Below are 224,242 nucleotides of genomic sequence, written 5' to 3'. Positions count from 1 at the left end.
CAGCTTTTGCTTTCGTCGGTATGCTGATATGCAACCTGATTGCGATGTTCACTAATTTTGGACAAAAGCACTTTTTTGAATTTTTGATGCTGACCTTGCTTTTGTTTTTGTTGTTTTTTGCGATTATGCTGACGTTCCAGTGTGAAATCTGCAAAAAAGTAATCGCAATCAATATCTTGGGCAAGATTCTGGACGAGGGAAAGCTTGGCTTTCAGAGCAAGCATTCTTTTTATGATCTGACCTGCCCCGATTGCCAAGACCATTGAAAATCAACCCAACGCCGCCAGCACCGCGTCGCCAATCGCCACCGTCCCCATCGTCCCGCCGAGATCCGCACCCAGCGCGCCAGCATTGAGCGCGCTCGCCACCGCCGCCTCGATCCGCACGGCTTCAGCCTCAAGCCCGAAGCTGTGGCGCAGCATCATCGCGGCGGAGAGGATCATCGCGACCGGATTCGCCAACCCCTTACCCGCGATGTCGGGCGCGCTGCCGTGGATCGGCTCGTACGCACCCTTGGTCCCGAACGCCGTCTGCTCTGCGCCCAGCGACGCAGAGGCAAGAAGGCCGATCGAGCCGACGCACATGCTCGCCTGGTCGGACAGGATATCGCCGAACAGGTTGCCGGTAACGATAGTGTCGAACTTGCCTGGCGCGCGAACGAGCTGCATCGCGGCGTTGTCGACATACATATGCTCGAGCGTGACATCGGGATATTCCGCCGCGACCTCAATCATCACGTCGCGCCATAGCTGCGAGGTTTCCAGCACATTGGCCTTGTCCACCGAACACAGCCGCCCTGAGCGACCTTGCGCAGTCCGGAACGCGACATGCGCGATGCGGCGCACCTCGCTCTCGCTGTACGACATGATGTCATAGCCTTCGCGCTGGCCATCGGCGGTGGTGCGCATGCCCTTCTCGCCGAAATAGACATCGCCGTTGAGCTCGCGCACGATCATCAGATCGATCGCGCCGGCGACCTCGGGGCGAAGCGAGCTGTGCGCCTCCAGCCCCGGAAACACCTTGGCCGGGCGCAGGTTGGCGAACAGGCTCAGCTCCTTGCGCATCCCCAGCACCGCCTGTTCGGGGCGCAGATGGCGTTCGAGGCCATCGCAAGCAGGATCGCCCACCGCGCCGAACAGCAGGGCATCGCATGCGTGCATTAGCGCCAGCGTCTCGGGGGGCAGCGGATGACCGTGGACACGCCACGCGGCTGCGCCGACCAGTCCATCGTGCAATTCCATTCCCGGCAGATCGAGCGCGCGCAGCACGCGGACGGCCTCGGCCATGATTTCGGGTCCGATGCCGTCGCCGGGTAGAATTGCAATTTTCATGTGCTGCCCCTGTCAGTTGTCGCCGCGCGCATAGCCGCCGCCTGCACAGTCAGGCAACCATCCTTTTGAGCCGATCGATCATCATGCCGCGCGCCGCCAGCGGATCGGCGCGGCGTTCGGCAAAGAACTGGCGCTCGATGAAATGCCCGGTGAGCGCAAACCCCTGCAGCAATTGACCCCAATCGGGCTCGGCATCGCTGGTCATAAAGGGAGGCAAAAGCAGCAGCTTTTCGGCATAGACTCCGGCGGCGTGCAGCGACACCGCGCGCCCGGTGCGCGGGCTGACATAGGCCAGATCCTCGCGTTCGCCAGTCACCGCGCAGCGCTCCAGATCCATCCCGAAGCCGAGTTCGGCGAGCAGCAGCGCCTCATACTGCACCATCGCCCGCGCCCACCACCTCGCCGAGGGAGCCACGCAAACCAGTTCGAGCAGCGCCGCCAGCGCGGCGTACAATCGAGGAAAAGGCTGATCATCGGGCGCGACCGTAGCGGTGAGCAACGTCACCCATTCGAACGCAGCCGCCGCCAAGGGTTCCGCGTAATAAGGCGCGCGGCTGGTGGCGAGTTCAACCGTCAGGCTGGCGAGCTGATCCGGCGAGCGGCTGCGCAGCTCCGCCGTCACGAGGTTCGCGGGCATCAGCACCGGTCGCATCGCAGTCGATCGCCCGCCCTGCACATAGCCCGCCTGCAAGCCATGCTCGGGCGTAAACAGCCGCGCCACCGCGCCATGCTCGCCATGCTTGCGCACCGTGCAGACGATCGCGGGGGTGCGGATGACGGGCAAGCTCAGCTAACCCCGAAAATAGTCATAGACCAGCTGCGCCATCGCCTTCGACACGCCGGGGGCCATCTGCAGGTCCTGCAAGGAAGCGCTGCGCACAGCTTTTGCCGTGCCGAAGTGCATCAGCAATGCGCGTTTGCGCGCCGGGCCGATGCCGGGGACCTCGTCGAGCGGGCTGCTGGTCATCGCCTTCTTGCGCTTGCCGCGGTGCGCGCCGATCGCGAAGCGGTGCGCCTCGTCGCGCAGCCGCTGGAGGTAGAACAGCACCGGACTGTTGGTCGGCAGCGTGAACTCCTTGCCATCGGGCATGAAGAAGGTCTCGCGCCCGGCATTGCGATCCGGGCCCTTGGCGACGCCGACCAACGCGACATCCTCGATCCCCAGCACCGCCAGCGCTTCCATCGCAGCCTTGAGCTGGCCCTTGCCGCCATCGACCAGAACCAGATCGGGCCAGTCGCCGCCGCTGCGATCGGGGTCTTCGCTCTGCGCGCGCGCAAACCGCCGCTCGAACACCTCGCGCATCATCGCATAGTCATCGCCCGGCACGGTGTCGGCGCGCTTGATGTTGAACTTGCGATACGCCGCCTTGCGGAAGCCTTCGGGCCCCGCGACGACCATCGCGCCCAGCGCATTGGTGCCCTGGATATGGCTGTTGTCGTACACCTCGATCCGGTCGGGCGGACCATCGAGCCCGAACAGGTCGGCCATCTCGGCGAGGTACTTGGCCTGGCTCGCGCTCTCGGCGACGCGGCGCTGGAGTTCCTCGAGCGCGTTGCGCTGCGCCTGTTCGATCAGCCTTTTGCGCTCGCCGCGCTGCGGGACCAGCAGCTCGAGCTTGTGCGCCATGTTGGCCGACAGCGCCTCGACCACCAGATCGCATTCGAACGGCGTGCGGTCGGTGAGGATCAACCGCGGCGGCGGCATGTCCTGATAGAACTGCATCAGGAAGCTGGTGAGGATCTCGGCCTCATCAAGCTCCTGCACATGCGCGGGAAAGAAGCTGCGATGGCCCCAGTTCTGCCCGGCACGGATGAAGAACGCCTGGATGCAGACGGTACCGCCCTGGCTCGCCATCGCGAACACATCGGCGTCGGCGATGCCGTTCGCGTTCACCGCTTGGCTGCCCTGAATGAAGGTCAGCGCCTTCAATCGGTCGCGATATGCTGCGGCGCTCTCGAAATCGAGCGCCTGCGCCGCCGCTTCCATCCGCGCGCCCAATTTGGCCTGGACGTCGGTCGACTTGCCGGTGAGGAACGCACGCGCATCGCCCACCAAGGCCGCATATTCCTCCTTGCTGATCCGGTCTACGCACGGCGCCGAGCAGCGCTTGATCTGGTACAGCAGGCACGGCCGCGAGCGGTTGGCGAAAAAGCTGTCCGAGCACGAGCGCAGCAGGAACAGTTTCTGCAGCGAGTTCAATGTGCTCGTCACCGATCCGGCGCTGGCGAAGGGGCCGAAATACTGGCCCTTGTACTTCTGCGCGCCGCGGTACTTCGACATCCGCGGGAAGTCGTGATCCTCGCGCAGCAGGATATAGGGGAAGCTCTTGTCGTCGCGCAGCAGCACATTGTACGCCGGGCGATAGCGCTTGATCAGCTGCGCCTCGAGCAGCAGCGCCTCGGCCTCGCTGTTGGTCGTAACGATCATCATCGAACGGGTCAGCGATACCATCCGCTGCAGGCGGCGCGGCAATTTGTCGACCTGAGTGTAGTTGGTCACCCGATTCTTGAGTGCGCGTGCCTTGCCGACATAGAGTACGTCGCCCCTCGCATCGATCATCCGGTACACGCCAGGCCGCGTCGGCAGCGATTTCAGCTGGCTGCGGATCGCGGCGATTCCGGTGTCAAGATCGGGCGTATCGGCCCCGCGCACGCTATAGGTCGCCGCCTCCTCGAGGAAGCGGTCGGGCGCGCGCGGATTGGTGTCATTGGGATGAGCGGGACGGCCTGCCATGGTGCGCGTGATGTGGCGTCAGGACGGCGGCAGGTCAATGGGCTAGCGGACTTGCAGCAATTCCCTCTCCCTCGAAGGGGAGAGGGGCAACAGAATCAATTCAGCCGCATGCCGAGCTGGGCGACGGTGCTGTCGACCAGCGACTTGTCCGCATCGGCGTTGTGGTTTTCGGCGATCAGCGTCGCGGCGGCACCTGCTGCAGCGGTGGCGACCTTGTTGCGGATCTCGGCGATGGCAGCGCGTTCGGCGGCGGCGATCTTGTCTGTCGCCATCTTCTGACGGCGGACGATCAGGTTTTCCGCATCGGTGCGCGCCTTGGCGCGGATGGCTTCGGCTTCCGCCTCGGCGCGCGCGTTCATGTCGGCGGCTTCCTGCGTTGCCGCAGCCAGCTTGGCCTCATATTCGGCGCGCAGCTTTTCGGCATCCGCACGCAGCGCCTGGGCTTCGTCGAGCTCGGCCTTGATGCTGGCGATCTTGCGATCGAGCGAAGCGCCGATCGTCGCCGGCACCTTCTTGTAGAGGATGATGCCGATCAGGATCAGCATTGCCGCCGAGACGAAGAAGGTGGCGTTGAGCAGGTGGACGCCGCCGATCGAGGGATCAGCATGTTCGCCCGCTTCGGACGCGAGGATGATGAGATCAAGCATCTGCCAGAGCTCCCTTGACCGCGCGGTTGACCTGCGGCTTGGTGATCTTTGCCGGGGTCAGCCGGGCGACGATATCCTGTGCGGCTTCGACCGCCACAGCTTCGATCTCCGACAGGGCAGATGCCTGCTGGGCAGCAATCGCGGCTTCGGCGTCGGCCAGATGGGCGGCGATGCCGACATCGGCCTCGCGAACCTTGGCTTCGGCTTCGCGGATGCCCTTGGCCTTGGCTTCGGCGGTGACCGCCATAGCCGCGTCGCGGGCACGAGCATGGGCTTGACGATAATCTTCCTCGATTTCGTCAGCGCGGGCATGCGCGGCCTTGGCAGCCGCGATGTCGCCGGCGATCTTGCCCTTGCGCAGATCGACGGTGCCCTGGATCTTCGGCAGCATCGAACGCCCGATAACGAAATAAATCAGTCCGAACGTGATCACCAGCCAGAAGAACTGGGACCCGTAGGTGGACATGATCTGGTCAATCTGGGGCATATCAAAGCTATCCGTGGATCAGAATCTTGAAGGTGCGAACCGGGACCGGCGGCAGGCCGGCCCCGGAAACGCGAATAATCAGGCGACGAAGATCAGGATCATCGCCACGACGAACGCCAGCAGGCCGAGAAGTTCGGCAGCGGCGAAGCCGATGAAGAGGCGGCCCTGCTGGCCATCGGCAGCTGCCGGGTTGCGCAGTGCGCTTTCCAGGAACGAACCGAACACGTTACCCACGCCGATGGCGGCCATGCCGGCACCGATTGCAGCCAGGCCAGCACCGACCAGTTTTGCAGCTTCTGCGTCCATTGTAATACTCCTTAAGAAACTCGATTGGATGGAAAGATTGAGAGCGAAAAGAATAGCTTAGTGAAGGTTCACTGCGTCGTTGATGTACAGCGAGGTGAGCAGCGCGAACACATAGGCCTGCACGACGGCGACAAGGATCTCGAGCGCGCTGATGCCGACCATCAGCGTCAGGCTGGGCAGCCCGACCATCAGGCCATAGCCGAGCCCGGCATTGGTCGAGTTGATCACGAAACCGGCCAGCACCTTGAGCAGGATGTGTCCTGCGGTCATCGCGACGAACAGTCGCAGACCTAGGCTGAACGGGCGGACCAGGAAGGACAGCAGCTCGACCAGGAAGATGAACGGTATCATCGGCAGCGGCGTGCCGTGCGGCACGAACAGCGAGAAGAAGTGGAACCCGTGGCGCGTGAAGCCGACGATCAGCACGATCGAGAAGCTGACGATGGCAAGTATGCCGGTGATCGTCAGATGGCTGGTCACGGTGAACGGATGGCCGCCGATCACACCGATGGGCAGCAGGCCCAGGATGTTGGCGAACAGGATGAACATGAACAGCGAGAAGACATAAGGCGCGTATTTGCGGCCCTCGGCGCCAATATTGGCGACCAGCATGTCGTCGATGAAGCCGGTGAAGCTTTCGACCATCAGCTGCCAGCGACCCGGCACCAGCTCTCGCTTCATGCCACCCTGCATGAACACCCACAGCGCCACCAGCGTCAACAGCATCCACAAGGCGCTGTTGGTGAAGGCGATGGTCTGCCCAGCAATGTCGAAACCACCCGAGAAAATGGGCGCGATTTCGAACTGGTGCATTGGGTCGATTTTGCCTGACTCGGCTGCCACAACCTTACCTCTTCGTATCAATCTTCAGGCTTATCCTTCGGGGACTGCTGATTTTTCAGCCCCGCCGAATATGCGTTGGAAACCCGGATGATGTTCCTGAAGGCCACGAAAATCCCCAGAGCGAGGAACGTGATCAGGAGCCAGGGCGATGTGCCCAGCCAGCGATCAAACAGCCAGCCGAACAGCAAACCACCTGCAATACCCCCAAGCAGATCGGCGAGCACGCGGTTGCCCAGCCGATAATTCGCATCGACTGCGCCCCCTTTGCCGCTCACATCGGCCTGCTCCCGCTGCGTTATATCGCGCAGCCGATCACCGATGTGATCGATCCGCGCGTCGCCGCCAGAAGGGTCTTGCCCGGGTTCGTTCTCCGCCATTCGCCATACTCCTTGTTATTGGGCCAAAGGCTACAACAACCGAAAAGTCACGCAAAAAGCGGCGAGCTGACCCGCCAAGGCGCGGCCCGTTTAGAAAGGGCTGGTTCCCAAGTCAATGGCCATGCTGCGCTGCGCCATCGCGCATGAAAAAGCCCGGAATTCACGGGGAATTCCGGGCCGAAACATTTGCCGGGCGGCAATCTGCCTCACGGACAGCGCGCGTCGCGCACCGGCGGGCTGGAATCGCGAGTCTTCCAGCTGCCATCGGGCGCCTGGTATTTCTCGCCCGGCTTGGTGCGCGAAATCGTGTTGCAGCCGGCGGTAAAGGCGAACTGCTCGACAGTCGATCCTTCGGCCGACGCGCGGTCGGTATAGACCTGCTTGCGCTTGAGGTTGATGTCGCTGACCATGCGCTGCAGCTGGCCGTCGCCGCCGCTGACTATGCCCAGATAGCCATCGGGCTTTTCGCCGATCGACCCGTTCTCGCGCGCCGCCTCATAGGCCGGGTCACGCTGCGCCATAGCGGGCATGGCCAACCCCAGCGCCACAAAAGCCACCAGGCCGGTTTTCAATATTGCCCTGTTCATCAGAAAATCTCCGCATTCTCGTCGATTACCGCCTTGGCCTTGCCATCGAGCCGGTAGACGACCTCTTGTTTGATGTTGATGTTGAGGTTGATGACGATCGGCTTGTCAGGCGCCGATACCGTCACACAGCCCCCGAGCGCCGTCGCCGTGATTGCAAGTGTGGCCGCCAATGCCACCATTCCAACCGCCCGATTTCTCATCATCGCCATCCTGTGTGTCCCCTTCATGGACGATCCTCGCTTTCTGGGGGCTGAATGCCCGGTTTATCTGGTGGTGTCGCGCCGGGCAGCACGGCGCCCGGATTGTTGACCTGGCCGGGCAGCAACCCCAGCAGCGCCGGGTCGGTGACATATTGCGTATCATACAGCGATCGCGCCGACGTGATCAGCTGCAGGAACGGCGCACTGATCGTCACGTTGAACTGCAGCGGAAGCCTTTCAACCTGCCGCGTCAGGAAATTGCGCGACGCCCCCTCGCCCTGGCTGAGGCCATCAAAGCGGATGCGGGTGACCACCTCGCCCGCCAGATCTCCGTCCATCTCCACGATCAGATACTTGTAACGCAGCGATCGCAGGGCGTTGAAGGCGAAGTTTGCCATCGTGCCGAGGTCTTCATACGTGAGCTCACCGACATAGGCGAGCGTACCTCCATCCTCTATCACCTCCAGCCTGCCACCGCGGACATGGCCGCCATCCTTGTCGAACACGATCGGGATGACGCCGGCAAAATGCCCGGTGGCGTTGATGTTCTCGAAATCGAACCCGGCGAGGAACTGCGCGGCATCGACCCGGTCGACTCGGAACACCAAAGTCCGCGGCTGCTCGCTCACCAGATCGATCACGCCGGGATCAAGCAGGAGGCGTCCCCCTGCAAACGGCCATTCGCCGCCTTCCACCTGCATCCGGAAATCGGGCAGCAGCCGGTAGCGAATCGTCCCGTTCGAGACCGCAAAGCCCGGATTGACCTCAGCGAGCCGCACCACCTGCCCCGGCCCGGTCTGCATCCCAAGCAGATCGCTGAACACGATATCCCCCGACAGCCCGCGCACGGGGCCGAAGGCGGCGGCGAAATCGAGCGAATCGGTGCGGAAGCGTCCGGTGCTGGAGGTAACGCCATTGGCGGACCAGTCGATGCGCCCCGTCCCTGCAAGCGTCCCGCGGGTGTTGGCGATGATGCCGAGCACGATGTTGCTGACCATCTCGGGCTGCAGATCGTCATCGAACGTCAGCCGGTCGACAAACAGGTCGGCATGGCCGGTGACCGAGGCCAGATCATGCGCGATGGCCACGCGCAATACGTCGCGCGCGGTCTGCGGCTCGTCGAGCGTTCCGGTGACCGCAATCCGGCCATCGGCGAGCGTCAGCTGCATGTCGGTGCTGACCAAGGGCTGGAAGCGCGCAGGCACCTGCCGGTCGCGCAGCAGCCATTCGTCGCCCGACACGCCGAGCACCGAATCGACAAAGCTCCAGCTGCCGCTGCCGCGCGTGAGCAGCAACGGCACCGCGCCGATCGTCGCCTCGGCATCGGCATAGCGTCCGCCCAGCGCCCCGCCCAGATCGACGCTGAGATCGGCCGCCTTGATGTGCGTGCCCGATTCGAGGTTGCCGATCAGCAGATCGACATCGGACAGCCTCGCCGAGCCTGGAAAGTCGACCGCCATTGCTCCGACCGCAAGCTGCATCGGAGACGATCCCAACCGCGCCTGCAGCCGCGTTGCCCCGCCCAGCCGTGCGGCCAGCTGCAGGCCGTGACGTCCCTGCCGCACCATCGGCTGGCCGCGCAGCGGGCACATTGTGATGGCCTGGCGGTCCGCGGTCAGATTGGCGAGTTGCAGGCGGTCGAAGCGCAGCGTCTGGCAGCCATCGTAAAGCGCCAGCCCGCTTGCCTCGCTCCATCGACCCTGCAACGGCAGCGCCAGCGCGCGCACCGATCCGCCGGGAATCGGGCCGGACAGCAATGTCCGTCCGCCGAAGGTCGCCAGCCCGCGGCCGTTCCACAGCGCAGAAAGCTCGGGCAGCGCCAGCGAGGCACCTCCGGCAGAATATCGCTCCATGCTGACCCTGAGCGCGTACGCCCCCTGCCCGCGCGGGGTGATGCGCAGCTGCGCGCGCGGCAGCCCCTCGCCGCCGGTGGAGATGTTGCCAGCGACCTGTAGCCCATCACCGTCCTGCTGCAGGGTGAGGCTGTTGCCGCCGACCAGCCGGTCGCCGCGCGCGCTGGTCAGCGACAGGCGCGGGATTGTCAGCGCGAGCGATTCGCCGCCGCCGCGCGCCTGCAGGTCGAGCGCCAGATCGGATCCGGGGAGCGCCCGCCGCGCTGCCTGCGCCATCCGCGCAACCAATGGCCCGACCGGCAGATTGGCGCTCGCGGCTACGGCGTCGTCGAGTCCGGCGAGCCTTGCGCGATCGACCGTCAGCGCGCTGCCCTCGGCCCGTCCCTCGAACGACCAGCCCGGTGAGGCTCCGCCCAGCCGCAGAACGGCAATGCCCTTCGCGGCCATGTCGGCAAAGCCGATCCCCGAAGCGGCAGGTTTGGCCAGCGCAAGGTCAACATCGGCATCGACCTGCTGCGCGGTGGCGGCGAAATCGATCTTGCCGCGCAGGTTAGAGGCAGCAAATCCGGCGGCCCGGATCGCGCCCGCTTGCGGTCCCAGCGACCCGCTGACCCGGTCGAGAGCGACATTGGCACTTGCGCGCACGGCAACCGCCGATCGCGCGATCATCAGCCCGCCCGCCTGACACGCCAGCGCATCGAACCGCAGCGGGCCTTGGAATGCGGGCCGCTGCCCGGAGATGCTGACCGTGCCGTAAAGGCTGGGCTGGTCGAGCGTGCACCCGCGATAGGCAAGCTGCTTGCCCACCGCCGCCAGAGTGCCCTTGAACCCGCCGCGCAGATTGCCGCTGCCATCCGCCTTGATGCCCAGCGCGCCATACGGGCTGTCGATCTTGACGCGGGCATCACGCAGCGTCAGGTCCAGCCGCGGCAGACTGAAAGGCTCGGTGCTGTCGGTATAGAGGAAGCGGTCGAGGCTGCCGAAGCTGAGGCGCTCGTTCTCCCATCGCCCGAAGGCGCGCAGGCCCTCGACCACGGCGCTGTCGACCGTCAGGCCGAACAGTCCGCCGCCGATATCGACCGTCAGCCGCTCGATCGTCGCATCGGGGCGCCTTGGATCGCCGAGCACCAGATTGCGCACAACCTGCCGCCCGACGCCGATCGATTCGATCTCGTAGGTCGCCGGCACGCCCTGCCGTTCCAGTTCGGCACCGATAAGATTGCGCGCGATGTCCTCGCGCTGGGTCCAGGCGATCAGGCCGACCAGCCCGAGCAACGCGATGCCGTACAGCGCGATCTTCAACGGCCATGCCGTGCGCTGCCACGCCCGCACCTTGCGCGCGGGCGGGATCGCTTCGGCTTCGGTGTCGGCGTCGCTCATCCTGACCTGAATGCGCTGCAACGCGCGTGGTTGCAACGCCGACCACGAAAAGCCGCGGCGGCAGAGGCGTCGGGGACAAAGCGTTTGCCCGGCAGCATGCTAAAGATTAACCTCAAACCATGCCCTCCTCTTCGCCCGTGCTGCCTTTGCTGGCTGATGCCGAGATGCCCGATGCGGCGGCGGGTGGCCATCACGGCGCAGGGCATCGCTCGCGGCTTAGGCAGCGTTTGCTGAACGGTGACGGAACCGGGCTGCATGATCATGAAATCATTGAGTATCTGCTCGCCTTGGCGATCCCGCGCCGCGACACCAAGCAGCTCGCAAAGCAGCTGATCGACCATTTCGGCGGGCTGGCAGGCGTGCTGACCGCCGATGGCGATTCGCTGCGCGCGATCCCCGGCATGGGCGAGACCAGCGCGGCGGCGCTCAAGATCGTGCAGATCGCCGCGTCGCGATTGGTCAGCGAACCCGTGCGCCGCCAGCCGATCCTGTCGAGCTGGCAGGCCTTGCTCGACTATCTCAGGCTCGACATGGCGCACCTGACCCGCGAGCGGGTGCGGGTGCTGTTCCTCAACGCCAAGAACATGCTGATCAGCGATGACAACATGTCCGAAGGGTCGGTCGATCAGGCGGCGATCTACACCCGCCAGGTGATCAAGCGCGCGCTCGATCTGGGGGCGACATCGCTGATCCTCGTCCACAATCACCCCAGCGGCAACCCGCAGCCCAGCAAGCAGGACATCCAGATCACCCGCGAGATCATCGAGGCGGGCAAACGGCTGGGGATCGATGTGCATGACCACATCATCATCGGGCTGGATGGGCATTCGAGCATGCGGTCGATGGGATTGATGTGACGACAATCCTCCCCGAGCTTGTCTCGGGGAGGTGGCAGCGCGCAGCGCTGACGGAGGGGCAGATGTTCAAACGGTTGCGCCATGCCCCTCCACCACGCCGCTACGCGTCGCGGTCCCCCTCCCCGAGACAAGCTCGGGGAGGACTTGAACCGGGAAATCCTCGACTAAACTGCTCCCTCACGCCATAGACCCGCGCCATGCCCTCCCCCGCCCCCACTCCTTATGACGCGATCATCCTCGGCGCAGGCGCCGCGGGATTGTTCTGCGCAGCGGTCGCCGGGCAGCGCGGGCGCAAGGTTCTGCTGATCGATCACGCCGATGCACCCGGCAAGAAGATCCTGATCTCGGGCGGTGGGCGGTGCAATTTCACCAATGTGAACACCCAGCCCGATCGCTATATCAGCGCGAACCCGCACTTCGCCAAGTCCGCTTTGGGCCGCTACAGCGCGCAGGATTTCATCGCACTGGTCGATGCTTATGGCATCGCCTGGCACGAAAAGACGCTGGGGCAGCTGTTCTGCGATGGCTCGGCCAGGCAGATCGTCGCGATGCTGCTCGACGAATGCGCCAAGGGCGGCGTGCAGATCGCGCTGGGCCAGCCGATCGGCGACGTGGCGCACGCCGAAGGAACTTACCGCGTCACTTACGGCTCGAAAACAGCGTCCGCGCGGGCGTTGGTGATCGCCACCGGCGGGCCATCGATTCCCAAGATGGGCGCGACCGGATTTGCTTATGATCTCGCGCGGCAGTTCGGTCTCAAGGTTGTCGAGCCGCGCCCTGCGCTCGTGCCGCTGACGCTGGGCGGCGAAGAGACACTGTTCCGATCGCTCTCGGGGGTCGCCACCGAAGTCATCGTGCGCGCAGGCAAGACCGCGTTTCGCGAGGCGGCCCTGTTCACGCACAAGGGGCTGTCCGGCCCCGCGATCCTGCAGATTTCGAGCTATTGGCGCCATGGCGAGCCGGTCGCGGTCAACTTTCTGCCCGATACGCCCGCAGGCTGGCTGACCACGGCCAAGCGCAGCCAGCCCCGGGCCACCTTGCGCAGCGCCCTGGGTGGCCTCCTGCCCGACCGCCTCGCTGCGACGCTCGCCGAACGGCTGGCGGGCGACAAGCGCCTGGCCGATCAGAGCGACAAATTGCTGGCCGAGGCCGAACGACTTTTGGGAGCGTGGGACTTTCACCCCAACGGCACCGAAGGCTATGCCAAGGCCGAGGTGACCGCGGGCGGCATCAGCACCGATAGCCTGTCATCGCAGACCATGGAGGCGCGCAAGGTGCCTGGCCTTTATGCGATAGGCGAGGCGGTGGATGTCACCGGCTGGCTGGGCGGGTACAATTTCCAATGGGCCTGGGCCAGCGGCCACGCCGCAGGGCTCGCCATCTGACGCCAGGCCATCGGACCGATCAGCGAGTGCGGCAGCGCCCGGTGTTGGTGTTCTCGACCGTGCCGTCGTCGTCATAGCGGATCTGCATGGTGTAGCCATCGGCAGCGATCGACCGGATCGTCGCCTTGTACCATTTGCCATCGCTCCACGCGCAGGAGATGCGGCTGCCCGCCTGCCAGTCGAACGGCACCACCGTATCGGCCTGGCGCGTCTCGACATCGCCATCGTCAAAGCGCACCGTGATCACCGATCCGCTGCGCGATTCGACCACGCCGGGATAGAACACGCTGCTGCCGCGCCAGGGCGAGAGCACCCAGTCGCCGACTTCCTGCGCCATTGCGCTTGCCGGAACGATGCACGCCGCTGCCATCATCATGGCTTTGGCAGCGAGAGACAGTGATTTCATTGCAGGCCATCCTTTCCAATATTCCCATGGGTAACCGCCGTCGCCGCTGCTGCGCGTCGGCGCAGACATCCGGCGATGCGACTCGTGCCTTGCCCGCATTCTGGAGATGCGGCGGGGCCCGGCGGCAATCTAATGCCGATCAGCGACCGCACCGCCACAAAAAACGACGAACCGAGCCAAAAACCCGCATTCGTGCTGCACCGCGCATGGAACATGCAGCAGGCTAACGCGTTGATGCTGCTGCGAATTCCATTCTTACCCACACAAGGCCTGAGACAATGCAAACGGCAGCGCCGCCCGTGCAATTCGATCGCGACGCCTATGTCGATCTGCTCAAGCGATCGATCACCAATTATCACTATCTGGGGCAAGAGGCCTCGTTCGAGCAGTTCCGCTGTGTCTCGCATTACGACATGGATCAGAGCGAGTGGAAGATCGACCGGTCGGTGCAGCCGACCACCCTGCTGCGCAAGGGGCAGCTCGACCTGATCGAACAGGCGGTGGTCGCGATCGAGGCTGCCCGCGTCCCCGGCGACTATATCGAGGCGGGCGTCTGGCGCGGCGGAGTCATCATACTGTTACGCGCGCTGCTCGGCGCCTATGACATCGCCGACCGCAAGGTGTTTGCAGCCGACTCGTTCGCCGGCATTCCACTCAACACCCGCGCGCAGAACGACCCCGTAGACCAATGGTCCGATCGCTGGGTCGCAGGGCTCGACGAGGTGAAGCGCAATATCGAGCGTTTCGGGATGCTCGACGAGCGGGTCAGGTTCGTCCCCGGCTTTTTCGCCGATACGCTGCATATGCTCGCCACTGAGCGCTTCTCGCTAATCCGGCTCGATTCCGATTCCTATGATTCTGTCGAGACATCGCTCGAACATCTCTATCCCCGGCTCTCCGATGGCGGGATCGTGATCATCGACGACTGGCATCTGCCCGGCTGCAGAATGGCGGTGACCGACTATCGCGACTATTTCGGAATCACCGACCCGATCTACGAACACGATGCCAATGCCTATTGGACCAGGAATGGCCGCAACCCTTTGCCGGGGCTCGGCTAACCGTCCTGGCCGCGCGGTTGTGGTGCGGCGGCCCGATTATCATTGTGCAACTGCACACTTTCGGCTACGCGCAATCGCTTGCAGCGACGCCCCTTTGTGCGTCGCGCGCGGTTTCGCCTGAAGATGCGGAGCCTTCGCATCTTCAAGACGAATTGATAAGCCATGCCATTTGAAACTGTTCCCGCCATCCTGTCGGACGCGCTCGACGCGCACGGCTATGATACCCTGACACCGGTCCAGCAGGCCGTGATCGCCCCGGACGCGCATGGCCGCGACCTGATCGTTTCGGCGCAGACCGGATCGGGCAAGACCGTCGCCTTTGGCCTTGCCATGGCAAGCGACCTGATCGGCGAGGATGGCCGCGTGGCCCCCAGCCACACCCCGCAGACGCTGATCGTTGCCCCGACACGCGAACTGGCACTGCAGGTCAGCCGCGAGTTCATCTGGCTCTATGGCCCTGCAGGTGCGCGCATCGCGACCTGTGTCGGCGGCATGGACGCATCCAAGGAACGCCGCGCACTGTCGCAGGGCGCACAGATCGTCGTCGGTACCCCTGGTCGCCTGCGCGATCACCTCGAACGCGGCGCGCTCGACCTCTCCGGCCTCAAGGTCGCGGTGCTCGATGAAGCCGACGAAATGCTCGACATGGGCTTTCGCGAAGATCTCGAGGAAATCCTCGACGCGACCCCCGATGGCCGCCGCACCATGCTGTTTTCGGCAACCATGCCGCAGCCGATCGTCGCGCTCGCCAAGCGCTACCAGCGCGATGCGCATCGCATTTCGACCGTGGGCGCGGACCGCGGCCATGGCGATATCGAATATCTCGCGGTCACCGTGGCCCCTGCCGATATCGAGAACGCCGTCGTCAACCTGCTGCGCCTGCACGAGGCGGAAACCGCAATGCTGTTCTGCGCGACACGCGACAATGTCCGCCACCTCCATGCCAGCCTGATCGAGCGCGGCTTTTCCGCAGTCGCATTGTCCGGCGAGCACAGCCAGAACGAGCGCAACTCCGCGCTGCAGGCGCTGCGTGATCGCCGCGCGCGCGTCTGCGTCGCCACCGACGTTGCCGCCCGCGGGATCGATCTGCCCAGCCTGTCGCTGGTGATCCATGTCGAGCTGCCACGCGACATGGACACGCTCAAGCACCGCTCGGGCCGCACCGGACGCGCGGGCAAGAAGGGCACCGCGCTGATGATCGTGCCCTATCCGCGCCGCCGCCGCCTCGAATCGATGCTGCGCGGAGCCAATATCAACGCGCAGTGGATCAACGCGCCGTCGGCCGAGGACATCCGCCGCGCCGACCATGACCGCCTGCTCGACAAATTGCGCGCGCCGGTCGAGGCTGACGAGGCCGACCGCATGCTGGCCGAAAAGCTGCTGGGCGAACGCACCGCAGATGACATCGCGATCATGCTGGTGCAGGCACACCGCGCGCAGATGCCTTTGCCCGAGGAACTGCTCGACGCCGATTCATCGCCGCCCCCGCGCGAAACCGGCCCGCGCGCCGGGTTCGAGGACACGGTATGGTTCACGATGAACATCGGACGCCGCCAGAACGCCGATCCGCGCTGGCTGCTGCCTTTGCTGTGCCGCCGCGGCCATATCACCCGCAGCGAGATCGGTGCGATCCGCCTTGGTGACGAGCAGAGCCATTTCGAGGTTCCCCGTGCCGTTGCCGATCGCTTTGCCGAAGCCGTGGAGCGTACTGCGGGCGGCGAGGATAGCGACGAGGGCAGCCTGGTGATCGCGCGTGCCGATGGTCCGCCGCAGGGCCACAGCCGGTCGGGCCCGCCGCGCCGCCCCGAAGGCCGCAGCGGATCGGGATCGGGCTACAAGGGCAAGGGCAATTCCGGCCCGCTCAAGCCGCGCTACGAAGCCAAGGCATTCGGCGAGAAAAAGCCGTTCGGCGACAAGAAGCCGTTTGGCGATCGCAAGCCTGCAGGCGACCGCAAGCCCTATGGCGAGCCGCGCGCGTTTGGCGACAAGAAGCCGTTCGGTGACAACAAGTCGTTTGGTGACAAAAAGCCCTATGGCGACAAGAAGACCAATGCCGACCGGGCATCCTTCGCCGACAAGCCGCGCGGACCGCGCAGCGATGGTCCGCGCAGCGATGGCCCGCGTTCGGGTGGACCCGGCGGCGGCAAGCCCTTCGCCCCGCGCGGCGACAGCCGTCCACGTCCCGAAGGCAAGCCCCGCTTTGATGCCAAGCCCCGCGCAGGTGGCCCCGGCAAGCGCCCCAAGGGCTGAGCCCATCCTGGAATAGAATTCGCCTGCCTTGCCCTTCGCGCTCTCAGCGAGGGCGAGGCAGGTGGCCACTCCCAGCGTTTTCATAGCCTCGTCATTCCCGCGAACGCGGGAATACCACTTCTGCGCGACTGCCGGAGATGAGCGGGCCCCCCGCGTCGCGGGGGTGACGGTTTTGGAACGAAATACGGTGGAAAGTAGAATGAGCCCCGGCCTCCGCCTGGCAACACCTTAAGGCGCAGCAACAGCCTCGCCGCCCAGCGCGCGGTACAGCGTCACCCGGTTGCTCGCTTCCACCAACCGCGTCGTCAGCAGCGTGCGCTCTGCGGTGTAGAGGGAGCGTTGCGCATCGAGGCTGGTGAGGAACGAGTCCAGCCCGCCGCGATAGCGCATGTCGGTCAGCCGGTAGTTGTCCTCCGCCGCCTCGACAAAGGCGCGGGTGGCGCGGAGCTGTTCGGTGATCGTGCCGCGGCGCGCCAGAGCATCGGCGACATCGCGGAATGCCGCCTGGATCGCGCCTTCATAGCCTGCCACCGCCGCGTCGCGCTGCGCCTGGGTCTGCGCCACGCCGGCCTGCGCGGCGCCGCCGGCGAACAGCGAATAGCGCACATTGGCGCCTGCCGAATAATTGAACGCCGCGCCGGTGAACAGCGTCGACAACGCGTTGCTGGCAAGCCCTGCAAGCCCCGTCAGCGTGATCCGCGGGAAGAGCGCTGCGCGCGCCGCGCCGATCTCGGCATTGGCGGCGCGCAGCTCATACTCCGCCTGCATCACATCGGGACGCCGCAGCAGGATGGTGGAATCGAGCCCGGCGGGCAAAGTCTTCACCGCCTCGCCCGCATCGGAGAGCGATCGCGGCAGCAGCGCCTCGTCGACCGGGGCCCCCACCAGCAGCTGCAAGGCGTTGACATCCTGCGCCAGCGCGGTGGTCTGTGCGGCGATATCGGCCTCGGCGGTCGCGAGGATCTGCTCGGCCTGGCGCAGATCGGTGCGCGGCGCGATGCCGCCATCGAGCCGCAGCCGGATCAGCTTCACACGCTCGCGCGCGTTCGCGGCGGTGTCCTCGGCCAGCTTGAGCAAAGAGCGGTCGGTGGCATAGGTCAGCCAGGCATCGGCGATATCGCCGATCAGCGTCAGCCGCGTGGCGCGCGCCGCCGCCTCGGTGCCGAAATAGCGGTTGAGCGCGGCATCGGACAGCGATTGCAGCCGCCCGAACAGGTCCAGCTCGAATGCGGCGGTGCTGACATCGGCGGTATAACGCACCCCTGCGGTCGAGCGACTCGCGGTCGGGCTGTTGCCGATATCGACATCCTGGTTGCGGTTCTGGTTGGCGGTGCCGTTGTCGAACTGCGTGCGACCCGCCGCCACCCCGATCTGCGGAAGCTGAGAGGCCCGCTGGATTCGGAACTGCGCACGCGCGGCCTCGATATTGGCGGCTGCGACGCGCAAGTTGCGGTTGTTGGCTAGCGCCTGATCGATCACTTGCGCCAGCCGGGGATCGACGAACACATCGCGATAGGACAATACCGGCAGAGACGCCTCGCTCTGCGCCAGATAGGCATCGCCCACCGGCCAGGATTGCGGCACCGGCAGCTCTGGCTGGACATATTTGGGCGCCATCGAACAGCCCGAGAGCAACGCTATCGCGATCAGTGCAGCGCCCCTCATACCGCGCCCTCGCTCGTTTTGGGTTCGCCGATGTGCAGCTTCTTCAAGGTATCGCGCGTGGTGCGGCGGACCAGCACGAAGAACAGCGGGATGAAGAAGATCGCCAGCACCGTCGCGGTCAGCATGCCCCCGATCACCGACGTCCCGATGGCGATGCGGCTGTTGGCCCCTGCTCCGCTGGACAGAGCCAGCGGCAGCACGCCGAAGATGAAGGCAAGGCTGGTCATCAGGATCGGTCGCAACCGCAGCCGCGCCGCTTCCAGCGCCGCATCGATCACGCGGCTCCCACGCTTTTCCGCCTGTTCGGCGAACTCGATCACCAGAATGGCGTTCTTCGCCGCCAGCCCCATGGTGGTGAGCAGCCCGATCTGCAGATATACGTCGTTCTCCAGCCCGCGCAGCGTCACCGCGAACACCGCGCCGACCAGCCCCAGCGGGATGACCAGCATCACCGCGACGGGAATGGTCCAGCTTTCGTACAGCGCAGCCAGACACAGGAAGACAACCAGCAGCGAGAGGCCGTAAAGCAATGGCGCCTGGCCCGAGGACAGCCGTTCCTGAAATGACAGGCCAGACCAGGCGACGCCGACTCCGGGAATCTCTTTCGCAAGCTCCTCGATCCGGTCCATCGCAGCGCCCGAGCTTTCGCCCGGCGCAGCCTGGCCTTCGAACTGGAAGCTGGGATAGCCCTGGAAGCGCGACAGCGTGGTCGGCGTGGTCGCCCAGCTGGTGCGGGCAAAGGCGGAGAACGGCGCCATCTGGCCCTGCGCGCCGCGCACGAACCAGGCATTGAGATCATCGGGCGTCGCGCGATAGGGCGCGTCGCCCTGCACGAACACGCGCTTGACCCGGCCGCGATCGATGAAGTCGTTGACATACTGCCCGCCCCAGGCGGCCGACAGCGTGGTGTTCACATCCTGCTGGTTGAGCCCTAGGGCCGCCAGCTTGGGCTGATCGATGTTGACCTGCAGCGTCGCGACATCGGGCAGCTCGCCCAGCCGGACGCCGGCCAGAACCGGGTCGCCTTCCGCCAGCTCGAGCAATTTGTCGCGCGCGGCGGTAAACTCTTCGCGGGTCATGCCGCTGGTGTTCTGCAGCTGCAGGCTGAAGCCGTTGGTCTGCCCAAGCCCGCGAATGGCGGCGGGGACAAGCGCGTTGACCTGCGCATCGCGGAACTGCGAAAATGCCTTTCCGGCGCGCTCGACAATGCCGTCGGCGGAGTTTTCCGCGCCCTCGCGCTCGGACCAGTCGACGAAGTTGACGAAGCCCTGACCGGTGTTCTGTCCCGCCGCGCCCTGCCCGCCACCGGCGACGATGAACATCACCGCGATGTTGTCGCGTTCCTTCTCCAGCATGTACTTCTCGATCGCCAGCTGCACCTCGCGGGTGCGACCCTGGGTGGCACCGGCGGGCAGGCGGAATTGCACGCGCGCAGAACCCTGGTCCTCGGTCGGCAGGAAGCTGGTGGGCAGCCGCACGAACAGCACCGCGAGCAGGACCAGGACGATCGCATAGATCGCAAGGAACAGCCATTTGCGGTCCACGACCTTCTCGACCGCAGCGACATAGCGGTCGGTGCCGCGCGCAAAGCCGTGGTTGAACCAGTGCTGCGCCTTGTCGACGCGCCGCGCGCCAGCTGGCCAGCGGCGTTCGAGCCAGCTTTGCCGCTCGTGCCCGTCGATCTGCTTCTGCCGCAACAGGCTGGCGGTCAGCGCCGGGCTGAGGATCAGCGCGACCAGCGCCGAGAGGACCATCGCCGAGACGATGGTGATCGAGAACTGGCGGTAGATCACCCCGGTCGATCCGCCGAAGAACGCCATCGGCAGGAACACGGCAGAGAGCACAACCGCAATGGCGACCAGCGCCACCTGGATTTCGGCCATCGACTTGATCGTGGCTTCCTTGGGGGTGAGCTCGGGGTCTTCCTCCATCAGCCGCTCGACATTCTCGACGACCACGATGGCATCATCGACCAGCAGGCCGATGGCCAGCACCAGCCCGAACAGGGTGAGCGTGTTGATCGAGAAATCGAACAGATAGAAGATCGCGAACGTTCCCAGCAGCACCACCGGAACCGCGATGGTGGGGATCAGCGTAGCGCGCCAGCTCTGCAGGAACACGAACATCACGATGACGACCAGGATGATCGCCTCGATCAGCGTCTGGACGACCTCGTCGATCGACAGCCGGATGAACGCGGTGGTATCGTTGGCATAGGCGACCTTGTAGCCGGGCGGGAAGTTCGCCTCGGCCTCGCTGACCGCCTGCTTGACCAGATCTGCGGTTGCCAGCGCATCGGCGCCCGGCGCGGACGACACCGCAAGCCCTGCCCCCGGATGGCCGTTGATCCGGCTGGATGCGGAGTAATTCTCTGCCCCCAACTCCACCCGGGCGACATCGGACAGGCGGACGATCGCGCCGCTCTGTTCGGACTTGAGAATGATCGCCTTGAACTCGTCGACGGTTCGCAGCCGCGATTGCGAGGTTACCGTGGCGTTGAGCTGGTTAGTATCGGGCTGGGGCAGGCCACCCACTTCGCCTGCGGCCACTTCGGTGTTCTGGTTGCGGATCGCGGTGATCACGTCACCGGGCATCAAACCGACCGAAGCCAGCCGGTCCGGGTCCATCCAGATGCGCATCGCATATTGCGAGCCGAATACGTTGGTCTCGCCGACACCCTCGATCCGCGCGAGCTGATCCTGCAGGTTGGAGACGAGGAAGTCGGAGACGTCGATATTGGTGCTGCGGTCGGTCTCGTCGTAGACGCCGACGATCAGCAGGAAATCGGGGTTGGACTTCGTAACGCGCAGCCCCTGCTGCTGCACCTGCTGCGGCAGGCGGGCCAGCGCCTGCTGGACCTGGTTCTGCACTTGGACCTGAGCGATATCGGGATCGGTGCCCTTTTCGAACGTCGCGCTGATCGTCACCTGCCCGCGCGAGCTCGAGCTGGAATTGAAATAGAGCAGCCCGTCGATCCCGGTGAGCTGCTGCTCGATGATCTGGGTGACGCTGTTCTCCAGCGTGTCCGCCGATGCTCCGGGGAAGGTCGCGCGGATGTTGACCTGTGGCGGCGCGACATCGGGATATTGTTCGATCGGCAACAGATAGATCGCCCCGACCCCGGCCAGCATGGTGATTATCGCCAGCACCCAGGCGAAGATCGGCCGCTCGATGAAGATCCGTGACATGCGCCGGCCTCAGCCGCGCTTCGGCGAGGGCGGCGGTGCGATCACCTGCGGCTTGCTGGCCGGAACCGGGCGGACCGGCGCGCCGGGCCTGACCTTGGCCAGTCCCTGGACGATCACCTTGTCGCCCGGCTTCAGTCCCTTGGTGATCACCCAGTCGGTGCCCACGGCCCTGTCTGCGGTCACCTGGCGTTCGGTCGCGCGGTTCTGCGCGTCGATCACGAAGACCGCCGCCTGGCCGCGGGCATTGCGGCTGAGCCCGGCCTGCGGAACCAGAATGGCGCTGGTGTTGATCGCCTGGTCGAAGCGGGCGCGGACGAACATGCCGGGCAAAAGCAGCCCCTGCGGATTGGCAAAGCGCGCGCGCAGCGTGACCGTACCGGTCGCGGCGTTGACCATCACTTCGGAGAATTGCACCACACCGCGCGGCCCGTAGTCGCTGCCATCTTCCAGCACCAGCGACACCTCTGCACTCGCTGGCGCAGCCCCGCCCTGCGCGAGCGAGCGGCGCAGCGTCAGCAGTTCCGCGCTCGATTGCTGGATGTCCACGAACACGGGGTCGACCCCCTGAATTATCGCCAGCGGCTCGGCCTGGTTGCCGGTAACCAGCGCGCCCACGGTGAACAGCGAACGCCCGATGCGCCCGGTGATCGGCGCGGGAACGCGGGTGAACTGCAGGTTGACGTCAGCGGTCTGCAGCTGCGCGCGGCTTTGCTGGACCGCTGCGGCAGCCTGACGCGCGGCGGCGGCGGCATCGACATAGTCCTGCAGCGCGACCGCCTGCGCCTCGGCCAGCGGCTTCAGCCGCTCGGCCCGGATGCGGGTTGCCTCGGCATTGGCCATGGCACTGTTGAGGTTGGCGTTCGCCTCTGCGGTCGCCGCCCGATACAGCCTTGGATCGATTTCGTAGAGCGTCTGCCCTGCCCGCACCACCGCGCCTTCGGCGAAGAACCTGCGGCGGATGATGCCGGTGACCTGCGGGCGAACCTCGGACATCTCGAAGGCAGCGATCCGCCCGGCTAGCTCGACCGAAACGGGCACGGGGCTCGACCGGACGACAACGAAGCCGACTTCGGGCACAGGCCGTTCGCCGCTCTTGTCCTCCTCTGCGCTAGAACATCCGGCAAGCGCGATCGCCGCCAGCCCTGCCAGGGCGACGTGCTTCACGATCGTTCGTGTTGGTCGAACGGATAAGGAAATGACAGACTCGCAGAAACTTATGGACACCGTATACGATTATGGCGCGGTATTAGAAGGTTAACCCCCGACCGGGCAAGTTTGTTTCATCCCCGGCAACAAAATTTCGCGATCTGCCAGTGCCGCGGTCGGTTGACGGCATTCAGGTCGTTCAGGCGTGACTGACTTCCTTGATCGGGATAGCCGGATTGGCCAGTTCCGCCAGATCGAGCGGCACGCCTTCGAGCACCGCCTTGCGGCCCTGGACATAGTCCTTGGTGGCATTGACGCAGTCGAGAGCGATCACCTTGCCGCCACGCAGATAGATCACCGAGAAGCTGCGGCTGACAGGATCGCCGCGGACGAGTTCCTGATCGTAATCGAGCGACAGGCCGACGGTCTGCAGCCTGAGGTCATACTGGTTGGACCAGAACCACGGGATCGCCTGATAGGGCTCTGCTGTTCCCATGATGTGGCTTGCGGCGACCTTGGCCTGGTCGTTGGCATTCTGCACCGATTCCAGCCGGATCACCCGGTCGTTGGCAAAGGCGTTGGCGTGCGCGGCGCAATCGCCGATGGCATAGACATCAGGAAGGCTGGTGCGGCAGAACTCGTCGACATCGACCCCGTTTCCGCCCGCTGCCCCGGCTGCGATCAGAGGCCCGGTCTGCGCGATGATGCCGATACCGACGATCACCATGTCCGCCGCGATCCGCTCGCCATTGCCGCAGCGCACCGCGACCGCATGCCCCGCCTCGTCGGTCTCGATGTGATCGACGGTGTAGCCGGTGCGCAGATCCACCCCATGGTCGCGGTGTTCCTTTTCGAAGAACGCCGACAGCGACGGGCCGGCAACCCGCGAGAGCACCCGGTCCAGCGCCTCGATCAGCGTGACCTGCTTGCCCAGCTTGCGCATTACCGCGGCCGCTTCCAGCCCGATATAGCCGCCGCCGATGATCGCGACGCTCTGCGTGTTGTCGAGCCGCGCCATGATCTTGTCGACATCGGCGCGGGTGCGCACGGCAAAGACGTTGCTGGCATTGCTGCCCTGGCAATCCATCATCCGGGGCGTGCCGCCGGTTGCCCAGATCAGCTGGCCATAGCCGGTCTGCGTGCCGCCACTGGTGGTCAGCAACTTGGCGACCGGATCGACCGCGGTCACCCGCTTGCCGAGCTGCAGGTCGACCTGCCGCTCGCTCCAGAAGGTTTCGGGACGCAGCAGGATTCGCTCGAACGGCTTGTCGCCGGCGAGATATTCCTTGGAGAGCGGCGGTCGCTCATAGGGCGGAAACTGCTCCTCGCCGATCAGCGCAATCGAGCCTGCGAACCCCATCTGGCGCAGGCAGATCGCCGCCTGTGCGCCCGCGTGTCCTGCTCCGACGATGGCAATGTCATAGCTGTCCTGCACCGCATCCCTCTCCTGCTCGATGGCCTTTCGGCGACCGTGATCCTGCGCGCCATGTGCCGGTTGACGCTGCGGAAAACAAGCCTGCACATCATGGCGCAATCCAATAGCGGTGTTGAGGCGCATTTTGGTTTGACCATCGCGCAAGTGCCAACTATAGCGCGCGGCCTGCCCCGGCTGTAAAGCGCCGGGCGCGCCGGGATGGCGGAGTAGCTCAGCTGGTTAGAGCGGCGGAATCATAATCCGTAGGTCGGGGGTTCAAGTCCCTCCTCCGCTACCATCCCGGACACAATCGGCGCCGGAAATTATTTCTTTGCCCCCGCCGAGATTTTAAGCTGCCACGATCCGCTTGGTTTTCAGCATATTAGATGGACTCCATCGGCAGATTGCCGATAATGTCGGTGTGCGTTCCGGCGGCTATCGTGCGTGTCCGGGCAGCTGAGCGCGCGCTTAGGGATCTGTGAGAACAGTGGTGAACCAGCCGGAATCCCCCGATCGCAGACTGGATGGGTGGAAGTCTATCGCCGGATATTTCCGCCGTGACCGGACGACCGTAATGCGCTGGGCGCGCGAGCGTGACCTGCCCGTCCACCGCCTGCCCGGCGGAAAACAGGGATCCGTTTTCGCCTATGAGCGCGAGCTTGCCACCTGGGCTCGCCGCGCCGAGCAGGGCGACCTTGCCGACGCGCCGGCAGCGCCCGAGCCCGAAACTCCGCTGCCCGCCAGCAGCGCACCGCCACCGTCCGCGCCTCAGACGCAATCGCTCGGGACGGATGCACCGTCGCAATCGTCCCGGCGCTGGCTGTGGCCTTCCCTCGGCGCGGTGGCGCTGGCTGGCGTGCTTGCAGTGTCGCTGCCGATGCTTGGCGGTGCGCAGTCGCCCGGCGAACCGCGCAGCGAACAGATCGTCCCCCTGCCCCGCGACCCCAAGGTGGCCAGCGACTATGTCGCCGCGCGTGATCTGTGGGCTCGCCGAACGCCCGCCGCGCTCAGCCGGGCGATAGGGCTGTATGAGCGCGTAATTGCCGCGGATCCAGAATTCGCGCCCGCCTATGCAGGCCTTGCCGAGGCCTGGCTGATCACGCGCGAATATGGCGCGGCGACCGAGAGCCGGGCCTATAGCGCGGCGAAATCCGCCGTCGAACAGGCGCTGAAGCTCGACAGCCGCCTGCCGGCCGCACACCGTGCCAATGGCTTCATCCAGTACTGGTGGAGCTATGACGCCCAGCGCGCAGTGAATTCGTTCCAGCGCGCGCTGACGCTCGACCCGCACGATGGTCTGAGCCATTTCTGGTACGCCAACGTTCTGGCCGATCTGGGCCAGGATACGGCGGCGCAGCGCGAGTATGATACCGCGCAGCTGCTGTTGCCGGGCACTCCGGCGATCGCGATCGAACGCGCGTGCGCTCACTGGCAGGCGGGAAGAGACCGTCGTGCGCTGATGGAACTCAACCAGCTCAAGGCGCAATATCCCGACGATGCGACGATCCGCAACTGCCTGGCCTGGGCGCATATCTCGCGCGGCGACATCCGCGCTTATGCCCGTGAATTCGGCGAGCTGGCCAGGCTGCGCAAGGTGCCCGAGCTGCTCGCGCTTGCACAGAAACTGGATACGGCGGTCGTCCGCAATCCGACGACAGCGCATCTGGTGCTGGTGGCCGATGCCCAGCGCGAATTTGCCGCAGGCGAGCGCAAGACGCGGATGACCCCCGCCTTCCAGGCCTCCAGCATGGGCGACCGCGAAACGCTGGTCGCGCTGCTGCGCCAGGCAGCGATGCTGGGCGAACGCTGGTATTCGGCGACGCTGAACAAGCGCATCGCCCAGCAGTGGCAAGGCGATGCCGAGGTGCAGGCGCTGCTCAACAAGGTGGTGATCGCCACCCCCAAGGTGCGGCTGACCTGATCGGGTAACGCCTGCGTCACCTGCATACTCCGCGATTTTCACCGCTTCGCAACAATTTGCTACAGCCTAGGTTCGCCCCGTTTGCGCTAGCAGGATCATGGTCTGATCGGCGGGACCGGGGGTATTCGTCGACCCAACTGGCTGCTGGCCATCTTTCGTGCCCCGGCCCCGGCGATCAGGCCACCCTTGTCACCCGGCCACAGCATCGGGCCGATCGATCGGGGTGTTTGGGTCTTGCCATCGGCAGGACGGCCTTCGGGGGACTCCATGCGGCGAGTGGCGATAGGTCTGGCGCTGTTCCTGACCAGCGTGCTGGGTGCATGGGTCGTGCTTGGCTGGCCCGCCCAGGCGCAGATGCTGTCCTTCCGCTCGGCCGATCACGATATCGTCCCAGGCAAGCGGACCCGCGTCCAGGCCGATCTCGCGAGGACCATCGAAAGCTGGCACGGCACCCGCGCCTGCAACGCGCAAGGCCGCGCGCGGCTGGCGCTCAAACCTGCGGTCGCGCGCTGGCTGGGCGGGCAGACGGTGGCACAACCCCGCAAGCGGCTGGCGCAATGGGGGTATCACTCGGGCGATATCTGGGTCGAGCAGCGCGTGGTCGATGGCAAGCCCAGCTGCACGGCCGGGTTTCGCAAGCTCATCGCGTTTGCGGATTTCCGCTAGGGCAGTTTGCGGCTCAGGCCGTTGCGAGCAGCCGCTCACTCAGGTCCCACAGCCGTTCGGCACTGTCGCTGTCCACCGCGTGCGGCTCGACAAAGCGATAGCGGACGGGCTCGCCGCTGGAGACTGCCGCGATGTTGCAATCCTCGCAATAGACCCCGCCCTTGCCGTGCAGCAGCGGGCTGGTGGCGGCCCACAGCGTGGTGGTGCAGCCCTGCGCCGGTGTCTTGAACATGGCGCGGGCACCCTCGGCAATCTCGCCCTGCTCGTTCAGCCACCCCAATGCGACCATTTCCTCGGTCGGCAGATGCCGCTGCAGCGGGGTCATGATGCCGCCGGGGTGGACGGCAAACGCCATGCCGCCGCTTTGGGCCAGCCGCGCATTCAGCGCGACCGCGAACAGCGCATCGGCGGTCTTGGACTGGCCATAAGCCTTCCATTTGTCGTAGCTGCCATCGCTCCAGTTGGGGTCGTCCCAGCGGATGTCCGAAAGCTTGTGCCCGGTCGATGACAGCGCCACCACGCGGCATTCACCGCTACGCTGAAGCAGCGGCAGCAGAACGTCGGTCAGCGCGAAATGGCCCATATGATTGGTACCGAACTGCATCTCCCAGCCCGGCCCCACCCGTGTTTCCGGGCACGCCATGACACCTGCGTTGTTGATCAGCAGGTCGAGCCGCGTGACCTTCTCGGCATAGCCCTGCCCAAAACGCCGCACCGATGCGACATCGGCAAGGTCCATCAGCGCGATGCGGATGTCGCCCTTGATGCCGTCCAGCGCGGCGTGCGCCTTGGCACTATCGCGTGCAGGCACGGTGACCGATGCGCCCGCTGCCGCCAGCGCGCGCACCGCTTCCAGCCCGATGCCCGAATAGCCCCCGGTGACGATCGCATTCCTGCCTGTCAGATCGATCCCGGCGAGCACCTCATGCGGTTCGCTGTGGCGACCGAAAGGCGAATCGACGGGGGTCTGATGGGCTGCGATCATGAAGCTCTCCTGCTGCGCTGTGGGCGTCTCAGGCGAGCGCCTCTTCCATCGGACAATAGTCGTAGCCAAGGTCATCCGCCACCGCCTTGTAGGTGACCCGGCCGTTCCACACGTTCAGGCCCGCGGCCAGATGCGCGTCAGAGCGCAGCGCGTCCTTCCAGCCCTTGTCGGCCATGCGCAGCATATGCGGCAGCGTAACATTGTTGAGCGCATAGGTGCTGGTGCGCGCAACCGCGCCGGGCATGTTGGCGACACAGTAATGCACGATGCCATCGACGATATAGGTCGGCTCGGCATGCGTCGTCGCGTGGCTGGTTTCAAAGCAGCCGCCCTGGTCGATCGCGACATCGACCAGCACCGCGCCCGGACGCATCGTGGAAAGCATCTCGCGCGTCACCAGCTTGGGCGCGGCAGCGCCGGGGATCAGCACAGCGCCGATCACCAGATCGGCCGCCGCGACGCATTCGGCGACATTGGCGGCGTTTGCAAAGCGCGTCTTGGCACGCGATTCGAAATAATAGCCCAGCCGCTCGAGCACCTCGGGGTTGCGATCGAGGATGGTGACGTCAGCGCCAAGGCCTGCCGCCATCTGCGCGGCGTTGAAACCGACGACGCCGCCGCCGATCACGCAGACCTTGCCGGGCGCCACGCCCGGAACGCCGCCGAGCAGGATGCCGCGTCCGCCGTGCGCCTTTTCGAGCGCGGTCGCACCCGCCTGGATCGACATGCGCCCTGCGACCTGGCTCATGGGCTTGAGCAGCGGCAAACCGCCGCTGGCATCGGTGACGGTTTCATAGGCGATGCACACCGCCTGGGAAGCGACCAGATCCTTGGTCTGCTCAGGGTCGGGCGCAAGGTGCAGATAGGTGAACAGGATCTGGCCTTCGCGCAGCATCGCACGCTCGACCGACTGCGGTTCCTTGACCTTTACCACCATCTCGCACTCGGCGAAGATTTCGGCCGCGGTGTCGATCAGCTTGGCGCCAGCGCGCAGATAGTCGTTGTCGCTCTCGCCGATGCCCAGGCCTGCGCCCTTCTGCACCCAGACCTCATGGCCGTGCTGCACCAGTTCGCGGGCGCTCTCGGGCGTCAGGCCGACGCGATATTCGTGGTTCTTGATTTCCTTGACGGTTCCGACGCGCATGACAGACTTCTCCTGCTGGATGTTTTGCCCATGGCTTACCTGCACCGCCTTCCCTGCGCGACAGCATTTTGTTACTTTATTACATTATTGCGTAATTTTCCGAATTGGCACTGGAATGTTGCAAATATCCGCGCCGCCTGCGGGGATGTTGAAAAACGCGTCCTTGCGGTTGGACCGCGCGTGCGCGTAACGGACGAATGATTCGCTGGTACTGTCGAGGTATTCGAGCCTGGGGCGCTGCGCTTCCGGTAAGTCCGACGCCAGGCGAGCCGACACAATAGGCGTACGTTCTGCGGGCGTTTCGTAGAAGCCCAATTCGCCCGTACCGCGCGGCAGGCTGGACAGATGCTCGATGCCTTCGACCACCCGGCCCACAAGCGCAATATTGCGGTCGAGGTGGCGTGGCGCATGGCCGATCACCGTGTAGAGCTCTGCTCCACTGCCGGTGTCGGGCGACAGGTTGCGCCCGACACCGACCATGCCATAGCAATGCACTGGCCACACATTTTCATCGTTTCCGGCAATCGGCCAACCACGGAAGAAATCCAGCGTCTTGGCGTATGTGTCAGGCCCGGCCCAAGGGCGACCATCGTCCTGCGATACTTCCTCGCCAATAGCCGTAGCGGAGGCTCCAGCGGCCCCGGCGCTGTCGTCCGCCGACAACCATTCCTTTACGGCTGCATCAAAGGCATCCATCCCGATGACATACCCGCTCTCCGGGACCTGCGCGATCCCGGCAGGCAGCGGCCTCGCCTTGGCCGCGTCCTCGCCGTCGGGATCACCCCATTGCACGACGTAGTTGTCCTGCACCCGCACTATGGCGAGGCCATGCCACCATTTGGCAGCGGCGAGCTTGCGGATGTTGTCGGTCCAGCCGGTGCTGAACGGCGCGGGCATCAGCTGGATAACAACCCGGCGCGGTTTGCCCGCCGCATCGGGGGCAAGCTCCATCACCAGCAGATCCGATGCCGCGATCGCAGTCCAATGCGCAGCCGGCGCGGCTTCGACGATCTCGCCGGGGCTTGGGCTGGCAGGTGGCGGCTCGGCAGCCGCCAACAGCGCCAGCGGGGCCAGTGCAGCGATGGACCTCAGCAAGGCGGAGCGGATTCGGGTCTTTGTCATGGCGGACACGCTATCACGCGCTGACCGCTTGCGAAACCGCGCAAGCCGGTGCAGGTTTTGCAGGGTCGCGGGGGAGAATATCATGGCTGTTCCTGACGAAAACGATGACACCCCGCTGTCGCTGCGCAACAGCCGCGCCACGCTCGACCGGCTGCTCGACGACATGATCGAGACTCCCGACCGGATGGCAACGCTGGCCGAAACCATCGAGCAGGTGTTCTGCGAAACCCGCGCGGTCATGGTGCTCGACATGAGCGGCTTTTCGCGCACCACCCAGCGGCACGGGATCGCGGCGTTCCTGCTGATGGTGCACCAGATGAAACGCCTGGCGATGCCCGAGATCGAGGACAAGGGCGGGCTGCTGGTGAAGGCGGAGGCCGACAACCTCTATTGCCTGTTCGATACGACCGATGAGGCGGTGCGCGCCGCGCGCGCGATCGTGCGCCAGCTCAAGGCCGCGAACCTGATCCTGCCCGAGGATCGCAGGCTCTACGCCTCGATCGGGATCGGCTATGGCGCAGTGCTCAACATCGATGACGAGGATCTGTTCGGCGACGAGATGAACCTGGCGTGCAAGCTGGGGGAGGACATTGCCGCGCGCAGCGAGATCCTGCTGACCGAAGCGGCAAGGGCGACACTGACACTCAAGACCGTCGAGACCCGGCCCGAACAACTCAGCATCTCGGGCCTGGCGCTGAACTATCACATGGTGTTGTAAGCCAGCGCGGCACGGCCCCCGCCGCGCCCGCCAAACCACCTCTTGCGCTGGTCCGCACTTGCCTTTAGGGGGGCGGCTCCCAGGACAAGCGGAGCGGTGGCCGAGTGGTCGAAGGCGCACGCCTGGAAAGTGTGTATAGGTCAAAAGCCTATCGTGGGTTCGAATCCCACCCGCTCCGCCAGTACCCCCCAGCAGCCCTTGTCAAAAGCCGCTCTGCACCGCCGCCGTCGCGCGCGCCCTGGCTCGCCTGGCGCGGCGTTCAGTTGCCCGTGTAGAGTTCCGCGATCGACAGCGAGGCCTTGCCGCGCCCCTTTTTGAGCTCTGCGCGGATCAGCGCTGCCAGGCCCCCTGCCGCGCGCTGGCCATCGGCGTTGCGCAGGGCAGCGCGGAGCGCTTCGGGAACATCCGGGGTGGCGAGGGCTACAAGGTGATCGACCCCGAACGGCGGCACCACGACCGTGTCCAGCAGCGACTGCTGCAGCGCATCGTCCAGTTGCCCTTCGCCATCCGGGCCCAGCGGATAGAGCAATTGCACCGTGCCATCCGAGGCGAGGTTGAACACCGTGGCATAACGCGGCCCGCCGCCGCGCCGGGTGCGGGCCAGCGCCACCGCGATCGGTGCACCCTCGCCATAGAGCGCGTCCGACCCCAGCGGGTCCACCGTCAGCCGCATCGCCAGCTCGGACACCAAAGGCCGCAGCGTCAGGATCGCCTGCCATTTGTCCATCACGCCGGCAAAGGCGGCCTGGCTGGCGATGCCGCTGGCCACCACATCGCCCGAGCTGCGCAGCACTTCGCGCGAGCCCAGCAGCCACAGGAAATCGGCCTCGTTGGACGATGCTGCCAGCTGCCAGGCGGCGTCCTGCGGGGCGGTGGCAAGGTCGTCGCCCTGCCCGGCGATCATCACATAAGGGGCAGGCAGATCGAAGCTCAGCCGGGGAACGGGCACTGCCGCGAACACCGGGCGTTCGGCCCAGCCTGCGGGAAAGAACAACGTGCTTTCCTGCCGCTGCGCGGTGAGCATGCGCACCTGGCTGTTGAGATAGGAGCCGATCTCGACCACCGTGACCAGCCCGTCGCCATCCAGATCCGCCACCGGCGACTGATCGTTGCTGCCCGGCAGGCTGAGCGCCTGTTCCAGCGCATAGGTGAGCACGCCGCGCTGCGGTGCGCCCTCCTGCGGCAGCGCCGCTTCCAGCGCCAGCTGATCGTCGCGCGATGCGCCGATATAGACCAGATTGGGCAGGTCCTCGCGCCTGGGCACCGCAATCTCGCCGGGTACGACGCCCGGCGTCGCGTCCGCCCCGAGCGCACCCAGCCTTGGCCCGGGCCGCGCCACCAGCTCGATCGCGCGCGCTTCGCCGGGGCGGAAGGCGATGCGCGGCGTGAAGGCGAAGGTGCGCGGATCGATGGCGCGGTGCATGGTGCCCGAATGACAGCTGTCGACGACCATCAGGATCGCGACATCCTGCGGCAGATAGCGCTTCATCCACGCATAGAAGTCCTTGTCGACGATGAAGCTTTCCGGATCCTGTCCCACAGGATCGAAGCCCGGCAGCGGCACGAACTGGTCATAGGCGCCATCGGTCTCGTCAGGATTTTGCGCGCGCGCCTGCGCGCCATGACCCGAAAAATAGAACAGCACCCAATCCCCGCTGCGGCTGCGCTGGCCCATGTCGTGGATCGCGGTCTCGACGCTGGACCGGGTGACCGCGCCATCGGCGAGCGTCACGATGTCGCTGGCGCCAAGACTGCGCGCGAGCCGCTCCATCGCGGACACGTCATTTGCAGGTCCGGCAAGGTCCGGAATGCTGGCCGACTGATAGCGCGACACGCCCACCAGGATTGCGCGGGTCTCGGCATGGGCGGGTAGCGAGCCGACCCCGGCGACCAGCGCGAGAACCAGACTGCACAGGCGCAAGGCAGCGCGCATGGCTCAGCCGCCCACCCCGGCTTCGTCCGGTTCCAGGTCGCGCGCCACCCGCAGCCCGACATCGTCGCGGCGCTTGGTTGGAGCCACGCCGAAACGGTTGGCAGAGCGCAGCGCCGCAGGAACACTTTCGAACGATCCGCCGCGCACCGCCCGGTTGCGACAGGCCGCATCAAGGCACTGCGAGGTCCATTCCCAGACATTGCCCTGCATCTGGTAGAGACCGAAGCTGTTGGGTGGATAGCCCGACACCGCCTCGGGATAGCCGCGATAGGGCGACGTCGGAGACCCCTGGTAGCGCGCGGTATGATCGTAATTGGCTTCCGAAGGGGTGATGCTGTCGCCCCAGGGAAAGGCGCTGCTGGCCCCTGCCCGGCTGGCATATTCCCATTCGGTATCGCTGGGCAGGCGATAGGCCCGACCCGACTGTCGCGACAGCCAGCCCAGAAACGCGAGCGCATCGTCATGGCTGATGCTGGTCGCCGGGATCAGCGGGTTGGGATTGTCCGCCGCCCATGTCGACAGCTTCGGGCAACCGCCATCGCGCACGCACGCGGTCCACTCGGCCACCGTCACCTCGTACACCCCCATCGCGAAATCGCGCGCGATCACCGCGGCCTGCTGGGCAGCCTCGTCCTTGCCGCGCCCGGGTTCGGACACCGGCGAACCGATCACCGCCTTGCCCGCCGGGATGATCCGCATCCAGGGGCAGTTGGCGCAGTCATAGAAGCGGTTGCCGCTGCTGGGATCGCACGAGACGAAACACGGTGGCTGGCCCTGCAGGCCATAATCGAAAGTCGGCTTCTGAAAGCTTGCCGCCTTGGCCATGGCGACCCGATCCGACACGCGCTTCATCGCATCGGCAATGTTCTGCTGCGGGCGCCGGATTTCCTCGGCGAGCACCTTGGAGAAGATGCCATTGTCGAACGCGAACTGGTCGGCGCTGGTCGAGAACGCAACGAGATAGCCCTGATCGGGCCGAATGCTGCTTTCGGCAGAGCGGATCACGCGGCGCAGGCCTTTCGATCCGGGGACGAGCGTATCGCCGCCGGTGACCGCATCGCTGGTCGACATTGGCTGGACCGGCAGCGATATCGTGTTGCGGCACATGTCGAGCACGACCAGCACCGTGCGTGCACCCGAGCCCATCAGGTTGCGGGTGACAGCCGAACGCGACAGCGATCCGCCAGCCGCCAGTCCGACCGGTGAGCCATCGACCGGCACCATCTGGACATCGCCGCCATTGCCGAGCGCGACGCCATGGCCTGAGAAGTAGAGCACGCCAAAGGCCTGGGGCCCAGCGGCGGCAAGCGCGGCGCGGAACGCGGCGATCTCCGCCTCCATCTCGGCCGCGCTCAGGTCGCGGCGGGTGCGCACCGCGCCGCCGCCGGGATCGACAAAGCCGGTGCCCGAAAGCGCCGCGGCGATCCGCTCGCCATCGCCGAAGGTCGCCTGCAGCCGGTCGAACCCGCGATAGTTGCCATTGGCGATGACCAGAGCCAGGCGCGGTTCGCGCGCCTGGCTCTGTCCGAAGGCATCTGGCGCCGACATCAGCCCCGCCACGCACGCGGCCAGGACAAGTGCCAGCAGCGGGATAAGGCGCAGCATCAGAAGCGGAAGCCGATGCCCGCGCTATAGGTGCTGAACCCGCGCGCCTGGATGGTGCTGAAATTGATGCGGATCAGGTCGCGGGTCGCGCGCACCGAATCCTCCCGCCCGCGGATGCCGAACGAGATGGTCGCTTCGTGGAAGCTGTCGTTGCGCAGATCGCTGCCGAAATATTGGGTGAAGGCATAGCTTGCGCGCATCGAGCTGCCCCGGCTGAACAGCCGCGCCTTGAGCGGCAGGTCATAGGCCACGCCATTGCGCAATGACCAGTTTTTGAGGTCGGGGTTGATGTTCGCCTGCGTCCCCGGCGTGTCCAGCGTCTGGCCATAGCCGACCATGTTGCCGACGATCAGCCGCCCCCGGCCGATCCCGTCGATGACATAGCGGCTGGTGATCGACCCCTGCAGGATGTGCCCGAGCGAGCCGGCATTTTCAGAATAGACCGCGCCATAGCCGATGCGCGGCTCGATCGACCATTTGCGCTCGATCAGCGGGATTTCCAGCCCCAGGCCGATCTGCGCGCTGTAGCTGTCGATGCCGTTGATCCGGGCATAGTTGAACGGCAGGTCGAACTTGAGCAGCGCGCGGTTGCCCTCGAAGATGCGGAAGCTGCGCTGAACGCGGGCATCCACCCGGCCGATGTCGAAACGGCCGGCAGAACCGGTGTTGTAGGTTGCGCCGATCAGCCAGGGATCGTTGGGCGTGTTCGCGCCTTCGGGCTGTGCGTCCTGCTCGACCAGCGAATCGCCATTGGTCAGATCGAGCGCGCTGCGGGTGAGCTGCGCCTGAAGGCTGCCCGGGTTGCCCGCGAGCGGATCTGCGGGCGAAAAGCGCGTGAACGAACGCGCCAGACAGCCGAGCAGCGCTTGCGAGGTCGGCGTGCCTTCATCATCCACCGCGGCATCGAACGCGTTGAACGCCTGCTGCCGGTTGATCCCGTTGAAGGTGAATGTACACGCCGCGCCATTGCGCTGGGTCACCAGCTGACCGGTGGGCGAGACGATCGATACGGTCAGCAGCGCGCTGTTCTGCAGATAGCCTGCAACGGCGGTCGCGCCGCGAATGTCGAACACGCCCGACACCGCGCCCAGCTGGGCATTCTGGAAGCCGACCACGGTGGCGATCACGCTGGGGTCGAGAAAGTCGATGATGTCGTCGATCGTGTCCTGCTCGAAGCGGGCCGACTGGTCGAAGCCGTTGAGCTGGTTGTTGACCCGGATGCCGATGCGGAACGACTTTCTGAGCTCCTGGTAATTGGCGATGTTCGGGACCGGCTGGCCCGCCTGCTGGGCAAAGGCCGAAGTACCGGCGCACAGCACCGCACAGGCAGCGAGCGCGCTGCCGAATTTCAATTTGGACACGTATTCCCCCTTGGAACAGACACCTGATGAGGGGCCGGAACACGGGCGTTGCCTTGCCCCGTCGCAGTCCGGCCACTGAGCCAGCTTGAACCGTTGGCCTCGCGGGGGCGCTGTGGCAAATTGTCGCAAACCGCGACAAATCGCCGTTTCGCGAGGCGTCCCGCTTCGTGCTGCGCGATACACCCGGCAATTGCCCTGTCGCGTGCGCCGGGGCATGGTGGCACTGCCGCAGCCGCCCGGATCACCCGCGCCAGCTTCAGGAGTGGTTCGATGCCAGATGCCGTTCCCCGCCTTTCCCGCACCTCGGTTCTCGCGATCAGCTTTGGCGCGATGGTGCTGCTGGCGGGATTGCTGCGACAGACGGGCGATGCGATCGGCGGGATGCTCGACCTGACGCTGAACGGGACACAGGCCCGCGCCTTGCTGGCGCAGCTGACACCGTGGCAGCGTGATGTGCACGCGCATGCCACGCTAATCTATGACGGGCTGTATCCGCTGGCCTATGGCGCCTTCTTTGCCGGGCTTGCGATCCGGCTGGGTGGCGCACCGGCGGGCTGGGTCGCGTTGACAATGCTCGCCGGGATGGTCGCGGACTACGCCGAGAATATCGTGCAACTTCTGGCGCTGAGCGGGCGTGCCGATCTGCTGGATGCCAAGACGGTGCTGACCCCGCTCAAGTTCGCCCTCACCGGCACGGCGATCATTGCGACGCTGGTTCTGGCGGTCAGAGCCGGAGCGCGCGCGCTGGGGCGCTGACCCGGCTCAGGCGCGCTGTTTGCCGCGAAAACGCCAGTCGCCGATCGGCTCCCATGGTCCGCCCATATAGCGGTGCAGGGCCAGCCCGGTAATTGCGATCGGACGCGGCAGGAATTCGGCGCTCAGCTGTTGCAGCAGCGCCTTGGCCGCTGCTGGCTCGACCTTGTTCTGCACCGTGATGTGGAGCCTGGGCTGGCCCTGGTCCTGCGCGGTCAGCAGGCCGTGCAGCCCTTCTGCCATCATGTGGCGGATCGCCAGCAGGCCCGGCGAATGGATGCGATAGGCAACGCCGCGGCCCAGGTTCATCATCTCGCTCAGCCGGGCATCGGGGGCGGCAAACTCTGCCGCCAGCGCCTTGGCGCGCGCCACCGCCTCGGCCTCATAGGCACCCGGCAAGTGGTGGAACAGCGTGACATGCGCATTGAGCACATTGCGCTCGGGCGGATAATGCGCGCGGCGCAGGGCATTGGCCCAGGCCTGATCGGCCGCGCCCATACTGGCAGTCATGATGATCGGTTCGCGTCGCATGACGATGCCTTAGCCTTGGCCTGCGCAACATACAAAGGGGGCGCGGTGCATCTCTGCTCCGCGCCCCCCGCTTGCGACCCGTCAGGGTATATTGCGAGCGCTCTCGCTTATGCGAGTTCGAGCTGCTTCGTCTTGATCTTGGCGAGCACGTTTTCAGGTGCGGTTTCGCCATAGGGATCGCTGTCCAGACCGTGGTCGTTGATGCCCGGCTCTTCGAACCAGTCGGTGACCACACCGTTGTCGACGACCATGGCATAGCGCCAGCTGCGCTCGCCGAAGCCGACATGGTCCTTGCGGATCAGCATGCCCATGCGGCGGGTAAAGTCGGCCGAGCCATCGGGAAGCAGCTTGACCTTTTCGACGCCCAGCGACTTGCCCCACTGGTACATCACGAACGCGTCGTTGACCGACACGCAGTAGATTTCGTCGATGCCCTGCGCGCGGAAATCGTCGTACAGCGCTTCGAAGCCGGGGACCTGCGAGGTCGAGCAGGTCGGCGTGAACGCGCCGGGGAGCGAGAAGATGACGACGCGCTTGCCGGCAAGCAGATCGCCGGTGAGCTGGTCCTGCCAGCGGAACGGATTGGGGCCTTCGATGCTCTCATCGCGCACACGCGTTTTGAGGCACACATTGGGGACCTGACGTCCAATCATAGTAGAACTCCTTTGAACGATGGGGGAAAATTGTTTTTGCACTGCAGCATGTAGCGACCCTGCCGCACTGAGTGAAATGAATTGATTGGACTGGCCTGATCGCTTTTTTCGATGAGTTGGCCGCATTCCCGGCGACAGTCCGGTTGGACCCGATGCATGGTTACGTGACATGCTTGCCAAAATGAGCAGAAAGCTTCATTTTGAATGTTTCTGGAGGTTCTGAATGCTGATGTCCCGCCCGCTTGGCTGGTTCTGGTTGCTGGCGATCGCGTTGCTTGCCTGGAATGTCATCGGTCTCATCGCGTTGCTGTACGATCCGGTGATCGGCCTGGGCGATGTGAGCAAGCTCGCGCCGGAACAGCAGGCGATATACGCCGCGCGTCCCGCGATCGCGTTCTACGGCTTCGTGCTCGCCACCGTTGCGGGCACGGCGGGCGTCATCGCGCTGCTGCTGCGGCGGCATGTCGCGTTGTGGCTGTTCATCGCTTCGGCCGTTGGTCTGGTGCTGCAGAACGCGTGGCTGTTTGGCGATCCGGCCAATCTCACGGCCGAGGTTCTGGGCTTCCAGGCGCTGATCGCAGGATCGATCGCGCTTGAAATCTGGCTGGCACTGACTGCGAAAAGGCGCCGCTGGAGCCGCTAGGGCAGCGCCAGCAGGACAAAACTACATCTCGCCGCGCGCCCTGCGCAGCGCGAACCACTTTTCGACATTGCGGTTGTGATCGGCGAGCGTGTTGGCGAAGACGTGCCCGCCGGTGCCGTCGGCGACGAAATACAACGCCTCGGTCCGCGCCGGGTTGAGCACCGCTTCGATCGAGGCACGCCCCGGATTGGTGATCGGCCCCTTGGGCAAACCCGTCATCGCATATGTGTTGTAGTCGTTGACATCGGCGATCTCGGACTGGCGAATGCGCCGCCCCAGCGGCTTGCCGCGCGTGATCGGATAGATGATGGTCGGGTCCGCCTGCAGCATCATGCCCTTGCGGATGCGGTTGGAATAGACCCCTGCGATCATCCGGCGCTCGGACGGCTTGCCGGTTTCCTTCTCGACGATCGCGGCCAGCGTGATCGCTTCCTTGGGCGTCTTGACCACCGTTTCGGGCGAGCGCTTGGGCCACAGTTCGGCGATGGTGTCCTGCATCGCCTTCTGCATCCGCAGCATCACCGCGATGCGCTTTTCACCGCGCTCGAAGCTGTAGCTCTCGGGCAGCAGCGATCCTTCCTCGGGCACCGGAACCTCGCCGGCAAGCAGCGGCTCGCGCATCAGCTTTTCCTGCACCAGGATGCTGGGCATGCCCTCGGGTACCGTGACCATCCGCAATACGACCTCGCCACCCTGCAGGATGTTGAGGATTTGCGCGTTGCTGGCGCGTGCGGGGATGACGAACTCGCCCGCCTTGATCGGATCATCGCCGCCGAACACCTTGGCCCGGTTGAGGAAGGCCCCTGCCGAACTGATCGCGCCCTTGTCCTCGAGCACCTGGGCTGCGCGGGCAAGCGAGCTGCCCGCGGGGATGACGATTGCCAATTCCTGCTGCGCCGGGCCTTCACCCGTCCAGCCCCAATAGAAATTGCCGCCGATCAGCAGCACCAGGGCCGCAGCTCCGGCCAGAACGATGCATCCCAATCGGCGCAGCATGATGGCGTTATACCGCCTTCATGATGAGGCTGGCATTGGTGCCGCCGAAACCGAAGCTGTTGTTGAGCACCGCGGTCACCTTGCGCTTCTTGGCGGTGTGAGGCACCAGATCGACGCCCTCGCAGCCCTCGCTCGGGTTGTCGAGGTTGAGCGTCGGCGGGACGATCTGATCGCGGATCGCAAGAATGCAGAAGATCGCCTCGACCGCGCCCGCGCCGCCAAGCAGATGGCCGATGGCCGATTTGGTCGAGCTCATCGAAACGTTGGAAATGGCATCGCCGAACAGCCGCTTGACCGCGCCCAGTTCGATGGTGTCGGCCATCGTCGAAGTTCCGTGAGCGTTGATGTAATCGATATCGGCGGGGGTCATGTTCGCCCGCTTCAGCGCCATTTCCATTGAACGATAGGCTCCGCTGCCTTCCGGCTGCGGCGCGGTCACGTGATACGCGTCTCCCGAGAGGCCATAGCCCACCACTTCGGCATAGATCTTCGCGCCACGCGCCTTGGCCCGTTCGTACTCTTCGAGCACGACGACGCCTGCGCCCTCGCCCATCACGAAGCCATCGCGATCCTGGTCATAGGGACGGCTGGCCTGTTCGGGGCGGTCGTTATAGGTCATGTTGAGCGCGCGCGCCTGCGCGAAGCCGGCGATGCCGATCGGGCAGATCGTCGCTTCAGCGCCGCCCGCCAGCATGACATCGGCATCGTCGAGCGCAATCATCCGCGCTGCGTCGCCAATCGAGTGTGCTCCGGTCGAGCACGCGGTGACGACGGCATGGTTGGGTCCCATCAGGCCGTACTTGATCGAAACCTGGCCCGAGATGAGGTTGATCAGCCGACCGTGGACGAAGTGGGGCGATACGCGGCCCGGACCCTTTTCGGCCAGCAGCAGCGATTCACTTTCGATTCCCGGCAGACCGCCAATGCCCGAACCGATCGAGCATCCCGCGCGGAAGCGTTCTTCCTCGCTCATGTCGGTCAGCCCGGCGTCTTCAAGCGCCTGGCCCGCAGCATCGATGCCATAGATGATGAACGGATCGACCTGGCGCTGGACCTTGTGATCGACGCGCTTGTCCGCATCAAAGCCCCAGGGATGGTCCTTGGGCTTCACTTCGCAGGCGATGCGGCACTTCTGATCGCTCGCATCGAACCGGGTGATCGGTCCCGCGCCCGACTTGGCGGCGATGAGGTTCGCCCATGTCGTCTCGACATCCGCCCCCAATGGCGTGACCAGTCCCAGACCCGTTATGACTACGCGGCGCATACGCCCTCACTCCTGCATATCTTCTGTGCGATCAGTTCCCTCAAACGATCGAGGGCACTGGCCGGAACGAAAAATGGCTTCCCCGGTCGCATCGCGACAGACAGGGAAGCCATCCTATTTCACATGGTCGCCATCTGCATCATGACGACGCTGCCCTCCTGCGACCGCTGGTGCGGTTTGCGCAGGCACTTCGGGCCCAGCCCCTGTGTCAGCTGCAGATCAGCCCTTGTGGCTGTCGATATATTCGATGGCATCGTTGACGGTGCTGATCTTCTCGGCGGCGTCGTCGGGAATTTCAACTCCGAACTCTTCCTCGAAAGCCATCACCAGTTCGACGATGTCGAGGCTGTCAGCGCCCAGATCGTCGATGAAGCTTGCGTCCTCGGTGACCTTCTCTGCTTCAACGCCGAGATGCTCGATCACGATCTTTTTAACGCGGTCCCCAGTCTCACTCATTCAGAGTTCCTTCAATAGTGTGTAAATGGATGTGCGAACGAAAATACCCGCCCGCCCTAATGCGGCTTTTGATCGCTGGCAAGAGGCGGGCGCAGCCAAACATGGTGGATGCGCCGCGCTGCTTGCCCGCGACGGCAGGTCACAGCATCGCCATGCCGCCGTTCACGTGCAGCGTCTGGCCGGTGACATAGCCGGATTCGCGGCTGGCAAGATATACCACGGCGGCGGCGACATCGTCCCCTTCGCCCAGCTTGCCCGCCGGAATGCGGCCCAGCAGCGCGGTCTTCTGCCCCTCGGGCAGCACCTCGGTCATGGCCGAGGCGATGAAGCCGGGGGCGACGCAATTGACGGTGATGTTGCGGCTGGCAAGCTCTGCCGCCAGCGCCTTGGACATGCCGACAAGGCCAGCCTTGGACGCAGCATAATTGGCCTGTCCCGGATTGCCGGTGGCACCGACTACGCTGGTGATCGAGATCATGCGGCCGAAGCGCGCCTTCATCATCGGCTTGGCAGCCGCGCGGCACAGGCGGAACGCGGCTTCCAGATTGACGCGGATCACGTCGGACCACTCGTCGTCCTTCATCCGCATCGCCAGGTTGTCGCGGGTAATCCCGGCATTGTTGACCAGAATGTCGAGCCCGCCCAGCGCCTCGACCGCGCGCGGCACGAGCGCATCGACCGCAGCCGGGTCGGACAGGTCGCACGCCAGCGTGACATGGTCGCCGCCCAGTTCGGCTGCAAAGGCATCAAGCTTGGCTGCGTTGCTCCCCGACAGCGCCAGCCGCGCACCATGCGCCGCCAGTCCGCGCGCGATCGCGGAACCGATGCCGCCGCTGGCGCCGGTGACGAGGGCGGTCATGCCTGTAAGATCGAACATTGAAGTCTCCTGACTGTTAACGCCTCTCCCCTTGCGGGAAAGGCCGCGAGACTTGGTGGCTTTGCCACCCAGTCGCAGCGCGAGAGGGGAATACGGACACCGCCCCACCCTCTCCAACACCGGCTAGGCAGCAAGCTGACAAGCCTTTGTATCCTCCCCCGTCAAAGGGGAGGAGCAAGTATCACACCGCCTCCAACAGGCTTTCGATATCGCGCATGTCGACCAGGCTGTCGCAGGCGACATCCTCGACGATGCGCTTGATCATCGGGACCAGCACCTTGCCACCCAGCTCAATGAATTGATCCACGCCAGCAGCGTGCATCGCCATCACGGATTCGCGCCAGCGCACCATGCCGGTGACCTGCTCGACCAGCAGTGCGCCGATTTCCGCAGGCTCGCTCACCGGCGCTGCGGTGACGTTGGCGAACAGCGGCACGACAGGCTCGCGGATTTCGGTTTCGGACAGTGCGCCGGCCATGCGGTCTGCCGCAGGCTGCATCAGCGCGCAGTGGAACGGGGCCGAGACCGGCAGCATCATCGCCTTGCGCGCGCCAAGCTCCTTGGCGATCGGCAGGCAGCGTTCGACCGCGCTGGCATGGCCCGAGATGACCGCCTGGCCGAACGCGTTGTCGTTGGCGACCGCGCACACCTCGCCCTGCGCCGCCTGCTCGGCGGCCTTGACCGCCTGCTCGAACTCGATGCCCAGCAGCGCCGCCATCGCGCCGACGCCGACCGGTACTGCCGCCTGCATTGCCTGACCACGGATCTTCAGCAACCGCGCCGTGGTCGCCAGATCGAACGATCCGGCTGCGCACAATGCAGTATATTCACCCAGGCTGTGCCCCGCGACATAGGCGAAGCTGACCGGGCTGCCGGTGCCTGCTTCATGCTGCAGCGCGCGCAGCGTGGCGATGGCGTTGGCCATGATCGCAGGCTGGGCGTTTTCGGTCAGCTGCAGTTCGTCCGCATCGCCCTCGCACATCAGCCGGAACAGGTTCTGCCCCAGCGCATCGTCGACCTCCTGGAAGACCTCGCGCGCCTGGGTGCTCGAGGCGGCGAGCTCCCTGCCCATGCCGACCTTCTGGCTGCCTTGTCCGGGAAAAATGAATGCGCGTGTCATGATCCTGCTGTCCCTCGCCCCGATCTGTCCGTCGCTGGCAAGACCCCCCGGTCTTGCGCGACAAGCGCCGCCCGTTATATCCGATGACGCAGCGTTGCAAGGTGCTTGCGGCCTGTTAATCGATCACTTAACACCTCGCCATGGACGATACACTTTTTGCAGCGTCGCTGGAAACGCTTTGCCGCGAGCGGCTGGGCGGCGACGGTCCGCTGAGCGGTTTGCAGCGGCTTTCCGGCGGTGCGAGCATGCAGAGCTGGCGCTTTGGCTGGGGCGACGAGCCGCTGATCCTGCGGCGGATGCCCGAAGGGTTGAGCGGCGACGATGCGGCGATCGAATCCGCCAGCCTCTCGCTCGACGGCCAGGCCGACGTGATCGAGCGAGCGGGCGAGCATGGGGTGATGGTGCCGGCGGTGCGCGCGCGGCTGCGACCGGAGGACGGGCTTGGCGAAGGCTTCATCATGGCCTGCGCCGCTGGCGAAGCCTTGCCGCAGGTGCTGCTGCGCGACCCTGCCTATGGCGACGCGCTGGCAGGCCTGCCACGCCAATGGGCCGAGCAGCTCGCGGCAATCCATGCCATATCTCCAGGCCGCCTTCCCGCCGAACTGCCCTGTCGCAGCCTTGCCGAGATGGTCGCCGAGCTCGAGCAGCGCTGGCATTCGCTCGGCGGTGTCTCGCCGATCTATGCGCTGGCCTTCGGCTGGCTCGAGCGTGCCCTGCCCGCCCCTGTCGAGCTTTCGCTGTGCCATGGCGATTTCCGCATGGGCAACCTGCTGCTGACACCCGATGGCCTGTCCGCCGTGCTCGACTGGGAACTCGCGCATCTGGGAGACCCGGTGCAGGACCTTGCCTTTGGCTGCATCCCCAGCTGGCGCTTCGGCCGCTATGATCAGATGCTGGGCGGCTTTGCCCAGCCCGGCGCCATGCTCCAGCATTACGAGGCGCTGACCGACCATGCGGTCGATCCGGCGCGCTTCCGCTTCTGGCTGGTCTATTCGTGCCTGTGGTGGGGGGTATGCTGCCTGGTGATGGCCGATATCTGGCGGCGCAGCGAGCGGGAGGGGCCCGAGCGGCTGGTGATCGGGCGGCGCGCGTCCGAGGTCGAGATCGACCTGCTGCTGATGCTGTCCGACGACCTGCCGTCGCCACAAGCCCCGATGCCATGGCCCGAGGCGGGGCACGCAACCGAAAACGGCGTGCCAAGCGGCGCGGCGCTGATCGGTGCGGTGAGCGACTGGCTCGATGCGCAGATCGCGGACCAGGCCAGCGGCCATGCAAGGTTCGAGGCGAAGGTCGCGATCAACGCGCTGGGCATGGCCGCGCGCGACGCCGCCATGGGCCCGGGCTTTGCCGCCCAGCAGCAGCACAGGCTTGCCGACATCGGCATGGATGCCGGCACCTTGCGCAAGCGGTTGCGCTGCGAGCCTGGCAGCGTGACCCGGATGCAGCACGATCATCTGCGCCGGCTGGCGGTCGAAAACTGCCTGATCGACCAGCCGCGCTATGCCGGGCTGGCGGTCGCCCGGCAGCTTTGGACCTCGCCCCCCTGACCCGTCCGGTTACGCCAGGTTACAAAATCGTCTCGACATCAAGTTTCCACTTAAGGCCTGCGACGCGCGGTCGTTAATGCTGGTGAAGAGTTGATTAAGGACGATTGGGCTCAACCGATGGCGGAACACCAGGTACAGCGAGGCAATTTCAGGGACCGGATGAAGCTGGCGGCTTCCATCCTGGCGGGCCAGTCCAGGGCAGAGGACGATGCCCCGCGGGAAGAAACCGTCTTTGAAAACATCAGCAAGCTCCAGTACCTCAAGGTGTTCTCGTTCCTTGAGCAGGTTCAGCTGGACCCGGTGCCCGATCATTACCGCCTGGCGTGGGAATATCTCAACGGCGGCAACATGATGCTGCGCGAGGCTGTGAACCGCAAGCTCGATGCCAACGGGCGGCTGTCGCCCGAGATCGTTGCGGAAATCCTGGACGAATGCGAAGGCCAGATGAAGGTCAAGGACCTGAACGCGCTTGTCGCCGAGAGCGAGACGCTGCTTGCAGGCGGCTTCAAGACGCTGAGCAAGAGCGGCAAGGAAAGCATGGCCTATGCCGAGGTGCTGCAGTCGCGGCTCGACTGGATGCGCGATCTGGACCCGGCCGACCAGGCCGACATGCCGATCGAGGCGCAGTTCAAGGCGCTGCTCAAGATCACCTCGCAGATGCTGCAATCGACCAAGAAGGCGAGCGAAAGCCTCGACCAGAGCACCAAGAAGCTCAGCCAGATGCGCAACCGGCTCGACGAGGCCAACGACAAGGCGCAGCGCGACCAGCTGACGGGCCTCCCCAACCGCTGGGCGTTCGAACAGCAGTTCTCCGCCGCAACGATCCGTGCCAAGGAGCGCTTCGAGCCTCTCTCGGTCGCGTTCATCGACATCGATCATTTCAAACAGGTCAACGATACCCACGGCCATGAAGCGGGCGACCGCGTGCTGCAGCTGGTGGCCAAGACGCTCGACGGGTTCGGCCGGGGCAACTGCCATCTGGCCCGGCATGGCGGCGAAGAGTTCGTCATCGTGCTGGAAAACACCAGCACCCAGGAAGCCAAGCAGCAGATCGACGCTGTTCGCGAGGAGCTGGCCGAACGTTCGCTGGTCAACAAGGACAACGGCCAGAATATCGGCCGGGTAACCTTCTCGGCAGGCATTGCGCCGTTCAATCCGGGCGAACCCAACCGCCAGGTTCTGCGCAATGCCGATGCGGCCCTGTATGAAGCCAAGCACAGCGGCCGCAACAAGGTGCTGATCTTCAACCCCTCGCATTGATCGGGAATCCATTCCAGATGCCTCTTTTTCTCGTCTCCGCGCTTGCTTTCTTCAAGGTTCTGGGTATTAGCCCGCGCTTGCCTTCGGACGACTGATCGTCTGCGGGCATTCGAAGAAAGCCGGAGGGGTGCGTTGCATGGTGCGCGCATCAGCGATCGGCAGATGAGTAAAGGAAGCCAATACATGCCGCTTTACGAGCATGTCTTTCTGGCGCGCCAGGACCTGTCACAGGCCCAGGTAGACGCGCTGGCCCAGACCGCCACCGAGATTGTCGAACAGAACGCAGGCAAGGTCACCAAGACCGAGACCTGGGGTCTGCGCAACCTCGCCTACAAGATTCAGAAGAACCGCAAGGCGCACTTCGTGATGCTCAACATCGACGCCCCCGCCGGCGTCGTCGCCGAGCTGGAACGCCAGACGTCGATCAACGAAGATGTCATCCGCTATCTGACCGTGCGCGTCGACGAGCTGGAAGAAGGCCCGTCGGTCATGATGCGCAAGCAGGACCGCGAACGTCGCCCCCGCCGCGACCGCGACGCTTGAGCCAGGAAGGATAAAGACACATGGCACGCCCATTTTTCCGCCGCCGCAAGTCCTGCCCGTTCTCGGGCAAGAATGCTCCCGCCATCGATTACAAAGATGTGCGCCTGCTGCAGGGCTTCATGTCCGAGCGGGGCAAGATCGTTCCCAGCCGCATCACTGCCGTTTCCGGCAAGAAGCAGCGTGAACTTTCCAAGGCCATCAAGCGCGCACGCCACGTCGGCCTGCTGCCGTACATCGTGAAGTAAGGAGCAAGAGACATGCAGATCATTTTGCTCGAACGGATCGAGAAGCTTGGCTCGATCGGTGACGTCGTCACCGTGAAGGACGGCTATGCCCGCAACTTCCTGTTGCCCAACAAGAAGGCCCTGCGCGCCAACGAAGCCAACCGCAAGGTCTTCGAAGCCAACCGTGAGCGCATCGAATCCGACAACGTCGCCAAGCGTGACGAAGCTGCCAAGCGTGCCGAAACGGTCGATGGCATGCAGGTCATCCTCATCCGCGCATCGTCGAACAGCGGCCAGCTTTACGGCTCGGTCTCGGTTCGCGATATCTCGGATGCGCTGAACGAAGCTGGTGCCACCGCCGTCACCAAGGCGATGATCATCCTGGAACGCCCGATCAAGACGCTGGGCGTGTTCCCGGTCAAGATCGCGCTGCACCCGGAAGTTTCGGTCAGCGTCACCGTCAACGTTGCGCGCAGCGATGACGAAGCCGAGCTGCAGAAGGCCGGCGTCGACGTGATGCGTCAGATGTTCGAAGAAGACCAGCAGCCTGCCGGCTTCGTCGAAAAGTTTGACCCCAATGCCGAACCGGGCCTCATCCCGCAGGATGAGACCGAAGAAGCCGAAGGCGACGATACCGACGCCTGATCGGGTTCGATACCGACACACAAAAAGCCGGGTTCCTCACAAAGGAGCCCGGCTTTTTTGTTGCCCGTGTCATTCCCGCCCGCGGCCGCGCGGATCGGTCGTGTTACCGCGCAGGCGGCGCGACGACTTCCTGGTTGAACCTTTGCGCCAGCACCACGAAGTTGGTGACCTCGCGCCGCAGCGTTCCTCGCTTCACGCCGAAATCGCTGATCAGATACCGAGCCACGAACGGCTCGCCCGCCACCGAAACGCCCGCCTTGCTGAACTCGTAGAGCCGGTTGAAGTCGCCTGCCGCCTGGGTAAGGTTGGCAAGGTTGCGCTCCGCCGGTTTGGGCCAGAACGCGAGAAGGTAAAGCCCCTGGCACTGATCGGGCTGCCCCGGCGGGCAGGCGGTGAAGAACATGTTGATCTTCAGCTGACCGAAGCTCGCCTCGACGAACGGGCGCCCCTCGGGCGTCTGGCGGTCGGCAATGGTGATGGCGGTGCCGAAGGACGACAGGATCTGGCGCACGCTCGCCGGGGTGAAGGCGTTGACTTCGGTCATGTCGTCCGGGTTGCCGGACGGCGGTTGCTGCGCCAGCGCAGGCATCTGCGCGGCGGCCAGCACAAGGCAGCCCACCAGACCCGTTTTCAACATCTGCAATGTCACTCGCCTGTGCATCGTCATCTCCTGCCCCCCCCTTTGGTGTGTGGGGTACATCATAAGCGGTGCCTGTCGCAGGTTGCAACCTCTCGAAAAACCGCAGCGGGGCGGTCATTTTCCGGTAATGACAGTGTCGCGCAAAGTCGTTAAGCGTCGAACATGAACAGTGTAGACCAGATCATCACCGCCCTTGCCGACCATTATGAGCAGTCGGTTGCCAATCTCCAGACCGCCATCCGGGCCTTTGTCGAGCATGGAACGCTCCCCGATGCGGAGCAGCGCCGCAATGGCGGTTTCAGCTATCCGCTGCTGCGGATCGAGTATGATGGACGCGAGCGCGGCTCCTCCACCGGCCTGGCGTTCGGGCGGCTGAACGCGCAGGGGCTCTACACCACCACCGTCACCCGGCCACGCCTGTTCGCCGACTATCTGACCGAGCAGTTGAACCTGCTGCGCGAGAACTACGACGTGGCCATGTCGGTCGAGGCAAGCACCCAGGAAATCCCCTTCCCCTATGTGCTCGACGGGATCGCCGGGATGGACCTGGGGGGAATCACCCCGCTCGAACTCGCCCGCCATTTCCCGACCACCGAGCTTGCCGATATCGGGGACGAGATCGCCGACGGCTTTCTGCCGTTCGGCCAGGGCATGGACCGCCCGCTGTCGCTGTTCGATGGCCTGCGCACCGATTTCTCGCTGGCGCGGCTCCGGCACTACACCGGCACCCCGCCCGAGCATGTCCAGCGCTTCATCCTGTTCACCAACTATCACCGCTATGTCGATGAATTCGTCGGCTGGGCCTGCAGCCAGATCGGCAAGGGCCATTACACCGCATTGTCGGGCGCGGGCGGGCTGTACACCGATCAGCCGGGGTCCGACCCCAGCCAGCTGGTGGCCGACAGCGCATGGCGGCGCCACCAGATGCCCGCCTATCACCTGATCGCGCCCGATTTCGGCGGCATCACCCTGGTCAACATCGGCGTCGGCCCGTCCAACGCCAAGACGATCACCGATCACCTTGCCGTGCTGCGCCCCGAAGTGTGGCTGATGATCGGCCATTGCGGCGGCCTGCGCCCCACCCAGCGGATCGGCGACTATGTGCTCGCCCATGCCTATCTGCGCGACGACCACATCATGGACGATGTGCTGCCGCCGGAAATCCCGATCCCTCCCATCGCGGAAATCCAGCAGGCGCTGGCCGGCGCGGCGGAGGAAATCTCCGGCACCAGCGGCGCCGATCTCAAGCGACGGATGCGCACCGGAACGGTGGTCACCACCGACGACCGCAACTGGGAGCTTCGCTATTCGGCCAGCGCGCTGCGGTTCTCGCAATCGCGCGCGGTGGCAATCGACATGGAAAGCGCGACCATCGCCGCACAGGGCTATCGCTTCCGCGTGCCCTACGGCACTTTGCTGTGCGTGTCGGACAAGCCGCTGCACGGCGAACTGAAGCTGCCCGGCCAGGCGAATCGCTTCTACGAGGAGGCGATCGCCGCGCACATGCAGATCGGAATCCGCACCTGCGAAATGCTGCGCGGGGAGAGCAACTCGCTGCACAGCCGCAAGCTGCGCGCCTTCAACGAGCCGCCGTTCCGGTAACTTTATCATAAAGTCTGCATATATTTGCAGATATGCATTGACGCAGGGCTGAAGATGCGCCAGCCTGCGACTCATGCCAAAGCGCATCCCTATCGCCCGTGAGCTTGCCGAGTTCTTCAAGCTCATCGCGCATCCCGACCGGATACGTCTGATCGAGGAACTGCGCACGGGCGAGTGTGACGTGAACACGCTCGCACAGAGGCTCAACCTGCCCCCGACCCGTCTTTCCCAGCATCTCAGCCTGTTACGGGCTGCCCGGATGGTTGCGGAACGGCGCAACGGCAGACAGCACCTCTACAGCCTTGCCCAGCCGCAGATCGCGGGCTGGATCACCGAAGGTCTGGCCTTTGTCGAGGCCCGCGCCCCGGCGGCCCTGGCCGGAGAGCTGCAGGAAGTGCGAGAACTCTGGTCCTGACCCTTTAGACATCTATCAAGAAGGAGCCTCCCCATGCCCCATTTCGCCGCCGGCGTCGTCCGCTTCCAGACCGAGGTATTCCCCGAGAAGCAGGAGCTGTTCGAAAGCCTCGCCAAGGGCCAGTCGCCCGAAGCCCTGTTCATCACCTGCTCGGACTCGCGCATCGAAACCGCGATGATCACGCAGACCGATCCGGGCGAGCTGTTCATCTGCCGCAATGCGGGCAACATCGTTCCCCCGCACACCAACCACACCGGCGGCATGACCGCTTCGATCGAGTTCGCGGTTGCTGCACTCAAGGTGCCGCACATCGTGATTTGCGGACACACGGAATGCGGTGCCATGAAGGGCGCGATGAACCCCGAGGGCCTCGACGGCCTGCCCCATGTTCGCGAATGGCTGGGCTATACCCGCGCTGCGGTCGAAGTAGTGAATCATCTGGGTAGCAACCTCGATGATGCGGGCAAGATGCAGATGCTGCTGGAACAAAATGTCATCCTGCAGCTTAATCACCTCAGGACCCACCCCGCTGTCGCCGCGCGACTCGCCGCGGGTGAGCTTCAGCTCCACGGTTGGGTCTATGATATCCGCACGGGCGATGTGACCGCCTATGATGACACCACCGGCAAGTTCGTGGCCGTGCACGAGCATTACGCCAGTGAAATGGCCGCGATTGCCGTGGCCAAGCATGAATGTGCAGCCTGAACCTGAGTCCCTGACCTTCCGATCCCCAGGAGCATGATCATGACCGCGACTACCGCCCCGATGGGTGAATTCGAGACGATGAAGAAAAGCTGGCCACAGGACCTGCTGGCCTCTGTCGTCGTGTTCCTGGTGGCGTTGCCCCTGTGCCTTGGCGTTGCCATTGCATCGGGCGCACCGCCGGCGCTGGGGCTGATCACGGGCATCATCGGCGGGATCGTCGTGGGCTCGCTCGCCGGTTCTCCGCTGCAGGTCAGCGGCCCGGCGGCGGGTCTTGCCGTGTTGTGCTACCAGCTGGTGGAAGAGCATGGCCTGATCATGATGGGTGTCGTCGGCCTGATCGCCGGCGCGCTGCAGCTGATGGCAGGGGTCGCGCGGCTCGGCCAGTGGTTTAGGGCGATATCGCCGTCCGTCATTCACGGGATGCTCGCCGGGATCGGCGTGCTGATCCTGGGTTCGCAGTTTCATGTGATGATCGATGACAGCCCGCGTGGAAGCGGCCTCGAGAACCTGATCTCGATCCCCGAGGCGATCTACAAGGCCGTGTTCCCGATGGCGATGGACAGCCATCACCTCGCGGCCATGGTTGGCGTCGCCACAATTGCCGCGATCCTGCTGTGGAACCAGTTCAAGCCCAAGTCGCTCGCCGTCGTCCCCGCCCCGCTGATCGCCGTCATCGTTGGCACTCTGGTCGCGCTGTTTGCCGGGTTCGACATCAACCGCGTTACCGTGCCGGACAACATCGTAGCATCGCTCAACATCCCCACGGCCGAAGCCTTTCAGCGCGGCCTTTCGATGGACATCCTGCTACTGGGTGTGGTCTTCGCGTTCGTCGCCAGCGCCGAGACGCTGCTGTGCGCCACCGCGGTCGACCAGATGCACACCGGCCCACGCACCAAGTACGACAAGGAACTGCGCGCGCAGGGCATCGGCAACATGCTATGCGGTGCGGTCGGCGCGCTGCCGATGACAGGCGTGATCGTGCGTTCGTCCGCGAATGTCCAGGCCGGTGGCAAATCGCGCCTCTCGGCGATCATGCACGGCGTCTGGATTCTCGGCACGGTTGCCGCCCTGCCCTGGCTGCTGGCCTATATCCCTACCGCAGCCTTGGCCGCGATCCTGGTGTATACCGGCTACAAGCTGGTCAACATCGCACAGATCAAGAAGATCGCCTCTTATGGCCGGATCGAACTGGTGATCTACTTCGCGACGCTGGGCGGCATCGTGGTGTTCGATCTGCTCACCGGCGTGATCATCGGCTTCGTGCTGGCCACCGCCAAGGTGGTGTACACCTTCACGCATGTGCGGGTTGATCTGGAGGACGACGAGATGGCCAACCGCACCGATGTGTTCCTGCACGGATCGGCAACCTTTTTCTCGATCCCCCGGCTTGCGAGCGTGCTGGAAACCGTCAAGTCGGGCCGCGAAGTGCACGTGCATGTCGAACATCTCGACCATATCGACCACGCCTGCCTCGACATGCTGGGCGCATGGGAGAAGCAGCATAACGCCACCGGCGGCACCATGATCATGGAATGGAAGGATCTGCGCGATCGCTATGCATCGCCCTACCAGAAGATGCAGGATCAGTTCGACGGCAATCCGGACCAGCCGGGAGAGGGGCCAAAAAAAGCCCCGCCGGTGCTTGAGCCGGCTGCCTGATCCAACCCTCTCTAACTGCTACAGAAACAAGGCCGTCGGGGCAACCCGGCGGCCTTTTTGCATTCCTCTGTCGAAAACCATGCAGTTTGTGTCGGGATCAAGGGAACATTTGGCGGTGGTCGGCGTAATGCCTCCATCAACGGAATGGTAACCCCAACCGATGAAGCCAAGGAGATTATCTATGAGCGATGCCATCAAGACTGCTGCAGCGCGCATCAAGGAAGACGCGCTGAACCTCGCCGAACGTGCCCGCACGGAAGCTGCGAGTGCATTCGCATCGGTCAATGACCACCGCGACGAACTGCGCGCCAAGGCCACCGAAACCGCCAAGCTGGCCGGTGAAGTGATTTCGGAGAACGCCCGGATCGCATCCGACCTCGCCCGCCGCAACGCGAACGCTGCCGCGCACATCATTTCGGACAATGCCAAGGCGCTGACCACCGAAATGGGCCCGCTTCGCGACAAGGCCGGCGAACTAGCGCAAGATGCCTCTGAGCGTCTGACGGTTGCCGCACGCGACCTTTCCGCCAAGGTCAGCCAGAACAGCAAATACGCCGCCGACCAGGCACGCGCGCATCCGGCAGTGGCCATCGGCCTTGCGGCTGGCGGTATCGCGCTGATCGCAGCGGCCATCGCGCTGACCCGCAAGAGCAAGGTCGATCCTGCGCCGCAGGCCGACGAGAATAGCGACTATGTCGATCCGACCGTTGTTCCTTCGACGACCAGCGCAGCAGGTGCGCCGTATACGAACACCAAGCGGTAATCAGCCCCGGCTGTAACCCGCCCAACAGATAGGTGCTGCGCGCGATTCCCTCATGCGCGGTGCCTCGGGGCCTGTTTTCCGGCAAGAGGCGCCCCCCGCTTCAGGAGAGCAGGCCCCATCATTCTAACGACCGGTCATCGGTCGCTGCGACCTCAGACAGGGGCAGATGCTGCGGCTCTCGGGCCGTAGTTTCTGCTCCTGTTCTGTTACCGACCCCTGAAACCAGCGTCGCTTACCAGCCGCATTGCTTGCCCTTGTTCTGTTCCTTGAGCCACGTCTGGAGCGGCGCGAAATATTCGACCATCGCGGTGCCATCCATTTCGCGCGATCCGGTGAACGCCTCGAGCGCATCGGGCCAGGGCTTGGACGCACCCATCTCCAGCATCGCGTTCAGCCGGTTGCCGACCTCCTTGTTGCCGTAGAAGGTGCACCGATGGAGCGGGCCCTTCCAGCCGGCGATGTCGCACGCGGCCTTGTAGAACTGGAACTGCAGGATTCGCGCGAGGAAATAGCGGGTATAGGGCGTGTTGCCGGGGATATGGTATTTCGCGCCAGCGTCGAACGCATTGTCGGGCCGATCAACCGGCGGCGTGATCCCCTGGTACTGCAGGCGCAGCGCCGTCCAGGCCTCGTTGTATCCGGCAGGCTTGATACTGCCGTCGAACACGCCCCAGCGCCACCGGTCGACCAGCAGGCCGAAGGGCAGGAACGCCAGCTTGTCCATGCCCTGCCGCAGAAGCAGCCCAAGGTCCTTGTCCGCGCCGGGTACCTTGGCCTTGTCGAGCAGGCCGATCTCGACCAGATAATCGGGCGTGATCGACAGCGCGACCATGTCGCCGATCGCCTCGTGGAAGCCATCATTGGCGCCATCGAGATGCAGCGTGTCCTGCTTGTTATAGGCCCGCTGATAGTAATTGTGCCCCAACTCATGGTGGATGGTGGTGAAGTCGTCGGCATTCACCTTGATGCACATCTTGATGCGGATATCGTCCTTGTTGTCGACATCCCAGGCAGACGCATGGCAGATCACCTCGCGGTCGGCGGGCTTGGTGAACTGCGAGCGCTGCCAGAAGGTTTCGGGCAACGGCGCAAAGCCCAGCGAGGAGAAGAACGCCTCCCCGCCCTTGACCATCTTGATCGGATCATACTGCTTGGCCTTGAGCAGCTCGGTGACATCATAGCCGATGTCGCCCGCGCCCGCAGGCGCCACCACATCATAGATGTTGCCCCATTCCTGCGCCCACATGTTGCCGAGCAGATCGGCGCGGATCGGGCCGGTCTTGGCCTGCACCGCATCACCATATTTCTCGTTGAGCTTGGTACGGGTGTAGCAGTGCAGATCGTCGTACAGCGGCTTGACCTGCTGCCAGAGCTTCTCGGTCAGCGCGGCGAACTCGTCCGCGCTCATATCGTATTGCGAGCGCCACATCGCGCCGACATTCTTGAAGCCCAGCTCGCGCGCGCCCTGGTTGGCGATGTCGACCATCCGGGCGTAGTCGTCCTTCATCGGCGCGCCGACATTGTCGTGCCAGCTCGCCCACATTTCCTTGAGCGCATCGGGGTCACGGCTTTCGCCCATGGCTGCCTCGATGTCCGATCCGTTCACCGGCTTGCCATCAAGCGTACCCTTGCCCTTGCCGTAGATCGACTGCAGGTTGGTGGCGATGGTGTTGAGCTCGGCCGCTGCGCCCGGAGTGGTCGGCGCGGGCAGCACGATGCCGCCGCGCATCTTGTCGAGCTTGCGCCGCGTCTCGTCGCTGAGTCCTGCGACATCGTTGAACTTCGCCGCCTCGAGCGCGAAGCGCACCTGCATCTCGGTCCCCTTGGCGCCGACCTCGGCCGCCAGCGCATTGGTATCGTCGGTCAGATAGGTCGAGTTGACCCAGAACACTCTGCTCGCCGAGATGATGTAGTCGTACATCTCCTTTTCGGCAGCGGTAACAAAGGCATCGGCATCGGCAGCGGTCGGCCTGGCAGCGGCGCTCTGCGGAGCAGCATCCTCGGCAAATGCGGGAACAGCGCAGGCGGCAACCGACAATGCGATGACGGACACGATCGATTTCAGGGATTTCATTTCAGACACCTTCTCATCATGCGCCGTACACCGGCGCAGCAGCATGGCAGCAACGATGGAACCGCCACGGCGGAGCGTCAAGCGGTGAGAAATGAAACCATTTCGTCCGCCAGCGCGGGCTCCAGCACGCTCGACATGTGCGTGCCCCTGATCTCGCGATAGGTTGCAACGTGCAGCTGCCGCGCCAGCTCGGGCGCAGAGCCGTTGTCCTGGTCGTCGGCGCCGCAGACCACCAGCACGGGAACGTCGCGCTTGACCAGCGCATCGGTATCGACGTCGCCAAAGCTGTCTAGCAGCAAGCGCGCAGCGATGGGGTCGATCCCCTGGGTCTTCATGAACGCAACCGCCAGAAAATGCGGATCGCCGCGTTTGACCTCGTCGCGCAGGTTGATCGCGGTGACGAAGAAATCGCGCCGCCGTCCCCAGCCGGTCAGCCCTTCCCAGCCCATGCCGGCGAGCACCGCCTTGCGCGGGGTCACCCCTGCCGCCAGCAGCTTGGCGGTGGTGCGCGCCCCCAGCGAGAAGCCACCGAGGTCGAAATCATCGAGCCCGAGCGTATCGATCAGCGACAATGCATCGTCGACCAGCACATCGCGCGGATAAGCGGCTGGATCATGCGGCGCGCCGCTTGCGCCGTGCGCGCGCAGATCGGGCATGATGACGCGAAAGCCCGCGCTCGCCAGCCTTGCCGCATGGCCGAACTTGATCCAGTTGGTCTCCGCGCTCGAGAACAGCCCGTGGAGCAGCAACAGCGCCCTGCCCTCGCCGGTTTGGTGCACCGCAAGCTCGGTGCCGTCGAAGGAGCGGATGCGGCTGGTGGTGATGGTGGTGCTGGGCTGGGTCATCCCCGCTCTTTAAGGCCAGCCTGCTCCATGCGCCAGATGGCAAGATCGATCCGATCCTGACCGAAAAACGGTTCGCCATCGAACACCAGGGTCGGCACGCCCCAGTGGCCCGCCATTTCCAGCGCTTCCTGGTTGGCGGCAAGCTCGGCGTCCAGCGCCTCGGGCTCGGCCAGCGCAATGGCGTCAAGCTCGGCGAGGTCAAGCCCGGCCCGCGCGGCTGCCCCTGCCAGATGCTCGCCCTCGTGCCAGCCAGCGGTGCCGCCCCAGATCAGCCGCGAAACCTCGTCGCAGAAGGCAAGGCTCCTGCCCTGACGCGAGGCCACCTGCCCCAGCCGCGTGATGCGATAGACATGAGGCTGGTCGGGCGAGATCGTCCGCGTCGCGATGTTCTGCTTGATCGGGTCTGGGTTCGGCGGCGCGAACGGGATGTCCAGATACTGCGCCAGCCGGAATACGTCTGTCAGCGTGTAACGCAGCCAGCCGGGCTGGCTCTTCTCGAAGAAATCGGGTTGGCGGATCGCCAGCGGATAGACCGGGCGCAGGTTGAGCGCGAGGTCATAGCGCTCTGCCATCGCGCGATACCGCCGCGTCGCGAGATAGCTGTAAGGCGAGCGGAACGACCAGAAGATGTCGGCTGTCAATGTCATGACACAAAGACTGCCAAAACATCCGTCCGGATGCAAATGCATTCGCACTTTGAGTTAGTGTCATATGCTATTATATCGATAGCCATGACAGACTCGATCGGTTTTCTCATCAACGATACCGCCAGGCTTTTCCGCCGGATGTTCGACGGCAACATCCGCGATCTGGGAATGACCAGCCTGCAATGGCGCACGGTCGCACGGCTCAAGCGCGAGCCCGGCATGCGCCAGAGCGAGATGGCCGATCTGCTCGAAGTCGAGCCGATCACGCTTTCGCGGATGATCGATCGGCTGGTGGAATCGGGCATGGTGTGCCGCAAGCCCGATCCGAACGACCGCCGCGCCTGGAACCTGTATCTGACCGAAAAGGCCGAACCGCTGATGGCGCAACTGCAGCGCGAGGCCGATCTGGTGCAGGAGCTTGCCCTGACAGGGCTGAGCCAGGAAGAGCGCGCCGTTCTGGGCGATCTTGTCGAGCGCATGCGCTTGAACCTGTCGCGGCGGGAGGCGGTCGATGCTTGACGGCGACAGCAAGGCAACCTCCCCCGAAACGCAGGACACTTTGGTCGCGCCGGCGTCCGAAGCAGGCAGCCGACCTTCCGCGATCGATATCCGGGAAAAGCCTTCCCGGCGCTGGGCCGTGCGCGGCCTGATGCTGGCGGTGCCTGTCGTGCTGCTGGCTTTGGGCGCCTATTACTGGCTGTCTGGCGGGCGCTATGTCTCCACCGACAATGCCTATGTGCAGCAGGACAAGGTTGCCATTTCGGCAGAGGTCGGCGGGCGCATCATCGATGTCAGGGTCCGCGAGAACATGTCCGTCAAGCAGGGCGACATCCTCTTCCGCGTCGATCCCGAACCCTATGCGCTGGCCGTGCGCCAGGCCGATGCCGATATCGCAGGCGCTGAGGTCTCGGTCGCCACGCTGGCGAGCGAAGCGCGCTCGACTGGCGTCGGGATAGCGTCCGCGCGCGATGCAATCGCCTATGCGCGGATCGATCTGGAGCGCCAGCAGGCGCTGATGGAGCGCGGTTTCACCACCAGGGCACGGCTCGACGAAGCCGAGCGCAGGGTAGAAATGGCGCGCGAGCAACTGCGCGCTGCCGAGGCCAGCGCGGCCGAGGCGAGATCGCGGCTGGCAACTGGAACGGCTGTCCCGGGCGTCAGCCCCGCCATCGCGCAGGCCCGGGTGCGTCGCGACACTGCTGCGCTCAATCTCGACCGCACCGTGATCCGCGCGCCCGTTGGTGGCCGCGTGGTCCAGGCAGAGCGGCTGCAGCGCGGCCAGGCCATGGTCGTCGGCCTTCCCGCGCTCACACTGGTGGTCGATGACCGCAGCTGGATCGAGGCAAATTTCAAGGAGACCGACCTCAACCACATGCGGGTTGGTCAGCCAGCCGAGGTCAGGCTGGATGCCTATCCCGATCTCAAGCTGACCGGGCGGGTGGAAAGCATCGGCGCGGGAACGGGGTCGGAGTTCTCGATCCTTCCGGCGCAGAATGCGACCGGCAACTGGGTGAAGGTAACCCAGCGGGTGCCGGTACGCATCCGGCTGGACAAAACCGCTGACCGGCGGCTGATCGCAGGGCTTTCGGCAGACGTCACTATTGATACCGGCAAGCACCGCTAGGACCGGGCAATGGCCAGCCGCGCCGCCCCTGCCCGTTTCGCCGGGCCTGCGCCGGGGGCCCTGCCCATCGACCTGCCCGCCATGCCGGTTCGCCACCGGGGACTGCTGACGCTCGCAGTGATGATGGCGACGATCATGCAGATCCTCGACACCACTATCGCCAATGTCGCGCTTCCGCACATGCAATCCAGCCTGGGCGCAACCGCCGATACGGTGACCTGGGCGCTGACCAGCTATCTGGTCGCATCTGCGATCGCGATGCCGATCACCGGCTGGCTGGCCGAGCGCGTCGGATCACGCAACCTGTTCGTCTGGGCGGTCATCGCCTTCACGCTCGCCTCGATGGCGTGCGGCGCGGCGGCCACGCTGGAAGAGATGGTGCTGTTCCGTGCCATCCAGGGGATTGCTGCAGCATTCATCGGTCCCTTGTCGCAGACCGTGCTGATGGACATCAACCCGCCCAGCGGCCAGGCGCGCGCGATGTCGATCTGGGGCATGGGGATCATGATCGGGCCGATCATGGGGCCGGTGCTGGGCGGCTGGCTGACGGAGAGCTACAGCTGGCGCTGGGTGTTTCTGGTCAATGTGCCGGTGGGCATCGTCACCATCGCGCTGCTTGCCTGGCTGCTGCCCAGCCGGGAGCGCACCCGCCGCCGGTTCGACCTGTTCGGCTTTTCGATGCTCGCGCTCGGGCTTGCCGCGATGCAGATCATGCTCGATCGCGGCACCCAGCTCGACTGGTTTTCCAGCCCCGAAATCCTGATCGAAGCCGCAATCTCGATTTCATGTCTGTGGATTTTCGCGGTGCATATGATCTGGGGTCGCAATCCGCTGTTCGAGCGCGGCCTGCTGGGCAATCGCAACATGGCCGCTGCCTTGCTGTTCATGCTGGTGGTGGGCGTGGTGATGTTTGCCAGCATGGCGCTGCTACCGCCGATGCTGCAGCAGCTGTTCGGCTATTCGGTGCTGGATACCGGCCTGCTGCTGGCCCCGCGCGGGCTGGGCATCCTGATCAGCATGGGGGTGGCAGGCAGGCTGGTGAACACGGTCGACCCGCGCTATCTGATGATCACCGGGGCTGCGACCGCGACCTATTCGCTGTGGATGATGACTGGATGGTCGCTGGACATGACCTGGCACCCGATAGTGGTCGCAGGGTTCGTGCAGGGGATCGGGATGGGCCTGTTGTTCATCCCGCTCAATTTTCTGGCGTTTGCCACGCTCGAGCCCCGCCACCGTACAGATGGTGCCAGCCTGCTCAACCTGGCCCGCAGCCTGGGCGCGTCGGTCAGCATCTCCGTGCTGACCACATTGCTCAGCTTCAATATCCAGGTCAGCCACAGCGATCTGGCCGCGCACATCACCGGTTCGTCGCTTTCTATGCTGGACCCCGGCACTGCCGACAAGTTCGGGTCGCTGGGCGATGCGGCGTTGCTGGTGGTCAATGCCCAGATCAACCGCCAGGCAGCGATGATCGCCTATATCGACGATTTCCACGCGATGATGCTGGTCAATCTCGCCGCGATCCCGCTGCTTCTGCTGCTGCGCCGCCCCAAGAACATGGCCGTCGCCCCGGTCCATATCGGGGAGTGAGAGCACAGAAGGCTCGTAAAGCGCGGTGAGGTTAGCGCCCTCACCGCGCTTACGTTTCAGCCCTTTTTGAGGTGGCGGCGGCCCAGCAGTTCGGCGATCTGCACCGCGTTGAGTGCCGCGCCCTTGCGCAGGTTGTCCGACACGCACCACAAGGAGATGCCGTTCTCGACCGTGCTGTCGTCGCGCACGCGGCTGATATAGGTCGCGCCATCGCCGACGCACTCGACCGGGGTCACGTATCCGCCGTCTTCGCGCTTGTCGACCAGCATGATTCCCGGCGCTTCACGCAGGATCTTCTGCGCGTCCTCGGCGCTCAGTTCGTTTTCGAACTCGATGTTAACCGCTTCCGAATGGCCGACGAACACTGGCACGCGCACGCAGGTCGCGACCAGCTTGATCTTGGGATCGAGGATCTTCTTGGTCTCGACCACCATCTTCCACTCTTCCTTGGTCGACCCATCGTCGAGGAAGACATCGATGTGCGGGATGACGTTGAAGGCGATCTGCTTGGTGAACTTCTTTGCTTCAGCGCTGTCGCCGACGAAGATGTTGCGCGACTGCTCGAACAGCTCGTCCATGCCTTCCTTGCCCGCGCCCGACACCGACTGATAGGTCGCGACGACGACCCGCTTGATCGTCGCGGCATCGTGCAGAGGCTTGAGCGCGACGACCAATTGAGCGGTCGAACAATTGGGGTTGGCGATGATGTTGCGCGCCTTGTAGCCATCGATCGCATCGGGGTTCACTTCCGGAACGATCAGCGGCACGTCGGGCTCCATGCGATACAGCGACGAGTTGTCGATGACGACGCAGCCCTGCGAGGCGGCCTTGGGCGCATAGATCTTGGTCGCGGCAGAGCCGGCTGCGAACAGCGCGATATCCCAGCCGGTGAAATCAAAGTGCTCGATGTTCTGCACCTTGATCATCTTGCCGGTATCGCCGAACTCGACCGTGGTGCCCGTCGAACGCGACGAGGCAACAGCTGCGATTTCATCAATCGGGAACTCGCGCTCGGCCAGGATGGCCAGCATTTCGCGACCGACATTTCCGGTCGCGCCGACTACGACTACTCGATAACCCACGGATCAATTCCTCCAGTGCAATGCACCGGGGCGCCTAGCGGCTCAGCCCCGGCAATACAAGCTGCGAGTGGCGAAGATGCGACGGCGCGAAGATTTTATTGCGCCACATCTGCAGCTTGCGAAACAAACCGTCCATCCGCTTGCCTTCAACTCGCCGAAAATTCCCGGATGGGGATCGGGGAGTTGGGCGGGCCTGCATCGGGACGACGTGACAACGAAAAAGGGCGGCCTTTGCAGACCGCCCTTTTGCAAGATCAAAGACTGTCGAAAACGATCAGGCTTCGGTGCTGCCCTTGGCGGGACGGTTGTCGCGACGCTCTGCAATACGTGCGCGTTTGCCGGTCAGGCCGCGCAGATAATACAGCTTCGCACGACGCACGACGCCGCGGCGCACCACGGTGATCGAATCGATGTTGGGCGAATAGAGCGGGAACACGCGCTCGACGCCTTCACCGAACGAAATCTTGCGCACGGTGAAGTTGGAGCCGAGGCCCCGGTTCGAACGTGCAATGCACACGCCTTCGTAATTCTGGACGCGGGTGCGGTCGCCTTCGACCACGCGCACGCCGACGCGGATGGTATCGCCAGCCCGGAAGTCGGGGATGGTCTTGCTAGCCTTGAATGCCTCGATAGCTTCAGCTTCGAGCGTCTGGATGAGGTTCATATGACCTGTCCTATCTTTTTCGCCGCGCACCAGAGGGCGACTGATCCGGAGCGCCCCCATGGCGCTCCCAAAGATCCGGCCGCCTTAGCCGTGTTATCTCCGCAGCCTGGCTGTCACGCCATGCCCGGATTTTCGCGTGATCCCCCGATCGCAGCACTTCGGGGATCGCACGCCCTTCCCAAATTTGAGGTCGGGTGTAGTGCGGATATTCGAGCAAACCGTTCTCGAACGATTCTTCGTCTCCGCTGGAAGAGGCGCCCATTACATCGGGCAACAGCCGAACGCAAGCGTCAAGCAGCACTAAAGCCCCGGTTTCCCCGCCCGAAAGCACGTAATCGCCGATCGAAATCTCCTCGATCGGCCTCGCCTCGAACAATCGCTCGTCAAACCCCTCGAATCGCCCGCACAGGATCGTCACGCCTGGGCCGTCCGCGAGTTGCCTTACGCGCGCTTGGGTGAGCGGCGCGCCGCGCGGTGTCATCGCGATCACTGGCGCGTTCGGCGAGCGTTCAAGTGCATGATCGACCGCGCTGGCGAGCACATCGGCGCGCAGCACCATCCCCGCCCCGCCACCCGCAGGCGTATCATCGACACTGCGGTGCTTGTCGGTGGCAAAGTCACGAATCTGGATCGCGTCGAGCGACCACCGCCCCTCGGACAGCGCACGCCCCGCGATGCTGTGGCCGAGCGGGCCAGGGAACATCTCGGGGTAGAGCGTGAGGATCTGGGCTGCGAAGGTCATTGGGTCCAGTTCTCGACCTTGAGGCCGGGGATGTCGGCGAAATCATTCTCATTGTCCGTGACCATGATAAGATTCTGGGACAATGCCTGTGCAGCAATCAGGCGGTCATAGCTGCGACGCTTGAACGGCAACGCGGCATAGGCGCGGGCTGCTGCGATGTCGAAGGCCAAGACGGGTACTTCCTCGAGAAAGGCTTGCAGTTGAGCGAACCCAGGGGGCTTTCCCCGAACCGATCCGAGAGCAACCTCGGCGATAGCGATGGCGGACGTGACAATGTCCCCCTCAAAACACTCACCGGCGCGACCGACAACACGATCGTCTGCGTTCATCGTCAGGGCAATGACGACGTTACTGTCGAGCAGGTATTTCATGAACCGTCACTGCCGCCCAACAAATCCCAGCGCAGCGGCCGCTCTTCAAACACCCTGTCCTCGGGTTTGATCGGTTTGAGGCTGGTCGCTGACCCCGCCACCTTATCGATATTGAACTTGCGCCTTGGCGCGCCGATTTCCCGAACAACATATTCGCCATTCTGTTCGGTGATCGTCCACTCCCGATCCGGTTCGATCCCCAGTGCCGCAGGCATGCGCATGGCGACGGAATTGCCAGACTTGAAACTCTTTGCCCGGTATTCCTTACCCATCACGGCCTCCTGTATATACGCGATGTATATACTATTCGGCCCACACAGGGTCAATCGCGATGCGGTCGTCGCCGATATCGGCGGATGCGACCGGAACCATGAAGGTCTTGCCGTCGGGCCTCGCGATATCGAGCAGGTCGCCTGCGCCGAAATCTTCGATCGCACGAACGGTACCGAGCGGCTCGCCGGTTTCGGACACTACGAGCAGGCCGATCATGTCGGCATGATAGTATTCGCCCTCGCCCAAGGGCGGAAGCGCGGAGCGCGGGACGGTGAGTTCGGTGCCGCGCGCCGCTTCGGCGGCGTTGCGGTCGGTGATCTCGGCAAAGCGCGCGATGCCGAGGTCCTTCTGCGGACGCAGCGACTTGAGGGTCAACGCTCCGCTGTTGAAGCTCTTGTGCGCCTTCACGCCGTCGAGGCCGGAGCCGAACAGCTTGAGGCGCACTTCGCCGGTCACGCCATGCGCGCCGACGATGACGGCCAGGGTTATCGGACGGTCGGGCATAGAGGCGCTTTCAACAGTGCGTTCAATCTTTGCCCACCCCGGTCCGGCAAGCCGGACCCTCCCCTCCCGCAAGCGGGAGGGGAGAGGCGTCGTGGCTTAGCCTTCGGCCGATTCAGCAGGTGCTTCTTCAGCAGCGGCTTCTTCAGTGGGCGCTTCTTCAGTGGCGGGCTCTTCAGCCGGTGCGTTCTTGGCTTCTTCGGCAGCGCGAGCGGCTTCTTCGGCTTCGGCGATCTTGGTCGCCTTCTCTTCAGCGCGTTCCTTGGCCTTTTCCCCCGGTTCACCCTTCTTCAGGTTCACGGTCGCCTTGCGTTCCTTGATGCCCATGGTGTCGAGGAAGCGGGCAACGCGATCGGTGGGCTGCGCGCCGACCGACAGCCAGTGCTTGGCGCGCTCTTCATTGATCTTGACGCGCTCGCCCGAATCCTTGGCGAGCAGCGGGTTGTAGATGCCGATCTGCTCGAGATACTTGCCGTCACGCGGTGCGCGGCTGTTGGCAACGACGATCTTGTAATAGGGGCGCTTCTTGGAACCGCCGCGCGACAGACGCATGGAAATAGACATGTGAACCTTACCTTTCTGATATAATTAGATTTAAATCACTTTTTCTTGAAATTCTGAAAGCCCGGGGGAAGCCCGTTGGGCAGTCCCGGCAGCCCGCCGGAAATGCCCTTGCCGCCGCCACCGTTGCCGCCACCCAAAAGCCCGGCGATATCGTCCTCGGTCGGCATCTTGCCGCCGCCCAGAGGACCGCCGCCACCGCCGCCGCCGAACATCGCGGCCAGCCCCTTGAGGCCGCCCATCTTGCGGATCTTCTTCATCGCGCCTTCCATCTCCTGATGCATCTTGAGCACCCGGTTGACGTCCTGCACGGTGGTTCCCGATCCCTTGGCGATGCGGATCTTGCGCTTGGCGTTGAGCAAGGCGGGTTTCTCGCGCTCTTTGGGGGTCATCGATCCGATGATGGCATCCATATGCACCAGCACCTTGTCGTCGACACCGCTCGCGCTCATCGCCGCCTTGGCCTTCTTCATGCCCGGCATCATGCCTGCAAGCGCACCGAGGCCGCCCATCTTGGTCATCTGGCGAAGCTGGGTGCGCAGGTCGTTCATGTCGAACTGACCCTTGGACATCTTGGCGGCGAGCTTGTCGGCGTCTTCGCGCTCGACCGTCGCAGCGGCCTTTTCGACCAGGCTGACGACGTCGCCCATGCCCAAGATGCGGCCAGCGACCCGGCCCGGATGGAACGGCTCGATCGCGTCCATCTTCTCGCCCATGCCGACAAACTTGATCGGACGGCCAGTGACAGCACGCATCGAAAGCGCCGCACCGCCGCGCGCATCGCCGTCCATGCGGGTCAGCACGACGCCGGTCAGCGGCACCTGCTCTGAGAAGTTCTGCGCAACGTTGACCGCGTCCTGACCGGTGAGCGAGTCGACGACGAGCAGGATTTCCTTGGGCGTTGCCTCATTGGCGACCGCCTTCATCTCGTCCATAAGCTGCTGGTCGACATGCAGGCGACCCGCGGTATCGAGCATCACGACATCGAACGACTGCAGCTTGGCGGACTGAAGCGCCCGGCGCGCAATATCCACCGGCATCTGGCCCGCAACGATCGGCAGCGTGGCGACGTTGACCTGCTCGCCCAGCACCTTGAGCTGCTCCTGCGCGGCAGGGCGCTGCACGTCGAGCGAGGCCATCATGACCTTCTTGCCGTGCTTTTCCTTGAGCAGCTTGGCGATCTTGGCGGTGCTGGTGGTCTTGCCCGAGCCCTGCAGGCCGACCATCATGATGACGGCGGGCGGGGCTACGGCGAGATCGAGGTCGCTGGCTTCGGATCCCAGCATTTCGGTCAGCGCGTCGTTGACGATCTTGACGACCTGCTGGCCGGGCGCGACCGACTTGAGCACCGACTGGCCCACGGCCTTTTCGGTGACGGAATTGATGAAATCGCGGACGACGGGCAAAGCGACATCGGCTTCGAGCAGCGCGATGCGGACTTCGCGCATCGCCGAGCGGACGTCCTCTTCCTTCAGCGCGCCGCGGCCACGCAGCTTGTCGAACACGCCGCCAAGGCGATCAGTCAGATTATCGAACATATCCGCTTCTCCTTCTGCCCGCCCACATGGCCCGCCAAACCGTCCCGATCAACCACCCCGGCTCATCGGCCAGGCCTGCCCTTGCGCCAAACGCACAAAACGCCGGTGGGCGAAACCTCGCCGACCGGCGCGCGCATGGACCGGCAATGCGGTTTCAGCGGCGGGACAGGATGCCCATGCACTATCGGGTGCACACAGGCTGGGCGGGCCATTAGCGCAACCTCGGTCCGCTGGCAACCCCCGCACCGCAAGGCGGCGCGGCCGGGGCCTGCTTAACCGCATCTTGACCATCGTGTCGCCCAGAAATACTGAAAAGCCGCCCTTCGCCCCTTCCCAAGCGTAAACGATGTTTTAACGCTCGCGGCTTACGTTCCTTGCCATTCAGCCGGATAATCCAGGCCGGTTGAGGGGAATGATGGTGCAAAACGTGAAATCCGATCCCACCAACAGCGATCGCACGGGGGCTCTGGCCGACCGAGCGGTGCGGGGACGCGACTTCATTGCAGGCGGCATCATGACCGCAGCTATCCTGATGTTCGTCGGCACAGCCGGCAGCGTCCTCCCGACCGTGATCAACCGCTATCATGGCATGGCGGTCTCTCCGGACAACATCGCGGTCACCGCGCTTCTGCTCAACATCGCGCTGATCATCTTCGGCTGGCGGCGCTACAGCGAGCTTTACGACGAGATTGCGCATCACAAGAACGCCGAGGAGCAGGCCAAGACTCTGGCGGTCACCGATCCGCTGACGGGCTGCCTCAACCGCCGCGCCATCGGCGAGGCGACATCGAGCCTGATCGCCCAGGCCACGCGGCGCGAGATGACGGTTGCGTACCTCATGCTCGACCTAGACAACTTCAAGAACATCAACGACATCCAGGGCCATGACGCAGGCGACAAGGTGCTGGTCGAGGTCGCGCGGCGACTGAAGGCGACCATGCCCCCCAACAGCCATGTTGCGCGGCTGGGCGGCGACGAATTCGCCTGCACCTTCATCTTCGACGCCGATTTCCCGGAAACCGTGCAGCGCGTGGCAGAGGACATGATCGAGCAGGTCAGCAAGCCGATCCCTGGTCCCGTGGGCCATGGCGATGCCGAACTGACCGTCACCGCGTCGATCGGCATTGCGCGCGCAGACCTGTGCGACAACAGCCTGGACGTGCTGATGCGTCGCGCCGACATCGCGATGTATGCGAGCAAGAAGCACGGCCGCAACCGCTATTGCTGGTTCGACCCGCGGATGGAAAGCGAAGTCCAGTTCCGCAACAAGATCGAATCGGGAATGCGCATCGGCATCGGCCGCGGCGAGTTCGTGCCCTATTACGAACAGCAGATCGACCTGGCTTCCGGAACGCTGATCGGCTTCGAGGTGCTCGCACGCTGGAACTCGCCCGAGTTGGGCCAGATCGCGCCCGATATCTTCATCCCCATCGCCGAGGACACCGGCATGATCGGCGACCTGTCCGCCTGCGTCATCCGCCAGGCGATGGAGGACGCGCGCAACTGGGACCAGAGCCTGACCATCTCGGTCAACATCTCGCCGGTCCAGCTGCGCGACCCGTGGCTGGCCCAGAAGATCGTCAAGCTGCTGGTCGAGACCGGATTTCCCGCCAGCCGGCTGGAGATCGAGATCACCGAAAGCTGCCTGTTCGAGAACATGGGGCTCGCCCAGTCGATCATCGGCAGCCTGAAGAACCAGGGCGTGCGCGTCGCGCTCGACGATTTCGGCACCGGCTACAGCTCGCTCGCGCATCTGCGCGCGCTGCCGTTCGACCGTATCAAGATCGACCGCAGCTTCGTCACCTCGATGAACGAGAGCAAGGAAAGCCGCGCCATCGTCCAGACCATCGCCCTGCTGGGCGAGTCGATGGGGCTGCCGATCACCGCCGAAGGAATCGAGGATGGCGACCTGATCGAGCACCTGACTGCAATCGGCTGCGCCAAGGGCCAGGGCTTCCATTTCGGCCAGCCCCTGTCTGTCGAACAGGCGCGCCGCCTGCTTGCCGACCGCAACATGCTGGGCCTTCCTGTGCAGCCGCGCACGCAGGACCATTCGGACGACACCGACGATCTTGCGGGCCTTACCGAACCGCAGCGCCGCGCCGCCCTAGGCGAATAACCGCTCGGCGGGGCGACAATCCCGATTGGCCTTCTCAAGCCCGCCTGCAACGTCTAAAGCGCGGCCATGGCGCAACACCGCTTCCACAAGATGCACGGCCTCGGCAATGACTTCGTCATTTTCGACGCCCGCGAGCATGATCTTTCGCTGACGGCCGAGCAGGTCCGCGCGCTTGCCGACCGGCATCTGGGCATCGGCTGCGACCAGCTGATCGTGATGCGTGCGCCCAGCGCCTCTGGCACCGCCGACATGGCGATGCAGATCTTCAACCATGACGGCAGCGAAGTCAGCGCCTGCGGCAATGCCACCCGCTGCGTCGTCGCGCTGGCGGGGCACGATGTGCTGATCGAGACCGGCGCGGGCCTGCTGCACGGCACGCTCGGCGATGGCGCGGTGACCATCGACATGGGGCTGCCGGGGCTGGAGTGGGACACCCTCCCCCTCGCCTACCCCATGGACACGGCGCATCTGCCCGTGGGCTGGGAGGATCTGACCGACCCTGCCGCTGTCAGCATGGGCAATCCGCACGTAATCTTCTTCGTCGCTGACGGTGCCGCAGTCGACCTCGAACGGCTGGGGCCGCTGATCGAACACGACCCGCTGTTCCCCGAACGAGTCAACGTCAACGTGGCACAGATCGCCGATGACGGCATCCATCTGCGGGTGTGGGAACGCGGCGCGGGGCTGACGCTCGCGTGCGGCACCGGGGCGTGCGCGACTGCGGTTGCCGCGATCCGCCGCAAGCTGGTGACTGGTCCGGTGCAGGTGCACCTGCCCGGTGGCACGCTGACCATCGACTGGCAGCCGGGCGGCCATGTGTCGATGACCGGGCCGACCACGCACGTCTTCACCGGCGAGATCGACATCTGACGCCGATGGCCGAACCCGTTGTCTCCGCGACCGGCCCCGAGATCATCTCGATGGGCTGCCGCCTCAACATTGCCGAGGGTGAGGCGATGCGCAGCCTGCTGGCCGGGCGCGACGACGTGGTGGTGATCAACAGCTGTGCGGTGACCAACGAGGCGGTGCGCCAGACGCGGCAGGCCATCCGCAAGGCGCGGAAGTCCCGGCCCGAAGCGCAGATCGTGGTCACCGGGTGCGCAGCGCAGACGGACCCTGCGATGTTCGCGGGCATGCCCGAGGTCGACCGGGTGCTGGGCAATATCGACAAGCTCGATGCCGCGAGCTTTGATCCGCGCGCCAATGCCAAGGCCCGCGTCTCCGACATCATGGCGGTCCGCCAGACCGCACCACACATGGTCACCAGCTTTGCCGAACATGCCCGCGCGTTCGTCGAGGTGCAGAACGGCTGTGATCATCGCTGCACCTTCTGCATCATCCCTTATGGCCGCGGCAACAGCCGCTCGGTGCCTGCAGGCGCGGTGGTCGATGCGGTGCGCGCGCTGGTCGATCGCGGCTATGCCGAGGTGGTGCTGACCGGGGTCGACGTCACCAGCTATGGCCCGGACCTGCCCGGATCGCCGACCCTGGGAATGCTGATCGAACGCATCCTCAAGCTGGTGCCGGCGCTCCAGCGCCTGCGGCTGTCCTCGCTCGACGGGGTCGAGGTGGACGATCGCCTGTTCGACCTGATCACCGAAGAGCCCCGCATCATGCCGCACGTCCACCTGTCAATGCAGTCGGGTGACGACATGATCCTGAAGCGGATGAAGCGCCGCCACAGCCGGGCGCAGGCGATCGCGCTGGTCGAGCGGATGAAGGCCAAGCGCCCCGAGATCGCGATCGGCGCGGACCTGATCGCCGGCTTTCCGACCGAAGACGAGGCGATGCATGCGCAGAACCTTGCGATCCTTGATGCCTGCGACGTGGTCCACGGCCATATCTTCCCCTTCTCGCCCCGCGCGGGAACGCCCGCAGCGCGGATGCCTCAGCTGGACCGCGCGCTGGTCAAGGCCCGCGCTGCCGAGATGCGCGCCGCGGCGAAGAGCCGGGCCGATCGCTGGCGCCAGTCGCTGCTCGGGACCCGGCAGAACCTCCTGGTCGAGCGCGACGGGCGCACCGGCCATGGCGAAAACTTTGTGCGCATCGCTTTGCCTGCGGCCGATCCTTCCCATATCGGAAAGATCGTGCCAGTGACGATCACGGGGCAGGATGGCGATACGCTGACAGCGGAGACAAGAATATGACCGAGGGCAGCTGGAGCGAGCGCCTCCTGGGCGGCTTTCGCAAGACGTCGGACAAGCTGACCCAGAACATCACCGGGCTGGTCACCAAGTCGCGGCTTGACGAGGACCAGCTGGACGAGATCGAGGAAGCGCTGATCGTCAGCGATCTTGGGCCCCAGATGGCGGGCAAGGTGCGCACGCGGCTGTCCGAAGGGCGCTTCGAACGCGGGCTCGACGAGGAAGGCCTGCGCGAGATCGTCGGCGAGGAAATCGCCAAGTCCTTGCGCACCGTTGCCGAACCGCTCGACATCATCGCCTTCCCGCGCCCGCAGGTGATCCTGGTGATCGGCGTCAACGGATCGGGCAAGACCACCACCATCGCCAAGCTCGCCCACCTGTTCCAGGAGCAGGATTACGGCGTCATGCTGGCGGCGGGTGACACCTTCCGCGCAGCCGCGATCGGCCAGCTCAAGATCTGGGCGGACCGGCTGGGCATCCCCATCGTCAGCGGCAAGGAAGGCGGCGACGCAGCAGGCATCGTGTTCGACGCGGTCAAACAGGCGACTGCCACCGGCATCGACGTGCTGATCGTTGATACCGCAGGCCGCCTGCAGAACAAGCGCGAGCTGATGGACGAGCTTGCCAAGATCCGCCGCGTGCTGGGCCGTCTCAACCCGCAGGCACCGCATGACGTGGTGCTGGTGCTCGATGCGACCAACGGGCAGAACGCCCTGTCGCAGATAGAAACCTTCAAGGAGGTGGCGGGCGTTACCGGTCTTGTGATGACCAAGCTCGATGGCACTGCGCGTGGCGGCATATTGGTGGCGGCGGCCGAGAAGTTCGGCCTGCCGATCCACGCGATCGGCGTCGGCGAGACCATCGATGACTTGAGGCCCTTCGACCCCGAATATCTGGCGCATGTGATCGCCGGAGGAGCAAAATGAGCGAAGAACTGCCCAATGCGACCGAGGTGATAGCGCCGAAGAAATCGGAAGGCAGCCTGTTGCCGCTGCTGCTCGATTTCGGCCCGCTGCTGATCTTCTTCGCGGTGTTCAAGCTGACCCAGAGCGACGGCGCCGCGCTCGCCTCCACCCGCGCCGCGATCAACGGGACGCTGGCGTTCATGGCCGCGATCCTGGTCGCGGTGGCGGTTTCCAAATGGAAGCTCGGCCGCGTGTCGCCGATGCTATGGCTGTCGGCGGTGCTGGTCGTCGGCTTCGGCGCGCTGACCGTCTATTTCAACGACGAGAGTTTCATCCAGATCAAGCCGACGATCATCTACACCGCGTTTGCGGTGCTGCTGCTGGGCGGCTGGATGACCGGCCGCCCGCTGCTGCGCTATCTGCTGCAGGCGGCGTACGACGGCCTCAATGAGACCGGCTGGATGAAGCTGTCGCGCAACTGGGGGCTGTTCTTTGCAGGCATGGCGCTGATCAACGAGGCCCTGCGCTACAGCCTCGACTTCGAAACCTGGCTGACGGTCAAGGTCTGGGGCGTCACCGCGCTCTCCTTCCTCTTCGCGATGAGCCAGATCCCGATGCTGATGAAGCATGGGTTGGCGCTTGAAGGCGCTGAAACGAAAGAATAAACAAATTGCCTGCGGCCTCGGAGCAACAAGGAATCGCACGCCGGTCCGTAATCGGCGCGATGCGATCATGCTGGAATGATGAGGATGGCCAAGAACCTTTGTATGCTCGCAGCCCTGTTGGCTGTTTGTGCCCCGGCCCCGGGATGGGCAGCGCCGAAAATCGATCGTGGCAACGGCAGTTTCTTCAACAAGCCCGGAGCAACTGCCGAACTTGCGACCCGCGAGATGGATAGCTGTCGGAAGCTGGCGAGGGGCGCCGAATCCCAAATCAACACCATAGATGTCCTGGCGGGCGGCCTCGCCGCAGTCTTCGGCGGTGCACTGGCCGATGGCGAACAGAAGCGGATCAACACGGAAAACTGCATGCTGATCCGGGGCTGGAACCTCTATGCGATGACGCGCGAGGAAGGCCGGGCGTGGAAAGCCATGCCAGAGACAGAGCGCAGCGCGCAGCTCGCCGTTCTGGTCGGCGCTGACAAGCCGACGCGCGGCAGTCTGCTGCGCACCTGGCACAATGATTATGCGGAGCCGGCGCTATGGCAAAAGAACTGATTGCCCTGCTCAGCCTTGCGCTAACCACTCCGGCCATGGCGCAACTGACCGAGCAGGTGGATCTCAAGAAGCCTGAACGCCCTTTGCCCGGATCCAGCGAGGCCATGATCGTGCTGCGCCCCCATGCACCGGGCATGGCTGGCGATAACCGCATCCTGTTCTACCGCTACGACCCGGTCACCGGCAAGGTGGCAGTGGACGCGCAGGGTCAGCCCATCGGCACGAAGATCACCTATAGCTATACGGTGTTCGGCGGTAAGAAGGGCGGGAAGGCGCTGCGCGTCGCGATCGTTCCGGCGGGCGACTACGTGCTGGCAGGGCGCACGTTCAACTTGACCTATACCGATGTCTTCTGCTTCGGCGCACCGCGCTTCAAATTGAAACCGGGTGCGATCACCTATATCGGCGATTTCGAGATGCTGGCGCTAGAGAAGATGGCGGACGGAGGACGGCGCAATGCCATGCGCTACTCATCGGACCTAGAATCGACACGCCAGCAATTTGCCGCAGCCTATCCCGACTTAGTAGCGCAGCTGGCTGCCTGGCAGCCCAGCAACGGGGCGACTTTCCAATGCCTCGGCGACGAATTTGTCGCCTATGCGGTTCCAGATACCCGCCCCTGAAATCAGGGCTTGAATGCGACCCGACGTTCTCGCCTGCAAGCATCGCTGCCCCCAGCTTCCCGCCAATGCCGGAAAGCCGGGAGCAGCCATAAGGTGGTCAACCTTCCTGATCAGCCCGGGCGGTGCCGTTGCCGTCGAGGTTCTGAGCCACGAATTCCCAGTTGATTGCCTTGTCGAGCACGGTGCTCAGGTAATCCGGGCGCGCGTTGCGGTAGTCGATGTAGTAGGCGTGTTCCCACACATCGAGCGTCAGCAGCGGCTTCATGCCTTCGTGCGCGACCGGCGAGTCCGCGTCGTGCAGCGAGGTGATTTCCAGCTTGTCGCCGTTGAGCACCAGCCATGCCCAGCCGCTGCCGAAATGGCCGATGGCTTCTGCCTTGAGCTTTTCCTTCAGGTCAGCGACCGATCCGAAATCAGCGTTGATGCGCTCTTCGAGCGAGCTGGGGATGGTCTGCGCTTCGGGGCTGAGGCAATGCCAGAAGAAGGTGTGGTTCCAGATCTGCGCGGCGTTGTTGAACAGGCCCTTGTTGCCCTTGTCCTTGGCGGCGACGATGACCTTGGAGAGGCTCGCGCCTTCGAGGTCCGTGCCCTTCACCATGTCGTTCGCCTTGCCGACATAGGCGTTGTGGTGCTTGCCGTGGTGATAGTCGAAGGTTTCAGCCGACATCACGTCGCCGAAAGCGGTCTTGTCGAAGGGAAGCGGGGGAAGGACGAAAGCCATGGGTCATCTCCTGTTTGGGAAGGTTGGAACGCTTGCCGCAACGCATATGGGCAATTGCCGGTGCGGGTAAAGGGCCAAAGCGTGGGCGCTAGCAGCAATTACGGGGTGCGCCTCATTCGGTTGCGATGCGCCAGGGCGGATAGCGCCGGTTCTCGCCACCGAAATAGAGGCACAGGACATTGCCCGCCGGGTCGCACAGCCTTGCCTCGCGCCAGCCCCAGCTCTCGTCGCGCGGCATCTGGTCGATCGCAAACCCTTCCGATGCGAGCGCCAAGACGCGCGCGTCGAGATCCGCGCATTCGAGATACGCCATTGCCCCGCCTCCAGCTTCGCCGACATGGATCGAGAGCGTTGCACCATTGCCTGCCTCGAACCGGGCATAGCCATTGTCAGGGCTGTCGACGATCTGAACCAGCCCCAGCGCGCGGTAGAAGGTGACAGAAGCGGCGTAGTCCGTCGCGCCAAGGGTGATCTGGTTGAGGTTCCAGCCGGGTGCCAGCGCATCGTTGCGCACGTACTGGTGGCCCATCGGTCCATTGACCGCAACCAGCGCGGGTGCGTCGCGCAGCGCCAGCCGGACGAACAGCCGAGCACGCTCCACCGCCTGCTCCAGCGCAAGCCCCTGCCCCAGCAATGTCGCGATGGCACTCGACAGCGTGCAGCCGGTGCCGTGGGTGTGCGGGCTGTCGATGCGCGGATCGTCCCAGCGGGCGATCTCTCCCTCGCGGGTCACCAGCCGGTCGGTTACCGTCTCGCCGCTCGCATGGCCGCCCTTGATCAGCAGAGCGGGCGCCAGCTCCAGCACCGCCGCCTCGCCGCCCAGCGCGCCGAGTTCGGGCAGATTGGGGGTGACGAGCGTCGCGCAGCCCATCAGGCGCTTGAACGCGGCGATGGTGGCCTCGTCAGCGAGCACCGCGCCGCTCGAGGCGATCATGACGGGATCGAATATGACAGGGGCCTCGTCATTCCCGCGAACGCGGGAATCCCGCTTGTGCGGGAATGACGAAAGCCAGTCCGCCAGCGCTTCGGCAATCTCGGGCGAGCCCAGCATGCCGATCTTGATCGCATCGAGCCCGAAATCGCGCGCCACCGCATCGATCTGTGCGATCACCATATCGGCGCCCAGCACCTGCACCGCATCGACCCCGCCCGAGTTCTGCGCGGTGATCGCGGTGATCGCGGTCATCGCGTGCCCGCCCAGCATGGTAATGGTCTTGATGTCCGCCTGAATGCCCGCGCCGCCCCCGGAATCGGAACCTGCGATCGTCAGGATGCGGGCAGGTCGCTCAGCCATGCTGCGTGAACTTCCGCGCGGTCGATCCCGGAAACTTGGCGAGCAATTTCTTCGCGCGCACCGGGCGGTCGACCAGTTCGCCGCCGCAATTGGGGCAGATGTCGTCAAGCGCCTCGCTGCATTCGGCGCAGAAGGTGCACTCGAACGAACAGATGAACGCGCCGGGAGCATCGGCGGGGGTGTCCGCGCCGCAGCGTTCGCAATCGGGACGCATCTCCAGCATCAGGCGGTCACCTCCGCCACCACAGCGCAGATGCGGTCCACCACCGCCTCGACCTGCGCGGCGTCATCGCCCTCGGCCATCACGCGGATCACAGGTTCGGTCCCCGAAGGACGGATGACCAGTCGCCCGCGTCCGCGCAGTTCGTCTTCGGCTTCCGCGATGACCGCCTGCACGCGCGGATTGTCCAGCGGCTTGCCACCGGCAAAGCGGACATTCTTGAGCAGCTGCGGCACCGGATCGAACACATGCAACAGTTCGCTCGCAGGCTTGCCTTCGCGCACCAGCTCGGCCAGCACCTGCAGCGCAGCGACCGTGCCGTCGCCGGTTGTCGCGTGGTCCAGCAGGATCATGTGGCCCGATTGCTCGCCGCCGACATTGTAGCCGCCTGCCCGCATCGCGCCCAGCACGTAGCGGTCCCCCACCTTGGTGCGGATCAGCTCGAGCCCCTGCGCCTGCAGGTACCGCTCCAGCCCCAGGTTCGACATCACCGTCGCGACCACGCCCCCGCCGCGCAGCCGACCCTGCCGCGCCCAGCTGGCACCGATCAGCGCCATGATCTGGTCGCCGTCGACGACCTTGCCCTGTTCGTCGACCACGATCAGCCGGTCGGCATCGCCATCCAGCGCAATTCCGATGTCCGCGCCCGATGCGACGACGCGCTCCTGCAGCGTCTCGACATGGGTGGAACCGACCCGGTCGTTGATGTTGAGGCCGTTGGGGGTCACGCCGATGGCCACCACCTCCGCGCCCAGTTCCCAGAAGGCCGAGGGAGCAACCTGATAGGCTGCACCATTGGCGCAATCGACCACGATCTTGAGGCCATCGAGCCTCACCCGATCAGGAAGCGATTCCTTGACCGCATGGATATAGCGCCCGCGCGCATCCTCGATCCGGCGGGCACGGCCGATGGCCTCGGACTCGGCCAGCTTGGGGTCGCCTGCGTCCAGCAACGCCTCGATGCGCAGTTCGTCCTCATCCGAAAGCTTGAAGCCATCGGGGCCGAACAGCTTGATTCCGTTGTCCTGGAACGGGTTGTGGCTGGCGGAGATCATCACGCCAAGATCCGCGCGCATCGAACGGGTGAGCATCGCGACCGCCGGGGTCGGCATCGGTCCGACCAGCACCACGTCCATGCCCACGCTGGTGAAGCCTGCGACGAGCGCGTTCTCCATCATGTAGCCCGAAAGGCGGGTGTCCTTGCCGATCACGACCCTGTGCTTGTGCGTGCCCCGCAGAAAGTGCGCGCCTGCCGCCTGGCCCACCGCCATCGCCATCGCCGCGGTCATGAAACCGCTGTTGGTGCGGCCGCGGATTCCATCGGTCCCGAAAAACTTGCGTGTCACGAATGCTTTTCTCCGTTTGCAGCGTATGGCACGTAACCGATTGCGTTGCCGCTTGCCAGCCATCCGCGTGCATCTATGGTGGCACAAGGTCGTAAAAAAACATGCAAAATCCTTGCTTCACTGGGCAGGATGGGACCGAGACAGGGGCTTTTGAATGCTGAAGACATTGCTGGTGCTGGGTGCCCTCATCATCGGCATCGCATTGGGCATCGCGATCGGCAACGGCGCGCCGGGTGCCATCGAGGTCGCCGACCTGATCGGATCGCTGTGGCTGCGCGGACTACAAATGACCGTCGTTCCGCTGGTTGTAGCGCTGCTGATCACCGGTATCCTGCGCACGGCCCAGATGGCGACCGCAGGCCGGCTGACGGTCCGCACCATCACCACGATGATCGTACTTCTCTGGCTTTCAGCAGCGATGGCCACATTGGTCACCCCCGCGCTGCTTGGTACGTTTCCTTTGCCCGAGGCCGCCCGCGCGGCGCTGCAGGGCGCGCTGGCCAATGCCGAGCCCACCGGCGAAGTCCCACCGTTTACCGATTTTCTGCGCGCGCTGATACCAACCAATCCGATTGCCGCGGCCGCGAATGACGCCATCCTGCCGCTGATCGTCTTCACACTGGCCTTCGCTTTCGCCCTGACCCGGTTGCCGGAAGACGAGCGCCGCCCGATGCAGGGGTTTTTCGGAGCCATCGGCGATGCGATGATCATCCTGATCGGCTGGGTGTTGACCCTCGCCCCGATCGGCGTGTTCGCGCTGGGTCTGGTGGTCGGGTCGCGTGCGGGCGGTGCCGCCTTTGGCGCGCTGGGCCATTATGTCCTGACCGTCGTAGCGGTCGGATCGGTGGTGTGGATCACGGCCTTTGTGATTGCGGCAGTCGGCGGGCGGATCGGTCCACTGGCGTTCCTCCGGGCGTCGATCCCGGCACAGGCGGTGGCAATTTCCACTCAATCCTCGCTTGCCTCGCTGCCCGCCATGCTGACGGGCGTCCGCAACCTTGGCGCGGGCGAGCGGACTTCGGACGTCGTGCTGCCGATCGCGGTCGCGCTTTTTCGCGCCACCGGCCCCGCGATGAACATGGCAGTGGCGATCTATGTCGCGCATCTGATGGGGGTCGAGCTTGGCCCGGTGGCTTTGCTGGCGGGACTGGCTGCGGCAGCGATCACCACCATGGGATCGGTCTCGCTTCCCGGATCGATCAGCTTCATCGGTTCGATCACACCCATCTGCTTTGCGATGGGCGTGCCGATCGAGCCGCTGGCGCTTCTGTTGGCGATCGAGGTGTTTCCCGATATCATGCGCACGCTGGGCAACGTAACGATGGACATGGCGGTCACCACCACGATCGCCCGCGCCGAAGGAGACACGCAATGATCTATCGCAAGCTCGGCGGACTGGAAGTGTCGGCCCTTGGGCTCGGCTGCATGCCGATGGCCGGGATAGGCCCCGCGATGTACGGCAAGGCCGACCATCGCGAGTCCATCGCCACGCTCGAGCGCGCGATGGAGCTGGGCGTTACCTTCTTCGATACCGCCGAGGTGTACGGTCCGTATGTCAACGAGGAGCTGCTTGGCCAGGCGATCCGCGGGCGGCGCGAGCGGCTGGTCATCGCCACCAAATTCGGTTTCCGCCTTGCAGATGGCAAGGTCACCGGGGTCGACTCCTCCCCCGAGAACGTGCGCCGCGCTTGCGAAGGATCGCTGAAGCGGCTGGGGGTCGACACCATCGATCTGTATTACCAGCACCGCGTCGATCCCGATGTGCCGATCGAGGAAATGGTGGGAGCGATGGCGCGGCTGGTGGAGGAAGGCAAGGTGCGGTTCCTGGGTCTGTCCGAGGCCGGCGCGGACAATATCCGCCGGGCGCACGCCACGCATCCGATTGCCGCGCTGCAGTCCGAATATTCGCTGTGGGAACGCGGAGTGGAAGAGGACATCCTGCCGCTGTGCCAGGATCTGGGGATCGGCTTCGTGCCCTACAGCCCGCTGGGGCGTGGCTTCCTGACCGGGCAGTTTTCCAAGCGGTCCGATCTGCCAGAGGGCGATTATCGCCTCAACGACCCGCGCTATTCGGAAGAGAATTTCGCCAGCAACATGGTGATCGTCGATGCGGTCAAGACCATCGCCGCCGCGCACAGCGTCTCGCCTGCGCAGATCGCGCTCGCCTGGCTGCTCGCGCAGGGTGACGATGTGGTGCCAATCCCCGGGTCCAAGCGCCGCGCGACGCTGGAGGATTCCATGGCCGCAGTGAATGTGAAGCTCAGCGCCGCCGATCTCGATGCGCTCGATGCAGCTGCCCCAAGGGATGCCACCGCCGGCGACCGCTATGGCGAGGTGGGGATGAAGATGGTGCGGATCTGACGCTGCACCGCTCTCCCCTGAACGGACGAGAGCGACACCTTGGAGCCTACCACCAGCGGAAGACGCCCGCAGCGCCGACGCCCAGCGGCATATGCGCCCATTGCGCGCCCAGCCACAGCGCGACGCCGCCGATCAGTGCGATCCAGCCTGGAAAGGCAAGTCCGCGGCCAAAGGGCACGAAGCTGGTCTTGCCCTGCCAGTGCAGCCAAGCATCGCCCATCAGGATGAACTTCTTGGCGTCCTGCAGCCTTGCGCCGACCAGCGCCAGCACAATGATCGCGCCGCACAGGATGAAGGTATCGATCCGCGGCGCCACCAGGATATGGCTGACACCCCATAAGGCAAAACCCCACATCATCGGGTGACGCGTGATGCGGAACACCCCGGCAGGGTCCTTGACCGCGATCCGCTTGGCCGCAGCTTCGGGCACCGGCAGCGCAGGGTTGCCGATTAGCGAGCCGGCAAACAGGATTGAGGCGACCAGCATCAGCAGCGTACTGACCGCCCAGAGCGCATCGCCGGCGGGCCAGAAGGCCTCGGTCACCGGCGCGCGCTTGAAGCCTTCGACCATCAGGAACAGCGTCAACAGCGAGACGGCGGCATAGGCGAGCTGGAAACCCTTGTCGCCCAGCCGTGCCACCATCGGCGCGCGCAGGGGATGCGACATCGCAAAGTGGCTGCCGACAAAGCCGATCGCGCCAGCCAACAGCATCGCATAGCCCTGCATAGACGCTCTCCCCTGCCCGCCGGCTGCCCTGTGTCAGCGAGTCCCTGATGGCACCATATTACCGTTCATAGGCCTTGGGCAACGCCCCTTCCTGCGGGGTGCGATAGCGGTCGCGCAGCTTGGCCTGGCGGTTGCCTAGCGGCTGGCTGACGCCATCGATCATCACCGCGACCGGCGCGGACGAGAGCTCGAGCGGGTCGCCATCCCAGATCACGACATCGCCCTGACGGCCAGGCTTCAGGCTGCCGAGCATCGCATCGACACCCATCGCCTGCGCAGGGCCCGAGGTGATCGCGGCAAAGGCCTGATCCCAGCTCAGCCCGGTTGCCCCCGGCACGCGCTGCAGCGCCACCAGATTGCCCGCGTACTGCGGCGAGTAATGCAGCTTGTGCGCATCGCTGTCGTCGATCATGCCGATCGCGATCGTCACCCCGGCCTGCTTCATCCGGCCGATGTTCGATTGGGTTGCTGCGGTCTTTTCGAAGTCGGAAGGCAGGTCGTTGAGCGCCGAGGCGATCACCGGAACCCCGGCGGCCGCGATCTGGTTCGCCACCAGCCAGCCTTCGGACACCCCGACCAGCACCAGCTTGAGCGCGGGGAATTCCTCGCGCAGTTTGATGACGTTCAGGATGTCGGCGGCGCGCTCGACATGCACCAGCAACCGGATTTCGCCATTGACCACCGGCAGCAGCGCTGCGGCATCCTGGCGGTTGAGCAGCGCGTCATGCGGGTGCGCTGCAACGCCGCGCTGGCCGACGGCCAGCGCACGCGCCTCGATCAGCCCGTTGCGGAATTCCAGGAACGCCGAGGCCCGGCTGCCGCCTGCCTTGGACGATCCGGTTTCGCCCAATTCGACGAACTGAAAAGCGCGCGCCTTGGTGACCGCGTTGTAATCATCGCCCAGATCGATCAGCGCGCCCATGCCCGCGAAGATCGATGCCGGCGCTTCGGGCGCGACCACTGCACGGGTGATGCCCGCAGCGCGGTTGACCGCAATCGGCGTAACCTTGGCGTTGATCGCGGGGGCAACGTCGATGGCAGCAGAGAAATCGCCGGTGTTGGCGCTGCTGTCGTTGGTTTCGCGGACCGCCTCGACCTCGACCAGGCCGATGCGGCTGAACCCTGCGAACAGCCCGGGTGTCACCCAGCGGCCAGCGGCATCCACCACCTGCGCCCCTGCAGGCACGGCAACCCCCGCGCCAGCTGCGACGACCTTGCCATCGCGCAGCACGACGGTGCCGCCTTCGATCGGGGCGCTGCCGTCACCGATGACGACCTTGCCCCCGGTGATCGCGATGGTCTGGGCGGCGGCAGGCGCCGCAAACAGCGTGGCGGCGGCGGAGACGAACAGAAGCGCCTTGGTCATGTCGCGGCTCATTTCGTGTCTCCCTCTCCAGGCTGGCCAAGCTCGAAATCGCTCACCGGACGGCGCCTGGGATCATTGGCGTCGTACATCATCGCGCCGTCGATCCAGACCTTTTCGGGTCTGGCGTAGACCGAAAGCGGGTTGGCATTCCACAGCACGACATCGGCCATCTTGCCGGGCTTGAGGCTGCCGGTCTTGTCACCGATGCCCATCGCCTTTGCGGGGTTGTAGGTCAGCCAGCTGATTGCAGTGGCATCCGAGATGGTAAAGCCCATCCGGCGTCCGTCGCCCAGCGCCTTGGCGGCTTCCTGGTTCAAACGCTGGATCTGGTTCTGATCGTCCGAGTGGATGATGGTGCAGGCACCGGCGTTCTGGATGATCGCGGCGTTTTCGGGAATGCCGTCATAGGATTCCATCTTGAAGCCCCACCAGTCGGCCCAGACGGCAGAGCAGATGCCGTTGTCCTTGAGCAAATCGGCGATCTTGTAGCTTTCCACCGCATGGTGGAAGGTGGAGACGGTGTAGCCGAACTCCTTGGCCATATCGATCACGATCGCCATTTCATCAGCGCGATAGCAGTGGTTGTGGATCTGGATCTTGCCTTCGAGCGCGCCCTTGAGCGTATCCATGCCGATGTCGCGCGCAGGCGGGGTGCCGCCCTTCTTCTCATACTCGTCCCAGCGCGCCTTGTATTCGGCGGCGCGGGCCCAGGTCTGGCGGTTGAGCGCCAGATTGCCCATGCGGCTGCCGGGCTTCTGGTTGCGGCTGCCGTAGACGCGCTTGGGGTTCTCGCCGCATGCCATCTTGAGGCCATAGGGTGCGCCCGGGAACTTCATCGCCTGCATGGTGCGCGCAGGGACATTCTTGAGCGTGACCGAGCGGCCGCCGAACAGGTTGGCCGAGCCGGGCAGCACCTGCAGGCTGGTGATGCCGCCATTGGCGAGCGCGCGGCTGAAGCCGGGGTCCTGCGGCCACACGCTGTGTTCCGCCCAGACGTCCGCGGTTACCGGCCCGGTCACCTCGTTGCCGTCCGAATTCGCCTGCACACCGGGCGAGGGATAATTGCCCAGATGGCTGTGGATATCGATGATGCCCGGGGTCACGAACTTGCCGGTGCCATCGATCACCATCACATCGGCGGGGATCGCCGTGCTGGCATCGCCCACCGAGGTGATCTTGCCGTCGGTGAAGAACACCACGCCATTTTCGATCTGTCCGCCCTCGCCATCGAAGATGGTGACGTTGCGGATCGCGGTGGGCTGGCCGGGATAGACCTTGTAGGTGCTGGGATACGGGTTCTCGTTGAAGCTGACCTTGGCGGGCTTGGCCGCGCTGCCGCTGGCGGAGGACGGCGCTTCGGCGGTTGTCGTATTGGCACAGCCAACGACCAATATGGCCGCCAGCGGCGCAGTGAACCCGTATCGCATGTTGTTATCCCTGTCGCAGTTCGGTTGGTTTTATCAGTTCAAGTTCAGGCGCCGCGCGTGGCGGGATTGATCCCCGCAGCCTGGGCTTCGGCGAGCTCCGCCTCGCCCGCCAGCGGCTCGACATCCTTGAGCGTATCGAGGTGCATCAGCTTCTTGATCAGCGGCGAGACGACCATCACGGCGACACCCACGCCGATCGCGATCCAGCCGATGTTCGAATACACGTCCAGCACCGTCTGCTGGCCCGCACCTTCACCGCTCGCCGCTTCCGAACCGGTTGCAGCCGCGATCAGCCCGGCGACGAAGTTGCCCGAGGCCGAGGCGAAGAACCAGGTGCCCATGATAAGCGAGGCCATGTGCGCCGGCGCCAGCCGGTTCATCGCGCTCAGACCCACCGGCGAAAGGCACAGCTCGCCCGTCGTGTGCAGCAGGTAAATGAGGAAGATGAACAGCACCGGGGTGGGAACGCCCGCACCGGTTGCCGCAGCGCCCGCCACCAGAACCAGGAAGCCCGCGCCCAGCTGGACCATCGCCAGCCCGAACTTGGCGGGGGCAGACGGCTCGAGCCCCTTGCGGCCCAGCCAGGTCCAGATGCCCGCGAAGAACGGCGCTAGCAGCACGATGTACATCGCGTTGACCGACTGGAACACCGATGCGGGCACGCCGCCGCGGTCGACATAGCGGTCAGTATAGAGGTTGAGCGAGGACCCTGCCTGTTCAAACAATGCCCAGAACAGGATCGAACCCAGGATCAGGAACATCGCGGCAAAGATGCGATCGCGGTCATGCGGCTCGAGCTTGGTGACCGCAGTGATCAGCACATAGCCGACCAGCACGACACCAGAGACCAGCAGCAGCCAGCCGACGACATCCTGATACTGGATCAGCGCCCAGATACCGAGCACGGCGGCGATGCCGACGCCATAGATCAGCCATTCCTTCTTGATGCCCATCACCGGGGCAGCGAGCGCAGCAGGATCGGGCGATTCGCCGCGACCGCACAGCAAGGGCTTGCCCAGGATGAACACGACGAGGCCGAGCAGCATGCCGATGCCGGCAGCGCCGAAGCCATAGGACCAGCCATAAGTTTCGCCCAGATAACCGCAGGCGAGCGACCCCAGGAATGCACCCAGATTGATGCCCATGTAGAAGATCGTGTACGCGCCGTCGCGGCGGACATCAGTGCGCGGATAGAGCTGACCGACGATCACCGAGATGTTCGCCTTCAGGAAACCCGAGCCGACAATAATGAACGCCAGTGCCAGCCAGAAGATGCTGAGCGAAGTGGGGTCCTGCCCGCCGGTGCCTTCAAAGCCCATCAGCGCATGGCCGAAGGTGAGCAGCACAGCGCCGAAGGTCACCGCCTTGCGCTGGCCGAGGTAACGGTCGGCCAGATAGCCCCCCAGCACCGGGGTGATATACACGAGAGCGGTGTACGCCCCGTAGATGACGCCCGATTTCTCGTCCGAGAACAGCCAGTGCTTGGTGAGGTAGAAAATTAGCAGCGCGCGCATGCCGTAATAAGAAAAGCGTTCCCACATTTCTGCGAAGAACAGCACATAGAGCCCCTTGGGGTGCCCCAGAAACGTGCCCTTGGAATCGCCGCTGACGGCATAACCGCTGGCCATAATCGCTATTGCTCCCGTCGATTTTATAATGGCGGCCTGCCCCCTGAGCCGCCATAGCATGCGCGCCAACCTAGACAAAAAAGCGCGGCTGTGAAGCGCCTTGTTGCAGTTGTTACCACCCCGCCGCATTCCTGCCGCCGACCGGAGCCAGACGTGAACCAGTTCAACGACCTTTCATCACTGCCTGCCTATCTTTCCAGCCGCCGCTCGGGGCGCCCGCGCGACATGGTCGCCCCCGGCCCCGATGCCGCGCAGCTTCGGTCGATCGTCGCGACCGCATCGCGAACCCCCGATCACGGCAAGCTGAACCCCTGGCGGGTGGTGCATGTGGCGGGCGACCAGCGCGATCGGCTCGCCGAGTTGCTGACCTCCGCCTATCGCGCCGAAAAGCCCGAAGCCGGACGGCTCGAGATCGAGGCGATGGAGACTCTCGCGCGGCTCGCGCCCGAAATGCTGGTGGTGCTTTATTCCCCGCGCGAATCAAGCAAGATCCCGCTCTGGGAGCAGCAGCTTTCAGTCGGGGCATTCGTGATGAACCTGCTGCACGCGATCCATGCGCAGGGCTTTGTCGGCGGGTGGATCACCGGCTGGCCAAGCTACAACGCGGCGGTGCGCGACCAGTTCGGCGCGGCGCCCGAGCAGATTGCGGGCTTCGTGTTCATCGGCACCGCGGGCCAGCCGCTCGAGGAGCGGCCACGGCCGGATCTCGACGCGGTGTTCAGCACCTGGCAGCCCGGCACGACCTGACGCACCTTCGCCAACCGGGCGCCCCCCAAGCCTGATCAGACCTCGTCGCCCTCGGGCGGCTCGCTCAGATCGATCCCTGCTGCCTCCTCTTCGGCGAATTCGCGGGTGATTTCCGCATCGAGCTTGTCGAGCGGTTCCAGCTTGGATTCCTGCTTGTGCGCCAGCTGCGCAGCGGCGTCCCACGCCTTGGCGGCGCCCAGCGCGATATCCTTGCGGTTCTTCAGAGTTTCGTTGGCAGCCTTGGCGATCTGCAGGCTTTCCTGCTCACGGCAGAATTTCTCGGTGACGCGCACACTGTGCCCTCCTTGGTGTTGCTGGTGCCGACCTTCAGGCGGCGACGGGCGCAGCTACGCGCGGTATCGATGCGGATCTGGGCGAACCTGAAAGCGCACCGTAGCAGTCTGCGGCGGGAGACGCGAGGTATCGTTCGAGCATGCCGAGGATGCCGGTGTTCGCGTCTGCATCGACCTTGCGCGCGATGAGGTCCTCGCTGTGCGTCAGTTCAGCCAGATCGTGCCCGACATAGTTGCGCGTCGCAGCTCGATGTCGCCATCGGTCGGTGCGTAGCTGAACTGAACAGCAAGCCAGCGTCGTATCATTCCGGGTCCTGCCTGGGTGGCCTGCCCCTTGGCCTTTGCTGCGGTGCCGCAACCTTGATCCCCCGCCGTGCGAGCGCCTCGCGCAGCAGCACCTCGATCTCGGCATTCACGCTGCGGAACTCATGCGCCGCTGCGCGCTCGAGCGCGTCGTACAGCGACGGCTCGAGGCGCAGGGCAAAGGACTTCTTTGGAGGAGCTGCCATGGATCGGCTCAATAGAGCGACCCGGCATTGACCACCGGCTGGGTATCGCGCTCGCTGCACAGCACCACCATCAGGTTGGATACCATCGCCGCCTTGCGCTCGTCGTCCAGCTCGACCACGTTTTTCTCGCTCAGCATCGTCAGCGCATGCTCGACCATCGTGACCGCGCCCTCGACCAGCCTTGAACGCGCAGCGATCACCGCCTCGGCCTGCTGGCGCCGCAGCATCGACTGCGCGATCTCGGGCGCATAGGCCAGATGCGTCAGCCGGCATTCGTCGATCTGCACACCAGCGGCAGCGACGCGCTCCTGCAGCTGCACCTCGAGCTCGTGGCTGACCTCTTCGGCATCGCCGCGCAGCGTCACCTCATCGACATTGAAGTCGTCGTATGGGTAGCGCGCACCGATCACCCGCACAGCGCTTTCGATCTGGATGTCGACGAACTCCTGATAGTTTTCGACATCGAACAGCGCCTTCGATGTGTCGGCCACGCGCCACACGACGTTGGTGGCGATCTCGATCGGGTTACCGCGCAGATCGTTGACCTTGACCTTTTCCGAGGTGACGTTGTGGACCCGAACCGAGATCTTCTTGCGGCTGAGCCACGGCCAGCGCCAGCGCAGACCAGTGTTGCGATCGGTGCCCTTGTAGCTGCCGAACAACTGGATCGCCGCAGCCTCATTGGGGTTGAGCATGTAGAAGCCGCTGATGATGAACATGAACGCCAGGCCGCAGCCGATGATCACCGCCACCCCTTGCGGATCGCCTTCTGCCACCATGCCGAAACCGGCCACCGGCAGCGCGATGGTTGCCAGCAGGAGGAGCAGAAAGACATAGCCGTTGAACGTGCTGGCCGAACGCTCGCTGCTCGCCACCATGGCTGCGCCGCCGCCGTTGCCCAATCCCGTGTCCTGCATGATCACATCTCCCAAATGATTCAAAATCATGATATCATATTTATATCAAATATTATGGACCGCAAGCGCATTTATCGCAGGCGGTGCGGATGATCACAGGGCTCGCCGCGCAGCCATGCGACAAACAGTTCGTCGCTGAAGGAAACCGTTTCGGCGGCTGTGCGTATTCAGCGTCAAGGTAACTGAGGAAACAGGACATGACGACGCATTTTGCCCGCCGCGCCTTCGATCCCGGCCAGGCCCTTGCGGCGGGGCACGGCTTTGCAAGCCGCATCGCCGGACGCGGTTTCATGCCGCTCTATCACACAGGGGATGTCAACCACTGCCCCGGGTGTGGCGGCAGGCACTGGCATGTCGGGCGGATGAGTGCCGAATGCGCGACCTGCGAAACCGCAATCCCGCTTGCGGATGTGGCAGCGCAGCCAATGCGCCCGCTCTTCCACGTCACCCGCAGCCGCACCGCCTGGGTCGAATAGTCGACGCTTGTCTGTGGCTCAGGCCGACACCGGCTTGCGGCCCAGGACTTTGGGATAGAACTCCTGCTCCTCCCAGCGTAGCCGCGCATACAAGGCATCGGCGAGCGGAGTGAATACGTCCAGGAACGCAGCCGGACTTTCCACGACTCGCTTGGCCGGCCAGTGCGCGTTGCAATCCATCAGCGAACCGCGCCACGCCAGCAGCTCGTCGTGAAAGCGCCTGATCATGTCGGCGCGCTCGGCGGCGACATCAGGATGGCTCTGCAGATGCTCGCGCAGGCAATCGATCTCCGCCGAACAGTGCGCTCCCACCGCACGAGAGAATGCAAGCCGCAGCGCGGGCAGCGGATCGCGCGCAGCCGCACCCGTTCCGTTAGCCAGCGCGCTCACATGCGCCACGATTTCGCGCGCGATATCCGCGAGCTCGATGTGCTGCGCCGAAAACATCCGGAATTTCATGGTTGCACCCATTGTTCTTGAAAACGGCGTCACTTCAATTTTACATTTGAACTGTGGCTAGTCGGCTTAGTCTTTCCAACGGGTTAATCACTTGCTCGGCTTGGCGCATTGCGTCATCCTTTGCTGCAAATCAGGATCAGGGGAGCGGCACGAGATGACATTGGACCCGGCAGGTGCGCTTGAGCGGCGCGCGTTTCTTCGGTCGGCAGCCTTGGTAGGTGGCGGGCTCGCCCTGACCGCAGGCGGTGGCGGCGCGGCGCTGGCAGCAGACGGCGACATCGCCCGCATCCGCAAAGCAGCCGAGGCCAATCGCGAGGCCGATATCAAGCGCATCCAGGACTGGATCGCCCTGCCCTCGATCGCGGCGGAAAATCTCAACATGCCGCAAGGCGCGGCGTACATGGCCGATCTGGCAAGGGCCGCCGGGTTCGCCGGGGTCGAAATCGTGCCCTCCGATGGTCATCCCGGCGTCTTCGGCACCATCGATGTCGGCGCCAGGCGGACGCTGGGCATCTATTTCATGTACGACGTCAAGCAGTTCGACCCTGCCGAATGGACCTCCCCACCGCTGGAAGCGAAGATCGTCGACAAGCCCGGCTGGGGCAAGGCGATCGTCGGGCGCGGCGCGGTCAACCAGAAGGGCCCGCAGGCGACGTTCCTGGCTGCGCTGCATGCGATGAAGGCGGCGGGCGTGAAGCTGCCGGTCAACATCGTGCTGCTCGCCGAGGGCGAGGAGGAGATCGGATCGCCCAATTTCAGGCAGATTGCCACCAAGCCCAACGTGCTTGCCGCGCTGCGCAAGTGCGCGGGCATCTTCATCCCCGCCTGCTGGCAGGGCGCCAACGGCGAGGTGCAGGTCAATCTCGGATCCAAGGGCATCATCGAGCTCGAGCTGGTCGCCAGCGGCGCCAAATGGGGGCGCGGGCCCAAGGGCGACGTCCACTCCAGCTACAAGGCGATGATCGATTCGCCGACCTGGCGACTGGTACAGGCGCTGCAGACCCTGGTCTCGGCAGATGGCAACAACGTCGTCATCGGCGGCTGGTCGGACAATGTCCGCCCGCTGACGGCGCGCGAAAAGGCTTTGATCGCCGAGGGGGCCAAATCGATGGACGAGGCGCAGATGAAGGCATCGTTCGGCGTCACCCACTGGATCGATGACCTGCCGCTCGAACAGGCGCTGGTCCGGCTGGCGCAGGAGCCGACCGCGAACATCGAAGGGCTCGTCGCGGGCTATACCGGCCCCGGCGGCAAGACCGTGCTGCCTGGCCGCGCGGTCGCCAAGCTCGACTTCCGGCTGGTCCCCAACCAGACCCGCGCCGAGGCGGAAGCCAAGCTGCGCGCGCATCTCGACAAACATGGCTTCATGGACATCGAGGCAAACGTCTCGGGCGGCTATGATCCAACCGAGGTTGCGGAAGACAGCCTGCTGATCAAGGCGGAAATGGCGGCTTATGCGAGGCTCGGGGTCAAGGCCAATCTCAACCCGCGACTCGCCGGATCCTGGCCGGGCGCAGTGTTCACCTCCCCGCCGGTGAGCATCCCTGCCGGGCATTTCGGGATCGGCCATGGCAGCGCCCAGCACGCGCCCGACGAGTATTTCGTGGTGGATTCGTCCAACCCCAAGGTCGCCGGGATCACCGATGCGACGATGGGCTTTGTCGAGATGCTCTACCAGATGGCGGCTGTCCGCTAGTCGGGCTCAGCGTGTGCGTGGCGCTTGCGGCGGCGCGCTTGCGGTTGCATGACGACGGCCATGAAGATAACCGCCGCCATCCTCGACAGCATCGGCCATAACGGGCCGTTTGCCGATACCACCCCGCTGCGTCTTGCCCAGGTCGATCTTGCCCCACCGGGCGCGGACGAGATGCTGGTCAAGATCGAGGCGGCCGGGCTGTGCCACAGCGACCTTTCGGTCATCAACGGCGACCGTCCGCGCCCGATGCCGATGGCGCTGGGGCACGAGGCGGTCGCCACCGTGATCGAACCGGGCGCAATTGCTGCGCAGCATTTTGCACCCGGAGACCGGGTGGTGCTGAGCTTTTTACCCCTGTGCGGATACTGCCCCAGCTGCCATTCGGGCGAAGGCTATCTGTGCGGCAATGGCGCAGCAGCCAACGGCGCAGGCACGCTGCTCGGCGGTGAGCGGCGCTTGTCCGAGAACGGGCATGAGGTGCAGCATCATCTGGGCTCGTCGGCCTTTGCCACGCACGCAGTGGTGGACCGGCGCTCTGCGGTGAAGATCGACGCCGACATTCCGGTGGAGATCGCCGCTTTGTTTGGCTGCGCGGTGCTGACCGGCGCGGGCGCGGTGCTCAACAGCGGTGCCTTGCGCGCAGGCGAAAGCGTGGTGGTCTATGGCCTGGGCGGTGTGGGCCTTGCCGCGCTGATGGCCGCAATCGCCGCGGGCGCGCATCCGGTCATCGCGATCGACCCCGTGCCCGCCAAGCGTGCGCTTGCGATGGAGCTGGGCGCGGTCGCCGCCGTGCCTCCCGAGGATGGCGAGGACGCGGTGATCGCCGCATTGGGTGGCAAGCCCGATCTGGTGATCGAAACCGTCGGCAAGGCAGCGGTGCTGGCCAAGGCATACGGATTGGCGCGGCGCGGCGGACGGATCGTCACCGTGGGCCTTCCCAACCCCGCAGACATGCTCTCGATCCCCGCGGTCTCGTTGGTCGGCGACGGCAAGACGCTGATGGGCAGCTATATGGGCAACGCCATCCCCTCGCGCGATATCCCGCGCTATATCGCTTTGTGGCGAGCAGGCCGGATGCCGGTCGAGAAGCTGCTGAGCTCGGTAAGCCCGCTAAGCGAGATCAACGCCCTGTTCGATGAACTGGCGAGCGGAACCGCGATCCGGCAGGTGGTGGTGCCTTGAGTTATTAGCGACGGCTTTTTCTGTAACATTTATTGGCTCGTTTCTGACAACCAGATATAGAGCCTCAATGGTCAAATTAGAACCGCAAAGACTGATCCGTTGGACACCTTGTCGCGAAGCTGAAGATAAGGCCCCATCGTTCGGCGACTTAAAAATCTCAAGCCACCGCCACCAGCGGCTAGCTGTCAGCCTGCCCTATCACGAGGGAAAGCTGCATCTCGATTTCAAGGACGTTCGAGCATTCAAGACAATATGGGACGGCGACGCTGACGTATTTCTGACTACGGACCAAAGCAATCGGCCTGAGGGTAGCTTGTTTAAAGTAGAAAACTCCCACTGGCTGTGGTCCGGCCAATTCACACTCGATATCGAAAGCTCTGAGACGTGTTCGGATGCCCCTTGGGAGCATTTTTACATCGTGTCTGCGGAGAGGTGTCTACAAATTGTCGCTCGCGATGATGTTGAGACCCTCTGGTTTGCTGGCGTCTGGTCAGGTGAGCCTGGCAGTTGGAAGTTTGCCCCGGATCTGGATCACCTTAAGAAAACATGAGTGAAAGTGCCGCGAATAGGCGCTTCTATGTCTTTGCAGCACCCACCTCCGCTCAGCCTGAGCCTGTCGAAGGCCGCGCTTTACGGCCAGCGTGGGCGCGGGTCCTTCGACTTCGCGGGCGGGAGCCGGCAGTTCAGCGTGCGGCAGTTTCGACCGGTTTTGCCTTCATCGCAGGATTGCTCACCCGCCAGATGATGCCCGCGACGTCATCGGTGACGAGCAGCGCGCCGCGGCTGTCTACGGTGACATCGGTGGGGCGGCCCTTGGCGGAGCCGTCCTTGGAAAGGAAGCCGGTGAGCACGTCGACGGGAAGTCCGCCGGTGACCTTGCCCTCGGCATTGCGGGTGACGGCGGGGCGGCCGGTCTGCCCGAAGGGCACGAATACGACCTTGTAGCCCGATGCTGGCTTGCGGTTCCACGATCCGTGCAGCGCGACAAAGGCACCGTTGGCAAAGCCCTGGCCCAGCGCCGCCTTGCTGGCGAAGGTCAGCCCCAGGGGCGCAACGTGGCTGCCCAGCGCATAATCGGGACGCCGGGTGTATTCGCGCAGATCCTGGCGGCGAGGCTCGACGCGCAGGTCCTCATATCCCCCCCAATAGTTCCACGGCCAGCCAAAGTGCATGCCGACATCGACCCGGGTGAGGTAATCGGGCACCAGATCGGAACCGAGCATGTCGCGTTCGTTGACCACGGTCCACAGCGCGTCCGAATTGGGCTCCCAGGCAAGGCCAACGGGATTGCGCAGGCCAACCGCGAAATCGCGCTTCTTGCCGGTGGCAAGATCGATCTCGATGATCCGCGCGCGGCCCTTTTCGGCGGGCAATCCCTTTTCGGCGATGTTGGTGGCAGAACCGATCGCGACGTACAATTTGGTGCCGTCGGCATTGGCGAGCAGGTTGCGGGTCCAGTGATTGTTGGGCTTGGACGCGGGCAGATCGATGATCTTGCGACCTTCGCCGCTGATCTTCACCTGGCCGGGGGTATAGGAATAGGCCATCACCGCATCGGTGTTGGCGACGTACAGCGTCTCGCCGATCAGCTGCATGCCATAAGGCGAGTTCAGCCCGTCGAGCAGCACCGTCTTCGATTCGGCCCGGCCATCGGCATCGGCATCGCGCAGCAGCGAGATGCGGTTGGCGGACTCAACGCCAGCCCCCGCCTTGTTCATGAGCATCCGCATGATGAAGCCTTCGATGCCCTTGTTCTCGCGCGGCGGGCTGTTGGTTTCGGCGACCAGCACATCGCCATTGGGCAGCACCAGCATCGATCGCGGATGATCGAGCCCTTCGGCAAAGCGAGCCACGGCAAGACCCTTGCCGGCCTCGGGCGCCTCGCCGTCGGCCCATACCTCGACATCGGCGACGTTGATGGTGGGGAAGATTTCCTTGCGCGGCGCGGAGATCACCGGCGATGGCCCGCTAACCTCGGCGATATCGAGCTCTGCTGTGTCGCCGCTGAGGAAATACCACCCGGCCCCGCCGACGATCGCGGTGGTGAGGCCCAGAAAAACGAGGATGTTGCGTGCTTTGTTGGTCATGCCTTCCGAATTAGGGAGGCAACCGGGCTCACGCAAGCACGATCAGCCGGTATAATCGGGCAGCGAATGGAATGCGTTCTTCAACGCATCGCTCCACTGGTCGGCGATGAGGTTGTAATAAGGGTCGCTCCCGGAAATCCGGCGGTTGCGCCCGGCAAAGCTGTTCGATGCGTAAATCTGCAGATCGAGCGGCAGATCGACCGAGAGATTGGCCTTGATCGTCGAATCGAACGACACCATCAGCAGCTTGATCGCATCGTTGAACGACATGTCGCGGTCATAGGCGCGCACCAGGATGGGGCGGCCGTATTTGGTCTCGCCGATCTGGAAGAACGGCGTGTCGTCGCCCGCCTCGATGAAGTTGCCTTCCGGGTAGATCAGGAAAAGCTTGGGATCCATGCCCTTGATCTGGCCGCCGACGATCATCGAGGCTCCGAACGAGGAAGAGGCGGTTTCGCCCGCGATTGAGCGGGTGCGCGCGATCTCGTCGCGCAACGTCTCGCCGATGATCCGCGCCACCTGGAACATGGTGGGCGCTTCCATGATCGAGGGCTTGCGCTCGTGCGGTGCCTTGGTGCGCTCCTCGAGAACGCTGATCACGCCCTGGGTGGTCGCCAGATTGCCCGCGGTCATCACCGTGATGTAGCGGTCGCCCGGCTTTTCCCAGGTGAACATCTTCTTGAAAACACTGATGTTATCGACACCAGAGTTGGTGCGGGTGTCCGACATGAACACCAGCCCTTTGTCCAGGCGCATCCCGACGCAATATGTCATAGGAGCGTCCTCCCCCTTTGCTCTCATGCGTTTCATAAGGGATCAAGCGCAACAATCGGTCAAGGCCGAATGCCGCCAGGGCCACATTGCATGTGGAAAAACCGCTATTGCTGCGCCTGAACCTGCTGCACAGTCAACGTCACGGTCATCGCCTCGTTCCCCTTGCCGAAGGTAATCCCTCCAATCGGGGCGGCTTCGCGATAATCCAGACCGGTGGCAACGCGGACATAGCGCTCGTCGGGGGAATAGCCGTTGGATATGTCAAACCCGACCCAGCCCAGCCCCTGTGCGTGCACCTCTGCCCAGCCGTGGCCTGCGTCCTGCTCGGTCCGGTCGTTCATCAGCAGATAGCCGCTGACATAGCGCGCGGGGTAACCGAGCAGACGGGCGAGCGTGATGAACAGATGGGCATGATCCTGGCACACGCCGTGCCCGGCATTGAGCGCCTCTTCCGCGGTCGTGGTCGCTCCGGTCTGGCCGACCTCATAGGCGACCGCGCCGCGCACCAGTTCGGACAGCGCGTGCAGACGCGGCGCATCGCCATTGGCAGCGCCGGGATCGTCGAACTGGCGCAGCAGCTTGCGGATCGCAGGGCCTGGCCTTGTGAATGGGGTTTCGCGGCGGAAGTACCACAGCGGCGCAGATCCGCCATGCTGGCCGACCATCCCTGCATGATCGCTGGTCTCCACTTCGCCCTCGCAATGGATCACCACCTCGTGCTGATCGGGGTTGAAGCTGAAGAGTTCGACATGGTTGTTGTGATGGTCGATATACTCGACCTGCTTCGATCCACCCTCGACCTCGGTCTTCCAGCGGACTACGCGCTGCCCGGCGGAATCCTTGGGGATCATGCGCAGCCGCTGCAGCGCATAAGGCATTGGCGTGTCGTAGTGATAGGATGTTCGGTGGACGATATGCAGACGCATGATTGACCGGCTAACCCTTTTGGCTCTGACCCTCTCCGGACCTACAGATAGAAGCGGAATTCCTGCTCGATCTGGGCGGAAATGGCGTTGTTGCGCTTGATGAAATCCTGGATGAACTGGTGCAGTCCGTTGTCCACGATCATGTCGATATTGGCCTGTTCCAGATCGCGCCGCAGCGCGCAGGCGAGATCCAGGCTGGCGCCGCTGGTGCCGTATTCGCGCGCGATCGCCTCGAGCGCGCCCGCCATCCGGCCCGCGCAGAACGACAGCGAGCGCGGCATCACCTGGTCCAGTATCATGAACTGGGCGATGTTGCGCGGATTGGTTTCCCCCGGGTTGAGCCAGCGGAAGGCGCGGTACGCCGAAACCGAGCGCAGGATCGTCTCCCACTGCACATTGTCCAGGCTGGATCCGACATAGGACAGCGAGGGCAGCAGCACGTAATATTTGACGTCGAGAATGCGCGCGGTGCTGTCCGAGCGCTCGACGAAGGCGCCCAATTGCGCGAAGAAATAGATGTCGTTGCGCATCATCGTGCCGCTCTGCGCGCCGCGCACCTGCGCACTCTGCTGGCGGATGAGGCTCAGCACATCGGGGAGCTCATTGTCGGAAATCTGGGTGCGCAACGCTTCCTTCAGCGTCATCCAGCACTCGTTGGTCGCCTCCCACACCTCGCGGGTCAGCGCGGTGCGCACCAGCCGGGCGTTGTTGCGCGCGCTTTCGATGACCGAGAGCACGCTGTTGGGGTTGGTCTTGTCGCGCAGCAGGAAGTTGATGACGCTGGAGCCATCAACCTTGTCGTAACGCTGCGAATAGGCGCGGCGCACCCCCGCGGTGGTCAGCACCGACCCCCATTCGTCCTCGGCCGCTTCCGACCGGGTGAGCGCGATGCGGAAGCCCGCATCGACCAGCCGCGCGATATTCTCGCTGCGCTCGAGATAGCGCTGCATCCAGAACAGGCCGCCTGCGGTCTTGCCCAGCATCAGCGGGCCCCTTCGGCATCGACAGCGCGCATCATTCGTCCAGCACCCAGCTGTCCTTGGTGCCCCCGCCCTGGCTGGAATTGACCACCAAAGAGCCCTTTTTCAGCGCCACACGGGTGAGGCCGCCGGGCGTGATGTCGATGCCGTTGGGCGAGACCAGCACAAACGGGCGCAGATCGACATGCCGCGGCGCCAGCCCCTGGCGGGTCATGATCGGCACCGTGGACAGCGCAAGCGTGGGCTGCGCGATGTAGTTGCCCGGCCGCGCCTTGAGCTTGTCGCGGAAAGCTGCGAGTTCCTTGCGATTGGCGGCGGGTCCGACCAGCATGCCATAGCCGCCCGATCCGTGGACTTCCTTGACCACCAGTTCGTGCAGATGCTCCATCACATAGGCGAGTGAATCCGGTTCGGAGCAGCGCCAGGTCGGCACATTTTCCAGGATCGCCTTTTCGCCGGTGTAGAACTCAACGATCTCGGGCATGTAGCTGTAGATCGCCTTGTCGTCCGAGATGCCGGTGCCGGGCGCATTGGCGATGGTGATGCCGCCTGCGCGATAGACATCCATGATCCCCGGAACACCCAGCGCCGATTCCGGACGGAAGGTGAGCGGATCGAGATAGTCGTCGTCGACCCGGCGATACAGCACATCGATCGCGCGATAACCCTGCGTGGTGCGCATTGCCACGCGGCCGTCGATGACGCGCAGGTCATGCCCCTCGACCAGTTCCGCCCCCATCTGGTCGGCAAGGAAGCTGTGCTCGAAATAGGCGCTGTTGTGGATGCCGGGGGTCAGCACCGCGATTTCGGGCGCGCCATTGCACGCGCGCGGTGCGCTTGCGGCAAGCGAGCGGCGCAGCTTGCGGGGGTAATCGGAGACCTCGCGCACCTTGTTCTTGCGGAACAGTTCCGGGAACATGTGCAGCATCGTCTCGCGATTTTCGAGCATGTACGACACGCCCGATGGCGTGCGCGCATTGTCCTCGAGCACATAGAACTGGTTGGGCCCGGTGCGCACGATATCGACGCCGATAATGTGGGTGTAAATGCCACCGGGCGGATCCATGCCGATCATCTGCGGCAGATAGGCATCGTTCTTGGCGATCAGCTCGACGGGCACCCTGCCCGCCCGCAGGATCTCCTGCCGGTGGTAGATGTCGTACAGGAACGCGTTGATCGCACGCACCCGCTGCTCGATCCCGCGGCTCAGGCGCGCCCATTCGCGGCCCGAAATGATGCGCGGCACGATATCGAACGGGATCAGCCGCTCGCTTGCCTCTTCCTCGCCATAGACCGCAAAGGTGATGCCGGTGCGGCGAAAGAAGTTTTCCGCATCGCGCGCCTTGGTCCGCAATCGGGCGGCATCCTGGCTGGAGTACCAGGCGCAGAATTCGTCATAAGGTTCGCGCACCGAACCATCGGCCCGAAGCATCTCGTCAAAGTGCGGCGTTTCCCCTGTCATTGATTTGAGATGTGACAGCTATTGTGCACTGCCGCAAGACCGGAAATGCACCGGGTGCATCTGCCGACTGAGCACCGGTTCGTGACCGGCAAACTTGCCATCCGCGTCCTTTGCGTGTGTATTCGCCACCAACCATGCGGAAGGACCAGACAGCTTGAAAAGATCGACAGGCCTCGCGCTCGCAGCAGCGCTTTTGCTGGCAGGCTGCGGCCCCGCCGATAAGGCCGCGAATGACACCACCTCTGCCGATATTCCCGAAGCGCGGCCCGATGCGGTCAACGACCGCTTCGCACGGCTGGCGCTGACCTGCGTGCACAAGGAATATCCCAACAAGATATCGCATGTGATGAACACGGCCGAGGACGCGCAAACCCCGGCTGAACTGACCCCGGCCTTTTATGGCTGTTTCGACTGGCACAGCTCGGTCCACGGCCACTGGCTGCTGGTGCGCATCCTCAAGACCGATCCCGCATCGCCGATGAAGCCCGCGATCATCGCCGCGCTGGATCGCAGCTTCACCGACGCGAACATCGCTGCCGAACTCGCCTATCTCGATGGCGAGGGGCGCAAGGGGTTCGAGCGGCCCTATGGCACCGCCTGGCTGCTGCAGCTGGTCGCCGAGCTCGACGAGAGCGACGATCCCAGGCTCAAGACCTGGCGCGAGACCTTGCGCCCGCTTGAGGAGCGGATTGTTGCCGAAACGCAGGAATGGCTGCCCAAGCTCGCCTATCCGATCCGGCTGGGCACCCACAACCAGAGCGCCTTCGCCTTCGGCCTGATGATCGATTATGCGCGGCAGGTGGGCAATACGGCGTTCGAAAGGCAGCTCGCCGACAAGTCGCTGGAATTCCACCGCAGCGACGTGAACTGCCCACTCGCCTATGAACCTTCGGGCGAAGATTTCCTCTCTCCATGCCTGATGGAGGCCGACCTGATGCGCCGGGTTATGCCGCAGGCAGACTATGCCGCGTGGCTGGGCACATTCCTGCCGCAGATCCCGGTGGATGGCTCTGGGGATTGGCTGACGCCCGGGGAGGTCCGCGACCCCACCGATGGCAAGCTTGTCCACCTCGACGGCGTCAACCTGTCGCGCGCCTGGGCTATGGAGGGCGTCGCCAGCGCGTTGCCGGAAGGCGATGCGCGGGTTCCCGCGCTGTTGGCGGCATCAAAGGCGCACGCCACCAGCGGGCTCGCAGCGGTGAGTGCCGACAATTACGAAGGCAGCCACTGGCTGGGAAGCTTTGCGACGTATCTGACGACCAGGCGGGGTATCGGGGGCAGCTGAAGCCATGGACTCCCCTCCCTTTCAGGGAGGGGCTGGGGGTGGGTACGCCGCTACAAGGCGAGCTTAGCTCAATTCCGCCGACCCACCCCTAACCCCTCCCTTGCAGGGAGGGGAACGCGTCTCAATCCACCGTCAGCACCAGTTGGCCGTCGCCATCCTCGACCTTGACCGTCGATCCGTCCGGAATTTCCCCGCGCAGCAGTTTGTCCGCGAGCGCGTCCTGCAGATAGCGCTGGATCGCGCGCTTAAGCGGGCGTGCGCCATACACCGGGTCGTAGCCCACCCGGCCCAGCCACTTCTTGGCGCTGTCCGAAAGATCGATCGTGATCTTGCGATCCTTGAGCAATTTCGCAACACGCGCGACCTGGATGTCGACGATCGGCGCCATATGCTCCTCGCCCAGGCGGTGGAACAGGATGATCTCGTCCAGGCGGTTGAGGAATTCGGGGCGGAAATGCCCGCGCACCACTTCCATCACCTGCGGTTCGACATCCTTGACCTTCTGATCCTCGGTCATCCCGGCGAGATACTGGCTGCCCAGGTTCGACGTCAGGATGATCAGCGTGTTCGAGAAATCGACCGTGCGGCCCTGGCCATCGGTCAGACGGCCATCGTCGAGCACCTGCAACAGCACGTTGAACACATCGGGATGGGCCTTTTCGACCTCGTCGAACAGCACCACCTGATAGGGCCTGCGCCGCACCGCCTCGGTCAGCACGCCGCCCTCCTCGTAACCGACATAGCCCGGAGGCGCGCCGATCAGCCGCGCGACAGCGTGCTTTTCCATGAACTCGCTCATGTCGATGCGGACCATCGCGTTGTCGTCATCGAACAGGAAGCCAGCGAGCGCGCGCGTCAGTTCGGTCTTGCCGACACCCGTGGGGCCGAGGAACAGGAAGCTGCCCAGCGGACGGTTGGGGTCCTGGAGACCCGCGCGCGAACGCCGCACCGCCTTGGCGACGGCCTCGACCGCCGCGGCCTGACCGATCACTCGCTTGCCGATATGCTCTTCCATCGCGAGCAATTTCTCGCGCTCGCCCGCGAGCATCCGCTCCATCGGGATTCCGGTCCACTTGCTGACAACCGCAGCGATATCGTCCTCGGTCACTTCCTCGCGCAGCATTGCGCCCTCGGTGAAGGTCGCAGCTTCCGCCAGCTTGCGCTCGAGCTCGGGGATGCGCCCGTAGGACAGCTCGCCCGCACGCGCGAGATCGCCATTGCGCTGCGCCTGGTCGAGCTCGATCCGCAGACCGTCGAGCTCTTCCTTGAGCCGGGCTTCGGCGTGGATCTTGTCCTTCTCGCCTTTCCAGCGCGTGGTCAGTTCAGACGACTTCTGCTCGAGCTCGGACAGGTCCTTCTGCAGGTGCACCAGCCGGTCCTTCGACGCGGCATCGCTCTCGCGGCTTAGCGCCGACGCTTCGATCTTGAGCTGGATGATCTTGCGATCAAGCGCTTCGATCTCCTCGGGCTTGCTCTCGACTTCCATGCGGATACGGCTCGCGGCCTCGTCCATCAGGTCGATCGCCTTGTCGGGCAGGAAGCGGTCGGAGATATAGCGGTTGGACAAAGTCGCCGCCGCCACCAGCGCGTTGTCGGTGATCCGCACGCCGTGGTGCAGCTCGTACTTTTCCTTGAGGCCGCGCAGGATCGAGATCGTGTCCTCGACATTGGGCTCGCCGACGAACACCGGCTGGAACCGCCGCTGCAGCGCGGGGTCCTTTTCGACATGCTTCTGATATTCGTCGAGCGTGGTTGCGCCGATGCAATGCAGTTCGCCGCGCGCAAGGGCAGGCTTCAAGAGGTTCGAGGCGTCCATTGCGCCTTCGCCCTTGCCCGCACCCACCAGCGTGTGCATCTCGTCGATGAACAGGATGATCTCGCCATCGGCACCCTTGACCTCGTCGAGCACCGCCTTCAGCCGCTCCTCGAACTCGCCGCGATACTTGGCGCCCGCGATCAGCGAGCCCATGTCGAGCGACATCAGGCGGCGGTCCTTCAGGCTGTCGGGCACGTCGCCATTGGCGATGCGCAGCGCCAGCCCCTCGGCGATCGCGGTCTTGCCGACGCCAGGCTCGCCGATCAGCACGGGGTTGTTCTTGGTCCGCCGGGCGAGAATCTGCACGGTGCGGCGGATTTCCTCGTCGCGGCCGATCACCGGATCGAGCTTGCCCTCGCGCGCAGCCTCGGTGAGGTCGCGGGCGTACTTCTTCATCGCTTCGTAGCTTTCCTCGGCGCTGGCCGAATCCGCCGAGCGGCCGCCGCGCAGATCGTTGATCGCGGTGTTGAGCGCCTCGGGGGTCAGCCCGGCCTTGGCAAGCGCGTCGCCCGCCTTGGTGCCCTTGGCGAGCGTGATCGCCAGCAGCAGACGCTCGACGGTGACGAAGCTGTCGCCAGCCTTGGTCGCCACCTGTTCGGCGCTGTCGAGCAGCCGCACGGCGTCATTATCAAGACCCGGCGTCTGCTGCGCCCCGCCGCCCGACACTGCGGGCACCTTGGCGAGCAAGGAATCGACTTCCTGCACCGCGACGGGGGCATTGCCGCCTGCGCGCGCAATCAGCCCGGCCGCCATGCCTTCGGTATCTTCCAGCAGTGCCTTGAGAATGTGTTCGGGGCTGATCCGCTGATGGTTCATGCGGATGGCCACGGTCTGCGCCGACTGCAGAAAGCCCTTGGCGCGATCAGTGAATTTTTCGAGGTTCATGGGAGTGTCTCCGCCCTATCTGTGCCCTTGCTCCGCTGACATAGTGTTGCATCTTTGCAACGCAAGGGGTACATCAACCACGCGGTGCAACTTGTGCATTATCGCCGTCCTTACCCCTGCCCCACCTGCCGGAGCAGCTGCTGCGCGCGCGACAGATGGGGGCGGTCGAGCATGCCGCCTTCGTGGCCGATCGTGCCGACGCCGGGGTTGGCGGCAAACAGATCGACGATCATCTGCGCATGCGCCAGCTCTTCGGCGCTGGGGGTGAAGGCGGCGTTGATGACATCGACCTGCGCGGGGTGGATCGCGAGCATGCCGCGATAGCCGTCGCGCCGGACCTTTTCGGCGCGAATCCGCAAGCCATCAAGGTTGCGGAAATCGGCTTCTATCGTCTCGATCGCGGTCACGCCTGCGCTCGCCGCCCCGAGCAGACACAGGCTGCGGGCGAGCTCATACGTGAAGCCATAGCTGCCATCGGGGTTCCGGTTGGTGCTGGCGCCGATCGAATCGGCCAGATCCTCCGAACCCCAGCTCATCGCGACCACGCGCGGCGCGCCCTTGTAGTCGCCGGTGTGGAACATCGATTGCGCCGTCTCGGTGACCAGCACGATGACCGGGGTCGATCCCTGATCGATGCCGTAGGCGACTTCGAGCGCCGAGAGATAATGATCGAGCAGCTCGACATCACCGCGCCCGCCGGCCTTGGGAAGCATGATGCCGCCGGGGCGCGCGGGCATCACCGCGGCAAGGTCTGCCAGCGTGTACGGCCCGTCGAGCGGGTTCACCCGCACCCACAGCCGTTCGCGCCCTTGTTCGCGGCTGGCGAGCATCGCGTGGACCAGAGTGCGCGCCAGCGGCTTGTTTTCTGTCGCGACCGCATCTTCCAGATCGAACAGCACGATATCGGCGGCGCTGTCGGCCGCCTTGGCCATCTTCTTTTCGCTGTCGCCCGGCGCAAACAGCCACGACCGCATCGGATAGGACGGCAGGGAACAAGACGGCAGGGACGTGGCGGCAATCGGCGGCATAGAGGCATCCTGTCCAGCACGGCCCATCATGGCCGTTCAGGTGCCTTTTACCGCCGATCGCCGCCCGTGCAATCGCCTCAGAAGCGGTAGCTCACGGTGCCGAAGACGTTACGCTCTGCTCCGATGAAGCAATCGCCACGCGCAAGGCATGCCGAATAGAAGCTCTTGTCGAACAGGTTGGTGGCGTTGACCGCCAGCGACCACGGTCCCCGGGCCAGCTCGACCAGGGCATCGACCAGCGTATAGGACGGCGTGCGCAGGCCATCCGGGAATGCCGCACCGAACGAGAGATTGGCGCTGGAATGCCTCACCCCGGCGCCGATGCGCAGATTGGTCTCGTCATCGAGCGCGAACGACTTGGTGCCCCATACCGACGCGTTGTGCTCGGGCACGTTTTCCAGCTGGCGGTTGGTGCCGTCGATCCGGGCCCTGGTATAACTATAGTTGGCGAGCAGTTCCCAGTTGCCAGGCAGACGGCGGCTGGCCTCGATCTCGAAGCCCTTTGAGGTCAGCGCGCCTGCCTGGAACTGGTCGAACGGGTCGGGGGTGCTGGGATCGTCGATCGGCCTTCCGGTTTCCTTGATGTGGTACGCGGTCAAGGTCACCAGAGTCGCTTCGTCGGGGTGGAACTTGACCCCGCCCTCGAACTGCCGCCCGCGCTTGGGAGTGAACGGGTTGCCGTTGCTCGCGGTGCCAGCGATCGGATCGAAGGATTCGGTATAGCTGAAGAACGGGGAGACGCCCCGGACGAGCTCGCCGATGATTCCGGCGCGCAACGATGTCGCGCTGACCTTGACCGTGGGATTGCCAGGCGACGACGACCGAACCGTATCGCGGCGCCCGCCCAGCACGATCGACACCCGGTCCCACAGCCGGATCTGGTCCTGCAGATAGAAGCCGAGCTGCTTTTGGGTATTGTCCTCGGACGAGCCACCGAGGAAGCCCGGAAAGGCTGCTGTCGGAATGCCGCCGCCGAAGTTCGACAGCGCGGCGTAATCGATATCGTAGATGTCGATGGTCTCGAGCGCAAAACCGCCATTCTTGCGCACCCGGTTCCAGCTGTAGTCCACCCCTGCCAGCACGACATGCTCGATATTGCCGCCGGTGTTGAAGTTGAATTTGAGGTTGTTGTCGGTCGAAAAGATGTCGAGCCGGGCGATGCTGCCATCGGCATAGTTTCCGATGATCCGCTGATTGGCATCCAGATACGGATTGGTCGGATTGGAATAGCTGTTGGGGTAGTGCGTCAGATAGGTGAGGTTGCTGTCGATGCTGCGCGCCTTGGCGGAGAAGCTGACTGCATCGCTGAAGCGGTGCTCAAACAGCGCCGTTCCCTGCAGCAGGCGGCCATCGTATCGGTCCCAGCCAGGCTTGCCGATGAAGGTGCTGTTGGCAAGGCGACCATTGGGGTTGGGCAGCAGCGTTCCGACCAAAGGCAGGAACTGCGACACCGATCCGCCCTCGTCTTCCTGATAGAGCCCGATCAGCGTCAGCCTGGTATCGTCCGTCGGCTGCCAGAGCAGCGAGGGCGAGAGCATCACGCGGTCGTCGCGCACGAAATCGACCTGGGTATCGGCGTCGCGCACCCGCGCCACCATTCGTGCGGCAACGGTGTCGGTGATGCCCCCGGTAACATCTGCGAGCATCTCCTTGCGGTCGAAGCTGCCGTAGCGCACCGCTATTTCACCGCGCGTTTCGAACGATGGGGCCTTTGACACCAGGTTGATCAGCCCGCCGATCGAGCTCTGCCCGAACAGCACCGAGGCGGGCCCGCGCACCACCTCGACCTGCGAGAAATTATACGGGTCCGCGCGGATGCTCGCATAGAAGCTGAAGATGTCGCGCATGCCATCGCGGAACTGCAACGGGCTGGAGCCGCGGATGAAGCTCGAATCCACGCGGCCATCGGGGCCATAAGCGTTGGCCTGCACCCCCGCGACATAGTTGAGCGTATCGGCAATCGACAGCGCCCCCTGAGCGAGGAACTGGTCGTCGGTGACGACGGTGATCGGCTGCGGCGTCTCGATCGCGGGCGTATCCGTCTTGGTCCCGGCGGCGCTCTGCTGCCGCGCCCCCGTCACGATGATCTCTGGCCGTGGTGCCTCTACAGCGTCGATCTCCTGCGCCAGCACGGGCGCGCCCCACCCGGTTGCCGCCAGCGCGGTGCCAGCGAGAAATTTGCTAAAGCTTTTGCGAGTCATTTTTATTTCTCCCGAAGTCGCGCCGGGGACCTAATTCAGTTGCAATCTATTCGCAATAGCGTTTATTCCCCCGATTGGGGGGGGGTTTTGGGAAAATCATCAGCTAGGGCGCCGGGCCAGTGCCAGCGAGATACAACGGCCGTGCGGCAAACCCGCGCCCAGCTCGGCACGCATCGCCCGCAGACATACCCAAATGAAAGTATCGGCACCTTGTTTTTCGGGGCTAATTGTGGGGGCTACAACCAATGGAACCGCGTCGGAATTGTACAAAAATGCACGCATCCCCCAAAAGTCGGGGTAGCAAGTCTTTAGAGATACTGCGAAACATAAAAAATCGGACAAGCCGTCGCTGCCACTGGAAGTCAATTCCTTCATACCGGCAGACAGATGGCGAACGGTCGCACGACTTTGCACAGGGGAAAGCACGTGAAATCGTTAGCCAGAGATACTTCTGCGCGCTCCACAGCTTCGTGGAACAGGCCAGTCATGGGCGGTGAAATCCATGCCGACGCCAGAGGGGCCGAAGGCGACCGCAAGACGCGGCTGATCCTGCAGGAACAGCAGGCCAGTCGGTTGCGCTCCTCCAGCTTTCCCGGGCTGAAGCTGCGCAACCCCAGCTGGGACATGCTGGTCGCGCTGCTGGCCGCCAAGCGCAACGGCTCCCAGCTTTCGATGAGCGACCTGTGCCTGATGTGCGACGCACCCGAAAGCACCGCGCTGCGCCTCATTCACCAGCTGCGCGAAAAGGGCTATGCCGAAATGGTGCCCGACCGATCAGACCGCAGACGCACCCGCGTGTCCCTCACCCGCATGGGCGAAGCGCAATTCGATGCCTATCTGGACAAGATGGGCCCGGCCTGATCCGGCCCCAGGTCACTTTACTCGAATTTAAAGGTTTGCGGCTACCTCTCGTCACGATGAGGATGAAACCGCTATGTCTTTCGGAAAAAGAGGACTGACAGGATCTGACGTTCCGGCAACCCCCAAGGTTGACGAGAACCTGCCGCAGCGTGAGGCACGGGTGCACCGGCTGATGAAGGTCACCGTCTTTCACGAGCGCTTTGGCAGCGCCGATGCGGTCATCCGCGATATCTCGAGCGGTGGTCTGGGCGGGCGTTGCAATGCAGCGCTGATCCCCGGTGATGTCGTGGATATCGACCGCCCCGGCCTGGGCCGGTTCGAGGCAGAGGTGCGCTGGGTGCGCAGCGGCCAGTTCGGTGCGCAGCTGACCTCGGACCTGCGCATCGATACCAAGGCGATCGAGAACCTCGCCTTCAACGGCTCCAACTGGGACAGCGAAGTCAACAAGCCGCTGGAAAACCACGTCTTCACACGGTTCAAGCCGATGAAGAACACGTATCGGCCCAGCATCTCGCTCCGCCGCGACCGCTGACCCGGCAGGAACCGCCCTGCCCCCGGATTGCTCCGGAAGCAGGGGGTCGCAACAAATGATCAGTCGAAGCGCAGGCTCTTGACCGTCTTCACGCCGGCCAGCTGGCACAATTTCCACAGCACGGGTTCGGCCACAGCGCCATCGAGCGACAGCAGCAGCACCGCCTCGCCGCCCGCGCGCGCTTCGCGACGACCCAGATGGAAGGTCGCGATGTTGACATTGGCCTCGCCCAGCGTCGATCCCAGCCGTCCGATAAAGCCGGGCTCGTCGCGGTTGACGATGTAGAGCATGTGCCCCGCCAGATCGGCCTCGATCTTGATGCCGTAGATTTCGACCAGACGCGGAGTTGCATTGCCGAACAGCGTGCCGGCAACCGAACGTTCGCCATCCTCGGTCGCCACCGACACGCGAACCAGCGTGTGATAGTCGCCTTCGCGATCATGCCGCACTTCGCGCACATCGAGGCCGCGATCCTTGGCGAGGAACGGTGCGTTGACCATGTTCACGCTGTCGCTGAACGCGCGCATGAAACCGGCAAGCACGGCAGCGGTGATCGGCTTCATGTCGAGCTCGGCCGCAGCGCCCTCGACCTCGATCGAGATGCTCTTGACCCGATCGCTCTCGAGCTGGCCGACCAGACGGCCAAGATTGGTCGCCAGCGCCATATAGGGACGCAGCTTGGGGGCCTGCTCGGCCGACAGGCTGGGCATGTTGAGCGCGTTGGTGACGCCGCCCTTGACCAGATAATCGGCCATCTGCTCGGCAACCTGGATCGCGACATTGACCTGTGCTTCGCTGGTCGATGCGCCCAGATGCGGGGTCGAGACGAAGTTGGGGGTGCCGAACAGCGGGCTGTCGGTGGCAGGCTCGGTGGCGAACACGTCGAGCGCAGCGCCCGCGACCTGACCCGAATCCAGCGCCTCCTTGAGCGCCGCCTCGTCGATCAGTCCGCCACGCGCGCAGTTGATGATGCGCACGCCCTTCTTGGTCTTGGCCAGCGCGTCCTTGCTCAGGATATTGCGGGTCTGGTCGGTGAGCGGGGTGTGCAGCGTGATGAAATCGGCGCGCGCGAGCAGATCGTCGAGCGTCACCTTCTCGATGCCCAGCTCCACCGCGCGTTCGGGCGTCAGGAACGGATCGAACGCGACCACCTTCATCTTGAGGCCCAGCGCACGATCGGCAACGATCGAACCGATGTTGCCCGCGCCGATCAGGCCCAAAGTCTTGGCGGTGAGTTCGACGCCCATGAAGCGGTTCTTCTCCCACTTGCCCGCCTGGGTCGAGGCATCGGCCTCGGGCAGCTGGCGGGCAAGCGCGAACATCAGCGCGATGGCGTGCTCGGCGGTGGTGATCGAGTTGCCGAACGGGGTGTTCATGACGACGACACCCTTGGCCGAAGCAGCAGGAATATCGACATTGTCGACGCCGATCCCGGCGCGGCCGACGACCTTGAGGTTGGTCGCCGCATCGAGGATCGCCTTGGTCACCTTGGTCGAGGAGCGGATGGCAAGGCCATCATACTGGCCGATGATCCCGGCGAGCTCTTCGGGCGTCTGGCCGGTGATGACATCGACTTCGCAGCCGCGCTCGCGAAAAATCTGCGCGGCTTTGGGGTCCATTTTGTCGGAAATGAGAACTTTAGGCATGTCGGAATTCCTTTATCGGAAAGATGTGATGGTCCCCTGCGCAGGCAGGGGTCCATCTCCCAACGGCTGCACCTGGTGCACGCGCAGGAGATGGATCCCCGCCTTCGCGGGGAACCGGATACAATCAGGAAGCTTTGAGCTCGGAATAGGCCCAGTCGAGCCAGGGCCCCAGCGCCTCGATATCGGCGGTGTCGACCGTGGCGCCGCACCAGATGCGAAGGCCCGGAGGTGCATCGCGATACCCTGCGATGTCGAAGGCCGCGCCTTCCTTCTCGAGCAGTCCGGCAAAGGCCTTGATGAACGCCTCGTCCGCGCCTTCGACCGTCAGACAGACGCTGGTGGTCGAACGCGTCGCCGGATCGGGCGCAAGATGACCCAGCCACGGCCGCGCCTGAACGATGGCGTCGAGCGCGGCGGCATTGGCGTTGCTGCGCGCAACCATGCCTTCGGCACCGCCGATGGACTTGCCCCATTCGAGCGCAAAGATCGCATCTTCGACCGCGAGCATCGAGGGGGTGTTGATCGTCTCGCCCTTGAACACGCCTTCTGCCAGCTTGCCCTTGGAAACCAGGCGGAACACCTTGGGCAGCGGCCAGGCCGGCGTGTAGCTTTCGAGCCGTTCGACGGCGCGCGGGCCGAGGATGATGACGCCATGGCCGCCTTCGCCGCCAAGAACCTTCTGCCAGCTGAACGTGGCGACGTCGATCTTGTCCCAAGGCAGGTCATAGGCGAACACCGCGCTGGTGGCGTCGGCGAAGCTCAGGCCTTCGCGGTCCTCGGCGATCCAGTCGCCATTGGGGACGCGCGCGCCCGAGGTGGTGCCGTTCCAGGTGAACAGGACGTCGTTCGACCAGTCGACCGCGTCGAGATCGGGGATGTGGCCGTAATCGGCACGGATGATGGTGGGGTCGAGCTTGAGCTGCTTGGCGGCATCGGTCACCCAGCCTTCGCCGAAGCTTTCCCACGCAAGCGCGGTGACGGGGAGTGCGCCCAGCATCGTCCACATCGCCATTTCATAGGCGCCGGTGTCAGAGCCGGGCACGATGCCGATGCGGTGGGTGTCGGGGAGCTTGAGCAGTTCGCGCATCAGGTCGATGCAATATTGCATACGCGCCTTGCCGACCTTCGAGCGGTGCGAACGTCCCAGCGATTCGGTGGCAAGCGCTTGCGGCGACCAGCCTGGAGGCTTGGCGCAGGGGCCGGACGAGAAGTGCGGCCGAGCAGGCAGGGTAGCAGGTTTTGCGGCAAGCACATTGGTGCTCGCGCCAACAGTATCAGTCATGTAGTCTCTCCTTACAGAGAGCACGCGCGGCGTTGGGACCGCGTGGCCCGTCGACGGCCCTAGGGATGTATTGCACAACTGGCAATCACCAAATGGCGGACGGGTCCAGAATCACGCCGCCCCGTGCAACAAAGGCACAGGGCGGCGCGGGGGTCACTTCTTGAAAATTACCTTGCCGCGCTGCGACACCAGCAGCTTTTCCATCGTCACGGGATGGAAATAGGCCTCGACGTTCTGGCCCTCGGGGGTCACGCCATAGACTTCATAGCAGCCGCCATCGACCTTGGACTTCTTGACCTTCCAGCCGTCTTTGGTGAGCTTCGACTCGAGGTCGGTGCGGCTCTTCCAAGTCGACTGCGGGCCCGAGTCGCACTTCATCTTGCCGGTGGCCAGCGCCGCCGGGCTGGCAGCAAACTGCATTGCGGTGGCGGCGGCAAGTGCCATCATGGCCTGCGAAAACTTCATGGATTGTCCCTCTTCTCTTGACGTCAGCGCGTCATCGCCTGTGTGGCACGCCGCGCTGAACGCCGCTTGAACATAAGGATGATGCGAGCGGTTTCCAGGATGAGCAGCGGAACAAAATGCACCGCCATGCTCTTCCATTCTCCGTCGACATAAAACCAGTGGAGCGCGATCAGCAATGCCGCAGGATAGACCAGCCGCTGCAGCCGCTTCCAGTTGGCGCGCAGTGCGCGCTGCGCGGCGTTGTTGCTGGTCAGCGCCATGGCAATGAAGATGATCAGCGCGAGATACCCCGTCCAGATGCTGAAAATCAGCGCTTCTTCGGCGATCATTGCCCAATCGCCCATGTCATACAGGTAGAACGCCAGATGCAGCACGCCATAGCCGCACGCCGCCACGCCGAGCGCGCGCCGCCGCGACAGCAGCCAGTCCAGCCAGCCGCGCCGCCCGAGGATCGCACGCAGCGGGCTGACCATCATCGCAACGATCATCAGCCGGACCGAAAATTCGCCGCTGGGGTGGACGAGGTCGAACGCGGTCACCGGATCCTTAACGAACCCGATGATCATCGCGATCGCAGGGATGGCAAGCACCACCCAGAAAAGCTCGGGAATCTTCAGGATGCGCAGCATTGCGGACCTTCATTGTTCGGGGCGGAAAGATGCCTCCGCCACCGCTAGACCCGTCTGCAATCCCTTGCAATGTCGGGGTTTCAATCCCTACCTGCTTGTTAACCATAGACGGCACGGCAGGGTTAAAGTTCATAGGGTAACATCGATCTCATGACCAACGCCGCCCCTCCCTTCAGCAACCCCGCAACCGGCAGCATGCTGCCCGGTGCGCAGGTTGATGGTGCCGGCGTGGTGCCTGCCAGCCCGGGGACTGCAACCCCCGACCTTGCCACGCTGCTCGCGGGCAGCGGCCGTCCCCACAGCCGCCCGCGTTATCCTCTGCGCAGGGCCGACCCGCGTTTTTGCGCCAATTCAAGCTCGCCCGAAATGCAGCGCATGGCGCTGGTCGCGGCGCTGTCGGTGCTGATCGCCGGATGCAGCATGCTGCCTGAGGGTCGCGGCGTATCGCGCGCGCCCACACCGCAGATCGCGCGACCAGCAGCCCTCCCTGCCCCAAGCGTCGCCGACACCCGCCAGTGCATCAGCGCACTCACTCAGGCGCAGGTCCGCTTCACCCCCGTGCCCGATCAGGTGTTCGGCGCGGGCTGTTCGCAGCTGGGCAGCGTGCGGTTGTCGACGATTGCGCTCACCGACGCGCCGCGTGGACTCAACGAGCTGGCGATCAGCAACATCGGCCCCGTGCGCTGCGAGCTGGCCCAGCGATTTGCCGGCTGGGCGCAGTTCGGGATCGCGCGCGCGGCAGAGCAGATGCTGGGCAGCCCACTGGTGAAGATCGAGACGATGGGCAGCTATTCCTGCCGCAACATTGCAGGCTCGGTCAAACTGTCGCAGCACGCACACGCCAACGCGATCGATATCGCCGCGTTCGTGCTCGCCGATGGCAGGCGCATCTCGGTCAAGCAGGGCTGGGCTGGCTCCAACCAGGAGCGCGCCTTCCTGCGCACCATCTACGCCAGCGCCTGCAAGCGCTTCGGCACGGTGCTGGGCCCGGACTATAATGCGGCGCATCAGGACCATCTTCATGTCGACATGAGCGGCCAAGGCTATTGCCGATAGCGCGCTGGCCCCTTAATTGCGGGCGATGACAAAGAAAGACCTAACCGAGCCGCGTTTTCGCCAAGCTGCCGAAGACGCCCGCACCGCCGACGCTGCGGTACACGACACCCCCCAGACCCAGGACCCCGCCTACCGGCTGGCCTTTGGCGATACCGACTTTCTGCTGCGGCAGGAGCTGCGCCCGGTTCGCTTCCAGCTGGAGCTGCTGAAGACCGAAATGCTGCTCGAAGAGGCTGGCATCGGATCGACCCTGGTGATCTACGGTTCCGCGCGCATCCCCTCGCCCGACAAGACCGAAGGGCTGGTCGAGGCCGCGCGCACGCCGGAAGAAAAGACCGTCGCGGAGCGGCTGGTCGCCAAGGCAAAATACTACGACGAAGCGCGCAAGCTGGCCCAGCTGGCGAGCGAATGCGGCGTCGAAGAAGACGGCAAGCGCCAGTTCGTCGTCTGCTCGGGCGGTGGCCCCTCGATCATGGAAGCGGCCAACCGCGGCGCTGCCGATGTCGGCAAGGAATCGGTCGGGCTCAACATCGTGCTTCCGCACGAACAGGCGCCCAACCGTTTCGTTACCCCGCATCTGTCGTTCCAATTCCACTATTTCGCACTGCGCAAGATGCACTTCCTGCTGCGCGCGCGCGCGGTCGCGGTGTTCCCCGGCGGCTTCGGCACCTTTGACGAATTCTTCGAGCTGCTCACCCTGATCCAGACCGGCAAGATGGCGCCGATCCCGATCATGCTGTTTGGCCGCAAGTTCTGGAACCGTGTGGTCAATTTCGAGGCGCTGGCCGAGGAAGGCGTGATCTCGCCGGGCAATCTGCAGCTGTTCAGCTTTGTCGAAACCGCCGATGAGGCATGGGACAAGATCCGGACGTTCTACGAACTGCCCTGCGGCTGAGCGCTGGACCGGGTTGAGGCATGGTCAAAATCATTGCCCATAACCCCCTGTGGAAAAAGGACTTCATGGCGGAGCGGGAAGCCATCCGTTCCGCCATGGGCGAAAGTCTGATCACGCTGCACCATATCGGCAGCACCGCCATTCCCGGCATCCATGCCAAGCCGGTGATCGACATGCTGGCAGTGGCAACATCGCTGGACGCACTCGAAGAGGCTGCCCCCGCGCTGGCCGCCCTTGGCTATCAGGCGATGGGGGCATACGGCATCGACGGGCGGCGGTATTTCCGCAAGGACGACGCATCCGGGCGCCGGACCCACCATCTGCATGGCTATGCGGCAGGATCGGCGGATATCGAACGCCATCTGGCGTTCCGCGATTATCTGCGCGCGCATCCGGATATCGCCGCGCGATATTCACTGCTGAAGCAGCGGCTTGTCGCCGGGGCTGAAGATTATATCGAAGGCAAGGCACCCTTTGTCCTGGAGACCCAGACCGATGCGCTTGCCTGGTATCGCGGGCGTCCGCGTGCCTACTGACCCAGTTCGACGCTGCGCCTGGCTGCAGCCGCCATCGCCTCGGCCACCAGCCGATCGAGCGCATCGTCGGCATCGAACACGTTGAGCGCGGCGCGGGTGGTGCCGCCGGGGCTCGCGACCCGCTCGGCAAGCTGCGCCGGGCTCTCGGGCGACTGATAGGCGAGTTCGGCCGATCCACGCACCATGGCAAGCGCGAAGCGCGACGCCTGATCCGCGGGCATGCCAAGCGCTTGCGCCCCCTTGCCCAGCGCATCGATGAATCGGAACAGATAGGCGGGCCCTGACCCGCTGAGCGCGGTGACGAGGTGCATCTGCGATTCGTCGGTCAGCCACTCGGCGCTGCCGAGCATGGCAAACAGCGCTTCCAATTGCTCCTGCTCAGGCTGAGCCAGGGCTTCGGCGAACAAAGCGGTGACCGACTGGCCGATGCCGATCGCCATATTGGGCATGATCCGGGCGATCGCCCTGGTCTGCGGCACAGCGGAGCGCAGCGCGGTGATCTCAATTCCGGCGAGCATCGACACCAGCAATGTCTCCGACAGGTCGAGCGACGCAACTTGCGACGCGACATCGGGCAGCATCTGCGGCTTGATCCCCAGCAGCAGCCATTCGGGCGCGGAGATGCTGGCCTCGATTGCGATAAGGTGGCGGACGCCTTCGGGCAGGTCACGCGGTGACGGATCGACGATGGTGACGCTGGCCGGATCGAGCCCGCGCGCAAACCACCCGCGCAGCATCGCGCCGGCCATGTTGCCTGACCCAATGACGAGCAGCGATTGGGGGAATAGCTTGGACAAGGCCCGTCTCCATCTGCGCGAACGAATTGCTCAATCGTAACCCACGCGAACGCGGGGGGCCCGCTTCCTTGGCTACCGTCGCAAAAAGCGGGATTACCGCCTGCGCGGGAATGACGGATCAGGGGAGCAAATGCCAGCCTCGAAACTGTTGCTGGCGTTTATGCCTCAAGCCTCGCCCTGGGTGTCGATCAGCGCGGCGGCGAGGGCTTCTTGCGGAGTCTTGTCGCCCCACAGGATGAACTGGAACACCGGATAGAAGCGGTCGCACTCGTCGATTGCCGCCTCGACCGCCAGTTGCGCCTGGTCGAGCCCCAGCATCGCGTCGCTACCCAGCATCATGCCGTTGCGATACAGCACCACGCCGCTGTTCGACCAGATGTCGAAATGGCCCAGCCACAATTGCTCGTTGATCAGCGCCAGGGCCTCGCAGATGACCGCGAACTTGTCATCGGGAACGCGAATGTCCGGCATGGCCAGCAGCTGCAGGACATTGTCCTCGTGCCGCCAGATCGCACGCAGCTGATAGCTGGTCCAGCTGCCCTTGACCTCGGTCAGCAGCTCGTCCTCGCCCACCATTTCGCACGGCCAGCCCCGCGCCTCGAACAGCGCGGCAAGCATGTCCACCGGGGCGGCTTCTTCCCGGTCCAGATCAAGCTGCTGTTCGTTCAAATGAATTTCCTTTCGCGCCCCTTGGCGCGCCTTTAAATTGCCGGGATGCGCGGCTGCGCGCAATGGCCGCTCGGGCCACTGCTACGCGTGATGTGGTGAAGTCTGTTCAAAAACTGTGGATAACGGGGCGTTAAACCGCGTTCAGGCGGCGGGGCCGGCGCCCTTGTTGGCCATTGCCGCTTCCAACGCGTCGAGCCGGGCCTTCAGGGCCTCGTTTTCCTCGCGCGCCTTGCTGGCCATTTCCTTTACCGCGTCGAACTCTTCACGGCTGACGAAATCGAGCCCGGCGATCCATTCGCGGGTCCGCTCGCGCGCGCTTTCCCCCGCCTCGCGGCTCATGCCTGCAACGGTTCCGGCCAGGCCGTTGATGAACTTTGCGAAATCGCCGCCAAATTCGGATTTGTTCTGCATGAAAGTCTCCATCGCAGGCGCATTGCGCCCCGGTTCAATTGTGATGCCATAGCATGTGGGTTGCGCCTGCACCAATCGCAAGCGCCCTTGATGAGGTCAGGGCGCGGGCGGGGCCAGCTGGATCCGCTGGGAATCGCGCGGCACGACCAGATTTTCCGCATTGGGGTTGAGCGTATCGATCTGCTTGTTGAGCACCGAGGCAAAGCACAGCCAGGCGAGATACGGCACCATCAGCCACGCCGCGAGCGGGCGTACCCGGCCAAACACGATCGTCGTGGCAAACGCCGCCACGAACACCGCCACCAGCAGATAGAACGCGCCGGTCACCTGATGCATCCCGAAGAAATAGATCGGCCAGGCAAGGTTGAGCGCCAGCTGGACGAAGAACAAAAGCACCGCAAGCCCGCGCAATTTAGCCCCGCGTGCAGTGACGACGACGGTTACGGCGAGCCCCATCATCACGTACAGCACCGACCATGCCGCGCCGAACGCCCAGCCAGGCGGCTGCGCTTCGGGCTTCTGCAGCGCCTGGAACCAGCGGTTGTCCTCACCCGATCCGGAAAAATCGCTGACGCCGAAGCCGAGCAGCACGACCAGCGGGACAAACAGCAGGGCCCAGCGCAAAAAGCCGAGGCGAAGCTGCATGGGCGAGGCGATTTCATTCATCGAAGCGGAGTCTCCTGCCCTTTTCAGGGGTTTACCTGCATCGGCATATCGGATTCATTTGCGCCGCGCCAGCGGGGTTTACCATGCAAATGCGTACCGCTTCGGGTCAGCAGCTGCGTCCTTTTTGTGCCGCGACCAGAAATTCCACGTTGCCACTTGGCCCTGTAATCGGGCTTTGCGTCAGGCCGGTGACTGGCCAGTCGATGCTTTCGAGCCATTGCATCACCCGGTCGCACACCGCGGCGTGCAGCGCGGGATCGCGCACCACCCCGCCCTTGCCGATCTGGTCGCGCCCCACCTCGAACTGCGGCTTGATCAACGCGACCAGCCACGCGCCCGGGCGCGCAAAGGACATCGGCACTGGCAGCACCTTGTCGAGCGCGATGAAACTGGCGTCGCACACCACGATGTCGATGGCCTGCGTGATATGCGCGTCGGTCAGGATTCGCGCGCTGGTCTGTTCGTGCACGGTGACGCGCGGGTCCTGCCGCAGCTTCCAGGCGAGTTGGTTGGTGCCGCTGTCGACCGCGAACACATGTGCGGCGCCGCGGGTCAGCAGCACATCGGTGAAACCGCCGGTGGACGAGCCGACGTCGATTCCGATCATGCCGGTCACATCGATGCCGAAATGGTCGAGCGCGTGCGCCAGCTTGATGCCGCCACGCGACACCCAGGGATGATCGCGCCCGCGCACCTCGACAGGCGCATCGGTGGCCAGCGCCTCGCCCGCCTTGGCAATCTTGCGCTCGCCTGCGAACACCAGCCCCGCCAGGATCAGCGCCTGCGCGCGTGCGCGGCTTTCAACCAGCCCGCGCTCGACCAGCAGCTGGTCGATGCGCAGCTTGGGCGCCTTGGCCGAAGCCTTTTTGCCGAGTGCGGAATGGGGGGGATGATCGGGCATGGCAGCCTGCCATACCGGCAGTGCCTTGCTTTTGCGAGCGGCAGATAGTGACGCCAAAAAAAATGAATTACAAGTCTTGCTGTGAACCCCGGGATGATTCACAACAGTCATGCAAGGTATACAGATCGTCAGAAGCGCGGGAGTTTCCGGGTTTTTGCGAATGGCCCTTCACTTGGTTTTCAACATAGCGAAAGGAGGTGATCCGATGTCTCATGGTTCAGCAAAGGGGTCGGTCAAGTCCATTCGGAGTGTTCGCGGCTAACAGCCTTCTGCCCAATGGTCTGGGCAGGCGCTTGTTAAAGCGCGAGATACACTTCGAAGGCGGCACTTCCGGCCGCTGACCATGTGATGGGCCGCGCAGGGGGCTGTGATCCCCGGCGGCCCCTCTCATATTTTCAGCTTCGACGATCCTTACCGATGGCCAGCTTGAGCGTCACCGACGCAGCGGCCCTTCCGATCGCTCCTCACCTCAGAATATATCCAGCGCTATCGGGCTTTCCCGTCACCCCCGCGAACGCGAGGGTCCCGCTATTGCGCGGATGTCACGCAGAAGCGGGATTCCCGCGTGCGCGGGAATGACGATGGAAGTGAATTAACCCTCAGCCCAACTTCTGTGCAACCAGCGCCTTCAGGTCGGCGGCCGAGCGTGCGCCGAAATGCGAGATGATTTCGGCCGCGGCGATCGCGCCCATCCGCAAGGACGTTTCCACGTCCTTGCCCTGCGCCTGACCGGCGAGGAAACCGGCGGCGAACAGATCGCCCGCGCCGGTGGTGTCGACCACCTTGTCGATCGGCTCGGCAGGCACGGCAAAACGCGCACCTTCATGCACCGCGATCGCGCCATGCTCGCTGCGGGTGACGACCAGAGTCGGCAGCTTGGCAGAGATCGCCGCGACGGCGCCGTCAAAGTCGTCGATCTGCGCCAGCGAGCAGATTTCCGCCTCGTTGGCGAACAGGATGTCGATCTGGCCCTTGTCGAGCAGATCGAGGAAGTCGGCGCGGTGGCGATCGATCACGAACGCATCGGACAACGTGAAGGCGACCTTGCGGCCTGCCGACCGTGCAGCATCAATGGCGGCACGCATCGCGGCGCGCGGCTCTTCGGGATCCCACAGATAGCCTTCGAGATACAGAACCGCGGCATCAGCAATCATCTTGGGGTCGAGCGCGCTGGCGGGCAGGAACTGCGAGGCGCCAAGGAAGGTGTTCATCGTGCGCTGGCCATCGGGGGTGACCAGGATCAGGCAGCGCGCGGTCGGGGTGTCGTCGCCGGCGCGCACGGGGGTCGCATAATCGATGCCCAACGCGCGAACGTCGTGCGCGAACACTTCGCCCAGCTGGTCGTCGGCGACCTGGCCGATGAACGCGCACTTGCAGCCCATTCCGGCAAGGCCCGCGAGCGTGTTGGCAGCCGAGCCGCCGCTGATTTCCTGCGCCGGGCCCATCGCCGCGTAGAGAGAGGTCGCGCGATCGGCGTCGATCAGCATCATGCCGCCCTTGGTCAGGCCTTCATTGGCGAGCAGGGCATCGTCGGCGGGGGCCATGACATCGACAATGGCGTTACCGATGGCGAGGACATCAAAACGGGGGCTGGTCATTTCGGGCAGGACTTTCTGATGGCGCGCCCCAGGGACGAGGCAGCGCGGAATGTTGCCGCGCGGCCTATCGGCTTGCACCTGCAGGTTCAAGCCCATTTGCGCGCAATTGACCCGGAGGCCGAATTGCCCGACACGATAGGCGCATGCTGACCGCCTTCTTCAAGAGCCTGGCGCAACTGGGCGATCGCGCCATCCTGGGCGCGCTGGCGTGGACGCTCGCGCTGGCCGCGCTGATCTTCGCGCTGACCGGCTGGGGGTTGTGGCAGGGTCTGGCCTGGGCAATGGCCAGCTATGGCGGGCCGCTGTCCGGTTATGCCGAATGGACCGGAGTGCTGGCAGTGGTCGCCACCATCATCGCCTTCTGGTTCTGGTGGCGCGTCGTGGCGATTGCGGTGCTGCAGCTGTTCGCCGACCGCATCGTGATCGCGGTCGAACGCAAGCATTACCCGCAGGCTGCCGCCAGCGCGCGCGATCTGCCCTGGGGGCCGTCGCTGGCGATGGCGTTGCGCTCGCTGGGCCGGGCGCTGGTGTACAACGCGATCGCTTTGCCCTTCGCGCTGGTGCTGCTGTTCACCGGCGTGGGTGCCCCGATGCTGTTCCTTGGCGTGAACGCGGTTCTGGTCGGGCGCGACCTCGACGAGATGGTTTCCGCGCGGCATCCGGGGCTGGCGGCAGAGCCCTCGCCCCGGACCAGCCGTTTCGTGCTTGGGCTGATTGCCAATCTGCTGCTGCTCGTCCCCTTGGTCAATCTGTTCGCACCGATTATAGCCGCGGCGATGGCTACGCATCTTTTTCACCAGCGCCGGGCCTGAAGGGGCGACACCGATGAACCGCATTTTGGCGATTGCCGCGCTGACGCTGGGGCTGGCTGCCTGTGCCGCGCCGCAAAAGGTCACCAGCCCGGCCCGACCCGCGATCCCGGCGCGCAGTACGACGCTGTCCGGCAAGGGGCTCGAGGCGGTGCTGGGCAAATCCGCGCGCGATCTGGAGCGTATGTTCGGCACGCCGCGGCTCGATGTCCGCGAATTCGATGCGCGCAAGCTGCAGTTCGTCGGCAGCGCCTGCGTGCTCGACGCATTTCTCTATCCTGAAGGCGCAGGCGGCGCGCAGGTGGTCACCTATATCGATGCGCGGCGCAGCGACGGCCAGTCGGTTGACCGCGCCGCGTGCGTGGATGCTTTGAAGAAGTAGCCTTCGTCATTCCCGCGAACGCGGGAACCCCGCTTGTTCGCCACCGCTAGAAAAAGAAGCGGGAGCCCAGCCTGCGCGGGGGTGACGAAAAGATCAAAACACCGCCTTGGCACTCTTCTCTTCCATCATCGCGGCGCGCACCATCGGCACCGGGGGGCCGCCATAAGAGAGGAACGCGTCGTGGAACGCCTTCCACGCATCGCGCCCGCCCTTGCCGGCAGTCCAGTCGGCGCGCAGCTTGCGGATCATCAGCTTGCCCAGCGTGTAGTTGAGATAGCCCGGGTCATAGGTGCCGCGCAGCGCCTGCTGGCGCGCATTGCCTTCGTCGATATAGCATTGCTCGCGGAACATGGTCAGCGACTGCTCGACCGTCATGCCGCCGGTGTGCAGCCCGATCGCGGAGAGATAGCGGCAGTTGCGCAGCAGCGCGTTGGCAAGCTGGCCGATATGGACTTCGGGATCGCCCTTGCCCAGGCCCGCTTCCCACATCATCTCCTCGGTATAATGCGCCCAGCCCTCGGCATAGGCATAGCCGACGAACAGCCGCCCGAAGAACGACTTGGCGCGGTTTGCATGGAGGAAGTTGAGGAAGTGGCCCGGCCACACCTCGTGCACGCTGGTGAACAGCAGGTCCTTTTTGGGCGGGATGTATTCGGCCTGCACCTCGGGCGCCCATGATGGATCGGGCGGCGAGATGTAATAGACCGACGGCAGGCCTTTCTCGTAAGGTCCGGGGATATCGATATAGGCCGAGTTCTGCCGGTTGTAGGGCGGTGATTCCTCGACCTTCGCCTCTTCGGTCCCCGGAATCGAGACCAGATCCTTGTCGACCAGGAACGCGCGCAGTTCGGGCAACTGCCGACGCGCTTCGGCCACCGGACCGTCCTCGGGCTTGTCGAGCGACAGCTTCGCCATGCAATCGGCCATCGTCGCGCCAGGGGCGAACTGCGCGCAGGCGGTCGCCAGCGCGTCCTGATTGCGCTTGAGGTCGGCCTCGCCGATCGCCTTCAGTTCGCTGATCGGAAGGTCGACCATTTCGGTCGCGACCAGCATCTGCGAAAACAGTTCGCTGCCCAGCGCATAGCCGACCTTTGCGGTGGTCTTCTCGGCCTTCAACCAGTCGGCCAGGCCCTGCATCGCCTTACTCGCCTCGGCGGTGGCGGATTCGAGATCGGCGCGGATCGCATCGTCGCTGACATCGGCAAAGGCGGCGCGGGCATCGCTGGTGAAGAAGGTGGCATAGCCGCCGAACGCATTAACCCCATAGTCGATCGCATAGGGGTCGAGCGGGGTCTTCAGGTTGGCGCGAATCTGCTCTGCCGCCTTTGGCACGCCGCGGGCATAGGCGATGAACGCCTTGGCGCGAGTGTCGACATCAGCATAGGGCCGCGTGACATAGACCGACGGGTCAAGCGTTCCGGTGTAGAACGCCGGGTTACGGTGCGGCCAGTCCGCCTGCTTGAGCCAGAACAGCTTTCCGCGCACCACCGCGATCAGATAATCGCGTTCGAACCGGTGATCGTCGGCAAGACTGGCCGGGTCCATCCCCTCCGCATCCGCCAGCGTCTTTTCCAGGAACGCGATCTGGTCGGCGAGCCCCTTTTCGGACCAGTCGGGCAGCTTGCCATCGAATTCGTGCCGCCCCTGATAGACCGCGAAATCCGGGTTGCGCGGAAAATAGCCGGTGAGGAAGGTGTCGACGAACTTGCCCCAGTCGGATGCGGTGTCGATGCCCGTGGTCTTTTCGGAGGCGGCGGGCTGATCCGACGGAGCAACGCTGCACGCGGTCGCCATCACGGCGAGCGATGCGGCAGCGAGGAGCTTTTTCGACCAGTTCATACGCGACCCTTTGATGGGAGTTCAGACTTGGAAAATCCCCCACTGCAAGGGGAGCATATTTCGTTTTGATGCTCCATTGCTGACACCAAGCGTCAGGATTGGGAAGAGGCATTCTTTCGCAACTGCACAACATCCATCGCACACAGCTGCAAGTTCATCTTGCTTGCCGCCTGCCCCGCGCTGGCTTACCGGACGGCCATGGAAAATCCCGCCGCCCCTCACCCCTTCACCATCGCCAATTATCGCGCCTATTGGCTGACCCGGCTGGCGTCGATGCTGGCGCTGTATTGCATGATGCTGATCGTCGGCTGGCAGGCGTACAACATCGCGCGCGAAACGATGGATATCGCATCGAGCTCGGCGCGGCTGGGGATGATCGGGCTGCTGCAGTTCGCGCCGCTGTTCGTGCTGACCCCGCTGGTCGGCTGGATCGCGGACCGGATGGACCGGCGCTTTGTCGCGCGCACCGTGCTGCTGTGCCAGGCCGGTATCGCCGCGACTTTGGCGTGGACCACGGCGAACGACCTGATCAGCCTGCCGATCCTCTACATGATCGCCGCGCTGCTGGGCACGGCGCGCGCGTTTCTGGGCCCATCGCTGAGCGCGCTCGCGCCCAATCTGGTGCCCAAGGCGTCGCTGCCCACCGCCATCGCATTGTCGTCGATCGCCTGGCAATCGGGCATGCTGGTGGGCCCGGCGATGGCGGGCCCGCTCTACGCGATCCGCCCCGACCTGCCCTATATCGTCAGCGCCTGTCTCTACACACTGGCGGCGGTGGCGATGATGACCGTCGGCGAGGTGCCGCGCACAATCATGGCCAAGGGCAAGGGGCCGATCGCGCAGATCATCGATGGCATGGCCTATGTCGGCCAGAACAAGCTCGTGCTGGGCGTGATCACGCTCGATCTGTTCGCGGTGTTCCTCGCAGGCTCGACCGCGCTGCTGCCGGTCTTTGCGCGAGACATCCTCAAGGTTGGCGAGCAGGGATTGTCGCTGCTGGCATCGGCGCCTGCGGCAGGTGCGGCGCTGGTCGCGCTGGTGTTTTCCTTCCGCCCGATCCGCACCAATGTCGGCAACAAGATGCTGGCGAGCGTCTTCCTGTTCGGGTTGGTGACGATCGTTTTCGGTTTCAGCAAGATTCTGATCGTCTCGATGGCGTGCCTGTTCGTCGCGGGCGCGGCCGACATGTTCAGCGTGTATGTCCGCCAGTCGCTGATCCAGCTGAACACGCCCGACGACAAGCGTGGCCGCGTTTCTGCGGTTTCATTGCTCACCGTGTCGGCGTCGAACGAGCTGGGCGATGCGTTCTCCGGCATGCTCGCCTGGCTGATCGGCCCCGTCGCGGCGGTTGTGGCAGGCGGCGGCGGTGCTATAGTCATCACCGCGCTGTGGGCCCGGCTGTTTCCGCAGATCGGTGCAGCGCGCAGCTTCGATCCTGCCGAGGAAGAAGCCCACTCCCAATCCCATGCGCCGGAACAACCGGCGCCCTCTGCAGGAGAGACCATATCATGATCGCATCGAGCATCCTCGAGACCATCGGCAAGACCCCGCACGTCCGCATCAACCGGCTGTTCGGCGACGCGCAGGTCTGGATCAAGTCGGAGCGGACCAATCCGGGCGGATCGATCAAGGACCGCATCGCGCTCGCCATGATCGAGGCGGCCGAGGCCGACGGTTCGCTGCAGCCCGGCGGCACGATCATCGAGCCGACATCGGGCAACACCGGCGTGGGCCTCGCGATGGTCGCGGCGGTCAAGGGCTACAGGCTGGTGCTCGTGATGCCCGAGAGCATGTCGATCGAGCGGCGGCGGCTGATGCTGGCCTATGGCGCAACGTTCGACCTCACCCCGCGCGAAAAGGGCATGAAGGGCGCGATCGAGCGTGCACAGGAACTGGTCGATGCGACGCCGGGATCATGGATGCCGCAGCAGTTCGAGAACCCTGCCAACATCGCGGTGCATGTCCGCACCACCGCGCTCGAGATACTCGCCGATTTCGCGGATTCGCCGATCGATGCGCTGATCACCGGGGTAGGCACCGGCGGCCACATCACCGGCTGTGCCGAAGAGCTCAAGAAGCACTGGCCGAACCTGAAGGTTTATGCGGTAGAGCCGACGCTGTCGCCGGTGATCTCGGGCGGCCAGCCCGGCCCGCACCCGATCCAGGGCATCGGCGCAGGATTCATCCCCGGCAACCTGCACACCAAGCTGATCGACGGCGTGATCCAGGTGGATCCTGCCGATGCCAAGCAGATGGCGCGCCGGTCGGCGAGCGAGGAAGGGATGCTGGTCGGCATCTCTTCGGGCGCAACGCTGGCGGCGATCGCGCAGAAGCTGCCCGAACTACCTGCTGGTTCGCGGGTGATCGGTTTCAATTACGACACCGGTGAGCGCTACCTGTCGGTACCCGACTTCCTGCCGGAGTAATTTGGGTTTACCGGTAGAGCGTTCGCCAACCCAATCATCGTCACCCCCGCGAACGCTGGGGTGACGATGCCATCAAGTCCAAGAACGCAAAAAGACCGGGAGATTGCTCTCCCGGCCTTCGGTTGCGACCCTTAAGGGCTGTTGGTTATTCCGCTGCTTCCATCGGATCAGCCTTGTCGGGCTGGCCGTCGCCATCGGTGTCCCATGCGTCGGCCTTGCCGTCGCCGTTACGGTCCCAGGCGTCCATCGTGCCGTCGCCGTTCGAATCCAGCGTTGCGGGCGGGGCCTGCTCAGCGGTTGCGGGGGCTTCGGCTGCCGGAGCTTCGGTCGGGGCCGGGGTTTCGGGCGCCATTTCCTGGGCCAGGGCGGGGGTTGCTGCCAGTGCGCCAGCGGCGATCAGTGCTCCAAAAAAAGTATTCTTCATGAGTTCTTCTCCTCGTGATGCGACCCCTCGGCAGGGTCTCAAGATGTTGTGGAGGGCCATCTTCGCTCCGCAGTATCAACGAGGAAGCAGGGCACCTGTTCCTGCACCAACCGAGGCCGAATACCGGGCAAGGACGGGTTCCTGCGGCCTGGCGCAAATTTGTGTCTGCCCGGCGCGCGTCCAGAGTGAAGGCTGCGCCAGCCGGTTTTCGGGCGGCGACCAAATTCGCATTCGGTTCGTCGCAAATCAACATGAAAGGGGCGCTTCCGGTCTCCCGAAAGCGCCCCTGACACCAGCTAGCAGCTGTTTGAGCGATTATGCGGCGGCAAAAAGCTCGGGTTCGAGCGCCATGATCGCCTCGGATCCCGCTTCGATCTTCCGGCGCAGCGCGCCGGCATCGGGCATGATCCGTTCGGCGAAGTAGCGCGCGGTCTTGAGCTTGGTTTCGTAGAACACGGCGTTGCCCGTGCCTGCATCGAGCGCGGCGATCGAAGCACGCATCATCCGCAGCCACATCAGGCCCAGCGCCACGATGCCCATGATGTGCATGTAGCTGTGCGCACCCGCGCCAACGTTGTTGGGGTTGGCCATGCCGTTCTGCATGAACCACATCGTCGCGGCCTTGAGCTCGCCCGCGGCCTTTTCGAGGCGGCTGGCGAAATCGGCGATGCGTTCATCGCCCTTGGCTTCGGCGCATTCGCTGTCGAGGATGCCGAAGAAGGTCTGCACCGCGCGGCCACCGTTCTGAGCGAGCTTGCGACCGACAAGGTCCATCGCCTGCACGCCGTTGGTGCCTTCGTAGATCATCGCGATGCGGGCATCGCGGACATACTGTTCCATGCCCCATTCGGCGATATAGCCATGGCCGCCATAGATCTGCTGCATGTTGGTGGCGATCTCGTAGCCCTTGTCGGTGCCGTAGCCCTTGATCACCGGGGTGAGCAGGCTGATGATATCGTCGGCGGCGACGCGCTCTTCCTCGGTCTGCGATTTGTGCGTCAGGTCGACCTGCAGTCCGCCCCACAGGATCAGCGCGCGCAGACCCTCGTTGATCGCCTTGGCTTCCATGAGCATGCGGCGGACATCGGGGTGGACGAACAGGGTGTCGGCCTTTTCGTTGGCATCCTGCGCACCGGTGAGCGCGCGGCCCTGGCGGCGATCGCCGGCGTACTGCACCGCGTTCTGGTACGAAACTTCGCCCATCGACAGGCCCTGCCCGCCGACGCCGAGGCGCGCGGCGTTCATCATGATGAACATCGCGGCCAGACCCTTGTTCTCTTCGCCCACCAGATATCCGGTCGCGCCGTCATAGTTCATGACGCAGGTCGAGTTGCCGTGGATGCCCATCTTGTGCTCGATCGATCCGCACGACACCGCATTGCGCTCACCCAGCGAGCCATCGTCGTTGACGAGGAACTTGGGGACAATGAACAGCGAGATGCCCTTGACGCTGTCGGGCGCATCGGGGGTCTTGGCCAGGACGAGGTGGATGATGTTCTCGGTCAGGTCGTGTTCGCCCGACGAGATGAAGATCTTGGTACCAGTGATCGCGTAGGCACCGCCGGGCTGCGGCACCGCCTTGGTGCGGATGAGACCAAGGTCCGTTCCGCAATGCGGCTCGGTCAGGTTCATCGTGCCGCCCCATTTGCCGCTGATCATGTTGGGAGCGTACTTCTCCTTCTGTTCCTGGCTGCCCTTGGCGAGGATCGCCGAAACCGCGCCATGGGTGAGGCCCGGGTACATGGCAAACGCCATGTTGCTCGACGACATGAACTCCTCGAACGCGATGCCCACGACATGCGGCATGCCCTGTCCGCCGAACTCTTCGGGCGCGGCCAGCGTGCCCCAGCCAGCTTCACAATACTGGTTATAGGCTTCCTTGAAGCCGTCGGGGGTGGTGACGGTGCCGTCCGCGTGGCGGGTGCAGCCCTGCTGGTCGCCGACCTGGTTCAAGGGGAACAGCACTTCCTCGACGAACTTGCCGGCTTCCTCGAGCACGGCGGACAGCACGTCGGGCGCGGCGTTATCGAAGCCCGGGAGGTTGGAGTATTTCTCGATCCCCAGAACCTCGGTCAGGATGAACTGGGTGTCGCGCACGGGGGCGGTGTACTTGGGCATGTCAATGTCCTCTCAAACAATGGCGATCAATGTTTCAGGCCAGTTGGGCCCGATCGGGGCGTGGTCCGTGAGGCAACCGCCCGCTGAGTGGTTGGCCGGTCAGGCCTGCTATCGTTAAGCCAGGTCTTCGCGGTCAACCCGCTCGACCATCTTCACGAATTGCGAAAGCTCCTGGATCGAGCTTTCGATATCCTTCTTCTGCTTGCGCATCAGCGCGATGCGTTCCTTGCAGCGCTGCAGCGTGACGCGGCGCTGTTCGCGCCGGCCGTCTCCGATGTCGTACAGATCGATCATCTCGCGGATTTCGCCGAGGCTGAAGCCCACATTCTTGGCGCGCATGATCCAGGCGAGCCGCGCACGATCGCGCTTGGAATAGACGCGGGTCAGACCCTTGCGCTCAGGAGCGATCAGGCCTTCGTCCTCGTAGAACCGCAGCGCGCGCGCGGTCACGCCGAATTCGTCCGAAAGATCGGAGATGGTATAGCTGTCCCGATTTTGCAGATCGGGAGTGTCGATGCGGCCAAGGGTAGAACGGTCGTGCATGGTGCTCGAGCTACATTCCCTTGACGTAAACGTCAAGCAAAATCAGCCAGCGCAAAGCCTGTCGAGCGAACGGCCGCGGGCACTGCCGGCGGCCCGGTCCCCCGGCTCGACCAGCGCGAAGGATGCCCCCGCAAGGCTCGCACGATCGCTGCAGACGGCAAGGCATCCAGGCGGAAGGCTGCCCGGCAGCGCGAGCCCGGTGCCATCGAAGTGCGCGGTAAAGCTGCACCCGCGGACCGCATTGCCCTTGGCGCTGCGATCAAGGCTGATCCTGGCCTGCTCGCCGGCAAGGCTGGCCGAGCCTTGCGCCTCGCACTGGCTCGATCCGCCAAAGGTCACAAGCACGCCCACCGTATAGCCACCCTGCCGGTTGCCGCGCGCACAAAAGGCATCGCTGCCGGTACCGCCGGTGTCGGCAAAGCTGCCCGCAAGATCCATGATTTCGGGATCGACGATCACGCCCGCCTCGATGGCTGCGGCGTCGAGCGGTGTCACTGCTGCCGCGTCATCCCCGGCCTGGGTTTCGCTGCACCCGGCCAGCACCAGGCAGGCAAGAGCAGCGCGCCGGATCACGCAATCCGCTCCAGCGTGCCGTCGGACATCACCTTGCGATAGAAGCACGAAGGCGCGCCGGTGTGGCAGGTGGGCCCAGCCGGCGATGCCACCACCCACACCGCATCCTGATCGCAATCGATCCGCAGCTCGACCAGCTTGAGCACATGGCCCGAGGTCTCACCCTTCTTCCACAGGCTGGCGCGCGAGCGAGACCAGAAATGGACCTCCCCAGTTTCCAGCGTCAGCGCCAGCGCCTCTGCGTTCATGTGCGCGATCATCAGCAGCGCGCCGCTGGCCGCATCGGTGACCGCGGCGGTGATCAGCCCTGCGGCATCATATTTGGGGTCCAGGGCCAGCCCGGTCTCGCGCGGATTTGACATGGAACCCCGGTTAATCCCGCTTAAGCACCTGTGCAACACGGTTAACAATAAATGACCTGTGACAAATGCAAGACAAACCCCATATGGCTGCCTATAGGGGTGCCGAACCAGCCGGCTGCAACCGAATCGGGCGCGCGACATGATCACCACTCATCCTTTTGAAGACGACAAGCTGCGCGAGGAGTGCGGCGTTTTTGGCGTGGCAGGCGCCGTCGATGCGGCCGCTATGGTCGCGCTCGGCTTGCACGCGCTGCAGCACCGCGGCCAGGAAGCTGCGGGCATCAGCAGCTTTGACGGCCGCTTTTTCCACAACCACAAGGCGCTCGGCCATGTGGCGGGCAATTTCGATTCCGAAGACATCATGCGCTCGCTCAAGGGCGAATGGGCTATCGGCCATGTGCGCTATGCCACCACCGGCGAGACCGCGCTTCGCAACGTCCAGCCGCTCTATGCAGAGCTGGCCTCGGGCGGTTTTGCGATCGCACACAACGGCAACATCTCCAATGCGATGAAGCTGCGGCATGATCTGATCCGCACCGGATCGATCTTCCAGTCGACCTCGGATACCGAGACGATCATCCATCTGGTCGCGACATCGCGCTATCGCACGTTGCTCGACAAGTTCATCGATGCGCTCAAGCAGGTAGAGGGCGCCTATTCGCTGATCTGCCTGACCGACAGCGGGATGATCGCCTGCCGCGATCCGCTGGGCATCCGCCCGCTGGTGATGGGCAAGATCGGCGACACGGTGATCTTCGCGTCGGAAACCGTTGCACTCGATATCGTCGGCGCAGATTTCGTGCGCAGCGTCGATCCGGGCGAACTGGTGGTGGTCAGCGGCGGCGAGATCCGGTCGCACCGTCCGTTTGCAGAGAAGAACTCGCGACCCTGCATCTTCGAGCATGTCTATTTCTCGCGCCCTGACTCGATCGTCGATGGCTCGTCGGTTTATACTGTGCGCAAGGCGATCGGCGCGCAGCTGGCGATCGAGAACCCAGTCGAGGCGGACCTTGTCGTCCCCGTACCCGACAGCGGCACGCCGGCCGCGATCGGTTATGCCCAGCAATCGGGGCTGCCGTTCGAGCTCGGCATCATCCGCTCGCATTATGTCGGACGCACCTTCATCCAGCCTGGCGATGGCGTGCGCCATCTGGGCGTAAAATTGAAGCACAATGCCAATCGTCCGCTGATCGACGGCAAACGCATCGTGCTGATCGACGATTCGATCGTGCGCGGCACCACTTCGCTAAAGATCGTGCAGATGATGCGCGATGCGGGCGCGGCCGAAGTCCACATGCGCATCGCCAGCCCGCCGACGATGCACAGCTGCTTCTATGGCGTCGATACGCCCGAACGGTCCAAGCTGCTCGCCGCGCAGAAATCGATCGAGGAAATGCGCCAGTTCATCCAGGCCGACAGCCTGTCGTTCGTATCGATCAACGGCCTGTACCGCGCACTGGGGGAAGCCGAGCGGCTGGACAACAATCCGCGTTACTGCGACGCCTGCTTTACCGGCGACTATCCCACCACGCTTACCGATCTGGCAGAGCGCGACCAGCCCAACCAGCTGACATTGCTGGCCGAACGAGTCGCCGGCTGAGGACCCTTCGCGCATGACCGATAAGATTTTCGAAGGCCAGCTGGCCCTTGTCACCGGTGCCAGCCGCGGCATCGGCGCCGCCACCGCCAAGGCACTTGCCGCGCGCGGGGCGCATGTCATCCTCACCGGGCGCACCGCCAAGGATCTGGAAGCCGTCGAGGACGCGATCTTCGAGGCGGGCGGCAATGCCACGATCGCACCGCTGGATCTCAGCGATGGCGAAAGCATCGCGCGGCTCGCGGTGGCGATCGGCGGCCGCTGGGAGGCGCTCGACATCATGGTGCTCAACGCTGCTATGCTGGGCACATTGGGCCCGGTGCCGACCATCGATGGCGGCGAATTCAACCGGCTGATGACCCTGAACGTGCTGAGCGCACAGGCGATGATCGCGCATTTCGATGCGATGCTGCGCAAGAGCGGCCATGCCCGGGTGGTCGCGCTGACCAGCTCGGTCGGCGCCGCGCCGCGCGCCTTCTGGGGGGCCTATGGCGCTTCCAAGGCCGCGCTCGAGGTGCTGCTGCAATCCTATGGCGAGGAAATGCGCAACATCGGCAAGGTGCGTACCGCCATCGTCGACCCCGCCCGCACCCGCACCGCGATGCGCGCCAAGGCCTATCCGGGCGAAGACCCTGCAACGGTCAAGGAACCCGAGGCAGTGGCAGAAGCGATCGCTGACCTGCTCGCCAGCGACTTCGAGACCAACCACCGGCTCGTTCTGCAGGGCTGATATCCGACCTCTTTTTTCTGATCTCTCCCCACCCTCTTGCGGGAGGGGTGGCTGAGACGCAGCCGGGATGGGCCTGAGGTCCGCTCCTTTTCAGGCCCACCCCGGCCCGGGAAGCCGGGCCTGCCCCTCCCGCACGCGGGAGTGGAGAACGGCTCGGAACCCCGCAGTTCGAGCATTTACCACCCTTCCCCTACGGCGCGCGTAATCCGCGCGCATTATGACAATCCAAAATCGGCAAAGCCACAAATCGGTAATTGCTGCGTCGCACAAAAGTCGCCGGTTGGCGGCAATGGGCGAGCATTCACTCCAATGTCGAGGACATGCTCCAATGCGCTCACCTCTCTCCAATCGCCCCCTGCGGGCGTCGCTGCTCGCGCTCGCCACCGTGCTGGCCGCCAGCCCTGCCCTGGCGCAGGACCAGACCGATGCCGATGCCCGCAACGACGACCTGATCATCGTCACCGCGCAAAAGCGCGAGCAGTCGATCAAGGACGTGCCGATCACCGTGTCGGCGATCAGCGGCGAGCAGATGGACAAGATCGGTATCGACGAGTTCGACGAGCTATCGGCCTATATCCCCGGTTTGAACATCCAGGAGCAGAGCGCCAACAACCCCGGCTTCGTCATCCGCGGGATCACCTCGGACTCGGGCAGCGCGCAGGTCGCGCCGCGCGTGACGATCTATTTGAACGGCATCGACGTCTCGCGGTCGCGCGGATCGTATTTCGATCTGTTCGATATCGAGCGGATCGAAGTCGTCAAAGGGCCGCAGGCGACCCTGTTCGGCACCGCAGCGACGATCGGCGCAATCTCGGTGGTTACCGCCAAGCCCGAACCCGGCTTCTCGGCTGACCTGCGCGGCAGCTACGGCAATTTCAACCTGTATGAGGGCCGCGCGATGATCAACGTCGGCAACGACAAGATCGCGGGCCGCATCGCTGCATCCTACAAGAAGCGCGACGGCTATATCCGCAACATCGCCGGCGATGCCGGCACGGTTTCGGCCCGCACCGTGGGCCAGCAGCAGGACGACCTCAACGGCATCGATCAGTTTGCCGTTCGCGGATCGCTGCGCATCTGGCCGACGGCGGAAAGCACGATGGACTTCGTGTTCAACTATGAACAGCAGCGCAACCCCGGCACCGCGTTCAAGTCCGGGTCGATCGCGCCGACCGGCGGCACCACCAGCCCGTTCACCTTTGCCGAGCTGGGCGGAGCGCCTGCGGACCTCAGCCGGGCGATCCTGGGCCTTCCCGATCTCGGACTGAACCGCGAGGTCTACGACGCCAGCGTCACCTTTCAGACGCCGATGGGCGGCGGCTGGTCGCTCGCCTCGATCAGCGGCTATCGCAAGTTCGACAGCCTCGAGACCTTCGATGCCGATGGCAGCGCGCTGTTCTTCCTGGAATTCGCCGAAGACGCGCAGGGCGAGCAGTTCAGCCACGAAACCCGCTTCGCCTATGACAGCGACCGCCTGCGCGGATTCCTCGGCTTCAACGTGTTCCACGAAGAGGGCACGCAGGCTGTTCCCTTCCTGACTGATGAAGGTACCTATATCAGCTGCGCGCCGTTCCCGGCATTCGCACCGGTGCGCAACAATGTTGGCGCAGCCCTGGGCGTGGCGGGAGCCGCAACCTGTGGCGCGCTCAACAGCGCCAATCCGGCGCGCAACGCGACCGCGATCCTGACGCGCGGCGCAGCGACCGTGCTGCCCTATTCCAGCTCGTTCACCAATGGCGGCAAGAACACCACATTCTCGGTGTTCGCCGACATGACCTTCGATGTCACCGACCGGCTCGAGCTGTCGGCAGGCGTGCGCTATCTGTCCGAAGAGCGCGCCTCGACCTACACCGCCGTCCAGCCGGGCAGCCAGATCTTCGCGTCGCTTGGCGTGCGCGGCGTCTCTCTGCTGGGCGCTGCCGATACAGGCGGACAGGTGTTCCGGGTGAACGACAGCTTCGATGCATGGCTGCCGCGTTTCAACGCGCTGTACCGGATCAGCGACGCGGTCAACGTCTACGCCACCGTATCCAAGGGCCGCCGTGCGCCCGTGCTCAACCTCAGCGCGACTGCGACCGCTGCCGGGGCCGTCCCCAATTTCACGCTGGTGGCCGAAGAAAAGGTCTGGAACTATGAAGGCGGCATCAAGGCCGCGTTCGGCGGGTTCACAGGCTCGATCGGCGCCTTCTACCAGGACTATTCCAACTTCCAGACCAGCTTCTTCAACCAGCAGGGCCAGGTTGTGCCGGTGAACGCGGGCAATGCCGGCAATTTCGGCGTGGAAGTCGAAGGTGCGCTGCGGATCGGCGACAATGTGCGGCTGTTTACCAACTACGCGTTCATCGACGCCAAGATCGAATCTCCCAATCCGGCATTTCAGGACAACCGCTTCCGCCTGCAGTCCAAGCATACTGCAGCTGCGGGGATCGATGTCACGGTTCCGCTGGGCGAAGGCACCGAGCTGTTCCTGTTCCCGACAGTGACCTATTCGAGCAAGCAGTTCTTCGAAATCCCCAACACCGACCGGTTGAGCGAGAACGGATATCTGCTGGTCAATGCCCGTGCCGGGGTGCGCCTCGGCGATGGCAAATACGAAGTCACTGCCTTCGCCCGCAACCTCACCAACGAAGATTATCTGATCGACGCGGGCAACACCGGCGGCGCTTTCGGCACCGCGACCTTCATCGCCGGCGAACCGCGGTTGTATGGCGTGCAGGTGAGCGCGCGGTTCTGACCTTCTGTCTCCCCTCCCGCTTGCGGGAGGGGAGAGCCTTTACGGCGTCAGGACGGTGATCCCTCCCATATAGGGCACCAAAGCCTCGGGCACGCGGACAGAGCCATCAGCCTGCTGATAGTTCTCGACGATGGCAACCAGCGTGCGTCCGATGGCGAGCGCCGAGCCGTTGAGGGTGTGGACGAACTCGGTGCCCTTCTCGCCCTCGGGACGGTAGCGGGTGTTCATGCGGCGCGCTTGGTAGTCGCCGCAGTTGGAGATGCTGGCGATCTCGCGATAGGTGTTCTGCCCCGGCAACCAGACCTCGAGATCGAAGGTCTTGCGGCTCGCCTGCCCCATGTCGCCGGCACACAGCAGCATCTTGCGATAGGGCAGCCCGAGCGCCTGCAGGATCGCTTCGGACGCCGCGCACATCCGTGCGTGCTCCATCTGCGAATGCTCGGGTGCGGCGATGGTGACGAGCTCGACCTTCTCGAACTGGTGCTGGCGGATCAGCCCGCGCGTATCGCGCCCGGCAGAGCCCGCTTCGGAGCGAAAGCACGGGGTCAGCGCGGTCAGCCGGATCGGCAGTTCGGCAGCGGTCAGGATCTGCTCGCGCACGCTGTTGGTGAGGCTCACCTCCGAGGTCGAGATCAGCCAGCGGCCGTCGGTGGTCTGGAACAGGTCCTCGGCGAACTTGGGCAGCTGGCCGACACCGAACACGGCTTCGTCGCGCACCAGATAGGGCGTTGCGCATTCATTGTAGCCGCGCTCGACCTGCGCATCGAGCATGAACTGCCCCAGCGCCCGGTTCATCCGCGCGATCCCGCCGCGCATGAAGGTGAAACGGGCGCCGGCAATCTTCGCCGCGGTCTCGAAATCCATGCCCAGTGCAGGGCCGATATCAGCGTGCTCTTTGGGTTCGAAATCGAACTGCGGCAGATCGCCCCAGCGGCTGACCTCGACATTGCCCGCCTCGTCCAGGCCATCGGGCACATCGTTCGCAGGCAGGTTGGGCAGCAGCGCCAGCCGATCGGCCAGCGCCGCATCGCCGGTTCTGGCCAGCTCCTCCAGCTCGGTCAGCCGCGTCTTGAGCTCGGCGACCTCGGCCTTCAGCGCATCGGCCGTGGCCACATCCTTCTGCGCCATCGCCTGGCCGATCAGCTTCGATGCCTCGTTGCGGCGGGCTTGCGCGGTCTGGGATTCGTTGAGCGCCTCGCGCCGCCGCGCATCGAGCGCGATGATCTCGGCCGCCACAGGGTCGAGCCCCTTGCGCGCCAAAGCGGCGTCAAAGGCTTCGGGGTTTTCGCGGATGAATTTGATGTCATGCATGGGGCATGCCTATGCCCTGCCCGCCTGCCCCGATGCAATGCGCAATCGGCACAAAAAAAGGGCGACCTGGCCATGCCGGGTCGCCCGATGAATGCGGTGATCAGGCAGCGGTGACGGTCGCTGCCGGATGATCAGGCCGCATCGCGTTCTTTTGCTGCATCCTTGCGCTTGGCAAAGCGGCGACGTGCCGCCAGCGCGATCGCGCCTGCGCCGAACAGCAGGATGGCAGGCGGTGCCGGCACATCGGTGCCGCCGGTCGAGCTGGTGCCGCCGCTGGAGCTTGACGAGCTGCTCGACGAAGAGGACGACGAGCTGGAGCTGGACGAGCCCGACGATCCGGTGCTGCCGCTCGATCCGGTTGAACCCGACGAGCCGCTGCTGGTGCCGCCGAAGCTGGACGAGCTGCCCGTCGACGTCGCACCCGAGGAGGTGCTTGACGAGGAGGAGCTGGAAGAGCTGCTCGACGAAGACGAAGACCCGCTGGAGCCAGTTGATCCCGAAGAACCGCTGGAGCCCGAAGAACCGCTGGAGCCCGAAGAACCGCTCGAGCCCGAGGATCCAGTCGAACCCGACGAACCGCTGGAACCAGACGAGCCACTCGAGCCACTGGAGCCAGACGAGCCACTGGAGCCCGATGATCCAGAAGAACCACTCGAGCCGGACGAACCCGACGAGCCGCTCGAGCCAGAAGACCCGCCCGAAGAGGCACCCGGCTTGCCCGGATACCCCGGCTTGCCGCCGCTGCCGCCCGAGGACGACGAGGACGAAGAAGAACTGGACGACGAAGAGCTCGACGAGGAGGAGCTGGAAGAGGACGAGCTGCTTGAGCTGACATTGCCCGACGAAGACGACACGTTACCCGAAGAGGACGAGACGTTACCCGACGACGACGACACATTGCCCGAGGAGGTGGATACGCCGCCGGTCGAAGTCGAGACACCGCCAGTCGAGGTGCTGACACCACCTGTCGAGGTCGACGTGCTGACGCCACCGGTCGAGGTGCTGACACCGCCGGTCGAGGTCGAAATGCCACCGGTGGAAATGTTGCCGCTGGACGTGCTGGTCGATCCGCCGGTGCTGGTGAAGCCGCCGGTTGAGCTGCTGGTCGATCCGCCCGTGCTGGTGAAACCGCCGGTCGAGGTGCTGGTCGATCCGGTCGAGGAGATCACGACACTGCCGCCGCCACCGCCGCCACCGCCGCCGAAGAAACCACCGAAGAAGCCGCCGCCAAAGCCGCCGCCGAAACCACCGCTGCCACCGACGACGACGGGGAAACCGCCGCCACCGCCGCCACCGAAGCCGCCCGAATCCTGCGGAGCGGGTGCCGGATACGGATAAGGCAGCGGGATCGGTGCCTGCTGCGTGGTCACAGTCACCACCTGGGGCGCGACCCGCGTCGCAACCGGGGCGACGATGCGCCGAGTCCGCTTGATCTGACGAACCGGGCCTGCCTTGGCCAACTGGCGACCGCGAATCGGCTTGCTGGTCTTGGCCTGTCGATACTGCTTCACCTGCGCAGGCGGCGTATCCGCAACATGGACCGCGCCGCCGCCGATGATCGCACCGCCGCAGGTACAGGCGCACAATTTTGCCAAGGCCATCCGTACAGACATTGTGTTTTCTCTCTCAGACCAGGGAGGCTGCTTGCGACCGTCCGGAACCAAAACCGGGGTCGGGTCAGCATCCCGATATGCTAGGCAAGCCAGAACAAAGCGTTAATCTCAATGCTGTTAACCTTGATTTGACAATCTGTGCGACAAAAAACTGCGCCCATCCGGGGCATAGCGCGCGCCCTGTCCCGATTTGGAACCATAATCTGCCGCGGAATTAACCGATATCAAGTCGCAGGCGTGCGAAGTGCCGCGCGGCCGAGGGTTGACGGTACGGCAACAACGGTTGCGATCGGGCCCTTGCAGATTCTCCCTGATTCTCCAGCTTTTGCAGCTTGTGTGGCCATTGCGCGCTGGCTATAGGCGCGATCAACATAAGGCCGACGGAATGTGTCCGACCTTGGGCGCGCACCGCCGGTTCTGCTATCCACCGGGAGCATCCAATGGCGTCCATCTCGACGGCGATCGACGATATCGATGTGCTGGCCAAGGCGCGCAAGAATATAGAAGGGGATTATTTCCCGTCTTCCGATGAAGACTATATGAGCGCGCGCCAGCTGGAATATTTCCGCGCTCTGCTGCAGGAATGGAAACGCTCCATCCTCGCGGCATCCAAGGATACCCTTCAACAGCTTCAGGATGGCCCGATGCGTGAGCCCGACCTGAACGACCGCGCTTCCAGCGAGACCGACTGGGGCATCGAGCTTCGCACCCGGGACCGCCAGCGCAAGCTAATCGCCAAGATCGATTCCGCGCTCCGCCGTATCGACGAAGGCGAATATGGCTATTGCGAGGTCACCGGTGAACCCATCGGGCTTGGCCGTCTGGTCGCCCGTCCCATCGCCACGATGACGGTGGAAGCGCAGGAAGCCCATGAGCGCCGCGAAAAGATTTCCCGCGACGACTGATTTTTTTACATTCTGCGCTCGGGCTTAACCAATTGGCGACTATCGCCGGGCTATACCATCGGCACTCCATATCGCGCCCGCATCCGCGTCGCGGCTTGGAGCGCCGAATGATTTTGCCTGCAAGCTGGACGCCAGAAAATGAACATGCCTCTCAGCCCGAAATCTCTTGAAACCAAAGAGACCCGCGCCCGGGACAGCCTGTTTTTGCTCGCGGAAATCACGTTCGAAGGATCGGAAGAGCTCCACAAGGTGAAGGTGCGCAACCTTTCGCCCGGTGGGATGATGGTCGAATCGGACCTCGAAGTCACCCAGGGACAGAAGCTGGTGGCGACACTGCGCAATATCGGCGTGGTGCGCGGCCAGATCGCATGGGCACGCAGCGCACGGTTCGGCGTCGCGTTCGATCGCGAGATCAACCCCAAGCTGGCACGCCAGCCGGTGGGTGGCACGACCGAGGTTCCGCGCTTCTTGCGGACGATCGTCGCCACCAGTCCTTCCTACCCCCGCTAACCTCGCAACGCCGCCATCGGGCGCGGATCAATCATTGGCAGCCCCGGGCAGCTCGTGGTTCTGCGCGCCGACGCTTTGCGGTGAGAGCCGCTGGTTGACTGGACTGCCGGCAAAGGCGATCGGGTGACGCAAGGTGCGGTAATCCCCGATATGCGGCGCATGCGCATCCATGAAGAACCCCGTCGCTGCCAGATGCGGATCGCTCGGCACATCCTCGATCCGGTTGAAGCGCATGGCCGGGATGTCTTCCTTGTCGAGCAATTCCACCCATTCGTCTGTGGTCTTGGTCGCGGCAACCTCCTCGATGATCGCATACAGATCACCGGTGTGCCTGGTGCGCTCCTCATAGGTTGAAAATCGCGGATCCTGGAACACGCCGGGGCGGCCGCCGATCTCGAAGAAGCGTTCCCATTGCCGGTCGACATAAGGAACGATCGCAATGAAGCCGTCCTTGGTCGGATACGGGCGGCGGCGCGGGTTCATCGATCGGGTGTAGCCGAACTTGCCGTCGCCGGGGAAAGTCTGGCCGTACAGATTCTCCACCATGTTGAAGAAGGTGAAGCATTCGAACATCGGCACCGAAACGAACTGGCCGTGCCCGGTTCGCTCCTTGTGCACCAGCGCTGCAAGCGTGGCGGTGGTGGCGAACAGGCCGACAGTCTTGTCCGCGACCAGCGAGGGCGTGTACGAAGGATCGCCGCCCGAGCGCTTGGCATACAGGTCCGCCCAGCCCGATGCCGCCTGTACCAGATCGTCATAGGCCTGCCGCTTGGCATAGGGGCCTTCGGCACCATAGCCGCAGCAATGGATGTAGATGATGCCTGGGTTGATGGCCTTGACCGACTCGTAATCGAGCCCAAGCCTCGCCATCCCCGCCATGCGAACATTGTGGAAGAAGACATCCGCTTCCTTCAGCAATGTCTCCAGTTGCGCCTTGCCGAGCTCGTCGCGGCCATCGATGGTCACCGCCTTCTTGTTGCGGTTCAGCGCCATGAAGATCGGGCCGAGATCGCCCGTCGGAGATGATCCGGCATAGCGCATCATGTCGCCGCTGTGGCTGCCGCCGCGGTTCTCCACCTTGATGACGTCCGCACCCATGTCCGCGAGCATCAGCGTGGCCAGCGGTCCCATCACCACGCTCGACATATCCAGCACGCGCACCCCGGCCAGAGGCCCGGTCGCTGCAATTTCACTCGTCTTCCAGATCGATTCCGCCATGCAAGGCTCCTGCTTAGTCAATTGTCAGATATTGTGTCACTAATTTACAACAGTTCGCCGCACACCCACCGAAAACATCCAGATTCGGGACGATTCGGGCGCCACTTCGCAATTGCAGCATTGCGAATACCCCCGATACTGGGGTAAATTGATGTTTCGAGTTCAGGGGTGGCTCGACGAGGGAATGCGGGTCGCACCGTTTCCGTTGGGGGCAAAATGGTACTGAGCTTGTTTGAAAGCGCCGAACAGCGGCGCAAGGATGATCGCGAACTCGACACGATCCACAAGAAATATGGCGACACCACCGTCGACGTATTGGATGCGCGTGCTCGCGACGAAAGTCTGACCGATCGCGAGCGCAAGCATTGGTCGCGGTTGCTGCGCAAGGCGCGGCAACGGTTTCGCGATTGACCGGAGGGTGAGGCAGGCATCTGCCTCACCGCCTCTGATCGAAACGTCGGCCGATCATCGTGCTGGCAATGTTGACCTGCTGCAAATCGATCGCGCGCCCGGCGATGCCCCAGCCCCAGGCATCATGCATCCGCCGCTCCATGGGATTTCGCGCGGAATAGCCATAGCCACCCATCAGGTTCACCGCCTTGCCGGTCACGCACCGGGCGACGTGATTGGCGAAGCTTTTGGCGGATGAACTGTCGAGGATCGACGGCAGGCCCTGGTCCGAATTCGCCGCCGCACGCCAGATCAGCAGCCGCGCGGCCTTCTGCGCCAGCTCCGTTCGCGCGAAACGCCACACCGCATAGCGCAGCGGCAACTGCTCATCCGAAAGACCGAAATCCATCTCCGCATCCCTTTAACCGATCGGTTAACTAAGGGATGCGGGAGAATGCGCGCCGGGTCAATCACCAGTTGTGACAGCCTGCCCCGAAGCGCCCACCAATGCGTCAGTCCCCGGTGAGGATGCGGTCGACCAGCTGCTTGACCGTGGGCACAAAGCCGTTCGAATAGAACGGGTCGGTGCCGAAATTGTAGGCGGCGTGCCCTGCGAACATCAGGTTCTTGTCGACATCCTCGCCATGCGCGATGTTCTGCAGCGCCTTCTGGATACAGAAGCTTCGCGGATCGGCGAGATAGCCGGTCGAGTTGTTGTCATGGTCCTTCCACGACGAAAAGGCGCAGTGCGACAGGCAGCCCATGCAATCGGTCTGGTCCTTGCGGATCTCGGCTCGCTCTTCGGGGGTGCAGAACACCAATGTGTTGTCGGGCGTCTTGAGCGCGGTGGTGAAACCTTGCGCATCCCAGCGGCGCGCGCGCTGCAGGTCGGTGGGCGTGACCCAGAAGTTCTTGCCCTTCACCCCGACATCGAGCTGGGACGTGTGTTCACCTGCGGTCTCGGTCGAGAACGGGATCTGCCGCTCGGAACGGGCCTCCAGGCTGCGCAAGAACGGGTTGCGCACCGCGCTAGAGTAAAACCCGGTGGGGCTGAACTTGTGCAGCAGGACATCGCCCGGCTTGATCTTGGTGAGCTCGTCCTTCCACCCCTTCGGGATCGGGCTTTCCTGGGTCAGCAGCGGACGGGTGCCGAACTGGAACGAGATCGCGCCCAGTTCGGGATTGTCGATCCAGTTCTCCCAGTCGCGCAGGAACCAGACCCCGCCCGCCATCACGATCTGCACGTCTTCCGACACGCCCTCAGCGCGCATCGTCTCGCGCAGCGCGGCGACGCGCGGATAGGGATCCTGCGGCACGCGAGGGTCCTCGGCGTTGGACAGGCCGTTGTGCCCGCCCGCCAGCCAGGGATCTTCATAGACCACCGCCGCCATCAGATCGGCATATTTGTGGTAGGCGCGCTTCCACAGCGCGCGAAAGGCGCGGGCCGAGCTGACGATCGGCAGATAGCTGACATTGTACTGCGCCGCGATCTCGGACAATTTGTAGGGCATGCCCGCACCGCAGGTGACTCCTGCCACCATGCCACGCGTCTGTTCCAGAATGCCGTGCAGGATCGGCTGCGCGCCGCCCATTTCCCACAGCACATTGATGTTGATCGCGCCCTGGCCCCCGGAGATTTCATACGCCCGGCGGACCTGCTCGACACCGCCTGCGATGCCGTAGCGGATCAGCTCCTCGTGGCGCTCGGCGCGGGTGCGGCCGTGATAGATCTGCGGGATGACGTTGCCGTTTTCGTCATAGCTGTCAGCGTTCACCGCCGAGACGGTGCCGATGCCGCCTGCTGCCGCCCATGCGCCGGAGCTTGCATGGTTGGTGGCGGAAACACCCTTGCCACCCTCGATCAGCGGCCAGACTTCGCGTCCGCCATAGACAATCGGCTTCAAACCCTTGAACACTTAATAGCTCCCACATTAGCGCAGCCGTATAAGCATGCTGCGCAGCAAATGCCCAATAAAAACGTTTCCGGGACGATCGCGTTGCCCCTGCGGCTCAGCGTTGCGCGCAGCCCTTGATGCTGGCGGGATCCGGCGCCGGGCCCACCGCCTCGAATCGCGCAAAATAGCCTGCGATATCCGGCTTTTCGATGAATTCGACCAGCTTGTACCCCACCGCCTCGAACTCGCAGAACAGCAGCTTGGGGGGAATGCCATGGCGGTTGGTCGGCCGATCGACATCGACCACGATCACCTGCCCGCCCTTTTTCAGCGCAGGCCGCATCCGCCAGATGAACGCATAGGGCTCGGTCACCTCGTGGTACATATGCACCATGAAGATGCGGTCGAAGCTCTTTTCCGGAAGCCGGGGGTCGTCGATATCGCCGGGCTTGATCGAGACATTATCCAGCCGTTCGCGCTCGACGCGGGTGCCCAGTCGCTTGAGCGCTGAATCATCGATATCCTGCGCGAGCACCCTGCCCTCCCGGGCCACCCGTTCGGCCAGCCGCACGGTGTAATACCCGTTGCCCGCGCCGATATCGGCGACGGTCATGCCCGGCGCAACGCCTGCCAGATCCATGACGGTGCTGGCCTCGTTGCGATCGTCGCGCGCTTCCTCGTTGGAAAACTCGTTACTGACCACGCCTGCCACCGCCCGATCGGCCCGCGGAAAGGCGCGCGCGGTTTCTGGCCGGTCGCTCTGGTCACCCGATGCCGGCTGGCAGGAGGCAAGCCCTGCCGTTGCCAGCAACAGCCCAGCCCACCGACCGAACCGGTCAGTCGACATCTTCGACGTCCACCTTCTCGCCGGTCACCTTCTGCGACAGCGCCGCTGCCATGAACGGATCAAGCGCGCCATCGAGCACATCGCCCGGCGCGGTGGAGGTCACCCCGGTGCGCAGATCCTTCACAAGCTGATAGGGCTGCAGCACATAGGAGCGGATCTGGTGGCCCCAGCCGATCTCGGTCTTTGCGGCGTATTCGCCTGAAGCCTCGGCCTCGCGCTTCTGCATCTCGGCCTCGTACATCCGGGCCTTGAGCATGTTCATCGCGGTAGCGCGGTTCTTGTGCTGCGACCGGTCGCTCTGGCTGGCGACGATGATACCGCTGGGCACATGGGTGATGCGCACCGCCGAATCGGTGGTGTTGACGTGCTGTCCGCCCGCGCCCGATGCGCGATAGGTATCGATCTTGAGATCGCTTTCCTTGATGTCGATCTCGAAGCTGTCGTCGATCACCGGATAGACCCAGACGCTCGAGAAGCTGGTATGACGCCGCGCCGAGCTGTCATAGGGCGAGATCCGCACCAGCCGGTGCACGCCGCTTTCGGTCTTGGCAAAGCCATAGGCGTTCTCGCCCTTGATCAGCAGCGTCGCGGACTTGATGCCCGCCTGTTCGCCCGCGTGATAATCGACCAGCTCGACCTTGTATCCGCGCCGCTCGGCCCAGCGCGAATACATGCGCTGCAGCATTTCGGCCCAGTCCTGGCTCTCGGTGCCGCCTGCGCCTGCATGGACTTCCAGATAGGTGTCGTAGCTGTCGGCCTCGCCCGCGAGCAGCGCCTGCACCTTGTCGCGCTCGGCGCGCTCGGCCAGCGCCTTTAGGCTCGCAAGCCCTTCGGCGACCGTCTCATCATCGCCCTCGGCCTCGCCCAGCTCGACAAACTCGATCGCATCGGACATTTCCGCGGTGATCTCGTTCACGGTGCCGATCGCCTGTTCCAGCCGGCGCCGTTCGCGCATCACCTCTTCGGCACCCTTGGGGTCGTTCCACAAGGTCGGGTCCTCGACGCGCGCGTTGAGCTCGTCGAGCCGGCGCAGCGCGCGGTCCCAATCCAGAAACTTGCGGACCAGCGCCAGTGCGGCGTTGATGGTGTCAATATGGGCCTGCCCTTCGGCACGCATGGGGTCACTCCTGATGTATTTGGTCCCGCGCTCTAGCTGAAAGCCGGGCAATCGCAAAGCCCCGCGCGGTATGTGTGATTGATCTTGGCCCGGCAGCCCCTAGATTGGCTGAATGCACGGCACCCCCGGCCCGGTAACGATCGATCTGACCATGCTGATGCGCGCCTATGCCATCGGTATCTTCCCGATGGCCGATGCCCGAGACGATGTCGATGTTTTCTGGGTGGAGCCGGAAATGCGGGCGATCCTGCCGCTGGACAGCTTCCACCTGTCGAAATCCCTGAAGAAGGTGATCCGTTCCGACCGCTTCACTGTCACCTGCAACCGCGCCTTTGGCGAGGTCATCGCGCTGTGCGCCGAATCCGCCGACGGACGCGAGCAGACCTGGATCAACCGCACGATCGAGGCGAGCTTCATCGCGTTGCACAACCAGGGCCGCGCCCACAGCATCGAATGCTGGCAGGGTGGCGCGCTGGTCGGGGGGCTGTACGGTGTCGAGATCGGCCGGGCGTTCTGCGGCGAAAGCATGTTCAGCCGCGCCACCGATGCCAGCAAGGTAGCGCTCGCCTGGCTGGTCGCCAGCATGCGCAAGGGCGGGCTTCGCCTGCTCGACTGCCAGTTCATCACCCCGCATCTCAAGTCGCTGGGCGCGGTCGAGATCCCGCAGGCCGATTATCTCAAGCTGCTGGGCGATGCGATCAGCGAATCGCCGTTCGCGCCGCCGCGCGTGCAGCGCCCGCATCCGGTGATGCCGGGGACTTATTCGGTATCGGTCGACGGTGTCGTTGGCGCCGGAGCCGATTCGGGGCTGGTCGCCGGATTTTCCGCATTGGCAGGGGCGGATGCCGCGGGCCTTGCCGCAGGTGCGCCCTCTTCTTCCAGCGGTGCATCCTCGCCTGGATACTCCATCGCGCAGTTCTTGACCCAGACATCATAGATCGGGTGCTCGACGACGTTGAGCGACGGCGATTCCTTGAACACCCAGCCGGAGAAAACCCGCTTCCAGACCGGATCGGACGAGCGGGTTTCGCGGTGCTGGACCAGCAATTGAACGAACGCGCCGGTTTCGGGGACCGGCTCCCACGGCGCGGTGCGCTCGCACGCCGACAACCGGACGATCGCATCGCCGATGCGCCGCGATTCGCCGGGCTTCATTTCGAGATCCCGGGTTTCGCCGTTGCGCTTGTTGAGAAAGGCGATCGTCGCGACGCGCTCGGCCATCGGCGTAGCTTCGCCTTCGACAAGCGCAACCGGCGCACGAACCTGCGCCTTTGGCGCAGCCTTGGACTGAGCCTGGGTCTTGCTGCCCGGCATCAGCCGATCGCCGAACTGCGACCAGCCGTAAACGCCTGCCCCGAGGAGCGCGGCGACCAGAATGACGATGGCGATGATTCGCCCGCGCGTCACGCCTCGGGAGTCCACGCTTCATAGTCGCCAGTCGCCGCAGCGCGCACCCCGCCCCGGTCGAGCGAGCCTGCAGGGCGATAGGCACCGGTGGTTCCAGTCAGGTTGGGGACATAGTCCTTTTCCCATATGCGCGGGGGCGGGAGATGGCTTTCGGGTACCGCATCATAGCTGTTGTGCAACCAGCCATGCCATTCGGAAGGCACGCGGCTCGCATCATTGGCGCCCTTGTACAGCACCCACCGGCGCTCCTTCTGGCCCTTTTTGGGCTTGGAGCGGAAATAGGTGTTGCCCTGATGGTCCTCGCCGACCTTCTCGCCGTTCAGGGCGCTGAACAGATGCGTGCCGACGGTTGCGCCGTCCCACCAGGTGAAGATTTTTCCCAATAGTCCCATGGCAGCCCGCTTAATGCGTGGGAGCGGAAAGGGGAAGATGGTTTTGCATCGCTTGCGCCCGCTTTATTGTCCGGTCTGCCGCGTGCCGGGCGAAATTTTACAGACGCCAGATGTGAGTGAAGCGGGACAGCATGGCCATCCCGCTTCCGTCCACAGGTGCGACCCTTGGGGATCAAGGTCGTGGGGGGCCTGGCGCCCCCGGGCGAATGTTCAGCCGGCCAGCGCCATCTGCTTGTCGCTGACAAGCCGGTGCATGGCCTTTTGCAGCTTTTCGAAAGCGCGCACCTCGATCTGGCGCACGCGTTCGCGGCTGACATTGTAGACCTGGCTCAGTTCCTCGAGCGTCTTGGGGTCATCGACCAGACGCCGTTCGTTGAGAATGTGCCGCTCGCGCTCGTTCAGCGCCTGCAGCGCCTCGCCCAGCATTTCGTGCCGCATCGATGCTTCCTGCGCATCGGCGACAGCTACGTCCTGCAAAGGCGCATCGTCGGTCAGCCAATCCATCCACTGGCCGTCGCCATCCTCGCGCATCGAGACGTTGAGCGACGCATCACCCCCCATCGCCATGCGGCGGTTCATGTTGACAACTTCGGTTTCAGACACGCCCAGCTTGGTCGCGATAGTCGTCACGTCGTCGGGATGCAGATCGCCATCCTCGAACGCACGCAGGTTGTTCTTCATCCGGCGAAGGTTGAAGAACAGCTTCTTCTGCGCGGCGGTGGTGCCCATCTTGACGAGGCTCCAGCTGCGCAGGATGTATTCCTGGATCGATGCCTTGATCCACCACATCGCATAGGTCGCGAGGCGGAAGCCACGATCCGGCTCGAATTTCTTCACGCCCTGCATCAGGCCGATATTGCCTTCGGAGATCAGCTCGCTGACCGGCAGGCCATAGCCGCGGTAGCCCATCGCGATCTTCGCGACGAGACGCAGGTGCGAGGTGACAAGCTGCGCGGCAGCCTCAGGATCCTGATGTTCCTGATAGCGCTTGGCGAGCATGTATTCCTGCTCGGGCTTGAGCAGCGGATATTTCCGGATTTCGGTGAGATAACGGTTCAGGCTCGCCTCTCCGCCAAGGGCGGGGATGGTGGCCGGGACACTTCTGGTCGCGCTCATGTTTTCCCTTTCTGCCAATCCGTTTTTCGGGCCTCGAAGGAGCGCCCGTCTTGGGGATCGCATTTCGACTTGCAACCTAAACACGCAATCTATCCAAAAGTTCCGCCATGTCGGCCGGAATCGGACTAAAAAAGTCGCATTCAGATTTCGTCACCGGATGTATAAACCCGAGCCGCTGCGCGTGCAATGCCTGACGACGGAAATCCACGGCTTTGAGCAGGTCCCGCAAGGGCTTTGGCGGCTTGGAATAGAGCGGGTCGCCGAGCAGCGCATGGCCGATGCTGGCCATATGGACGCGCACCTGATGCGTCCGCCCGGTTTCCAGCCGGCACTCGATCCGGGTGGCCCCGCTCAGTCGCTCCTCGGTAGTGAAATGGGTGACCGCGTGCTTGCCCCGCCCCTCCCCCACCATCGCCATCTTCTTGCGGTCATAATCGCTGCGCCCGATATTGCCGCGGACCGTGCCATTGGCCGGGCTCGGCCGTCCCTGCACGATCGCGACATAGCGCCGGTTGATCGTGTGCGCGGCAAACTGCGCCGCCAGCCCCAGATGCGCGGAATCGGTCTTGGCGACCACCAGCAGCCCCGAGGTGTCCTTGTCGATCCGGTGGACGATTCCCGGCCGCGCGACCCCGCCGATGCCCGAAAGCTGGCCTGCGCAATGGTGCAGCAGCGCGTTGACCAGAGTGCCATCGGCATGCCCCGCCGCCGGGTGCACGACCAGCCCTGCAGGCTTGTCGATCACCAGCAGATCGGCATCCTCGTACACCACGCACAGCGCGATATCCTGCGCCTGGGTGTCGAGCGGCAGCGCTGCCGGGACCGCTATCGCATAACGCTGGCCCGCCGCCAGCTTCACCGAAGGCCGGGTGACCGGCTTGCCCTCGATCGTGACCGCGCCCTGGACGATCAGCGCCTTGATCCGTTCGCGCGACAAACCGGGTTCGGCCAGCGCTAGCCCCGCGTCGATCCGCTGGCCGTCGACCCCGCCAGGGATTGTGCCGGTCAGAGGCTCGCTTGCGGGCGTGTTGGTTTGCGCGGCATTCATCGCTATGCTGTGGCCGATGCAGGTCATGCTTTCAAGCGCGCTCCACGCCCAGATGCTTGCACTGGCCGAGGTGGCGCACCCCCGCGAATGCTGCGGGCTGCTGTTCGGCGACGACGGTGCAATCCGCCGCATGCAGCCTGTCGCCAATGTGTCGGACACGCCCGGCCGCGCGTTCGAGATCGATCCGGCTGCGCTGATCGCGGCCGAACGCGCGATGCGGCAGGGGGGCGAGAGACTGATCGGTCATTATCATTCGCACCCCAATGGCCGCGCCGAGCCGTCCCCCTGCGATGCCGCCAGCGCCGCGGCCGACGGCCGGCTGTGGCTGGTGATCGCAGGCCCAGCCATCACCGGCTGGCGGGCGCAGTCTGCAGGCGCATTGCTGGGCAGGTTCGATCCGGTTGATCTGGTGCTTGCCGACTGATCCTGCGGATCGCTTCTGGCCACCCCATCTCGCGCACCGGCTGGCGCGAGGTCGCGCAGCGACCGGATTAAGGCTTGAACCTGTGCGACATTTTCGCCACATCGGCGGGGCGCGGCCCACCGGCCAGCGCACGCTTTCCTGTTCCTTCCTCCCAAAGGCCAGCCCCAGCCCATGTCCAGTCCTGCAGACCTGTCTGAAATCGACCTCGCCAGCCTTTTGTGTTCGCGGCTCTGCCATGATCTGCTGAGCCCGATCGGCGCGATGAACAACGGCCTGGAACTGCTTGCGGACGAGACCGATCCGGAAATGCGCGCGCGCTGCATCGAGCTGCTGACAGACAGCGCCCGGGCCTCTGCCAGCAAGCTCAAATTCTTTCGCCTGGCCTTTGGCGCGGCGGGAGGCTTTGGCGACAAGGTGGACGTCAACGAGCCGCGCCAGCTGATCGAAGGGCTGGTCGCAGACAAGCCGCGGGTCGAACTGCAATGGCATGTACCGTCCGATCTGCTCGCCAAGCCCGCGGTCAAGGTGCTGCTGAACCTGGCGCTGATCGGCCTCGACGGCCTGGTGCGCGGCGGTCAGCTGATCATCGCGGCGGAAGAAAATGGCGGCACCTGCGAGATCGCGGTCAATGCGACCGGCCCCAAGGTGGTGATCGATGCTGCGGTGGCCGCTGCGCTGTCGGACGATCTGGCCCAGGCCACGATGAGCCCACGCACGGCGCCTGCCTATATGATCAAGCAGATCGTGCGTCGCAACGGCGGCGATATCCAGCTCGCCGCCACGCCGGAATCGCTGGTCATCGGGGCCATGCTGCGCGTCTGAATCCGGCGCGCGGCCCGATCAGCCGCAACCTGATCTTAACCATATTCAGCGCAAACCGGAGCTCAAGCGCTCGCGGACGGTGGATATGGACGACCTGATACAGGAATTTATCGCTGAAACCCGGGAAACGCTGGACGCGCTGGCCAGCGAACTTGTGCTGTGGGAACAGAACCCGCACGACAGCACCCGGCTCGACAGCATTTTCCGCTTCGTCCACACGGTCAAGGGCAGCTGCGGCTTCCTCAAGCTGCCCAGGTTCGAACGGCTGAGCCATGCCGCAGAGGATGTTCTGGCGCAGGTCCGCGATGGCAAGCGCGAGGCTTCCGCACCGCTGGTCGATGCGGTGCTCGGGATCATCGACCGGATCGGCGAGCTAATCGTGGTCATGGAATCGGGCGAGGCCCTGCCCGACGGATCGGACTCAGACCTGATCGCTGCGCTGGATCGCGATCCAAAGGCGCCGGAGCCTGCCGCGCCAGAGTCCAATGTCCCGGCTAACGACACCGGCTCTGCCGCCCGCCGACAGGCGGCCATCCGATCGATCCGCGTGCCACTCGACCTTATCGATCATCTGATGAACGGCGTGTCGGACATGGTGCTGGCGCGCAACGAGGTCGCGCGATGCCTGCGCGACGAGCAGAACGGCCCGGTGCTCGAAAACGCCTTCGAGCGGCTGTCATCGTGCATCGCCGACATGCGCGATGCCATCGGCCAGACCCGCATGCAGCGGATCGAACGCATCTTCTCTCCCCTGCCCCGGCTGGTGCGCGATCTGTGCGCCGATCTCGGCAAGAAGGTCGATCTGCGCACCTCGGGCAGCAATGTCGAACTCGATCGCGAAATGATCGAGATGATCCGCGATCCGCTGACCCATATCATCCGCAACTCGATCGATCATGGCATTGAATCGCCGACCGCGCGCAGCCTTGCGGGCAAGCCCGCCACCGGTCGGCTGAGCATATCGGCGCGCCAGTCGGGCAACCAGATCCTGATCGAGATCGCAGATGACGGGCGCGGCATCGATACCGACAAATTGGTGGCGCGCGCCCAGACCGCAAAGGTCCGCAGCGCATCGGAAATCCACGCGCTGAGCGAACGCGCGCGGCTCGAGCTGATCTTTGCACCCGGACTCTCCACCGCAGACCAGGTGACCGCGATTTCCGGGCGCGGGGTCGGCATGGACGTCGTGCGCTCGAACATCGAGCGGATCGGCGGCTCGATCGATCTGGAAAACAACCCGGGCAAGGGGCTGCGCGTCATCCTGCGCGTGCCGCTGACGCTCACGATCATTCCGTGCCTTACCGTGCGCGCGGGCGGGCAGGAATTCGCGATGCCGCGCTCGGCGATCCGCGAGATCCTGTTCGACAACAACGATCAGGTGCGCATCCAGCAGGTCGGCGGACGCGATCTGGCCTATATCCGCGGCGAGTGCCTGCCGCATGTCGCGCTCGAAACGCTGCTGGGGCTGGAACGCGCCACCAACCCCGCTGCGCGCCACCGCACGATCATCACCGTCAACGCCTCGTCCGAACTGCGCTACGCGCTTGCGGTCGAGGCGGTGATCGATCACGAGGAACTGGTGGTCCGCCCCGGCGCGCCCGTGATCATGGCCGACGGCCTGTACGCAGGCACCACCCTGCCCGACAATGGCCGCCCGATGCTGCTGCTCGATCCACTGGGCCTGGCGAACCGGGCGCAGCTCAATGAATTTGCGCGGCCCGACGAAAGCCAGCGCGGCGAGGCGCCCGATGCCGCCGAGATCGATGGCGGCTCCGCGCTGTTGTTCCGCGAGGCCGCGGGCATGTTGCGGCTGATGACGCTGGCGGCGGTCGAGCGCGTCGAGGATGTCGATGCCGCGCGGCTGGCGCTCGCCGGTGGCCAGGTGCGGCTGAGCATTGATGGCGAGAGCCGTCCGGTGTTCGGGCTCGACCAGCCCCCGCAATCGGGTCATGCCAAGCTGCTGCACCTCAGCGATGGGACCCGCCATGTGCTCTATGCGGTCGACGACGTGATCGATATCGTCCGGCTGCCCGCAAAGGTCGAACCGGCGAGCGCGCCGGGCCTGGTGGGTGGTATCGCGCTGATCGGCGATCAGCAGATCGAGGTGATCGACCCGCACTGGGTGTTCAGCAACATGATGGGCCCCGCGCCGTCCTCCGATCGGCCGGCATGCTGCCTGATCGGCACCGATGACCCCTGGACCCGCAACATCCTTGCGCCGCTGGTTTCGGCAGCCGGCTATCGACCGGTCTTCGGCGCTCCGGGCGACGGAGAGCCCGGCGACGCCGCAGTGAGCATCATCGTCGGAGATTCCGCCGAAACACCCGCCGCGCTGAGCGGCGAGATCATCCGGCTGCGCGATACGCTGTCGGGCGATCCGCAGGATGCCGACACGATCTATCGCTATGACCGGGCCGCCCTGCTGGGTCGGCTGATCAACGGGCGCAACGGAGCGCTGGGCACATGAAAGAACTGTATCTGATCGCGGTCATCTCCGGGGAAAAGGTCGTCATCCCGGCAGAACAGGTCGACAGCGTGGTCAATGTTCGCGAATCGGTGCCGGTGCCTTCGGCTGCGCCGTTCATCGCGGGGTTGTTCGCGCTGCGCAGCCGGGTGCTGACGCTGATCGACTGCCAGTTCTTCGTCACCGGCGAGCCTGCAGACCTGACCCCCGGCCAACCGGCGATCGTCGTCAACATCGGCGGATGCCATTACGGCCTGCTGGTCGATGCGGTGATCGACGTGGTGCAATCGGTCGTGGCCCCTGCCCCGCTGCCCGGTCAGCTGCCTGCCGGGTGGAGCGATATCGGCCGGGCGCTGCTCGACTTCGACGGCAGCACCTATCTGCTGATCGACCCCGATTACATGGTCAATCCCGCGCTGCGCCGCGCAGCCTGATCTTGCGCGTTTTTGCGGTGAGCCGCGCCCGCCGATCACCGCTGTTAACATGCTGCTTACCAATCAGGCCTAATGTTCAGTGCGGCAACATTGCTGCGAGGAGGCCGCGCCCATGAAAACCTGTCTGGTTGTTGACGATAGCAAGGTAATCCGGAAGGTCGCTCGGCACATTCTGGAGACGCTGGACTTCACCGTCTCCGAAGCCGCCGATGGCAGCGAGGCGCTGGACCAGTGCCGCGACGTGATGCCCGATGTGGTCCTGCTCGACTGGAACATGCCGGTGATGAGCGGGATGGAATTCCTGTGCGCGCTGCGCAAGGTCGAGGGCGGCGCCGGGCCAAAGGTCGTCTTCTGCACCACCGAAAACGGCCGCGGCCATATCCAGGCGGCGATCGACGCAGGCGCGGACGAATATGTCATGAAGCCGTTCGACCGCGAAACGCTGCACAGCAAACTGCAGATCGTGGGCTGCGCCTGAGGACCGGCGCGGGGGGCTCCACCACATGACCGGCCTTGATCCCGTGGCATCTGCCCGGCGCCTAGCGCCGCTGGTGCCCGAAGCGTTGCCCGTCAGCCGTGTGCTGATTGTCGACGACAGCCTCGTCATGCGCTCGATCATCCAGCGGATCGTCGAGCAGGCACCCGGCTTTTCGGTCTGCGCCAGCCTCGCCTCGGCGCAGGCCGCGCTCGATTTTCTCGCCACCGAAGCTGCCGACATCGTCCTGCTTGATATCGAGATGCCCCGCCGATCGGGGCTCGATGCGCTTCCCGACCTCATCGCGGCCAGCAAGCAGGCGCGAATCCTGGTGCTGTCCTCGCACTGCACCGATGGCGCTCCCGCGACGCTGAAGGCGCTGGCGCTGGGAGCGAGCGACACGCTGTCCAAGCCCGACCATCAGTTCTATCCGCAAAGCTTCATCGCAGCCTTGCACGAGAAGTTGCGCATTCTGGGCGATGCGGCGCGGTTCTCGCGCCAAGCGATGCCGCCAGTGGCGGCAAGGCCCGTTGCCAGTCACGGAACGCTGGACTGCATCGCCATCGGATCCTCCACCGGTGGCATCAGCGCGATCCACGAACTGCTGCGCGGGCTCGACCCTGGCATTGATGCGCCGATCCTGGTGACCCAGCATCTCCCGCCCGACTTCATTCCGTTTCTCGTGCGCCACATCGCCGATCTGGGGCTGCGCCCGGTGCATCAGGCGCAGGACGGTGCGGTGCTGCAGCGCGGGCATATCTATTGCGCTCCGGGCACCGCGCATCTCGGCCTGCAGCACAGCGGCGGCCAGACGCGCATCGCGCTGATCCCCGAATGGCCCGGCACCGCCTACAAGCCTTCGGTCGATCCGATGTTCGCTGCGGTCGCCGAGTGCTTTGGCGCCAATGGCGCGGGCGTGATGCTGAGCGGCATGGGCGCTGACGGCCTGTCGGGCGCGCGGCTGCTCGCCGCAACCGGCGCGCCGATCTATGTTCAGGATGCGCAGTCCAGCACCGTCTGGGGCATGCCCGGCGCCATCGCGCGCGACGGTCTTGCCAGCGTCATCCTTCCTCCCGCCGGAATTGCCCGGTTCATCGCCGATTGCTGGCTGGAGCCGAAATGATCCATTCCCAACCCGCCACCAATGCCACCCGCATCCTTGCAGGTCTGCTCGAAGCGCGCACCGGCCAGCAGATTGCGCCGAGCCGCTACTGGCGTATCCAGACCGCGCTGGCTCCGATGCTCAAGGCGCAGGGCATTCCCGATCTCGACGCGCTGGTCGCGGTGCTGTCCGATCCGGACAATGAAAAGCTGTTGCAGGAATCGCTCGATGCGATGCTCAACAACGAAAGCTTCTTCTTCCGCGACACCGCGATGTTCGCAGCGCTGCGGTCGGAGGCGTTTCCCGCGCTGCGTGAGCGCCGCGCCCAGCGCAAGACGCTGCGCATCTGGTGCGCAGGAACATCGACCGGGCAGGAAGCCTATTCGGTCGCCATGCTGTTCGATTCCGAGCGCGAGAAATGGATCGACTGGAAGATCGAGATCGTCGGCACCGACATTTCGGCATCGGTCATCAGCCGCGCCAAGCTGGGGCGCTACAGCCAGTTCGAGATCCAGCGCGGGCTGTCGGTCGATTACATGCTGCGCTATTTCACCCAGGACGGCGAGGATTGGGTGATCGATCCGCGCCTGCAGGCCATGGTGACGTTCAAGGAAGACAATCTGCTCAAGCCGCGCGGCGACCTGGGCCGGTTCGACATCATCCTGTGCCGCAACGTTCTGATGTATTTCGCCACCGAGACCCGGCACATCGCCTATTCCAAGCTCGAAAGATCGCTCGAGAATGACGGCATGCTGATGCTGGGCGCAGCCGAAACGGTGCTGGGGCATACCGATCTGTTCTCGGCGACGCGCGAGTTGCGCGGACTGTATTGCAAGGCAGTCACCGGCAAGACCGGCCAGTCGATCTTTCCTGCGCCGCTGGGCTGACATTTTCGCACAATCTCTTCGCAGTTGCAGCATAAAGGCTGTTCTGACGGGGCATTTGCCCTATGCCACGCCGCATGACGCACGATTCGCCCGCGCCTGACCTGCCCGAACGGGGCTTTGGCCGCCTCGACTGGGCGGTCGCCATCGCCATGATGCTGCTGTGGGGCTTCAACATCATCGCGATGAAATCTGCCGTCGACAGCGCAGGCGCGCTTCCCGGCGCGTTTCTGCGCCAGGCGATCGTGGCGGTGGTGTGCCTGCCCTTCTTGCGGATCGTGCCGGGCCGGATGCGGTTGATCGGGGTGCTGGGCGTGCTCAGCGGCGGGCTGTTCTACGTCGCGGTCGGGCTGTCGCTGCAGGTCAGCACCAATGTCAGCGCGCTGGCCATCGCAGGCCAGCTGGGCGTTCCCTTCTCGCTGATCCTCGCGGTGATCTTCCTCAAGGAAAAGATCGGCATTCCGCGTTTGATCGGGATCATCCTTGCCCTTTTCGGGGTGGTGCTGCTGGTGTTCGACCCCAAGGTGGCGGGCGAGATGCCCGCGATCGCCATATCTGCCTGCGGGTCGCTGATCTGGGCGATCGCGACGCTGATCCAGCGCAATCTCGGCGGCATCGGCGTGCTCAACATCAGCGGCTGGCTGGGGCTGATCGGCTCGCTGGTGATCCTGCCCTTCGCGCTGCTGCTCGAACCGGATGGCATGGCGATGCTGCCCAACCTCAGCATGGAAACCTATGCCTGGACGATCTATGCCGCGCTTGGCTCCAGCATCGGCGGGCATGGCGCGATGGTATGGCTGCTGCAGCGGCACTCGGTATCCACCGTCAGTCCGCTGACCATCCCCACGCCGGTGATCTCGGTCGCCTTTGCCACCTGGTGGTTCGGCACCCCGCTGACCCCGCTGATGATTGCAGGTGGATTGATCGCATTGCTCGGCGTCTCTATCGTGGCGATCCGCAACGCGCAAAGATCGCGGATGCTGGCCGAAGCACGGCTGATGAAGGAGGGCACCAGATCTTGATCGATACCCCGTCGCCTAACTTCGACGAACGCATGGCTCCGATCAGCATGCTGGTCCTGCATTATACCGGAATGCAGGATGCGCCGTCGGCGATCGACTGGCTCGCCAATCCCGCCTCCAAGGTTTCTGCGCATTATGTCGTCACCGAGGACGGCCAGGTCATCCGCATGGTCGACGAGGCCAACCGCGCCTGGCATGCGGGCCGTGCGCACTGGCGCGGGATCAAGGACGTCAACAGCGCCAGCATCGGCATAGAGATTGTCAACCCCGGCCACGAATTCGGCTACCGCCCCTTCCCCGAAGAGCAGATGTCGGTGCTGATCCCGCTGGTGGCGGAGATCGTCGACCGCCACGGCATTCCGCGCGCCAATGTCGTGGGGCACAGCGATGTCGCGCCCGCGCGCAAGCAGGACCCCGGCGAGCTGTTCGACTGGCAGAGGCTGGCGCGGGTGCGGCTGGCGCTGCCGATTCCCGATGGCCGGCTGGTCGATCCGTACTGGAGCGACGGCGCGTTTCTGCTCGCGCTCGAGCGCTTCGGCTACGACATCTCGGACGGGCGCGCCGCCACGGCCGCATTCCAGCGCCGCTGGCGCCCGGGCACGATCACCGGCGAGATCGACGGCGAGTGCCGCGCGATCCTGTTCTCGCTATTGCTCGACCGCGATGCGGGGCGGTACCGCTGATTGCGCTCTAAGCAATTCGCCGCTAGGGCCATGTTCGCCAGAGGGTCGGGCAGCCGCGGGTTACGCAAGTGACGCGAGGAAAGTCCGGGCTCCACGAAACAAGGATGCCGGGTAACGCCCGGCGGGGGCGACCCCAGGGACAGTGCAACAGAAAGCAGGTTGCCCAAGGCTTCGGCCCGGTAACATTGAAAGGGTGCGGTAAGAGCGCACCGCGCGGCCAGCAATGGTTCGCGGCACGGTAAACCCCATCCGGAGCAAGACCGAATAGGGGCGGATTTGGTGATACGGTTTCTGCTTGCAGAGGCGCGTCCCAGGGGTGTTTCGGCCCCTTGCCGCCCGGGTTGGTTGCTTGAGCGGTGCAGCAATGCCCCGCCTAGAGGAATGGCTGCCCATGACCGGCAACGGTCAGGACAGAACCCGGCTTACAGACCCTCTGGCAATTTTATCCTGGAAGAATTGGGCGCAGGGGCGCTCAGAGCGAGGCGAGCACCAGGTGCGAGGGCACCATCTGCTCGACCGCAGCGGGAGAGCCTTCCAGCTGGTCCAGCGTGCACTCGGCAAAATCCTGCGCCGCATCGTCACCGGCGTAGGCCTGCGAACCCAGCACGAACGTCGCCATCATCGCGATGGACAGCATGGCGGAGAACATCAACTGGCGGCTCATTGCTCGGATTCCCTGATACGTCTTGATATGCAATCTATGTTGCATATGCGAAATAGATAGCGATGCAATCCTTTCAAGACCCTTAGCGTTCGACAAACGACATTTGCCGTCGATGAAGGGCGGGGGCGTTGCCGAAGGCTCTTCGGAACACCCGATGCCCCGCCTGCCCCTGCCAGGCACGCATCTCAGAGAGCGGACAAGCGTCGCCACCAAACCCCTAGCCCTTCCCCCCCATCATAGCTAAATGCCCACCGATGGCAGGCAAACGATCTTCTGACTGGGGCTTCCCCCGCTGGCGCGGCTATGGGTCGTCGCGCGAAGCGCAGACGGTGCGGATGTGTGACCGGCATGGTTGCAACGAGGCGGGGAACTGCCCCGCGCCCAAATCCCCCAACAGCCCGGACCGCTGGTATTTCTGCGAAAAGCACGCTGCGGAATACAACCAGGGCTGGGACTATTTCGCAGGGCTCGACAAGGAAGAGGCCGCCGCGCGCGCAGCCGAGGAAAAGCGCGACACCTCGGGCTATCGCGAATCGGTGTTCAACGAATGGGCAGGTTCGGGCGATGGCAGCCGGTCGCGCGACGAAATGCGCGCGCTCGATGTGCTGGAATGCCATGCGCACAGCGAATTCGAAGAGATCAAGAAGGCCTATCGCCGCCTTGCCAAGGCCAACCATCCCGACACCAACCAGAACGACAAGGAGGCCGCCGTGCGCTTCCAGGCGATCCAGGCGGCCTATGCGGTGCTGCGCAGCGCCGAGGAAAGAAAGACCTGGAAAGGCGTGTAATCGCCGCGCCGTCCCCCTATCTGTCACTCATGAAAACCGAAATCCGCAGCCACTGGTCGCATGCCGTGCTCGTCTGCAAGAAGTGCCAGAAACGCGCCAAGGCCAGCTTTGGCCCCGAAGAGACCCCCTCGCTCGCCAAGGCGCTCAAACGGCGCTTGCCTGGCGGCAAGGGGCGCAAGGCTCGGCTGGGGGTGATCGAGGTACCCTGCCTCGACATCTGCCCCAAAAACGGCGTGGTGCTGATCGACACCCGACATCCCGACAGCTGGCGGATCGTGCGCGAGGATGCCGATATCGACCGATTGGCCGAAGAGCTTTCCACCTGAAACCCGCCACAGAGAAAGGGCCCCTTCCGTTTCCGGAAGAGGCCCTTTGTCGTCGTGCAGTGCTTGGGGTTTAGCGGCAGCTGACCCGGCTGCGATCGATGGCCCGGCCTGCGGCTGCGCCACCCAGGCCGCCGACGATGGCGCCCAGCGTCTTGTCGCCGCGTCCCGCGATCTCGTTGCCAAGCAGCGCGCCGACACCGGCGCCGACCAGCAGGCCGGTGGTGCCGTTGCTGCGCTGGCAGCGATAACGGCCGTCGTCACCGCGCCAGTAGCGGCCCTCGTAGCGCGCCTGGCGGCGTGCATCGCGGCGGCCTTCACGATAGGCGCGGCGCTCGCCGCGATCGAACTGGGCGACTTCCTGCGAATGGAAGCTGGTGGGGACCGGCAGGGCCACCGGGCTGGCGGGGGCCGGGTTCAACAGGGCAGCGGCGCTGGCAAGGGCAAGGTTCAACATGATGGTATCTCCACTGATTGCTCCGGGCGGTTCGTCCCGGCTCGAACTAACAACATTCATCCCCGCCGCCGGTTTCATGAACAGGATACAACATAGGTGAATCCGGCCATTCCGAGGTCGAACCGACCCGCTGGTGCGGTGAACCGAAAATTCGCTTGCAACCATGCGCTGTCTTATCCATATAAGACACATGCTGAACATTCTTTCGATCCTCATCGGGATCATCGCCCTCCTGCTCGCCATTCCGGCTTTTCTGCCGCTGCTTGGCGCCCTGAACTGGCTGATCGTCCCGATCGCCCTGCTGGGCGTGCTGCTGGGCTTTCTGTCGAGCAGCAACACCGGACGCAATCTGTGTCTGGTCGTGCTGGTGATCTGCATTATCCGCCTATCGCTGGGAGGCGGCATCCTCTAACGCGCCGCGATGAGCGGTGAGAGAGAACGCCTGAAAGGCCTGCCGGAAGCGATCGGCGCATACACGATCTGGGGCTTCATGCCGCTGTTTTTCAAGCAGCTGCAGGGCATTTCCCCGGTGGAAATCGTCGCGCACCGGGTGGTGTGGTCGGTTCTGCTGATCACCGTGATCCTGTGGGCCAGCCGTCGTCTTGGTGAATTCACGTTCGCCTTGGCAGACCCGCGGATCCGCCGTTACATGATCGCGAGCACGTCGCTGATCGCCGCCAACTGGCTGATCTATATCTGGGCGATCACCAACGAGCATATCCTGGCAGGCAGCCTGGGTTATTACATCAACCCGCTTATCAACGTGGCGCTGGGCGTGGTGTTTTTCCGCGAACGGATGAATCGTACCCAGATGGTCGCTATTGTGCTGGCGGCGGCAGGCGTGCTGGTGCTGGCGAGTGAATCGCTGGCGTCGATCTGGATCAGCCTGTCGCTTGCCGCCTCGTTCGGCCTGTACGGCATGGTGCGCAAGATGGCACCGGTGGGGTCCCTCCCCGGCCTTGCCTGCGAAACATCGCTGATGCTGCCGTTCGCGCTGGGCTATGTGCTGTGGGCGGGGGTGTACGATCCCACGCCGGGCTTCGGCTATTCGACGCTGACCGACGGCTATCTGATCGCAGGGGGCGCCATCACCACCATCCCGCTGCTGCTGTTCGCCAGCGCCGCGCGCAAGATGCCGCTGTCGACGCTGGGCTTCATCCAGTTCATCGGCCCAACGATCCAGTTCGTGCTCGGAGTGTTCGTCTATGACGAACCCTTCACCCGCGCGCACGCGATCTGTTTTGCGCTGATCTGGGCGGCGGTGGCGCTGTTCTGCGTCGACGGCATTCGGCGCTCACGCGAGGCACGGCTGGCGACGGTGGAAGAACCTGCTCCAGCCTCCTAGGATCGTCATTCCCGCGAAAGCTCGAATCCCGCTATCGCCGATGCTCCCATAAAAAAACGTCACCCCCGCTTTCGCAGGGGTGACGTGGTTGGATGTCGGGTGTCAAAGCAACGGTAAAGGTGCTCAGTTGGCCCCTACCAGGCCCTTTTCCTGCATCAGCGCCTGCAGTTCGCCAGCTTCGAACATTTCCATCATGATGTCCGATCCGCCGATGAACTCGCCCTTCACGTAAAGCTGGGGGATGGTCGGCCAGTCGGAAAATTCCTTGATGCCCTGGCGGACTTCCATGTCCTGCAGCACGTCGACGCTTTCATAGTCGACGCCGAGATGGTCGAGGATGGCGATCGCCTTGCTGGAAAAGCCGCACTGCGGAAACAGCGGCGTGCCCTTCATGAACAGCAGGACGTCGTTGGCTTGAACGATCTCGGCGATGCGGGCCTGTGCGGTGTCGGTCATGGGTTCAGCTCCGTGGATATGCAGATGGTGCCAATATGGCCTGGCGTTTAGCTGGGGAGCGCCGTGGTCAGTTGCAAGGCGTGCAGTTCACCGCCCATGCGTCCGCCCAGCGCTGCATAGACCGCGCGCTGGCGGGCAATGCGGCTCATCGGGCGAAAGCTTTCGGCCACGACATGCGCGGCATAATGGTCGCCATCGCCCGCCAGATCGGTAATCGAAACCTCGGCGTCCGGGATACCGGCCTTGATCAGCGCCTCGATGTCGGCGGCAGCCATGGGCATGGTTCAGTTCGCCTCTTCGATGTACTGGCGGCGCGCCTCGACCATCTTGGCCTCAAGCGCGGCACGGACGCCCAGCTCGTCGATTTCGACGCCCGCCGAGACCAGATCGCCCAGCAGCTTGCGGATCACGTCCTCGTCACCGGCTTCCTCGAAATCGGCCTGGACGACTGACTTGGCGTAGGAGTCCGTTTCGGCAGGCGTCAGGCCCATCTGCTCTGCCGCCCAGTTGCCCAGCAGGCGGTTGCGCCGCGCGGTGATGCGGAACTGCAGGTCTTCATCGGCTGCAAACTTGGCTTCGAACGCGCGTTCGCGGTCATTGAAAGTGGTCATTTCGGCCCCTTATTGTCGTGCAGAAGGTTGGTCATGCAGAATAGCCTAGCGCATACGCACAGCGCGCGTCAGCGGCAAGCGTCAAACCGCATGACCAGGGCGCAGATGCGTTACATCGTCACCACAAGCTTGCCGATCGCCTCGCGATTTTCAAGCCGGGCGATTGCCTCATGCGCGGTTTCGAAGCTGAAGGTTTCCGAGATGCGCGGCGAAATCTTGCCCGCCGCCCACAGGTCGAACAGCTCTGCGATGTTTGCAGCGTTGCGCTTGGGCTCGCGCGCGGCAAACGCGCCCCAGAACACACCGCAGACATCGCAGCTCTTGAGCAGCGTCAGGTTAAGCGGCAGCTTGGCGATCCCGGCGGGGAAGCCGACCACTAAGAAGCGGCCTTCCCAGGCCATCGCGCGCACCGCAGGCTCGCTGTAGTCGCCGCCGACCGCATCATAGACGATGTCCGCGCCATTGGGGCCGACCGCATCCTTGAACGCGTTCGCGAGCGCCTTGGACTGGTCCTTGTCGAACGGCTGTCGGCCATAGACCACCACTTCGTCCGCTCCGGATTCGCGTGCCGCCTGTGCCTTGGCCTCGCTCGAGACGCCTGCAACGACGCGTGCGCCATAGGCCTTGCCGAGTTCGACAGCCGCGAGGCCTACGCCGCCTGCCGCGCCCAGCACCAGCAAGGTATCACCCGGCTTGATGTGGCCGCGATCCTTGAGCGCGTGGATCGATGTGCCATAGGTCATCAGCAGCGATGCGCCCTGCTCGAAGCTGAACTGCTCGGGCAATTTGTACGCGCCCGCAGCCGCAACGACCTTCTTCTCGACAAGCCCGCCAAAGCCGGTGCCTGCGATCACCCGGTCGCCGACCGACCAGCCGGTGACGCCCTCGCCCACCGCCTCGACCACGCCTGCAATCTCGCTACCCGGCGCGAACGGGCGCTGGGGCTTGAGCTGGTACATGTCCTTGATGATCAGCGCGTCGGGGAAGTTGATCGAGCATGCCTTGACCGCGACCAGCAGTTCACCGGGACCCGCGACGGGCGCGTCGATCTCGGTCATCTGGAGGGTTTCGGGTCCGCCAACGGCGGTCGACAAAAGGGCTTTCATATGAGGCTCTCTCCGTTTGTTATTGGTTTTCGTCACCCCCGCGAAGGCGGAGGTCCCGCTGTTCATGCGATCGTTGCGCCGAAGCGGGATTCCCGCGTTCGCGGGAATGACGGTGTCAAGCTGCTACAGGCACCATCCAGGGGCGATCCGCGCTGACCTTCTTTTCATACGCGCCGATCGCATCCGCCTTGCCCAAAGTCAGCCCGATCTCGTCGAGCCCCTGCATCAGGCAGGTCTTGCGGAACGGGTCGATCTCGAAGCTGAACCGGTCCTGGAACGGCGTGGTCACGGTCTGGCTTTCCAGATCGATGTGGATGGTGTCGGTCTGGGCGACCTCCATCAGCCGATCGACAGCCTCCTGCGGCAGCACGACGGTAAGGATACCGTTCTTGAACGCGTTGCTCGAAAAGATGTCCGAAAAGCTGGGCGCGATCACCGCGGTGATGCCGAGGTCGATCAGCGCCCATGCGGCGTGCTCGCGGCTCGACCCGCAGCCGAAATTGTCGCCCGCAATCAGGATCGGCGCCCCGGCAAATTCGGGATCGTCGAAGATGTTGCCCGGCTCGGCACGGATCGATTCGAACGCGCCTGCGCCCAGCCCTTCGCGGCTGATCGTCTTGAGCCACTGCGAGGGGATGATGATGTCGGTATCGACGTTTTTGCGGCCAAAGGGGATGGCCTTGCCCTCGACGCGATCAATCGGTTGCATGCGGGCCCTCGGTGGCTTCGGCGCCCGGCTCGTCAGGCTTTGCGGGGGTATCGCTCTTCGGCTTTGTGAACTGCTTGCCGACATACAGCAAAGCTGCCGCCAGCGCAGCGGAACCCACCGCCGCGCCCGCCATGGCGCTGTTAGACCAGCCGTCCTTCTTGTCCTTGCTCACTGCATTTACTCCGCCGCCTGGGGAAACGTCGGCAACTTGCCCACGTCTGCCGGCTCATGTTGAATGATCACTGTTGCCTTGAGATTGTCTGCCAGTTTCTTGAAACGGTCAAGCGATGCCAGAGTATCGGCGCGGTCGACATTGAAGGTCGGCACGCCGTTTGACGCGTAGTTCTCGCTGAAATGCGCGAGATCTCCGGTCAGCAGCACAGGCCCTCTTTCCTTGAGCCGCACCAGCAGGCCGCTGTGCCCCGGAGTGTGCCCGGGCAGCCGCAGCATGGTCACCGATCCATCGCCAAACACGTCCTTGTCGGTCGTCGCCTGCTCGACCTTGCCGCCGCCCGAAATCCAGTGCGCGAACGGCGCGGGGTTGGCGCCATAGGACGCAGGATCGGTGGTCAGCACCGTCCAGTCGCCCTTGCCGACGATCAGCGTGGCACTCGGGAAGTCCGCGACTTGCCCACTGTGATCGAAGTGATAGTGGCTGAGGCCGACATATTTGATCCTCGCCGGATCGACCTTCAGCTGCGCGAGCTGCTCCTTGATCGTCAGCGTGACGGTCGCGTCCATCGCTTGGCTGTCGTCGAGCGGCTTGCCCTTCATCGCCGATGGCAGCCCCGTGTCCCACAGCAGATAATCGCTGCCATGGCGGATCAGGTAGCAGCTGCTGGTCAGCCGCTTGGACTGGCCGGTGTAGGCCTTTGTGTCGGAAAAGGCGTTGAGATCATTTGCCGCGACCGTGCCGCAATCGAGCCGCCACAGCTGCACTTCAGGCTGCGGTGCCTGCGCCAACGCATGGGTGGAAAAAACAAGAGCCAGTGCGGCTCCGGTGGCTGCGGTCAGTGTCTTGGCCATTTCATTCCCCTGCTGTCGTGCGCCCGGTCGCGCAGCGTTCAAATCCCCAGACCAAATCCCTAGACCAGTGTCCGCACATCGCTGAGCCGACCTGTCACCGCCGCTGCCGCCGCCATGGCGGGGCTGACCAGATGGGTGCGCGCGCCGGGGCCCTGGCGACCGACGAAGTTGCGGTTCGAGGTCGAGGCGCAGCGCTCACCTGCGGGCACCTTGTCGGGGTTCATGCCGAGGCACGCCGAGCAGCCCGGCTCGCGCCACTCGAAGCCGGCGTCGATGAAGATGCGGTCCAGACCCTCTTCTTCGGCCTGGCGCTTGACCAGACCCGAGCCGGGCACCACCAGCGCGGACTTGATGCCAGGCGCATTGCGGCGACCCTTGAGCACGGCTGCGGCGGCGCGCAGATCCTCGATCCGGCTGTTGGTGCAGCTGCCGATGAAGATGTGCTCGACCGGCACTTCGCTGAGCGGCGTGCCCGCGGTCAGCCCCATATAGGCGAGCGACTTTTCCGCCGCCGCACGCTTCGACGGATCGGCAAAGCTTTCGGGATCGGGAACGTGCCCTGTGATCGGCACCACGTCCTCGGGGCTGGTGCCCCAGGTGACCGAAGGCGCGATTTCGGCGGCGTTGATCACCACGCTCTGGTCGAACACCGCGCCGTCATCGGTCCTGAGCGTCCGCCAATAGGCGACCGCCGCGTCCCAATCGGCACCCTTGGGTGCCATCGGGCGGCCCTTAAGATACGCGAAGGTCGTCTCATCGGGTGCGATCAGACCAGCGCGCGCGCCTGCCTCGATCGACATGTTGGCGACCGTCAGCCGCCCCTCGATCGACATCTGCTCGAACACACGGCCACGATATTCGATGACATGGCCGGTGCCGCCGGCAGCGCCGATCTGGCCAATGATGTGCAGGATCAGGTCCTTGGGGCTGACGCTCGGGGGCAGATCGCCCTCGACGCGGATCTCCATCGATTTCGACCGCTTGAGCTGCAGCGTCTGAGTCGCCAGTACATGCTCGACCTCGGAGGTGCCGATACCGAACGCCAGCGCGCCCAGCGCGCCGTGCGCCGCGGTGTGGCTGTCACCGCACACCATGGTGCAGCCGGGCAGCGTGAAGCCCTGTTCGGGGCCGATCACGTGGACGATCCCCTGCCGCACGTCTGTCGCATCGATATAGGGGACGCCGAACGCAGGCGCATTGCGCTCGAGCGCCTCGAGCTGGGCACGGCTTTCCGGGTCGGCGATCGCGATGCGTTTGCCCGCTGCATCGACGCGCGGTGTGGTGGGCACGTTGTGATCGGGGACCGCGAGCGTCAGATCGGGCCTGCGCACCTTGCGTCCAGCCATGCGAAGTCCCTCGAACGCCTGCGGGCTGGTGACTTCATGGACAAGATGCCGGTCGATGAAGATGATCGCGGTGCCATCGTCGCGCTGGTCGACGACGTGCGCGTCCCATATTTTTTCATAGAGCGTCTTTGCTTGGGCCATCACCAGAAACCTTCGTATCTTGGGCGTTTGTGCCCGTCGCTTGGCAGATGCGCCGGGCCAAATCCAGCGCGTATTTGGTTGCGGCTGCAACCGCCTGCACGAGCCCTCTTCAAACCGGCGGCGATTGCGCCTATTCTTGTGACCATGCAGGCTCTTATCAATCTCGGCATCGTGATTGCCACCACCGCGTTCATGGAATTCGTCGCCTGGTGGAGCCACAAATATGTGATGCACGGCTGGGGCTGGGGCTGGCACCGCGACCATCACGAACCGCATGACAATGTGCTCGAGAAGAACGACCTCTATGCGATTGTCGGCTCGGCGATCTCGATCAGCCTGTTCGTCATCGGTGCATGGTTGTGGGAGCCGGCGACATGGATGGGCATCGGCGTGATGATCTATGGCGCGATCTACACGCTGATCCACGACGGCCTCGTCCACCAGCGCTATTTCCGCTGGGTACCCAAAAGCGGCTACGCCAAGCGCATCGTCCAGGCGCACAAATTGCACCACGCGACCATCGGCAAGGAAGGCGGGGTCAGCTTCGGCTTCGTGATCGCCGAGGACCCGGTCAAGCTGAAGCAGGAACTCAAGCGCCAGCGCGAGGCGGGGATCGCCGTGGTGCGGGAGTCTGCCGGGGCGTATTGAGCGGTTAGTTCGAAGAAGCGACGCCTCTCCACTCCCGCTTGCGGGAGGGGCATGCCCGGTTTTCCGGGCCGGGGTGGGCCTGAACTGGCGTTGGCGCGGGCCCACCCCGGCCTTCGGCCACCCCTCCCGCAAGCGGGAGGGGAGAAAAGCTGGACCACATCGCGACCCCATCAAGGGAGAGGCGGAGAGATTACAGCATCCCCGTATCCGTCGGCAGCCCCAGCGCCACTCGCCCGACCAGCTCATACACGCTGCTCGCGGTCGCGATGTGTTGCGTCGCGACATGCGCATCGCGGAAGCGGCGTTGAAGCGAGCTCGTCATGTAGACGGCGCTGCCGCCGCCGATGGTGAACGCGGTCTTGGCGACATCGGCGGAGGTTTCGGTCGCATGGGTCGCTGCCAGCCGCAGCTTGGCGCGTTCCTCGGGCGACAGTTCGCCGCGCGTCGTCGCGCCCTCCCAGCATTCGGCGATGCTTTCGCGGAAGAAGGCTTCCGCCGCCGACAATTTCGCCTCGGCGCGCATCAGGTCGGTCTGCACCACGGTGCGTTCGGCCATGGTGCGCTGGCCGCCCTGCGGCTTCTTGGCGCGGGCGAGCGCCTTGATCTCGTCCATCGCGCCCACCGCATTGCCCAAAGCCACCGAGGCGACCCCCATTGCGAGCAGCCCGAACACCGGGAACTGGTAGAGCGGCCCCTGCTCGACCGGCTTGTCCGCGATCAGCGAGACGCTGCGCGCCTTGGGGACGATCGCATCCCTGACCGCGATATCGCCCGAGCCGGTGCCTTTCATCCCCATCACATGCCAGGTATCGAGCAGTTCGACCTCGCTGGCCGGGAAGATCATCATCCGGTGATACGGCGCGCCGTTGTCGAACCTTTGCAGTTCGCCGTCCTTGAACACCATCGCACCGCCGCACAGCCAGTCGCAATTGGCGCTGCCAGATCCCCACTGCCAGCGGCCTGATACCTTGTAGTGATCGCCCATGTCGTCGGCTCGCCCCATCGGCGCGAAGACTCCGCCGGTGATCGAGTGCGGATCGGCATAGACCTCGGCGGCGACGTCATGCGGCAGATAGGCGGCGTTGATCGCAGTGGTCGCGCCGATCATCGCGCACCACCCGGTGCTGGCTTCAGCGCGCGCGATCGCATGCAGCACGCCCACCAGATCGAGTGGCGCCATCTCCAGACCGGCGAGGCTTTTGGGCCGCACCATGTTGAAAACGCCCGCCCGCGCCAGCGACTGCGCGATATCAGAAGGCAGTCGCCGCGCCTCCTCGATCTCGTCACCGCGCGCGGCGATGCCGGGCAGCAGCATCGCGACCACATGGCCCAAGGGTTCGATGCTTTCGAGTGGTTTCATATTGGTTCTCCCTCTCCCCTTCAGGGGAGAGGGCCGGGGAGAGGGGGAGTCCCCCGCGCCCTTCCCCTCTCCCTGACGACGCTTCGCGCCGTCTTTCCCTCTCCCCTGAAGGGGAGAGGGCGCTATCATCACAACCGCATCAAGCTCGCCAGATTGTTCTTCTGCATGTCGCTCGACCCGCCGACGATCGGCATGCCGAGCAGATCGCGAACATGGCGTTCCATCTCATAGGCATCGCTGAGCGCATAGGAGCCCATCACCTGCTGACAGATCAACGCAATCTCGACGCCCATGTCGGCGACGAACAATTTGGCCATGCTGGTCTCGACCGAGCACGGCCGCCCTTCATTGGCCAGCCACGCCGCGTGGTAGAGCATGTGCCGCGCCGCCTGCCATTTGGTCCGCGCGGTCACCAGTTTGTGGCGGATCGCCTGATGCTGGCTGATTGGTTTGCCGAACTGGACGCGCTCCTGCGCATAGCCCCAGGCCTCGTCGATCGCGGCGCGGGCGATGCCGAGCGCTACCGCGGAAATCTCGAGCTTCTCGACATCGAGCGCGCGGCCCGCGAGCAGCTTCCAGCCCTTGTTCCACATCGCCTCGCCCCCGACGATCGCGGATACCGGCAGACGCATATTGTCGAAATACACGTCCTGGCTGTGGGTGTAGCGCAGGTTGACGTGCTCGATATCCTGCATCGTCACGCCGGCGGCCTTGGTCGGCACCAGCACGAACGACAGGTTCTTGTAGCGGTCTTCTGGCGGGCCCGAGCGCACGAGGCAGTAGATGTAATCCGCCCAGTCCGCGCCGGTGCACCAGCGCTTAGCTCCGTTGATCACGATATCGTCGCCCTCGCGCACCGCGCGGGTCTCTACGCTGGCAAGGTCTCCGCCGACATTGGGTTCGGACAGGCCATAAGCGAAGAACAACTCGCCTTTGGCCAGCCTCGGCAGGAATTCGGCCTTCTGCTCAGGCGAGCCGTTTTCGCTGAGGTTCATGCCGCCGTAGAAGCTGGTGTGGATGAAGGGACCTGCGAGGCACGGGCCGCCTGCCGCCAACTCCTCGATCACCGCGATCGCCGCGACAAGGTCCTGCCCTGCCCCGCCGAACTCTTCCGGCACGGTGAGAGCCGTCAGACCCAACGCATTGAGTTTGCTGTAGACATCACGCGGCCAGCGCGCCGCCTTGTCCCACGCCTGCCGCGCCTCGCGCGGGGCGTGCTCGGCAAGGAACCGCTGCAAGGTCGCGCGCAGCGCGGAGACGTGATCGGGTTCGTCGGTGAAGGTTTGCAGGGTCATTCGCTTGTCCCCTCTCCGTCACCCCCGCGAAGGCGGGGGTTCCGCTTCCGCACGGCGGTGGAGCAATAAGGCGGGATTCCCGCGTTCGCGGGAATGACGAACAAGGTCACCAGCATCCCCCTCATTCCCCGGTCAAATTCGGAGCACGCTTCTCGGCCATCGCCGCGACCGCCTCGCGCCGGTCGCCGAGATAGTTCGAGACGCTCTCCCACCCGATCGCCGCATCCATCATCTGTGCGGCGAGTGCGCGCAAGGGTATGTTGGTCACCGTCTTGGTCCAGCGCACCGCCCATTTGGGGTTGCCCTGCAGCTTGGCGATGATTTCGCCCAGCTTGGCATCGAGTTGAGCCCCCGGCACAGCATGGTTGATCAGCCCCAGCGCCTTGGCTTCGGTCGCGGTCAGCATGTCGCCGGTCATCAGCAGTTCCTTGGCGCGGGCATAGCCGATCAGCTGCGGCCAGATCATCGCGCCGCCATCGCCCGCGACCAGCCCCACCTTGACGTGCGGATCGCCGATCAGTGCCCTCTCGTCGGCGACGATGATGTCGCACAGCAACGCGATCGTCGCCCCCAGCCCCGCCGCCGCACCGTTCAACCGGCACAGCAACGGCTTTTCCATCTCGAGCAGGCTGGTGACGATCCGCTTGGCATCCCAGGCAATCGCGCGGAAGCTTGCCGGGTCGTCGATCTGCTGCTGGAACCACGCAAAATCGCCGCCGGCGCAGAACGCGCGGCCCCTGGCGGTCAGCACGATGATGTCGCTTTCGCTATCGCGCTGCAGGTCGGTGAACACCCGCGCCAGCTCGTCGTGCATCGGGCCATCGACGCCGTTGACCGGGTGGTCGGAGGTGATGACCGCGCGCAGCACCCGCCCGTCGCGCTCAAAGGTGAAACGAGTATAGACTTGGTCTTCGATGCGGAATTCGTGCGCCATCACGCGTCTCCCAGCCGGACCAGCCGCCGCCCGAAATTGGCGCCGGTAAACAACCCACAAAACGCTTGCGGAAGCTGGTCGAGCCCGTCGAACAGCTCCTCGCGGTACACGAGCTTGCCGTCGCGGATCATCCCGCCCATCTCGGCCTGCGCTGCGGCGAATTGCGGGATGTCATCGAACACCACCAGCCCGCGCATCGTCAGGCGCTTGGCGATGAATTCGGCGGTGTTGGTGATGCCGACGCGCTGGTCGTGCGGCACGCTGTAGTCTGCGACCTGCCCCGACACCACGATATGACCGTTTAACCGCATCAGCGGCAGCACGGTGTCGATCATCGCGTTGCCGACATTGTCGAACAACAGATCGACGCCCTTGGGCATCGCAGCGGCAATTGCGCCCGCGAGATCATCGGTGCCCTTGTAGTCGATCGCGGCATCGAACCCGCATTCACGGGTCAACCAGTCGCATTTGTCCTGCCCGCCTGCGATTCCGACCACGCTGGCAGCGCCCCAGGCCTTGGCCAGTTGCCCCGCTGTCGCGCCGACCACGCCTGCCGCCGACGTCACCAGCACATGCGCGCCCTCGCGCATGGCGCCGACGCGCTTCAGCCCGAACCAGCTGGTCATGCCGGGAATGCCGAGGATACCCAGCCATAAAGAGCGTGGCAGGCCGTTGTCAGGGAGCGGCATGATATAGCCGCGGCCATCGCCGATGCTGTGGCTCGCCCAGCCGCCGCCTGCGGTCACCCAGGTCCCGACCGGAAAACGCTCGTTGCGGCTCTCTGTCACCTGTCCCACCACGAACCCGTCGATGCGACCGCCCGGCGGGATCGGCGGCGCATAGCTCGCCCCGGTCGCCGACAGCCTAGACCGCACGCCGGGGTCAACCGAGACGATCCGGTGTTCGATCAGGAACTGATGCTCGCCCAGCGCGGGGATTTCGCTGTCGGCAAAGGTGAAGTCTTGCGGCTGCGGCAGGCCTGCAATCGGGGCTTTCAGCACGACGCTGCGCATGGTTGCCATTGGGGTGTCCGCTCCTGGTTTTTGCCTGATTTCCGCAAGAATTGCAGAAGCAGCGCAAGACGCAAAGCGGAAATGTCGGCGATTTCTTTGGCAAGCATGGCAATCGCCTATGCCCTAGCGTCATGCCCCCCCGCGCTTGGCCCCAGCGCTGGGCCCCCGCGTTAGCCGGGGCGCCGCTCGCTTCCCAGTTCGGCCAACAGCGCGCGGTCAGCCTCGGGCACCAGCCCTTCGAGCACCCGCCAGAAGCCGGTGACCGAATCCTGCCCTGCGCGCCGGTACGCCTGCGACAGCCGCGTGCGCAGCGCATCGAACAGCTCCGCTTCCAGCGTCGCGCCCGCCTGTGTCAGCCTCAGCAATTTCTGCCGGCGGTCGGTCTCGCCGCTGCGGGTCTCGATCAGGTTGCGGCGTTGCAGCTCGGTCAGCACCCGGCCCAGCGATTGCTTCGTGATCGCCAGCGCGCGCAGCAGCTGGCTCACCGTCAGATCGGGGTTGCGCGCAATGAAATACAGCGCGCGGTGGTGCGCCCGGCCCAGCCCCTGCTTGGCCAGCTGGTCGTCGATCGACTTGGTGAGCCGGGTATAGCCGAAGAACAGCAGCTCGACGCCGTGCCGGATTTCATCCTCGCGCAAAAACAGGGCGGATGCTGAAGGGGAAGATGGGACAGGCATGTTGACCTTGATTGCCAGCACGATTAGGTCTTGGCAAGCCCGTGTTGCAGCAAGGCCAGCGATCGGGACCAGACGACCACCCATAATCCTTGCAGTTTTCAGGGGATGACATGCTGCCCTTCGCCGTTGAGCCGACTTCAAACCCCACCCCCGCCGATGCGCGCGATGCGGCGCTCGCCGATCCGGGCTTCGGCAAATTGTTCACCGATCACATGGTGGTGGTGCGCTATGACGAGGACAAGGGCGGCTGGCACGACGCGAAAGTGACCGCGCGCGCGCCGATCCCGATGGATCCGGCCTCGTCGGTGCTGCATTATGCGCAGGAAATTTTCGAGGGTATGAAGGCTTATCGGCTGAGCGATGGCAGCACCGCGCTGTTCCGCCCCGATGCCAACGCCCGGCGCTTCAACGAATCCGCAGCGCGCATGGCGATGCCCGCGGTGCCGCCCGAACTGTTCATCGAATCGGTCGAGCAATTGGTGCGGATCGACAGCGACTGGTTTCCCAAAGTCGATGGCGGCGCGCTGTATCTGCGCCCGTTCATGTTTGCGAGCGAAGTGTTCCTCGGCGTACGCCCGGCCAGGCAGTATCTGTTCATCACCATCGCCTCGCCCGTCGGCGCCTATTTCAAGGGCGGCGTCGCCCCGGTGACGATCTGGGTGTCGCAGCATTACACCCGGGCCGCACCCGGCGGAACGGGCGCAGCCAAATGCGGCGGCAACTACGCTGCCAGCCTTGTCGCGCAGGCCGAAGCCACCGCGCAGGGTTGCGACCAGGTCGTGTTCCTCGATGCTGCCGAGCACAAATGGGTCGAGGAACTGGGCGGCATGAACCTGTTCTTCGTGTTCGAGGACGGCTCGATCATCACCCCGCCGCTGACCGGAACGATCCTGCCCGGCATCACCCGCAACTCGATCATCGAACTGGCGCGCGGCCAGGGCCTGACCGTGCGCGAGGAGCCCTATTCGATCGACCAGTGGCGCAGCGATGCCCAGAGCGGAAAGCTCCGCGAAACCTTCGCCTGCGGCACTGCGGCGGTGGTGACCCCGGTGGGAACGGTCAAATCACCGCAAGGCAGCTTCACCATCGGCGGCAACCAGTCGGGCCCGGTGACTGCGGCGCTGCGTTCGGCCTTGGTGTCGATCCAGCGCGGCGATGCCGCCGATCCGCACGGCTGGGTGCACCGCATCGGCTGATCGCGCGGGCACGCCTGCTGCCCTGCACCGCCAGCGCCTCCAAAAAGGCGCTTGGCGGCCCGCGCCTTTTCCGTATATAGGCGCCTCCCGCGCTGCCCCGGCCCACACCGCCCGACAGCGCCGCGAGCACGGCATTGGGGTGTCGCCAAGTGGTAAGGCACCGGTTTTTGGTACCGGCATTCGCAGGTTCGAATCCTGCCACCCCAGCCACGTTCAGCTGCAAACTATTGAAAAACAATGATTTGCCCTCTCGCTCCGCATTTGGCGCCTGCCAACTGTGTGACCTATCGTGTGTCGCAGGGTCGAACGAGTGGCATGAACCATGTCCAAGAAAGATACCAACTTCAGACGATTTCGCCGTCGCCTGGCGCGAACTGGATCAGGTCAAGGTCGTAACGATATACATGCCTGATGCTCGTTAATACCGGATCGGACAAATTTTCCCCGTTTGACACTCGCGGAGCCCTGGTCCGCCTGACCGACAAGCCAACTGATTTGCCCAGCGGCGCACGACTGGCCATGAAGCTCGCCAAATCGGCCGCTGCATCCTTTGAGACCGCCCAACTGGCCGACACGCAGCCGGTGACGCGTCGCGCCTTTGGGTTTCAGATCGAAGGGCCGCTCCCGCGCAATAGCGTCTCTTGGCAGTCCAGAAAGGCGCACTGGCGTGATCATTCCAATGATCGCCCGCCACTACCCAAAAAAATCGTGCTGGACGCTCTTGCGGACCTGTGGTGAGCAAGGCGCATGTCCGCCCTGCCCCCGACGATCGGGACGCCTGCGATTGAGCCTGCCAAGCTCAACGCCAAGGAGCTCGAAATCCTGCGGTTGCTGGCCGAAGGGCATACCGTGAAATCAATCGCTGCAGGACTCAACCGCTCGGAAGCCTCGATCAACGAACGCCTGCGCGAAGCGCGGCGCAAGACCGGGGTGGGCAGCAGCCGCGAATTGGCCCGCTTGCTGGACGCCCAGAAAATCTGGGACAGGAAAATCGATCTGTCATCACAGTCACGCTCGACCGATAGCTCGGACAGGCCGCCGCACAGGCACGGCCCATGGTCGAAAGGAAAGATGATGATGCTGATTGCCCTACCCCTCGCCGCCGCCGGGCTGTTGATGACCTCGATTGGTGCGTTCGAAGATGTCGTGGCACCGGGTTCCGAGGCGGTGGTCCCCGCGGGCGCCTCGCCTCTGGTCGGCACCTGGTCGCTCGATGTGGCGCAAATCCCCTCCGCAGAACGCCCGCGTGCAGTCACCATCGCGTTCCGTGAGGCGACGGAGGGGCATTGGAACACACGGGTCGAGATCATCGCTCCGGATGGATCACGGATGACGGCCGAGTCCACCGCCCGTCTCGACGGCGTGGCGGTTCCCGTGACAGGGAATATGGGTTTCATCGACAGCATCTCGTTGCGCCAGCCCGAGCCCGCCACACTGGTGATGACGCTCGCAAGGGACGGCAAGCGGGTGTCGACACGTGTCTACACCTCGGCGAAGGACGCCCAGACGATGACCGAGACGATTGTCTGGGCCGCGGAAGGGATGCCCGACATTGTGACGACGACGTTCAACCGCACGAGCTGAGACGCAGAACGCCCGGGTCCACGGGCCGGGCGTTCTCATCTCCCGCTGTTCCGGGCCGTCAGAGCCGCGGGGGCTACCGTCTTCAAACCGGGTTCCCCTACTGGTTCGCAACCGCATACCCCTTGGTGACGGCACTGCCGCCGATGCGCAGCCGACGGCCCCCAGATTACATCTCGGATCAAGCAGCACGCCGCACAAAATGGATGCCTGCATGCCGTGTCGATGGTAGTTGCATGATAGCTTTCGCAGCTGAGGACCCCGCCATCACCGAAGAACGCAGTCAATCGCTAGACAGGCCGCAGCGGCGGTTGCTGCGCCGGATTTTCAACGGCCGCACCGTTCCCGTCTTCGTCGATGGGCGGCCTTTTCTGACCTACAAGGAGGCAAGCCGATACCTCCTCTCACTTGCGCATGACGACCGCCAGAAGGCCTTTCTGGACATGAGAAGCGGCGCGGCGATGGGATCCGTGATCGAGGAGCAGATCGTGCGGCCACGCAGACGCGTGCCATGATTCAGCCTGACGCCGGCTTCACTGAAAGCGCAGCGTGTTCTCGAACCCCTCATTTGCCCTGGTCATCTTGGCAAGTTTCCTGAGATTGGCTCGAACATATCGTTCGAAACGCGGATCGTCGTAGATGCCCGTGACCACATACTCATCCTGTGCCAGCAATTGCTTGAGACGATCGGCGAATGCGACCTGATCATCCTTGTCGGCAACCATCCTCAGGCTTCGGCACACCCATTCTTCAGCCGCTGCCTTGTCATAGTCGTCCCGAGCCTCATACCCCCGCCTGTCGGCCGCCGCCTGATCAAGACGCGCCGCATCGATGCGGCATTCGAGCCATTTGCGGACCTGTTCGCCGTTCCATGCTTTCGACAATATGCTCATCCTGTTTTCCTGCCCGGCAGGGCAGCCTCTGGCTAGTTGCCATCCGCATCGACCGTGAAAACCATCGGCTTTCCGCGAGACGCAGGGTCCCAGCCGGCATCCAGCGCTGCCTGAATTCCCCTTGATACAATCGCATCGCTGATCTGAAGGCGGCCTCGCTGCATTCCCTTCAGCAAGCGTTTGGGCGGGGGAAATTCCAGCAAGGCTTCGCGCTGAGTATGCTTCTGCAGCAAGGCAACCGTCACGCCTTTCCAGCCTTCGGAATCGCACCACTGCGGCTCGCTCCGCACCTCCCACTCATAATGAAGCCCGCCGACGTCGACGATACCGGAAAGTCTGTGGATGTTGGTCATGCTGCCACGCCTAGCAGGTCTGTGACCATAAACCATCGGGCAGGTGAGCGATTTCACGAAGTGCTCGCCGTTGGGCTCACGATCCACTAACCATCGTACATGGCAGAAAAATTCGAACGACATCGACAACCATGGACCAGCGCAGAGATCCAGAAACTCCACGCACTGGCAAAAAAGGGCATGCCGTTGAAGGCCATGGCCAAAGCGCTGACCCGTAGCGAGGAATCGGTGAAGGACCGCGCGAAGGCTGACGGATTACCCATCAAAAAGCTGAGATAGCGATGAGCGAAACATTACATGAGCTGCAGCTGAAAATGGATGCTGCGGCACGGGCACTGGACTTCGAGGAAGCAAAAAGATGCCGTGACAAGATCAGTCTGATACGCGGCGGCGCCACAGCTTCTGAAGCCGAGGAAGCCGATTTGCTGGGTATGGAACGGCAGCAGCCGGGTGCTATGGGCTTGGGAACCAGCCAGCAGCGCGTGACGCCCCCTGAAGGCTGGAAGCCGCCGCCAAAGCCCGATCCGATGACATCCGGCAAAACCGCTCCCCGCAAACCACGCAGATGACACCATAGCGGGCAACCCATCATTATCTTGAGGAACCCGCCACAATTGGTAAGACACCTCCAAGAAGGAGTTTGTGATGGCACGACCCATAAGGAAGCGAGCCTTCAGCTGGCAGAAGGGCGCGAGCGGCTCTATCAGAAGCTCGCCTGGCAGCTTTTCGCGGAACTCGCGCCCGGGCGCCATGCCGTGGGCGACCGCTTGCCTGCGGAACGCGAGCTTTCCATCCAGTGCAACGTCAGCCGCCCTGCGGTGCGCGAGGCGATGATCGCGCTCGAGGTGCAGGGAATGATCGAGGTCCGCACCGGATCGGCGGGCTATGTCCGCTCCTTGCCGTCCGAAACCGCTGCGCCAGGTTTTACCGTGACCACATTCGAGCTGATGGAAGCGCGCCTGCTGCTCGCAAAAGCGCGCACAGCCAATATCCAGCCGGTGGTCGAGGAGCACCGCGCGATGCTGAATGCCCTGCGCGTGCACGACCCCGCCGCAGCGCGCACCGCCATGCGCGGACACATGGCATCCGTCATCGACCGTCTGCTGTTCGCGGCCGAGGAGGAGGCCGTCGAGGCCGCCCGCCGCAATGTCGCTACCACCCGCGAGCGCTATGCGCGCGCCGTCAAGCTCTGAGGATTTCCATGCGCCCGCTTCACCTGCACCCCGACCGCCTGTTCCCCGCCGACCCCGAAGTCCGGGCCATCACCCGCAGGCTTTACGATCATGTCGCAACGCTGCCGATCATCAGCCCGCACGGGCATACCGATCCGCAATGGTTTGCCCAGAACGCGCCCTTCGCCAATGCCAGCGAACTGCTGCTGCAGCCCGATCACTATGTCTTCAGGATGCTCTACAGCCAGGGAGTGCCGCTCGAAGCTCTTGGGCTGACACCGGTGTCCGTCGATGCCGCCCCCGCGGTCGATCCGCGCGAGGCCTGGCGCATACTGGCGGGCCATTATCACCTGTTTCGCGGCACGCCTTCGCGCATGTGGCTCGACTGGGTGTTCGCCGAGGGCTTCGGGATTGACGTGCAGCTCACCGCCGAAACCTCCGATCTGTATTACGACCGCATCACCGGTGCGCTGGCTACACCCGAATTCCGCCCACGCGCCCTGTTCGAACGGTTCAATATCGAGGTGATCACCACCACCGAATCGCCGCTCGACACGCTCGAGCATCACCGAACGATTGCCGACAGCAACTGGAACGGCCGGGTGCTGACGGCCTATCGTCCCGACCCGGTCGTCGACCCCGAATATGAAGGCTTTCGGGACAATCTGGCGCGCTTTGCCGAACTGACCGGAGAGGATACGTTCAGCTATGCCGGATATCTGGCCGCGCACCGCAAGCGCCGGGCGTTTTTCGCCAAGCATGGCGCGACATCGACCGACCATGGCCATCCGACGGCCCTTACGGCGGATCTGTCCCGGGCAGAGGCCGATGCGCTGTTCGCGCGCGTCATCCGCCCAGATGTCTCGCCGCAGGATGCCGAGCTTTTCCGCGCGCAGATGCTCACCGAAATGGCGGGCATGAGCGTCGAGGATGGTCTGGTCATGCAGATCCACCCCGGGGCGCTGCGCAACCACAACCCGCAGGTCTTCGCCCGTTTCGGCCGTGACAAGGGCGCCGACATGCCGATGCGCACCGACTATGTCCATGCGCTGCGCCCGCTGCTGGCGCGGCACGGCAACAACCCCGATCTCACCATCATCCTGTTTACGCTCGACGAGACGGTGTATGCGCGCGAGCTCGCCCCGCTCGCAGGGCACTATCCCGCGCTCAAGCTCGGCCCGGCCTGGTGGTTCCACGACAGCCCCGAAGGCATGCGCCGCTTCCGTCTGTCGATGACCGAGACCGCGGGCTTCTACAACACCGTCGGCTTCAACGACGACACCCGCGCCTTCCTCTCGATCCCCGCCCGGCATGATGTCGCCCGGCGGGTCGACTGCGGTTTCCTTGCGACTCTGGTCGCCGAACACCGGATGGAGGAATGGGAAGCGGCAGAACTGGCGCACGACCTCTCTTATGCGCTGGCGAAAAAGGCGTACCGGCTGTGAGGCTTTCACTCGAAACGCTGGACTCGCTCTCCCCGGCCGTTGCCCGCCCGGGCTATGACTTTGCACGCCAGCGGGCGGGCATCGTGCATTTCGGCATCGGCGCGTTCCATCGCGCGCACCAGGCGGTCTATACCGACGATGCCATGGCGGCGGGCGACGGCGACTGGCGGATCATCGGCGTGTCATTGCGCTCCGCCGATGTCGCCGAGCAACTTAATCCGCAGGACGGCCTGTTCACGCTGACCGAGCGGTCTTCGGACCGAACGGCCACGCGGCTTATCGGCAGTGTCGCGAAGGTCATCGTCGCGCCGCAGGATCCGCATGCGGTGATCGAGGCGATCGCTTCGCCCGACACGCACATCATCAGCTTTACCGTGACCGAAAAGGGCTATGTCCGCAGCCCCGATGGATCGCTCGATCGCGCCAATCGCGCCATCGTGTCCGACGCCAGCGCAGCAGGGCCCCCTCAAACCATATATGGCTTCGTCGCAGCCGGCCTTGCGCGGCGCAAGGCAGCCGGGCTGCCGGGCCTGACGCTGCTGAGCTGCGACAATCTGGCCGACAACGGCGCGCGGCTGGCGCGGCTGATGAGCGACTATCTGACCGACACCGACCCTGCATTGGCCGAGTGGTTTGCCCGGACCTGCCGCTGCCCCGGCACGATGATCGACCGGATCGTGCCTGCGGTGACCGACGCCGATCGGCAGCGTGTCGCAGCCTCGATCGGTCTGGATGACCGCGGCGCGGTGATCACAGAACCGTTCAGCCAATGGGTGATCGAGGACGACTTTGCCGGGCCCCGCCCGCGCTGGGAGACGGTGGGCGCGCAGCTTGTCCCCAATGTCGGCCATTACGAGGCGGCCAAGCTGCGGATGCTCAATGGCGCGCACTCGGCCCTGGCGTATCTGGGTCTCGCGCGCGGTCATGAGTTCGTCCATCAGGCAATCGCCGATCCGGAACTTGCCGGGCTGATCGAGACGCTGATGCGGAGCGAGGCCGCTCCTACCCTGCCCCCGGATTCGGGCATCGACCTTGGCGCCTATGCCGATGCGCTGATCGCGCGTTTTGCCAACAGTGCGCTTGCCCACCGCCTGATCCAGATTGCGATGGATGGATCGCAGAAGATCCCGCAGCGCTGGCTCGAACCTTTGGCAATCAATCAGCAGGCGGGACGCAGCACGCCCGCCACATTGCAGGCGCTTGCCGCGTGGATACAGCATGTGTCTGGCGCTGCACGACCGGTCGACGACCCGATGGCCGCGCAGCTTGCCGATCTCTGGGCCAGCCATGGAGCAGACGGGATTGCAGCGGCGCTGTTCGGCACCGGCGGGGTGTTCCAAGCCAGCTGGACGCCATCGGCCGAGTCCGCGCAGGCATTGCAGGCCCATCTGGACGCTGCCCGCAACTGAGCGAGGAGGCTTTTGCCATCGCCGGGCGGGGATGCCTCAAGCATCGGATCGACATCTGAACGCAACGCATGGGCGCAATAGCGGTCGGGGCAACAAAAACTATCTTGCCAACCAAAATGGTAGAGATTAGTCATGTCTCCGCGGGCCATGCTGCATGCAGCCGGTCCGCACCAGATTTTACAGGAGTTTTGCCCCATGCCTCCTAGCAAACCCGCGCGCGCCGATACCGGTCCGCAATCGGCGGTCCCGCTTTCCGCGATTGCCGAAGCCATCGCCAGACTGCGCTTCGGCGCGGTCGTGCTGACCGTGCATGACGGCAGGCTGGTGCAGATGGACGTGACCGAACGCCAGCGTTTCTCCTGACGGTCACACGCTGCGAATGCCGAGACCGGGACAACGGAACGGCATTTTCCTGAAGCCCCGACCCCCCATCCACCAATCACCAACCACCATCCACCAACCACCATCCACCAACCACCAAATTGCCGTGCCGACCGGACAACCGGAAGCACTTCCACCCCTGGGAGTCCTGCCGAATGTCCATTACCCTTGCCGCGCGCGCGTCTGTCGTCACGCTTGCCGTCGCACTTGCGTCACAGTCGCCTGTGCTTGCCACCGATCGCGATGTCGCCGATGCCCCGGGTGATACAGCAGACGCCGAGACCGAACAGCAGCCCGAGACCGTGATCATCGTCTCGGCCCGCCGCCGCGAGGAATCCTCGCAGGACGTGCCGATCGCCTTGTCGGTGGTTGATGTGACCACGCTCGACAACACCGGAAGCTTCAATGTCAGCCGCCTGACACAGCTTCAGCCCAGCCTGCAGTTCTATTCCTCCAACCCGCGCAACTCGGCGATCAACATCCGCGGTCTGGGCGCGCCATTCGGCCTGACCAATGATGGCATCGAGCAGGGCGTCGGCATCTATATCGATGATGTCTTCGTCGGCCGGGTCGCGGTGGCGACGCTCGACTTCCTCGACATCGCGCAGGTCGAGACGCTGCGCGGGCCGCAGGGCACGCTCTACGGCAAGAACACCACCGCCGGCGCGATCAACATCACCTCGAAGGAACCGAGCTTCGATTTCGAAGGCCGCGCCGAGGTCACCGCGGGCAATCTCGAGTTCCGCCAGGCCAAGGCATCGGTGTCCGGTCCGCTGTCGAATACTCTGGCGGTCCGCTTCGGAGTTGCGACCACCGACCGGCGCGGCACGATCTTCAACGTCTCCACCGGCACGCACGTCAATGAGCTCAACAATCTGGGGCTTCGCGGCTCGCTGCTGTGGAAGCCGAGCGATTCCCTCAGGGTGACGCTTGCAGGCGACTACAACCGCCAGAACCCGGAATGCTGCGCGCAGATCTATGCGCGCTACGGCAGCACCCAGCGCCCGGCCAACCGCCAGTTTCCCGCGCTGTCGGCCGCGTTCGGCTATGCCCCGCCCAGCCTCGATGCCTTCGACCGGGTGACCGATGTCGATGCCGAATTGAGCGCCAGGAGCATTCTGGGTGGAGCATCGCTCAAGATCGAATGGGATGTCGGCCCTGGCACGCTGACCTCGGTTTCCGCCTGGCGCTTCTGGGACTGGACCCCGTCGAACGACCGCGACTTCACCGGCCTGCCGATCACGCTCAAGGTCAACAACCCCTCGCAGCAGGAGCAGTTCACACAGGAGGTGCGCTATGCCGGATCGCTGGGCGACCGCATCGATTTTGTCGCAGGCGTGTTCGGCTTCTACCAGACCATCGACACCCAGGGGATCCAGGAACAGGGCACCGCCGCCAGCCGCTGGCTGCTTGCGCCCACCAGCGCGCTCGCGGGCAACCCGGCCGTGCTCAACGGGTTGGTCGCCAACAACACCATCGGATTCAAGAACACCAGCGTTGCCGCGTTCGGTCAGCTCAGCTGGAAGGTCACCGATGATCTCGCGATCCAGCCGGGTGTCAGGATCAATTACGACAAGAAGACCGGGTCCTATGACTCGGTGGTCACAGGCACAGCCTCGAACGGCACTCGCCAGCTGGTCAGCTTCAACGGGCCATTCGCCAACGATCCGTGGATTGTCGCACAGCGCGGGGTGCTGGCGCCGCAGTTCTTCGAGCCCGAGTTCTCCGACTGGAACCTGTCCTATGACCTGACGCTATCCTATCGGATCGCCCCCGATATCCGCGCCTACGCGACCTATGCCAGGACCTTCAAGACCGGCGGCATCAACCTTTCGGGCGTGCCTAATGACGCGGCGGGCAATCCGCTGCTCGCGGCAGGTTCGGTGAAACCCGAGAAGGTCGACCATTTCGAGGTCGGCCTGAAAACCCAGTTCTGGGACCGCCGCGCGACACTCAACCTCGCGGGCTTCTGGACCGAGATCCGCGATTATCAGGCGACGGTCAACAACGGCCAATTGGGCGTGCTGCGCGGCTATCTCGCCAATGCGGGCAAGGTGCGGGTGCGCGGGATCGAGGCGGATTTCAGCGTGCGTCCGTCGGATCGGTTCAACGTCTATGTCAGCGGCGCCTATACCGATCACGAATATGTCCGTTTCGTCGATGCACCATGCCCGCCCGAGCTCGCGGGCGGCACCACGGTGACCGGCACGCAGGTGCCCGGAGCGCCAGGCGTCCCCGGCGCGCTCAGCCCGGCAAACTGCGATATCTCGGGGCAGTGGCTGCCCGGCATCTCGAACTGGGCGTTCTCTTACGGCTTCGAGTATAACGAGCCGGTATCGATATTCGGCCTCGACGGCTTTGCCTATGCCGGGTTTGACGGCAACTATCGCTCGAAATTCTCGTCCAACCCTTCGCGCTCGATCTACACCGACATCAATGGCTATGCGCTCAGCAACTTCCGGCTGGGCTATCGCACCGATGACGGGCTCAATCTCTTCGCCTGGGTGCGCAACGCCTTCGACGTCGACTATTTCGAGCAGCTCGCGGCCAACACCGGCGGCAATACCGGGCTGATCGCCGGACAGCCGGGCGACCCGCGCACCTATGGCCTCACTATCGCCTCGAGCTTCTAGGCGCGCCGACCCGCACGTCGGGCCCGGCACGAATCCTGGTCCCGGCAAATCCCGGCAAAAGCGCCGGGTCCGGAACCGGGGCGGGCCAGGCTCGTAACAGTCCTTGCATGCGTTGGGCAGCAAGGATTGGAGCGCCAGTGAACCGGCTACATGACGATTACTGGAATTTCCGCGGCTCGTTCAAGATCGCCAAGCTGATCGATATCGGAACCCATATGTCGCTGGTCCGCCGGGCCAGCGGGCGGTTTGTGGCGCTCGACAGCTATGCGCTGGATGACGCGGATCGCGCCCAACTGCTCGAGGTAACCGATGGAGGGCGGCTGGTCGATGCGATCATCAATGTCCACCCGTTCCACACGCTGCACTGTACCGCGCTGATCGATGCGCTGCCGGGCGCACGACTGATCGGAACGCGGCGGCACCTCGCGCAGTTGCCCGATCTCCCCTGGGATCAGGCGGTGATCGAGGACGCGGCCACCCAGGCGGAATTTGCTAGCGACCTGGAGTTCTCGATCCCGCAGGGCGTCGACTTCATCAGCGCCGACGAAAAGGTGCATGTCGCCTCGGTCCTGGTGCGCCACCGCGCCAGCCGGATCGTCCATGTCGACGACACGATAAACGTGCTTCAACCCCCCGGCATCCTGAGCGCGGTCCTGCCCGAAGCCAAGCTGCGCTTTCACCCGATGCTCGCCAAGGCGCTGCAGAAGCGCAGCGGTGCCGCCGATGACTACGCCGGCTGGGCGCGCGAGCTTGCGCAAAGCTGGGCCGATACACCGGTCGTGTGCGCGGCGCACTCGGCGGTACGCCAGCTGCCCCAAGGCGGCTGGGAAAACGAATTCCTCGGCGCGCTGAAGGATGTCGAGAAAACGCTCGACAGCCACCGCGCCACCTACGGCTGACCCGGCCGTACCACCCCCGTCCATTGGAGACCAAAACTATGAGCGAACGCAGTTTCGAGACGATCAACCCTTTGAGCGAAGAGCCGATCGAGACCTACACCTACATGACCGACGCGCAGGCGAACGACGTGATCGAAGCGTGTCACAGCGCCTTTCTCGACTGGCGGATGCAGAGCCTGGAAGAGCGCGCCAGAGTGATCGGCCGTATCGGCGATGAATTGCGCGCGTCGAAAGATGAATTTGCGCAGTTGATGACAGACGAGGTCGGCAAATTGCTGCGCGACAGCCTGCAGGAAGTCGACCTCGTCGCATCGATCTGCGACTACACCGCCAAGCAGGGCCCCGAAGCGCTCGCCGACCAGAAGCGACAGGTCCAGAATGGCGAAGGCTATGTCACGCATGCCCCGCTGGGCGTCATCTACGGCATCCAGCCGTGGAACTTCCCCGCCTATCAGGCGGTACGCTATTCGATCGCCAGCCTGATGGCGGGCAACGGCGTGCTGCTCAAGCATGCCGAAAGCTGCACCGGCAGCGGATTGTTCCTGCGTGATGTGTATGAGCGCGCAGGGCTGCCAAAGGGTCTGTTCGGCGTGCTGGTGATCGATCATGACCAGTCGGACCGTGTCATCGAACACAAGCGTGTGCGCGGCGTGACGTTGACCGGCAGCGACAAGGCCGGCCGCGCGGTCGGAGCCAAGGCGGCGTCGGTGGTCAAGAAGACCGTCCTCGAGCTCGGTTCGAACGACGCTTACATGGTGCTCGACGATGCCGACATCGATCTTGCGATCAAGACCTGCGTGCAGGGCCGCATCTACAACAACGGCCAGACCTGCGTGAACGCCAAGCGCTTCATCGTCACCGAGGCCAATTACGACGCGTTCGTGAAGGGCTATGTCCAGCAGTTCGAAGCGCTGAAGATGGGCGATCCGACTGCCGAAGACACCCAGCTTGGCCCGCTGGTCTCGAAGCGCCAGCGCGACTCGCTGCACGATCAGGTCGAAAAGAGCGTCGCCAAGGGTGCGCGCGTGCTGACCGGTGGCGAGATTCCCGATCGCAAGGGCTGGTTCTATCCCGCCACGGTGCTGGTCGATGTCGAACCCGGCCAGCCCGCTTATGACGACGAGCTGTTCGGCCCCGCCGCATCGATCATCCGCGCCAAGGACGACGAGGACGCGATGCGGATCGCCAATGACAGCCGCTATGGCCTGGGCGGCGGAATCTTTTCGCGCGACACCGAGCGGGCGAAGGAGCTGGCTGCCAGGCATTTCGATACCGGCATGGTGTTCATCAACAACTTCAACGTCGCTTCGCCTGACATGCCGTTCGGCGGGGTGAAGGATTCGGGCTATGGCCGCGAGCATGGCGATGAGGGCTTCAAAGAGTTCGTCAACGCCAAGGCCATCCTGGTTGCATGAGCGAGCAGGACAGACTGCGCTGTGACGTCGTGGTGATCGGGGCCGGCACTGCCGGCCTCGCCGCCGAAAGGGCTGCGCGCGCCAATGGCGTATCGACGCTTCTGATCGACCCGGACTTCAGCGGTACGACCTGTGCCAATGTCGGGTGCATGCCGTCGAAACTGCTGATCGCGGCAGCCAAGGCACGCCACGCGGTTGATCGCGCCAGCCAGTTCGGCATCGATGTCGGTGAGGTCAGCGTCGATGGCGCAACGGTGATGAAGCGGGTGCGCAAGGAGCGCGACCGCTTCGCGGCATCGACGCAAAAGTCGATCGAGAAAATCCCTGACGCTATCCGCATCAGGGGGCGGGTTATGTTCACCGCACCCGGCAAATTGCAGTTGGACGATGGCCGGTCGATCGAGGCGCGGACGATCGTCATCGCGACAGGCTCGCGCCCTGCTCTGCCCGATGCGTTTGCCGCGCTGGGAGACAGTGCGCTGACCAACGAAACCGTCTTCGAGCTCGAGGCTCTGCCAACGCGGCTCGCGGTGGTGGGATCGGGCGCGATCGGGCTCGAAATGGCGCAGGCCTTCGCGCGGCTGGGGGTCAAGGTCGCATTGTTCGACAAGTCCGAAACCATGGCCAAGCTGCGCTGCCCGCGCGTGCACGAGGCGCTCAAAGCGATCATCGCGTGCGATGTCGATCTGCATCTGGGTGTCGATGCCACGCCTGAACCGGCCAAGGACGGCGTCACCATGCGCTGGAGCGGCAACAGCAAGGGCAAGGCGGTGTTCGACCATGTGCTGGTCGCGGTGGGCCGCCCGCCGGTGTTCGACGGGCTGTCTATCGACAAGGCCGGGCTCGATCTTGATGACAAGGGCGTGCCGTGTCACGACCGCGCGACGATGCGCTGCGGCGACAGCAACGTCTTCCTCGCAGGCGATGTCGCTGCCGATCTGCCCCTGCTGCATGAAGCATCGCATGATGGCGCGATTGCGGGACGCAACGCGGCGGCCTATCCGGCGCCGGTCCCGACCGATCGCTATGTGCCGTTCAGCATCACCTTCACCGATCCGCAGGTCGTGACCATCGGAAAGGCGGAGGAGGATGGCGCGGTGAGCGGCACCGCCGATTTCACCGATCAGGGCCGCGCGCGGGTGGAGGCGCGCAACAAAGGGGCTCTCACCCTGTACGCAGCCGCACCTGACGGTGTGCTGATCGGCGCGGATCTGGTTGCCCCGGCGGGGGAGCATCTGGGCCATTTGCTGGCGTGGGCAATCCAGCAGAAGATGACCGCGACGCAAGTGCTCGAGATGCCTTTCTATCACCCGACGATCGAGGAAGGGCTCAAACAGGCGCTGCGCACCGTCTGCGCCGCGACGCCGATCGATATTCCGGAAAATCAGGACGCTGGTTCGCCGGCTGGGGCATAGCGCCAGCGGCGCCCGGCATCATTCCACCGTGGGAAGGCACACCTCGAACGTGCTGCCTTCCCCGGGAGCGCTGTGTTTCAGCCGGATGGCGCCGTCGTGCAGTTCGACCAGCTGCTTGACCAGCGCCAGCCCGATCCCGAGGCCGTCCTGCTTGACCTTGCCACTGACATCGGCCTGCTCGAAGATCCCGAAGATCCGGTCCTGCTGATCGGGCGCGATACCGATGCCGTTGTCGCAGACCTCGATCCAGGCGGTCCCGTCCTCGACCCGCGCAGTCACCCTGATCTCGCCTGCCGCCGGCGTGTATTTGGCGGCATTGCTCACCAGATTGCCGATGATCTGCGCCATCCGAGCATGATCGGCATCGAGCAGCACCGGTCCCGGCGGAAGCTCCACATGCAGATTATGCCCTGCCTCGTCGATCGCCGGCCGCGATGTTTCGACCGCGAACGCCAGCACGTCGTTCAGGTCCACCCGCTCGCGCTGCAGCGATATCTTGCCCTGCTCGATCCGCGAGATATCAAGCAGATCCTCCACCAGCCGGGTCATATGCGTCAGGTAGCGGCTCATCGAGGTGCGGATTTCACCCTCGACCGGCTGTCCTTTCTTGCGCTCGAGCATGATCAGCCCGGCGTTGAGCGCCATGATCGGGTTGCGCAACTCATGCCCCAGAACGGCGAGAAACCGGTTCTTCTGGATGTCGGCCTGTTTGAGCGATTCGGTCAGCGCGGCGAGTTCATCGCGCTGCGCCGACAGTTGCCGGCGCTGGGTGTAGAGCTCCAGGAAGACGCGGGCCTTGGACCTCAGGATATCGGCCTCGATCGGTTTCTGGATGAAATCGACCGCGCCGGCCTCATAGCCCTTGAACCGCCGCGTGCCGTCGCCCGCGCCTGCTGTCACGAAGATGATCGGGATGTGCCGCGAGCGTTCGCTGTTGCGCATGAACTCGGCCAGCTCGAAGCCGTCCATGCCGGGCATCTGGACGTCGAGAAACGCCAGCGCATAGTCCTTGACCAGCAGCAGCTCAAGCGCCTCCTCGCCGCTGCGCGCGGTATCGCAGCTCAGCCCCTCGCGGCGCAGCAGCGCATTGAGCGCGATCAGGTTTTCCTCAAGGTCATCGACCAGCAGGATGCGGACCGGTTCCTCAGCCATCGACATCACGCTGCCTCCTGCCGCAGGTGCAAGACGATCTCGTCGATGCTCATCGCCTTGGCCGCCGGGCAGGCCGCCAGCGCGGCAAGCGGCATGGTGGCAACTTCGGCCGTCTGCGGGTCCTGAACGATGGCAGTCCCGCCCGCCGCGCCGATCGCGCGAAGACCCTCGGCGCCATCATGATTGGCGCCGGTGAGAATGATGGCTGTCACGTCGCGTTCCAAAGCATCTGCAGCGGTTTCGAAAAGCACGTCGATGGCCGGGCGCGAGTAATTGACGGGTTCATCCGAAGACAAGGCAATCGACATGTTTTTCTCGAGCAGCAGATGATAGCCGGGAGGAGCAAAATAGACCGTTTCTTGCTGGAGCATTTCCTTATCCTCTGCCTCCTTAACCTCCAAAAGGCATCTTGCCCGCAACAATTCGACCAGAAGATTGTCATTGCGTTGCGGAACGTGGAGGACGACCAGAATCGGGCATGCGAAATGCGGCGGCAAGGCGGTGAGGATCGACGACAGCGCCTGCACCCCGCCGGCCGACGCACCGATGACGATCGCCCGGGTCATGGACCGGTCCGCTGATAGATTTTTTCTTCGCGCACGAAATCGGCAAAGGCATCGGCGTGCGAGGAGAATCGCAGGCTCTCCTTCGACCCGAGCCCCAAGAAGCCCCTGCGCGCGAGCGAGTCGCGAAACAGCCCGATGGCACGGTCCTGCAGTTCTCGGTCGAAATAGATCAGCACGTTGCGGCAGGAGATCAGGTGCATCTCTGCGAATGCGGCATCGGTGACCAAGCTGTGGTCGGAAAAGACGACCTGGCTGCACAGCGACTTGTCGAACACTGCGCGCCCGTAATTGGCGGTGTAATAATCGGACAGCGATGAACGCCCACCCGACGCCTGATGATTTTCGGTGAACAGCCGGATCCGATCAAGCGAATATACCCCGGCTTGCGCGGCCTTGAGCGCGGTCGGGTTGATGTCGGTGGCATAGAACATCGTCTTCTTGGCCAGTCCCTCCTCGTGGAACAGGATGGCGAGCGAATAGAGCTCCTCGCCGTTGCTGCACCCTGCGACCCAGACCTTGAGCGAGGGATAGGTATGCAGGTGCGGGATGACCTTCTCGCGCAGCGCGCGGAAATAGGACGGATCGCGAAACATCTCGCTGACCTGCACCGTCAGGAAATCGAGCAGGCGCGGCAGCAGCGTCGAATCGCGCAGCACCGCCGCCTGGATCTCGGAGATGCTGTCATAGCCCAGCTGCGCACGCGCCTGCAGAAGCCGGCGCTTGATCGATGCGCGGGCGTAATGCCGGAAATCATAGTGATAATGCTGGTACAACGCCTCCAGCAGCAGCTGGATTTCGATGTCCTCGATAGAGCTGGTCACTAGCGCGGCATCCATACCCGCACCAGCGAGAGCAGTTTGTCGACGTCGATCGGCTTGGCCATATAGTCGTTGGCCCCCGCATCGAGGCAGTTCTGCTGGTCGTCGGGCATCGCCTTGGCGGTCAGCATGATGACGGGCAGCTTCGCCCATTTCGGATTGCTGCGCATCGCGCGCACCGCAGTCAGCCCGTCCATGACCGGCATCATCACATCCATCAGCACCAGGTCGATCGGCTTGTCGGCCCCGTCGGCGCTAGCCTCCAGCATATCGAGGGCCTCCTGGCCGTTGCGCGCGATCTTGGCGATCACTCCGCGCGGTTCCAGAACGCTGGTGAGCGAATAAACGTTCCGTACATCATCCTCGACGATGAGCACGCGTCGCCCTTCCAGCGCCGCATCGCGATGCCGGGCCTTTTCGAGCATCCGGCGCTGCTCGGGGGGCATCTCGGCGACGACCTGGTGGAGAAACAGCGAGACCTCGTCGAGCAGCCGTTCGGGCGACTTTGCGCCCTTGATGATGATCGAACTGGAATAGCGGCGCAGGCGCTGCTCTTCCTCTGCGGTCAGATCGCGCCCGGTATAGATGATCACCGGCGGATAGGCGCGGTCGCTGTCCTGGCTGAGCTCCTCGAGCAACGAGAAGCCCGAGGCATCGGGAAGCGCCAGATCGAGCACCATGCAATCGAACGGTTCGCTGCGCAGCAGCTCGAGGCACTTCGCCACCGTCCCCACGCCCACGGTTTCGACATCCTGCGACTTGAGCAGCTCCGACACCGCGTCGCGCTGCACCTCGTTGTCCTCGACGATGAGCACTCGCCGCATCGAAGAGGCGAGCTTCTGCTGAAGCCCGGCCAGCACCTCGGCCAGCCGCTCGCGCTGCACCGGCTTTTCCAGATAACCGATCGCTCCCAGCGCCAGCGCGGTCTGGCTCTGGTCGGCGCCGGAGATCACGTGGATCGGGATGTGCCGGGTCTCGTCCTGGTGCTTGAGATGATCGAGCACGGTCAGCCCAGACTGGTCGGGCAGACCGATATCGAGCACGATCGCGCTGGGCTTGTAGTCGCGTGCGATGTCGATCGCCTCCTGCGCGGTCCCGGCGACGATGCACTGGAAGCCCAGCTCGTGCGACAGGTCGCACACGATCGAGGCAAAGGTCGCATCGTCCTCGATCACCAGCAGCAACCTTTTGCCGGTATCGAGCACGTTGCGATCGTCCTCTATGCTGGCCGGCCGCGGCTTGGCAGCCGGACGGCGCCGGGCGGGTGGCGGGCTCGCCACTGCCGGCTGCGGCGCGGCGCGCGCCTGGTCGCGCACCCGAACCTTGGACGGATCGTAGGTCGCAGGAATGGTCAACGTGAACCGGCTGCCTGCGCCGACCTCGCTCTCCACCGTGATCGCGCCGCCGAGCAGCCGGGCGAGCTCGCGCGAGATCGACAGGCCGAGCCCGGTGCCGCCATATCTGCGGCTGATCGATCCATCGGCCTGCTGGAATGCATCGAAGATGCTGTCCTGCTGCTCCTTTGTGATGCCGATGCCGGTGTCTGAAACCGTCAGCGCGACACAGTCCTCGCCAGCCGACGCCACGGTCAGCTGCACGCTGCCGCTTTCGGTGAACTTGAGCGCGTTCGACATCAGGTTCTTGAGGATCTGCTCCACCCGCATGCGATCGGTCAGGATCGACCGCGGGCAGTCGTCGGACAGCTCGAGCGCCAGAGTCAGCCCGCGCTCGTTGGCGATCGGCTGGAAGACCTTTTTCAGATCGCCCAGCAGCCGGTCCATCGGAACCGATGCTGGCTGGATTTCGATATGCCCCGCCTCGATCTTGGAGAGGTCGAGAATGTCGTTGATCAGGTTGAGCAGATCGTTGCCCGACGACTGGATCGTCTGCGCGAACCGCACCTGCTCTGCCGACAGATTGCCATCGGGGTTGTCGCCCAGCAGCTTGGAGAGGATCAGCAGCGAGTTGAGCGGGGTGCGCAGCTCGTGGCTCATGTTCGCCAGAAAGTCGGTCTTGTACTGGCTCGCCTGTTCCAGCTCGCGCGCCTTGAGCTGCAGGGTGGCGCTCGCGCGCTCTAGCTCGTCGCGCTGGGTCTCGAGCGTCTGCGCCTGTTCTTCGAGCTGGCTGTTGGTCTGTTCCAGCTCGACCTGCTGCAGCTCGAGCCGCGCCTGCGATTCGCGCAGCGCCGCCCCCTGCTCCTCGAGTTCCTCGTTCGAAACCCGCAGCTCTTCCGATTGGGCCTGCAATTCGCTGGCCTGGCGCTGGGTTTCCTCGAGCGCGTCCTGCAGCCGTTCGCGGAACCGTGCGGAGCGCAGCGCGATGCCGATGGCCCCGGACGCCTCCTCGAGCAGGTCGAGCACGACATCATCCACCGGTTCGAAAAAGCCGAGCTCGATCACCGCATTGACCGCATCGTCGGCCTTGGCCGGGGCGATCACGAGATGCCGCGGCGCCGAGCGACCGAGCGACGATCCGACCGTTAGATAGCCCGGCGGCACATCATTGAGCACCATGATCCGGCCATCGACCGCGACCTGCCCCATCAATCCCTCGTTGAGCGTGAATTCCACCGGGACGTCGGCATCACCGGGCACGCCGAGCATATTGGCCCGCCGGAAGCTGCCACCCTCGCCCTTGAACAGCGCGCCTGCCGGGCTGCCGGTCCGCTCGTGCAGGAACGACAGGATGGCTGCGCCGAGCTCCGCGATGGTCTTGTCCCCCATCATCGCCTTGCCGAGGTCCGCCTGCGCCGCCTGGAGCCACTGCTGGCGCTCGCGGCTGCGGGTGTTGCGGATGAACAGGATGAAGATGGCGATCGTCAGGGCAATGCCGCTGAGGCTGGTGATGACGGCACTGACGACCGCCGCCTGCGAGGCGGCGGCCATCGCGACGAGACGAGATTCGCGGACACGCTGCTCCTCGCGCGTCATGCTGGCGACCTGTTCGCGGATATCGTCCATGACATTCTTGCCGCGATCGGTGTTCAACGCGGCCACCGCGGCCTCGACACCGCCCGTACGCCGGAGCTCGATAACGTCCGCCATGATCTGCATTCTGGCCATGACCCGGTTTTTCAGCGCGGCGAAGGTCTCCTTCTGCACCGGGCTGGCACGGGTGAGGCCGTCAAGCTTCCGCAACTCGTCATCGGCCCGCGCGACTCCCTCCGAATAGGGCTCGAGATAAGCGTCGCGCCCGGTGAGCAGATAGCCGCGCTGCCCCGTTTCGGCATCGAGCATGGCTGACAGCACATCGTCGAGCGTGGTCAGGACGACATGCGTGCGCCGGATCTCGCGCTCGCTGGCGCGCACATTCTCGATGTTCAGATACGCCACGGCTGCGCTGATCACGAAGAAGGCGACGCCGATCACCAGCCCCACGACTGCCCATCGGCTCGCAAGACTTTGGGCATGCGACGTAACGCTGGCTGTTTTCACTGTGTCTCTTCTCGCAATCCGTGTTGGCCATGGCTTAGCCAAGAGCGGTGACCATATACAAGGACGCAAAGACCAGATCTTGCGTCCGGCACGGTTCTGGACCTTGCCGACGTCGCCGATGCCAAATCGCAATGGGCAAGGCTCTGCACGTGTGCAGGTATCCTTCAACACACGGATTGTGCTGGCATGCGGGCAATACCACGGCCAATGGTGCTCCTGCGCGCAAAGGCGTGCGATGGTACCAAGGCAGAATTTCCTTCATGTTAGACACGATTACGCAGTTCGTCGACATCTACAGTGCGCAGATAGGGCTTGCCTTGCTCCTCGCCATATTTGCCGCGTTCATGACCGAGCGGTTTCCGCCTGTCGTTGTTGGCGTCACCGGCGCTGCGGTGGTCATGGTGCTGGGGTTCGTGTCGGTGGCCGATGTCCGCGCCGTGTTTTCGAACTCCGCACCGCTCGCGATCGGCGCGCTGTTCGTGCTGTCGGGAGCGTTGGTGCGCACTGGCGCAATCGAGGCGGTGATGGGGCTGCTGCTGCGCCGCGCCGAGAGCAAGCCCAGGCAAATCATGGTCGAGGTGTTCGGCGGAACGCTTGCCGCTGCCGCCTTTGTCAACAACACCCCCGTGGTCATCATCATGATCCCGATCGTCAAGAAGCTGGCCAAGACGCTGGGCACATCGGCCACCCGGCTGCTGATCCCGCTGTCCTATCTTTCGATCCTGGGCGGGACGCTGACGCTGGTGGGGACATCGACCAACCTGCTGGTCGATGGGGTGGCGCGAGGGCTCGGCCAGCCGGCCTTTGGCGTGTTCGAGATTACCGGCGTGGGTCTGATCACCGCGCTCACCGGCGCGCTGACGCTGCTGCTGCTGGGCCCCAGGCTGCTGCCCGACCGCCCCGAAAACGCGCCCGCCGACAGCGAGGCGCATGAGTGCCTGTCCGAACTGACGGTGCTTCCTGATTCCGAGATGATCGGCAGGGCGATCGAGGACATATCGGCGCTGAAGCCCGAGCGCGCGCGGATCCTGGGGCTCAAGCGACAGGGCAGCTTCCGCCGCAAGGGCTTCGAAAGTGCGGTTCTCGAGGCTGGCGACCGGCTGGTGATTGCAGCATCACCGCACGAACTGGCAGCATTCGCCGCCAGCAGCGGGTTCGAAACCGGACTAGCCGGACTTGGCGGTGGCCTGGCGCTGCACGGCGATGAGCGGCCCGAAGACGTCACGCTGTACGAGGCCACCATCGCGCCCACCCATCCCAGCATCGGGCGGCATCTCGACGAAATTCCCATGCTGTCGCGGCTGCGCGTGCGCATACTGGGGATTTCGCGCGCGCGGCACCTGCCGGGCCCCGATCTGCCCACTGCCCGGCTGCGCGCCGCCGACACCTTGCTGATCGCCGCGCGACCGCCCGAACTGGCTCAGTTGCAGGACAACATCCACCTTGCCGGAGTCTCGACCGCCAAGGCGACCCCCTATCGGCGCGCCAAGGCTCCGATCGCGGTTCTGACGCTGCTGGCGACGGTGCTGGCAGCCGCGCTGGGTGTCATGCCGATCGAGGGCCTTGCCATCATCGGGGTGGCGGTGGTGCTGATCACCCGCACCATCGACCCTGCCGAGGCCTGGGCCGCGATCGATGGCAGCCTGCTCGTCCTCATCTTTGCCATGCTGGCGATCGGCACCGGGTTCCAGAATGCCGGCAGCGTCGATCTGATCGTCGGCGCGGTGGCACCGTTGCTGACCAGCGCGCCATTGTTCCTGCTGATCCTCGCGGTCTACACGCTGACCTCGCTGCTCACCGAGGCGGTGACCAACAATGCGGTAGCGGTGCTGCTGACCCCGATCGTGATCGGCATCGGCGCCAATATGGGGATCGACCCCCGGCCGCTTGTGGTGGCCGTGATGCTCGCCGCCTCGGCAAGCTTTGCCACCCCGATCGGCTATCAGACCAACACCATGGTCTATGCCGCCGCCGACTACCGGTTCTCGGACTTTCTCAAGATCGGCATCCCGATGAACGTCATCGTCGGGCTGGCAGCGTCGATCTCGATCTATTGGCTGTTCTGAGGCCATCTGGAATGAGATATGCCGCAAGGAGAGCAGGTCCCCTGCCCGCCAATCAGGATGAGACATGAACCCGATCTACCGCGACATGCCCACCACGATCTTCGAGGCGATGTCGATGCGCGCACGGGCGGCAGGCGCGATCAACCTGGGACAGGGCTTTCCCGACGGGCCACGCAACGATGCGGTCATCGATGCGGCGTGCGACGCGCTGCAGCAGCGGTCGAACCAGTATCCGCCGATGGTCGGCATCCCCGAGTTGCGCGGCGCGGTGGCGGATTGGTACCGGCGTCACCAGCAGCTGGAGCTTGGCCCCGACGAGGTCGTGGTGACCTCCGGCGCGACCGAGGCGATTGCGGCGGCCTTGCTGGCGGTGATCAGCCCGGGCGACGAGGTGCTGCTGTTCCAGCCGCTGTACGACGCCTATCTGCCGCTGGTGCAGCGCGCAGGCGGCGTCGCGCGGCTCGTCACCCTCGACCCGTCGGGCTGGCGGATCGATGCGGAGGCGCTCGCCGCGTCGATCACGCCGCGCACCCGTGCATTGGTGTTCAACGATCCGATGAACCCGATGGGGACCTGCGCGCATCCCGATGACCTGGCGCTGCTGGCGCGGATCTGCGCCGAGCATGACCTGATCGCGATCTGCGACGAGGTGTGGGAGGCCTTGGTCTATGATGGCGCGCAGCACAGGCCGCTGATGCAGTATCCGGGCATGCGCGAGCGGACGGTGAAGATCGGCTCTGCGGGCAAGATCTTCGGGCTCACCGGGTGGAAGGTAGGGTGGATGTGCGCCGCCCCGCCGCTTGCCCGCATCCTCGCCAAGGCGCACCAGTTCCTCACCTTCACCACCCCGCCCAACCTGCAATGGGCGGTGGCGCAAGGGCTGGCCAGCCAGGACGACTGGATCGCGATGGCGCGCGCCCAGCACCAGGCATCGCGCGACTTTTTCTGCGACGGGCTGCAGGGCCTCGGTCTGGTGACCGTACCCTCGGCGGCGACCTATTTCGTCTCTGTGGACCTGGCAGCATCCGGCGTGGCAATGGACGACGTGGCGTTTTGCGATGCGGTCATCGACCAGGCGGGCGTCGCGGCGATCCCGATTTCGGCCTTCTATGCAGAGGCGGCGCCCGGGCATCTGGTGCGCTTCTGCTTCGCCAAGGAGCGTGCGACACTGCAGGCGGCGCTGGACCGCCTGGCCGCGGCCCTGCCCCGCCTGGGATAGCCCGATCGGCCTATTGCCGCAGATCGTAGCTTTGCCGCATCAGAAAGGGTTCACCTGCGCCGCGCGTCATCTTGGTGATCCTCAGCCGGTTGCCCTCTCGGGTGACGATCTTGCGCGCGATGACAGTGCGGTCGTTTTCGCGGCTGGTGCCATCCAGCACGACGGTCGCCGACAGACCATCTGCCGACAGGCGCGCTTCGACGACCTGCCAGGCCTCGGGCGTGTTGCGGCCATTGCTGATCTGGAGCACCTGCTGCGACGCATCGAATGTCCAGCTTTCCGAGGACTTGACGATCTTGCCCGGGCCATCGTCGAAGGTCCAGGCCAGCGTCTGGCCGTCGCTGGTCATCATTGTCGGCAAGGTGGTCCGTGTGTCCTTCCTGTAGTCGCGATAGTCGAGCGTACCTGTCCACGCGCCGCCCAGCGCCTTGGCGACCAGTGCCGCGCTGTCGGACCGCGTGGGCAGCGCGCCCTGCGCGACGCCGATCGTGCGGTCGCGCCCGGCCTCGAAATCCGCCAGCGTCGGCACGACCAGCTGATCGACCGCAACGCCCTTGCCCGGAACGAAGTTCGAGATCGCCGTGCGGTTCCATGCTTCGGGAATGCGCACCTTGATGCCGCTGGCGGGAAGCGTCATCAGGAAGATCGATCCTGACGTCGGCCCCTCGGCGCTACCGGCGCTGGCTTCGCCGATCACCGTCGCCCCGGCCTTGTCCTTCAATTGCGCGATAGTGCGAGTTGCGCCCGAGCCGTTGCGCGGACCGCTCAGGATCGTCAGGCGGCCATCAAATCCAAATGCGCCGATCGGTTGCTGCAACAGGGTGGTATCGCCATCGTTGAGCGCCGCGTCGCGCTGTTTGGGGATTCGGTCGAACCAACCATCTGGGGTCTGCTCGAAATCGGTCAGCGGAGGCGTGAAGCGTGCCGAGGGATCGCCCCACGTCTCGAAATATTGCGGCAGATCGCCATAGCGCACCGCCTTGTATCGCACCGGCTTGGACCAGACGAACGGCTGATCGATCAGGTATCGCCCCAGCGCGACCGAGACATCCTCCGACCCGCCGCCGTTCTTGCGCAGGTCAAGGATCAGGTGCTCCGTCCCGGCCTCCTCCATCGCAGCGAAGAACCCGCTGAGAAAGGCGGTGGCCTGCACCGGGTTGCGATAGTTGACGAAGGTATCGATCCCCAGCCGCGCGACCTTGCCGTTCAGCCGCCAACTAACACTGTTGTAGAATTCGCCGCGATATTTCGCCCCCGGCCCGGCAAGGCCGGTCCATTGCGCAAAGCGGATCGGCCTGAGCGTTGCGGTGGACGCATCCTGGCTGCCCACCTGCTTCCATTCGATCTGCCATGCTTCTGGAAAGCCGAACAGCGACGGGTAATTCTCGTTGAAGTCGTCGCCCATCAGGTCGCTGTCATTGGCAAGCTTGGCGGCGATCGCCTGATCGGTGGTGCCATCATACGACACCAATGCCGCGAGCCTGAGCAGCAGCTGCGGCACCGGAGTACCATTGATGCTGAGGATTTCGCTCCCCGCCGGCGGCGCGCCCGTCTGCCCATCGTTCGACACCACGATCATCCGCCCCTCGATCAGCTGGAAGCGCAGCGGCAGATGGGTGGGGTTGGCGGTGCGGAACGCGGTCATCGCGTCGGACATTTCCGCCTTGGTGTGGTCGCAATGGATCGCCGCGAGCATCCGGGCGATCTCGCCGTGCAGCGCAAGGTCGGTGATCGGTCGGCGCGCGGCGGCCTCGAGCTGGGCGAACGCGGTATCGATCTGAGCCTTGGCGCTGTAGCGGTACAGGCCGGGATGCACCGTCTCCAGCGCGCGGCGCAACAAGCCAATGTCGCGCGTCGCCTCTTCGGGGCTGAGCAGACGCACGGCATAACGCGGCTGGGCCAGGGCAGCGGCAGAGGGTTCGGCGGGGGCGGCAGCAAGGGCAACGGGTACGCTCATCAGGACGGCGGCGGCGGCTAGGGTCAGGCTTCGCATCAGGAACACTCCAAGGGTCGGTTACGCAGCCTGTCCTGACCGGAACGCCGACTTGGCGCGCCTCAATACTCAGATTTCCTGCGGTATTTGTGATTTGAGCCGCCACTGGCTGGGGCTCATCCCCGCCATGTCCAGGAACGCGCGGTTGAAACTGGCCTTGGAGTTGAACCCGGCATCAAATGCCAGCGTCAGCAGATCGCGCGGATCATCGCCGCAGGCGAGCACCCGCTGGATCTCGATCACCCGGTGACGGTTGATGATCGCGTTGAAGTTCTCCCGCCGCCGCTCCAAGGCCGCGCGAAAGATAGGTGGTGTTTGTGCCAAGGATCCGCGCCAGCCCCGCAAGCGTCAGCCCCGGGTCGCGCCACAAATGCTCGGCCTCGATCCGCCCCAGCCACAGCCTGCCCTGCGCAGCCCAGTCGCGCCCCGGCGCGGCGCTCTCCAAAGGCTCGGGCGGCGCGGCAGGGGTTGCCTGCGGAAATGCCGTGTCGGCGTTGCGCCATCCGCCGATGCCCAGATAGAGCACCAGCGCCGAGAACGCGACATAGAGCGGAAACTGATCGAAATAGTCGCGCGCGGGGTCCAGGCATTTGGCGAGCAGGAATCCCGCCCAGATCAGCGTGATCAGCGCCAGCGCCGCAAGGAAGTTGCGGATCCAGCCGGGATCGAAATCCACCCCGTCGGTGCGGTTGTCGTCTAGCCACATCCGGTAGGCACGGTACTGCCGGTACGCCGCGATGCTGTAGGCGGCGATGCTCACCAGCGCGGCGATATCGAGCAGCGGGTCGATGAAAGGCTCGTGGGCAACGCCGTTCCACCAGTTCTTGGTGGCCAGCGGAAACGGGAACACCACGGCATAGGCAAGGAACTGCGCAGCAACCGGGACGAAATGCGGCCAAATCCGCACCGGCACCGCGCCCACCAGCGTGGCGGTGTAGAGATAGATCAACGGCCCGAAGGCAAGCGTGTACGACAGCGGCGCAAAGCTCAGCCACGGCCATTTTTCGTAAAAGCCGGCATAGCCGATGATGTACGGCGTCATCAGCGCCGCCACCGCGATGATCAGCAGCGCAAGCCAGCGATTGGCCGCGCGGTTCTGCCGCGCGCGCAGCAGCAACCCGGCGAGCAACAGACCCTGCGCGGCGCAGATCAGCAGCGTGATGCTCATCGGCCCGAATGCGATCATCGCCCGGCGCCTACCATCCCATGCTGCCGGGGCCACCCTTGAACGGCCCGGCATAGGCCGAGGTGATCCAGCCGCCGTAGAATGCGCCTGGCTGGGGCACCACCGTCTCCCCGTTCACGGTGCAGCGGTCGAACGGCGCGGCATAAAAGGCGATGTGATCGCGCAGCATGGCAAAGCTGGCGCTGGGGCTCGGATAGCTCCAGCCGACCCGCGGCAGCACGACGCCGCCTGCCACCACGTCCCAATAGACCGCAGCGCCCTTCCATTCGCAGAACGAGCTTCCCGCCACGCGGCGCAGAACGCCCGGCGTGATCGCCTCGGGCGGGATGTAATAGCTGGGCGGATGGCTCGTCTCGAACGTGCAGATGCTGCTGCGCGTCTCGGCGATCACGATGCCGCGATGCTCGATGCGGACATGCGCATCGCACGGCTCGGCGATCGCGGGGCGTGGGAAGTCCCAGACGCTGCGCTGGCCGGGGCCAACAGGATCACGCTCTGGCCTCATGCGGCAGACCTTTCTCGTTCGCGGCGGCCGAACGCCACCTAGTTTTCGGATGTAGCCGCGACCGAATCGCGGTGTGGTGCCTCATAGGTCGCCCAGTTGGCGGTTTCCGACGGCACCGGCGGATCGCCTGCCGGGCCCGCGACATCGTCCTTCGACCCGCAGCGCAGCTGGTGCAGGTGCACCTTGGCGATCATGTTGGCGGAGATCGGCGCGGTGATGAACAGGAACAGCGAGATCAGCAACTCGTGCATCGTCCAGCCGCCCTGGTCGAAGGTGAAGAACAGCATCGAGCCGACCAGAATGCCGCCGAGGCCCAGCGTCGTTGCCTTGGTCGGTCCGTGCAGCCGCTCCATCAGCGTCGGCAGCCGCACCATGCCCCAGCTGCCGATCAGCGCGAAGCTTGCCCCCAGCACCAGCAGCGCGCTGATCGCGATATCGACAAAAAGACCTGCCCCGCTCATTCGACGATGTCTCCGCGCAGCAGGAACTTGCAATAGGCGACCGTTCCGATGAACCCGACCATCGCAAGCAGCAGCGCGGCCTCGTAGAAGATGTCGTTCACCGTCGCGATGCCGATCACGATGATCAGGCCGATCGCATTGATCACCATGGTATCCAGCGCGACGATCCGGTCGCCCACCGATGGGCCCTTGAGCAGGCGCCACAGGTTGAGCGCCAGCGCCAGCGACAGGCAGACAAACGCAAAGAGCACGGCATAGGCGATCATCTGAAGACCCTCTTCAAGCGCGCTTCGTACCGCAGCTTGATCCGCGCGATTTCCGCATCGGGATCGGCCGCGTCGAGCGCATGCACCAGCAGATACTTGCCGCACGCCGACACGTCCGAAGACACGGTGCCGGGGGTCAGGCTGATTGTCCCGGCGAGCACGGTGATCGCCTCGGGCGTGTGCAGATCGAGCGGGATGGAGAGCCAGGCGGGGCGCAGATCGCGGTTGCGGCGGAACAGGATGATCGCGGCAATCTCGAAATTGGCAACGACGATGTCCCACAAAACCAGTGCGATATAGGCAAGCCCGGCGCGATACCTGACATCGGGCCGCCCCGGCCAGAAGGGCGCGGTGAAGATGGGCAGCAGAATGCCGATGACGGTGCCGAGCAGCAGTCCGCCCACGGTCAGGGTGTTGGCCATCAGCACCCAGACGATGACCAGCAGGACCGACAGGCCGGGATGCGGGATCAGGCGGCGCATGTCACGGCTCCCCCAGAACGGCACGGACCGCCGATGCGCTATCGAGGATCTGGTCCGCAGCGGCGGCGCCATAGGCGGTGCCCGCCCCCGCGCCGATCGACCAGGCGGCGAGCAGCGCGAGCGTGATGACGGGCGCGACCATGTCCGCGCTGGAAACGACCGCAGGCTCGGCGCCATCGGTGGGGGGGATATCCTTCCAGAAGATCGCGCTGCCGGTGCGCGCAAAGCCGATGACGCCGATCAATGTGGTCGCCAGGATCACGCCCCAGGCCCAGCCCCAGACACCTTGCCAGCCCGGCGTATCGACGATCGATTCGAGGATCAGCAGCTTGCCGATAAAGCCCGACAGCGGCGGCAACCCGGTCGCGGCGATCGCGGCGGCCATGAACATCAGACCGACCGTCTGCTGCTGACAGAACGCAGGGCCAGCGCTCGCGGTATCGGCAAAGCTCGCCCGGCGACGCGCGACGACATCTGCGACAAGGAACAAGGCTGCGCCTGCCAGCGTGGAATGCACCAGATAATAGATCACCGCGGTCAGCGTGTCGGCCTGCCATCCGGCCACCGCGATCAGCAGCGTCCCGGTCGATCCGATCACCGCATAGGCGGCCTGCTCGGAGAGGCTGCGGGCAACGAATACTCCGGCAAAGCCCACGATCGCGGTGATCGCGGCAGCGGGCAGCAGATAGGGCGCGGGCGCCCAGGCGGCAGCGCCGGCACCATCGCCGAAGATCTGCGGCACCACCCGGATGATCGAATAGACCCCGACCTTGGTCATGATCGCAAACAGCGCCGCGACCGCGGGCGTGGTGACCGCATAGGTGCGCGGCAGCCACAGATGCAGCGGCACGATGGCCGCCTTGAGCGCGAAGACGCTGACCAGCAGCAGCGCGGCTATCCGCAGCAGCCCCTGGTCATCGGGCCCCAAGGCTGCAACCCTGAGCCCCATGTCTGCCATGTTGAGCGTGCCGGTGAGCGCATAGAGCAGCCCCAGCGCGATCAGGAACAGCGACGATCCCACGATGTTGACCACGACATATTGCACGCCAGCCTTCAGCCTAGCGGGGCCCTGGCCGTGCAGCATCAGGCCATAGGATGCGATCAGCAGCACCTCGAAGAACACGAACAGGTTGAACAGGTCGCCGGTGAGGAACGCGCCGTTGAGGCCCAGCATCTGGAACTGGAACAGCGGGTGGAAATGCCAGCCATTGCGGTCCGCTCCGGTCAGCACGGCATGCACCAATGCGATCAGCGAGACCGTCGCGGCCAGCGTCAGCATGATCGCCGACAGCCGGTCGACCACCAGCACGATGCCGAAGGGCGCAGGCCAGTTGCCCAGCGCATAGGTGCGGATGGTGCTATCCCCAGCCTGGACCAGCAATGCCAGCGCCGCGATCAGCATCGCCGCGCAGGACAGCAGCGAGATCGCCGTGCCCAGCGTTCGCTTGCGGCGCATCACCATCACCGCAAAGGGCGCGGCAAGAGCCGGGATGACGACGGGCGCGATCGCCAGATGCTGGATCAGGCTCATGCGCGCGGTCCCGGCGTGGTTTCGCCGCTGGCGTCGTCAGCGGGCGTGCTCGGCGCATCATCGCCATCGACCTGATCGCTGCCGGTTTCAAGAAAGCTGCGCAGCGCCAGCACCACCGCAAAGGCGGTCATGCCGAAGGTGATGACGATCGCGGTGAGCACCAGTGCCTGGGGCAGCGGATCGGTATATGCGGTCGCCGTTTCGGACAGGATCGGCGGAGCGTTGAGCGTCAACCGGCCCGAGGCGAACAGGAACAGATTCACCGCATAGGAAAACAGCGTCAGCCCGAGCACCACCTGAAACGTGCGCCCGCGCAGCACCATATAGATGCCGCCTGCCACCAGCACGCCAATGGCGCTCGCCACGAGGAATTCGAGCGTCATGGCGCGTCATCCTGCTGCTGCGCTTCGACCTGCGCGGCGTGCGCGCGGGCAGCGCGCTGAGAGATCTGGCTGAGCTGCGCCAGCGCCTGCATCACCGCGCCGAAGACGACCGCGAAAACGCCGATGTCGAACAGCAGCGCAGTGGCGAGCTCGACCTCGCCGACCAGCGGGATATGGAAATAGCCGAACGCGCTGGTGAGAAAATTGGCGCCGAACACCAGCGAGCCCAGCCCCGTCGCCATCGCCACCAGCACGCCGGTGGCGATCAGCATGTGTTCGCCGACCTTGCGCCGCGCATCGGTCCAGTCAAAGCCCGAGGCGAGATATTGCAGCAGGAACGCGATCGCCACCACCAAAGCGGCGATGAACCCGCCCCCGGGCTGGTTGTGTCCGCGCAGGAAAATGTAGATGCCCACCGCCAGCACCAGCGGCAGCAGGATGCGGGTTGCCATCACGAACATCAGCGGATGGCGCTCGGGCGAATGCGGCATGTCCTCCTGCCACGAGCGCAGCCGCGCCGCCGCCGCGCCGCGCGCGGTGGTATCGAGCAGCGCATAGATCGCCAGCCCTGCAATCCCCAGCACGATGATCTCGCCCAGCGTGTCGAACGCGCGGAAATCGACCAGGGTGACGTTGACGACATTGGTGCCGCCGCCGCCCTTGTAGCTGTTGGCGAGGTGATAGCTCGAGATCGGGTCATTGGGGTTGCGGGTCAGCATCGCCCAGGCTGCGCCGCCCACCCCCAGACCGCCGCCGATCGCGAGCACGGCATCGCGGATCCGGCGCGGCTGGCTGGAGAGCAGCGGCGGCGTCTTGGGCAGCAGGTTGAGCGCCAGCAACAGCAGCAGGATCGTCACCACCTCGACCGAAATCTGGGTGAGCGCCAGATCGGGCGCGGAGAAATGCACGAAGGCGAGCGTGATCACGAGGCCGATGACGCTGATGTAGATCAGCACCACGAAACGCTGGCGCTGTGCCCGCAGCACCGCGATGGTCGCCGCGATCAGCAGCGCCCAGGCGATGATCGCCACCACCGATGCCGGCTGGCCGGGGCGCGTTCCGGTCAGGCTGCCGCCGCCGGCCACAGCGCCCTCGATCACGCTGGCCACCACCACGGCAAAGGTCATCAGCAGCATCCGCTGCAGCGATGGGGTATGCGTCGCGACGATCAGCGTGCGCACCTGCGCATCGGCAAAGGCCATCGCCCGGTCGAACATGGCCTTGGCATCGAGATGGCCGACCGATTCATACGCGCGCAGCAACCCGGCATGCCGCCACAGCAGCAGCGCACCGATGGCAACGGCGGCCATGCTCATCGCCAGCGCCAGGTTGACACCGTGCCACAGCGCCAGCCCCAGCGGCGGGGCCGCATCGCCGATCACCACCCCGGCGACCGATGCGACCAGCGGCCCTGCCAGCGCCATCGGCACCAGCCCGAGCAGCACCGCCAGAACCATGAGGAAGGCGGGCGAGGCCCACATGCCGGCGCCCGGATCATGCGCGCGGGCATGCGGTTCGGAATCGCGCGGCGCGCCGAAGAACAGGTGCACCGCCAGCCGCAGCGAATAGGCGACCGACAGCGTCGCGGCGATCGTCGCCACCACCGGCACCAGCCAGGGCAGCCCCAACAGAGCGATGTGCAGCGTCTCGTCGAGCATCATCTCCTTGGAGATGAACCCGCCCAGCGGCGGCAGCCCCGCCATCGCAGCGGAGGCGAGCGTCGTCACGATCGCGGTGATCGGCATCACCTTGGCAAGCCCCCCCAGCCGCCGGATATCGCGCGTTCCGGTTTCGTGGTCGACGATCCCCGCCGACATGAACAGCGCCGCCTTGAACGCTGCGTGGTTGAGAATGTGGAGCACCGCGGCGACCGCCGCCATTTCGAGCGAAAAGCCCAACAGCATCACCAGCAGGCCGAGCTGGCTGATCGTCGAATAGGCCAAGATGCCCTTGAGATCGTGCTTGAACAGCGCCACCCAGGCGCCCAGCAGCATGGTGATGAGCCCGACGCTGGTGACGATGACGGTGTACAGATCGGTCCCCGCCAGCACCGGCCACAGCCGAGCGAGCAGGAACACGCCTGCCTTCACCATCGTTGCCGAATGCAGATAAGCGCTGACCGGGGTGGGCGCTGCCATCGCGTGCGGCAGCCAGAAATGGAACGGGAACTGCGCCGACTTGGTGAAGCAGCCGATCAGGATCAGCACCAGCATCACCGGATAGAGCGGCGAGGCCTGGATGATGTCGCCGCGCTGCAGGATCGTCATCAGGTCGAACGATCCGGCGATGGTGCCAAGCAGCACCATGCCCGCAATCAGCACCAGCCCGCCGCCGCCTGTGACCGCCAGCGCCATGCGCGCGCCCTGGCGCGCTTCTGCCTTGTCGCGCCAGAAGCCGATCAGCAGGAAAGATGACAGGCTGGTCAGCTCCCAGAATACCAGCAGCAGCAGCACGTTGCCCGACAGCACGATGCCCAGCATCGCGCCCTGGAACAGCATCAGGCTGGCAAAGAAGCGCCCCGTCGCCTCGCCGCTGGCGAGATAGAAATGACCGAAGATCACCACCAGCAGGCCGATCCCCAGGATCAGCCCGGCGAACATCAGCCCCAGCGGATCGAGCATCAGCGAGACATCCAGCCCGATGGCCGGGACCCAGGGCGTCGACACCGCGGGAACCTCACCGCCGATGACCCGTCCGGCAAGCCCCAGCACCAGCGCCAGCCCCAGCGCGCTGCCCGCTGCCGCCAACCCGCTGTGCACCGCTCGCCCCGCCCCGCTGCCGATCGCGATCAGCAGGGCGGCGAGAAACGGCAGGATAACAAGCGTGTAAAGCGTCAACGGGACTGCCATTGCCGGGCCGAAATGCTCCTTAGGGGGGATAAAGCCTGGGGGTGGGCGATATCGCTGTTCGCTTTGTCCTAGCCGCAGGCAGCCGCGACAAACAAGGAAAACTGGTCAGAAAACGACACCGGCAACGCGTGGCAATGCCGCCTTTTGCCCTTATTGCGCCATCCAACGCGCGAGCTGGGTGTCCGGATCCGATCTGAACGCTGCACGATCGAGCGCCTCGACCATGCGCCCGTCGATCACCAGACACAGCCGGTCGGCGATGCGCGCGGCATCCTCGATATCGTGCGTCACCATGACGATCGGAAGATCAGACAGCGCGCGCACCGCCTCGATCGAGCGGTGCAGCTGACGCCGGGTGGGGTGATCCACGGCGGAGAACGGCTCGTCGAGCAGCAGGATGTCGGGCTTGCGAGCGAGCGCGCGCGCCAGCGCCACGCGCTGCTGCTGCCCGCCCGAAAGCTGCGCGGGGCGCCGATCCTCAAGCCCTTCGAGCTGCATCTGGGCAAGCAGCCGCTGCGCCTCGGCTTCGCGCTTCTGGGCGCCGATGTCGAGCATCGCCTCCATCACGTTCTGCCGGGCAGTCATGTGCGGGAAGAGCGCATAGGACTGGAAGACGAACCCGACGCGGCGATCGCGCGCGGCAAGATCGATCCCGGCGGCGGTATCGGCCCAGACCTGGCTGTTGCACACCACTTTGGCCTCGGTGGCGCGATGCAGCCCGGCGATGCAGCGCAGCACGGTGGTCTTGCCCGCGCCCGACGGCCCGACCAGCGCGACCGTCTCGCCGCGCGCGACCTCGAGCCGGAAATCGAGCGGAATGGGGGCGTCCTGGCGCAGGGCGATGGCGAGCGCTTCAGCCATGTCGGCGCCCCCGCTGCGACAGCACGAAAGTCATGCTCACCGTGGCCAGCGAGATCGCCATCAGCACCAGCGCCATGCTGTTGGCGCCCTGCATGTCGAACCCCTGCACCCGGTCATAGATCGAGAGCGCCAGCGTGCGCGTTTCGCCGGGGATCGACCCGCCGACCATCAGCACCACGCCGAACTCGCCGAGCGTGTGCGCAAAGCTCAGCACCGCACCGGTGAGCAGCCCCGGCCAGGCCAGCGGCAGCTCGATCCGCCACAGGCAGCGCCAGCTGGAATGGCCGCAGGTCGCCGCCGCATCGCGCAGGTCCTGGCTGATCGCCTCGAACGCGCGCTGCGCCGGTTGCACCGCAAATGGCAAGTTGACGATCACCGAGGCGATCAGCACCGCCTCGAAGGTAAACACCAGCCCGTCTCCGAACAGCGCCTGCCAGGCGCGGCCGATGGGCGAAGACGGCCCCATGCCGGAGAGCAGGTAAAAGCCGATCACCGTGGGCGGCAGCACCAGCGGCAGCGTCACCAGCGCCTCGATCACCGCCCTGCCCCGAAACCGGGTGCACGCCAGCCAACGCCCCAGCAGCAGCGCGATCGGCATCAGGATCAGCACTGTCATGCCCCCCAGGGCCAGCGAAAGGTTGAGCGCCTGCCAGTCCATGCGCGGTCAGTTGGCTGCGCTCGGCAGCGCAAATCCGTGACGATCGAGGATCGCGCGCGCAGGCGGCTGGTCGATATAGGCGTAGAAGCGCCGCGCGGTCTCGTCCGCCGAGCGCATCAGCACCATGCGCTGGCGCAACGGCGCGTGCAGTTCCGCCGGGATCAGGGCAAAGTCCGCGCGCGCGCCGAGCGCTGGATCCTGCACCAGCGACCAGGCGATGATCCCCCCCTGCGCCCCGCCATCGATCGCGAACTGCAGCGCCTGCGAGACATTTTCACCCAGGACCAGATGCGGTTCGAGCGGTTGCCACAGCCCCGCCTGCTCCAGTGCCTCGCGCGCACGTCGGCCATAGGGCGCGTGGTCCGGATTGGCGATGGCGAAGCGGCGGATGTCGCCCCGGGCCAGCGCCTTGCGCAGTCCTTCCAGGCCTTCGTCCACCTTCAGCGGCGAGGCCTTGGGGGCGATCAGCGCGAGCCGCCCGACTGCATAGAGCCGTCCCTGATCGGTGGTCCTGCCCGCCTTGGCGAGATCGAGCACATACTCCTCGTCTGCCGAGAGAAACATGGCAAAGGGCGCGCCCTGCTGAAGCTGGCGGTAGAAGTTGCCCGACGATCCGAACAGCAGATCGACCTTGCGCCCGGTGTCGCGCTCAAAGGCCGCCGCGATCTCGGTCAGCGCCAGCCGCAGATCGGCGGCGGCGGCAATACGCGGCGGCGGCGCGGGCCTGTCGCACGCCGTCAGCGCCGCGCAGGACAACGCCACACCGGCCAGCACCCTCATCCACATTCGGCCGATCAGGACCCGCATCGTCGCACCTCGCATCAGGCGATATGCTTTGCGGCATACATCGCTGGCTGGCAAGCCGTGAGTGCGGCGGCAGCATTGGAATTGCGCGCATAGCGATGCTAATGCGGAGGACGATGACCAGCCCGTCCCACTCCCCGCTCAAGATCAAGGCACAGGTCTATCTCGACGGCGCAATCGCGATCGGACCGGGCAAGGCGGCCCTGCTCGACGCGGTGCAGCGCGAGGGATCGATCGCCGCTGCCGGACGCAGCATGGGGATCAGCTATCGGCGTACCCGCGATATGATCGACACACTCAACCGCTGTTGGGGAGAGCCCGTCGTGCTCACCGAAAAGGGCGGCAGGACCGGCGGCGGATCGCGGCTTACCCCGCGCGGTCAGCAGGTGCTTGCCGCCTATCGCGCGCTAGAGCAGGCGCTGAACCAGACCGCGGCGCACCATGCGACCGCGCTTGTCGGCCTGCTGGGGCAGGTCGAGCCGGACATCTGATCCTGCAGGGCCGATGAAAGCCCTTGCTCCGCTGGCCGGGCGGGATATCGTCCGCGCCTGACTGCAAGATCGCTACCCCAAGGAGTTCGCCCGATGCGCATGATCCACCCCCTTCTGTCCGCTCTTGCCCTGGGCATGGCGGCACCGCTGGTCGCCCAGACGGCTCCTGCAGCGGCGCCCGCCGCCGCGCCTGCGCCTGCGCCCGCAGCCTTCACGCTGCCCGCTTTGCCCTATGCTCCGGATGCGCTGGAACCGGCAATCGATGCGCAGACCATGACCATCCACCATGGCAAGCATCACCAGGCCTATGTCGACAATCTCAACAAGGCGGTGGCGGCGGATGCCGCGCTGAAAGGCATGACGCTCGAGCAGCTGGTCGCCAAGGCCGGGACATTGCCCGCCGCCGTGCGCAACAATGCCGGCGGGCACTGGAACCACGGCTTCTTCTGGAAGACCATGGTGCCGCCTGCGCAGGCGGGAACCGCCTCGCCCGCGCTCACCAAGGCGATCACCGCGCAGTTTGGATCGATGGACCAGTTCAAGGCGGCGTTCAAGGCGGCGGGCACCGCGCGGTTCGGATCGGGCTGGGTGTGGCTGATCGTCAAGCCGGACGGCAAGCTGGCGATCACCTCCACCCCCAATCAGGACAATCCGCTGATGGATGTCGCCGAGGACAAGGGCCTGCCGATCCTGGGCAACGACATGTGGGAGCATGCCTATTATCTGAAGTACCAGAACCGTCGCGCAGACTATCTCGACGGCTGGTGGCAGGTGGTCAACTGGGGCGAAGTTTCGCGCCGGTTTGCCGCAGCGTCGAAGCGCTGATCCTGGGGCCCGGCGGCAGAAGGCAGAGGCGCGTCAGATCCCGCGCCGGGCTGCCGGTGCGGACCTGATTGCGCGGGCTGATCCCCCGCCGGACTTGGCCCCCGCATTGACACTGGCACTGGCACTGGCACCCGTACCTGCGCCGACCTGACGCCGGATCGACGCCCATTGCTTGGCGCGATACAATTCGCTGTCCGCATCGCGCATCAGCGCCTCGAGACCTGCGCTGTCGTTGGGGCCATGCGCGGTGCCGACGCTGGCGGTGATGACGATCTGCTGATTGCGATATTGATACGGCAGCGACAGCACGGTCTGCACTGCACGCTTGAGCGCGTCGCTGTCGCTTGCCGTTTCGATCAGCAGCGCAAATTCGTCGCCCCCCAGCCGGGCGACGCAGCTGGCGTCCTGGCAAAGGTTGCGCAGGCGCTCACCCGCCTGGACCAGGATCGCATCGCCGGCGGCATGGCCGAACGCGTCATTGGCCTGTTTGAAGCCATCCAGATCGATCATCACCAGCGTCACGCGCCTGGCACCTTCGGGCGCTGCAGGCGCGGAGGCGAACTGCGCGCGGAACGCCCGGCGGTTGGCAAGCCCGGTCAGCGGATCGGTTTCCGACAGCATCTTGAGCTCGTGGCGCAGGAGCAGGCCGCTGACGATCTCGTTGAAGCTGTTGACGATCAGCATCAGCGTCAGCGCCGAGACGATGACGAAGCAGACCCCCATCGCCTGCACGCCGATATCGGGCGACTGGACCATGATCGTGAGCATCGGCGTCAACGCCACGATCACCACCCCCATCGCGACCCTGGGCATGCTGGTCAGGCACACCGCCCCGGCAAAGGTGATCATGAAGATGAACACCGGCGCCAGCACCCGCCGCGTCTCCGGCGTGTCGAAATAGGCATCGACCGTCCACAGCCCGCCCACCAGGCCCATCCCCAGCGCGATCCAGGTGGTGGATTTGAGGTAGCGGCGAACCTTGTCGATGGCGACCGGCACGCCGCGGCGGCGGTACCACACCAGGCAGCGACAGCAGCCCAGCACGATGAACCCGCCCGGCAGCAGCAGATGGTACATGATGTCGAACCCGCCGCCAGAGGCGGCTCCGGCCACAACCGCGACAAGCGCGATCGAAAAATACAGTATCGGGACGATCGATCCAAGCCGGGTATACTGCAGCAGGGCAAGTTCATCGCGGATATCCGGCGCAAGGTTGCCACCATCGGTCGCAGCCCTTGCCCGCTGCCATGCGGCGCGGATGAACATTGTCAGACGATCAAGAATGAACCATCCCCCGGGCACTTTAGATTTCAGTGTTTTGACTATGGCTTGCCCAAGGTAAAAGCCGGGTTAACTGGCGGCGGCGCGATCGGCCTGGCCCAAGAGTGTGATCCGGTGGCAACGGTTCGGCGCACGAACCAAAACGTCGCTTGCCCAGACTTTCCCCACCCCCTAGAAAGCGGAACCATCATCCCGGCGGACGACCCAGCCCCGGTGCTCGCGGATCCTTACAGGCATGAACAGATTTGTCAGCGCGGGGGCCATCTTCAGGCGCGATGCCGGCATGGGTTACGGTCTGGCGATCGTCACCTTCGCCGCCGCCCTGCTGTTGCGCATCTATCTGCGCGATACCCTGCCGCCGGGCTTTCCTTTTCTCACCTTTTTTCCCGCGGTCATCATCACCGCCTTTCTGGCGGGGCTGCGTCCGGGACTTTTGTGCGCGACGCTCTCGGGGCTTGCGGCATGGTATTTCTTCATTCCTCCGCTCAACAGCTTCGGTCTTGATGGCGCGAGTGCGATCGCGCTGGGCTTCTACATCTTCATCGTCGCGGTCGACATCACGCTCATCCATCTGATGCACAGCGCGGCAGACGATCTGCGCGGGGAAAAGCAGGTGACGCAGGCGCTGTATGACCAGCAGCGCACGATGTTCCAGGAACTGCAACATCGCGTCGCCAACAACATGACCTTCGTCGCGGCGCTGCTGCATCTGCAGAAGCGCAAGGTCACCGCCGACCCGTCCACCGCCAGCAGCGCGCTCGACGAGGCGCAAAGCCGGATCGAGACGATGTCGCGCATCCACCGGCGGCTTTATGATCCTGCATCGGTCGACCTACCGGTGGCGCAGTATTTTCAGGAAATCTGCTCTGACCTGCTACAGGCGACCGGGGCCAAGAACATCGTGTGCATGGTCGACATGCCCACGATCCGGCTGGACATCGCGCGGCTGACCACGCTGTCGCTGCTGGTGACCGAACTGGTGACCAACAGCCTCAAGCACGCCTTCGCCGACAACGGCGGCACGATCACGCTGAAGCTGGAGCAGCTAGACCCTGCGCGGCTCGCGCTGACGGTCAGCGACAATGGCAGGGGCCTGCCCAAGGGAGTCGATCTGGCCGATAGCAAGGGGCTGGGCACGCGCATCGTGCAGTCGCTCGCGGCGCAGCTTGGCGGAGAACTCAAGTCGGTCACCGGGGCGGGTGCAGGCGCAGCCTGGCGCGTGGTGTTCGCCGCCTGACGGTCAGTCGGCGATCGCCGGATCCAACGCCGCCACCGGCGGGATCGGGTCGGCCAGCGTGATCTGGTCCAGGATCACAGCGGTTTCATCGCGCACCTTGAGCATCAGCGCACGCAAGCGGCATTCATCCTCCGCCAGGCAATTCTTGCACTTTTCATAGGCATAGCGGCTGGCGCAGGGCACCAAAGCAAGCGATCCACTGGTGATCCGCACGATGTCGCCATAGCGGATGTCGACCGGCGCGAGCCCCAGGGTGTAGCCGCCATCCTTGCCGCGCTGCGAATGCACCAGCCCGGCGCGCGCCATTTCCGAAAGGATCACGGTCAGGAACTTGGGCGGGATGTTCTGCGCCTGCGCGATATCCTCCAGATGCACCAGCCCTTCGCCGTAATGGTCGGCAAGGTGCTGAAGCGCACGGATGGTGTATCGGACTTTCTGGCTGAGCATGTCCGCATTGGCGTACGCGGCACCCGGCCGATTTTCAATGCTTTTGGTAGAGTGACCGCGAAATCAGTAAATTCCGCCCTGCTGCTGCAGGAATTCGCTGTCGCTGCGCGGGCGTGCTGCCGGACCGGCGCGCTTCTGCACCGCCTTGACCGCTGCCATTTCCTCCTGCCGGATGGTGCGGCGTGGCTCGGTCTCGGGCTTGAACGCTTCCCAGATCACCGCCGCCTTGGCCTCGTCGCCCGGCCAGGCGCCATAGACCCTGCGGCCCGACCGGCGATCGATGCGGACCATGCGCGTGCCCGCAGGCGCACGGAATTCGGTCACCGGCATGTCGGGCAGAACCTGTTTGGCGAACTGCTTGAACACCGGCGCGGCCAGCCTGCCGCCCTGGGCATAGCCGCCCATGCTGCGCGGCTTGTCGAAGCCCAGATAGATGCCCGCCACCATATCGGGGGTGCCACCTACGAACCACACGTTGGTGGGTCCGCTCGAGGTTCCGGTCTTGCCGAACATCGGGCGCTTGAGGTCGGCAAGGTTGGTCGCGGTGCCGCGCGTAATCACGCCCTCGAGCATGTGCACCACCTGATAGGAGGTGATCGGGTCGATGATCTGGCGTCCGCGCGGGGTATAGCGCGGCATCGGCTTGCCATCCCATTTGGCCATGTTGCAGCCCTCGCAGGTGCGCGGATCGGAGCGGAAGATAACCTTGCCGCGGCGGTCCTGCACATAGTCGATCATCGTGGGCTTGAGCTCGCGACCGTGGTTGACCAGCATCGAATAGGCGTTGGTGATCTTCATCACCGTGGTGTCGCCCGCACCCAGCGCGATCGAGAGATAGGGCTTGTAGTCGCCGATGCCGACCGCCTTGATGGTTTTCACCACATTGGTCATGCCCGCATCATTGGCGGCGCGCACCGTCATCAGGTTGCGAGACTGTTCGAGGCCCCAGCGCATCGTCTGCGCGCCCGCGCCCGCCGATCCGCCGAAGTTGCGGAAGCATTTGTTGCCCAGGCTGGCCGACTGATAGACGCAGAAGGTGCCGTCGACGATCTGGGTCGCGGGCGTCATGCCGTTGTCGAGCGCGGTCGCATAGACGAACGGCTTGATCGTCGAGCCCGGCTGGCGATCGGCCTGGGTCGCGCGGTTGAACGGGCTGATCTGCGAATCGAAGCCGCCCTGCATCGCATAGACCCGGCCCGAGCGCGGGTTCTGCACGACCATTCCGCCCGAGATTTCGGGCACATTGCGCAGTGCGTAAGTGTCGCCCGCCATCGGCGCCACGGCGATGATATCGCCCGGCTTCATCGAATCAAACGCGGTGCCGCCCACGCGTTTGCGCGGCATGGTCGCGGTCGAGCGCGGCAGCACGCCCTTGTCGCCATTGGCAAAGCCGATTTCGGCGGCACTTGCGGACTTGTCGATCACCACCGCAACGCGCCAGTTTTCATAATCGATGTCGATATAGGTCGAGGCGAGCGTGGAGGCCCATTGATCGCTCATCTCGATGGTGTTGAGCGGGCCGCTCCAGCCGCTGCCGCGGTCATAGCGCAATAGCGCATCGCGCAGCGCCTCGGTGGTGGCCTTCTGCATCGCAGGGTTGAGCGAGGTGCGCACCCACAGCCCGCCGGCATAGACGCTGTTCTTGCCGTCCTCGGCCTTCTCGCCGAACTTCTCGACCAGCTGGCGGCGGACTTCCTCGACGAAATAGCCGCCGATCTTCTCATAGCCGTCACCCGTGCGCGCAATGGTGCCCAGCGGTTCGGCTTGCGCCGCAGCCATCTGCGCTTGCGTGATCCAGCCATTGGACTGCATCGCGCCCAGCGCCCAGTTGCGCCGCTCCAGCGCGCGCTCCATGTGCACTTCGGGCCGATAGTTCGACGGCGCCTTGGGCAGGATCGCGAGATACGCGGCTTCGTGCAGCTTGAGCTCGCCGACGTCTTTGCCGAAATAGGCGCGCGCCGCCGCCTGCACGCCATAGGCGTTGCGGCCGAGATATATCTCGTTGAGGTAGAGCTCGAGGATTTCCTGCTTGGTCAGCACATCCTCGATGCGATAGGCCAGGATCGCTTCCTTGATCTTGCGGGTGATCGAATATTCGTCGCCCAGCAGCAGGTTCTTGGCGACCTGCTGGGTGATCGTCGATCCGCCGCGCGCGCGCTGGCCCGACCCGATCTTGGTCACATAATCGAACACCGCAGAGGCAAGGCCCGGATAATCGAGACCGTTGTGCGAGAAGAAGTTCTTGTCCTCTGCCGACAGGAAGGCCCGGATCAGCGGCAGCGGATAATCCTTGTACTGCAACTGCACCCGGCGCTCGCGCGCATAGCTGTTGATGATCTCGCCATCGACACCGCGCACCATGGTGGGCAGGTCGGGTTCGTAATCGATCAGCGTATCGGCAGACGGCAGATCGCGCGCAAAGATCACCCAGATCAGGAAGATACCTACCAGCGCGGCAGCCAGCAGATAGGCCGCCCAGCGCACCCAGCGCTTGGTCCACGCATCGCGCATCAAGGCCAAGGCCCCGTCTCCGCCGCGCCGCACGCTATAGGCGATATCGCCGTTCTCACCTTCGCTCATGGCAGCGCGGTTAGCACATCATTCCTGAATAATGCCAGAGCGGATTGGGCGGCACGAGACGGGTCGGGCCAGGGCGGCAGATCAGCCTGCTGCCCACCAATCATTCCTTGTCATCGTCACCCCTGCGCACGCGGGGGTCCGACGTCCATGCGTCACGGCGAGCAAAAGCGGGATTCCCGCCTTCGCGGGAATGACGGAAGCGGGGTGTAATGCCCTCAGCGCGACGCCAGCTTGCGGGCGAAGAACACCGTGATCGCCTGGCTGACCGACTCCGCGATCCGGCGGCGATAACCCGACGAATTGAGCAAGGCGACATCGTCGGCATTGCTGACATAGCCCGTCTCGAGCAGCACCGAAGGGACATCGGGGGCCTTGAGCACCATCAGCGAGGCGAAGCGGTGGGAATCGGTGCGGAAGTTCATCTTGTCGTCACCCTCGCGCCGCAACAGCCGGGCAAAGTCTGCCGACAGGTTCATCGTCTCGCGCTGGGTCAGATCGATCAGGATCGACGAGACATCGGAGGGTGCATCGGCCAGGTTCACCCCGTTGAGGATATCCGCCTTGTTCTCGCGCGCCGCAAGCCGGGCGGCCTCGCGATCGGAGGCAACCTCGGACAACGTATAGATCGTCGCGCCGCGCGCGGTCTGCGAGGCCGCAGCGTCGGCATGCACCGAGATGAACAGGTCCGCCCCCAGCCGCCGCGCGATGCCATAGCGTTCCTGCAGCACCAGGAAGCTGTCGCTGTCGCGGGTCAGCGCCACCCGCACCCGCCCGCTCTTGAGCAGTTCGTCGCGGATGGCCTTGGCGATCTGCAGCGTGACCTTGCTTTCGTGCGTGCCATCGTGCGGGCTGATCGCGCCGGGGTCATGCCCGCCGTGCCCCGCATCGATCACCACCAGCGGGCGGGACTTGTCGTTGGGCCCTTCGATCCTGGGCAGCGGCGGTGCCTTGGCGGGCTTGGGCAAAGGGATGCGCACGCTGTAGCGGCGCGGCGGCGGCTCCGCGCGAAACTGCGCGGGCGGCACGAACGACTGGCGCGAGGCGGAAAGCACGCCGCGCAATTGCGACGAGCCCACCTCTGCCACAGAGAGCGTGAGGCTGCGGCCATCTTCGGAGAAGGTGCCCGAACTGATCATTGCGGGCCGATCGAGATCCAGCACGATCCGCGCGGTGTCGTTGTCATACTGTGCCATGCGCACGGTGCGGAACAGCCCGGTCTGGTTGAGCGCGCGCGATCCTGCGGTCGCGCCCTTCACATCGATGGCGATGCGGTCGGGCCCGCTCAGCACGAAGCTGCTCGCGCTTTCGATGACATCGTTGAAGTGGAGCACGACCTGGTTGGCGCGCACCTCGACATCGGACACCTCGCCCGCCTGCGCGGGCAGGGCACATGCCATCGACGCGCAGATGGAGGTGAGCCACAGCATGCGCCTCTTATGCCCCCGGCGCGATTGTCCGGTCCAGTGCAATTTCATGTTCCCCGGATTCCTGCCTGTGTGCTTGATGAAGGCAGGATTAGGGTTAAGCGGGAAAAACCCTGTGAAACGATCTGGTTAACAGGAATTTCAGCATGATTGCGCGGGATGCTGCATGATCAGATGGCGCACGTGCGATTGTGCGTTGCAATATTAGCCGGCTCCCCGCCTTGACGAGCTTTTTGTTGCTGTATTCACAAAGCGATGCTAGCAAAGCTATGCGGCTCATTGGCTTAACACGCCATGCCCGCATTCAATGACAGCATTGCGGACGCATTTCGCCCCCGGTGCCGTATCATCAGGTTGACGCTTTATGGGTTTGAATACCGCCTTTTCCGCGACCCCGCTTTCGGGCGGTTGGCTGCGGAAAAGTGTTGCGGCCAGTGCGCTTGACGCCCTGCGAACCTGTGAAGCAGACACAATCCTTCTTGCAACAACCAGTTTGCGCAACGCCCCGGATCTCCGGGGTGGCAGCGCCCTAACAAACAGAAGCGCAGCGACCCGGCCGGTTCCGCCCGGTGCGCGCGCACGGAGAATATTGAATGACAACGCGCATGTTGATCGATGCGCGCCACCAGGAAGAAACCCGGGTGGCGGTGCTCAAGGGAAACCGGATTGAGGAATTCGATTTCGAATCTGCCGAACACAAGCAGATCAAGGGCAATATCTACCTTGCCAAGGTAACACGGGTCGAACCTTCGCTGCAGGCAGCGTTTGTCGATTATGGCGGCAACCGCCACGGCTTCCTCGCCTTTTCGGAAATCCATCCCGACTACTACCAGATTCCACGCGAGGACAAGATTGCCCTGCTCGCGGAAGAAGCCCGTCACGCCAAGGAAGAAGCCGACGCGCTTGCTGCCGAGGAAGAGGCCGATGATGCCGCGGGTCATGGCGAGGACACCGACTACAATGACGGCCTGTCCGACGACGGCCTGATCGAAGCCGATGACGAGCCCATCGTCGCCGAAACCCTGTCGGGTGACAGCGATGGCGAGAGCGAAGGCGACGGCGAGTCCGACTCCGAAGGCGAAAACGCCGAGGACGCGCGCGAGAGCGATGGCGAAGGCAACGGCAACGGCCGCAATTCGGGTCGCCGCAAGCGTCGCGATGGCCGTGGCGGCAAGGCCAAGGCCAGCGACGAGGCGCGCACCAACCGCATGGCGCTGCGTCGCCGCTACAAGATCCAGGACGTCATCCAGCGTCGCCAGGTGATGCTGGTGCAGGTCGTCAAGGAAGAACGCGGCAACAAGGGCGCCGCGCTCACCACCTATCTCTCGCTCGCAGGCCGCTATTGCGTGCTCATGCCCAACAGCGCGCACGGCGGCGGCATCAGCCGCAAGATCTCGAACGCGTCGGACCGCAAGCGTCTGAAGACAATCATCGCCGAGATGAAGCTGCCCACCACGATGGGCTGCATCGTGCGCACCGCCGGCCTTTCGCGCACCAAGCCCGAGATCAAGCGCGACTTCGACTATCTCGCACGCCTGTGGGACGAAATCCGCGAAAAGACGCTGAAGGCGTCGGCGCCCGAGATCATCCACTCGGACAGCGATCTGATCAAGCGCGCGATCCGCGACATCTACAACCGGGATATCGAGGAAGTGCTGGTCGAAGGCGAAGCGGGGTACCGCGCCGCCAAGGACTTCATGAAGCTGCTGATGCCCAGCCATGCGCGCCGGGTGAAGAGCTATGCCGACCCGGTGCCGATGTTCCAGCGTTACGGCGCCGAGGACCAATTGTCGGCGATGTACGAACCGGTCGTCCAGCTCAAATCGGGCGGCTATCTGGTGATCAACCCGACCGAAGCGCTCGTTTCGATCGACATCAACTCGGGCCGTTCCACCAAGGAACACGGCATCGAGCAGACCGCGCTCAGCACCAACCTCGAGGCCGCGCGCGAAATCGCCCGTCAGTTGCGCTTGCGCGACATGGCTGGCCTTGTCGTCATCGATTTCATCGACATGGAATATGGCAACAACGTCCGCAAGGTCGAGAAGGCCATGCGCGATGCGCTGAAGAGCGACCGTGCGCGCATCCAGGTCGGGCGCATCTCGGGCTTCGGCCTGATGGAAATGAGCCGCCAGCGCCTGCGCACCGGCGTGCTCGAGGCATCGACCCGCACCTGCCCGCATTGCGACGGCACCGGCCTGGTGCGGACCGCATCGTCGGCGGGCCTGTCGGCGCTGCGTCTGCTGGAAGAAGAGGCCGCGCGCGGCCATGGCAGCCTGATCACGCTGCGCACCAGCCAGGAAGCATCGATCTACGTGCTCAACAACAAGCGCCGCGATCTCGCCGAGATCGAGGAACGCTTCGGCGTGCGCATCGAAATTCTGCCCAATGGGGAGAATGAAGGCGCGAAGATGGAAGTGACCGCCAGCGGCCCGCGTCCGGAAAAGACCGTGACCTTCCAGCCGATCATCGACGACGATGACGACGAGGAAATCGAAGACGATATCGACGAGATCGAAGAAGAGGAAGAAGCAGCGCCGCGGCGCGGCCGGGGTGATCGCGGAAATCGCGGCAACCGTGGTGATCGCGGTGATCGCTCCGAGCGTGGCGAGCGGGCAGACCGTCCCGAACGTGCTGACCGCCCCGAACGCGCAGATGGCGAAGAGCGGACCGAACGCGCGCCTTCGCAGCGCACGGCCGAGGAAGGCGAAGGCGGTCGCTCCAAGCGGCGCCGCCGCCGTCGCGGCAAGCGCGGCAAGCGCGATGGCGACACCGCTCTCGACGAAAACGGCCAGCCGGTTCAGACCGAAGCCTCATACGACAATGGCAACGAGGCGGATTTCGCCAGCGAAGCCGGCGCCGAGGCAACGGGTGAAACCGACGACCAGCGCGAAGACACCGGCACAGACGAGGCGACCACTGCCACGGACGATGGCGGCGAAGCCAAGCCCCGCCGTGCGCGGCGCGGTCGTCGCGGTGGTCGTGCCCGCAAGGGCGGCGAAGGTGATACGGGCGGCGATGCATCGGACGAGGCATCGAGCGATGCCGAAGCCGGCGGTGCATCGGCCGACGAGGCTGCACCCATGATCGAAGCGTCACCGGCCAATGCCGATGTCGCGATCGCGGATGCTGCACCCGAGACCGAAGACGCCGCTGAAGCGCCTGCCGAGAAGCCCAAGCCCAAGCGAAAGTCTCGCGCCAAGAAGCCGGCAGCCGAAGCAGAAGCTGCGACCGAGGTTGCCGCAGAGCCCGAAGCTGCTGCAGCATCCGAGACCGACGCGGAAGCCGCACCGGAAGCGGAAGCCAAGCCCAAGCCCAAGCGCGCACCCCGCAAAAAGGCTGCGCCCAAGGCCGAAGCGCCGTCCGAAGCGGTGACAGACACCGCGCCTGCGGCCAAGGCTGCGGATGATGCGGACGCACAGCCGGTAGCTCAGGCGGCTCCTGCGGCTGGCCAGCCCGCCGCAGACAGCAACGAGCCGACGCGTCGCGGCTGGTGGCAGCGCACCTTCGGCAACTGAGCCTGAGGTACAAATGATCGATTGGCGGTCGTTCCCGGACATATCCGGGAACGACCGCCGATGATCGCATTTCAATTCATGATTTCAGCCCATCGGGCCGGGCAAGGCGTCAGCCCAGCGCAACGCGCGCCGTGCCGAACGCCTGTGCGATCGCGTCCATGTCCTGTGCCAACGCGCGTTCGGCAGCATCGGCGGGCAGCGCGGCCAGCGCCACGATCTGCGGCATGGAAATCCCCACGCGCAGCGTCCCGCGGACCTTGCCCGCCATGTCCAGCCCCTGGAACCGCGCGCATTTGACCGGCTGACCCAGCCGCACCGACGCCCCCATCATCGCCATCTGGATCGCGGTGGCACCTTCGAAATCGATCGCGCCGCTTTCGCCGCTGAGGTCTATCGTGGTCAGCGTGCGCATCTCGATCGGGTGGCTGCCCGCCTGCTCGCGATCCCCAATCGGATAGGGCAGCACCCGCGCCCCGCCGATGCGCTCCACCAATTGCAGCGATGCGGTGCGGAACAGTTCGATAATCCGGGCGACATCGCTGAACGCTAGCGCCTGAAAGCGCTCGAGTTCGAACAGCGCCGCCTCGAGACGCACCGTGAGCCCGGCATTGCCGCCATCGGGGAGCTGATCGGCACCCGCCCAGCGGGCTGGCAGTTCTGCACGGCGGAAGATCGTCGCCATCCCCTCACCCAGCGGTGCGATGCGCGCGGCGATCGCCTGCGGAACCAGCGCGAAGCCCGAGAACGGCGCCCCGCCCATGAACTTGGATCCGGTGAGCAGCACCACTGCGCCGCGCGTCAGATACGCCGCGATCGCCGCGCTGGTGATCCGCGCCTGGCACGCGTCGACGACAAAGCCGATGCCATCGCCATAGCGCGCGATCAGCGCGTCGATGTCGTCGAGATGCGGCAGGATAAGCCCCGTCTTCGACCCGTGCACCACGTGCAGCAGCGGGAACTGATCGTTCGCCAGCGCGCGCTCGATCTCGCTGCGCATGCCAGCGACGATAACGCCGCTGTCGAAGGCATCACCAAAGCCGTTGCGTACCGAAATTTCGGTGAGCGACACAGGCGCCAGCCCCGGCACCGGCGTGCCCTTGGTCGTCGGTACACCCAGGGCCGTCTGTGCGGCGAAATACTGGCCGTGCGCGCTCAGGATGCAACCGCTGCCGACCTCGTCCGCGCCCAGCAGTACATTGTGGATGCCGCCGCGCGCGCGCCCGGCAAAGGCCTGCAGCGCAATGTATTCAAGGTCGGTGCCCGATGCGGAAAAGGCGATGTCGGTGCCCGATGGCAGGCTGTAGGCCCTGGCGAGCCGCTCGCGCACTGCATCGAGATGCCGCGCATAATCGGCGCCTGCCATGTCCGGGGTGATACCGTTGTGCGCGACGAATGCGATGAGGTGCTCGAACGCCGGCGCCGAAATGTCGTTCGCGGTCGATGATGCATAGGTCACCGTCTGCCGCGGGAACGGCGAGGAGTGATATTTGTTGGTGCCATCAACATGCGCCGGGACGATACGCTCGTCTCCGCCCAGCGTCAGAAGGTGGCTTACAGCCTTGTTTGGTTCGTGTTCCATCAAACGGTACTTTCGCTGCGCCCCCGAAGCGGATATGGGCGCGCCTATAGGGGTGTTGGCCGCAATGGCAAGTTGTCTTGGGTCATTCGCCCTGCCTGAAGGAACCCCGGCCCGGGCTGCTGGCCCCCGGATGAACAACGAAAGTGTGCCTTTTCAGTGACCCAATACCCTGCCCCGCTCACCATCGATGCCAAGGCGCGCGAAACGCTGAAGGTCCTGTTCCTCGCCAAGCATGCGCTGGGCGATGGCTCGCTGCATCCCGAGGACGGCAACCACGCGGTCTACCACAACGAGGTGCGCACCATCCTGGAAGGGCTATTCGACAATCTGCAGGTGGGCAACCAGTACGCGATGCTGTTCGATCCGCCTGAGGTCGACTTTGTCTTCTCGCTGCTCAACCGCGGCGGGTTCGTCAATTCCGAGATGCTGGTGCCCTTGCTGTGCAACCGCAGGAACCTGCCCTATCTCGGCGGCAGCCCGATCCTGCGCGGCCTGTCCGATGACAAGCATCTCTCCAAGCTGGTGGCGCGCGCGCGCGGGTTGCCGACGGCCGACTGGGCGATCTATCGCAAGGGCGGCCCGGTCGACGAGAAGCTCTGCCCGATGGCCGAGCGCATGGTGATCAAGCCCAACGCCTCGTCGGCGAGCTGGGGCGTGCGCGACGCGGGCGACTGGGCCGGCGTGCGCGACGCGGTGGCGGCGATCCACGAGGAAGGCCATGACGCGATCGTCGAGCCGTTCCTTACCGGCAGCGATGTCGAGGTGCCGGTGGTGACCATCCACGGCAAGCCCGTGATCCTGCCGATGATGCTGTTCGAGCAGGCCGATCCGACCCATCTGCGCACCTATTGGGAAAAGCGCGATCTGGTCGAACGTGCGAGCAAGTACGAACTGGTCGACTTCGATGGTTCGCCCTTCGAGGCCGCCATCGCCGGGCACACCGCCAACCTCGCGCAGGAGTTCGTGCCGTTCGACTATGGCCGCTACGAGTTTCGGCTGGACCAGGACAAGGGCGAACTCAACTTCCTCGAGGTCAACCTCAACTGCAACCTGTGGTCGCAAAAGGTCTTCGGCCGCTCCGCCGTCCGCGCCGGATGGACCCAGGAACAGCTGATCGAGACGATCGTCGCAGAGAGCCTGCGGAGCCATGGGCTGATGGGGTAATTTCAGGTCCAATCCTCTCCCGGAACGGGGAGGTGGCAACCTGAAAGGCTGACGGAGGGGAAGCGTTCTGGTGGATCATCAGATGCAATCCCGCTTCCCCCCACCGCTACGCGGCCCCCCTCCCCAGGGGAGGATTTTCCATGATCCCACCTTTTTCGCGCGCGCTTCCCTTCTGCCGTTGAGCCTGCGCGCTAAAGTGTCTATCTAGGCGCTGGACGCACAGATTGACGAGGGATTTCCATGGCTACCTTTACGCTTCCGGCGAACAGCAAGATCACTGGCAAGGGCCAGGCGTTTCAGGCGAAGACCGGGGGCCGGACCAAGAAATTCAAGGTCTATCGCTATGATCCCGACAGCGGCGAGAACCCGCGCTACGACACGTTCGACATCGATCTGGACGATTGCGGCCCGATGGTGCTCGACGCGCTGATCAAGATGAAGTCCGAGCAGGACTCGACGCTGACCTTCCGCCGCTCGTGCCGCGAGGGGATCTGCGGCTCGTGCTCGATGAACATCAATGGCCGCAATGGCCTGGCCTGCACCACCGCGATCGAGGATTGCAAGGGCGAGGTGCGCATCACCCCGCTGCCGCACATGGACGTGATCAAGGATCTGGTCCCCGATTTCAGCCATTTCTACGCGCAGTATGCCTCGATCCGCCCCTGGCTGCAGACCGTGACGCCGGTGCCCTCGGGCAAGGAGCGGCTGCAGTCGCCCGCCGACCGCGCCAAGCTCGACGGCCTTTACGAGTGCATCCTGTGCGCGTGCTGCTCGACCAGCTGCCCGAGCTACTGGTGGAACTCGGACAAGTTCCTGGGCCCCGCCATCCTGCTGCAGGCCTATCGCTGGCTCGCCGACAGCCGCGACGAGATGACCGGTGAGCGGCTCGACGAGCTGGAAGATCCCTTCCGCCTCTATCGGTGCCACACGATCATGAACTGCGCCAACGTCTGCCCCAAGGGCCTCAACCCCGCGCGCGCGATCGCCGAGATCAAGAAGATGCAGGTCGAACGGCACGTCTGACCAGTTTGATTGTCCCTCTCCCGGTGGACGCAGACTCGCCTTTGGTTCTGGACGGCGTATTGCCTGATGAATTTGCCCTCGGACCAGACCCGGACCACCCGGGCTGGATGCGGTGGGAGCTGCGAGAAAAAGGCCGCTACAACAGCACTCTGGGGCCGATGTCGGTGATGCAGCGCGCGGACGGCACCGTCGTCGTGCGCACCGTCCCCGGCCACCTGCAAGGCAACCTTGCCGACAACGTCCATGGCGGCGCGATCCTGACCCAGGTGGATATCTCGATGTTCGTCTGCGCACGGCTCAACGGATCGCTGCGCGAAGGCCCGGGCGTGACGCTCGACCTCAGCACACACTTCGTGGGCGCCGGCAAGGTGGGCGTACCGATGGACTGCGAGGTCGAGATCATCAAGGAAACCGGGCGGATGCTGTTCCTGCGCGGACTGGTCAAGCAGCAGGGCATCAGCATCTGCGCTTATACCGGCACGATCCGCAAGATGCCGGGTCGCAAGATGGGTGCACGCAGCGGATCACCGTCATGACCGGCACGCTCGCCCGCTATGACGCGCTGGTCAGCGCAGGCGAACTGCGTCCCGATCCCGACCAGCGCGCCGCCGCGGTACGATTGCAGGCAATGCAGGATGCGCTACAGGCCGTGCCGCCGCGTGGATCGCTGCTCTGGCGACTGATGGCGATGCAGCCCCAGCCGCAGCCGGTGCGCGGGCTCTACATGTTCGGCGGCGTCGGGCGCGGCAAATCGATGCTGATGGACCTGTTCTACGAATCGGTCGACATCCAGCGCAAGATCCGCGTCCACTTCCACGAGTTCATGCAGGACATTCACGCACGGCTCAGGGTCGAGCGCGACAAGATGCAGGGTGACCCGATCCCGCCGGTGGCCAAACAGTTCAGCGACAATTACCGGCTGATCGCGTTCGACGAGATGGTGGTCAACAACTCTGCGGACGCCATGATCATGTCGCGGCTGTTCACCGCGATCATCGAATCGGGCGTCACCGTTGTCGCCACCTCCAACCGCCCGCCCGACGACCTCTACAAGGACGGGCTCAACCGCGAGCATTTCCTGCCGTTCATCGCGCTGATCAAGCAGCGGCTCGACGTGCAATCCTTGAACGGCCCGACCGACTATCGGCTCGAGCGATTGTCCGGCACCAACACCTGGCACGTCCCCAACGGCCCCGCCGCCACCGCCGCGCTGCGCGAAGCCTTCTTCCGCATGACCGATTACTCGCCCGATGATGCCGCGCACGTGCCCAGCGGCGAGGTCGCGATCAGCGGCGGGCGCAGCATTCACGTGCCCAAGTCGCTGAAGGGCGTCGCGGTGTTCTCGTTCAAGAAGCTCTGCACCGAAGCCCGCGGAGCGCCCGACTATCTCGCCATCGCCCGGCGCTATCACACCGTGTTCCTGGTCGGCATTCCACAATTGGGCCCCGAAAACCGCAACGAAGCCGCGCGCTTCGTGACGCTGATCGACGCGCTCTACGAGATGAAGGTCAAGCTGATCGCTTCTGCTGATGCCCAGCCAATGGACCTGTATTCGAGCGGCGATGGCCGTTTCGAATTCGACCGCACGATCTCGCGGCTGATGGAAATGCAGTCGGACAGCTATCTCGCACTGGGCCATGGCGAGCGCGCTGGGGCGGGGTAGCTTGGTTTAGCTGGCGGCGGGTTTGGGGCTGACCTTGAGCTCGGCCCAAAGGCTGGATTTGGGGCTGACCTTGAGCTCGGCCCAAAGGCTGGATTTGGGTGGATAGCAGACGCTTGCAGGTGCATGTGATCCCTACCTACAAGCGAAAGGCGAACGAGGACCACGCAAGATGACCCCAAACGTCCAATCCGTGATCGACGCGCTGGGAGCGCTTGAGAATGACGAAAATGGTGTCGAGCCCATTGCGAAGGCGTTTTTGGATGGAGACGAGTTTGTGCTCCAGATGAATGAAAGCGCAGCCATCCATCTCTGCCGTCTCATACTCGAAACCGCCTCGAAAAGTATCGCCGGTGCACACCAGCATCTGGACGATACAAACTTCGTAGATGCAGGTGGTGGGCGCCTGCGGATTGAGAACGTCCGATGAGGGGTCGCTTGCCGAAAGGCAGCTTTTTTCTGCGAGGCCACAAATGCCGCCACCCCCTCCGCTCAGCCTGAGCTTGTCGAAGGCCCCGCTACCCCGCCAGCGTGGGCGCGGGTCCTTCGACTTCGCGGGCTGAAGCCCGCGGCTCAGGATGAGCGGAGGTTGTACGTCAGGTGTCTGTATCTGGCCACTTCCAGAATAGGACTTTTTTGCCCAAGCGCGGAATGGCAACCTTGAGCTTTTGGCAGGTCCGCCTTTCCCGCTTGCCTGCGCAGGCAGGCATCCATCTCCTGCCCTTGCACCCAGCATAACGGTCGGGTGATGGGCCCCTGCCTTCGCAGGGGACCGGGATAGTGAGTGCTGTCGCAATATATGGGCTACCCCCCTCACAACTCGAACGTCACCCCCTGCGCCAGCGGCAGCGCGGCGGAGTAGTTCACGGTGCTGGTCTGGCGGCGCATATAGGCCTTCCAGCTGTCCGATCCGGATTCACGGCCGCCGCCCGTCTCCTTCTCGCCGCCGAATGCGCCTCCGATTTCCGCACCCGAGGTGCCGATGTTGACGTTCGCGATGCCGCAATCGCTGCCTGCCGCCGCGACGAAGGCTTCAGCCTCGCGCAGGTCGTTGGTGAAGATCGACGAAGACAGGCCCTGCGCTGCGGCATTGTTGAGCTCGATCGCCTCGTCCAGCGTGTCGTAGCGCAGGCAATAGAGGATCGGCGCGAAGGTTTCGCGCAGCATCGGGCCGGTCTGCTCTGGCATCTCGACTACCGCCGGGCGGACGTACACGCCCTGCCCCGGTCCATCGATCCGCTCGCCGCCGTGCACCGTTGCCCCAAGCGCGCTGGCATCGGCAAGCGCCGCCTGCATCGCTGCAAACGAAACCTCGTCGATCAGCGGCCCTGCCAGATGCGCAGGATCGCGCGGATCGCCGATCGGCAGCCGCGCCGCTGCCGAGACGATCCGAGATACGAACGAATCATATGTCTCGCGCTCGACGAACAGCCGCCTGAGCGAGGTGCAGCGCTGGCCCGTCGTTCCCATGAAGCCGAACGCGCAGCCGGTGAGCGCGAGGTCCATGTCGGCGCTCGGCGCAACCACCGTCGCGTTGTTGCCGCCGAGTTCGAGCAGGCTGCGCGCAAAGCGCTTCGCCGCCGCCTGACCTACGATCCGCCCCATCGCGGTGCTGCCGGTGGCGGAGATCAATGCGATGGCGGGGTGATCGACCAAGGCTGCACCCGCCTTCGCATCGCCGAGCACCAGTTGCGCCAGTCCCTCGGGCGCGTCCGGACCGAAGTCCGCTGCCACGCGGTCGAACAGCGCCTGCACCGCGATCGCGGTGAGCGGGGTCTTTTCCGAAGGCTTCCATACCACGCTGTCGCCGCAGACCAGCGCCAGCGCGGCGTTCCAGGCCCAGACCGCAACCGGGAAGTTGAACGCGGTGATGATCGCCACCGGCCCCAGCGGGTGCCAGGTTTCGCTCATCCGGTGTCCGGGACGTTCGCTGGCGATCGTGAGGCCGTGCAGCTGCCGCGAGAGGCCGACCGCAAAATCGCAGATGTCGATCATCTCCTGCACCTCGCCCAGCCCTTCGGACAAGGGCTTGCCGCAATCGAGCGTCACCAGCATGCCGAGATCGGCCTTGTGGCGGCGCAGTTCCTCGCCGAGCCTGCGCACCAGCTCGCCGCGGCGCGGGCCGGGGACCGTGCGCCACTGGGCAAACGCAGCAGCAGCGCGCTGCGCGATATCGCCCGCCGTTACAGGGTCGGCAGGTTCGAAACCGGCCACCCGCGCGCCGTCGATCGGGCTGAACACATCGATGGCACCGTGCGGAATCGCAAAGCCAAGCGTGGCGGAAAGCTCTTGCAGATGGTCTGCGCTGATTTTCATGGTTTCCTCATGTTTTGAAGGCGGGATCCATGGCCTTTGCCTCGTTGCAATACAAGCACTTGGGCAGGGCGTCACCGGATTGGTGTAAAGCTATGTAAAAACGTATACGAAGGACTCGCCAACCACTGTAAAAACAGGCATTTGGCATGCTTAAGATTAGTTAACTGCTCAGTGGGCGCACAGTCAGGGGAACTTATGCGCATCGCAATAGCCGATGATGATGGCGAGAGCCTTGTCTATCTGGAACACATCATAGCGGGCATGGGCCATATCTGCGCCCGCTTCAACGATGGCGAAAGACTGGCGGCGGCGTTGTTGCGGGACACGTTCGATCTGGTGATGCTGGACTGGAACATGCCGGGCAAGAATGGTCTGCAGATCATCCAGTGGATGCGGCAGACGCTGGACAACCCACCCCCCGTCATCATGTTGACTGGTCGCACCGCCAAGCGCGACATCACCGAGGCGCTCAACGCCGGCGCGGACGACTATATTACCAAGCCCGAGGAAGACAGCGTCATCGCCGCGCGCATCGCAGCGGTGCTGCGGCGGACCAGCGCCAGCGCGAGCATGGACAAGGTGGCGGAATTCGGCGCCTACCGGCTGGACCGGATGGCGCAGACGATCCGCCATCTGGGTCTCGAGATCACGCTGACCGCCAAGGAATTCGAGCTTGCGGACCTCCTGTTCCGCAACCGCGACCGCACGCTGTCGCGCGCCTATATCATGGAAACGATCTGGCGGACGAGCGCGGACCTCGCCACCCGCACGCTCGACATGCACATCTCGCGCGTCCGATCCAAGCTGGCGCTGAAGCCCGAGAACGGGTTTCGCATCTTCACCGTTTTCGGCTATGGCTATCGCCTCGAAACGATAGACCCGGCCAAGGACCTTTCAGCCTCCGAATGACCCTGCGCGCATCGCTGACATGCTGCCTGCTGTTCCTCGTTGCGCTGGTCTGCGGTGCTGCGTTGGCCCCCGATCGCGCGCTGGCGCAACAGCCGGGGG

Annotated in this window: 223 protein-coding genes, 3 tRNA genes, 1 other RNA gene and 2 pseudogenes (2 of these 229 running past the window's edge); 100 read left to right on the top strand and 129 right to left on the bottom strand. The window is 64.4% G+C overall.

Translation table 11 applies throughout. The annotated features are described in order from the left end of the window. The 12 genes from BSY18_RS20890 to BSY18_RS02525 form a co-directional block, all read right to left on the bottom strand. Positions 1 to 263, bottom strand: partial view of a hypothetical protein gene (locus BSY18_RS20890; protein ID WP_150126189.1) — the 5' portion only. Its footprint begins 4 nt before the window's first position; only the first 263 of its 267 coding nucleotides appear in the window; its start codon is at positions 261 to 263; its stop codon lies off the left edge, out of view. A gap of 6 nt (positions 264 to 269) precedes the next feature. Continuing rightward, positions 270 to 1,331, bottom strand: a complete 1,062-nt coding sequence (leuB, locus tag BSY18_RS02575) for a 3-isopropylmalate dehydrogenase (protein WP_069049549.1) — start codon at positions 1,329 to 1,331, stop codon at positions 270 to 272. Positions 1,332 to 1,380: 49 nt separating this feature from the next. Then, positions 1,381 to 2,115: a DNA repair protein RecO gene (gene recO / locus BSY18_RS02570; RefSeq protein WP_069049548.1), complete on the bottom strand. Its 735-nt coding sequence runs from the start codon at positions 2,113 to 2,115 to the stop codon at positions 1,381 to 1,383. Between the two features lie 6 nt (positions 2,116 to 2,121). Next, on the bottom strand, positions 2,122 to 4,065 hold the full coding sequence (uvrC, locus tag BSY18_RS02565) for an excinuclease ABC subunit UvrC (RefSeq protein WP_069049547.1): 1,944 nt from the start codon (positions 4,063 to 4,065) through the stop codon (positions 2,122 to 2,124). A 95-nt stretch (positions 4,066 to 4,160) separates the two neighbouring features. Further along, the gene (locus BSY18_RS02560) at positions 4,161 to 4,712 is read right to left on the bottom strand and encodes a F0F1 ATP synthase subunit B family protein (RefSeq protein WP_054134427.1); all 552 of its coding nucleotides are present in this window, start codon (positions 4,710 to 4,712) and stop codon (positions 4,161 to 4,163) included. Next, the gene (locus BSY18_RS02555; RefSeq protein WP_054134428.1) at positions 4,705 to 5,199 is read right to left on the bottom strand and encodes a F0F1 ATP synthase subunit B family protein; all 495 of its coding nucleotides are present in this window, start codon (positions 5,197 to 5,199) and stop codon (positions 4,705 to 4,707) included. Before BSY18_RS02555 ends, BSY18_RS02560 begins: the two co-directional genes overlap by 8 nt. A gap of 78 nt (positions 5,200 to 5,277) precedes the next feature. Continuing rightward, on the bottom strand, positions 5,278 to 5,505 hold the full coding sequence (locus BSY18_RS02550; protein ID WP_023839593.1) for a F0F1 ATP synthase subunit C: 228 nt from the start codon (positions 5,503 to 5,505) through the stop codon (positions 5,278 to 5,280). A gap of 57 nt (positions 5,506 to 5,562) precedes the next feature. After that, complete coding sequence (locus BSY18_RS02545) at positions 5,563 to 6,348, bottom strand: F0F1 ATP synthase subunit A (RefSeq protein WP_054134429.1); 786 nt, start codon at positions 6,346 to 6,348, stop codon at positions 5,563 to 5,565. A 17-nt stretch (positions 6,349 to 6,365) separates the two neighbouring features. Further along, positions 6,366 to 6,725: an AtpZ/AtpI family protein gene (locus tag BSY18_RS02540; protein ID WP_069049545.1), complete on the bottom strand. Its 360-nt coding sequence runs from the start codon at positions 6,723 to 6,725 to the stop codon at positions 6,366 to 6,368. Between the two features lie 206 nt (positions 6,726 to 6,931). Then, positions 6,932 to 7,312: a YdbL family protein gene (locus BSY18_RS02535; RefSeq protein WP_054134431.1), complete on the bottom strand. Its 381-nt coding sequence runs from the start codon at positions 7,310 to 7,312 to the stop codon at positions 6,932 to 6,934. After that, the gene (locus BSY18_RS02530) at positions 7,312 to 7,521 is read right to left on the bottom strand and encodes a YnbE family lipoprotein (RefSeq protein WP_369814828.1); all 210 of its coding nucleotides are present in this window, start codon (positions 7,519 to 7,521) and stop codon (positions 7,312 to 7,314) included. The genes BSY18_RS02535 and BSY18_RS02530 overlap by 1 nt, the downstream gene beginning before the upstream one ends. A gap of 14 nt (positions 7,522 to 7,535) precedes the next feature. Further along, the gene (locus BSY18_RS02525; RefSeq protein ID WP_069049544.1) at positions 7,536 to 10,745 is read right to left on the bottom strand and encodes an intermembrane phospholipid transport protein YdbH family protein; all 3,210 of its coding nucleotides are present in this window, start codon (positions 10,743 to 10,745) and stop codon (positions 7,536 to 7,538) included. A 164-nt stretch (positions 10,746 to 10,909) separates the two neighbouring features. Here BSY18_RS02525 and radC point away from each other — a divergent pair, with 164 nt between their 5' ends. Next, on the top strand, positions 10,910 to 11,602 hold the full coding sequence (radC, locus tag BSY18_RS02520) for a RadC family protein (protein ID WP_069051648.1): 693 nt from the start codon (positions 10,910 to 10,912) through the stop codon (positions 11,600 to 11,602). Positions 11,603 to 11,799: 197 nt separating this feature from the next. Continuing rightward, positions 11,800 to 12,987 (top strand): NAD(P)/FAD-dependent oxidoreductase, encoded by a 1,188-nt coding sequence (locus tag BSY18_RS02515; protein WP_069049543.1) that lies wholly within the window; start codon positions 11,800 to 11,802, stop codon positions 12,985 to 12,987. Positions 12,988 to 13,006: 19 nt separating this feature from the next. Here the strand turns inward: BSY18_RS02515 and BSY18_RS02510 are convergent, their stop codons facing one another. After that, positions 13,007 to 13,393: a hypothetical protein gene (locus BSY18_RS02510; RefSeq protein ID WP_069051647.1), complete on the bottom strand. Its 387-nt coding sequence runs from the start codon at positions 13,391 to 13,393 to the stop codon at positions 13,007 to 13,009. Between the two features lie 278 nt (positions 13,394 to 13,671). Between BSY18_RS02510 and BSY18_RS02505 the strand changes: the two genes are divergently transcribed. Together BSY18_RS02505 and BSY18_RS02500 are read left to right on the top strand one after the other, a co-directional pair. Then, positions 13,672 to 14,454 carry a TylF/MycF/NovP-related O-methyltransferase gene (locus tag BSY18_RS02505; protein ID WP_069049542.1) on the top strand — a complete coding sequence of 261 codons (783 nt, stop codon included), beginning with the start codon at positions 13,672 to 13,674 and terminating at the stop codon, positions 14,452 to 14,454. 162 nt (positions 14,455 to 14,616) lie between these two features. Further along, positions 14,617 to 16,374, top strand: a pseudogene (locus tag BSY18_RS02500) (DEAD/DEAH box helicase); the annotation flags it as partial. Between the two features lie 558 nt (positions 16,375 to 16,932). Here BSY18_RS02500 and BSY18_RS02495 read toward each other — a convergent pair. From BSY18_RS02495 to BSY18_RS02480, 4 genes are all read right to left on the bottom strand, one after another. Then, the gene (locus tag BSY18_RS02495) at positions 16,933 to 18,369 is read right to left on the bottom strand and encodes an efflux transporter outer membrane subunit (RefSeq protein WP_069049540.1); all 1,437 of its coding nucleotides are present in this window, start codon (positions 18,367 to 18,369) and stop codon (positions 16,933 to 16,935) included. After that, positions 18,366 to 21,557, bottom strand: coding sequence for a multidrug efflux RND transporter permease subunit (locus BSY18_RS02490; RefSeq protein ID WP_054134439.1), 3,192 nt, complete (start codon positions 21,555 to 21,557; stop codon positions 18,366 to 18,368). The genes BSY18_RS02495 and BSY18_RS02490 overlap by 4 nt, the downstream gene beginning before the upstream one ends. Positions 21,558 to 21,566: 9 nt before the next feature. Next, on the bottom strand, positions 21,567 to 22,721 hold the full coding sequence (locus BSY18_RS02485; protein WP_069049539.1) for an efflux RND transporter periplasmic adaptor subunit: 1,155 nt from the start codon (positions 22,719 to 22,721) through the stop codon (positions 21,567 to 21,569). A gap of 181 nt (positions 22,722 to 22,902) precedes the next feature. Next, positions 22,903 to 24,138: an NAD(P)/FAD-dependent oxidoreductase gene (locus BSY18_RS02480; RefSeq protein WP_069051646.1), complete on the bottom strand. Its 1,236-nt coding sequence runs from the start codon at positions 24,136 to 24,138 to the stop codon at positions 22,903 to 22,905. Between the two features lie 36 nt (positions 24,139 to 24,174). Between BSY18_RS02480 and BSY18_RS21385 the strand changes: the two genes are divergently transcribed. The 4 genes from BSY18_RS21385 (at position 24,175) to BSY18_RS02465 (ending at position 26,704) form a co-directional block, all read left to right on the top strand. Further along, complete coding sequence (locus BSY18_RS21385; RefSeq protein ID WP_236823431.1) at positions 24,175 to 24,318, top strand: hypothetical protein; 144 nt, start codon at positions 24,175 to 24,177, stop codon at positions 24,316 to 24,318. 20 nt (positions 24,319 to 24,338) lie between these two features. Beyond that, positions 24,339 to 24,415: transfer RNA gene (locus BSY18_RS02475), tRNA-Met, on the top strand. A gap of 192 nt (positions 24,416 to 24,607) precedes the next feature. After that, positions 24,608 to 26,038: a tetratricopeptide repeat protein gene (locus BSY18_RS02470; protein ID WP_069049538.1), complete on the top strand. Its 1,431-nt coding sequence runs from the start codon at positions 24,608 to 24,610 to the stop codon at positions 26,036 to 26,038. 276 nt (positions 26,039 to 26,314) lie between these two features. Further along, positions 26,315 to 26,704, top strand: coding sequence for a hypothetical protein (locus BSY18_RS02465; protein WP_069049537.1), 390 nt, complete (start codon positions 26,315 to 26,317; stop codon positions 26,702 to 26,704). A 13-nt stretch (positions 26,705 to 26,717) separates the two neighbouring features. On the opposite strand, the gene BSY18_RS02460 is transcribed toward BSY18_RS02465, so the two are convergent. The 3 genes from BSY18_RS02460 to BSY18_RS02450 all read right to left on the bottom strand — a co-directional run bounded on the left by BSY18_RS02460 (position 26,718) and on the right by BSY18_RS02450 (position 29,955). Continuing rightward, on the bottom strand, positions 26,718 to 27,689 hold the full coding sequence (locus BSY18_RS02460; protein WP_069049536.1) for an oxidoreductase: 972 nt from the start codon (positions 27,687 to 27,689) through the stop codon (positions 26,718 to 26,720). 28 nt (positions 27,690 to 27,717) lie between these two features. Then, positions 27,718 to 28,833, bottom strand: a complete 1,116-nt coding sequence (gene ald, locus BSY18_RS02455; protein WP_069049535.1) for an alanine dehydrogenase — start codon at positions 28,831 to 28,833, stop codon at positions 27,718 to 27,720. Positions 28,834 to 28,917: 84 nt separating this feature from the next. Next, entirely contained in the window at positions 28,918 to 29,955 is a 1,038-nt protein-coding gene (locus tag BSY18_RS02450; protein WP_054134514.1) for a peptidylprolyl isomerase, read from the bottom strand. 82 nt (positions 29,956 to 30,037) lie between these two features. Here BSY18_RS02450 and BSY18_RS02445 point away from each other — a divergent pair, with 82 nt between their 5' ends. Together BSY18_RS02445 and BSY18_RS02440 are read left to right on the top strand one after the other, a co-directional pair. Beyond that, on the top strand, positions 30,038 to 30,673 hold the full coding sequence (locus tag BSY18_RS02445; RefSeq protein WP_083231272.1) for an adenylate/guanylate cyclase domain-containing protein: 636 nt from the start codon (positions 30,038 to 30,040) through the stop codon (positions 30,671 to 30,673). 90 nt (positions 30,674 to 30,763) lie between these two features. Further along, positions 30,764 to 30,854, top strand: a tRNA-Ser gene (locus tag BSY18_RS02440). Between the two features lie 78 nt (positions 30,855 to 30,932). On the opposite strand, the gene BSY18_RS02435 is transcribed toward BSY18_RS02440, so the two are convergent. From BSY18_RS02435 to BSY18_RS02425, 3 genes are read right to left on the bottom strand one after another with little or no spacing between them, the layout of a single operon-like run. After that, positions 30,933 to 32,606 carry a caspase family protein gene (locus BSY18_RS02435; RefSeq protein WP_083231271.1) on the bottom strand — a complete coding sequence of 558 codons (1,674 nt, stop codon included), beginning with the start codon at positions 32,604 to 32,606 and terminating at the stop codon, positions 30,933 to 30,935. A 3-nt stretch (positions 32,607 to 32,609) separates the two neighbouring features. Continuing rightward, the gene (locus BSY18_RS02430) at positions 32,610 to 34,211 is read right to left on the bottom strand and encodes an SUMF1/EgtB/PvdO family nonheme iron enzyme (RefSeq protein ID WP_069049534.1); all 1,602 of its coding nucleotides are present in this window, start codon (positions 34,209 to 34,211) and stop codon (positions 32,610 to 32,612) included. Beyond that, positions 34,211 to 35,572: a hypothetical protein gene (locus BSY18_RS02425; RefSeq protein ID WP_069049533.1), complete on the bottom strand. Its 1,362-nt coding sequence runs from the start codon at positions 35,570 to 35,572 to the stop codon at positions 34,211 to 34,213. Before BSY18_RS02425 ends, BSY18_RS02430 begins: the two co-directional genes overlap by 1 nt. A gap of 270 nt (positions 35,573 to 35,842) precedes the next feature. Between BSY18_RS02425 and BSY18_RS02420 the strand changes: the two genes are divergently transcribed. Next, positions 35,843 to 36,328: a hypothetical protein gene (locus BSY18_RS02420; protein ID WP_069049532.1), complete on the top strand. Its 486-nt coding sequence runs from the start codon at positions 35,843 to 35,845 to the stop codon at positions 36,326 to 36,328. Between the two features lie 6 nt (positions 36,329 to 36,334). Here the strand turns inward: BSY18_RS02420 and BSY18_RS02415 are convergent, their stop codons facing one another. Both BSY18_RS02415 and BSY18_RS02410 read right to left on the bottom strand, forming a co-directional pair. After that, on the bottom strand, positions 36,335 to 36,856 hold the full coding sequence (locus BSY18_RS02415; protein ID WP_069049531.1) for a 2'-5' RNA ligase family protein: 522 nt from the start codon (positions 36,854 to 36,856) through the stop codon (positions 36,335 to 36,337). A gap of 107 nt (positions 36,857 to 36,963) precedes the next feature. Then, positions 36,964 to 37,509 carry a peroxiredoxin gene (locus BSY18_RS02410; protein WP_054134452.1) on the bottom strand — a complete coding sequence of 182 codons (546 nt, stop codon included), beginning with the start codon at positions 37,507 to 37,509 and terminating at the stop codon, positions 36,964 to 36,966. A gap of 223 nt (positions 37,510 to 37,732) precedes the next feature. Between BSY18_RS02410 and BSY18_RS02405 the strand changes: the two genes are divergently transcribed. Next, a complete protein-coding gene (locus BSY18_RS02405) occupies positions 37,733 to 38,152 on the top strand; it encodes a hypothetical protein (protein WP_083231269.1) in 420 nt (139 codons plus the stop codon). Between the two features lie 21 nt (positions 38,153 to 38,173). Here the strand turns inward: BSY18_RS02405 and mltG are convergent, their stop codons facing one another. From mltG to fabD, 5 genes are all read right to left on the bottom strand, one after another. Next, on the bottom strand, positions 38,174 to 39,148 hold the full coding sequence (gene mltG / locus BSY18_RS02400) for an endolytic transglycosylase MltG (RefSeq protein ID WP_150126188.1): 975 nt from the start codon (positions 39,146 to 39,148) through the stop codon (positions 38,174 to 38,176). 7 nt (positions 39,149 to 39,155) lie between these two features. Further along, positions 39,156 to 40,412, bottom strand: coding sequence for a beta-ketoacyl-ACP synthase II (fabF, locus tag BSY18_RS02395; protein ID WP_054134454.1), 1,257 nt, complete (start codon positions 40,410 to 40,412; stop codon positions 39,156 to 39,158). Between the two features lie 219 nt (positions 40,413 to 40,631). Next, complete coding sequence (locus BSY18_RS02390) at positions 40,632 to 40,868, bottom strand: acyl carrier protein (protein ID WP_023836488.1); 237 nt, start codon at positions 40,866 to 40,868, stop codon at positions 40,632 to 40,634. 139 nt (positions 40,869 to 41,007) lie between these two features. Then, complete coding sequence (gene fabG, locus BSY18_RS02385) at positions 41,008 to 41,745, bottom strand: 3-oxoacyl-[acyl-carrier-protein] reductase (protein WP_054134455.1); 738 nt, start codon at positions 41,743 to 41,745, stop codon at positions 41,008 to 41,010. Positions 41,746 to 41,926: 181 nt separating this feature from the next. Beyond that, positions 41,927 to 42,865 carry an ACP S-malonyltransferase gene (fabD, locus tag BSY18_RS02380; RefSeq protein ID WP_069049530.1) on the bottom strand — a complete coding sequence of 313 codons (939 nt, stop codon included), beginning with the start codon at positions 42,863 to 42,865 and terminating at the stop codon, positions 41,927 to 41,929. Positions 42,866 to 43,005: 140 nt separating this feature from the next. On the opposite strand from fabD, the gene BSY18_RS02375 reads away from it, so the two are divergent. From BSY18_RS02375 to rplI, 5 genes are all read left to right on the top strand, one after another. Continuing rightward, entirely contained in the window at positions 43,006 to 44,412 is a 1,407-nt protein-coding gene (locus BSY18_RS02375) for a phosphotransferase family protein (RefSeq protein WP_069049529.1), read from the top strand. A 159-nt stretch (positions 44,413 to 44,571) separates the two neighbouring features. Beyond that, positions 44,572 to 45,672 carry a GGDEF domain-containing protein gene (locus tag BSY18_RS02370; protein WP_069049528.1) on the top strand — a complete coding sequence of 367 codons (1,101 nt, stop codon included), beginning with the start codon at positions 44,572 to 44,574 and terminating at the stop codon, positions 45,670 to 45,672. A gap of 183 nt (positions 45,673 to 45,855) precedes the next feature. After that, a complete protein-coding gene (gene rpsF, locus BSY18_RS02365; RefSeq protein WP_054134459.1) occupies positions 45,856 to 46,215 on the top strand; it encodes a 30S ribosomal protein S6 in 360 nt (119 codons plus the stop codon). A 20-nt stretch (positions 46,216 to 46,235) separates the two neighbouring features. Continuing rightward, positions 46,236 to 46,460, top strand: coding sequence for a 30S ribosomal protein S18 (gene rpsR / locus BSY18_RS02360; RefSeq protein ID WP_017670246.1), 225 nt, complete (start codon positions 46,236 to 46,238; stop codon positions 46,458 to 46,460). A gap of 12 nt (positions 46,461 to 46,472) precedes the next feature. Then, positions 46,473 to 47,084, top strand: coding sequence for a 50S ribosomal protein L9 (gene rplI, locus BSY18_RS02355; protein ID WP_054134460.1), 612 nt, complete (start codon positions 46,473 to 46,475; stop codon positions 47,082 to 47,084). Positions 47,085 to 47,187: 103 nt separating this feature from the next. Here rplI and BSY18_RS02350 read toward each other — a convergent pair whose 3' ends face one another. Next, the gene (locus BSY18_RS02350; protein ID WP_054134461.1) at positions 47,188 to 47,721 is read right to left on the bottom strand and encodes a YbjN domain-containing protein; all 534 of its coding nucleotides are present in this window, start codon (positions 47,719 to 47,721) and stop codon (positions 47,188 to 47,190) included. A gap of 165 nt (positions 47,722 to 47,886) precedes the next feature. Here BSY18_RS02350 and BSY18_RS02345 point away from each other — a divergent pair, with 165 nt between their 5' ends. The 5 genes from BSY18_RS02345 (at position 47,887) to BSY18_RS02325 (ending at position 52,868) form a co-directional block, all read left to right on the top strand. Further along, positions 47,887 to 49,326 (top strand): AMP nucleosidase, encoded by a 1,440-nt coding sequence (locus BSY18_RS02345; protein ID WP_069049527.1) that lies wholly within the window; start codon positions 47,887 to 47,889, stop codon positions 49,324 to 49,326. A gap of 73 nt (positions 49,327 to 49,399) precedes the next feature. Continuing rightward, positions 49,400 to 49,741: an ArsR/SmtB family transcription factor gene (locus BSY18_RS02340; RefSeq protein WP_054134463.1), complete on the top strand. Its 342-nt coding sequence runs from the start codon at positions 49,400 to 49,402 to the stop codon at positions 49,739 to 49,741. Between the two features lie 33 nt (positions 49,742 to 49,774). Then, positions 49,775 to 50,446, top strand: coding sequence for a carbonic anhydrase (locus BSY18_RS02335; RefSeq protein ID WP_054134464.1), 672 nt, complete (start codon positions 49,775 to 49,777; stop codon positions 50,444 to 50,446). 33 nt (positions 50,447 to 50,479) lie between these two features. After that, positions 50,480 to 52,105 (top strand): SulP family inorganic anion transporter, encoded by a 1,626-nt coding sequence (locus BSY18_RS02330; protein ID WP_054134465.1) that lies wholly within the window; start codon positions 50,480 to 50,482, stop codon positions 52,103 to 52,105. A gap of 181 nt (positions 52,106 to 52,286) precedes the next feature. Then, positions 52,287 to 52,868, top strand: coding sequence for a hypothetical protein (locus tag BSY18_RS02325; protein ID WP_069049526.1), 582 nt, complete (start codon positions 52,287 to 52,289; stop codon positions 52,866 to 52,868). A gap of 232 nt (positions 52,869 to 53,100) precedes the next feature. On the opposite strand, the gene BSY18_RS02320 is transcribed toward BSY18_RS02325, so the two are convergent. From BSY18_RS02320 to BSY18_RS02310, 3 genes are all read right to left on the bottom strand, one after another. After that, the gene (locus BSY18_RS02320) at positions 53,101 to 54,942 is read right to left on the bottom strand and encodes a M2 family metallopeptidase (protein WP_150126187.1); all 1,842 of its coding nucleotides are present in this window, start codon (positions 54,940 to 54,942) and stop codon (positions 53,101 to 53,103) included. Between the two features lie 77 nt (positions 54,943 to 55,019). Then, positions 55,020 to 55,787, bottom strand: coding sequence for an alpha/beta fold hydrolase (locus tag BSY18_RS02315; protein WP_069049525.1), 768 nt, complete (start codon positions 55,785 to 55,787; stop codon positions 55,020 to 55,022). Next, positions 55,784 to 56,434 (bottom strand): 2-hydroxychromene-2-carboxylate isomerase, encoded by a 651-nt coding sequence (locus BSY18_RS02310; protein WP_069049524.1) that lies wholly within the window; start codon positions 56,432 to 56,434, stop codon positions 55,784 to 55,786. Before BSY18_RS02310 ends, BSY18_RS02315 begins: the two co-directional genes overlap by 4 nt. An 84-nt stretch (positions 56,435 to 56,518) precedes the next feature. Between BSY18_RS02310 and BSY18_RS02305 the strand changes: the two genes are divergently transcribed. The 3 genes from BSY18_RS02305 to BSY18_RS02295 are packed head-to-tail and all read left to right on the top strand — an operon-like array spanning position 56,519 to position 59,651. Further along, a complete protein-coding gene (locus BSY18_RS02305) occupies positions 56,519 to 56,953 on the top strand; it encodes a MarR family winged helix-turn-helix transcriptional regulator (RefSeq protein WP_069049523.1) in 435 nt (144 codons plus the stop codon). Beyond that, a complete protein-coding gene (locus BSY18_RS02300) occupies positions 56,946 to 58,058 on the top strand; it encodes an HlyD family secretion protein (protein WP_069049522.1) in 1,113 nt (370 codons plus the stop codon). The genes BSY18_RS02305 and BSY18_RS02300 overlap by 8 nt, the downstream gene beginning before the upstream one ends. A 9-nt stretch (positions 58,059 to 58,067) precedes the next feature. After that, positions 58,068 to 59,651: a DHA2 family efflux MFS transporter permease subunit gene (locus BSY18_RS02295; protein WP_069049521.1), complete on the top strand. Its 1,584-nt coding sequence runs from the start codon at positions 58,068 to 58,070 to the stop codon at positions 59,649 to 59,651. A gap of 56 nt (positions 59,652 to 59,707) precedes the next feature. Here BSY18_RS02295 and BSY18_RS02290 read toward each other — a convergent pair whose 3' ends face one another. The 8 genes from BSY18_RS02290 to ffh form a co-directional block, all read right to left on the bottom strand. After that, the gene (locus BSY18_RS02290; protein WP_054134472.1) at positions 59,708 to 60,733 is read right to left on the bottom strand and encodes an aspartate-semialdehyde dehydrogenase; all 1,026 of its coding nucleotides are present in this window, start codon (positions 60,731 to 60,733) and stop codon (positions 59,708 to 59,710) included. Between the two features lie 274 nt (positions 60,734 to 61,007). After that, positions 61,008 to 61,397 (bottom strand): 50S ribosomal protein L19, encoded by a 390-nt coding sequence (gene rplS / locus BSY18_RS02285; RefSeq protein WP_054134473.1) that lies wholly within the window; start codon positions 61,395 to 61,397, stop codon positions 61,008 to 61,010. 10 nt (positions 61,398 to 61,407) lie between these two features. After that, entirely contained in the window at positions 61,408 to 62,139 is a 732-nt protein-coding gene (gene trmD, locus BSY18_RS02280) for a tRNA (guanosine(37)-N1)-methyltransferase TrmD (RefSeq protein WP_069049520.1), read from the bottom strand. Further along, positions 62,136 to 62,510: a type II toxin-antitoxin system VapC family toxin gene (locus BSY18_RS02275; RefSeq protein ID WP_069049519.1), complete on the bottom strand. Its 375-nt coding sequence runs from the start codon at positions 62,508 to 62,510 to the stop codon at positions 62,136 to 62,138. The genes trmD and BSY18_RS02275 overlap by 4 nt, the downstream gene beginning before the upstream one ends. Further along, complete coding sequence (locus BSY18_RS02270) at positions 62,507 to 62,782, bottom strand: hypothetical protein (RefSeq protein ID WP_069049518.1); 276 nt, start codon at positions 62,780 to 62,782, stop codon at positions 62,507 to 62,509. Before BSY18_RS02270 ends, BSY18_RS02275 begins: the two co-directional genes overlap by 4 nt. 31 nt (positions 62,783 to 62,813) lie before the next feature. Then, entirely contained in the window at positions 62,814 to 63,287 is a 474-nt protein-coding gene (gene rimM, locus BSY18_RS02265) for a ribosome maturation factor RimM (protein ID WP_069049517.1), read from the bottom strand. 96 nt (positions 63,288 to 63,383) lie between these two features. Continuing rightward, on the bottom strand, positions 63,384 to 63,848 hold the full coding sequence (rpsP, locus tag BSY18_RS02260) for a 30S ribosomal protein S16 (RefSeq protein ID WP_069049516.1): 465 nt from the start codon (positions 63,846 to 63,848) through the stop codon (positions 63,384 to 63,386). Between the two features lie 35 nt (positions 63,849 to 63,883). Further along, entirely contained in the window at positions 63,884 to 65,383 is a 1,500-nt protein-coding gene (ffh, locus tag BSY18_RS02255) for a signal recognition particle protein (protein ID WP_054134479.1), read from the bottom strand. Positions 65,384 to 65,798: 415 nt separating this feature from the next. Here ffh and BSY18_RS02250 point away from each other — a divergent pair, with 415 nt between their 5' ends. From BSY18_RS02250 to BSY18_RS02220, 7 genes are all read left to right on the top strand, one after another. Further along, positions 65,799 to 67,502: a putative bifunctional diguanylate cyclase/phosphodiesterase gene (locus BSY18_RS02250; protein WP_442856577.1), complete on the top strand. Its 1,704-nt coding sequence runs from the start codon at positions 65,799 to 65,801 to the stop codon at positions 67,500 to 67,502. Positions 67,503 to 67,568: 66 nt separating this feature from the next. Next, the gene (gene dapF, locus BSY18_RS02245; RefSeq protein WP_069049514.1) at positions 67,569 to 68,372 is read left to right on the top strand and encodes a diaminopimelate epimerase; all 804 of its coding nucleotides are present in this window, start codon (positions 67,569 to 67,571) and stop codon (positions 68,370 to 68,372) included. A gap of 5 nt (positions 68,373 to 68,377) precedes the next feature. Then, positions 68,378 to 69,649 (top strand): tRNA (N(6)-L-threonylcarbamoyladenosine(37)-C(2))-methylthiotransferase MtaB, encoded by a 1,272-nt coding sequence (gene mtaB, locus BSY18_RS02240; protein ID WP_069049513.1) that lies wholly within the window; start codon positions 68,378 to 68,380, stop codon positions 69,647 to 69,649. Next, positions 69,646 to 70,572, top strand: coding sequence for a signal recognition particle-docking protein FtsY (ftsY, locus tag BSY18_RS02235; protein ID WP_069049512.1), 927 nt, complete (start codon positions 69,646 to 69,648; stop codon positions 70,570 to 70,572). The genes mtaB and ftsY overlap by 4 nt, the downstream gene beginning before the upstream one ends. Further along, a complete protein-coding gene (locus BSY18_RS02230) occupies positions 70,569 to 71,216 on the top strand; it encodes an inner membrane-spanning protein YciB (RefSeq protein ID WP_069049511.1) in 648 nt (215 codons plus the stop codon). Before ftsY ends, BSY18_RS02230 begins: the two co-directional genes overlap by 4 nt. Before the next feature lie 84 nt (positions 71,217 to 71,300). Next, positions 71,301 to 71,768, top strand: a complete 468-nt coding sequence (locus tag BSY18_RS02225) for a hypothetical protein (protein WP_150126186.1) — start codon at positions 71,301 to 71,303, stop codon at positions 71,766 to 71,768. Further along, positions 71,753 to 72,391: a hypothetical protein gene (locus tag BSY18_RS02220; protein WP_150126185.1), complete on the top strand. Its 639-nt coding sequence runs from the start codon at positions 71,753 to 71,755 to the stop codon at positions 72,389 to 72,391. The genes BSY18_RS02225 and BSY18_RS02220 overlap by 16 nt, the downstream gene beginning before the upstream one ends. A gap of 97 nt (positions 72,392 to 72,488) precedes the next feature. Here the strand turns inward: BSY18_RS02220 and BSY18_RS02215 are convergent, their stop codons facing one another. From BSY18_RS02215 to glmM, 4 genes are all read right to left on the bottom strand, one after another. Then, entirely contained in the window at positions 72,489 to 73,112 is a 624-nt protein-coding gene (locus tag BSY18_RS02215; protein ID WP_069049508.1) for a superoxide dismutase, read from the bottom strand. A gap of 112 nt (positions 73,113 to 73,224) precedes the next feature. Then, positions 73,225 to 74,406, bottom strand: a complete 1,182-nt coding sequence (gene thiD / locus BSY18_RS02210; RefSeq protein ID WP_069049507.1) for a bifunctional hydroxymethylpyrimidine kinase/phosphomethylpyrimidine kinase — start codon at positions 74,404 to 74,406, stop codon at positions 73,225 to 73,227. After that, on the bottom strand, positions 74,399 to 74,629 hold the full coding sequence (locus BSY18_RS02205; protein ID WP_054134488.1) for a DUF1272 domain-containing protein: 231 nt from the start codon (positions 74,627 to 74,629) through the stop codon (positions 74,399 to 74,401). Before BSY18_RS02205 ends, thiD begins: the two co-directional genes overlap by 8 nt. Then, entirely contained in the window at positions 74,629 to 75,972 is a 1,344-nt protein-coding gene (glmM, locus tag BSY18_RS02200; RefSeq protein ID WP_054134489.1) for a phosphoglucosamine mutase, read from the bottom strand. Before glmM ends, BSY18_RS02205 begins: the two co-directional genes overlap by 1 nt. A 154-nt stretch (positions 75,973 to 76,126) precedes the next feature. Here glmM and BSY18_RS02195 point away from each other — a divergent pair, with 154 nt between their 5' ends. Next, positions 76,127 to 77,347, top strand: a complete 1,221-nt coding sequence (locus BSY18_RS02195) for a dicarboxylate/amino acid:cation symporter (protein ID WP_054134490.1) — start codon at positions 76,127 to 76,129, stop codon at positions 77,345 to 77,347. Next, the gene (locus tag BSY18_RS02190) at positions 77,344 to 78,333 is read left to right on the top strand and encodes an aldo/keto reductase (RefSeq protein WP_069049506.1); all 990 of its coding nucleotides are present in this window, start codon (positions 77,344 to 77,346) and stop codon (positions 78,331 to 78,333) included. The genes BSY18_RS02195 and BSY18_RS02190 overlap by 4 nt, the downstream gene beginning before the upstream one ends. 46 nt (positions 78,334 to 78,379) lie before the next feature. Here BSY18_RS02190 and BSY18_RS02185 read toward each other — a convergent pair whose 3' ends face one another. The 4 genes from BSY18_RS02185 to BSY18_RS02170 are packed head-to-tail and all read right to left on the bottom strand — an operon-like array spanning position 78,380 to position 83,481. After that, positions 78,380 to 79,060: an NnrU family protein gene (locus BSY18_RS02185; protein WP_069049505.1), complete on the bottom strand. Its 681-nt coding sequence runs from the start codon at positions 79,058 to 79,060 to the stop codon at positions 78,380 to 78,382. Positions 79,061 to 79,118: 58 nt separating this feature from the next. Next, a complete protein-coding gene (locus BSY18_RS02180; RefSeq protein ID WP_069051640.1) occupies positions 79,119 to 80,426 on the bottom strand; it encodes an amidohydrolase family protein in 1,308 nt (435 codons plus the stop codon). Between the two features lie 8 nt (positions 80,427 to 80,434). Further along, positions 80,435 to 81,853 (bottom strand): amidohydrolase, encoded by a 1,419-nt coding sequence (locus BSY18_RS02175; RefSeq protein WP_069049504.1) that lies wholly within the window; start codon positions 81,851 to 81,853, stop codon positions 80,435 to 80,437. 44 nt (positions 81,854 to 81,897) lie between these two features. Beyond that, positions 81,898 to 83,481, bottom strand: coding sequence for a peptide MFS transporter (locus BSY18_RS02170; RefSeq protein ID WP_069049503.1), 1,584 nt, complete (start codon positions 83,479 to 83,481; stop codon positions 81,898 to 81,900). Between the two features lie 153 nt (positions 83,482 to 83,634). On the opposite strand from BSY18_RS02170, the gene BSY18_RS02165 reads away from it, so the two are divergent. Further along, entirely contained in the window at positions 83,635 to 84,228 is a 594-nt protein-coding gene (locus tag BSY18_RS02165; RefSeq protein WP_054134496.1) for a nitroreductase family protein, read from the top strand. Positions 84,229 to 84,263: 35 nt separating this feature from the next. Here BSY18_RS02165 and BSY18_RS02160 read toward each other — a convergent pair whose 3' ends face one another. The 3 genes from BSY18_RS02160 to BSY18_RS02150 all read right to left on the bottom strand — a co-directional run bounded on the left by BSY18_RS02160 (position 84,264) and on the right by BSY18_RS02150 (position 85,947). Beyond that, on the bottom strand, positions 84,264 to 84,521 hold the full coding sequence (locus BSY18_RS02160) for a hypothetical protein (protein ID WP_054134497.1): 258 nt from the start codon (positions 84,519 to 84,521) through the stop codon (positions 84,264 to 84,266). 302 nt (positions 84,522 to 84,823) lie between these two features. Beyond that, the gene (locus BSY18_RS02155) at positions 84,824 to 85,030 is read right to left on the bottom strand and encodes a hypothetical protein (protein ID WP_054134498.1); all 207 of its coding nucleotides are present in this window, start codon (positions 85,028 to 85,030) and stop codon (positions 84,824 to 84,826) included. 8 nt (positions 85,031 to 85,038) lie between these two features. Next, positions 85,039 to 85,947, bottom strand: a complete 909-nt coding sequence (locus tag BSY18_RS02150; RefSeq protein WP_069051639.1) for an SPFH domain-containing protein — start codon at positions 85,945 to 85,947, stop codon at positions 85,039 to 85,041. A gap of 197 nt (positions 85,948 to 86,144) precedes the next feature. Between BSY18_RS02150 and BSY18_RS02145 the strand changes: the two genes are divergently transcribed. Further along, positions 86,145 to 86,423 carry a hypothetical protein gene (locus tag BSY18_RS02145; protein WP_069049502.1) on the top strand — a complete coding sequence of 93 codons (279 nt, stop codon included), beginning with the start codon at positions 86,145 to 86,147 and terminating at the stop codon, positions 86,421 to 86,423. Positions 86,424 to 86,441: 18 nt separating this feature from the next. Here the strand turns inward: BSY18_RS02145 and BSY18_RS02140 are convergent, their stop codons facing one another. Beyond that, a complete protein-coding gene (locus tag BSY18_RS02140) occupies positions 86,442 to 86,882 on the bottom strand; it encodes a hypothetical protein (RefSeq protein WP_150126184.1) in 441 nt (146 codons plus the stop codon). Between the two features lie 154 nt (positions 86,883 to 87,036). On the opposite strand from BSY18_RS02140, the gene BSY18_RS02135 reads away from it, so the two are divergent. The 3 genes from BSY18_RS02135 to BSY18_RS02125 all read left to right on the top strand — a co-directional run bounded on the left by BSY18_RS02135 (position 87,037) and on the right by BSY18_RS02125 (position 90,310). Continuing rightward, positions 87,037 to 88,578, top strand: a complete 1,542-nt coding sequence (locus BSY18_RS02135) for a M20/M25/M40 family metallo-hydrolase (protein WP_069049500.1) — start codon at positions 87,037 to 87,039, stop codon at positions 88,576 to 88,578. 60 nt (positions 88,579 to 88,638) lie between these two features. Beyond that, positions 88,639 to 89,760, top strand: a complete 1,122-nt coding sequence (locus BSY18_RS02130; protein WP_069049499.1) for a zinc-binding dehydrogenase — start codon at positions 88,639 to 88,641, stop codon at positions 89,758 to 89,760. Positions 89,761 to 89,827: 67 nt separating this feature from the next. Further along, positions 89,828 to 90,310, top strand: coding sequence for a hypothetical protein (locus tag BSY18_RS02125; RefSeq protein ID WP_069049498.1), 483 nt, complete (start codon positions 89,828 to 89,830; stop codon positions 90,308 to 90,310). A gap of 133 nt (positions 90,311 to 90,443) precedes the next feature. Here the strand turns inward: BSY18_RS02125 and BSY18_RS02120 are convergent, their stop codons facing one another. The 5 genes from BSY18_RS02120 to BSY18_RS02100 form a co-directional block, all read right to left on the bottom strand. Further along, a complete protein-coding gene (locus BSY18_RS02120) occupies positions 90,444 to 91,847 on the bottom strand; it encodes a PQQ-dependent sugar dehydrogenase (RefSeq protein ID WP_069049497.1) in 1,404 nt (467 codons plus the stop codon). 42 nt (positions 91,848 to 91,889) lie between these two features. After that, positions 91,890 to 92,621 (bottom strand): peptidase, encoded by a 732-nt coding sequence (locus BSY18_RS02115; protein WP_054134504.1) that lies wholly within the window; start codon positions 92,619 to 92,621, stop codon positions 91,890 to 91,892. Positions 92,622 to 92,725: 104 nt separating this feature from the next. Then, complete coding sequence (locus tag BSY18_RS02110; protein WP_069049496.1) at positions 92,726 to 93,547, bottom strand: transglutaminase family protein; 822 nt, start codon at positions 93,545 to 93,547, stop codon at positions 92,726 to 92,728. A gap of 41 nt (positions 93,548 to 93,588) precedes the next feature. Further along, positions 93,589 to 94,530 carry an alpha-E domain-containing protein gene (locus BSY18_RS02105; RefSeq protein WP_054134506.1) on the bottom strand — a complete coding sequence of 314 codons (942 nt, stop codon included), beginning with the start codon at positions 94,528 to 94,530 and terminating at the stop codon, positions 93,589 to 93,591. A gap of 31 nt (positions 94,531 to 94,561) precedes the next feature. Next, positions 94,562 to 95,989 (bottom strand): circularly permuted type 2 ATP-grasp protein, encoded by a 1,428-nt coding sequence (locus BSY18_RS02100; RefSeq protein ID WP_054134507.1) that lies wholly within the window; start codon positions 95,987 to 95,989, stop codon positions 94,562 to 94,564. Positions 95,990 to 96,143: 154 nt separating this feature from the next. On the opposite strand from BSY18_RS02100, the gene BSY18_RS02095 reads away from it, so the two are divergent. Then, positions 96,144 to 97,274 (top strand): DUF2891 domain-containing protein, encoded by a 1,131-nt coding sequence (locus tag BSY18_RS02095; RefSeq protein WP_069049495.1) that lies wholly within the window; start codon positions 96,144 to 96,146, stop codon positions 97,272 to 97,274. Between the two features lie 121 nt (positions 97,275 to 97,395). On the opposite strand, the gene clpB is transcribed toward BSY18_RS02095, so the two are convergent. The 3 genes from clpB to BSY18_RS02080 all read right to left on the bottom strand — a co-directional run bounded on the left by clpB (position 97,396) and on the right by BSY18_RS02080 (position 103,204). Further along, positions 97,396 to 99,975 (bottom strand): ATP-dependent chaperone ClpB, encoded by a 2,580-nt coding sequence (gene clpB / locus BSY18_RS02090; RefSeq protein WP_069049494.1) that lies wholly within the window; start codon positions 99,973 to 99,975, stop codon positions 97,396 to 97,398. A 110-nt stretch (positions 99,976 to 100,085) separates the two neighbouring features. After that, a complete protein-coding gene (locus tag BSY18_RS02085) occupies positions 100,086 to 100,949 on the bottom strand; it encodes an HpcH/HpaI aldolase/citrate lyase family protein (protein WP_150126183.1) in 864 nt (287 codons plus the stop codon). Between the two features lie 131 nt (positions 100,950 to 101,080). After that, on the bottom strand, positions 101,081 to 103,204 hold the full coding sequence (locus tag BSY18_RS02080; RefSeq protein WP_083231266.1) for a TonB-dependent siderophore receptor: 2,124 nt from the start codon (positions 103,202 to 103,204) through the stop codon (positions 101,081 to 101,083). Positions 103,205 to 103,690: 486 nt separating this feature from the next. Between BSY18_RS02080 and BSY18_RS02075 the strand changes: the two genes are divergently transcribed. Then, positions 103,691 to 104,065 (top strand): winged helix DNA-binding protein, encoded by a 375-nt coding sequence (locus tag BSY18_RS02075; RefSeq protein ID WP_069049492.1) that lies wholly within the window; start codon positions 103,691 to 103,693, stop codon positions 104,063 to 104,065. Between the two features lie 73 nt (positions 104,066 to 104,138). After that, positions 104,139 to 104,597 (top strand): PilZ domain-containing protein, encoded by a 459-nt coding sequence (locus BSY18_RS02070; protein ID WP_082382457.1) that lies wholly within the window; start codon positions 104,139 to 104,141, stop codon positions 104,595 to 104,597. A gap of 59 nt (positions 104,598 to 104,656) precedes the next feature. On the opposite strand, the gene serA is transcribed toward BSY18_RS02070, so the two are convergent. The 4 genes from serA to BSY18_RS02050 all read right to left on the bottom strand — a co-directional run bounded on the left by serA (position 104,657) and on the right by BSY18_RS02050 (position 108,619). Further along, a complete protein-coding gene (gene serA / locus BSY18_RS02065) occupies positions 104,657 to 106,243 on the bottom strand; it encodes a phosphoglycerate dehydrogenase (RefSeq protein ID WP_054136199.1) in 1,587 nt (528 codons plus the stop codon). Positions 106,244 to 106,367: 124 nt separating this feature from the next. After that, the gene (locus BSY18_RS02060) at positions 106,368 to 107,525 is read right to left on the bottom strand and encodes a phosphoserine transaminase (RefSeq protein WP_069049490.1); all 1,158 of its coding nucleotides are present in this window, start codon (positions 107,523 to 107,525) and stop codon (positions 106,368 to 106,370) included. A 153-nt stretch (positions 107,526 to 107,678) separates the two neighbouring features. Further along, complete coding sequence (locus BSY18_RS02055) at positions 107,679 to 107,990, bottom strand: PepSY domain-containing protein (RefSeq protein ID WP_231683617.1); 312 nt, start codon at positions 107,988 to 107,990, stop codon at positions 107,679 to 107,681. Between the two features lie 23 nt (positions 107,991 to 108,013). Then, positions 108,014 to 108,619 carry a sulfite oxidase heme-binding subunit YedZ gene (locus BSY18_RS02050; protein WP_069049489.1) on the bottom strand — a complete coding sequence of 202 codons (606 nt, stop codon included), beginning with the start codon at positions 108,617 to 108,619 and terminating at the stop codon, positions 108,014 to 108,016. A gap of 150 nt (positions 108,620 to 108,769) precedes the next feature. On the opposite strand from BSY18_RS02050, the gene BSY18_RS02045 reads away from it, so the two are divergent. From BSY18_RS02045 to BSY18_RS02035, 3 genes are read left to right on the top strand one after another with little or no spacing between them, the layout of a single operon-like run. After that, on the top strand, positions 108,770 to 109,675 hold the full coding sequence (locus BSY18_RS02045) for an extensin family protein (RefSeq protein ID WP_335617675.1): 906 nt from the start codon (positions 108,770 to 108,772) through the stop codon (positions 109,673 to 109,675). A gap of 25 nt (positions 109,676 to 109,700) precedes the next feature. Beyond that, positions 109,701 to 110,570, top strand: a complete 870-nt coding sequence (locus BSY18_RS02040) for an LOG family protein (RefSeq protein WP_069049488.1) — start codon at positions 109,701 to 109,703, stop codon at positions 110,568 to 110,570. A 20-nt stretch (positions 110,571 to 110,590) separates the two neighbouring features. Continuing rightward, positions 110,591 to 111,106, top strand: a complete 516-nt coding sequence (locus BSY18_RS02035) for a GrpB family protein (protein ID WP_069049487.1) — start codon at positions 110,591 to 110,593, stop codon at positions 111,104 to 111,106. Here the strand turns inward: BSY18_RS02035 and proC are convergent. The 6 genes from proC to BSY18_RS02005 all read right to left on the bottom strand — a co-directional run bounded on the left by proC (position 111,100) and on the right by BSY18_RS02005 (position 116,148). Then, the gene (gene proC, locus BSY18_RS02030; protein ID WP_069049486.1) at positions 111,100 to 111,903 is read right to left on the bottom strand and encodes a pyrroline-5-carboxylate reductase; all 804 of its coding nucleotides are present in this window, start codon (positions 111,901 to 111,903) and stop codon (positions 111,100 to 111,102) included. The genes BSY18_RS02035 and proC overlap by 7 nt on opposite strands. A 165-nt stretch (positions 111,904 to 112,068) precedes the next feature. Beyond that, the gene (locus BSY18_RS02025) at positions 112,069 to 112,521 is read right to left on the bottom strand and encodes a YbjN domain-containing protein (RefSeq protein ID WP_054133653.1); all 453 of its coding nucleotides are present in this window, start codon (positions 112,519 to 112,521) and stop codon (positions 112,069 to 112,071) included. A 192-nt stretch (positions 112,522 to 112,713) separates the two neighbouring features. Then, the gene (locus BSY18_RS02020; RefSeq protein WP_069051636.1) at positions 112,714 to 112,983 is read right to left on the bottom strand and encodes an accessory factor UbiK family protein; all 270 of its coding nucleotides are present in this window, start codon (positions 112,981 to 112,983) and stop codon (positions 112,714 to 112,716) included. A 96-nt stretch (positions 112,984 to 113,079) separates the two neighbouring features. Further along, the gene (locus BSY18_RS02015) at positions 113,080 to 113,649 is read right to left on the bottom strand and encodes a TspO/MBR family protein (protein ID WP_069049485.1); all 570 of its coding nucleotides are present in this window, start codon (positions 113,647 to 113,649) and stop codon (positions 113,080 to 113,082) included. Positions 113,650 to 113,755: 106 nt separating this feature from the next. Next, positions 113,756 to 114,550: a TlyA family RNA methyltransferase gene (locus BSY18_RS02010; RefSeq protein WP_069049484.1), complete on the bottom strand. Its 795-nt coding sequence runs from the start codon at positions 114,548 to 114,550 to the stop codon at positions 113,756 to 113,758. A gap of 599 nt (positions 114,551 to 115,149) precedes the next feature. Continuing rightward, positions 115,150 to 116,148, bottom strand: coding sequence for an adenosine kinase (locus tag BSY18_RS02005; protein WP_069051635.1), 999 nt, complete (start codon positions 116,146 to 116,148; stop codon positions 115,150 to 115,152). Positions 116,149 to 116,291: 143 nt separating this feature from the next. Here BSY18_RS02005 and BSY18_RS02000 point away from each other — a divergent pair, with 143 nt between their 5' ends. Beyond that, positions 116,292 to 116,960, top strand: coding sequence for an EI24 domain-containing protein (locus tag BSY18_RS02000; protein ID WP_069049483.1), 669 nt, complete (start codon positions 116,292 to 116,294; stop codon positions 116,958 to 116,960). Between the two features lie 13 nt (positions 116,961 to 116,973). Then, the gene (locus BSY18_RS01995) at positions 116,974 to 117,339 is read left to right on the top strand and encodes a hypothetical protein (protein WP_054133267.1); all 366 of its coding nucleotides are present in this window, start codon (positions 116,974 to 116,976) and stop codon (positions 117,337 to 117,339) included. Between the two features lie 93 nt (positions 117,340 to 117,432). On the opposite strand, the gene BSY18_RS01990 is transcribed toward BSY18_RS01995, so the two are convergent. After that, on the bottom strand, positions 117,433 to 119,178 hold the full coding sequence (locus tag BSY18_RS01990) for a DUF885 domain-containing protein (RefSeq protein ID WP_069049482.1): 1,746 nt from the start codon (positions 119,176 to 119,178) through the stop codon (positions 117,433 to 117,435). A 198-nt stretch (positions 119,179 to 119,376) separates the two neighbouring features. Here BSY18_RS01990 and BSY18_RS01985 point away from each other — a divergent pair, with 198 nt between their 5' ends. Together BSY18_RS01985 and cysK are read left to right on the top strand one after the other, a co-directional pair. Beyond that, positions 119,377 to 120,690 carry an MFS transporter gene (locus BSY18_RS01985; protein WP_069049481.1) on the top strand — a complete coding sequence of 438 codons (1,314 nt, stop codon included), beginning with the start codon at positions 119,377 to 119,379 and terminating at the stop codon, positions 120,688 to 120,690. Then, positions 120,687 to 121,604 (top strand): cysteine synthase A, encoded by a 918-nt coding sequence (cysK, locus tag BSY18_RS01980; RefSeq protein ID WP_069049480.1) that lies wholly within the window; start codon positions 120,687 to 120,689, stop codon positions 121,602 to 121,604. Before BSY18_RS01985 ends, cysK begins: the two co-directional genes overlap by 4 nt. A 145-nt stretch (positions 121,605 to 121,749) precedes the next feature. On the opposite strand, the gene BSY18_RS01975 is transcribed toward cysK, so the two are convergent. The 5 genes from BSY18_RS01975 to hisI form a co-directional block, all read right to left on the bottom strand. Next, entirely contained in the window at positions 121,750 to 122,028 is a 279-nt protein-coding gene (locus BSY18_RS01975) for a hypothetical protein (RefSeq protein ID WP_069049479.1), read from the bottom strand. A 315-nt stretch (positions 122,029 to 122,343) separates the two neighbouring features. After that, positions 122,344 to 124,146, bottom strand: a complete 1,803-nt coding sequence (locus BSY18_RS01970; RefSeq protein WP_069049478.1) for an acyl-CoA dehydrogenase C-terminal domain-containing protein — start codon at positions 124,144 to 124,146, stop codon at positions 122,344 to 122,346. 114 nt (positions 124,147 to 124,260) lie between these two features. Beyond that, positions 124,261 to 124,689: a MerR family transcriptional regulator gene (locus tag BSY18_RS01965; RefSeq protein ID WP_054133273.1), complete on the bottom strand. Its 429-nt coding sequence runs from the start codon at positions 124,687 to 124,689 to the stop codon at positions 124,261 to 124,263. Between the two features lie 42 nt (positions 124,690 to 124,731). Beyond that, the gene (locus tag BSY18_RS01960) at positions 124,732 to 125,262 is read right to left on the bottom strand and encodes a hypothetical protein (RefSeq protein ID WP_069049477.1); all 531 of its coding nucleotides are present in this window, start codon (positions 125,260 to 125,262) and stop codon (positions 124,732 to 124,734) included. Then, entirely contained in the window at positions 125,259 to 125,624 is a 366-nt protein-coding gene (gene hisI, locus BSY18_RS01955; RefSeq protein ID WP_069049476.1) for a phosphoribosyl-AMP cyclohydrolase, read from the bottom strand. Before hisI ends, BSY18_RS01960 begins: the two co-directional genes overlap by 4 nt. Before the next feature lie 139 nt (positions 125,625 to 125,763). Between hisI and purF the strand changes: the two genes are divergently transcribed. The 3 genes from purF to BSY18_RS01940 all read left to right on the top strand — a co-directional run bounded on the left by purF (position 125,764) and on the right by BSY18_RS01940 (position 130,685). After that, positions 125,764 to 127,224: an amidophosphoribosyltransferase gene (gene purF / locus BSY18_RS01950; protein ID WP_054133276.1), complete on the top strand. Its 1,461-nt coding sequence runs from the start codon at positions 125,764 to 125,766 to the stop codon at positions 127,222 to 127,224. A 13-nt stretch (positions 127,225 to 127,237) separates the two neighbouring features. After that, entirely contained in the window at positions 127,238 to 127,951 is a 714-nt protein-coding gene (locus BSY18_RS01945; protein WP_069049475.1) for an SDR family NAD(P)-dependent oxidoreductase, read from the top strand. A gap of 328 nt (positions 127,952 to 128,279) precedes the next feature. Next, positions 128,280 to 130,685, top strand: coding sequence for a TonB-dependent receptor (locus BSY18_RS01940; RefSeq protein ID WP_069049474.1), 2,406 nt, complete (start codon positions 128,280 to 128,282; stop codon positions 130,683 to 130,685). Positions 130,686 to 130,724: 39 nt separating this feature from the next. Here the strand turns inward: BSY18_RS01940 and serS are convergent, their stop codons facing one another. Next, a complete protein-coding gene (serS, locus tag BSY18_RS01935) occupies positions 130,725 to 131,996 on the bottom strand; it encodes a serine--tRNA ligase (RefSeq protein ID WP_069049473.1) in 1,272 nt (423 codons plus the stop codon). A gap of 131 nt (positions 131,997 to 132,127) precedes the next feature. Then, the gene (locus BSY18_RS21335; RefSeq protein WP_150126182.1) at positions 132,128 to 132,238 is read right to left on the bottom strand and encodes a PEP-CTERM sorting domain-containing protein; all 111 of its coding nucleotides are present in this window, start codon (positions 132,236 to 132,238) and stop codon (positions 132,128 to 132,130) included. Between BSY18_RS21335 and BSY18_RS21330 the strand changes: the two genes are divergently transcribed. The 3 genes from BSY18_RS21330 to BSY18_RS01920 all read left to right on the top strand — a co-directional run bounded on the left by BSY18_RS21330 (position 132,219) and on the right by BSY18_RS01920 (position 135,024). Continuing rightward, positions 132,219 to 133,334: a hypothetical protein gene (locus tag BSY18_RS21330; protein WP_236823430.1), complete on the top strand. Its 1,116-nt coding sequence runs from the start codon at positions 132,219 to 132,221 to the stop codon at positions 133,332 to 133,334. The two genes, BSY18_RS21335 and BSY18_RS21330, sit on opposite strands and share 20 nt — an antisense overlap. 715 nt (positions 133,335 to 134,049) lie before the next feature. Beyond that, entirely contained in the window at positions 134,050 to 134,514 is a 465-nt protein-coding gene (dksA, locus tag BSY18_RS01925) for an RNA polymerase-binding protein DksA (protein WP_171900161.1), read from the top strand. A 138-nt stretch (positions 134,515 to 134,652) separates the two neighbouring features. Beyond that, positions 134,653 to 135,024, top strand: coding sequence for a PilZ domain-containing protein (locus tag BSY18_RS01920; protein ID WP_054133280.1), 372 nt, complete (start codon positions 134,653 to 134,655; stop codon positions 135,022 to 135,024). Positions 135,025 to 135,051: 27 nt separating this feature from the next. Here the strand turns inward: BSY18_RS01920 and BSY18_RS01915 are convergent, their stop codons facing one another. Continuing rightward, positions 135,052 to 136,242: a CaiB/BaiF CoA transferase family protein gene (locus BSY18_RS01915; protein WP_069049472.1), complete on the bottom strand. Its 1,191-nt coding sequence runs from the start codon at positions 136,240 to 136,242 to the stop codon at positions 135,052 to 135,054. Between the two features lie 216 nt (positions 136,243 to 136,458). On the opposite strand from BSY18_RS01915, the gene BSY18_RS01910 reads away from it, so the two are divergent. Beyond that, the gene (locus BSY18_RS01910) at positions 136,459 to 136,653 is read left to right on the top strand and encodes a hypothetical protein (RefSeq protein WP_054133282.1); all 195 of its coding nucleotides are present in this window, start codon (positions 136,459 to 136,461) and stop codon (positions 136,651 to 136,653) included. Between the two features lie 25 nt (positions 136,654 to 136,678). Here BSY18_RS01910 and BSY18_RS01905 read toward each other — a convergent pair whose 3' ends face one another. From BSY18_RS01905 to prfB, 4 genes are all read right to left on the bottom strand, one after another. Then, positions 136,679 to 137,041: an acyl-CoA dehydrogenase family protein gene (locus tag BSY18_RS01905; RefSeq protein WP_069049471.1), complete on the bottom strand. Its 363-nt coding sequence runs from the start codon at positions 137,039 to 137,041 to the stop codon at positions 136,679 to 136,681. A 103-nt stretch (positions 137,042 to 137,144) separates the two neighbouring features. Continuing rightward, complete coding sequence (locus BSY18_RS01900) at positions 137,145 to 138,548, bottom strand: NAD(P)H-dependent flavin oxidoreductase (RefSeq protein WP_054133284.1); 1,404 nt, start codon at positions 138,546 to 138,548, stop codon at positions 137,145 to 137,147. A 94-nt stretch (positions 138,549 to 138,642) separates the two neighbouring features. Next, complete coding sequence (locus tag BSY18_RS01895; protein ID WP_069049470.1) at positions 138,643 to 139,374, bottom strand: class I SAM-dependent methyltransferase; 732 nt, start codon at positions 139,372 to 139,374, stop codon at positions 138,643 to 138,645. Continuing rightward, positions 139,364 to 140,491: a peptide chain release factor 2 gene (gene prfB / locus BSY18_RS01890; protein WP_054133286.1), complete on the bottom strand. Its 1,128-nt coding sequence runs from the start codon at positions 140,489 to 140,491 to the stop codon at positions 139,364 to 139,366. The genes BSY18_RS01895 and prfB overlap by 11 nt, the downstream gene beginning before the upstream one ends. Positions 140,492 to 140,603: 112 nt before the next feature. On the opposite strand from prfB, the gene aat reads away from it, so the two are divergent. Next, positions 140,604 to 141,428, top strand: a complete 825-nt coding sequence (gene aat, locus BSY18_RS01885; protein WP_054133287.1) for a leucyl/phenylalanyl-tRNA--protein transferase — start codon at positions 140,604 to 140,606, stop codon at positions 141,426 to 141,428. A 35-nt stretch (positions 141,429 to 141,463) separates the two neighbouring features. Here aat and BSY18_RS21380 read toward each other — a convergent pair. The 4 genes and pseudogenes from BSY18_RS21380 to BSY18_RS01870 form a co-directional block, all read right to left on the bottom strand. Beyond that, positions 141,464 to 141,646, bottom strand: a pseudogene (locus BSY18_RS21380) (DUF2155 domain-containing protein); the annotation flags it as partial. Positions 141,647 to 141,894: 248 nt separating this feature from the next. Beyond that, complete coding sequence (locus BSY18_RS01880; RefSeq protein WP_054133289.1) at positions 141,895 to 142,290, bottom strand: NADH:ubiquinone oxidoreductase subunit NDUFA12; 396 nt, start codon at positions 142,288 to 142,290, stop codon at positions 141,895 to 141,897. A gap of 210 nt (positions 142,291 to 142,500) precedes the next feature. Next, positions 142,501 to 143,406, bottom strand: coding sequence for an RNA polymerase sigma factor RpoH (rpoH, locus tag BSY18_RS01875; protein WP_054133290.1), 906 nt, complete (start codon positions 143,404 to 143,406; stop codon positions 142,501 to 142,503). A gap of 76 nt (positions 143,407 to 143,482) precedes the next feature. After that, positions 143,483 to 144,454 (bottom strand): RluA family pseudouridine synthase, encoded by a 972-nt coding sequence (locus tag BSY18_RS01870; protein WP_069049469.1) that lies wholly within the window; start codon positions 144,452 to 144,454, stop codon positions 143,483 to 143,485. Between the two features lie 4 nt (positions 144,455 to 144,458). Here BSY18_RS01870 and BSY18_RS01865 point away from each other — a divergent pair, with 4 nt between their 5' ends. The 10 genes from BSY18_RS01865 to rnpB all read left to right on the top strand — a co-directional run bounded on the left by BSY18_RS01865 (position 144,459) and on the right by rnpB (position 153,205). Next, the gene (locus tag BSY18_RS01865) at positions 144,459 to 144,878 is read left to right on the top strand and encodes a Mov34/MPN/PAD-1 family protein (RefSeq protein ID WP_236823429.1); all 420 of its coding nucleotides are present in this window, start codon (positions 144,459 to 144,461) and stop codon (positions 144,876 to 144,878) included. A gap of 171 nt (positions 144,879 to 145,049) precedes the next feature. Continuing rightward, positions 145,050 to 145,700, top strand: a complete 651-nt coding sequence (locus BSY18_RS01860; protein ID WP_054133292.1) for a histidine phosphotransferase family protein — start codon at positions 145,050 to 145,052, stop codon at positions 145,698 to 145,700. Positions 145,701 to 145,785: 85 nt separating this feature from the next. Beyond that, positions 145,786 to 148,167, top strand: coding sequence for a chemotaxis protein CheA (locus tag BSY18_RS01855; protein WP_069051632.1), 2,382 nt, complete (start codon positions 145,786 to 145,788; stop codon positions 148,165 to 148,167). Beyond that, a complete protein-coding gene (locus BSY18_RS01850) occupies positions 148,164 to 148,598 on the top strand; it encodes a chemotaxis protein CheW (RefSeq protein WP_054133293.1) in 435 nt (144 codons plus the stop codon). Before BSY18_RS01855 ends, BSY18_RS01850 begins: the two co-directional genes overlap by 4 nt. Before the next feature lie 112 nt (positions 148,599 to 148,710). Next, on the top strand, positions 148,711 to 149,076 hold the full coding sequence (locus BSY18_RS01845) for a response regulator (RefSeq protein WP_054133294.1): 366 nt from the start codon (positions 148,711 to 148,713) through the stop codon (positions 149,074 to 149,076). 25 nt (positions 149,077 to 149,101) lie between these two features. Then, positions 149,102 to 150,196 carry a chemotaxis protein CheB gene (locus tag BSY18_RS01840; protein WP_054133295.1) on the top strand — a complete coding sequence of 365 codons (1,095 nt, stop codon included), beginning with the start codon at positions 149,102 to 149,104 and terminating at the stop codon, positions 150,194 to 150,196. Then, on the top strand, positions 150,193 to 151,062 hold the full coding sequence (locus tag BSY18_RS01835) for a CheR family methyltransferase (protein WP_054133296.1): 870 nt from the start codon (positions 150,193 to 150,195) through the stop codon (positions 151,060 to 151,062). Before BSY18_RS01840 ends, BSY18_RS01835 begins: the two co-directional genes overlap by 4 nt. 74 nt (positions 151,063 to 151,136) lie before the next feature. Further along, positions 151,137 to 152,081: a DMT family transporter gene (locus tag BSY18_RS01830; protein ID WP_054133297.1), complete on the top strand. Its 945-nt coding sequence runs from the start codon at positions 151,137 to 151,139 to the stop codon at positions 152,079 to 152,081. Positions 152,082 to 152,113: 32 nt separating this feature from the next. Further along, a complete protein-coding gene (locus BSY18_RS01825; RefSeq protein ID WP_069049468.1) occupies positions 152,114 to 152,764 on the top strand; it encodes an N-acetylmuramoyl-L-alanine amidase in 651 nt (216 codons plus the stop codon). A gap of 37 nt (positions 152,765 to 152,801) precedes the next feature. Next, an RNA gene (gene rnpB, locus BSY18_RS01820) (RNase P RNA component class A) lies at positions 152,802 to 153,205 on the top strand. Between the two features lie 31 nt (positions 153,206 to 153,236). Here rnpB and BSY18_RS01815 read toward each other — a convergent pair. Then, positions 153,237 to 153,428 carry a hypothetical protein gene (locus tag BSY18_RS01815; protein ID WP_054133299.1) on the bottom strand — a complete coding sequence of 64 codons (192 nt, stop codon included), beginning with the start codon at positions 153,426 to 153,428 and terminating at the stop codon, positions 153,237 to 153,239. Positions 153,429 to 153,682: 254 nt separating this feature from the next. Between BSY18_RS01815 and BSY18_RS01810 the strand changes: the two genes are divergently transcribed. After that, the gene (locus tag BSY18_RS01810; protein ID WP_069049467.1) at positions 153,683 to 154,216 is read left to right on the top strand and encodes a J domain-containing protein; all 534 of its coding nucleotides are present in this window, start codon (positions 153,683 to 153,685) and stop codon (positions 154,214 to 154,216) included. Positions 154,217 to 154,245: 29 nt separating this feature from the next. After that, positions 154,246 to 154,542, top strand: coding sequence for a hypothetical protein (locus BSY18_RS01805; protein WP_069049466.1), 297 nt, complete (start codon positions 154,246 to 154,248; stop codon positions 154,540 to 154,542). Between the two features lie 70 nt (positions 154,543 to 154,612). Here the strand turns inward: BSY18_RS01805 and BSY18_RS01800 are convergent, their stop codons facing one another. After that, positions 154,613 to 154,996, bottom strand: a complete 384-nt coding sequence (locus tag BSY18_RS01800; RefSeq protein WP_054133302.1) for a glycine zipper 2TM domain-containing protein — start codon at positions 154,994 to 154,996, stop codon at positions 154,613 to 154,615. A gap of 190 nt (positions 154,997 to 155,186) precedes the next feature. On the opposite strand from BSY18_RS01800, the gene BSY18_RS01795 reads away from it, so the two are divergent. Both BSY18_RS01795 and rarD read left to right on the top strand, forming a co-directional pair. After that, a complete protein-coding gene (locus tag BSY18_RS01795; protein WP_054133303.1) occupies positions 155,187 to 155,408 on the top strand; it encodes a hypothetical protein in 222 nt (73 codons plus the stop codon). Between the two features lie 9 nt (positions 155,409 to 155,417). Beyond that, on the top strand, positions 155,418 to 156,341 hold the full coding sequence (rarD, locus tag BSY18_RS01790) for an EamA family transporter RarD (RefSeq protein WP_069049465.1): 924 nt from the start codon (positions 155,418 to 155,420) through the stop codon (positions 156,339 to 156,341). Between the two features lie 123 nt (positions 156,342 to 156,464). Here the strand turns inward: rarD and grxD are convergent, their stop codons facing one another. The 8 genes from grxD to leuC all read right to left on the bottom strand — a co-directional run bounded on the left by grxD (position 156,465) and on the right by leuC (position 161,736). Next, entirely contained in the window at positions 156,465 to 156,797 is a 333-nt protein-coding gene (grxD, locus tag BSY18_RS01785) for a Grx4 family monothiol glutaredoxin (RefSeq protein ID WP_054133305.1), read from the bottom strand. A 47-nt stretch (positions 156,798 to 156,844) separates the two neighbouring features. Further along, complete coding sequence (locus BSY18_RS01780) at positions 156,845 to 157,078, bottom strand: BolA/IbaG family iron-sulfur metabolism protein (RefSeq protein ID WP_054133306.1); 234 nt, start codon at positions 157,076 to 157,078, stop codon at positions 156,845 to 156,847. A gap of 3 nt (positions 157,079 to 157,081) precedes the next feature. Beyond that, entirely contained in the window at positions 157,082 to 157,408 is a 327-nt protein-coding gene (locus BSY18_RS01775; RefSeq protein WP_054133307.1) for a DUF1476 domain-containing protein, read from the bottom strand. A 110-nt stretch (positions 157,409 to 157,518) separates the two neighbouring features. Beyond that, a complete protein-coding gene (locus BSY18_RS01770) occupies positions 157,519 to 158,514 on the bottom strand; it encodes an NADPH:quinone oxidoreductase family protein (protein WP_069049464.1) in 996 nt (331 codons plus the stop codon). A gap of 115 nt (positions 158,515 to 158,629) precedes the next feature. Beyond that, a complete protein-coding gene (leuD, locus tag BSY18_RS01765; RefSeq protein WP_069049463.1) occupies positions 158,630 to 159,223 on the bottom strand; it encodes a 3-isopropylmalate dehydratase small subunit in 594 nt (197 codons plus the stop codon). Further along, positions 159,210 to 159,395, bottom strand: a complete 186-nt coding sequence (locus tag BSY18_RS01760) for a hypothetical protein (RefSeq protein WP_069049462.1) — start codon at positions 159,393 to 159,395, stop codon at positions 159,210 to 159,212. Before BSY18_RS01760 ends, leuD begins: the two co-directional genes overlap by 14 nt. A gap of 5 nt (positions 159,396 to 159,400) precedes the next feature. Beyond that, positions 159,401 to 160,249, bottom strand: coding sequence for an N-acyl homoserine lactonase family protein (locus tag BSY18_RS01755; protein ID WP_069049461.1), 849 nt, complete (start codon positions 160,247 to 160,249; stop codon positions 159,401 to 159,403). Between the two features lie 59 nt (positions 160,250 to 160,308). Continuing rightward, a complete protein-coding gene (gene leuC / locus BSY18_RS01750) occupies positions 160,309 to 161,736 on the bottom strand; it encodes a 3-isopropylmalate dehydratase large subunit (protein ID WP_069049460.1) in 1,428 nt (475 codons plus the stop codon). A gap of 144 nt (positions 161,737 to 161,880) precedes the next feature. Here leuC and BSY18_RS01745 point away from each other — a divergent pair, with 144 nt between their 5' ends. After that, positions 161,881 to 162,384, top strand: coding sequence for a sterol desaturase family protein (locus BSY18_RS01745; RefSeq protein ID WP_054133313.1), 504 nt, complete (start codon positions 161,881 to 161,883; stop codon positions 162,382 to 162,384). Between the two features lie 190 nt (positions 162,385 to 162,574). Here the strand turns inward: BSY18_RS01745 and BSY18_RS01740 are convergent, their stop codons facing one another. The 5 genes from BSY18_RS01740 to BSY18_RS01720 all read right to left on the bottom strand — a co-directional run bounded on the left by BSY18_RS01740 (position 162,575) and on the right by BSY18_RS01720 (position 167,663). Then, the gene (locus BSY18_RS01740) at positions 162,575 to 163,744 is read right to left on the bottom strand and encodes an acyl-CoA dehydrogenase family protein (protein ID WP_069049459.1); all 1,170 of its coding nucleotides are present in this window, start codon (positions 163,742 to 163,744) and stop codon (positions 162,575 to 162,577) included. A 128-nt stretch (positions 163,745 to 163,872) separates the two neighbouring features. Beyond that, entirely contained in the window at positions 163,873 to 165,039 is a 1,167-nt protein-coding gene (locus BSY18_RS01735) for an acyl-CoA dehydrogenase family protein (RefSeq protein ID WP_069049458.1), read from the bottom strand. A 121-nt stretch (positions 165,040 to 165,160) separates the two neighbouring features. Then, positions 165,161 to 165,973, bottom strand: a complete 813-nt coding sequence (locus BSY18_RS01730; RefSeq protein WP_069049457.1) for an enoyl-CoA hydratase/isomerase family protein — start codon at positions 165,971 to 165,973, stop codon at positions 165,161 to 165,163. Beyond that, positions 165,973 to 166,995 carry an NADP-dependent oxidoreductase gene (locus tag BSY18_RS01725; RefSeq protein WP_069049456.1) on the bottom strand — a complete coding sequence of 341 codons (1,023 nt, stop codon included), beginning with the start codon at positions 166,993 to 166,995 and terminating at the stop codon, positions 165,973 to 165,975. Before BSY18_RS01725 ends, BSY18_RS01730 begins: the two co-directional genes overlap by 1 nt. Before the next feature lie 161 nt (positions 166,996 to 167,156). Next, on the bottom strand, positions 167,157 to 167,663 hold the full coding sequence (locus tag BSY18_RS01720) for a MarR family winged helix-turn-helix transcriptional regulator (RefSeq protein WP_069051630.1): 507 nt from the start codon (positions 167,661 to 167,663) through the stop codon (positions 167,157 to 167,159). Between the two features lie 110 nt (positions 167,664 to 167,773). Between BSY18_RS01720 and BSY18_RS01715 the strand changes: the two genes are divergently transcribed. From BSY18_RS01715 to BSY18_RS01695, 5 genes are all read left to right on the top strand, one after another. Beyond that, complete coding sequence (locus BSY18_RS01715) at positions 167,774 to 168,859, top strand: branched-chain amino acid aminotransferase (RefSeq protein ID WP_069049455.1); 1,086 nt, start codon at positions 167,774 to 167,776, stop codon at positions 168,857 to 168,859. Positions 168,860 to 168,994: 135 nt separating this feature from the next. Next, a tRNA-Gln gene (locus tag BSY18_RS01710) sits at positions 168,995 to 169,069 on the top strand. Between the two features lie 201 nt (positions 169,070 to 169,270). Further along, positions 169,271 to 169,597: a hypothetical protein gene (locus BSY18_RS01705; RefSeq protein ID WP_069049454.1), complete on the top strand. Its 327-nt coding sequence runs from the start codon at positions 169,271 to 169,273 to the stop codon at positions 169,595 to 169,597. Between the two features lie 9 nt (positions 169,598 to 169,606). Continuing rightward, positions 169,607 to 170,443 (top strand): helix-turn-helix domain-containing protein, encoded by an 837-nt coding sequence (locus tag BSY18_RS01700; RefSeq protein ID WP_083231262.1) that lies wholly within the window; start codon positions 169,607 to 169,609, stop codon positions 170,441 to 170,443. 233 nt (positions 170,444 to 170,676) lie between these two features. Beyond that, positions 170,677 to 170,955: a hypothetical protein gene (locus tag BSY18_RS01695; protein WP_083231261.1), complete on the top strand. Its 279-nt coding sequence runs from the start codon at positions 170,677 to 170,679 to the stop codon at positions 170,953 to 170,955. 18 nt (positions 170,956 to 170,973) lie between these two features. Here the strand turns inward: BSY18_RS01695 and BSY18_RS01690 are convergent, their stop codons facing one another. Together BSY18_RS01690 and BSY18_RS01685 are read right to left on the bottom strand one after the other, a co-directional pair. Beyond that, a complete protein-coding gene (locus BSY18_RS01690) occupies positions 170,974 to 171,333 on the bottom strand; it encodes a hypothetical protein (RefSeq protein WP_054133367.1) in 360 nt (119 codons plus the stop codon). A gap of 32 nt (positions 171,334 to 171,365) precedes the next feature. Then, positions 171,366 to 171,686: a hypothetical protein gene (locus BSY18_RS01685; protein WP_069049453.1), complete on the bottom strand. Its 321-nt coding sequence runs from the start codon at positions 171,684 to 171,686 to the stop codon at positions 171,366 to 171,368. Positions 171,687 to 171,785: 99 nt separating this feature from the next. On the opposite strand from BSY18_RS01685, the gene BSY18_RS20550 reads away from it, so the two are divergent. From BSY18_RS20550 to BSY18_RS01645, 10 genes are all read left to right on the top strand, one after another. Further along, positions 171,786 to 171,965, top strand: a complete 180-nt coding sequence (locus BSY18_RS20550) for a hypothetical protein (protein ID WP_082382070.1) — start codon at positions 171,786 to 171,788, stop codon at positions 171,963 to 171,965. A 2-nt stretch (positions 171,966 to 171,967) separates the two neighbouring features. Beyond that, positions 171,968 to 172,255 (top strand): UvrB/UvrC motif-containing protein, encoded by a 288-nt coding sequence (locus BSY18_RS20545; protein WP_083231260.1) that lies wholly within the window; start codon positions 171,968 to 171,970, stop codon positions 172,253 to 172,255. Between the two features lie 108 nt (positions 172,256 to 172,363). Beyond that, positions 172,364 to 172,879, top strand: a complete 516-nt coding sequence (locus BSY18_RS01675; RefSeq protein ID WP_069051627.1) for a FadR/GntR family transcriptional regulator — start codon at positions 172,364 to 172,366, stop codon at positions 172,877 to 172,879. Positions 172,880 to 172,887: 8 nt separating this feature from the next. Beyond that, positions 172,888 to 174,303, top strand: a complete 1,416-nt coding sequence (uxaC, locus tag BSY18_RS01670; protein WP_171900160.1) for a glucuronate isomerase — start codon at positions 172,888 to 172,890, stop codon at positions 174,301 to 174,303. After that, entirely contained in the window at positions 174,300 to 175,712 is a 1,413-nt protein-coding gene (locus BSY18_RS01665; protein ID WP_069049451.1) for a mannitol dehydrogenase family protein, read from the top strand. Before uxaC ends, BSY18_RS01665 begins: the two co-directional genes overlap by 4 nt. 195 nt (positions 175,713 to 175,907) lie before the next feature. Then, positions 175,908 to 176,075, top strand: a complete 168-nt coding sequence (locus BSY18_RS20540; RefSeq protein ID WP_082382099.1) for a YezD family protein — start codon at positions 175,908 to 175,910, stop codon at positions 176,073 to 176,075. Positions 176,076 to 176,248: 173 nt separating this feature from the next. Next, on the top strand, positions 176,249 to 178,726 hold the full coding sequence (locus BSY18_RS01660) for a TonB-dependent receptor (protein ID WP_069049450.1): 2,478 nt from the start codon (positions 176,249 to 176,251) through the stop codon (positions 178,724 to 178,726). Between the two features lie 137 nt (positions 178,727 to 178,863). Further along, a complete protein-coding gene (locus BSY18_RS01655) occupies positions 178,864 to 179,625 on the top strand; it encodes a hypothetical protein (protein ID WP_069049449.1) in 762 nt (253 codons plus the stop codon). 38 nt (positions 179,626 to 179,663) lie between these two features. Continuing rightward, positions 179,664 to 181,040 carry an NAD-dependent succinate-semialdehyde dehydrogenase gene (locus tag BSY18_RS01650; protein ID WP_054133374.1) on the top strand — a complete coding sequence of 459 codons (1,377 nt, stop codon included), beginning with the start codon at positions 179,664 to 179,666 and terminating at the stop codon, positions 181,038 to 181,040. Next, positions 181,037 to 182,455, top strand: a complete 1,419-nt coding sequence (locus tag BSY18_RS01645; RefSeq protein WP_069049448.1) for a dihydrolipoyl dehydrogenase — start codon at positions 181,037 to 181,039, stop codon at positions 182,453 to 182,455. The genes BSY18_RS01650 and BSY18_RS01645 overlap by 4 nt, the downstream gene beginning before the upstream one ends. A gap of 18 nt (positions 182,456 to 182,473) precedes the next feature. Here the strand turns inward: BSY18_RS01645 and BSY18_RS01640 are convergent, their stop codons facing one another. From BSY18_RS01640 to BSY18_RS01625, 4 genes are read right to left on the bottom strand one after another with little or no spacing between them, the layout of a single operon-like run. Then, a complete protein-coding gene (locus BSY18_RS01640) occupies positions 182,474 to 183,613 on the bottom strand; it encodes a hybrid sensor histidine kinase/response regulator (RefSeq protein WP_069049447.1) in 1,140 nt (379 codons plus the stop codon). Beyond that, positions 183,613 to 184,173: a chemotaxis protein CheB gene (locus BSY18_RS01635; protein WP_069049446.1), complete on the bottom strand. Its 561-nt coding sequence runs from the start codon at positions 184,171 to 184,173 to the stop codon at positions 183,613 to 183,615. The genes BSY18_RS01640 and BSY18_RS01635 overlap by 1 nt, the downstream gene beginning before the upstream one ends. Then, the gene (locus tag BSY18_RS01630; protein WP_069049445.1) at positions 184,170 to 185,009 is read right to left on the bottom strand and encodes a CheR family methyltransferase; all 840 of its coding nucleotides are present in this window, start codon (positions 185,007 to 185,009) and stop codon (positions 184,170 to 184,172) included. The genes BSY18_RS01635 and BSY18_RS01630 overlap by 4 nt, the downstream gene beginning before the upstream one ends. Then, a complete protein-coding gene (locus BSY18_RS01625) occupies positions 184,994 to 188,368 on the bottom strand; it encodes a response regulator (protein WP_069049444.1) in 3,375 nt (1,124 codons plus the stop codon). The genes BSY18_RS01630 and BSY18_RS01625 overlap by 16 nt, the downstream gene beginning before the upstream one ends. Positions 188,369 to 188,685: 317 nt before the next feature. Between BSY18_RS01625 and BSY18_RS01620 the strand changes: the two genes are divergently transcribed. Further along, positions 188,686 to 190,491 carry an SLC13 family permease gene (locus tag BSY18_RS01620; RefSeq protein ID WP_069049443.1) on the top strand — a complete coding sequence of 602 codons (1,806 nt, stop codon included), beginning with the start codon at positions 188,686 to 188,688 and terminating at the stop codon, positions 190,489 to 190,491. A gap of 64 nt (positions 190,492 to 190,555) precedes the next feature. Further along, entirely contained in the window at positions 190,556 to 191,710 is a 1,155-nt protein-coding gene (locus BSY18_RS01615) for an aminotransferase (protein ID WP_069049442.1), read from the top strand. Positions 191,711 to 191,720: 10 nt separating this feature from the next. On the opposite strand, the gene BSY18_RS01610 is transcribed toward BSY18_RS01615, so the two are convergent. From BSY18_RS01610 to modA, 13 genes are all read right to left on the bottom strand, one after another. Next, positions 191,721 to 193,703 (bottom strand): S41 family peptidase, encoded by a 1,983-nt coding sequence (locus BSY18_RS01610; protein ID WP_150126181.1) that lies wholly within the window; start codon positions 193,701 to 193,703, stop codon positions 191,721 to 191,723. Between the two features lie 69 nt (positions 193,704 to 193,772). Then, on the bottom strand, positions 193,773 to 193,946 hold the full coding sequence (locus tag BSY18_RS20535; RefSeq protein ID WP_236823428.1) for a helix-turn-helix domain-containing protein: 174 nt from the start codon (positions 193,944 to 193,946) through the stop codon (positions 193,773 to 193,775). After that, complete coding sequence (locus BSY18_RS21210) at positions 193,909 to 194,889, bottom strand: AraC family transcriptional regulator (RefSeq protein WP_171900157.1); 981 nt, start codon at positions 194,887 to 194,889, stop codon at positions 193,909 to 193,911. Before BSY18_RS21210 ends, BSY18_RS20535 begins: the two co-directional genes overlap by 38 nt. 10 nt (positions 194,890 to 194,899) lie before the next feature. Next, positions 194,900 to 195,394 carry a DUF427 domain-containing protein gene (locus tag BSY18_RS01600; RefSeq protein WP_069049440.1) on the bottom strand — a complete coding sequence of 165 codons (495 nt, stop codon included), beginning with the start codon at positions 195,392 to 195,394 and terminating at the stop codon, positions 194,900 to 194,902. Between the two features lie 38 nt (positions 195,395 to 195,432). Continuing rightward, entirely contained in the window at positions 195,433 to 195,855 is a 423-nt protein-coding gene (locus tag BSY18_RS01595) for a Na+/H+ antiporter subunit G (RefSeq protein ID WP_054133385.1), read from the bottom strand. Then, entirely contained in the window at positions 195,852 to 196,121 is a 270-nt protein-coding gene (locus BSY18_RS01590) for a K+/H+ antiporter subunit F (RefSeq protein ID WP_054133386.1), read from the bottom strand. The genes BSY18_RS01595 and BSY18_RS01590 overlap by 4 nt, the downstream gene beginning before the upstream one ends. Continuing rightward, the gene (locus BSY18_RS01585) at positions 196,118 to 196,603 is read right to left on the bottom strand and encodes a Na+/H+ antiporter subunit E (protein ID WP_069049439.1); all 486 of its coding nucleotides are present in this window, start codon (positions 196,601 to 196,603) and stop codon (positions 196,118 to 196,120) included. Before BSY18_RS01585 ends, BSY18_RS01590 begins: the two co-directional genes overlap by 4 nt. A 1-nt stretch (position 196,604) precedes the next feature. Beyond that, a complete protein-coding gene (locus BSY18_RS01580; protein WP_069049438.1) occupies positions 196,605 to 198,134 on the bottom strand; it encodes a monovalent cation/H+ antiporter subunit D in 1,530 nt (509 codons plus the stop codon). Further along, positions 198,131 to 198,517 (bottom strand): Na+/H+ antiporter subunit C, encoded by a 387-nt coding sequence (locus BSY18_RS01575; protein WP_069049437.1) that lies wholly within the window; start codon positions 198,515 to 198,517, stop codon positions 198,131 to 198,133. Before BSY18_RS01575 ends, BSY18_RS01580 begins: the two co-directional genes overlap by 4 nt. Continuing rightward, the gene (locus tag BSY18_RS01570) at positions 198,514 to 201,366 is read right to left on the bottom strand and encodes a monovalent cation/H+ antiporter subunit A (RefSeq protein ID WP_069049436.1); all 2,853 of its coding nucleotides are present in this window, start codon (positions 201,364 to 201,366) and stop codon (positions 198,514 to 198,516) included. The genes BSY18_RS01575 and BSY18_RS01570 overlap by 4 nt, the downstream gene beginning before the upstream one ends. A gap of 150 nt (positions 201,367 to 201,516) precedes the next feature. Further along, positions 201,517 to 202,227: a sulfate/molybdate ABC transporter ATP-binding protein gene (locus tag BSY18_RS01565; protein WP_069049435.1), complete on the bottom strand. Its 711-nt coding sequence runs from the start codon at positions 202,225 to 202,227 to the stop codon at positions 201,517 to 201,519. After that, on the bottom strand, positions 202,220 to 202,885 hold the full coding sequence (gene modB, locus BSY18_RS01560; RefSeq protein ID WP_069049434.1) for a molybdate ABC transporter permease subunit: 666 nt from the start codon (positions 202,883 to 202,885) through the stop codon (positions 202,220 to 202,222). The genes BSY18_RS01565 and modB overlap by 8 nt, the downstream gene beginning before the upstream one ends. Before the next feature lie 6 nt (positions 202,886 to 202,891). Beyond that, positions 202,892 to 203,692, bottom strand: a complete 801-nt coding sequence (gene modA, locus BSY18_RS01555) for a molybdate ABC transporter substrate-binding protein (protein WP_236823427.1) — start codon at positions 203,690 to 203,692, stop codon at positions 202,892 to 202,894. Positions 203,693 to 203,805: 113 nt separating this feature from the next. On the opposite strand from modA, the gene BSY18_RS01550 reads away from it, so the two are divergent. Further along, a complete protein-coding gene (locus BSY18_RS01550) occupies positions 203,806 to 204,180 on the top strand; it encodes a winged helix-turn-helix domain-containing protein (RefSeq protein WP_069049433.1) in 375 nt (124 codons plus the stop codon). A gap of 99 nt (positions 204,181 to 204,279) precedes the next feature. Further along, positions 204,280 to 205,005: a superoxide dismutase gene (locus BSY18_RS01545; protein ID WP_442856567.1), complete on the top strand. Its 726-nt coding sequence runs from the start codon at positions 204,280 to 204,282 to the stop codon at positions 205,003 to 205,005. 33 nt (positions 205,006 to 205,038) lie between these two features. Here BSY18_RS01545 and BSY18_RS21605 read toward each other — a convergent pair whose 3' ends face one another. After that, positions 205,039 to 206,271 (bottom strand): GGDEF domain-containing protein, encoded by a 1,233-nt coding sequence (locus BSY18_RS21605; protein WP_069049431.1) that lies wholly within the window; start codon positions 206,269 to 206,271, stop codon positions 205,039 to 205,041. Positions 206,272 to 206,521: 250 nt separating this feature from the next. Here BSY18_RS21605 and BSY18_RS01535 point away from each other — a divergent pair, with 250 nt between their 5' ends. Beyond that, the gene (locus tag BSY18_RS01535) at positions 206,522 to 207,523 is read left to right on the top strand and encodes a sensor histidine kinase (RefSeq protein WP_069049430.1); all 1,002 of its coding nucleotides are present in this window, start codon (positions 206,522 to 206,524) and stop codon (positions 207,521 to 207,523) included. Between the two features lie 3 nt (positions 207,524 to 207,526). Here the strand turns inward: BSY18_RS01535 and BSY18_RS01530 are convergent, their stop codons facing one another. The 3 genes from BSY18_RS01530 to BSY18_RS01520 all read right to left on the bottom strand — a co-directional run bounded on the left by BSY18_RS01530 (position 207,527) and on the right by BSY18_RS01520 (position 211,977). Then, positions 207,527 to 207,970: an RrF2 family transcriptional regulator gene (locus tag BSY18_RS01530; RefSeq protein ID WP_054133398.1), complete on the bottom strand. Its 444-nt coding sequence runs from the start codon at positions 207,968 to 207,970 to the stop codon at positions 207,527 to 207,529. Between the two features lie 63 nt (positions 207,971 to 208,033). Then, a complete protein-coding gene (locus tag BSY18_RS01525; RefSeq protein ID WP_069049429.1) occupies positions 208,034 to 210,550 on the bottom strand; it encodes a penicillin-binding protein 1A in 2,517 nt (838 codons plus the stop codon). A 215-nt stretch (positions 210,551 to 210,765) separates the two neighbouring features. After that, positions 210,766 to 211,977, bottom strand: a complete 1,212-nt coding sequence (locus tag BSY18_RS01520; protein ID WP_236823426.1) for an N-acetylmuramoyl-L-alanine amidase — start codon at positions 211,975 to 211,977, stop codon at positions 210,766 to 210,768. 590 nt (positions 211,978 to 212,567) lie between these two features. On the opposite strand from BSY18_RS01520, the gene BSY18_RS01515 reads away from it, so the two are divergent. Then, entirely contained in the window at positions 212,568 to 215,492 is a 2,925-nt protein-coding gene (locus BSY18_RS01515; RefSeq protein WP_069049427.1) for a ribonuclease E/G, read from the top strand. A gap of 109 nt (positions 215,493 to 215,601) precedes the next feature. On the opposite strand, the gene BSY18_RS01510 is transcribed toward BSY18_RS01515, so the two are convergent. Then, positions 215,602 to 217,071, bottom strand: a complete 1,470-nt coding sequence (locus BSY18_RS01510) for a hypothetical protein (protein WP_069049426.1) — start codon at positions 217,069 to 217,071, stop codon at positions 215,602 to 215,604. Positions 217,072 to 217,227: 156 nt separating this feature from the next. Here BSY18_RS01510 and BSY18_RS01505 point away from each other — a divergent pair, with 156 nt between their 5' ends. From BSY18_RS01505 to BSY18_RS20875, 5 genes are all read left to right on the top strand, one after another. Beyond that, entirely contained in the window at positions 217,228 to 218,235 is a 1,008-nt protein-coding gene (locus BSY18_RS01505) for a phosphoribosylglycinamide synthetase (RefSeq protein ID WP_069049425.1), read from the top strand. 240 nt (positions 218,236 to 218,475) lie between these two features. Next, entirely contained in the window at positions 218,476 to 219,258 is a 783-nt protein-coding gene (locus tag BSY18_RS01500) for a succinate dehydrogenase iron-sulfur subunit (protein ID WP_054133405.1), read from the top strand. Between the two features lie 107 nt (positions 219,259 to 219,365). Then, positions 219,366 to 219,794 carry a PaaI family thioesterase gene (locus BSY18_RS01495; RefSeq protein WP_069049424.1) on the top strand — a complete coding sequence of 143 codons (429 nt, stop codon included), beginning with the start codon at positions 219,366 to 219,368 and terminating at the stop codon, positions 219,792 to 219,794. Next, positions 219,791 to 220,921 carry a cell division protein ZapE gene (gene zapE / locus BSY18_RS01490; protein WP_069049423.1) on the top strand — a complete coding sequence of 377 codons (1,131 nt, stop codon included), beginning with the start codon at positions 219,791 to 219,793 and terminating at the stop codon, positions 220,919 to 220,921. The genes BSY18_RS01495 and zapE overlap by 4 nt, the downstream gene beginning before the upstream one ends. Before the next feature lie 169 nt (positions 220,922 to 221,090). After that, entirely contained in the window at positions 221,091 to 221,348 is a 258-nt protein-coding gene (locus tag BSY18_RS20875) for a hypothetical protein (protein ID WP_150126180.1), read from the top strand. Positions 221,349 to 221,731: 383 nt separating this feature from the next. Here BSY18_RS20875 and amaB read toward each other — a convergent pair whose 3' ends face one another. Then, positions 221,732 to 223,234, bottom strand: a complete 1,503-nt coding sequence (gene amaB / locus BSY18_RS01480; RefSeq protein WP_069049421.1) for an L-piperidine-6-carboxylate dehydrogenase — start codon at positions 223,232 to 223,234, stop codon at positions 221,732 to 221,734. A gap of 195 nt (positions 223,235 to 223,429) precedes the next feature. Between amaB and BSY18_RS01475 the strand changes: the two genes are divergently transcribed. Continuing rightward, positions 223,430 to 224,143 carry a response regulator transcription factor gene (locus tag BSY18_RS01475; protein WP_069049420.1) on the top strand — a complete coding sequence of 238 codons (714 nt, stop codon included), beginning with the start codon at positions 223,430 to 223,432 and terminating at the stop codon, positions 224,141 to 224,143. Continuing rightward, a protein-coding gene (locus tag BSY18_RS01470; RefSeq protein ID WP_069049419.1) for a FecR domain-containing protein crosses the window boundary here: on the top strand, positions 224,140 to 224,242 show its beginning. It continues 1,232 nt past the right edge of the window; only the first 103 of its 1,335 coding nucleotides appear in the window; the start codon lies at positions 224,140 to 224,142; the stop codon falls past the right edge of the window. The genes BSY18_RS01475 and BSY18_RS01470 overlap by 4 nt, the downstream gene beginning before the upstream one ends.

Origin of the sequence: Blastomonas sp. RAC04 (genome assembly GCF_001713435.1) — a bacterium.
GTDB classification, from domain to species: Bacteria; Pseudomonadota; Alphaproteobacteria; order Sphingomonadales; family Sphingomonadaceae; genus Blastomonas; species Blastomonas fulva.
Note: the sequence above shows the minus strand (reverse complement) of the source record. Positions and strands in the feature narration are given on the sequence as shown.

Bases quoted from the DNA above. Each gene is read 5' to 3' on its own strand.
- leuB (WP_069049549.1), bottom strand. From the start codon at position 1,331: ATGAAAATTGCAATTCTACCCGGCGACGGCATCGGACCCGAAATCATG.
- uvrC (WP_069049547.1), bottom strand. From the start codon at position 4,065: ATGGCAGGCCGTCCCGCTCATCCCAATGACACCAATCCGCGCGCGCCC.
- BSY18_RS02560 (WP_054134427.1), bottom strand. From the start codon at position 4,712: ATGCTTGATCTCATCATCCTCGCGTCCGAAGCGGGCGAACATGCTGAT.
- BSY18_RS02555 (WP_054134428.1), bottom strand. From the start codon at position 5,199: ATGCCCCAGATTGACCAGATCATGTCCACCTACGGGTCCCAGTTCTTC.
- BSY18_RS02550 (WP_023839593.1), bottom strand. From the start codon at position 5,505: ATGGACGCAGAAGCTGCAAAACTGGTCGGTGCTGGCCTGGCTGCAATC.
- BSY18_RS02540 (WP_069049545.1), bottom strand. From the start codon at position 6,725: ATGGCGGAGAACGAACCCGGGCAAGACCCTTCTGGCGGCGACGCGCGG.
- BSY18_RS02535 (WP_054134431.1), bottom strand. From the start codon at position 7,312: ATGAACAGGGCAATATTGAAAACCGGCCTGGTGGCTTTTGTGGCGCTG.
- BSY18_RS02530 (WP_369814828.1), bottom strand. From the start codon at position 7,521: ATGGCGATGATGAGAAATCGGGCGGTTGGAATGGTGGCATTGGCGGCC.
- BSY18_RS02525 (WP_069049544.1), bottom strand. From the start codon at position 10,745: ATGAGCGACGCCGACACCGAAGCCGAAGCGATCCCGCCCGCGCGCAAG.
- radC (WP_069051648.1), top strand. From the start codon at position 10,910: ATGCCCGATGCGGCGGCGGGTGGCCATCACGGCGCAGGGCATCGCTCG.
- BSY18_RS02515 (WP_069049543.1), top strand. From the start codon at position 11,800: ATGCCCTCCCCCGCCCCCACTCCTTATGACGCGATCATCCTCGGCGCA.
- BSY18_RS02510 (WP_069051647.1), bottom strand. From the start codon at position 13,393: ATGAAATCACTGTCTCTCGCTGCCAAAGCCATGATGATGGCAGCGGCG.
- BSY18_RS02505 (WP_069049542.1), top strand. From the start codon at position 13,672: ATGCAAACGGCAGCGCCGCCCGTGCAATTCGATCGCGACGCCTATGTC.
- BSY18_RS02495 (WP_069049540.1), bottom strand. From the start codon at position 18,369: ATGAGGGGCGCTGCACTGATCGCGATAGCGTTGCTCTCGGGCTGTTCG.
- BSY18_RS02490 (WP_054134439.1), bottom strand. From the start codon at position 21,557: ATGTCACGGATCTTCATCGAGCGGCCGATCTTCGCCTGGGTGCTGGCG.
- BSY18_RS02460 (WP_069049536.1), bottom strand. From the start codon at position 27,689: ATGATCGCAGCCCATCAGACCCCCGTCGATTCGCCTTTCGGTCGCCAC.
- ald (WP_069049535.1), bottom strand. From the start codon at position 28,833: ATGCGCGTCGGAACCGTCAAGGAAATCAAGAACCACGAATATCGCGTC.
- BSY18_RS02450 (WP_054134514.1), bottom strand. From the start codon at position 29,955: ATGACAAAGACCCGAATCCGCTCCGCCTTGCTGAGGTCCATCGCTGCA.
- BSY18_RS02445 (WP_083231272.1), top strand. From the start codon at position 30,038: ATGGCTGTTCCTGACGAAAACGATGACACCCCGCTGTCGCTGCGCAAC.
- BSY18_RS02435 (WP_083231271.1), bottom strand. From the start codon at position 32,606: ATGCGCGCTGCCTTGCGCCTGTGCAGTCTGGTTCTCGCGCTGGTCGCC.
- BSY18_RS02430 (WP_069049534.1), bottom strand. From the start codon at position 34,211: ATGCTGCGCCTTATCCCGCTGCTGGCACTTGTCCTGGCCGCGTGCGTG.
- BSY18_RS02420 (WP_069049532.1), top strand. From the start codon at position 35,843: ATGCCAGATGCCGTTCCCCGCCTTTCCCGCACCTCGGTTCTCGCGATC.
- BSY18_RS02415 (WP_069049531.1), bottom strand. From the start codon at position 36,856: ATGCGACGCGAACCGATCATCATGACTGCCAGTATGGGCGCGGCCGAT.
- BSY18_RS02410 (WP_054134452.1), bottom strand. From the start codon at position 37,509: ATGATTGGACGTCAGGTCCCCAATGTGTGCCTCAAAACGCGTGTGCGC.
- BSY18_RS02405 (WP_083231269.1), top strand. From the start codon at position 37,733: ATGCTGATGTCCCGCCCGCTTGGCTGGTTCTGGTTGCTGGCGATCGCG.
- mltG (WP_150126188.1), bottom strand. From the start codon at position 39,148: ATGCTGCGCCGATTGGGATGCATCGTTCTGGCCGGAGCTGCGGCCCTG.
- fabF (WP_054134454.1), bottom strand. From the start codon at position 40,412: ATGCGCCGCGTAGTCATAACGGGTCTGGGACTGGTCACGCCATTGGGG.
- BSY18_RS02390 (WP_023836488.1), bottom strand. From the start codon at position 40,868: ATGAGTGAGACTGGGGACCGCGTTAAAAAGATCGTGATCGAGCATCTC.
- fabG (WP_054134455.1), bottom strand. From the start codon at position 41,745: ATGTTCGATCTTACAGGCATGACCGCCCTCGTCACCGGCGCCAGCGGC.
- fabD (WP_069049530.1), bottom strand. From the start codon at position 42,865: ATGACACGCGCATTCATTTTTCCCGGACAAGGCAGCCAGAAGGTCGGC.
- BSY18_RS02375 (WP_069049529.1), top strand. From the start codon at position 43,006: ATGGACGATACACTTTTTGCAGCGTCGCTGGAAACGCTTTGCCGCGAG.
- BSY18_RS02370 (WP_069049528.1), top strand. From the start codon at position 44,572: ATGAAGCTGGCGGCTTCCATCCTGGCGGGCCAGTCCAGGGCAGAGGAC.
- rpsF (WP_054134459.1), top strand. From the start codon at position 45,856: ATGCCGCTTTACGAGCATGTCTTTCTGGCGCGCCAGGACCTGTCACAG.
- rpsR (WP_017670246.1), top strand. From the start codon at position 46,236: ATGGCACGCCCATTTTTCCGCCGCCGCAAGTCCTGCCCGTTCTCGGGC.
- rplI (WP_054134460.1), top strand. From the start codon at position 46,473: ATGCAGATCATTTTGCTCGAACGGATCGAGAAGCTTGGCTCGATCGGT.
- BSY18_RS02350 (WP_054134461.1), bottom strand. From the start codon at position 47,721: ATGTTGAAAACGGGTCTGGTGGGCTGCCTTGTGCTGGCCGCCGCGCAG.
- BSY18_RS02345 (WP_069049527.1), top strand. From the start codon at position 47,887: ATGAACAGTGTAGACCAGATCATCACCGCCCTTGCCGACCATTATGAG.
- BSY18_RS02340 (WP_054134463.1), top strand. From the start codon at position 49,400: ATGCCAAAGCGCATCCCTATCGCCCGTGAGCTTGCCGAGTTCTTCAAG.
- BSY18_RS02335 (WP_054134464.1), top strand. From the start codon at position 49,775: ATGCCCCATTTCGCCGCCGGCGTCGTCCGCTTCCAGACCGAGGTATTC.
- BSY18_RS02330 (WP_054134465.1), top strand. From the start codon at position 50,480: ATGATCATGACCGCGACTACCGCCCCGATGGGTGAATTCGAGACGATG.
- BSY18_RS02325 (WP_069049526.1), top strand. From the start codon at position 52,287: ATGAGCGATGCCATCAAGACTGCTGCAGCGCGCATCAAGGAAGACGCG.
- BSY18_RS02320 (WP_150126187.1), bottom strand. From the start codon at position 54,942: ATGAAATCCCTGAAATCGATCGTGTCCGTCATCGCATTGTCGGTTGCC.
- BSY18_RS02315 (WP_069049525.1), bottom strand. From the start codon at position 55,787: ATGACCCAGCCCAGCACCACCATCACCACCAGCCGCATCCGCTCCTTC.
- BSY18_RS02310 (WP_069049524.1), bottom strand. From the start codon at position 56,434: ATGACATTGACAGCCGACATCTTCTGGTCGTTCCGCTCGCCTTACAGC.
- BSY18_RS02305 (WP_069049523.1), top strand. From the start codon at position 56,519: ATGACAGACTCGATCGGTTTTCTCATCAACGATACCGCCAGGCTTTTC.
- BSY18_RS02300 (WP_069049522.1), top strand. From the start codon at position 56,946: ATGCTTGACGGCGACAGCAAGGCAACCTCCCCCGAAACGCAGGACACT.
- BSY18_RS02295 (WP_069049521.1), top strand. From the start codon at position 58,068: ATGGCCAGCCGCGCCGCCCCTGCCCGTTTCGCCGGGCCTGCGCCGGGG.
- rplS (WP_054134473.1), bottom strand. From the start codon at position 61,397: ATGAACCTCATCCAGACGCTCGAAGCTGAAGCTATCGAGGCATTCAAG.
- trmD (WP_069049520.1), bottom strand. From the start codon at position 62,139: ATGACCTTCGCAGCCCAGATCCTCACGCTCTACCCCGAGATGTTCCCT.
- BSY18_RS02275 (WP_069049519.1), bottom strand. From the start codon at position 62,510: ATGAAATACCTGCTCGACAGTAACGTCGTCATTGCCCTGACGATGAAC.
- BSY18_RS02270 (WP_069049518.1), bottom strand. From the start codon at position 62,782: ATGGGTAAGGAATACCGGGCAAAGAGTTTCAAGTCTGGCAATTCCGTC.
- rimM (WP_069049517.1), bottom strand. From the start codon at position 63,287: ATGCCCGACCGTCCGATAACCCTGGCCGTCATCGTCGGCGCGCATGGC.
- rpsP (WP_069049516.1), bottom strand. From the start codon at position 63,848: ATGTCTATTTCCATGCGTCTGTCGCGCGGCGGTTCCAAGAAGCGCCCC.
- ffh (WP_054134479.1), bottom strand. From the start codon at position 65,383: ATGTTCGATAATCTGACTGATCGCCTTGGCGGCGTGTTCGACAAGCTG.
- BSY18_RS02250 (WP_442856577.1), top strand. From the start codon at position 65,799: ATGGTGCAAAACGTGAAATCCGATCCCACCAACAGCGATCGCACGGGG.
- dapF (WP_069049514.1), top strand. From the start codon at position 67,569: ATGGCGCAACACCGCTTCCACAAGATGCACGGCCTCGGCAATGACTTC.
- mtaB (WP_069049513.1), top strand. From the start codon at position 68,378: ATGGCCGAACCCGTTGTCTCCGCGACCGGCCCCGAGATCATCTCGATG.
- ftsY (WP_069049512.1), top strand. From the start codon at position 69,646: ATGACCGAGGGCAGCTGGAGCGAGCGCCTCCTGGGCGGCTTTCGCAAG.
- BSY18_RS02230 (WP_069049511.1), top strand. From the start codon at position 70,569: ATGAGCGAAGAACTGCCCAATGCGACCGAGGTGATAGCGCCGAAGAAA.
- BSY18_RS02225 (WP_150126186.1), top strand. From the start codon at position 71,301: ATGGCCAAGAACCTTTGTATGCTCGCAGCCCTGTTGGCTGTTTGTGCC.
- BSY18_RS02220 (WP_150126185.1), top strand. From the start codon at position 71,753: ATGGCAAAAGAACTGATTGCCCTGCTCAGCCTTGCGCTAACCACTCCG.
- BSY18_RS02215 (WP_069049508.1), bottom strand. From the start codon at position 73,112: ATGGCTTTCGTCCTTCCCCCGCTTCCCTTCGACAAGACCGCTTTCGGC.
- thiD (WP_069049507.1), bottom strand. From the start codon at position 74,406: ATGGCTGAGCGACCTGCCCGCATCCTGACGATCGCAGGTTCCGATTCC.
- BSY18_RS02205 (WP_054134488.1), bottom strand. From the start codon at position 74,629: ATGCTGGAGATGCGTCCCGATTGCGAACGCTGCGGCGCGGACACCCCC.
- BSY18_RS02195 (WP_054134490.1), top strand. From the start codon at position 76,127: ATGCTGAAGACATTGCTGGTGCTGGGTGCCCTCATCATCGGCATCGCA.
- BSY18_RS02190 (WP_069049506.1), top strand. From the start codon at position 77,344: ATGATCTATCGCAAGCTCGGCGGACTGGAAGTGTCGGCCCTTGGGCTC.
- BSY18_RS02185 (WP_069049505.1), bottom strand. From the start codon at position 79,060: ATGCAGGGCTATGCGATGCTGTTGGCTGGCGCGATCGGCTTTGTCGGC.
- BSY18_RS02180 (WP_069051640.1), bottom strand. From the start codon at position 80,426: ATGACCAAGGCGCTTCTGTTCGTCTCCGCCGCCGCCACGCTGTTTGCG.
- BSY18_RS02175 (WP_069049504.1), bottom strand. From the start codon at position 81,853: ATGCGATACGGGTTCACTGCGCCGCTGGCGGCCATATTGGTCGTTGGC.
- BSY18_RS02170 (WP_069049503.1), bottom strand. From the start codon at position 83,481: ATGGCCAGCGGTTATGCCGTCAGCGGCGATTCCAAGGGCACGTTTCTG.
- BSY18_RS02155 (WP_054134498.1), bottom strand. From the start codon at position 85,030: ATGGCAGCTCCTCCAAAGAAGTCCTTTGCCCTGCGCCTCGAGCCGTCG.
- BSY18_RS02150 (WP_069051639.1), bottom strand. From the start codon at position 85,947: ATGCAGGACACGGGATTGGGCAACGGCGGCGGCGCAGCCATGGTGGCG.
- BSY18_RS02145 (WP_069049502.1), top strand. From the start codon at position 86,145: ATGACGACGCATTTTGCCCGCCGCGCCTTCGATCCCGGCCAGGCCCTT.
- BSY18_RS02140 (WP_150126184.1), bottom strand. From the start codon at position 86,882: ATGAAATTCCGGATGTTTTCGGCGCAGCACATCGAGCTCGCGGATATC.
- BSY18_RS02135 (WP_069049500.1), top strand. From the start codon at position 87,037: ATGACATTGGACCCGGCAGGTGCGCTTGAGCGGCGCGCGTTTCTTCGG.
- BSY18_RS02130 (WP_069049499.1), top strand. From the start codon at position 88,639: ATGAAGATAACCGCCGCCATCCTCGACAGCATCGGCCATAACGGGCCG.
- BSY18_RS02125 (WP_069049498.1), top strand. From the start codon at position 89,828: ATGGTCAAATTAGAACCGCAAAGACTGATCCGTTGGACACCTTGTCGC.
- BSY18_RS02120 (WP_069049497.1), bottom strand. From the start codon at position 91,847: ATGACCAACAAAGCACGCAACATCCTCGTTTTTCTGGGCCTCACCACC.
- BSY18_RS02115 (WP_054134504.1), bottom strand. From the start codon at position 92,621: ATGACATATTGCGTCGGGATGCGCCTGGACAAAGGGCTGGTGTTCATG.
- BSY18_RS02110 (WP_069049496.1), bottom strand. From the start codon at position 93,547: ATGCGTCTGCATATCGTCCACCGAACATCCTATCACTACGACACGCCA.
- BSY18_RS02105 (WP_054134506.1), bottom strand. From the start codon at position 94,530: ATGCTGGGCAAGACCGCAGGCGGCCTGTTCTGGATGCAGCGCTATCTC.
- BSY18_RS02100 (WP_054134507.1), bottom strand. From the start codon at position 95,989: ATGACAGGGGAAACGCCGCACTTTGACGAGATGCTTCGGGCCGATGGT.
- clpB (WP_069049494.1), bottom strand. From the start codon at position 99,975: ATGAACCTCGAAAAATTCACTGATCGCGCCAAGGGCTTTCTGCAGTCG.
- BSY18_RS02085 (WP_150126183.1), bottom strand. From the start codon at position 100,949: ATGCGGTCGTGGCTGTTTGCGCCGGGCGACAGCGAAAAGAAGATGGCC.
- BSY18_RS02080 (WP_083231266.1), bottom strand. From the start codon at position 103,204: ATGACTCGCAAAAGCTTTAGCAAATTTCTCGCTGGCACCGCGCTGGCG.
- BSY18_RS02075 (WP_069049492.1), top strand. From the start codon at position 103,691: ATGGGCGGTGAAATCCATGCCGACGCCAGAGGGGCCGAAGGCGACCGC.
- BSY18_RS02070 (WP_082382457.1), top strand. From the start codon at position 104,139: ATGTCTTTCGGAAAAAGAGGACTGACAGGATCTGACGTTCCGGCAACC.
- serA (WP_054136199.1), bottom strand. From the start codon at position 106,243: ATGCCTAAAGTTCTCATTTCCGACAAAATGGACCCCAAAGCCGCGCAG.
- BSY18_RS02060 (WP_069049490.1), bottom strand. From the start codon at position 107,525: ATGACTGATACTGTTGGCGCGAGCACCAATGTGCTTGCCGCAAAACCT.
- BSY18_RS02055 (WP_231683617.1), bottom strand. From the start codon at position 107,990: ATGAAGTTTTCGCAGGCCATGATGGCACTTGCCGCCGCCACCGCAATG.
- BSY18_RS02050 (WP_069049489.1), bottom strand. From the start codon at position 108,619: ATGCTGCGCATCCTGAAGATTCCCGAGCTTTTCTGGGTGGTGCTTGCC.
- BSY18_RS02045 (WP_335617675.1), top strand. From the start codon at position 108,770: ATGACCAACGCCGCCCCTCCCTTCAGCAACCCCGCAACCGGCAGCATG.
- BSY18_RS02040 (WP_069049488.1), top strand. From the start codon at position 109,701: ATGACAAAGAAAGACCTAACCGAGCCGCGTTTTCGCCAAGCTGCCGAA.
- BSY18_RS02035 (WP_069049487.1), top strand. From the start codon at position 110,591: ATGGTCAAAATCATTGCCCATAACCCCCTGTGGAAAAAGGACTTCATG.
- BSY18_RS02025 (WP_054133653.1), bottom strand. From the start codon at position 112,521: ATGCTTGCCGCGCTGTTCGAGGCGCGGGGCTGGCCGTGCGAAATGGTG.
- BSY18_RS02020 (WP_069051636.1), bottom strand. From the start codon at position 112,983: ATGCAGAACAAATCCGAATTTGGCGGCGATTTCGCAAAGTTCATCAAC.
- BSY18_RS02015 (WP_069049485.1), bottom strand. From the start codon at position 113,649: ATGAATGAAATCGCCTCGCCCATGCAGCTTCGCCTCGGCTTTTTGCGC.
- BSY18_RS02010 (WP_069049484.1), bottom strand. From the start codon at position 114,550: ATGCCCGATCATCCCCCCCATTCCGCACTCGGCAAAAAGGCTTCGGCC.
- BSY18_RS02005 (WP_069051635.1), bottom strand. From the start codon at position 116,148: ATGACCAGCCCCCGTTTTGATGTCCTCGCCATCGGTAACGCCATTGTC.
- BSY18_RS02000 (WP_069049483.1), top strand. From the start codon at position 116,292: ATGCTGACCGCCTTCTTCAAGAGCCTGGCGCAACTGGGCGATCGCGCC.
- BSY18_RS01995 (WP_054133267.1), top strand. From the start codon at position 116,974: ATGAACCGCATTTTGGCGATTGCCGCGCTGACGCTGGGGCTGGCTGCC.
- BSY18_RS01990 (WP_069049482.1), bottom strand. From the start codon at position 119,178: ATGAACTGGTCGAAAAAGCTCCTCGCTGCCGCATCGCTCGCCGTGATG.
- BSY18_RS01985 (WP_069049481.1), top strand. From the start codon at position 119,377: ATGGAAAATCCCGCCGCCCCTCACCCCTTCACCATCGCCAATTATCGC.
- cysK (WP_069049480.1), top strand. From the start codon at position 120,687: ATGATCGCATCGAGCATCCTCGAGACCATCGGCAAGACCCCGCACGTC.
- BSY18_RS01975 (WP_069049479.1), bottom strand. From the start codon at position 122,028: ATGAAGAATACTTTTTTTGGAGCACTGATCGCCGCTGGCGCACTGGCA.
- BSY18_RS01970 (WP_069049478.1), bottom strand. From the start codon at position 124,146: ATGCCCAAGTACACCGCCCCCGTGCGCGACACCCAGTTCATCCTGACC.
- BSY18_RS01965 (WP_054133273.1), bottom strand. From the start codon at position 124,689: ATGCACGACCGTTCTACCCTTGGCCGCATCGACACTCCCGATCTGCAA.
- hisI (WP_069049476.1), bottom strand. From the start codon at position 125,624: ATGTCAAATCCGCGCGAGACCGGGCTGGCCCTGGACCCCAAATATGAT.
- purF (WP_054133276.1), top strand. From the start codon at position 125,764: ATGATCACCACTCATCCTTTTGAAGACGACAAGCTGCGCGAGGAGTGC.
- BSY18_RS01945 (WP_069049475.1), top strand. From the start codon at position 127,238: ATGACCGATAAGATTTTCGAAGGCCAGCTGGCCCTTGTCACCGGTGCC.
- BSY18_RS01940 (WP_069049474.1), top strand. From the start codon at position 128,280: ATGCGCTCACCTCTCTCCAATCGCCCCCTGCGGGCGTCGCTGCTCGCG.
- serS (WP_069049473.1), bottom strand. From the start codon at position 131,996: ATGCATGACATCAAATTCATCCGCGAAAACCCCGAAGCCTTTGACGCC.
- BSY18_RS21330 (WP_236823430.1), top strand. From the start codon at position 132,219: ATGGCAGGCGGTGCCGGCACATCGGTGCCGCCGGTCGAGCTGGTGCCG.
- dksA (WP_171900161.1), top strand. From the start codon at position 134,050: ATGGCGTCCATCTCGACGGCGATCGACGATATCGATGTGCTGGCCAAG.
- BSY18_RS01920 (WP_054133280.1), top strand. From the start codon at position 134,653: ATGAACATGCCTCTCAGCCCGAAATCTCTTGAAACCAAAGAGACCCGC.
- BSY18_RS01915 (WP_069049472.1), bottom strand. From the start codon at position 136,242: ATGGCGGAATCGATCTGGAAGACGAGTGAAATTGCAGCGACCGGGCCT.
- BSY18_RS01910 (WP_054133282.1), top strand. From the start codon at position 136,459: ATGGTACTGAGCTTGTTTGAAAGCGCCGAACAGCGGCGCAAGGATGAT.
- BSY18_RS01905 (WP_069049471.1), bottom strand. From the start codon at position 137,041: ATGGATTTCGGTCTTTCGGATGAGCAGTTGCCGCTGCGCTATGCGGTG.
- BSY18_RS01895 (WP_069049470.1), bottom strand. From the start codon at position 139,374: ATGTCGACTGACCGGTTCGGTCGGTGGGCTGGGCTGTTGCTGGCAACG.
- prfB (WP_054133286.1), bottom strand. From the start codon at position 140,491: ATGCGTGCCGAAGGGCAGGCCCATATTGACACCATCAACGCCGCACTG.
- aat (WP_054133287.1), top strand. From the start codon at position 140,604: ATGCACGGCACCCCCGGCCCGGTAACGATCGATCTGACCATGCTGATG.
- BSY18_RS01880 (WP_054133289.1), bottom strand. From the start codon at position 142,290: ATGGGACTATTGGGAAAAATCTTCACCTGGTGGGACGGCGCAACCGTC.
- rpoH (WP_054133290.1), bottom strand. From the start codon at position 143,406: ATGAGCGCGACCAGAAGTGTCCCGGCCACCATCCCCGCCCTTGGCGGA.
- BSY18_RS01870 (WP_069049469.1), bottom strand. From the start codon at position 144,454: ATGAATGCCGCGCAAACCAACACGCCCGCAAGCGAGCCTCTGACCGGC.
- BSY18_RS01865 (WP_236823429.1), top strand. From the start codon at position 144,459: ATGCTGTGGCCGATGCAGGTCATGCTTTCAAGCGCGCTCCACGCCCAG.
- BSY18_RS01860 (WP_054133292.1), top strand. From the start codon at position 145,050: ATGTCCAGTCCTGCAGACCTGTCTGAAATCGACCTCGCCAGCCTTTTG.
- BSY18_RS01855 (WP_069051632.1), top strand. From the start codon at position 145,786: ATGGACGACCTGATACAGGAATTTATCGCTGAAACCCGGGAAACGCTG.
- BSY18_RS01850 (WP_054133293.1), top strand. From the start codon at position 148,164: ATGAAAGAACTGTATCTGATCGCGGTCATCTCCGGGGAAAAGGTCGTC.
- BSY18_RS01845 (WP_054133294.1), top strand. From the start codon at position 148,711: ATGAAAACCTGTCTGGTTGTTGACGATAGCAAGGTAATCCGGAAGGTC.
- BSY18_RS01840 (WP_054133295.1), top strand. From the start codon at position 149,102: ATGACCGGCCTTGATCCCGTGGCATCTGCCCGGCGCCTAGCGCCGCTG.
- BSY18_RS01835 (WP_054133296.1), top strand. From the start codon at position 150,193: ATGATCCATTCCCAACCCGCCACCAATGCCACCCGCATCCTTGCAGGT.
- BSY18_RS01830 (WP_054133297.1), top strand. From the start codon at position 151,137: ATGACGCACGATTCGCCCGCGCCTGACCTGCCCGAACGGGGCTTTGGC.
- BSY18_RS01825 (WP_069049468.1), top strand. From the start codon at position 152,114: ATGGCTCCGATCAGCATGCTGGTCCTGCATTATACCGGAATGCAGGAT.
- BSY18_RS01815 (WP_054133299.1), bottom strand. From the start codon at position 153,428: ATGAGCCGCCAGTTGATGTTCTCCGCCATGCTGTCCATCGCGATGATG.
- BSY18_RS01810 (WP_069049467.1), top strand. From the start codon at position 153,683: ATGGCAGGCAAACGATCTTCTGACTGGGGCTTCCCCCGCTGGCGCGGC.
- BSY18_RS01805 (WP_069049466.1), top strand. From the start codon at position 154,246: ATGAAAACCGAAATCCGCAGCCACTGGTCGCATGCCGTGCTCGTCTGC.
- BSY18_RS01800 (WP_054133302.1), bottom strand. From the start codon at position 154,996: ATGTTGAACCTTGCCCTTGCCAGCGCCGCTGCCCTGTTGAACCCGGCC.
- BSY18_RS01795 (WP_054133303.1), top strand. From the start codon at position 155,187: ATGCTGAACATTCTTTCGATCCTCATCGGGATCATCGCCCTCCTGCTC.
- rarD (WP_069049465.1), top strand. From the start codon at position 155,418: ATGAGCGGTGAGAGAGAACGCCTGAAAGGCCTGCCGGAAGCGATCGGC.
- grxD (WP_054133305.1), bottom strand. From the start codon at position 156,797: ATGACCGACACCGCACAGGCCCGCATCGCCGAGATCGTTCAAGCCAAC.
- BSY18_RS01780 (WP_054133306.1), bottom strand. From the start codon at position 157,078: ATGCCCATGGCTGCCGCCGACATCGAGGCGCTGATCAAGGCCGGTATC.
- BSY18_RS01775 (WP_054133307.1), bottom strand. From the start codon at position 157,408: ATGACCACTTTCAATGACCGCGAACGCGCGTTCGAAGCCAAGTTTGCA.
- BSY18_RS01770 (WP_069049464.1), bottom strand. From the start codon at position 158,514: ATGAAAGCCCTTTTGTCGACCGCCGTTGGCGGACCCGAAACCCTCCAG.
- leuD (WP_069049463.1), bottom strand. From the start codon at position 159,223: ATGCAACCGATTGATCGCGTCGAGGGCAAGGCCATCCCCTTTGGCCGC.
- BSY18_RS01755 (WP_069049461.1), bottom strand. From the start codon at position 160,249: ATGGCCAAGACACTGACCGCAGCCACCGGAGCCGCACTGGCTCTTGTT.
- leuC (WP_069049460.1), bottom strand. From the start codon at position 161,736: ATGGCCCAAGCAAAGACGCTCTATGAAAAAATATGGGACGCGCACGTC.
- BSY18_RS01745 (WP_054133313.1), top strand. From the start codon at position 161,881: ATGCAGGCTCTTATCAATCTCGGCATCGTGATTGCCACCACCGCGTTC.
- BSY18_RS01740 (WP_069049459.1), bottom strand. From the start codon at position 163,744: ATGAAACCACTCGAAAGCATCGAACCCTTGGGCCATGTGGTCGCGATG.
- BSY18_RS01735 (WP_069049458.1), bottom strand. From the start codon at position 165,039: ATGACCCTGCAAACCTTCACCGACGAACCCGATCACGTCTCCGCGCTG.
- BSY18_RS01730 (WP_069049457.1), bottom strand. From the start codon at position 165,973: ATGGCGCACGAATTCCGCATCGAAGACCAAGTCTATACTCGTTTCACC.
- BSY18_RS01725 (WP_069049456.1), bottom strand. From the start codon at position 166,995: ATGGCAACCATGCGCAGCGTCGTGCTGAAAGCCCCGATTGCAGGCCTG.
- BSY18_RS01720 (WP_069051630.1), bottom strand. From the start codon at position 167,663: ATGCCTGTCCCATCTTCCCCTTCAGCATCCGCCCTGTTTTTGCGCGAG.
- BSY18_RS01715 (WP_069049455.1), top strand. From the start codon at position 167,774: ATGCTGCCCTTCGCCGTTGAGCCGACTTCAAACCCCACCCCCGCCGAT.
- BSY18_RS01705 (WP_069049454.1), top strand. From the start codon at position 169,271: ATGCTCGTTAATACCGGATCGGACAAATTTTCCCCGTTTGACACTCGC.
- BSY18_RS01700 (WP_083231262.1), top strand. From the start codon at position 169,607: ATGTCCGCCCTGCCCCCGACGATCGGGACGCCTGCGATTGAGCCTGCC.
- BSY18_RS01695 (WP_083231261.1), top strand. From the start codon at position 170,677: ATGATAGCTTTCGCAGCTGAGGACCCCGCCATCACCGAAGAACGCAGT.
- BSY18_RS01690 (WP_054133367.1), bottom strand. From the start codon at position 171,333: ATGAGCATATTGTCGAAAGCATGGAACGGCGAACAGGTCCGCAAATGG.
- BSY18_RS01685 (WP_069049453.1), bottom strand. From the start codon at position 171,686: ATGACCAACATCCACAGACTTTCCGGTATCGTCGACGTCGGCGGGCTT.
- BSY18_RS20550 (WP_082382070.1), top strand. From the start codon at position 171,786: ATGGCAGAAAAATTCGAACGACATCGACAACCATGGACCAGCGCAGAG.
- BSY18_RS20545 (WP_083231260.1), top strand. From the start codon at position 171,968: ATGAGCGAAACATTACATGAGCTGCAGCTGAAAATGGATGCTGCGGCA.
- uxaC (WP_171900160.1), top strand. From the start codon at position 172,888: ATGCGCCCGCTTCACCTGCACCCCGACCGCCTGTTCCCCGCCGACCCC.
- BSY18_RS20540 (WP_082382099.1), top strand. From the start codon at position 175,908: ATGCCTCCTAGCAAACCCGCGCGCGCCGATACCGGTCCGCAATCGGCG.
- BSY18_RS01660 (WP_069049450.1), top strand. From the start codon at position 176,249: ATGTCCATTACCCTTGCCGCGCGCGCGTCTGTCGTCACGCTTGCCGTC.
- BSY18_RS01650 (WP_054133374.1), top strand. From the start codon at position 179,664: ATGAGCGAACGCAGTTTCGAGACGATCAACCCTTTGAGCGAAGAGCCG.
- BSY18_RS01645 (WP_069049448.1), top strand. From the start codon at position 181,037: ATGAGCGAGCAGGACAGACTGCGCTGTGACGTCGTGGTGATCGGGGCC.
- BSY18_RS01640 (WP_069049447.1), bottom strand. From the start codon at position 183,613: ATGTCGATGGCTGAGGAACCGGTCCGCATCCTGCTGGTCGATGACCTT.
- BSY18_RS01635 (WP_069049446.1), bottom strand. From the start codon at position 184,173: ATGACCCGGGCGATCGTCATCGGTGCGTCGGCCGGCGGGGTGCAGGCG.
- BSY18_RS01630 (WP_069049445.1), bottom strand. From the start codon at position 185,009: ATGGATGCCGCGCTAGTGACCAGCTCTATCGAGGACATCGAAATCCAG.
- BSY18_RS01620 (WP_069049443.1), top strand. From the start codon at position 188,686: ATGTTAGACACGATTACGCAGTTCGTCGACATCTACAGTGCGCAGATA.
- BSY18_RS01615 (WP_069049442.1), top strand. From the start codon at position 190,556: ATGAACCCGATCTACCGCGACATGCCCACCACGATCTTCGAGGCGATG.
- BSY18_RS01610 (WP_150126181.1), bottom strand. From the start codon at position 193,703: ATGCGAAGCCTGACCCTAGCCGCCGCCGCCGTCCTGATGAGCGTACCC.
- BSY18_RS21210 (WP_171900157.1), bottom strand. From the start codon at position 194,889: ATGATCGCATTCGGGCCGATGAGCATCACGCTGCTGATCTGCGCCGCG.
- BSY18_RS01600 (WP_069049440.1), bottom strand. From the start codon at position 195,394: ATGAGGCCAGAGCGTGATCCTGTTGGCCCCGGCCAGCGCAGCGTCTGG.
- BSY18_RS01595 (WP_054133385.1), bottom strand. From the start codon at position 195,855: ATGAGCGGGGCAGGTCTTTTTGTCGATATCGCGATCAGCGCGCTGCTG.
- BSY18_RS01590 (WP_054133386.1), bottom strand. From the start codon at position 196,121: ATGATCGCCTATGCCGTGCTCTTTGCGTTTGTCTGCCTGTCGCTGGCG.
- BSY18_RS01585 (WP_069049439.1), bottom strand. From the start codon at position 196,603: ATGCGCCGCCTGATCCCGCATCCCGGCCTGTCGGTCCTGCTGGTCATC.
- BSY18_RS01580 (WP_069049438.1), bottom strand. From the start codon at position 198,134: ATGAGCCTGATCCAGCATCTGGCGATCGCGCCCGTCGTCATCCCGGCT.
- BSY18_RS01575 (WP_069049437.1), bottom strand. From the start codon at position 198,517: ATGACGCTCGAATTCCTCGTGGCGAGCGCCATTGGCGTGCTGGTGGCA.
- BSY18_RS01570 (WP_069049436.1), bottom strand. From the start codon at position 201,366: ATGGCAGTCCCGTTGACGCTTTACACGCTTGTTATCCTGCCGTTTCTC.
- BSY18_RS01565 (WP_069049435.1), bottom strand. From the start codon at position 202,227: ATGGCTGAAGCGCTCGCCATCGCCCTGCGCCAGGACGCCCCCATTCCG.
- modB (WP_069049434.1), bottom strand. From the start codon at position 202,885: ATGGACTGGCAGGCGCTCAACCTTTCGCTGGCCCTGGGGGGCATGACA.
- modA (WP_236823427.1), bottom strand. From the start codon at position 203,692: ATGCGGGTCCTGATCGGCCGAATGTGGATGAGGGTGCTGGCCGGTGTG.
- BSY18_RS01550 (WP_069049433.1), top strand. From the start codon at position 203,806: ATGACCAGCCCGTCCCACTCCCCGCTCAAGATCAAGGCACAGGTCTAT.
- BSY18_RS01545 (WP_442856567.1), top strand. From the start codon at position 204,280: ATGATCCACCCCCTTCTGTCCGCTCTTGCCCTGGGCATGGCGGCACCG.
- BSY18_RS21605 (WP_069049431.1), bottom strand. From the start codon at position 206,271: ATGTTCATCCGCGCCGCATGGCAGCGGGCAAGGGCTGCGACCGATGGT.
- BSY18_RS01535 (WP_069049430.1), top strand. From the start codon at position 206,522: ATGAACAGATTTGTCAGCGCGGGGGCCATCTTCAGGCGCGATGCCGGC.
- BSY18_RS01530 (WP_054133398.1), bottom strand. From the start codon at position 207,970: ATGCTCAGCCAGAAAGTCCGATACACCATCCGTGCGCTTCAGCACCTT.
- BSY18_RS01525 (WP_069049429.1), bottom strand. From the start codon at position 210,550: ATGAGCGAAGGTGAGAACGGCGATATCGCCTATAGCGTGCGGCGCGGC.
- BSY18_RS01520 (WP_236823426.1), bottom strand. From the start codon at position 211,977: ATGCTGTGGCTCACCTCCATCTGCGCGTCGATGGCATGTGCCCTGCCC.
- BSY18_RS01515 (WP_069049427.1), top strand. From the start codon at position 212,568: ATGACAACGCGCATGTTGATCGATGCGCGCCACCAGGAAGAAACCCGG.
- BSY18_RS01510 (WP_069049426.1), bottom strand. From the start codon at position 217,071: ATGGAACACGAACCAAACAAGGCTGTAAGCCACCTTCTGACGCTGGGC.
- BSY18_RS01500 (WP_054133405.1), top strand. From the start codon at position 218,476: ATGGCTACCTTTACGCTTCCGGCGAACAGCAAGATCACTGGCAAGGGC.
- BSY18_RS01495 (WP_069049424.1), top strand. From the start codon at position 219,366: ATGCGGTGGGAGCTGCGAGAAAAAGGCCGCTACAACAGCACTCTGGGG.
- zapE (WP_069049423.1), top strand. From the start codon at position 219,791: ATGACCGGCACGCTCGCCCGCTATGACGCGCTGGTCAGCGCAGGCGAA.
- BSY18_RS20875 (WP_150126180.1), top strand. From the start codon at position 221,091: ATGACCCCAAACGTCCAATCCGTGATCGACGCGCTGGGAGCGCTTGAG.
- amaB (WP_069049421.1), bottom strand. From the start codon at position 223,234: ATGAAAATCAGCGCAGACCATCTGCAAGAGCTTTCCGCCACGCTTGGC.
- BSY18_RS01475 (WP_069049420.1), top strand. From the start codon at position 223,430: ATGCGCATCGCAATAGCCGATGATGATGGCGAGAGCCTTGTCTATCTG.